Raw genomic sequence first — 230,686 nt, forward strand, 5'->3', positions numbered from 1 at the left:
CAAACAACTCGACTTGACGAATCATCTTGCGAATGGTCGTATCTGCTACGTAATCGGCAAAATGATGGCGCAGACTTCGATCAATAATCATCAGTTCATCAATCAAATCCTGTGCGCTATGATAACGGTCAGGTTGACCTAATTTGTTCTCATCCAGTACATTGTTCAGCTTGGCAATCATATAAGCCAATTTGATGCGGTATGGCTCTTTTTCATTCCGCCAGATATCCACTTTTTTCAATGTAACAGAATTACGATCCTGCTCAATCGACTGCACCAGCTCATCCGATACATGAATGATGTTTGTGCTGAAGCTGAGATGGCCCATAAGTTCAATCATAATCCGTTGGTATTCACGCAAAGCGAGCTTGCGTTGCATCAACAGTGTCTGCCATGTTACATCTGAAGTTACCGAAGGATTTCCATCCCGGTCTCCACCGATCCAGGAACCGAACCGCAAATACGTCGGCACATGCCAGTCATGGTCAGGATAAAATTTGTTCAGGCAGCGTTCCAGCTCCTGATATACATCCGGAAGTACGTGGAACAACGTTTCATGAAAGTAATACATCCCGTTCCGCACTTCATCGAGTACAGTCGGTTTGCGGTCGCGAAGTTCATCTGTCTGCCAGAGTGTAATAACCTCATTCAGCAGCTTCTCACGCAACTGTTCACGTTCACGCAACGTCAGCGTAGGATTATCAAGTGACATGACATCTTCGGATATCCGTTTATGGATGTCCAGAATAACCCGGCGCATAGCTTCGGTTGGGTGAGCTGTCATAACAAGTTCCAACGACAAATCGTCGAGAATCTCTTCCACCTCTGTATGAGACAGTCCACGTTCCTTAAGATCCTGTACTGCTTTCTCAATCGATCCTGGCTGCACAGCGTCCCCAGCAGAACGTTCATAATCCCGTTTACGCCGGATCCGATGGTTTTGTTCAGCAATATTAACTAATTGAAAATAAATAGCGAAAGCCCGAATAACCTGGTGACGATTGTCCGAGTCTAATTCCTGGATCATCGTTTTGAACTCTGCATAGAGTTCTGGCAGAAATTCTGCACGCAACGATTTGCTCGTTTCCCGAATCTTCTCAACGATATCTAGAAGCTCCGTGCCGCCTTGATGGACAAGAACTTCTCCGAGTATATTGCCCAGGAACCGCACGTCTCGCCGAAGCAGGTTGTTGGATTGGCTTTTGCTGGCGGTTACCATAGTTTCAGTCATGCTTATCCTCCCATCTGATCGTTCCATTCGTACACGTAAATTTGACACCTTCATAACATCATACAATAAAATGGTACGAAAATCTTTATTTTTCTACTAGAAAAAATGGGGATTATCCCCGATTTACAGCACAAAAACACGCTTTTTTATTCATTTTCTTGTTCTGCTTCAATTAATGGTCATATCCTGTCGCATGATACCTTTTTCACGTACTTTAGATAAATCAAAAGTCTCATACCTATTCTTAAAAACTCATAAATATACAGTTCTTTTAGATATGATCCCATGTACCTGATATTAAGGTTAAACCGCATAATTTCATTGTTTGAGAACAGATGATATACAAAGAAACATGACCGGCAAAGCAAGCTTTTGTATACTTTACCACAGTGACGCAATAAATTAAAGATGTAATTATAATTTTCTTCCCACTACAGTCTGCTTATTAGGGGAGTTTCTTATGTACTTTGTTAATTCTCTGTAGTCAAAGGGATATCTTAACACATCATTTCTACATAATGTTCTTAGCTTTTTGGGCAGATTAATCTATAGCTCTTACTAAAAAGGAGGAATCCAAATGATGAAGAAAGGTACAACAATTATTGCTTCCGTGCTTCTGGTGGCCGCGATGGCTGGCCCTGCTGCTGCTGATGGCCATATGTCCAAGGGAATGGACACCAACACCAACGGATCACGTGTCCGCTCTTATCAGGACACCAACTACATGGATCGCACAAACACCAACCTGAATATGGATGGAAACTACCGCAACAATGGTGACTATCGTACCAACAGTGTTCGTGCTAACGCCACGACAACCAACCGTGACAACGGCATGGATTGGGGCTGGCTTGGTTTGCTGGGACTGCTTGGATTAGCGGGCATGCGTAAAAGAGTGACGGATCACAACGAACGTTAAATTGTACTCACGTCACGTTACAATAGCTGCTACGTCTTAGAAACAGCTCATCGACAAGGATAAAACAGAAGAGCCAAGACCCCTTTACTATTGGAATAGGGAGGTCTTGGCTCTTTATTAAATAAACCTGTACTGTTCCTTACATAAAATATTATATAAAATAACTGCTAATTCTTACGTTAATAAAAATAAAAGAGCCTCTGCATCTGCAAAGGCTCTTTCATTATATCCTGTAAGCGGGTGATGGGAATCGAACCCACGCTATTAGCTTGGAAGGCTGATTCTCACCCTATTCCGCGATAGTCTTACACAGTCAAAAGATTGATGAGCTCTCGCTTTTAAACCTTATTGGCAGTCATGAACAGCATGTACAAACGTTGAATACACAATCAACTGCCCCATGACTGCCCCTTTATAATAGAAAGAACACATCTGCCAAAAAATAAAACAAAGCTGAATTATTCCAATATCAAATCATAAGCCCCTTGCATATATAGTACTATATATGGTACTATATATTTAGGAGGTGAGATATGGCTAGGATAGAAAAATTGGTCCAAAAAATGAAAGACCGCCCCAGTGGTATCCAATATGATGAAGTTGCCAAGGTACTCCGGCATCACGGTTATGGATTAGTGAGAAGCAACGGCTCGCACTTCCATTTCCGGAACCAAGCAGGAGACTTGATAACCATCAAAAAGGAACAACCACTAAAGGCGGCATACGTCAAAGACGTACTGGACCGGATCGGGGAGTAGCACCTCCCCTTTCCTTAATTCTCATCATATCCTAGCCGATTATTAATGGCAAATCATAGCCAAAAGAAGGATTTAGCGTACTACATGGCCCTCCCGTATACAATACAAATCAGACCCGTTAAGGACGAGAGCGGTGATTATTTCTTCGCAACTGTTGCGGAATTAGATGGGTGCCAGAGCAATGGGGATACCTTTGCTGAAGCCTACGAAAGTGTTCGGGAAGCAATGGAGGGTTACCTGGCTGTAAAGCTGGAATACGGTGACGTCATTCCTGAGCCAATTGGTGAAGATGAGTACAGCGGTAAATTCAACTTGAGGGTCCCTAAGAGTCTGCACCGGCAATTGGTTGAACGCGCGGCTGCAGAGAGTGTTTCGTTGAATCAGTATTGCCTGTACAAATTGAGTAGATAAAACCAAAAGAACCCTGCTGACCATTGAAGGTTAACAGGGTTCTTTTTTGATGTTTAATAGATATAAGTTCTTTTAATAGAGGATTTCCTCAATATCTTCCAAAGTAATTGCATTATCTGAAGCGAGTTGTTTAATTACATCTATAGCCCAGGCTTTTCTCTGTTTCTCACCCTTCTCAGCAGACCATTCACCATTAATTTTTTCAGCATGATACCTTGAAAGCAATCCTGGGAACAGTATGGTATAAATCAGGATAGACGTTTTAGGGAATTCATCCATCACATTACTTGTTTCGCCTTCTTTTGAAATAACAGAACGAACAGAATCAAGTACGCAAGTACAAGAATTTGTAACCTTAGTAAGAAGTTGCATATCAGGCATAATGATATGCAACCCACCCTCATAGACGCTCTGATTTATTCCTAATCCCGACAAAGTGGGCAGTGACCCAAGGACATCTGCCCCTTCACTCTTATTATCATATACTTCTCTTTCAGATAATTGAGAAACGGCATGAATGTCGATAAGACTAACAATGTAGTCTTCCTTACCTTCGACACTTTGAATATTAATCTTTTGCCCACGCTTGTTAAAGAGCCAATAAAAGAAGTCACTGTCGAGTCTATATTGAACCAATTTGTCGTGTTGTACCTTGCCCCATTCTTCCTTCTTCAATCTTTTATAGCCTTGGCCAAAAAGAACTGATCTGACCCTTTTTTCTTGGCTCACACTTACATCTAGGATACAGTAGACTCGCCCGTGATTCTCAAAGAATATAGCATCAACTGTTTTATTAAACACGCGGTACTCTCTTGGGAGAACAACACTACCATCAATCACTGCTCTAGTTTCACCTAGACTATCTTCATACTTACCGATAGCAGAAATATAGTTATAGTCCTCACCTCCAACTTGAAGAGTCTCCACAGAGAATTCCTCACTATCAGCAGGACGCCACTCTATTTGCAAGGTTTTTTCATAAGTTGTTAGACCATCTCTTTCAGAAAGATATTCTATGGGTAGATTATAATCCATTCTTAAAACACCCATTATAGAATCTAATGTATGCATTTGATCCATAGCCCAAATAGTTAGGCGCTTATCAAAATCAAGGTCTGCCAAAGTAAATCATCTCCTATCTTCTGAAGAAAACAATCTTATGATTATTGGTCTCGAATTTAATAAATAATTTTAGGAACTTGGAGGGCTTGTCCCCCACTAATAGCTTTGGTTGAACTATTGCGCTTAAATTATGGGATATGTGGATATCAGGATGATCAGCAACAATGTATGGAAACGACTTATTTATAGTGAACTTTCCGCTTCCTGTCCTCATATCTTTTATTAGAGAATTAATATCAATTGTAAATCCAGTTTCCCCCATTAAAACATTCTTTAAATGGAATGAATCAGGTGGTTGGATTAACAACTCATCGGGAGTAGAGTTTATAACAATGTTAACTGTCCTCTTCCTTAGATACCAATTCAAAATTCTCCACCAAATACTACCTCTCCTTATGATCTCAATCGAAAGATTAACAGTTCTCAGTGTTTGATGACTTTTCATAACATCATTTTCAAGGAGAATGGGAGTCACATCAATTCCTCCCCCTAATCTACTCTCCTGCTTCAAATTTATTACTAAAGGACGGAATAGCCATGAAAAGAAAGGAATTACCATATATACAAAATAACTCACTACCAAAATTATAGTATCTCTTAATTTATTGTCAAACCACGGCTGCCCTGTCGACTCGTGAAAGAAGACTAGAATAAGCACGAATTGAAACGTTTGGGTTAGTATCATTTTCAAATATTGGTTCAATATCCAAACGTCCTTTCAGTAGGGAACTTCTTGAATCCAATGGCCATGGCTAAAGGGGTCTCTACAGTCAATATAGGTAACTCTTCCCATTCCCCGATTATTTCAGCTACAGCATATTTATGAACTCGGTATTGACGATCGCCATAATTGAATGTGATAGCACTTATATCAACGTTCTCTGATCGTATAATTTCAGATATTTCATATATATTTGAAGCAGATCTGCTTTTTAAAGCATCTTTAAATTCCTCTTCTAACTCGTAATCGATATCATCAAATTCAACTTTTAAGATTTGTAACTTTAATTTTTCAGACTTAGAAATTAAAGAATATAGATTGTTTTGTTGAAGTTCAAAAGGACGCAGTCTTAAATTTAACTGCTTCGAGTTTCGAGGGTTAGTTAAGCCAGCAATACGGTAAGTTTCCAAAACAAAATAGCTATCATTATGTATGATATCGGCTTGTTCTCCGATTACGTGATAATAGTATATTACATGCTTTTTCATGGCTCTAACCTCCCCTCCATCTTTGTATATAGTTTACACAAATCCCCTTGTTATTGATACAGAATTCTAAAAAAAAGGCCTCACCAGCGCTATGCCAGTGGGGCCCTTTTCACCGATACTTTCGGATTTAATTGTATATTACCTTAATTATCCTTTTTGGTCAACGTACTTCAGCAGGCGGCTCACTACAGTACCCAATTCCTCACGCGTAACTGTTGCACCCGGTCGACTCCCATCGAAGAATCCCTTCTCCGTTACTCCCTTCCACGTCGTCTCAGCCCACTTGCTTGGTACGTTAATATCTCTCCCCTGTGTCACCGGCTTTTCCTCCTTCGTTTTGGACAGCCCCAGGTATGTAGCGATTCCTTGGACATGGCCATCTATAATTGCATCGATCACACTAGATTGCTTCAACCTGTCCGCGTCAGCTGCCACATCGACAAACAGGTTCTCAGTCAATACTGCCGGCATATTGGATTCGCGAACCATGTGAAGGTTCTGCGCCTTCTGGCCACGATCTGTGCCGCCCAGTTTAGCCGTGATCGCCTTGTGCAGCGTGTCCTGGAGCTTAATACTGGATTGGGAAGCGGACGTATATCTGAACGTCTCGAAACCGCCCTTGCCACCACCTGCGTTACAGTGAATGGATACTAGGATGTCAGCACCGGCAGCATTGGCTCTGCTTGTCCGGTCACGAAGTTCCAAGAATACGTCCGAGGATCTGGAAAGCAGCACTTGCACGTTCTCGTATCCTGATTCTAGGCGCTCCTTGATACCCAGCGACACCTTCAACGCAATATCCTTTTCCAATACTCCATTTGCCACTGCTCCCGGATCCTTACCACCGTGCCCTGCATCAATCCATACTTTATACATTCGTACCAGCTCCTCTATCGTTATCGTTGCCGCCTTTGCCCTTCAGAACCTCGATTGCTTGCTTAATTACTGACGGGATAGGAGCTCCCATTTTCCCGCCATTTTCAGTGATTGACAGCAGCTCATTCGCAATATAGAAAAACGCCACCGTATCCCTGAACAAATGACCATCACCAAGGATGCCATCCACCAAGTGGCCAACGCCGACCATGGCAAAAATAAAGACCTTACGAGCGATGCCAAACATTCCGATTTTGCTTTTCAACTCGCCTGACATCCAACCAGCAGCAACACCCGTTAGATAATCAAACACCACGAACACCAACAGTACTCCTAGCACTCCAGACCAACCCCCAAATAAATAAGACACCAACCAGCTACCCCCGGCCAAAGCCCATTTCCCCACGTTTTCCAATTCCATATCCCCCATCTGTCTAATATGAAAAGCCCCCTGACCACTCCAGAGGGCATAAAAATAGCGCTCCGATGTCGGAACGCCTGTTACACGATATTACCGTTTTGGTCCATGTCCCCAGCCTGCAAAGCTGCGGCCACTTGTTCACGGCTGCCTGCTGGTACTTGCTCCAGCTTGATCAAGCCTTTATGAATCATCATCACGTATACAACTAACATAGTGTCACCCCCTCTCATGAGTGCTACAGCCCAACGGATCAGCAGCCTAGCAAGCTTAACCCTCATCAGGTGACACCACACTGAGCACGAGCATGTGCAGTTCCATGAGGGCCAATTGGTTTGCGTTGCTTTCCTCTGCAAGTCGCTTGTTAATCCCTTCAGCTTCCGTGAGTTTCTTTTGCAGATCTCCCAACTGAGCAAAAACTGAATCCCGCGAAACGTAATCATAGTAAAGAATCGTAGTGGATAGATCGATCTTTAATACAGGATCAAGGTTAGGTAAATCTCCCTGTTGCGGAAGTTCAAATGCACCTTCAATGTAATTACCATCTTCCGGTAGAACTACTTCGCCATAATACACACCCGTTACCAGCGCTGTACTACCTGTTTCTTTCGCGTATGCAACAATCATTTTACCGCCTCCTTTAGTAGATATAGGATAATCCGCTACACATAACGTTATATGCTTGGTTAGAGCTTGAAAAATTAGAGTTTCTTATGCCAATCCTTACAGGACCCTTAGAGGTATTAAACGTGCTTGCGATATTGGAGGTAGATATACTTTGTGATCCTTCGCCTGGCTTTGCATGAACGCGATTGTTTACCAAATCAACCAAGAATGTGAATGTATAATAGGATGTACTGGTCGGCATTGTGTCGTTAGTCGTTAAATAGTGAAGATTGTCGTTAGAATCTATTAGAACCATTTGCACCGTCAACACGTTAGAGTTGTTTGAATAGTATCTAATACTTGTATTTGTCTTAGGTGAAAACGTTGCTGTTAACGCTCCGGCAGGGATCGTCCCTAAAATGTGGATCGCAGTTTGTGAAGCGGCCAAGTTGAGTGTTGAAGCTGAAGGGTTGAAGGTCTGTCCGTCAACGAACCCTCTGACGCTCGGCGCTAAACTTCCCGCTACGCCGAATATAGTGGATCCGCTTCTAATGTTTGCCGCTACCAGATTCGCGTCTCCCAAGATACTAATGGCGCTACTGTAGTACCCAGCGGCTTTTGTCTGATTAGCTGTTCCCGGTGTCACGGTACCGCCTGCACCCTGGTTAACCATTGTTCCTACTTGATCTCCATCGTCATTTCCAAATGTTTCTCCAAACAACACTTGCGCGGGTTGAGCAGTACCGCTACTCGACCCGCTATCGGCCAAAAAATCCGTACCCACCTTGCGAAATGTGTACGGCCGACCTGCTACCAACTTACCAGCAGCGTACGCGACTCCTTTTTGATCCTTGAGCGCCACCGCACCAATACCGTTAACATTAAGTGTTGGTGTTGCGCTGTTATCAACGTGTGGAATGATCGTAACCCCGAACCCGTCCGGTAACGATGCAGGTGCAGGGCTGAGTGTGACAATATAAGTAGATGCTGAACCTGTTGTCACTGCATATCCTGGCTGGCGAATATAATCCTGCACAATTGCGCTGTAGTCGTCCGTATTGAGCAGACGTTTAAGTACAGGCGTAAATGATGCCCCTGCTGTTGTTGCGATTGCTCCCATATCAAACATCCAAGCCCCTTGAAGACCAGCACCAAGACGGAATACAATCCCTCGCGCACCCATATTGGCGTGAGTGTTACGGTAACGATACACGACACCAGCCGCATCCAAATAGCAGTTATGGCCATACAACACATACCCACCTGTGCTTGCGCTGATTTCTCCCCAATTGCTAAATCGTAACGGTCCAGTTAATGCCCCGCCTGCACGTGGTAAACTTAAATCTATTGCAGCTTGTTTTGCTTCATCAGCTTTTGCTTGCGCCCCGGTCTTCGTTTCACCATCCTGCCGGACAAACTTGGCATCGGCCCCGCTCATAAGGCCACTTGAGCCGCCAATCACAGCGTCAGGGATGACGTCCGTCCCGCCAGTGATGTGGGATGATGCATGGGCACCTGGCGTTGCTTCACCTGTTGCCGTCAGAACAACCCGTTTGCCTTCTGGATCGGTTGTAACGGCAATCCCAGTTCCACCCACAAATGTAACCGTATCGGTCTTGTTGGAAGCTTCCACGTCATTCACCTTGGCAAATGCGTTTTGATTGACCTCAGCTCCTGCAGCAATCCCGTTTAATTTGGTATGATCCGCAGCCGTAACGTGTACATTTGCATCCCCTGTATGGCTGTCCAGATTGGATTGTACGGCGTCTGTCTCAGCTTTACGGGCTATGTCATCCGATGTGGCTGGAGCCGCCACCTTCGCACGTCCTGCTCCATCACGTTGTAAGAGCGTGTAAGGTGTTGCTAAGCCTGTACTGGTATCAAGTTTCAGCTTGTCAGCCGCACTCATGAACCCCGCTGCATTCCCCTTTGCTGTTGGGTGCTCATCTGCCCCGCGTGCCTTGTGGGCTGCCAGATCAGCAGCGGACGCGGCAATGGCTGCCGCCTTAGCCGCATCGGCTTTAGCCTGGGCATCTGCTGGCGTACCTTTGGTGTCCATCTCGGTCTGCACACGGTCAAAGCCGATATTGATGTTATTAAAATCCTCACTTATCTTTTTGCTGCCCTCCAGATTCGCGAACCGGTTCGCCATTCGTAACAACTCCCTTCAATAATGTTTCAACGTCCTGGTGAATAGCCCTAAGGAACGCAACTTGTGAATCCAACGTGGGCAATGTATCCACCATGGCCCGGATCACCAAAGGGCTCTCGCGGAAAATGTCAGTCACGTCTACGGACAGTTCAAGCACTTTCTTAACTTTCACCTGGTGCACCCCACTTCATATTCTTCATGATTTCAAGCATGGCGGCCTTCATCTGATCATTGACCCGGATCGTCACCGTTTCGCCTTTGACCCGTTCGTCATGGGCAATCAATTCTTCACGGATAATCTCACGGATACGCTGTTCTTCCATGCTGTTCACTCCTTTTTGAGCAACAAAAAAGAGCCCATGCATATGGACTCTCATTTGGATCTATTTATTTGGCAAAACTATCTTAACCTCACCATCGTTACTAAAACTTAGCTTTGTGAGATCAACGTTGACCTCAAGTTCTTTCCAATCTTTCGGCACCTGGTAAACCAGAGTACCTCTGATTTTTTTCCCTGCTGCCAGAGCACCGTCCATCGTCTTTTCCGAACCTTTTAATGCATGGCCTGTTATGTCTTCATTAATAGAAAATCCATCTTGATAAGCATCGAACATAATCATTGAACTAATCGTGTAGTCTTTTTCAGAGATGTTCTCAATTAACAGGCCTACCGAAACGAATTCGTTTCCTTCTTCAGGATTAACAAACATATTATCGCTTTTTGGTTTGGTCAAACTTTCAACAGAAACCTTAAAATTCTTAGTTTGAATACCTGTTCCGATCTCTGTAATTGCAAGTTCTTTCGGCTCTTCCTTAACAGCCTCTTTCTTATCAGTTGTTGAAGTTGAAGATGTCTTCTTTGCTTCAGCAGTAACAGGCTTTGCCTCATCGTCTTGCATATTTGATCCAAAAACACCTACAACGAAAATGATAATCAACCATACCCACCATTTTTTGTACCATGGCTTCTTGTTCACACCATAACCCCCACTATATCCCTAATTTATAGGAATATAGTACCATGCATTACCAAATGTGTTAAGTGTTATTTTGGTATTATTTGTCGCTTTACGCCCAATAGGCTATTTAATTGCAGCCAATGCCTCGTCGATCAGCTTCAGTTCAACTTGTGCATCGTCCACCAATTTTTGATATTCAGCAAGTCTTTGTTCAGCCTGTGCAATTGAATCTTTATTTCCTGTGCTTTTGACTTCTTCAAGTGCAGCGGCTACTTTATCGCGCCCCTCTAACAATGGAGGCAAAATTTTATTGTTGTATTCACTCTTCATCGATTCAAGATATTCCTTAGACTTACCTGAATAAGTATTAGAAGACGAAACTGTTGTTCCTGATCCAGATGTATCAGAATCTGTAGAAGTAATTGTGATCGTTTTACCTGACACTTGTACATCAGCTCCTAACGCTTGAGATAAGGCCCGAACGGGGACGTTAGCCTTGCTATCAATTATAGCGCCTTTATCTGATAGAGATTTACCATCAACTATAACGGTGTACTCACCTGTCACTTTCTTTCCCACTAAACTTTTTATCTGATCGGCAAAAGCCCCCGTTGTTGTCGAAAAAACAAAACCAATCAGAATACCGCCAGCAATGTATGCGATTTTTTTCATAAACACTACCTCCATATTGGTGCAATTTACCTATTATGATACATTACGGAGTAGTAGATTGGAAGGTTCCGCCTCCAGATGTTTGGTTAGCAGTGTTCCCGTGATTATGATTTGGAACGGTAACAGAATGCCTATGAGTATTAAACGAAGATAACAAACTTGAAATTTGAGTCTGCAATGATGTGAGCTGGGATTGTAATCCTGAAATGTCTGATATGCCAATCCCATATACAAACCCCGTTCTTAACGTAGCACTTCCTCCGAATGTGACAGCACCTTGCAAGCGAATTGGGTTTGCGTTGCTGTTGGAACCAAGCCACAGATTATTACTGAATACCGTCAGCTGCCCACTAGATTCATAGGAGTTGATCTCTCCTACGGATGACCCGTTGGTATCTCTCCAAACTACCGCAGCAACAGAGGAATCGGTTGAAGTGGAAATCTGTACACGATTGCGCCCATTGGAATCATAGGACCGGAAACCAGCCGAATCAATCTCAATCCGTCTGCCACTCTCTGCAGTTTTTAACACGGAACCGATAATAGTAGACCCTCTGATATCTGTACCGAGGATTGTAGCTGCCTGAATGGTCCCGCTAAAAGTACCATCCACCCCGACCAGTGTTCCGGTAAAGGTCCCGCCTGCTGCTTGCAGATTACCCTCGAATGTACCCCCAGCAGCACTGAGGTTACCTGTAAACGTTCCGTCAACACCTTGGAGTGTTCCAGTAAATACCCCATCCGTGGCTTCTAGCGTCCCGTTAAACTTATAACGCCTGCTTGGGATGTCGAAATAGATTGCATCTTGGCCGTCAGCTTGGAACGACATCTTATCGCTGTTCAGAATGACTTTGCTGGCATGGTCCTCACGTTCAATGGTCAGGCCCTCAGTACGTGTGATGGTAGCCCCGTAATAGGATTTCCCTTCCTTTACAGCTTCCTTGTTCAGCTTATTGACAGCGGTTGTTAAGGTACCATCCACTACAAATTCACTCTGCTGCTCCGATACAGAAGGTGCTTCCAGCGTCATTCGAAGACCACCAGCAAAATTGAATACTTGATGGAGAATGACCGTCTTGTACCGCATGATGCCGTCCCACGGAATGTGTGTATCCTGCCATGTTGATACTGTCTCGTCCCAGGTTGTGCCTTCCTGTTGTTCAAACCCGATGACGTCACCCTGTTCAAGCTGTGGGAAGCCCCTCGCATCCATTGTGAGTGGCAGATAGGAAAACCCGTTCAACGCTGCCAGAAGGCCGTTTGTGACCGCCTGTGTAGCAAAGGGATTTTCCACATACAGCGTATGGTTATCATCACCCGTCCCGGCTTCGTACTTCAATTCATCTTCGGTGTTGTAGGTGACCACAACTCGGGTGTATGTCTTCACTGGATTGGTCTGCTTCACCTGAACGTAATCAGCCGTAGTCATATCGAACACTGGAGTATCAGCAGCCGAAAACCGTTTGAATTTCACGGTACCCGCCTTGTCGATGTAAATACTGGCGCTATTTGCAGAAGCGATATAGGACAGCACCTGACGCATACTGTACCCCGCTGGCCCTGCCTGTATCTGATACGCTGGATTGATCACCACGCTGCTGTCATATGTCCAGCCCAACCGGTTGCAAATCTCATTGAACACGGCCCGTTGCGTGGTCGGATACGTCAAGGATGATATGTAAGCCACATCCGCAAAAACCAGCTTGTCATAACAGGTGAAGGTCCACACATCATTAATCTTCTCACGACCATCAACGAAGAACTCTCCCAGCGGCAGCCAGTCCGTTCCGTCCCCTATCCAAGACACATGCATATCCTGCCATGGGTACTGCGCTTGTAGCCAAGTCATCCCCGCCATGGATAAGGACAGGTACGGCACGATTCGGGCATTTGCCGGGATGATTTCATTCGTTCGTAACCTGATCGTAAGTTTGCTCGGGATAGCCGTTCCGATCTCAAAGCCATCGTTCAGGCTCAAGCTATTTTCAATACTAAAGTCCACAATTTTGCTGCTATCATATTCCTCTGACTGTACCAGAGCCTTGACGATAAACTCCCGGTCTGGCCGTCTTAAATAATCCGTGTAGAGCGGCGATATTGGATACATCTGATCACCTCTCTGTCAGCGTCAATTTAAGTCCGTTCCAATACATGACGCCGCCACTCGTCACACAGAACGGTGCAGGTCGATTGCCGACATACATCCGCTTCGTTTCGTGCTTGCCAGTTTGTGGGTCCGGGTAGGTAAAATCAAAAAACACATTGGACATGGATTGGAGGATGGAGGACATTTCTGCCCAGGTCAGCATCCCCCAAGCCATGTCGATCTGCCGTTTGACTGCTATCCGGTCCCGGTTCAGCGTGCCGTTTGCTGTCCGTACCGATGAGTTAGCGTCATCCAAGTCAAGCACCGTCACCTGATACGTGGAGGGATAAGCGGCAATTTCCTGACCATTAATTTTGATTTCCAATCTTCATCCCTCCTAAGTCGTTAATGGTGAACGGCCTTGACGCCTTGTGATGTCGTTTATTGCACTTACAGCAGCACGCCCCAGCTCCGTACCATTGAGCTGTATAACGGTCTGTTTGTCATTGTTCCGTAGGGCATCCAAGATCAGTAAGAGCACTTCCACCATCGGCTGATTATTACCGCTAATCATATCCTGTAGCTTGGACAACGGCGACACGACTTCCGGGTCAACGGAAGCGCCCCGGTTATCCCCGACCATGGCAAGCGTTGGACCATAGGCCAAACCGCCTTTCGCCAGTTTCGGAATCTTCGGAAGATTAGGAAGGCCGACACTGCCCCCGCCCACTTTATTTCCGAATATCTCGAATTCCGGAATGCTAACGCTAAGACTGTTAAACCCTCCAATGACCTTGTTGATACCGTCAATGATCAGGTTAAGCGGTGCTTTGACCAAGCTGTACAGGGAATCAAATATGCCGCCAAAGATATCCTTAACTCCGGTCCATGCCTTCTTCCAGTCACCCGTAAATACGCCTGCAACAAAATCAATGACGCCGCCAAGTGTTTTCAGCAGCCCTTTGATGATCCCGCCTACACTCTCGATGACCGTTGTGACAATGTTCAATACGATATTGAACCCCTTGGTAAAGCTTGGAGCCAGCTTGTCTATAATGTAGCTGATTAGTGGCACAATGAACTTGTTGTAGATGTCCAGCGCTGCCGATACCAGCTTCATGACAACCTCGCCCACTTGCTTAATGATCCCCTTCAATGTACCGTCCCAGATTTCATTAAGTTTTTTGAGGAATGGTTCAATGATCGGTTTCAACACATCGTCCCACAGCTTTTGGAACAGCTTCCGTGTGTTCTCCATCATCTCAGATATCTTGTCAAGGATATCCTTTCCATACTTATTCCATAGGTCCTTAACGATCTGGAGCGTGTCCAAGACAATTTTCTTGATCAGGTCAAAGACGGGTTTCAACACCGTGTTATAGATATCATTGATCATGTCTACGGCCCATTTGAATGTCTTGGCCGCTTCCTCAAATGCTTTCACCAAAACATCTGTAAAGATCGGTACCAGGGTCTCTGTGATCTTGGAAGCAATCGGGATGATGAATTCATTTAATGCATAATCCACAAATGGCTTGATCGTACCATTCAGCAAGTTATCAAACGAATCACCGATCTGCGGAATGATGTCCAAGAACAAATCCCTGAATTTCTCCAGCGCCGGATTCAGTGTGCTGTCCCATAGATCGTTTATGTGGTTGACGGCATTATCAAATGTCTTTGCAAATGTATCAATCGCCCAGACCAGTGTATCCGTGAAGATGGGTACAAGTGTCTCGGCCAGCACCGTAGATACAGGGATAGCAAAGTCATTAATCATGAAATCCGTAAATGGGTTCAACGTGCCATCCAGCAAACTTTGTAGGGATGCTGCAATGAGTGGCATGTTTGTTACAAAGGCGTTCTTCACCTTTTCTAGACTAGGCAGCCATACCGTGTCCCACAGCTTAATGGACTGATCTGTTGAATTCCGGAATGTCCGGTCAAGGAAATCAAACGTCCAGACAATTTGATTTGCAATGACTGGAGCGAACGACTTCACGAATCCGGTTACTATGGTCGGTATGAAGTCGCCCAAAATGTACTTCGCCACTGGAACAAGCACCTTGTCTTTCAGGTCCAAAAACGTCTTGCCCATGTTGGATACCGATTGACGAATAGGCACCATCATATCAATGAACGGTTGCAGTGCCGGCCGCATTTCGCCCCAGCCCGAAGAGATATACGTCCAGGCTTTAGAGAACCGCGATTTTACATCTTCCAAGAATGCAGCAACCTGTTGCTTGATTGGATCGATCTCAATCGAAGGTGTACCCAAGTCCAGGTCACCGAATCCAGCCATTGCACCCAGACCGCCTATACCAGCGCCCGCACCCTTCGCCTTTGATCCAGCATCATCCAGAGCGGACGCCGCGGATTGTGCCAGTGTATTGAGCTGATCGAACCCGGCCAGACTGCCCTTCATGTCTTTCCCGGCCTTCTTCGCCTTCTTGCCTGCCTTCTCAGCCGCTTTTCCTGTATCTTCTACAGCAGGAGCTGCGGCCGCTGCTGCATCACCCATACCGCCCATGGCATCGGTGGCCACTGTCATTCCTGCGCCACCAGCGTTCACGGCGTCACCAAAGACCAGTTCCGTAAACGCCTTGAAATAGGCTGCTGCAACCTGCAACTTGGCTATGATCCAGTTGAGCCCTTTCAGGATCGGCGTCAGAATGTTAATGAATCCCGCACCCATTGTGCCCTTGAAGATGTTCCATTGTTCGGACATCATACGGACTTGGTTTGCCCATGATTGACCGTTACGGGCAAAGTCACCCTGGGCATCGGCCGTTACCTGTAACAAATAGCCATACCGAAGCATGGCCTGTTCAGATTGGGTCATGGACAACCAGGACTTTGTGATGCCCTGTGACATGGCGTAGGCTTCCATATTGACCACGGACATGTTTACGCCCAATTGCTTCAGCGGCTCAGTCTCACCGACCATACCGGAGAACACTTTGTAATACGCTTCGTCATTCGTGATGTTATAAAAAGAAGCCATGTCAGCAGACAATTCCGTCAACTTGACAGACATCTGTTTCATGGCTTCTCCTGTAATACCTGAAGACTTGAGCATGGCACCCATAGTGGATGCATATCTTTTACCGGACAACTCGGACAGACCGAACGATTCGATCAGGTTCGATGACCAGTTGTTAATTTGATTGGTCATTGATCCGAACGTGACGTTAACCACGTTTTGCACTTCAGCCAGATCCGATGCCAGGTTAATGGCTTCCTTACCAAAGTCTTTTAAGCTATTGACAGCAAAGGCCGCGGCAACGATCCCGCCAAGCTTCTTGAAGGCCCCACCCACCAGGTTGGTAGCGGTACTGGAGATACCGTTGAGCTGCTGTTGAAAGGCTCCGTAGTTCAAGCCCAAGTCTAAATCTACGTGGCCTGCACTTGACATCTACTCACCCCCAAAGGCCCGAGCCATTGCGGCTTCCAGATTCTTCATCTGCTGATCCAACTCAACAGGGTTGTCCAACTGTTTGACTGCCTGCCGTTTTCGCCACTCGTTATAGATACGGCGCTGATCTGCGTTGAATCCTTTAATGGTCTTAGGGTCTTGCTCTGCCCGGATCGATACGATGCTTCCCAGCGGTGTATCTGGCATAAGACCCCCGACCAATGTACAAAACTCTTCCCACGGCATATCTCCTTGCTGCCGAATACGGATGCCGTACTGCTTGGCAAGACTGGATTCAATCAATTCCCAATCTTCGTACAGGTCATACCAGCCGTCAGGACTGGACTTCCCGCTGAAATCGCGCATTCGCTTCCTCATAGGTAATGTTCATCATTGCCGCAAGAACCGCCGATGCCAGAACCATGATATTTCCCATGCTCATACCCTCGACATCCATTTCCTTATATGCCTTTTTGCCAAACGCGCCTTCCAATGCTTTCAAAATACCAGTCAAGCCGCCTGTTGCCGCTTCTTCAAACGCCATCATGGCTGAAATACCGTTGTTGACTGGATACAGCTTTTCACCGATCTGAATGGACGGCAGTTCTGTAGAAAACTTGTCTGTGATATTAATAACTTTTGACATGGATAAATCCCCCTTGGTTTATGATTATAGTGTGGTTGGTGCAGGTTCAAATTCTGGCTTACCGTCAGATAGTAGCTCGAACTCCAGACCGTCAATGTTCGTCGAATCTCCACCTGCTGGTGTGGTCAAGTTAATGACACAATCCATGGTCAGCTTCGCGCCGGATGGCATGGTCCATTCGAAGATGGTTTCGACCTGTTGACCTGTACCAAGCATCAGACCCGCAACGTAGTCATTACCTGGATCGCCATAGTTCCGCTTCCCGCTGAAACTAAAGGACAACGACTTGCCTGTTACCGCCCGTCTTGTCCAGCCCCCTTGGTCCATCGAACTCCACTCTTCCGTATTACCATCAATGGCTGGCGCGAAATTCTCCAGATCCTTGATCGTTTTCATGTCTGAATCTGTGGAAACGCGTCCCTTAATACCTACTTTGAAAATATTGTTATGAACCGGAAATACGCCTGTTGTCGGCATTCCATTCCCCTACCTCTCGTAATAAATCGTTGTCTCAATCACGTATTCATATATCCCAGCATCATCGGTACCCACATCAATAGGCCATGGTGTCCGCATATCAAAGGCAATGACACGATGGCCCGCAATCTCACCATCGGTACGACCAAATAGCGCAGCATAGACCTCATGGGCCTTACGCTCCGCTGTATCTGCGTTTTTACTCCAATGAACCAGGATGGATATGGACTTGCTGGCATAGCTGGTGTTCTCCAGCCCTCCGATGGCAATGTAAGGTTGTCCGGTGTTCAAGTTGTAAATCCCAACGGACTGTTCCTTTTTGCCGTCGATCTTGCCAATGTACCAATTTGGGGAATCGATCTGTGTTTTCAGCCAATCCCGAATCTCGGACAGCATCATTTGATGAACCCACCCCCAAACTTCTTGACCAGCTTTTCAAACGTCTTGCGTATCCAGCCCTTCTGCTCTTGTTGCCAAGCTTCCAGCCACAACCCTTGGGCGTTGGCGTTCTTATCCCTGCGGAAGTTGTATTCTGGATGCCAGTAAAGACGGCGTGCATATGGCGTGTCATACACAATCTTGACCTTGCCCTTTTTGAGCCCCGTAGTATCTACCCAGGCACTACGTTCCAACTCACCTGTTTGCTTCGGCACGACCTGAGCGTTAGCAACCTCGGTCAGGATGCTTTCTGCTTTCCCGTTGGCAACTTGCTCCAGTGCTTTCAATGGAGCATTTGCAATTTCACGCATTGCCCTGGGATTCATCGTCACTTTCACTTTAACCATCAGCTCAGCTCCAATTCCGTAGAAAAGACGCTGCCGTCTGGATGTTGCGGCCTTGAAGCGCTGAATATGATCCGATCAGTACCGCCAACCCGGACAAAGCCCTCAATCAATTCTCCTGGCAGGATATCGCCCCGGATAATCACTTTGCCGGACAGTGTAACCAATCGGCGCTCCTTATCCAGCTTCTGACGCATCTTCTCGTCATAACAAGCAAGCCCGTCAAAGATTAATTCCTCGACAGGCTCCCCGTCTTCTGACAGCTTGGTGTGAAACACTTGAACCGGTGTCTTCAATATCCAATGTGGAAACGGAAACTTACCCCGCATCAACGTAACCCCCTATTCATCAGCCCTGTGGCTCTCAGCAGGCTTGTTACACCTTCGGTAGTCTTAACCCCTCCGGGTCCATCAACGGCCTTAAATGACACGCTGACGCTGCCTGCCGAGTATCCAGAGAGTGGGAAGTCCAAGTAATCCCCATATTGGAACTGGAAATCCGCTTGCTGGCATACTGCCTTAACCACGTTCCCCCGCTGAAAGGCTGTCAGACCTTCCAGTTTGCGTTGTACGATGCGATTATAGGTCAGGCTGTCTATTTGGTCGGATGCCCGACTAAGAGCCTTATTCAAGTCCTCAGCCGGAATCATGCCGTCCCCATACAGTTCATACTCATCAGCTGTGGCATAAGCCATAGGATCACTTCCCTGCAGCTTCGATCTCGGCTTCAAGTGTTTCAGCGTCTTTCTCTGCTGCGCCCTCGATCCCAAGATCCGTTGCTCTCTTACGCAGAGCCTTCAGACGCTTCTCTGCCTCTTTCTTCTCAAGCTCAGCGGCCTTTGCAACTTCGTCTGTCTGCGGAGCTGGTTCCGATCGATCCACCGTGTAGCCCTTCCCCTCAAACCACTGCAGCAAATGCTCGTCGTCCGTTTCCCCAACACCATTAATAAACATGATGCTGGCTGAAAGTCCCGTATAATGCTCGTTTGGTGCTAATACCTTAGCCATCAAGCGCCGCCTCCCTCTTCCGGATCATCTGTTGCCGGTTCCGGATAATTCGGTTCCAAGGCATCAGGCGTTACTGTACCGATACGCTCAGTGCCTCGTGGGACCTCGTAACCGTCAGCTGTAGGCTCCAAGGCGTCCGGTGTTGGACTGCCCTGTCGTACGCCTACAAAGTACCCGTTTACATACCCGTTCGGGATATCGTCTTTATACTTCATCCTAACCCCTCCTTACTGAACTTTGATCTTACGCATAACCCCGGCTGCTTTCGTTGCTTTCAACGCAACAGCGGAAACCATCTCGACCTCGCCCTGTTTCACTGCACCTGGAGTTGTAAAGTCAGGCAACCAGGTACGTACTGGTGGTTGACCCGCCATCGATACACCGTGGAATCCATCCAAGCCGAGGCGTACAATGTAAAGCGATGTCTCTCCGGATGCATTCGTACCAACAACAGGATCATTGGATCCGGATTTCGCTCCGAGATCCACGAGAGGGGTTGTGCCATAGAACTCAACTTGATTCCCGAACTCGTCCTGCTTCGCCATGTACATGCCAGAGCGACGAGCAACGGCTCTGATCCGTGCAATCATTTTCAGGTTCCCCATGATAGCCGACGGTGTGCCATCCAATCCCATCAGGAACTCGTCCAGCTGATCCAAGAACGATTTATAGTTGGAATCCACAGCTGTAGAAGACGAAAGGTCAATCGCCGCTGACGGGTTGTATTCCGTGCTGGATCCGGTCAGGGCTTTGTCCAAACCATCAAACACTTCATCATCCACAGCGCTGTCACCATTGATTACCGTATCGTTGAACAGAGCCTTGGCAGCCTTGATCTTCTGCTGCATTTGGAATTCCGTTTCACTCACGATACCGCCCATGCCTGCAATAACGCGGTCAATCCCAAACGCTCCACCGAATACCTTCAGGTCAACCGTGTAACGCTGTTTCTTAACCTCATGTTCAGTGTATTCGCTGTTAACTGCCCGGAACTGAGCTGTTGGTTGCGTAACTGCTCGTGTATAGCCATAAGTCAATGTAGCCCCGCCTCCTGTTGGGGAAACCGCATCGTCAAATGTCATATTGTCCAACAGAAAGTTATTTTTCCGAAATTCATCGATAACGCCCAGTGTAATCGCGTCTTGTACGTTTTTCTTTGCTTCGCTTAATGTAATTGCCATGTAAAATCACTCCTTGTTTTAATTGCTTATTTATTTTTGAAAATGGGACGAAATCGCATCTTTTAAGGATACAGCCGCTCCTGGTGGATTCGGATTCCCGCCACCGCCAAGCTTGAAACCTCCAGATCCACCGCCTGTCTCTTTGTTCTCCTCTTCCTTGAACAAATAAGCATCAGACGTCTTCAACCCTGTAAGCTGTTCATCCAAACCAACGATCTTGCCATCATCTCCAAGAACCAGCTTCGTCTTATCGATCAGCCCTGTTACGACCTTCTCATTGTGAACCTTACCCGCTAATGCAGCTGAAATGGCATTGCTGATCTTGACTTCCTGCAGATCGGATTCATATTGTGCCTTGGCCGTCTGGTTCTCGGTTTTCAGCGTTTCGATCTGTTTTTTCAAATCCTCAGACAGTCCTGCTGTTTTGCCTAGGTCATCGATCTGCTTGTCACGGTCTGCGACATCCTTCTCAGCGGTTTTCTTGGCCTCATTCACCTCATCAAACCGAGTCTTAGGCACAAATCCTTTCAACTCTTCCTGAGATGCAGCAGCGGCCTTATCCGCTTGTTCCTCCGTGAATCCCAGAGCAATAAACTGTTCTTTGTTCATTTCTTTTTCCTCCTGTTCATCTTCGCTTTTTACCCGGTCGCGTCCGGTGATGTCTTGTTCTTTAACGTCTTCAATACCAAAAAGACTTGACTCACGCATTATTCAGTAGTAATTTGTAGTAGTAGTATTAATTAAATTAAAAACATGCGAAAAGAGGTCGTTCTTATGAATTCACCAAGTCCTGCTGCTCCGGTTATTAAAAAGTTAGCTTCCGCTTTGCTTAATAAGAAAGGTGAATTCACTGTCCCTGAGTTTAAAAAATACATTGAGGACAGCGGCTACACATTCACTAAAGGCCAAATTGCTGGAGCTCTGACTACATTAGTTGAAGATCCACAATACTTTAGTCCTTCTAGAGGTGTTTATGCTTTGCATGAGCCCCAAAACCAAGCCAAATCAATTTCGACCACTCAGAATAGCCCCTCGCCCAGAATCACAGTGACCATCAGAATTAATAACGTGTTAGAGCAAGCTCTAGTAGATCTAAGACAGATTGCTAATGTTAATTTGCTAGACGTTGATAAAACTTACCTTGATGAGATCGAGCAATTGAAAAACGTAATCCAACAAATTGAAGAACTGAAATTAAAATAACTTTAAAAGGCACTCAGATATTCTGAGTGCCTTTTAGATCTTTTCACGCTTCGAATCTCGTCGTAAATAATCATGATCCTTCAGGTGCACCCTCAACTGCGCTTGCCATTGCCTCACCTTAGCTTTGTAATTTGCCTCGTTTGTTTCCTCCATGCTGCCTGCCTGGAGACGCTTGTATTTGCGTATCTGACGTTCCATATAGCGCTGTCTCTGCTCTGCCTGATAACTAGCCAGGGCTTTCTCATCATCAGCAGGCTTAGGCAGTGAGCTGGTCCCCAAAATGAACGTGGTCATGTTATGGCGACAGTTAGGGTGAAACAACCCGTTTGCAATCGCTGTACTCAGAAGCGGATACTTGCCATCAGCTACGGTCCCGCCTGAATAAACGTCATCAATGAACACCTTGCCCTGATAAGGGAGGCACAGCTTTGAACAGTTAGCGTGTGACGATATCACCACAGTTCGGATACCGAGCTGATCCCGTTTGGCTCCCTCTCCAGCAAACACCGCACGCTGGGATGCAGTACGCAGCGCCATTTCCGCATAACTGGCCACATTCACCCTTCGACCATTGGCATAGGTGATGGAGTCGAATCCCTTTTCCAGAAAATCTTTAGTAGCCCGGTCAATAGCCTGATTCAGCGAAGCAGCTCCACTGTTCAAATACACCTGGGACTTGTAGATGGTCTGTCTATACACATCATCCGCTTGTCTCAGCATGGCATGACGGGCTAATTGCAGATTGTTCTCTGCTGCATCTGCCAGAGCGTTAACCCGCTTCTCATTGATCCTGAAGAAGCTACGATCTGAACCATCCTCAGGATCAATATCCGGCTTTTTGCCCGTAATCTTGTTCCATAGGCCCTTGACGGTGTTCACCACACGATCAGCTCCACGCCGCCAGGAGCCTTTAATCTCTTCCTCGACTGCCTTCTTCACTTCCGGTTCATACTTCTTGGATATCCGGCGTGTCTCCTTACGGTAACGCTGGATATCCTCCAGCTTGCGTTGCTGCCATTGCTCCCATTCCTTACCCTCTCGTTCCTCGTCATCCTTGTGACGCTGAAGGTTACGCTGCATGGACTTGATCAGATCCATTTCCATGTCGCTGAAGATCTGGCGAATGTCATACTTCTTCTTCATGTCTCATCAACTTCATCGTCTTCTGGATCTGGTGGGTCATCCCGTTTCAGAGACGGTTCATCAAAGGTGATGTTCTGCTCATCCTTCAGGCGTTTAACCTCTTCTGCCTTTTCCTCATCAGTCCAGGTGTCGCCGTACATCTCTTCCAGGGCTCTCTCGATGCTCATCACGCCAAACGTCCTGGCCTTGCCTACTGTCTCAACCACGCTGCCAAAGTCTGGAGCAGCATACTCACCGAACTTGACGGATGCTTCATATTCACCTGGCTGCTTCTTCTGCAGCGTGTCATAGACCTTCAGAACAGTTTCCACTAGCTCAGGAATGACCTCGTTCAGCCGGTCAACAATCTTCCCGCGTGTGTATAGCGTTGCCTTCTCCTTTTCCCTCTGAGCTTCAGCGTTGTCTGTCTTCTTCAAGTCGATACCCAGCGTGCTTGGAGATACAACCCCCTGCAGGCACATATCCAAGACACTTGCATAAGACTCAACAAACGCCTCATACAGGATCTGCGGCTGCACCAGATTAATCAGGCCTTTAGCTTCCTCAGCCAAAGGAACTGACAGCTTGATGAACTGGTTATCGAACGGGTTTGGCCGTAATGGTGCCCCCGTATTTGAATCTCTCGGGATCATGTCCTCCGGAATGTACTGTTTCACTCGCCCCGATCGGATCGCATCGACCCACTGGCTGACTACCTCGTCCAACGCATCAAAGTTATCCCCTTTTGTTTCGAAAATCGATTTTCCGCGCCCTGGCCATTTCGTCGATTTGAACACCATCAGCGGAACGGCCATCAGAAACTTCCCGTCATACGTAATTTCCTTAATCAGGCCAGCTGTATCCGGCAGCGTGTTCAGCGGAACCTCTTTCCCATAGGCATCCAGCAGACGGGTGTGAACGTACCCAAGCCCAAACACCTCTTCCAGGCGGTAGTCCTTTTCCTTCACCCGGTAATCTGTATAGAAAACAACCTCATGGAGCCTGCCACGCTTCCGCCTGTACTCGACCTGATCTCCGCTGTAAAACTCAATCAGTGGGTACTTGCTCACATCCGGATCAATCGAAATCTTGAACGCCCCGTCGCCCGTTACCAACGCACCTGATAACGACTCTGGCAGCAGCGCCTCAAAGTCGTTATCTTTGGCAATCTCTTCCCACTGCTTCGTGGCCTGTTCATTCTGCAGCTGAATGCTGTCAAGATCTGCCACCACGATATCTGCCAATCGGTCCGCAATCATAGCCGGTAATCCAGAATGGATCTTCCGAATCGACATATCCTCGCTTGGCACGGCAGCCCAGAAACGTGCTTTACTCACGCTATCGAATGCTGCCTGCTTGTAGAACTGATCCAGCTCGGACGCATCGCCTCTATACCACAACTGGTTCCGCAACACATTGGTCTGATATCCGTAAGGCTCCCGAATGGTAAACGTCTTATTATCTGTTGCCGGCTGAATCCTCAATATCTTCATGACCATATTCTGAAACCACCCCACTCTCACCACTCCTATCTACTGCACATGCTCCATCGCAATGCGGTAATTCAGCAGCCTTGCAAAGACGCAAAAATAGGCAATCCTTACACTGTCCGTCTGCCTTGAACATCCTCATACCTCCAATCTGCGCTTGAACGGCTGCACGGCATATTCACTACTATCCAAGCAGTCAACCGGGTAACTGCCGTCATCCGTCCGGACCCATTCGCCTTTCTGACGCTCCTTCTCATCCCATGTCGCATTCTCTAGGGCTTCCTGCCACTGCTTCAGATGGGCCATCACCTTGTATCTGCCTTGGTTGATCAGAATAGTTGTGAGCCGGATCCGGTCCACGATGCCCTCTTTCTTGTAAGCAGGCACAACAGGAATGTGTATCCCCCGCCGTCTTAGCTCATTAGCCAACGCCTGCCGGAACAGTTTGTCAGCGGATTCAGCAAAGATATGGGCGCATGACAAAAAGGCCGGATAGGTTTCCGACCACTCGACGATCTTATTCACGACTTCCTTGGCGTACCGGTCATGCGTATAGCCCGACTCCTTGCCCTGCTTATGGTAATAGCCATCCAGGAGGATGACATCTTTATACCTTGGCGTGAATCCGGTCAGCGTAACCACTGTGGCGTCTGTACCCCCAATGTCGATACCGATGGAGAACTCAATATACCGGAAGTCCTTAACATCCTTACGAGTAACAACAACTGCCGGCTTAGTGTATCCCGTGTAGATCCGCCCTGTGGCCGCTGTTCGCTTACCCAAGATATCAGCTTGATACCACAGGCTGCCTTTGTCATACGTGGATAGCGTGGTCTTGAGACGGTCATTAGGGATGGACAGGTTATCAAACACGGTAAAGTGTTCGTAATTGTATCCGGTGTTCTCTCCAAGTTTCAGCAGCTCGTCCTGGTAATCCAGAATGTCACGGTAGAACCAGTGAGAGGGGGGTTTAGGGTTAAGATCAAAAAAGAGCTGCCTGAAGCTACTTGCCAGTGTCCGGTCAAATACTTCCTGCACAAACGACTGGTGACACTCGTTGACCTCGGTAATGTACACCGTACCATACGAGTTACCTTTGATCCGGGCAGCGTCATTGGCTTTACCACCACCAGCGATAATGACCACTTTCTCCCCGGTCTTCGTCTGGATGTACAGGGCATCCCGGTTCTTATACTCACCCTCACGACAACGCCCCGCAAATAGGTGCTGCAGCCCGAATCCGTTCGAATCGATGGCGTTCATCTTCGCAGCAGCTAAGGAAACACCCGCAACCAGATGCAGCTTATCCGGATGAACCTCTAAACACATCGCATAAGCAATCAGGTTGATAATGTTTTTTCCTGCCCGCTTACCGCCCTCAGCTACGTTCAGCCAGGCGTCTTTACTTTGGGCAATATAACTTGCCTGTTTTTGATTAAATGGCGCATACGGGATCAGAGCGGCCTCAGTCATCGTCCATCACCCGTTCAGCTACCGGATTATTAATCATGTCAGCCAAAGCCACGATCTGAGCGCTTGGATTGAAGCCGTCTTTGTCTGGAACCTTCGATTTCAGCACAGCAACACGGGCTTTCTGCTCCTCAGTCATGTACCCAGCGTACCGATCCAGCATCTTCAGGGCTTCCATCTTGTCAGCAAGCTTGACGGTAGTCCCGCTTTTGCCTATCTTGATTTCACTGACAATCGCCCCATCCACCTCGTCTGCATTCTTGAAATCAACGAAGTTGATTTGCTGCGTGATCGGCTGGCCCTCTCCATCCTGGCCAACGGTTATTTCCTTGCGACCAAAATCCACGAAATCCGTGATATCCGCAAAGGCAATTTTCATGTATTCAGCGATGATCCGTTGAATGTCCAAGCCCAGCGCCTCGGTGTACATCTCCTTATGTCGCTGGATCTCCGCGCGCACTTTAGGATTTCTTAGCGTCTCCCATCCAACCACATGTGCTGATCGTTTGCTATAGCCCGCTGCCATGGCTGCACGAGTGATGTTGAAGTCTCTCAGGTACTCCATGATGAAAATGCGCTGCTTGTCAGTCAGCTGACTGTCATCTGAGAATTTCGGCGCTGCGTGTTGCAACGTTGCAACGTTGCGTTGCGTCGAGGCTCCTCGTTGCCAGTTCTCTCGGTTCTTACGGCTACGGATCGTTGAATCCTTGATGCCGTATTGCTCAGCAAGCTCCTTCAGCGTTAAATTGCTTGTCTCAAACAAACGTCTAATCTCTTCCCAATTCGGCGTCAATTCATCTTCACCACCTCCGCTGATGTGTTTGTATGTAAAAGAAAAAGCACCCCGAAGGATGCCACATTACATAACTATTCTTTAAATTTAAGATGCTTAGGATATTTTTTCTTAAACGGTTCATATACCTTTATTATAAATATTGCTAGGAATGTTACAAAGAAAGAACTAAATGCAACTATAACCGCTATCACAGTGGAGTATTTTTCCATTATCCCCCCCAAACTTACAGCTGTAGTAACAAACAATCCTGACAGAATTAATGAGAAGATTGAGATAATTCCAATTGTTAAAAAATATGATTTCCATTTGATTTTCTTTTGATTTTTTATATCAATATAATCTATTTGTCCCTTATTTACAATTCCATCTAAACCTTTAATTGTCCCCATGATTCTAGGCCCCAATCGACTTTCTGTATGTAAAACATCTATTAATACACCATCTTTCTTATCCAAAAAATCAAATGTTAACTCTACTTCGTTCCCTGTGTTTTCACTTGAAGTGGCTTTAAATTTATTAATTTCTCTTGTTAATCCAGTTAGGCTAACATTAAAAATTTTAGTTCCTGAGTCAAATACAACTTTTAACGGTTCATCTTTAGTTATATCAGTCCCGTTAATCGTTGAAGTACCCCCATTCCAGATAATTAACTGCGACTTATGAAGGCTTTCTATTCTTTCCCCAGAGAGAGTCACCTCAAAATCCCCAGGTAATTTAAGACTCACATTCCCTATAATTTGTAATTTGGTCGTGTGATAATTTAATCTTGCTTTACTTTTTGATAACAAAAAAAATAACAGAGATGCTAATAATCCAATTCCTGTAAAAATCATATTTTGTAACATAAAATCCCTCCCAGATTAGTAAATTAATTTTACACCGAGAGAAAATTTTTTTACAGGTATTTCCTAGGATTTTTTACAAAAGCAAAAAGAGCCCTCCGCAATGGAGAGCCCTGTTATAGACAGACGTCTGGTGTACATATCGTGCGGCACGTTGTGCGGCAGTCCGTGCGGCAAGATCACAAAAATTCTTTTGAAATCTTGTCTTTAGCCCGGTCGACGTAATCCCGTACCGTGTTCTTACTTAAGCTTAGTTTAGACGAAATCTCCAGAAGCGTCAACCCTTGCGCCATGTGAAGCAGAAAACATGTTCGCTCTCTGTCACTCAAAGCCAGCAGCGCATCCACCAGACGTAAACGCTCTGCATCTGTGATCTCCTGTCCGGACAGCTTGATATAAATTTCCCGTTGCCGGTACACGTCGGTAATCTCAACGCCACGGCGGCTGCCTGGCCGTCTCCCGCGTTTTAACCACGTCAGGGCATATCGCATGTCGGACAACATTTCAGAGACCGTATCGGCCTCTTTCGCCTCCTGTGGATCATCCAGATCCAGACTCTTTCGGTACTTGTCCAAGGCTCGGGAATCCGTTGCATATTGACTGATCAGTGTCTCAATCCACGTTGCTTTGGTATTAATCATCTCTTCCCCCTCTTTCGTCCCAATCCATCTCAAACGTAATTTGCTCTGCCGTGAAACCGCAGCTCAGGCACACATGCAGATCCGGCTGGATCTCGTCCATATCACTGCAGCACTCCGGGCAGTTCAACCCGCCTGCCTCTGTTTCTCGTATACTTCCTCCAGCCATTCAATCATCATGACCATCTGCTTTACGGCCAGAGGGTTATCCTCGTACTTCCTGCAGATCGCACCAGCAGAATCCGCGACCCATTTCCAGAAGTCAGGGCTCTGCATCCCGAACTGTCTCGCTGCATCGTTCACACCCTGCGTCCACAGGACCATGTCCCAGAAGAATGCTTTGTAGTCCATCGCCTACAGCTCCTCGATCTTGACGTAAATACCTGGATGATCGGCCCAGAACTTCTCTATGATTTCACTGGCCACAATCGCATCGTCTGTCCAATACCCTAGTTCTGTCATGATGTCGAACGGTAGTTTGTTCAAGTTGTGTGTATCTGGCTTAGTCTTTTTCCACTCACCGTCATAATGTTTGCTACTTGGTGTAATCGGGAACAGCCACTTCACAATCACACGCAGCGCCCCCGTATATTTTTTTTCAGGCACATGCTGACCCAAGTGAGCTGTTAACTTCGCACGAGCTGCCTTCAGATCATCGGGCTCATAAAAAACAGGTTTTCCATTCACAATCGTTACCTTCTTCTCCTGGTGTGTTGCTGTCGGTGGTTTCATCGGCATAAAGAATTCTGTCATCTATTTCACCACTTCCATTTTTCAACTTTGATTTTGCGGGGGTGACTCTCAAATAAATTTAGGGGAAGGGGGAGGGGGAGTTTTAGACCCCCTCCCTTATTCCTTATATATTTATATATACTGGTCTCCACCATCCGCGGCGGCGACCATATACGTACCTAAATCCCCGCAACTTTTCGCATGATTGCAATAACAATGTTTCGCAAGTTGCGGCGACCATAAAATGATGATGATCGCAACACATTGCAACCACCATAAAATAATGATTACCGCCGCAATTACTCTTCAGCTTTCTTGACGATGCGGAATCCGATAGAACGATCAATTTCATACCCAAACTTCTTAATCCAATCTCTGACGGTACGCTCGGCAACTTCCTTACCAGTAGATCCATACCATGCTATGACATCCATCAAAGTGGGAGGTTCACCAAAATTACAATTGTTCACGACATCCTCAAACTCTTCCGCTTTGGTCCGCCGTTCTTCTTTAGCCTTATCCTTACGTTTGCCGGAAGCCTTTTGCCAATTTGGCGTTGAAGCTTCACTGTCTGTATCGATGTCCTTCAGGCTGCCCACGTCATCGATGCGATGAACCGGATACTGGAACCACATGTTCACCGGCTCGAACTTGGCATACTCCCGAAGCGTACCTTCCACACGCCATGCAGAATGCCCACGTACAGTCTTGATGACTCGATCAATCTCTGGCTTGATGTTCGACATAACTCCTGGAATTGCACGCTTAGCGTGGTCCTCCATAGCCTTTGCACTGAGCTGATCATCCTGGGACACATGCTCCTGCAGGTATGACTGGTTGTACTGTTTGAAGAGACGCTGATACATCGCGCAGATCGCCTTGTTCTCTTCCTGATTCCGCAGTGCTTCCGGAATATCCAGTTCCACCAAGTCAATCAGTGCATCTGGATCCCGAGCGAACACGCCGCTGCCACTCGCCCGGTCCATGGACTTCTTGCCGCCCTGGGAGCCCTTAGAGTGATGATGACAATAAATAACGCTGGCGCCCAACTCAGTAGCCACTTTGTCAAACTGATTGGTGAAATGGGCCATCTGGTCCGCGCTGTTCTCGTCACCAGTGAGTACCTTATAAATCGGATCGATAATGACAGCAATATAATCTTTCTTCGCAGAACGACGAATCAATTTTGGAGCCAGCTTGTCCATCGGTACCGTCTTACCCCGAAGGTTCCAAATATCGATATTTCCAATGTTCTTCGGCGGCAGCCCAAGCGCCTGGTACACATCCTTGAAACGATGCAAGGCGCTGGCTCTATCAAGCTCCAGATTGACGTACAGAACCTTACCCTTAGTACATTGCCAGCCCAACCACTTATCTCCCTCAGCCAGGGCAATACTCAGCTCGATCAAGGCAAACGACTTACCGGCCTTCGACGGTCCGGCCATCAGCATCTTGTGACCTTGACGCAGCACGCCATGAATTAAAGGTGGAGCCAGTACCGGCATGTTATCCCAATAGTCAGTCAGGCTCTCCGGATCCGGAAGATCATCATTCACGCCCTCAATCCACTCATGCCACTCTGCCCAACTTGCACGGCCAATATTGGTATCCACAATGAACTGCTTTTTCCCGTTACGTTCGACACCTGGCATCCGTGAAAGCCTCGAGGGATTTCGATTCTGTTTATCGATATTGAGTCCATTCTTTTTACAAACGTTATATAGGTAGTCAACCCGCTTCCGGTACTCGTCATAATCAGCTGCATCCACTTTCACAATAGCGTGAACACTCTTCCCACCACTGTAGACCATGACAGCGATAGGCAGCTCCAGTTCCCGCATGATCGCGTTCTGCTTCTCAATGTCCATCGTGTCCGATTCAACAAGTGCGTACCGGAATTCGGTCACGTTATCGTTTTTGACACCTTTACCATCCAACGGGTTGAAGCGGATCCACGCGCCGGCAGCTGCATCGTAATCACCCAGCACAGAACCGATATCATCACCGCTTTGGTTGAGCGCCTGGATCAACTCACCTGCAGTTCGATCGTATGCCCCTTTTGTGGGTAGGTACTTACCTTCATCGTTCTGCCAGGTGTCAGTTACATAGCCGACGTTCTCCGATGCTTCGAACAGCGTCTGCAGGTATGTGGTGAGCTGCTGAATCGGGTTCCATACGGCTGGTTCGTGGATCTCCTTGCCCTCAATCCAATTCTTATCGACCACGACATAATCGCCGCCGGCAATTTCATCATCCCAACCCAGTTCCCGATCTTCACGACCTGCAGAGCGTGGTACCCATCCGTTATCCTTGGCCATCTGTGTAATGGTTGCACCAGTAACGGGAATGCCGGAACCTTCAAAGGAAGTCCACTTTCTGAAGCACTCCCCGGGACGGTACCGGCCGCTGTCCCGTTTGCTCCAATCATCCCAATCACTGGCCGTGTAACCTTCATATTTCAGTGCCATCCCAACGTTGACCCATTCCTGGTAATCCAGGTACGAAGGATCAACATGGTCCAGCAATGCCATAAGATCCAGTTTGTGCTCCATTCGTTTCATTCCCCCTACTAATTGCCAAATGTCTTATGAGTTGTTACAATGTGCTTAACTTTTGTGTGATTAAGAATGTGGCGTCTACAAGGTTCGAATCCTTGATGAATCCAGTCCTTTTCTTCTTTATTGTTCTTGTACTCGTACAATTGGTAATAGATAAACTCACCACGAGCTTTAAGAGAACTAAAGGAGGATCCTCTATGAGAAATAACAGTGAAAATAAGATGTTATTAGGTTTATCTGCTTTAAAAACAGCATGTGCTATAGGGACAAGCATGATTGCTGGGTTAATGGCGCCACTTCCTTAATCACATAATGCTATAACTTATTCTCCTTGGTATGCCTTCGGATCAACACCTGCAGGTACTTTCCATCCGTTACCGGCGATCCGATCAATCATTTTCTTCGCTGAATCAAAGGACCAAGTACCAACATGTTCAAAACCTCTGCCTTCCAGGAAGCGGATCTGCTTCGGCGTAGTCAGCCCTTCTTCACGACGCTTGTCCAAACGCTCCAGAAGCTTCGTCGCCTTGCCGGCATTATCGATTTGTTCTGGCATGATGCCCAACTTTTCGAGTGTCTTAACCTGAGCATCGGAAGGGGGAGCCTGTTCCCAACCGAACGATGGTACATAGCTGGATAAATCCTCAGCCTGTATACTCATTTCAAACTGCAGCGGATCCACCAAGGCACGTTTACGGCGCTTCATCTCGGCCAATTGTTTGGCCAAAGCTTCCTCACGCTGAGCAACGACATCCTCAGCTGCCTGCTTCTCCACGTCTTCCAGATCCAGTGCAATACCCGCCTCCTCGATCTGCTTGGTCATGGCCTGGGCAATCTCTTCATTTTCCGCAATGAGGTGTGCAGGATGGCAAAGCTCGTGCCGCTCGGTATGCCATAGGAAGTCCAACAGCAGAAGTTCTGTCTTGCCAGGGAATAGACGGGTACCACGCCCGACCATCTGACTGTACAAGCTGCGAACCTTGGTGGGCCGAAGCACTACAACACAATCCACACTCGGACAATCCCATCCTTCGGTGAGCAACATGGAGTTGCAGAGTACGTTATATTTATCACCATCAAAGTCTTCTAATATCTGTGATCGATCTTGAGAATCCCCATTTACCTCAGCTGCTCGGAACCCAATCGAGTTCAGAATCTGGGTAAATTTCTGACTGGTCTTGACCAGGGGAAGGAATACAACAATCTTCCGATCCTTGGCGACGCGTAACATTTCCTCCGCTATGGATTCAAGATACGGGTCCAATGCGGTACCCAAGTCCTGCGTTTTGAAATCGCCTGCCTGTTGGCCAACCGCTGACAAGTTAATCTGCAGGGGAATGGTCATCGCCTTGATCGGGCTCAGGAACCCGGCCTTGATGGCCTTGGGCAATGTGTACTCATATGCCAGGCTTTCGAAGTAGCTCCCAAGGTTCCTCATATCTCCACGATCAGGTGTAGCTGTAACACCGAGAACGTTGGCTGTTTCAAAATACTGCAGCACGCGCTGATAACTGTCAGATAAACAGTGGTGTGCCTCATCGATAATAATTGTGTCAAAGTGATTTGCCGCGAATTGTTGCAGTCGTTTATCTCGCATGAGAGTTTGGATACTTCCCACAACGACCCGGTACCAGCTGCCAATCGATGTCTGATCTGCCTTCTCGGTTGCTGTTTTCAGTCCAGTAGATTTCTCTAACTTATCAGAGGCTTGATCAAGTAGTTCACCCCGGTGAGCCAGGATGAGCACACGCTCACCCAGCTTAACCCGGTCTTCTGTTACCTTAGAAAATACAATCGTCTTACCGCATCCGGTAGGGAGCACAAGCAACGTACGCTTGACTCCTTTGTTCCATTCAGCTTGGATGGACTGACGCGCTTCTTGCTGATAGGGTCTGAGTTCCATCGGTTACCTCCTAGAATTGACCTGGATTCCAGCTACCTGTTTGTTGTTGACCAGGAAATGGTGCGTTCTGTTGTTGAGCTGGTGGATTGTACTGTGTCTGATTATATTGCGTCTGCTGCTGTTGTTGCTGTTGTGGAGCTTGATAGGACTGTTGGCCCGTTGGCTGAGTGCCTGGTTGCTGAACCTCATCTTGAGCATAGAACGTCTTAATCTCATTGGCCGAACGCGGTTCACCTTTATAGGTATAATTCCGGATCTCAAGTTTCAGACGACCCTTACGTCCCAACGTAGCTGGCCAGTTCATTTTCAGGGGTTCACCTTTTCTCTTTAATCCAACCCCTGCGAAGAAGTTGGAAAGGAAGCCCTCTGTCTTACTGTGCAACAACAAGTTGTGGCTTAAAGTCACATCACCATGTTCCGGAGAATGAACGATAATCTCCATTTTCGCCTGATTGCAAGCAGGCATTTTTTCACTGCCGGCGAAACGTCCACGTTCAAATTTTGCTACCGTGAAGTTGTAGTCTCCAGGTGGGAGAATAGTGAAGCCTGTCCCTCCTTCATTGACAATCTCGTCATCCCAACCAAATTCTCTTTCCATTTGAGTCATGTATGAGTCCTCCTAATGTGTATTAAATTTATGAAAACGGAATTTGTTTGTTCATATCCTGAACCATGCCGTATACTTGTTGCCAAGCTCCGACCAGGACACCATCCACGAATCCAGGGTCATAGTTGGCAATTGGTGTATCAATCGGGTAGTACCCCTTATTGCTCACCACAATCTGAATATCATTTTCGGTCACCTGGTACTGAACCATCAGATCGCGAAGTGATGCAGGGATGTTCGGATTCAGCCCCTGACTTGTATCTGCAACCTGTGCGGGAGCAGATGGTGCTGGCGTCTGTACAGTGGCAGGTGGCGGTGTAACAGGTTGAGCCGGTGGTGCTACAGGTGGCGCGTTCACTGGCGGTGGAGTGACAGCCGCTTGAGAAGGACTGGCTTGTACCACACCATCAAAGATGTGTGCAATATGGCCATAATCCAACGGCAGCTCGTCAGGGAGTCCATGCCGGTTCTTCGCGTCCCATGCAGGATGGTGAGTTGTGTACATGGTTCGGCTCCCACCTTGCGCCTTATGCTTCTTGCCTTTCTCATCGGCAGCCACGCTGAATGTCTTGTAGTTGATGAACAAAACCATGTCAGCCCATTCCTTGACGAGCGGTGCTGTCCGAGATCCAGTCTTCGCACCAAGCTTGAGCTGGTACCGATCATAGGCCCCCATTTCATCCGGCTGTTCAAACTTGATAATCTGAGCATGAGCGGTTAGAACCACATGGATTCCGGAATCGACTATATCCTGAAGGAGGTTCAGGAAACGTCCAATTTCTTCGGCAACGAATACATATCCTTTGCCATAACCGAAGTCCTCAACACCGCTTTTGTTGTGAATCGCGCATACACTGCTCACAGCAAGCATCTCTGCCCAATCGACGGTATCAATGACCAAGGTACCGAAGCGGCTGCCCTGTTGCCATACCCATCTGACTTGCTCATTGAGCATGGTCCAGCTTGTGGGCTTGGGTACCCGATCGACATCCATTTCTGTTGTGGAACCTTCTGTATCAATAAATACGGGACGTGGGAATCGTCCAGCAAGGGATGATTTACCGATGCCTTCCGGACCATAGATGACGACCTTCTTTGCTTTCTGCACTTTTCCACTGATGACTTGCATCAGAACTCACCTGCTTTCCAAGTTTTTGTTTCAGCTGCAGGCGGGGCGTCCGTTGCGATCGCTTGCTCCTGTCCAGCTACATAGCCGTCTTCGATAATAATGCTGCATTCATCGCCGGTGCTGACACGTGTTGCGATTGCCTGCAGGCCCTCTTGCTCAAGCCAAGCACCAAACTCATTCAGCGTCTGCAGATCCATTTGCTCGAGCTTGTCCAGGAGAATGAAACCACAGTCTGGCTTCAACTTACGAACAATGGCGGTGGAGACCTTCAGCTGATCAGATCCGCTCATGTTATCCCAACGCTGTCCGTTGTAGATCAGCTCACCCTCATCCACTGACAATCCTTCCAGCGGCAGATTAGCATTGTTCAGCAGCTCAGCTTTCTGCTGACGGATCTCGTTGATCTGAGTGGACAATTGATCGTATTGAACGCGATAATCGCTAGCGTCTGTCTCAGCCTTATCTTTGTCCAGGTTAGCGCGGACCTTCCGGTTAATCTCGTCAATCTGAGTAATGTTCTGTTCCAGCTCAGTGGTTGATTGGTCATGCAGATCCAGCGCGTCTTTCTGAGCGATACCCAGATCCGTCTGCAGCTGAGTGTATTTCTCCTGAGCAGCGTTCAGGATTGCTGTCAGCCGAACGACTTCGCGGCCTTGTTGCTCAAACTCCGCCTGAATCTGTGTCACACGTTGTCGCTTGAGTTGATTCTGGCCATTGCGTGCCAGGATCTCTTGCTGCTGACTGATTAGTTCTGAAGCAGAGACAGGTTCCTTCGGTGCATCTGTGAAGTAAGGCTGCTCTTTCGCAAACTTGGCTTTCTGGTCTGCAATTTGGCCAATGGTATGGCGACGGCTATATACCTCCTGCTCCTGCTTCTCGAATGTTTGAAGCTGTTCACCCACACCGATGATCCGGAGTAGAATGTTGGCCTTCTCTTTGTTGGTGGCATTCATGAACTTTGGCAGATCGATGGCCAACTCTTCCACGAAGCTATCCAGAAGTTGCTGACCGCCTTTTTGGCCGTCCGGATCGATTACCCTCAGGTCAGAGTTTTTACCCTTCCGCTCGACTACCAGACCGTTGGACAAGGTAAGCTGCAGGTACGGTGCTACCATAGAACCTTCACGATTCGCCTGAGAAGGACGATATTTATTGCCACCAAGAGCCCATGCAATGGCATCCAGAACGCTTGTCTTGCCCTGGTTATTTCGGCCACCGACAAGCGTAAGCCCTGCACTGGAAGGCTCTAATTTGACAGCCTTAACCCGTTTTACATTTTCGATCTCGAGCTTGTTAATTTTGATTGTCATGTACTAGCCCCCGCTTTCTTTTTTTGGACTCCCCAGGAGTGATGTAGAAATAACGCCTAATTTTGCTTTTCGCTTATTTTGCGGAGGATCTGGTAAAGGCTTGAATACCTCACCAATCACCTTCCCGTTATCGTCAGTGACAATATCCCAGGGGATATCTGATTTATATAAATCAACGAACATTCTCAGCTGCCTGCTTAATACAAGGTGTGCATATCTGTTTACCATGAAATAAGTGCAGACTTTCAGTGTTGCCGCAAAGGATGCAGCCCGGTTGATATTTGCCAATGATAATTTTGTCACCCTCCACAAAGTACTCCAGCGGATCCCCTTCTTCAATAAAGTGAGTACGGCGAAGCTCTTTCGGAATAACGACACGACCCAGGTCATCGATGCGGCGAACAATACCAGTAGCTTTCATGCTCATACTGAATCTCCTTTCTTCCGTAAACCGGCTTTAAAACGGGCTAAATATTTTTGCGAATGAATACGTGCTTGACGCTTGGCATTCTCGTAAGCAGCAAATTCTAAACAGATCATCCGTTCATCACAAGTGAGGGCAAGCCAAACCTTTCCGGATACATTCATTGCATAATCCTTTCTATCAGTGGTAAACTGACGATAGAGTGTTTAATTGTGTGCAGCTGATAAGGGGTAGGAGCCTTCCAGCTGCATTTTTGCGTGCAGACGATTACGATAAGTGCGGTATTGTTTGTCTGCATGGGTAGCGACTTTGATATGGCCACTCCGACGCATTTGGCTTGCAAGGGCCAAGTAAAAGCCACAGGCTGCTTTATAATGCTGTTCTGTCATCAAGGGCAAGATTCTCACCTCCTCTCATTCGTCTTCGTCATCTAGCCTTACGCCAACAATGCACTGGTCTAGGTTTTTACGTGATGCAAGACGTTTCTTAGCTGTTGGTGAAATCAACCAGTAAATGTAACTGGTAGAAACGCCTAACGTCTCAGAGCATTCATCAACGTTACCCATAGCAAGCAACTCTTCACCTCTATAGACCGCGTATTCATTCCTCTTCGGCCGACTCATAAATCCTGATCCTCCTCAACCAAACCGTATTTTTAAGGCTTCATGGACCAGAGCTTTATTGTTGCTGTCCAGGTAGTCCATATCAGCCAGATTGACTTTGGCCAGTCCTGAGCTGAACAGGTGCAGTGCCAGATGGAGCATGAACCTTTCCGATTGGCTCCAGGGCTTGGAGAGCTTCTTCAAAGCAGCTGACTTGATGATTCCACCCTGCAGGTCGAAATACTTGCTTGTCAGGCATTGTGAAAGCCGCGGCTGATTCATGAACAGGTACAACATGCACCGCCAATACTTATCTTGAAACAGATGTTGTGGGATGTGCATCGACGCCACCGTCCTCTCCAGCTGTGATCGTTACAGCACCGATGGACCTGGCCATGCAGCTCATTTTGCAATACAGATCCTTGCCATGTCGTACAGCGATCTGACCCTCTACGATTTCAGATTCACATTCTGGATTAGCGCAGAAGTCCATCACTTCTGGCGGTGCCAGGCTTGGTGATTTGTTCAAGTTGTTAGCCTCCTTTATTCGTTGTTAGAGGATATAATTTTAAGTTGCATACCGGTCGTAAATCGTTTCACTTACCTTAATCGGTAGATCAAATTTGTTAACAAGGCCCATAAGTTCAACAGTTTCATCAAGAATAGGCTGCCGATCGATAAGCATTTCCGGGGTCATGTAATTCTTTTTGATCATTTTTGAATGGCCATGTTTAGTTGACACTGCTTTATTAGCAATCGTATTCGCTTTTATGAAATCAACTTGAACAGGATTCTTGATATTCTTGCAAAGATTCACCATCGCTGAACGTTGGTGCTCTTTATCAAGCATTCGGAAGACTTGAAACCCTTCGAGACCTGCGGACCGACGAAAGGAACGAAGAATATCACATACCCAATCCTGAAAATCCTCTGCTTCTTTACGGCGAGAACGCATGATGACTTTGTAAATTCCAGCTTCTGAAATAACAGAAAGTTCTTGTTTACCGCCAGGGGTATTCATTAAGTGAAGTCCCTTCTGTGCCGGCTTTAATTTACGAAGCATGTTATTCACTTGGCTGTAACTCAAAGCATTAGCTACGTCTACCGCCATAGCCCACCAGTCACCAGGACTTTTCTCCATAAAACGGATTTCATGACCAAGCCAGTTTTCAGTGCGAATATTCATATTCCTTACCTCTCCTTCCTGATATGAGATAAGTGTATTTGGGCTTTACTGCGACTGCGCTTCGAATTCACTACGGATTTACTACGGATTTGCTGCCGATTCACTGTTCCTTTGCTTCCAGCCATTTATCTAAAGCGATCTGGCGGAAGTGAATTAGTGTCCGATTCCTAATGAAAGGAATCTCGCCGTTTTTAACCATGCGCCGCAACGTGGAGTCCGAAACCTTCAGATATCTGCATGCCTCAGCAAAATCAAACACATTAGCGTATAAAAGTTCTTCGATGGTAGGTTTAAGCTCGGCCAGGATCTCGGCTCTTAGTTCCTGCTTGATCTCCAACCGGAGCGCTTCAATAAAGCCCGCTGTTGAGGTCATATGTAGCACGTCCTTTCACTACTCATTCCTGAACGTCTTCCACGAAGAAGAAATTTTCAAAAGTGCTGTCGAATGCCCCCAAAACACCAGCGATAAATTGAACTCCTGGGGTGTTATGTCTTGCATCATCGGGTGGTAATTTAGCTCGCCAAACCTGAGATGAAGATACGCCAATAAATTTAGCTAACGCAGCGTCGGTAGGAATATCACTATCAATTTGAGCCTTCATTAATTCTTTTACTTTCAAACGAATGATTTTCTTCATGTCAGCATCGCCTCCTCCCTTTTAATTCGTAAGCGCATATTTTTTATGCGTCCTCGCATAAACACACTATACATCCAAATATTCGGGTGCGCAATATGTCGGATTAAAATAATTGCGCGCGCGCAATAATTAAGTTATACTAAGCCTAAATATTAGTCGGGAGTGATTATTTTGTCTGGCAAAGATTTTGGAGAGTTCTTAAAGGTTACAAGAAAGCAACACGGGTACAAAACTCAAAAGCAATTAGCAGAGGTATCCGGTATTTCCCAAACCACACTTTCAAGGATTGAAGCTGGCACACAACGGCCACAGCCAGAAACACTCAGAGTATTAGCTGAACATCTTAGACCTTACACATATGGAGAATTGATGGAAAAAGCGGGGTACTTTACGGGGCTTCCTTTTGAAGATCGTGCTTTCGTTATGGATATGTTTGATGAAAGTGAGCAATACGAATATGACAGAACAGTAGAAAGTCTTATTGAATCCCTTGCAAAAAATGAAAAATTTAATCCTGAAGCTCTAGTGTTTTTAGAATCGGAGCTAGACCCTCTTTTTAAAGCAGAAGGATGGACAGATATTGAATTCACTCCAGCTCAACTAAAACAGTTAATACGAGAATTGGACACCAATATTGAGTATAAGCAACTGATTCATAAAGCACTCAATCGTGTCGTTCAGCTTCTAAATAGCAATACAAAAGATGAATCCCAACAATATGTGCCTCAAACCATTGCTGCGCACCATGATGGCGAGGATTGGACAGAAGAAGAATTAGAGGATATCGAAGAGTTTAAGGAGTTGTTGAAATTAAGAAGGCAGCTTAGAAAGAACAAGGAGTGACGTGATGGTAGCCTACAACTATGAAACACTATCCGCCGAAGCTAGTAAATCAAACGTCGATATCGTTGAGAAGCAATTAAGGGGCCGTAACAAAGGCTTCTATTCCGACGGCCTAATTGTCATTGATAAACGAATATCGACTATCATTGAAAAAGCTTGCATACTTGCAGAAGAACTTGGACACCATCACACGAGCTTCGGCGATATTCTTGATCAGAATATCATACATAAACGAAAGCAAGAGCTTCGAGCCAGACAATGGGCCTACCAATGCATGATCCCTCTTGAAGGTATTATCCAGGCCCACCATGCCCGAATTTCGGGTCGCTATGATCTTGCCGATTACCTGGGAGTTACGGAGGAATTCCTCCAGTCTGCTATTGATCGCTATACCGAGAAGTTCGGTCTATCGGTTCGAGCTGATGAGCGACATATCATCTTTTTTGATCCGCTAGGAGTCATTGAATCAACTGCTTAGTATTCGCGATGGCCTATCACAACCGGTTTCTCATACCCAAAAATAGAACATACGTTCTTTAAAGGAGGTGTTTTTCATGTAATTGGAAATATGAAAATCCAATATCAATGCTTAGAAAGGAAGAATGACATGGCTTGGAGTGAACATCTAGGAGGAAACAAGTATAAAATTGTTGAGCGCGATCCCTCAAAGGCATCCAGACCGAAAAGGTCTGTTACTGTCTACATGCCGGAAGAGATCGCACGTTCAAAGTCGGATAAGAAGAAAGAATCCTGGCTTGCGCTTGAAGAAGCAAAATGGAGTGAACAAGTAATAAGCGGAAAGGTAGTTAAGCAGGAAGATATTACGTTTGAGGGTTTCATCCCAAAATGGGAAAAAGGATATGCTATGCAAAACATGGGCGAATACACACAGAATGTGAACCTGTACAATCTCAACAAATATGTTGTTCCAGAGTTTGGTCACCTGAAAATCAGTAAAATAACAACCCTGTACCTTGTCACCTTCTTTGGAGAGTTACGGCGCGAGAATGGTAAAGAGTTCGCCACCAATTCGAAATTGAATATCTACAAAGCGGTCAAATCTGTTTTTGATGCTGCTCATGAGTGGGAGCTGATCGCGAAGAATCCAATGGATGGCGTGCAGCGCCCACGAACCAGTAAGAAGGAAAAGAAAATTATGCGCGGTGTTAAGAAGGCATTCAATAGTTCGGAGACAGAAACGGTCCTGTTGGCCCTTTACGATCTTCCAGATAGATGGAGACTCTATTACACTGGTTCGCTCCTTGGCGGCTTCAGAAGAGGCGAATACTTGGCCGTGGAATGGCCAGATGTGGATTATGAACGGGATGCCATATGGATCGATAAGCAAATTACGTTTGATAAGGACGGTAAAAAGATTGAAGGTGAAGTCAAAACAGAGGAGTCTGAAGGCTGGGTAGCTATGCCTAAATGGTACATGGCTCAGCTCAAGGAATATGAACGGAAGTGGAGAAAGGAAAAACTACAGTGCAAAGATTGGGCTGGAGAGAACAAATCATATGTATTTCATGGCGGGAAAGGAATTATGTACTTCCCTACAACTCCCACCAGTACCTGGCGAAAGTTTTTACAGAAAAAAGGTATTCCACATGTTAAACTGCATGGACTTCGTCACACGGCAGCTATGCTGCTTAGAGAAAGCGGAGCTGACCTTAAAACTATGCAGGAGCGATTGAGGCATACCAAGATCGGAACAACTGCGGATATCTACACTCATTCGTCTGACATGATCTCCAGAGAGGCAGCAGACCGTTTAGAGGTGTTTGATCCTAAAAGATTGCGATTTGCCCCATGAGTTGCCCCATAAACAAAAATAGTCTGTTATTTGTCGAATTTAGGGTAAAGAAAAAACCCTTGTGGCGCAAGGGTTTAAGGTGTTACAAAATATAAAGCGGGTGATGGGAATCGAACCCACGCTATTAGCTTGGAAGGCTAAAGTTCTACCATTGAACTACACCCGCATAAACAAAAATCGGGATGACACGATTTGAACATGCGACCCCCTGGTCCCAAACCAGGTGCTCTACCAAGCTGAGCTACATCCCGATACTAAAAAATAATGGCGCGCCCTGAGAGATTCGAACTCCCGGCCTTTTGATTCGTAGTCAAACGCTCTATCCAGCTGAGCTAAGGGCGCAAAAATATTGGAGCGGAAGACGGGAATCGAACCCGCGACCCTCGCCTTGGCAAGGCGATGCTCTACCGCTGAGCCACTTCCGCAAATAAAGGATGCGCGTGGAGGGACTTGAACCCCCACGTCAAAGACGCTAGATCCTAAGTCTAGTGCGTCTGCCAATTCCGCCACACGCGCATATGATGGTGAGTCATGAAGGGCTCGAACCTTCGACACCCTGATTAAAAGTCAGGTGCTCTACCAACTGAGCTAATGACTCATACTAAAATGGCTGGGGATATAGGATTTGAACCTATGCATGACGGAGTCAAAGTCCGTTGCCTTACCGCTTGGCTAATCCCCAATAAAAATATGGTGGAGGCTGAGGGGATCGAACCCCCGACCCTCTGCTTGTAAGGCAGATGCTCTCCCAGCTGAGCTAAGCCTCCAACTATATGACCCGTAGGGGATTCGAACCCCTGTTACCTCCGTGAAGGGAGGTGTCTTAACCCCTTGACCAACGGGCCCCATTTCCAAAGCTCTCAACCGGGATCGAACCGGTGACCTCATCCTTACCATGGATGCACTCTACCTACTGAGCTATGAGAGCAAATGGCTCCCCGAACAGGGCTCGAACCTGTGACAACTCGATTAACAGTCGAGTGCTCTACCAACTGAGCTATCAGGGAATAATATGCATTTGCAGGGCAAATGCAATTCATCGTACAACGTCCACATGCAGAGCCTGTTTTCTATGTATGATGAAAGAGTTCGCTTGGCGGCGTCCTACTCTCCCAGGACCCTGCGGTCCAAGTACCATCGGCGCTAGAGGGCTTAACGGTCGTGTTCGGGATGGGTACGTGTGGAACCCCTCCGCCATCGCCACCAAACGCAACGCTTAGCTTACATTTCAGAGTGTTGTTCTCTGAAAACTAGATTCGAAACGAAACACGCGAATGACAACTTGCTATTGGATAAGCCCTCGACCGATTAGTACTGGTCAGCTCCATGCATTGCTGCACTTCCACCCCCAGCCTATCTACCTCGTCGTCTTCAAGGGGTCTTACATACTGGGAAATCTCATCTTGAGGGGGCTTCACGCTTAGATGCTTTCAGCGTTTATCCCGTCCGTACATAGCTACCCAGCGGTGCTCCTGGCGGAACAACTGGTACACCAGCGGTACGTCCATCCCGGTCCTCTCGTACTAAGGACAGCTCCTCTCAAATTTCCTACGCCCACGACAGATAGGGACCGAACTGTCTCACGACGTTCTGAACCCAGCTCGCGTACCGCTTTAATGGGCGAACAGCCCAACCCTTGGGACCTACTTCAGCCCCAGGATGCGATGAGCCGACATCGAGGTGCCAAACCTCCCCGTCGATGTGGACTCTTGGGGGAGATAAGCCTGTTATCCCCAGGGTAGCTTTTATCCGTTGAGCGATGGCCCTTCCATGCGGTACCACCGGATCACTAAGCCCGACTTTCGTCCCTGCTCGACTTGTAGGTCTCGCAGTCAAGCTCCCTTATGCCTTTGCACTCTTCGAATGATTTCCAACCATTCTGAGGGAACCTTTGGGCGCCTCCGTTACTCTTTAGGAGGCGACCGCCCCAGTCAAACTGCCCACCTGACACTGTCCCCGCACCGGATTACGGTACCAGGTTAGAACCTAGATACGATCAGGGTGGTATCCCAACGTTGCCTCCACGCAAGCTGGCGCTCACGTTTCAAAGGCTCCCACCTATCCTGTACAGATCGTACCCAAATTCAATATCAAGCTGCAGTAAAGCTCCATGGGGTCTTTCCGTCTTGTCGCGGGTAACCTGCATCTTCACAGGTATTAAAATTTCACCGGATCTCTCGTTGAGACAGCGCCCAAGTCGTTACGCCATTCGTGCGGGTCAGAATTTACCTGACAAGGAATTTCGCTACCTTAGGACCGTTATAGTTACGGCCGCCGTTTACTGGGGCTTCGGTTCACAGCTTCGGGATTGCTCCCTAACCACTCCCCTTAACCTTCCAGCACCGGGCAGGCGTCAGCCCGTATACTTCGCCTTACGGCTTCGCACAGACCTGTGTTTTTGCTAAACAGTCGCTTGGGCCTTTTCACTGCGGCCCCCTCGTGCTATTCACACTACCGGGGCACCCCTTCTCCCGAAGTTACGGGGTCATTTTGCCGAGTTCCTTAACGAGAGTTCTTCCGCGCGCCTTAGAATACTCTTCTCGCCTACCTGTGTCGGTTTGCGGTACGGGCACCTTCACCTGGCTAGAGGCTTTTCTTGGCAGTGTGAGATCATGACCTTCGCTACTACAATTTTCGCTCCCCATCACAGCTCAGCCTTACAATGTGCGGATTTGCCTACACATCAGCCTCACTGCTTAGACGGACATCCATCAGTCCGCGTCACTACCCTACTGCGTCCCCCCATTGCTCATAACGGCTTACGGTGGTACAGGAATTTCGACCTGTTGTCCTTCGACTACGCCTTTCGGCCTCGCCTTAGGTCCCGACTTACCCTGAGCGGACGAGCCTTCCTCAGGAACCCTTAGGCTTTCGGCGGATCAGATTCTCACTGATCTTTTCGTTACTCATACCGGCATTCTCACTTGTATAATGTCCAGCGCTCCTTACGGTACACCTTCAACCCTTATACAACGCTCCCCTACCCCTGATGCAAAGCATCAAGCCATAGCTTCGGTGGTGTGTTTAGCCCCGTTACATTTTCGGCGCAGAGTCACTCGACCAGTGAGCTATTACGCACTCTTTCAATGGTGGCTGCTTCTAAGCCAACATCCTGGTTGTCTGTGCAACTCCACATCCTTTCCCACTTAACACACACTTGGGGACCTTAGCTGATGGTCTGGGCTGTTTCCCTTTTGACAATGGATCTTAGCACTCACTGTCTGACTCCCGGAAGTAAGTCTATGGCATTCGGAGTTTGACTGAGCTTGGTAACCCTTGCGGGCCCCGCACCCAATCAGTGCTCTACCTCCACGACTCTGTTTTCCGAGGCTAGCCCTAAAGCTATTTCGGGGAGAACCAGCTATCTCCGAGTTCGATTGGAATTTCTCCGCTACCCCCACCTCATCCCCGCATTTTTCAACATGCGTGGGTTCGGGCCTCCAGTGCGTGTTACCGCACCTTCACCCTGGACAGGGGTAGATCACCCGGTTTCGGGTCTACGTCCACGTACTATGTCGCCCTATTCAGACTCGCTTTCGCTGCGGCTCCGGCTCTTCACCTTAACCTTGCACGGGAACGTAACTCGCCGGTTCATTCTACAAAAGGCACGCCATCACCCCTAAAACGGGCTCTGACTTTTTGTAAGCACACGGTTTCAGGTTCTATTTCACTCCCCTTCCGGGGTGCTTTTCACCTTTCCCTCACGGTACTGCTTCACTATCGGTCGCTAGGAAGTATTTAGCCTTGGCAGATGGTCCTGCCGGATTCATACGGGGTTTCACGTGCCCCGCACTACTCGGGATCCGTCTCGGAGGGAACCAACTTTCAACTACAGGGCTTTTACCTTCTTTGGCGGGCCTTTCCAGACCTCTTCGCTTAACCGGTTCCTTTGTAACTCCATGTGAGACGTCCCACAACCCCAAAGAGCAAGCTCTTTGGTTTGGGCTTCTCCGCGTTCGCTCGCCGCTACTGACGGAATCACTATTGTTTTCTCTTCCTCAGGGTACTTAGATGTTTCAGTTCCCCTGGTATGCCTCTGCATAACCTATGTATTCAGTTATGAGTAACTGGAAATTACCCCAGCTGGGTTTCCCCATTCGGACACCCCCGGATCAAAGCTTGCTTACAGCTCCCCGAGGCAGTTTCGTTGTTCGCCACGTCCTTCATCGGCTCCTAGCGCCTAGGCATCCTCCGTGTGCTCTTAGTAGCTTAACCATTTTGTTCCGGTTTCGGTCGCTCGCTTCCCTTGGTTTGGACTACGTCCGAATCCAAAAGTCGCTCTCACCCGATACCATCACAAAAGCAATTTGACTACCGTTTTTATTGAAACTTGTTTAACACAAGTTCAGCTAAAAAGGAATGTTCTAATTCGCGTTTGTTTCGTTTCGATATCTAGTTTTCAAAGAACAAACTTGTAAAACATTTTTGGTGGAGCCAAGCGGGATCGAACCGCTGACCTCCTGCTTGCAAGGCAGGCGCTCTCCCAGCTGAGCTATGGCCCCATATAAAGTTTAAAGGTATAAATGGTGGGCCCTGGTGGACTCGAACCACCGGCCTCACCCTTATCAGAGGTGCGCTCTAACCAACTGAGCTAAGGGCCCACAATATATATACTATTTGAACCCAAAATGGGTTACGCTTGGCGGCGTTCTACTCTCCCAGGACCCTGCGGTCCAAGTACCATTGACGCTGAAGGGCTTAACGGTCGTGTTCGGGATGGGAACGTGTGGAACCCCTTCGCTATCGCCACCAAACGTTTGAGAGTTTGAGCTCTCAAAACTGAGCAACGAGTGAGTAACTAGCCGACCTGGCTAGATTTTGTATTTGAATGTTTCCGTTGCAGGAAACGATTCTCCATAGAAAGGAGGTGATCCAGCCGCACCTTCCGATACGGCTACCTTGTTACGACTTCACCCCAATCATCTATCCCACCTTCGGCGGCTGGCTCCTTGCGGTTACCCCACCGACTTCGGGTGTTATAAACTCTCGTGGTGTGACGGGCGGTGTGTACAAGACCCGGGAACGTATTCACCGCGGCATGCTGATCCGCGATTACTAGCAATTCCGACTTCATGCAGGCGAGTTGCAGCCTGCAATCCGAACTGAGACCGGCTTTGTTGGGATTGGCTCCATCTCGCGATTTCGCAGCCCGTTGTACCGGCCATTGTAGTACGTGTGTAGCCCAGGTCATAAGGGGCATGATGATTTGACGTCATCCCCACCTTCCTCCGGTTTGTCACCGGCAGTCTATCTAGAGTGCCCACCCGAAGTGCTGGCAACTAAATATAAGGGTTGCGCTCGTTGCGGGACTTAACCCAACATCTCACGACACGAGCTGACGACAACCATGCACCACCTGTCTCCTCTGTCCCGAAGGAAAGATACATCTCTGCATCGATCAGAGGGATGTCAAGACCTGGTAAGGTTCTTCGCGTTGCTTCGAATTAAACCACATACTCCACTGCTTGTGCGGGTCCCCGTCAATTCCTTTGAGTTTCAGTCTTGCGACCGTACTCCCCAGGCGGAGTGCTTAATGTGTTAACTTCGGCACCAAGGGTATCGAAACCCCTAACACCTAGCACTCATCGTTTACGGCGTGGACTACCAGGGTATCTAATCCTGTTTGCTCCCCACGCTTTCGCGCCTCAGCGTCAGTTACAGCCCAGAGAGTCGCCTTCGCCACTGGTGTTCCTCCACATATCTACGCATTTCACCGCTACACGTGGAATTCCACTCTCCTCTTCTGCACTCAAGTCACCCAGTTTCCAGTGCGATCCGGGGTTGAGCCCCGGGATTAAACACCAGACTTAAATGACCGCCTGCGCGCGCTTTACGCCCAATAATTCCGGACAACGCTTGCCCCCTACGTATTACCGCGGCTGCTGGCACGTAGTTAGCCGGGGCTTTCTTCTCAGGTACCGTCACCTTGAGAGCAGTTACTCTCCCAAGCGTTCTTCCCTGGCAACAGAGCTTTACGATCCGAAAACCTTCATCACTCACGCGGCATTGCTCCGTCAGGCTTTCGCCCATTGCGGAAGATTCCCTACTGCTGCCTCCCGTAGGAGTCTGGGCCGTGTCTCAGTCCCAGTGTGGCCGATCACCCTCTCAGGTCGGCTACGCATCGTCGCCTTGGTGAGCCGTTACCTCACCAACTAGCTAATGCGCCGCAGGCCCATCCCCAAGTGACAGATTGCTCCGTCTTTCCAGTTCTCTTCAGGCGAAGAAAACAATTATTCGGTATTAGCTACCGTTTCCGGTAGTTGTCCCAAACTTGAGGGCAGGTTGCCTACGTGTTACTCACCCGTCCGCCGCTAACTATCCGAGAAGCAAGCTTCTCTTCAAGTCCGCTCGACTTGCATGTATTAGGCATGCCGCCAGCGTTCGTCCTGAGCCAGGATCAAACTCTCCAATAAAGTATTGAAAAGAGCGATAAGCTCATTTTGAATCTGACGAGATTAAAAATCTCATTTGTGCTCCAGCCGATCCAAGCCAAGGCTTGTTTCAAACTTTTGCGTTCATTCTGCAAGCAGAATGTTTACTCACTCGTTGTTCAGTTTTCAAAGATCAAACATTCAATTTAGTGCTGTTTTTCATGTTGTCGTCGTTTCAGCGGCGACTTTTATAATATATCATGTTGAAGTTCTCTTTGCAAGCATTATTTTTTCGATTATTTTCAATCGCTTTATTTTCATGCTTGTTTCGGTGAACCGCTCCTAAAAAAGGAACGAAAATTAATTTACCATATGAAATTAGAAAGGTCAACCCTTTTTCGACAAAAAGTATGAACCCCTCAGCAATTTCAGCATTATCATGGTTCAGAGGTACAGCACCCGCTATGAAGAGCCGCACCTCACTTCCACTACTGTAAATCGAATATATGACTAGCTTCAGCATTACGGCTTCGACTTTTTCAGCTTCCCACCTCTTGCATACTTGGACAACTCTTTTGGCGGGGCAAAGCGTGCATACATGCGGAACACAGTCTTATATCGGCTCGCGATAGCATATTTGATCTCTTGGTCAAGACGATTATCACTTAGATCGAAAAGCATCTCATCTAATTCTTTACGCAGCACATAGTCTAGTTCCTTGCATTCCTTCTCGTTAAACAACATACCCAGCATTAGAGTTCTCCTTTTTGTGCATAGCCTCTTTATCACACTTACACAAGTTTCATGCAACACCCCGTGCATTCGCTTTTGTGGGTGCTGCTGGAACCCGTTTTATTGTTATGGTCAACTTTCTGAAAATTTATGAATGCCAACCACCACAAAATTTTATCCTCTCACCAGAGTATACGTAAGTGTGCTTTCGATGATTGCTGCAACAAGAAGCAAGATGACAACCCAGAAGGATGCCGTTAACGTTCTATTCATGAATGCTCTCCACCGGGTACCCATCGTATTTCGCTTGTCACTTCCAAGTTGTGCAAGGCTTTTGATAACCAGACCACCAAACTTCAGTCCGAAGGCGCAAGCAATAATTATGACCGGAATCTCAATAATGCCATGCGGAAGTAAACCTTTAACCACAATATCATAGAAGCTTGCTCCATAATTCATCGTGGTGTGCACCACAAATCCAAGGACCATCCCATTGATCAGCAGGAAGATGACAGGCAGAATTCCGAAGAATATACCGGCATAGATGACAAGTACACTTTTGATGGCATTATTGAAAAAGATAAACAGGAAGAAGTTCCATTGCACATTGCCCCCCTGCTCCAGCCGTTCACTGACTTCACGTAATCCTCCGATTTGGTTCAACAACAGTTCTTCCAGCGGCCCTGTACTCACCCACCCTGCCCCTATTCCAACAGCAAACAAAACTACGGACCAAATTAATGCACTGCGGATGGCACCAAGATCTCTAAGAAATGTACTGAATTTTAACATAATAACCTCCTGTAGAATCTAAAATGATGGACAAACAAGGTTCCGTTACGAATAACTGGGCAGTACGAGCATACATTGGAGAGTAAACAAGCATTTCTTATGGGAGAGGGGCGCTTATTGAAATGAACTCGTTCTATGTATTTAGCGGCAAAAAGATTAAACGGTACCTGATTGTCCTCGTTGCTGCCATCTTTGCGATCGGTATTATCTATCTGGAGAGAGGCAATGTCTCCGTATTCTCGGAGGAAGCACCATCAGCCGTCTACAGCGTTCCAACCGAGAAGAAGGTAATCGCACTTACCTTTGATATTAGCTGGGGGGATAAACGGACAGAGCCAATTCTGAAAGTTCTTCAGGAGAATAAAGTGCAGAAGGCAACCTTTTTCCTTTCCTCCCCCTGGAGCAAGACACACCCCGAAATTGTTACTGCCATCAAAGAGGCAGGATATGAAATTGGCAGCCATGGTCACAGACATGAGAACTACAGCAGCCTGACCGAGGAAGAAATTCGCAAAGAAATTTCGACAGCTCATAGCATTTTAACCGATTTAACGGGAAAAGAACCGAAATTACTACGTCTGCCCAACGGGGACTTTGACAAACGAGTGCTTCAGGTAGCCAATAGTCTGAATTATCAGGTTGTGCAGTGGGATACCGACTCCTTGGATTGGAAAAACCCTGGTGTACAGACCATTGTTGATCGCGTGGTTAGTAAGGCACATCCAGGGGACATCGTACTGCTACATGCAAGCGATTCTTCTAAACAAACTCATGAAGCACTCCCAGTCATTATCGACAAGTTGAAAAATCAGGGCTATGAATTCGTTACCGTGTCTGAGTTGCTCAACCATTCCAGTGTGGAAGGTAAGGAAGTTCGTGACCAAGCCAGCGGTCAATGATTACTCAATTATGAGCTATAGTTCAATTAGGTGCGTAAAAGTTGAAAAGAGCTAACCAGGTTAGCTCTTTTTGGTATGTTTTTTATGCAAAACGAATTCTATGCTCGGCTTTCTTTCAACTGTTCTGCCTTTCCACTTACACTCCGGTTCGTCGATACATCCACCAGCCTGTGCAATATCAGCATTTGGTATGCATTACATAGGAGCAAGGGAACCACAATAAATATGGTTGCAGCATTCACATCAATACGTAATACGCCGATCGTCTCCACTATGGTGACGGCAATCATGAAAAAGAGTGTAGGTACGAGCGCGGAGATATGAGTCAGCTTTACTTTAACGTAAGCGGTAACAATTGCAGCTGCCAAAATAATGATACCTAACACAATATCCGATATACGCTCCCGGTCTCCCCCAACAAACAGGCGTAAAAACATCACGTCAAGCAGGGCTAACACCGTTAGTACAATCTGCACGATCTGCCAACCGCGCTTTGGAAATACACCTTTACCCATATAATTCAATATCAGATATGCAAAGAAACCCATTTGTGAATACACGCTGATCATAACCCCTGATCCAAATAGGATCAAAAGATACAGAAGAAAATCATTCAATCCATTTGTTTTCTCCCCGTTCACCAGCATCATAATCAATCCTGTACCTAATGCTCCCGCGGCCCCGATAAGCAAGGCTGTCCAAAACAGGAAAAACCATCTACGTAAATTCAAATGTTTTCCACCCCCGAGTGTTTATTTTACCAACCTTCTCAGCAAAAAACCATCATTGCTCAACATATTTCCCCCTTTCCCATCACATACTACATCCAGTATCTAATCAAGGAGGGATTGTACACATGAAACGGCCTTTGTGGCAGCTATGCTGTGTCGTACTGGGGCTATCCGTCATGCTTGCCGGCTGCGGTTCAGATCAGAGTTCTTCGCCTCCTCAGGGCAGTTATAAAGAGATGAAAACAATGGTTGTAGATATTTTGAAAAGTGACGAAGGCAAGAAAGCGGTGGAGGAAGCTCTTACAGGTCAAAGCTCATCCAGCGGAAGCAGCGGTTCTGAAGAAGGCGGCGGTTCGGGTGCTTCGGGATCCATTGGTATGAAAATGTTAATGCCTGTGCAATCTTCGGAACAAATACGTATTGCAGTAAAAGATACCATCACAGCTCCCGAATATAAGAAGGAATTCGAAAAGATCATGACTGATCCGCAGTTTGCGGGTGAATTTGCCAAAGTGATCAACGCACAAAGTAAACAACTTCATATGCAATTGATTAAAGATCCCACATATCAAAAGTCTGTTGAAGACATCATGAAGTCACCTGAGGTATCCAAGATGTTCATGGATATGACGAAGACTCCGGATTATCGCAAACAGACCATGACTGTCATGCAGGAAGTGATGCAAAACCCGTTGTTCCGCATGGAAGTACTCACTTTGCTCAAGAAGGTAGTGCAAGAGGAATTGCAACCTAAAGTGGAAAGTGGCGGACAACAAGGGCAAGAGCAAGGCGGACAGCAAGACGGTCAGGGCCAAGGTGGCAGTGATGGCGGAGATGGTGGAAGCAGTGGAGATTCAGGCGGCGGAGGATCCTAAACAGCAGGTGTTAAGACGCACCACAGATACTGAAAAGCCTGCATCCAAGTGGACGCAGGCTTTATTTGTATTTATAACACTCATACCATTAGAATTTGGATTCAATGGACCGGGCAACTTCATCGTAGATAGCCCCTATACGGGAATCTGCTTTGTAAACTGAAGGTGAGAAATCAGGCTCGGACGGATGATTATCCGGCGTGCCTAATGGAATCTGGGCAAGCAAGCTTGTATGCAGACTTTCCGCAAGTCTTCCCCCGCCTCCACGACCAAAGACATAATCCTTCTCTCCGCAACTGCCACACTCATAATAAGCCATATTCTCAACCACACCAAGTAACTCATGATCAGTTTGAATGGCCATCGCACCCGCTCGTGCTGCGACAAAAGCTGCCGTTGCATGCGGCGTGGTAACGATAATTTCCTTGCTCTGTGGCAACATCTGATGCACATCCAAAGCAACATCTCCCGTACCTGGTGGCAAATCCAGTAATATATAATCCAATTCGCCCCACTGGACATCCGTAAAGAATTGACGCAGCATCCGACCTAGCATGGGTCCACGCCAGATTACCGGGTTGTTCTCCCGAATAAAGAAGCCCATCGACATGACTTTGACGCCAAAACGTTCAACCGGTTGAATAACGCCATCTTCAACGACCGGATATTCTTCAATCCCCATCATGTCGGGTACACTGAAGCCATAGATATCCGCATCAATTAAGCCCACTTTCTTGCCTTGACGTGCCAAGGCTGCAGCGAGATTAACGGTTACCGTTGATTTACCAACGCCACCTTTACCACTTGCCACAGCAATAAAACGAACACCAGATTCAGGACTTAACAACTCATGTCCATCTAGACCCGCTGCGTGACCTTTTACGAGCACTTCGTCCCGATCTGGCTCATTATCGGGTTGTCCCATATTCAGGCTCTCACGATCATGCTCAGAAGCTGCACGTACACGAATATGTACATCTTTCAGTCCGTGCTGGGACAACAGATTACGCGCTGCATCACTCAAGGCTGTTGTATCCTCAGGTCGATTTTCCAGTGTCACTATGGTCAGAGCCACATGATTTTCTTTCACCATAATATCTCGAACCCATTCCAGTTCGGTCAGACTTACTCCCAATTGTGGTTCTTGTAATGGCTGTAATAGTTCAAGTATCTGTTCTTTTGATAACATCAGACAGCACCTCAGCTTTATCTATTGGCATGTAATTAGGTATGCTGATCCAATTATATCATTACCTTTCTTGTTCTGACTAACTTTTAGGCCGTTCTCCTGAGGAATATCTGAGAATTCCATTATAGATCGAAGCAGCTACCTTGCGTTGATAAGCTTCGTCGGCAAGCATACGTGCCTCCTCCGGATGAGAAAGGAAACCCACTTCTACCAGGGCTGAAGGGATCTTCAGAGCCTGTAACAGATAAACCGTATTCACCGTTTTGGCGATTCGATCTGTATTCTCCAGATTACGAACCATCTCTTGTTGAAGCAGATTGGCCAAACCTTCGTTATCCGGATGGTTAGTTGTATAGAAAACCTGCGCTCCACTCCATCGGTTGGATGGGACACTGTTCATATGAATGCTAATAAAAAGATCTGCTTGCTTATCCTCTATCCGCCGTACTCTTTGTTTCAGATCTTCCGTCTTGCGTTTGGAGTACCCCTTGGTGTCCGATTCCGCCAAATCAGTGTCTATTTCTCGTGTCATAACCACTAAGGCCCCTGCCTGTTGCAAATAATCTCTCACATACAGGGCGATAGACAGATTGATATCTTTTTCAATAACCCCCTGTTTACTCACCGCTCCTCCATCTGGACCTCCGTGTCCTGCATCAATGGCAATGACTTTACCTGCCATCGGCAAACTCCAATAACCTGACGTCTTAGCGGAAGGCAGTTCATAGGACATTACCGCCACTAACATGGCCAGCAGACAGAGGCTCAGCATGACCCTTTTGATTGTTTTTAACCTAATCCAGACTACAAAGTGTTTCCCCATATTTTTACGCATAAAAAAACCACCTCGTCCCTATAAATGACTCTAATCATCTATATGGGACAAGATGGACAAATATACCGCTAGGACCGGACTTGCTCCGCCATTCCTTCAATCGGGACCTCAGCTACCTCAGGACGTGTAAATTCTGAAGGAGGGCACTGGCCGTCACGGAGCAACCCGCGTACTTTGGTGCCGGAAAGCGCCATATGGTGTTCTTTATCATGTGGGCAAGTTTTGCTGGATGCCATGTTTTCACATTTGGTACAGAAGAAACTATGTTCGAAGAACAGCGGTGTGATCCCCAGTTCCTCTGCTGTAAAGTTAGTAAAGATCTCCTGTGCTTCATATGTTCCATAATAATCACCAACACCCGCATGGTCACGAACAACAATAAAGTGGGTACACCTGTAATTTTTGCGAACCATCGCATGGAAAATAGCTTCACGTGGACCGGCATACCGTATGGCTGCGGGGAACACACCAAGAAACGCACGATCAGCCGGGTAATAGTTCTCCAGTAATATCAGATAACTCTTCATCCGAACATCTGCGGGAACATCGTCGGACTTCGTCTCTCCAACAAGCGGATTCAGGAAGAGTGCGTCTACAATATCCATAGCGCTCTTCTGAATGTACTCATGAGCCTGGTGAACCGGATTACGTGTCTGAAAACCGACTACCGTCTTCCAATCCTTCTCCTGAAAAATCTTCCGGGTATCTGCAGGATCATAATAGAACTCTTCAAATTTCGAAGGTTTTGGACGGTTCAACACTTGGATTGGACCTCCTACGTATGTTGCAGGGCGCTCGGGATCATCTGTTTTGAATACACGCCGGGCTTCTTCACCCTGATCCACCTGGTATATACTTTGGACTTCAAGCAATCCATAAGTGACTCCATCTTGATCACCAACAAGTTTCACACGTTCACCAATCTGGAGGGATGCGGCTTGTTTATCGTCAACAGCAAGTGTGATTGGTATACTCCAGGCTGTTCCATCGGCGAGACGCATGCGAGACACCACCGAAAGGTAATCTTCCTCATTCAAGAAACCTTCAAGTGGTGAGAACGCACCCACACCAATCAGATCCAAATCTGATATCGTCCAGGTATTATAAGCAAAGAGGATAAGTTTTTACTGCCTTGCAACAATTGCTCCTGTTCTTTTCCTTATACGATACGCTGAACCAGCGTACCTCCATGTGGCAGAATCGATGTCATCTTGTCAGTTCCTTGTGTATCTATTATTTATGAAGGCCACATTCCGTTTTATCATTACCAGACCAGCGTCCAGCACGAGGGTCCTCGCCAGGCATAACCTGACGTGTGCAATGCTCACAGCCAATACTCGGGTAGTTCTGATCATGTAGAGGATTATATACAACGTTATTGTCACGAATATATTGCCATACATCCTCCGTCGTCCAATGTGCAATCGGATTAAATTTCATCAGGCCAAATTTTGAATCATACTCAACCTTCTTGGAGTTTGCACGAGTTGGTGCTTGATCTCTGCGAATACCTGTAATCCATGCATCATACTGAGAAAGAATTCGTGTTAACGGTTCGACTTTGCGAATGTTACAGCACGCATTGGGATCAGACTTCCACAACTCTTCACCGTGTTGAGCTGCCTGCTCTTCCGGAGTAATCTTAGGTGACACGCGTACAAATTCAAGGTTGTAGTTCTCTTGCATTTTATCACGTGTTTCATATGTTTCTTTGAAGTGGAAATCAGTATCCAGATAAAAAATATCTGTGGATGGGCTGATCTTCTGCAACATATCTACAAGTACAACATCTTCCGCACCAAAGCTACAAGCAAAAGTGATATTAGGAAATGTTTCAATAGCATAACGAATAATATCCTCTGGACTGGCATGTTCCAGTTCCTCTGCCTTCGTCCGTGCCAATTCTTCTTTCTCCAACAAGTTCATCCGTGAATTTCCCCCATTCTGCATTCAATACATCTTAAAGCCGACTAATCTAATATGAATTATGTTTAGTATAAATCTTTCAATGCGGATGTCAATCCCTGCCATATGGTAAATAAATCAGTTTTTGCCCATTTTTGATTGTCGCTCTAACACAATATATTGGTTCAATTTATCCATTTCTCTGTTATTGAGATAAAAACAATGATGTTGGCCCAGGTCGTTAGACAGGTAAAAATACATCTCTTAGCCTGGGAAACCATTTCTGTTACTGGGTTTGGACAGTTCTTGTCGTCAAGAACAACATCAAAAAAACACTGGGTGATTAAAGTTGAAGGAAGAAAAGCTAAAGTTTTAGAGGGAGCAGCGTTGCGAGTTTTAGCTGTTGATATGTAAGGGACTTTTATCGTTTCCATAAGAAATACTGATATGGTTTGCAATAAAGATTTAAGCGCAAAACAGTAAGCTGAGTACATTCAAGAAATCCAGCGCGAGTTCTAAACGATGATTCATATGAGCTGTTATAAAATGTGTGGTGAGCGATGGGTAAGAGCGTAAGAGCAAATCCAATGATCTAAAACGATTAGAGAGGTTCAGTAAGATGTAGATGTATTAACGTACATATTATAGGACTATATTGAGGTACATTAAGAGCACATTGAAAAGGCAATGAAGGAAAAATACACAAGCATGGGGAGGGACATCAGAGCTATGAGAGCTATCGCATAAACTAATATAATATATGGCGTGATGGTCATGAATATATAAAAATAGCCTTTGACCGAGGCCAAAGGCTTTTAATATTAACGTTTGGAGAACTGAGGTGCGCGACGAGCCGCTTTAAGACCGTATTTTTTACGCTCTTTCATACGTGGGTCACGAGTCAGGAATCCTGCTTTTTTCAGGGATGCACGGTATTCCGGATCTGCTTTCAACAGAGCGCGGGAGATACCATGACGGATTGCGCCGGCTTGACCGGAGATTCCGCCACCATGAGCAATAACAAGAACGTCATAGTTGTTGAGCGTTTCTGTCAAGTTCAGTGGTTGTTTTACGATCAGTTTGAGTGTTTCCAAACCGAAGTATTCATTAATATCACGTTTATTGATGACAATGCGTCCTTCACCCGGTACAAGGCGAACACGTGCTACCGAATGTTTACGACGACCTGTCCCATAGTATTGTACTTGTGCCATGAAACTGTCCTCCTTTTAATTAACCGCGAAGTTCGTAAACTTCTGGTTTTTGTGCTGCATGTGGATGCTCAGTGCCTCTGTACGCTTTAAGTCTCAACTTCATTTTCTCGCCCATGCGAGTTTTAGGAAGCATACCGCGAACAGCCAATTCCAACATACGCTCAGGTTTGTTTTTAACCATCTCTTCAGCTGTAGTTACTTTCAAACCACCTGGGTGCATTGAGTGACGGTAGTATTTTTTACCTTGCATTTTCTTACCAGTCAATACGATTTTCTCAGCATTGATGATAACAACGAAATCGCCAGTGTCCACATGTGGAGTGAATTGTGGCTTGTGTTTGCCGCGAATCAAAGCTGCTGCTTCGCTCGCCAAACGTCCGAGGGTTTTGCCTTCAGCATCAATGATGTGCCATTGGCGCTCAACTTCGTTAGGCTTCGCCATGTACGTAGTACGCATGAAAAGTTCCTCCTTAAAATGTTCAAAATCATCATTTTCATTTATCTTCGTTCGTTAAGTTATAACTTTAGGTGTTGATGGATTGTAAATTTGATGTGAACCTCTTAATTGGGGCTGTGGGAAAGCCATTAAGAAAACACAACTTTTATATTACATGATAGGCGATTAAATCGCAAGTGTTAATTAAGCTTTTCACTCACCAAATTTAATCTTTTTTGTATTCAAGATCCCAGAGCATTAAACCGCAGCTAACTGCAGTAGGTCCTGCAGCAGATCGATTACATGCAGCAATCATATTTGGTACATCAGAGGCTTTCCGTTTGCCCTCTCCGATCTCCAGCAGTGTCCCTACAATGATACGAACCATATGTTGCAAAAAGCCGTTACCACTCACATAAATGTGAATGACACCCTGATCGCGCGGATGGTCTCTGCACATTGATCGGTCCACTTCCATCCATGCTTCATACACCGAACGGACATGATTCTCTTTCTGAGACTTGCGTGAAGCAAAAGAGGTAAAATCATACGTCCCTATGAAATGTCGTAAGCCCTCCTGCATTGCCATAATATCAAGCTTCGCATGATGATGATATTGCAGTCTTCTGTTGAATACATCCGGAAATTGATTCGCATTGACTGTATAACGATAAGTTTTCTTTTTCGCTGCATAGCGAGAATGAAAATCAGCCGAAACTTCAATCGCATCAATAACGACAATATCGGAGGGTAATCTGGAGTTGAGTGCAATACACCAACGTTCAATCGGGATCTGGGACTCCGTAGGAAAATTGAAGATTTGTCTGCGGGCGTGAACACCTGCATCTGTTCGGCCTGAACCTGTAATTTTAACCTTCTCACCGGTTAAAGCACGAATCGCATCTTCAAGATGATCCTGAATGGTATTCCCACCCGGCTGTACTTGGAAGCCGTAATAGGCAGTGCCATCATAAGTTAACGTCATACATAAGTTCCGCATTATTACCACACCTTTGTTCCATACTATACATATCCCTATCCCGAACAGCAAAAGAAGCCCCTTACGGAGCTTCTATTACAGCACGAATTCCGAAATGAAGAGAAAAAAAGGGTTAATCCAGAATCGTTGATTCTGTCCCCTTTCCTCATCTCATCTGTTTTACGCGCGGTCTACCAGTTCCAAGTAAACCATTGGCGCTGCGTCACCACGACGAGGTCCCAGTTTCAGGATACGAGTGTATCCACCTGGACGCTCAGCGTAACGACCGGACAATTCGCTAAACAGTTTTTGGATTGCATCTTGCTCACCATCGATAGTTTCGCGGCGAACATAAGCTGCCACTTGGCGACGGGCATGAAGATCTCCCTTTTTCGCTTTAGTGATCAGTTTTTCAGCAATAGAGCGAACCTCTTTTGCTTTCGCTTCAGTTGTCTGAATGCGTTCGTATAAGAACAGGTCGGTTACCAGGTCACGGAACAAAGCTTTACGTGCGCTGGAATTACGGCCCAACTTTTGGTATGCCATTGTTTTCCCTCCTTCACTTCAAGCACTCGGCTGTCTATTCTTCTGTACGGAGTCCCAAACCAAGTTCCTCAAGCTTCTCTTGAACTTCTTCCAAAGACTTGCGTCCGAGGTTACGGACTTTCATCATGTCTTCTTCCGTTTTCGTAGTCAGCTCTTGCACGGTATTAATACCGGCACGTTTGAGGCAGTTGTAGGAACGAACAGAGAGATCCAGCTCTTCGATCGTCATTTCGAGTACTTTTTCTTTTTTGTCTTCTTCTTTTTCGACCATGATTTCTGCATCTTTCGCTTCGTCTGTAAGACCCACGAAGAGCATCAAATGCTCAGTCAAAATTTTAGCGCCGAGGCTTACAGCCTCTTCAGGACGAATACTTCCATCAGTCCAAACTTCCAACGTGAGCTTGTCATAGTTGGTCACTTGACCGACACGCGTATTTTCCACAGCGTAGTTAACGCGACTGATCGGGGTGAAGATGGAATCGACTGGGATGACGCCGATCGGCTGGTCATCGCGTTTATTCCGATCTGCCTGGACGTAGCCGCGACCGCGATTGGCAAAAATACGCATGTGAAGTCTCGAACCTGGTCCGAGCGTAGCAATGTGCAAATCCGGGTTAAGGATTTCCACATCGGAGTCAGCACGGATATCTCCAGCCGTAATTGCTCCTTCGCCTTCAGCATCAATCTCGAGCACTTTCTCCTCGTCTGAATGAATCTTAAGCGACAAAGCTTTCAGGTTAAGAATAACCTCCGTTACATCTTCCATTACGCCAGGAACTGTAGCAAATTCATGCAGAACGCCATCGATTTGAACCGAAGACACTGCCGCACCCGGCAGTGACGAGAGCAAGATTCGGCGAAGCGAGTTTCCAAGCGTCGTACCGTATCCGCGCTCAAGCGGTTCTACTACGAATTTCCCATAGGTGCCATCATCGTTGACGTCTACCGTCTCAATTTTCGGCTTTTCGATTTCAATCACTGCAATACCCCTCCTTCAAAACGTCGGTCCTCTATGAAACATTTACCTTCTCTTGCGAAAACATGTAGTAGTATGCCTAAACAACCATTATTAGCAGATTGTGCCGGAAATATACCACACGCAGGGGCAAATCTCATTAGACACGACGACGTTTTGGAGGACGGCATCCGTTATGCGGGACTGGAGTTACGTCTTTGATCAGGTTAACTTCAAGACCAGCAGCTTGCAAAGAGCGGATCGCTGCTTCACGGCCTGCGCCTGGTCCTTTAACCATAACCTCAACGGCTTTCATCCCATGTTCCATTGCAGCTTTGGCAGCAGTCTCAGCAGCCATTTGTGCAGCAAACGGAGTCGATTTACGGGAACCTCTGAATCCGAGGCCGCCGGAGCTTGCCCACGAAATTGCGTTTCCGTGAGGATCCGTAATAGTAACGATAGTGTTATTGAAAGTGGAACGGATATGCGCCACGCCAGATTCAATATTCTTACGGTCACGACGTTTAGTACGTACGACTTTTTTCGGTTTAGCCATTTTCTCTTATCCCCCCTTATTATTTCTTCTTGTTCGCTACTGTACGACGAGGACCTTTACGAGTACGAGCATTCGTTTTCGTACGTTGTCCACGAACAGGCAGACCACGACGATGACGAACTCCACGGTAACAACCGATCTCCGTCAAACGTTTAATATTCAAAGAGATTTCTCGACGCAGGTCACCTTCTACTTTGACCTCTTTATCGATACTTTCACGCAATTTGCTGACTTCATCTTCCGTCAAATCACGAACACGAGTGTCCGGATTGATGCCTGTTGTGCTCAGAATTTTCTGGGAAGTCGTTTTACCGATTCCGAAAATATAAGTCAAGGCGATCTCAACGCGCTTATCACGTGGCAAATCCACACCAGATATACGTGCCATTTTACGCTACACCCCCTTCTTTAACCTTGTTTTTGTTTGTGTTTCGGATTTTCACAGATAACCATAACATTCCCTTTGCGGCGAATGACTTTGCACTTTTCGCAAATCGGCTTGACCGAAGGTCTTACCTTCATGTGAATTACCTCCTCAAAGTTTTGCTAAGCAAAACCCTCTTCGTAAGCATTGACCTTGTTCTACTATTGTAAAACCGGCTTCGAAGCTTTCGCAAGTTTTGCCGGGCAAAACCCGCTACATAAGCTTCACAGTTCATTGCAACTGTCTACTACTATTTACGGTAAGTTATGCGACCTTTTGTTAAATCATAAGGCGACAACTGAACAACTACTTTGTCTCCAGTCAGGATACGGATAAAGTGCATCCGCAGTTTTCCGGAAACGTGAGCGAGAATTTGATGACCGTTCTCAAGCTCAACCTTGAATGTTGCATTCGGTAGCGGTTCGAGAACCGTACCTTCCACTTCAATGACATCTTCCTTAGCCATTAGTCAGTCTCCTTTCTCTTCAGCTTGAATGTTGGTGGATTCCAGAAATGAATGAACCGCGTAACGGAGCTTTCCATTTGTCACCCGACCACTCTCGTTTAAACTGTTCACAACCTCGCTGCTAATCATGGGCTGGAGCTCAAGATGAAGAATATTCTTCTTCTTTGGTTGATCAAACTTACGTTTGTCTCCATCCGCAATATATACGAACTTACCGTCCGCTATAGCAACAATTACTGCGGCTTGGTCCGCATTGCGGCCTTTACGGATCTTCACAAGTTGACCGAGCTGCGGATTAGACTGACTGTTCATGCCTCATCACCTACGCATTCAGTTTCGTGAAAATTTCCATACCATCTGGTGTAACTGCTACGGTGTGTTCAAAGTGGGCACATAACTTACCATCAACTGTGACGACAGTCCAGTTATCTTCCAACGTTTTCACAGACCGTCTACCTACGTTAACCATCGGCTCTATGGCCAGCACCATGCCCGCTTTAAGCCGTGGTCCCCGATCGGGAAGACCATAGTTCGGAATCTGTGGTTCTTCGTGCAGATCTGCGCCTATGCCGTGACCGACATATTCACGAACTACGGAGAACCCTTCATCTTCAATATATTTCTGAATTGCATGAGATATTGTAAACAAGCGAACGTCCGGTTTTACCAGCGCCAGACCTGCGTATAACGAAGCCTCGGTAACGTCCAGAAGACGACGGGCTTCTTCGGAAATACGGCCGACCGGATAAGTCCAGGCGGAATCTCCATGATACCCCTGGTACTGCGCGCCAATGTCAAACGTAACGATATCGCCCTCGTTCAACTTGCGTTTGCCGGGAAATCCATGTACCAACTCTTCATTGACTGAAGCGCACACACTGGCAGGGAAACCGTTATAACCTTTGAAAGACGGCACAGCTCCTTGACTGCGGATATATTGATCAGCCATATGGTCAAGTTCTCCAGTCGTAATACCGGGAGCGATATGCTCTGCCAAGAGACGATGCGTTTCCGCAACAATTCTCCCTGCTTCCCTCATCAAGCCCAGTTCCGTTTCGGACTTACCAATGATCATCAATTAACCTCTCAGTAAGGACACGATTTCTTGAGAAACTTGATCGATATCCTGTTCTCCGTTCATTTGACGAAGAAGACCTTTAGTCTCATAGAACGTGAGGAGTGGTGCTGTTTTGTTGATATACTCGTCCAGTCGTGTACCTACACTCTCTTCATTATCATCAGAGCGTTGATACAACTCACCAGCGCATTTATCACAAATACCTTCCTGCTTAGGCGGATTGAATACCACATGATAAGTGGAACCACAGTTTTTACAAATTCGACGACCCGTCAAACGAGCGAGCAATTTGTTGCGATCCACTTTCAGGTTGATTACATGATCGAGACCTGAGTTCAATCGATCCAGAATGCCATCGAGCGCTTCTGCTTGCGAAAGGGTTCTTGGAAATCCGTCCAAGAGGAAACCTTCTCTGCAGTCAGGCTGCTGCAAACGTTCTTCAACGATGCCAATGGTTACATCATCTGGTACAAGCAATCCTTGATCCATATATTCCTTGGCTTTCATGCCAATGGGAGTTCCCTGTTTGATCGCTAGACGAAATGCATCGCCTGTTGAAATATGGGGAATACCGAACTCTTTCACGATGACGTCTGCTTGCGTTCCTTTTCCTGCCCCCGGAGGGCCCATGAATAGGATGTTCACGTTATGTCACTCCCTCCAAGACTACCCTACATCAACAAACAGCACAATAGGTGCCGGCAAGTAAATCTTCACTCGACCGGTACCTATTGCCTATTTATTGATAAAACCTTTGTAGTGGCGTTTGATCAATTGGCTTTCGATTTGCTTCATCGTATCCAGCGCAACACCGATAACGATCAGGAGGGATGTTCCTCCAATTTGCGCAGATTGAGGCAAACCAGAAAGTGCCCCTAAGAATACAGGCAGAACGGAAATGACTGCCAAGAAGATGGCTCCGGCCATTGTCAAACGAGTCATGACACGGGTCAGATATTTCTCGGTTGCTTTACCCGGGCGAATGCCTGGGATGTAACCGCCGTTCTTTTTCATATTGTCAGCCATCTGCTGTGGATTCATCTGTACAAAAGTATAGAAGAATGTGAAACCGAAGATCATCACGACATACAGCAACATACCAAGAGGTTTGTGTGTAGTCAGATTCTGTCCGATCCACTGTGCCCAGAGGCGATCTGCCCAGAAGTTGGCGATGATCGTTGGGAACATCAACAGCGATGAAGCAAAGATGACAGGGATAACACCTGCTGCATTAATTTTCAGCGGGATATGTGTATTCTGTCCACCGTACATTTTGTTACCTACGACACGTTTAGCGTACTGTACCGGAATCTTCCGAATCGCCTGCTGAATGTAAATGACCCCTATGATGATCAACACAATAACAATTGCGATGATAACACCTTTAAGAATATTCATAAACAGTTGGTCAGGTTGAATGAAGTCAGACTCGATCGTTTGTTTGATAATGTTAGGCACCGTAGATAGGATACCCGCAAAGATCAAGATCGAAATCCCGTTTCCTATGCCCTTCTCGGTGATCTGCTCACCAAGCCACATTAGGAATGAAGTACCGGCCGTAAGTACAATCGCGATCAAGATATAATCTGCAAATGTAGCGTTAGGAACCATCTCTGTATTGTACAAGCGGTTGAATCCGATCGACGTACCAAACGCTTGAATCAATGCCAGCCCGATGGTTAAATAACGGGTCAACTGTGCAGATTTCTTCTTACCTTGCTCACCTTGCTTTGCCCACTCCGCTAATTTAGGAATAACGTCCATGGAAAGCAACTGTACTATGATAGACGCAGTGATGTAAGGCACGATCCCGAGCGCAAATATCGAGAACTGGAAGAGCGCTCCACCCGAGAACGTATTGAGAAGTCCAAAAACTTCTTTACCCGCAGAATTTGTCGCTTCGAACACATCTTTGTTAACTCCCGGCACGGGGACAAAGGAGCCGATGCGGTAAATGATCAGTACAAAAAGGGTAAATAATACCCTTTTGCGCAGATCTTCAACCCGCCAGATATTCTTTAGGGTCTTGAACATTAAATCACCTCAGTTGTACCGCCGGCAGCTTCAATTTTCTCAATAGCAGATTGAGAAAACTTGTTAGCTTTAACAGTCAGCTTCACAGTGACATCACCGTTACCCAGGATTTTGATTCCGGATTTAGCGTTTTTAACTACGCCATTCGTCATCAAGAATTCTGGAGTTACTTCAGTACCCGCAGCAAAACTGTTCAGGTCTTCAGTATTCACAACTGCATATTCTTTGCGAGTTGGGTTTACAAAACCACGTTTTGGCAAGCGACGATACAATGGATTTTGTCCACCTTCGAAGCCTGGACGAACTCCACCGCCAGAACGAGAATTTTGTCCTTTGTGACCGCGACCTGATGTTTTACCTGTACCACTACTTGGACCGCGACCAAGACGTTTACGTTCTTTGCGGGATCCAGGAGATGGTGAAAGCTCATGTAACTTCATCGTTCGTTGCACCTCCTTAAAGATTTGTGGGATTAACCCGTTATTAAGCTTCTACTTCTTTAACAGCAACCAAGTGGCTTACTTTGTTAATCATACCACGGATGGCAGGATTATCGTTTTGTACCACTTTGCTATTGATTTTGCGCAAACCCAATGTTTTCACAGTTGTTCTTTGCGTCTCCGGACGTCCGATCAAGCTGCGGACGAGGGTAATTTCTAATTTAGCCATGAGAATTCCCTCCTTAACCCAGAAGCTCTTCGACGGATTTTCCGCGCAGTTTAGCCACGTCTTCAGCACGCTTCAAACGGGACAAACCTTCCAAAGTCGCATTGACCATGTTCATGGAATTCGAAGAACCCAGAGATTTTGTCAAAATGTCACCTACACCAGCAAGTTCGAGAACCGCACGTACAGGACCACCAGCGATAACACCAGTACCTTCAGATGCTGGTTTCAACAGCACGCGTCCTGCGCCGAACTTACCTGTTACCAAGTGAGGAATCGATGTTCCTACGAGTGGAACGTGTACAAGGTTTTTCTTAGCGTCTTCAATACCTTTGCGAATTGCATCAGGTACTTCGCCCGCTTTACCGATACCAGCTCCAACCCAGCCGTTGCCGTCGCCGACTACAACCAGTGCGCTAAAGCTGAAACGGCGTCCGCCTTTTACTACTTTAGCTACGCGATTAATATTTACAACTCTTTCAGTCAGTTCCAAAGTATTCGGATCTACACGCAAGTCGTTAACCTCCTTTTGAAAAATATCTTAAAACTCAAGTCCTGCTTCACGAGCCGCTTCAGCCAATGCTGCGATACGACCATGGTACAGATAACCGCTACGGTCAAATACGATGTTGGAAACACCTTTGTCTTTAGCACGTTTAGCAACGAGTTCGCCAACTTTACGAGCTGATTCAACAGATGCACCATTTTTGATGTCAGTGCTCAGTTCTTTGTCTACAGTAGACGCAGAAGCGATTGTTACACCAGCAACATCATCGATGATTTGAGCATACATATGTTTACCAGAACGGAATACGTTCAAACGAGGACGTGCTGCCGTTCCTTGGATTTTCTTACGAACACGAAGGTGTCTTTTCAGACGAGCCTTATTTTTATCTGGTTTCGTAATCATCTCAAAGATTCACTCCTTTCAGGTTACCTCGCTGGCTTCAAGGCAGAAGCCACGGGGTATATTAGAAACACACGAAGCAAGCAAGCCGAAAGCCGCGCAAAGGCGGTAAGAGAAATCTTATTTCTTCTTACCGGCTTTACCTTCCTTACGGATGATACGCTCGCCTTCATATTTAATACCTTTACCTTTGTATGGCTCAGGTTCACGTACGGAACGGATTTTAGCAGCGTAAGCACCTACACGCTCTTTGTCAATTCCGCGAACGATGATTTTTGTATTCGAAGGTACTTCGAATTCGATTCCCGCTTCCGGTGTAATTTCAACCGGGTGAGAGTAACCAACGTTCAGAACGATTTTATCTCCGGATTTGCTTGCACGATATCCGACCCCAACCAATTCCAGAGATTTCGCGAATCCTTCAGTAACGCCGCTCACCATATTGTTTACAACGCTACGCGTTGTGCCGTGCAAAGAACGGTGAGTTTTGTTATCGGAAGGACGCACAACTGTGATTTCGTTATTTTCAACTGTAACCTTCATGTCTTTATGAAGCTCACGAGTCAAAGTTCCTTTAGGTCCTTTTACCGTAATAACGGTGTTGTCCAGGGTGATGTCTACACCACTTGGTACTGTGATTGGTTTGCGACCAATACGAGACATATGTTGCACCTCCTATCTTGTGACGTTATATTACCAAACGTAGCAAACGACTTCTCCGCCGGATTTCGATTGACGAGCTTCTTTGTCCGTCATGATACCTTTAGATGTCGAGATGATCGCGATTCCCAGGCCACCAAGTACACGAGGTACTTCGTTGCTTTTCGTGTAAACACGAAGACCAGGTTTACTGATTCTTTTCAGACCAGTGATAACGCGCTCGTTATTTTGACCGTATTTCAGGAAAACACGGATAATCCCTTGTTTGTTATCATCGATAACTTCAGCGTCACGGATGAAACCTTCACGCTTCAGGATATCGGCGATTTGTTTTTTCATTGTCGAAGCAGGCATTTCTACCGTTTCGTGACGAACAGTGTTCGCGTTACGAATACGAGTAAGCATATCTGCAATTGGATCAGACATAGTCATTGTGAGTTAACCTCCTTCCCGTTCAGGACTTTTTACCAGCTTGCTTTTTTCACGCCAGGGATCTGGCCTTTATAAGCTAATTCACGGAAACAAATTCTGCAAATTTTGAACTTTTGCAGGACCGAATGTGGACGTCCGCAACGCTCACAGCGTGTATATGCACGTACTTTAAACTTAGGTGTACGTTGTTGTTTAACTTTCATCGAAGTTTTTGCCACTTAGCCTGACACCTCCTAAATAATTTCGGAGAAAAGGGAGTCTTTCCAGACACCCGGAAACGTTATGCCAACATTACTTAACGAAAGGCATTCCCATTTGCGTGAGCAATTCGCGGGACTCTTCGTCTGTTTTCGCCGTTGTTACGATGACAATATCCATACCGCGGACTTTATCAACTTTATCATACTCGATCTCTGGGAAGATCAGTTGCTCTTTCAGACCCAGTGTGTAGTTACCACGTCCATCGAAAGCTTTACTCGATACACCGCGGAAGTCGCGGACACGAGGAAGCGTTACGTTGAGCAATTTATCTAGGAAGTAGTACATACGCTCACCGCGTAATGTTACTTTCACACCGATAGGCATATTCTCACGCAGTTTGAAACCTGCGATAGATTTTTTAGCACGAGTGATTACAGGTTTTTGACCTGCGATCAGTTGCAAATCGTTTACTGCAGAATCCAACACTTTAGAGTTTTGGACAGCGTCGCCCACACCCATGTTGATAACGATTTTCTCGATTTTCGGCACTTGCATTACCGTTGTATAGTTAAACTTCTGCATCAAAGCAGGAGCGATTTCTTGCAGGTAACGTTCTTTCATTCTTGATGCCATGAATCATAGCCCTCCTTTCTCATTCGGTTCAATTAGTCGATAATTTCTCCGGAACGTTTAGCAACGCGCACTTTCTTACCGTTATCCAAAACTTTGTAACCTACACGGGTTACTTTTCCGCTCTTCGGATCGATGTGCATTACGTTGGAAACGTGAATCGGAGCTTCCTTCTCGATAATGCCGCCTTGCGGATTTTGCTGGTTAGGCTTCTGGTGTTTTTTCACCATGTTAACACCTTCCACAAGGACGCGGTTCTCACGAGGATAAGCAGCGATGACACGGCCTTTTTTACCTTTGTCTTTACCGCTGATCACCATAACCGTATCTTCCTTTTTAACGTGAAGTTTGTTGTTATGGGATTCCAGAACTTTTTTCACTCTTGGCATTTCGTACACCTCCTGTTTCTAACATCACGAGATTAAGCTTTAGATAACTTCTGGAGCCAAGGAAACGATTTTCATGAAGTCTTTATCGCGAAGTTCGCGAGCAACTGGTCCGAAAATACGTGTTCCACGTGGGCTTCTGTCGTCTTTTACAACAACCGCTGCATTTTCATCAAAACCGATGTAGGAACCGTCTTTACGACGTACAGAACGTTTCGTACGAACGACAACCGCTCTAACTACATCACCTTTTTTGACAACGCCGCCTGGTGTTGCTTGTTTAACAGAACAAACGATCAGATCACCGATTTGAGCTGTACGACGTCCCGTACCGCCGAGTACGCGGATACACATCAGTTCCTTCGCACCGGAGTTGTCGGCCACAGTCAAACGTGTAAATGGTTGGATCATTTAGTATTCCTCCTTTCAGCAATGCTGCTGATGCATTAGATGATAACCGCTTTTTCTACGATTTCAGTAAGTCTCCAGCGTTTATCTTTCGAAAGCGGACGAGTCTCCATGATTTTCACCGTGTCACCGATTTTCGCAGTGTTTTCTTCGTCATGCGCTTTGAACTTTTTAGTAACCTTAATGCGTTTATGGTACAAGTTGTGTTTTTTGTAAGTTTCTACAGCAACAACAATCGTTTTGTCCATTTTATCGCTGACCACTTTACCAGTTTGCACTTTACGTGCGTTACGTTCTTCGCTCATTGTTGGCCTCCTTCCTGATTACGGACGGATTGTCCATCCTATCCCTAATTAACCGATTCCCAATTCTCTCTCACGGATAATGGTTTTAGCACGAGCTATTTCTTTCCGCACATCACGGATGCGAGTCGGGTTATCCAGCTGACCGGTAGCTAATTGAAAGCGGAGGTTAAAGAGTTCTTCTTTAAATCCGGCAATCTTTTGCTCGATTTCAGCAGAGGTTAGGTTGCGAAATTCACTAGCTTTCATTTGCTTCACCACCCAATTCTTCACGTTTCACGAACTTCGTTTTGATTGGCAGTTTGTGAGCGGCAAGACGCATTGCTTCGCGTGCAATTTCCTCCGGTACACCAGCAAGTTCAAACATGATCTTACCTGGTTTCACTACTGCAACCCATTTTTCTACGTTACCTTTACCGCTACCCATCCGAACCTCGAGAGGCTTTTGAGTGATTGGTTTGTCTGGGAAAATTTTGATCCAAACTTTACCACCACGTTTGATGTAACGAGTCATCGCAATACGAGCCGCTTCGATCTGACGGTTCGTAATCCAAGCCGGTTCCGTAGCTTGCAGACCGTATTCGCCAAAGTTCAGAGTCGTTCCGCCTTTAGCTTGGCCTTTCATATGTCCACGTTGTTGCTTACGGTGTTTTACGCGTTTTGGTACCAACATGATTAGTTGCCTCCTTCCTTAGCAGCTTGTTTCTTAGCCGTAGGAAGAACCTCTCCACGATAGATCCATACTTTTACGCCGATAAGTCCGTAAGTAGTATGAGCCTCTGCTGTACCATAGTCAATGTCAGCACGCAGTGTGTGCAGTGGAACAGTTCCTTCGCTGTAGCCTTCAGAACGTGCGATCTCAGCACCGCCAAGACGTCCGCCTACTTGAGTTTTGATACCTTTAGCACCGGAGCGCATAGTTCTTTGAATTGCTTGTTTCAGAGCACGACGGAAAGAAACACGACGTTCCAATTGTTGTGCAATGCTTTCAGCTACAAGAACAGCGTCCAAGTCTTGGTTCTTAATTTCAGAAATGTTGATGTGTACTTTTTTACCGCCAGCAATTTTCGTAATTTGGTTACGAAGATTTTCAACTTCCGAACCACCCTTACCAATAACCATACCTGGTTTAGCAGTGTGAATCGTTACGTTTACGCGGTTAGCCGCTCTCTCAATTTCTACACGAGATAAAGCGGAGTCTTTCAATTTATTTTTCAGGAATTCACGAATTCTCACGTCTTCCATCAAAAGATCACCGAAGTCTTTGCCTGCATACCACTTAGATTCCCAGTCACGGATAATTCCGACACGGAGTCCGACTGGATTTACCTTTTGGCCCACACATTTCCCCTCCTTCTACTTCTCAGATACCACCAAAGTAATGTGGCTAGTACGTTTGTTAATACGACTTGCACGTCCCATTGCACGAGGGCGGAAACGTTTCATTGTCGGTCCTTGGTTCACGTAAGCTTGCGAGATAACCAAGTTGTTAACATCCAAAGAATAGTTATGTTCCGCATTCGCAATAGCGGAGTTAAGCAACTTCTCAACGATTGGAGAAGCAGATTTCGGAGTGTGACGGAGAATGGCAACCGCCTCACCTACTTGCTTGCCACGAATCAAGTCAACAACGAGTTGAGCTTTACGAGGAGCAATCCGGATAAACTTAGCATGTGCTTTTGCTTCCATTGTGTAACCTCCTTTCAAACATTAAAGATATTCATTTATCTTCTTGTTTTCTTATCATCAGCAGTATGGCCTTTGTACGTACGGGTTGGAGCGAACTCACCCAGTTTGTGTCCGACCATGTCCTCAGTTACATACACTGGCACGTGTTTACGACCATCGTAAACGCCAAATGTGTGTCCGATGAATTGCGGGAAAATTGTAGAACGACGGGACCAGGTTTTGATTACGTTCTTCTTACCTGAAGCTTCCATCTCTTCTACCTTTTTAAGCATGTAGCCATCAATGAATGGCCCTTTTTTCAAACTGCGACCCATGTGGAGATCCTCCCTTCAAACATAGCTATTATGCATCCGCAGATGCCTCACGAAGTTATGCACAGTGTGTATTACTTCGTGCGGCGGCGAATGATGTATTTATCAGAAGCTTTATTTTTCTTACGCGTTTTGTAACCAAGTGTAGGTTTACCCCATGGTGACATTGGCGATTTACGTCCGATTGGAGCACGACCTTCACCACCACCGTGTGGGTGATCGTTAGGGTTCATTACTACACCACGAACCTCAGGACGTTTACCCAACCAACGGCTACGACCGGCTTTACCGATTTTGATGAGCTCGTGGTCTTGGTTACCTACAGATCCGATTGTCGCGCGGCAAACTTTCAAAATACGACGAACTTCTCCGGAAGAGAGACGAACGGAAACGTATTTTTCTTCTTTACCAAGCAATTGAGCTTCTGTACCAGCAGCACGAACCAATTGTCCGCCTTTACCTGGTTTCAACTCGATGTTGTGGATAACGGTACCTACTGGAATGTTTTCGAGTGGCAGTGCGTTACCGATTTTGATGTCTGATTCAGGTCCGGAGAATACTTGATCTCCAACTTTCAAACCTTTAGGAGCGATGATATAACGCTTTTCACCATCAGCATAGTGAATCAGAGCGATGTTGGATGTACGGTTCGGGTCATACTCAATCGTAGCAACGCGGCCCGGTATTCCATCTTTAGTGCGTTTGAAGTCAATGATACGGTATTTACGTTTGTGTCCACCACCATGGTGACGAACTGTAATTTTACCTTGGTTGTTGCGGCCTGCTTGTTTGCTCAACGGGGCCAACAACGATTTCTCCGGCTGATTTGTGGTGATTTCCTCAAATGTAGAAACGGACATGTTCCGTCTTGCCGGGGATGTTGGTTTATACTTTTTGATTGGCACTGGGTTTCCCTCCTTACTTCAAAAATTCAATTATACAGTTTCAAAGAACTCAAGCGTTTTGCTGTCTTTTGTCAGCGTTACAAACGCTTTTTTCCATTCGCTAGTATATCCGGAATAACGTCCGTACCGTTTTGGCTTAGCTGGAACACGAAGCGTGTTCACGTTTTTCACTTTTACATTGAAAATAGCTTCTACTGCCTTTTTGATCTCGGTTTTGTTTGCACGGATATCGACTTCAAATACATATTTCAAGTCGTTCATCATGTCAGCAGTACGTTCCGTAATAATCGGACGTTTTACAATATCACGAGGATCCTTCATTACGCGAGCACCTCCTCTACCTTCTGAACTGCTTCTTTCGTAATGATCAATTTGTCGTGCGAAAGCACGTCAAGAACATTAATGCCGTCAGCAGCTACGAATTTCACGCCTGGAATATTCCGTGCGGAAAGAGCTACATTATCATCATAGCTAGGAGCTACAATCAAAGCTTTACGTCCCACTTTGAGGTTACTCAAGATGGCTGCGAATTCTTTAGTTTTAGGCGTGCTCAACGTGAGAGCGTCCAAAACGATAATGTCATTGTCAAGCACTTTAGATGAAAGGGCTGATTTGATCGCCAAGCGGCGAACTTTCTTAGGCAGTTTATACGCATAGCTCCGTGGTGTTGGACCAAATACGATACCGCCGCCTTTCCATTGTGGTGAACGAATTGAACCTTGACGAGCGCGACCTGTACCTTTTTGTTTCCAAGGCTTACGTCCACCGCCACGTACTTCAGAACGTCCTTTTACTTTGTGGGTACCTTGACGAAGGGAAGCGCGTTGCATAAGAACTGCATCGTACAGAACGTGTTGGTTCGGCTCAATTCCGAAAACCGCATCATTCAATTCAACTTCGCCTACTTGGCTACCATCTACATTGTAAACTGATACTTTTGGCATTTTGTGTTCCTCCTTTCTTCAGTGGTTATTTTTTCACCGTTTCTTTAACTCTGATGAGACTGTTTTTCGGTCCAGGAATGGAACCTTTCACGAGCAACACATTACGCTCAGCGTCTACTTTAACTACTTCAAGACGTTGGATTGTAATAGTATCATGTCCCATGTGTCCTGGCAGGCGTTTGCCTTTAGGAACGCGGTTAGCTTGGATCGAACCCATTGAACCAGGGCCACGGTGGTAACGCGAACCGTGTGACATAGGTCCAGTGCTTTGTCCCCAACGTTTGATAACGCCGGCAAAACCTTTACCTTTAGAAATACCCGTTACGTCAACGAATTCGCCTTCAGCGAAAATGTCAGCTTTCAGTTCTTGGCCAACTTCATATTCAGCGATGTTGATACCGCGAACTTCACGAACGTAGCGCTTAGGGGCAGTGTTCGCTTTTTTAGCGTGACCTGCTTCTGGCTTGTTAGCATTTTTCTCTTTCTTATCGGAGTAACCGATTTGAATTGCTTCGTAGCCATCGTTCTCAATGTCTTTCTTTTGCAAAACAACACAAGGGCCTGCTTCGATAACCGTTACTGGAACGACGTTACCTTCAGGAGTAAATACTTGAGTCATTCCGAGTTTTTTTCCTAAGATTGCTTTCATGTTGACACCTCTTTTCCTTTATACATGGTCTTTGTTGTAGCTTGTATTACAATTTAATTTCGATATCTACACCGGACGGCAGATCCAAGCGCATCAAGGCATCCACAGTTTGTGGAGTCGGGTTAACGATGTCGATCAAACGTTTATGTGTACGTTGTTCGAATTGTTCCCGAGAATCCTTGTACTTGTGCACCGCACGAAGAATAGTAATGATTTGTTTTTCAGTAGGAAGCGGAATCGGACCGGATACACCAGCACCCGAACGTTTTGCTGTTTCAACAATTTTCTCCGCGGATTGATCAAGAATTCTGTGGTCGTAAGCTTTCAAACGAATACGAATTTTTTGCTTTGCCATTTTAGTCCCTCCTTCTATCGCCCAATTTTTTATCGGACATACTCCGTGAAAATTTTCTAGCCACTCTCCCATGGCAAAGGGGCCGGGTGTGCCAGTAACCTCTCACATCATCGCAACGTCACAGAACAACATTCATTATTATATAGAAAAGATAGGCGTATTGCAAGCATATTTAAGAAAAACATTTAAACTTATCTTTTCTGATGAAATGACTTCGTTTATTGCAGTGTTAATCTTCAATATCCAGGCTGCCTTGCCAATCCTTCTAAACTCGTAAATGATGTTCATTTCGTATGACGCAGGTTCCGAACTTTAAACATAATAAAAGAGTTCTTTATCCGATGTCGGATAAAGAACTCTTCCGAAGCTTCGTTACAATACAATGTTACTCGTTCCAGTACACTGTTACATATGCTTTATTCAGCGTTAAGCCGAATTATTTTTGGATAGATGCTACGGAACCGGCACCTACTGTACGTCCGCCTTCACGAATGGAGAATTTAGTTCCTTCTTCAATCGCGATTGGGGAGATCAGGGAAACAGTAACAGTGATGTTATCACCAGGCATTACCATTTCAGTACCTTCAGGCAAGTTGATGATGCCTGTTACGTCAGTTGTACGGAAGTAGAACTGTGGACGGTAACCAGTGAAGAATGGTTTGTGACGTCCGCCCTCTTCTTTAGTCAGAACGTAGATTTGAGCTGTGAATTCTGTGTGTGGCTTAACAGAACCTGGTTTTGCAAGTACTTGACCACGCTCGATTTGAGTACGGTCAACACCACGCAACAATGCACCGATGTTGTCACCCGCTTGAGCGGAATCCAACAATTTACGGAACATCTCAACGCCTGTTACAACGGATTTCTTAGTTTCTTCAGTGATACCAACGATTTCGATCTCTTCGCCGACTTTAACAGTACCACGCTCTACACGGCCAGTAGCAACAGTACCACGACCAGTGATGGAGAATACGTCCTCGACAGGCATCAAGAAAGGCTTGTCAGTTTGACGCTCAGGCAGTGGGATGTAAGTGTCGATCTCTTTGAACATCTCAACGATTTTTTGAGCCCATTCGCCATCTGGGTTTGCCAGAGCTTCACGAGCGGATCCACGAGTGATTGGAGTATCGTCACCTGGGAACTCATATTCGTTAAGAAGGTCGCGAACTTCCATCTCAACCAATTCCAACAACTCTTCGTCTTCAACCATGTCACATTTGTTCAAGAATACAACAATGTAAGGTACGCCTACTTGACGGGAGAGCAAGATGTGCTCACGAGTTTGTGGCATTGGGCCGTCTGCTGCGGATACTACCAAGATAGCTCCATCCATTTGAGCCGCGCCAGTGATCATGTTTTTAACATAGTCGGCGTGACCTGGGCAGTCAACGTGAGCGTAGTGACGAGTGTCAGTTTCGTACTCAACGTGTGATGTGGAGATTGTGATACCGCGTTCGCGCTCTTCTGGAGCTTTGTCGATTTGGTCGAATGCAATTGCAGCACCACCGTAAGTTTTGGACAATACAGTTGTGATTGCAGCAGTCAGAGTTGTTTTACCGTGATCGACGTGACCAATAGTACCGATGTTAACGTGGGGTTTATTACGTTCGTATTTAGCCTTTGCCATTTGAACGTGGCCTCCTTAAAATTATAATTTTATGTTTTCACTGAATGAAGTGCTCCGAATTCAATTCTTATGCACTTGCATCCAGTGTGAGAAAACTACTCGGTGCCTTTTGTTTTGGCAACGATTTCTTCAGCGATGCTCTTAGGAACTTCTTCATAGTGAGAGAGTTCCATGGAGAATACGCCGCGTCCTTGAGTACCGGAACGAAGAGTTGTAGAGTAACCAAACATTTCAGACAGAGGTACCTTAGCACGAATGATTTGAGCTCCACTACGGGAATCCATACCTTCGATGCGGCCACGACGGGAGTTCAACATACCCATTACGTCACCCATGTACTCTTCTGGAACAGTTACTTCTACTTTCATGATAGGCTCAAGCAGAACTGGTTTACACTTGTCTTTAGCCGCTTTAAGCGCCATAGATCCGGCAATTTTAAATGCCATCTCATTGGAATCGACATCATGGTAAGATCCGTCTACAATTGTAGCCTTAACGTCAACAAGCGGGAAGCCTGCAATAACGCCGTTTTTCATTTGCTCTTCAATCCCTGACAGTGCAGGTTGAATGTATTCTCTTGGTACGGAACCACCGACAACCTTACTTTCGAACTGGCTGCCTGTACCCGGCTCGAGAGGTTCGAATTCAACCCATACGTGACCGTATTGACCACGACCACCGGATTGACGTACGAATTTACCTTCAACGCGCGCTGGAGCACGGAATGTTTCACGGTAAGCTACTTGTGGTTTACCCACAGTAGTTTCAACCTTGAACTCACGACGCATACGGTCGATGATGATATCAAGGTGAAGCTCACCCATACCTGCCAAGATTGTTTGACCTGTTTCTTCGTCAGTATGAGCACGAAGAGTTGGATCCTCTTCAGTCAACTTACCGAGAGCAACACCCATTTTATCTTGGTCAGCTTTGGTTTTAGGTTCAACGGCGATTTCGATAACCGGATCAGGGAAGTTCATTGACTCCAGGATAACCGGATTTTTCTCATCACATAGTGTATCACCTGTACCCGTATCTTTCAAACCTACGGCAGCTGCAATATCACCGGAGTATACTACAGTGATTTCTTGACGGCTGTTCGCATGCATTTGAAGGATACGACCGATACGCTCACGTTTGTTTTTAGTGGCATTCAATACATATGATCCGGATTGAAGAACACCAGAGTATACGCGGAAGAATGTCAATTTACCAACGTAAGGGTCTGTCATGATTTTGAATGCCAATGCGGAGAAAGGCTCTTCATCGGATGACTGACGGACTGCTTCAGTTCCATCTTCAAGATGTCCAGTGATCGAAGGAACATCTGTTGGAGCTGGCAAGTAATCGATAACAGCATCCAACATCAGTTGAACACCTTTGTTACGATACGAGGATCCACAGATAACCGGGAAGATCTTAACATCTACAACACCTTTACGGAGTACGGCTTTGATCTCATCAATTGTGATTTCTTCGCCTTCCAGGTATTTCATTGTCAAATCTTCATCCAGTTCAGCAACGCGCTCAATCAGCTCGTTGCGAAGTTCTTCAACTTGATCTGCAAATTCTGCAGGAATGTCGGTTTCTTCGATATCTTGACCAAGGTCATCTTTGTACATATGAGCTCTTTGTGCAACGATATCGATGATACCAGTGAAATCATTTTCAGCGCCGATCGGAAGTTGAATCGCAACAGCGTTCGCTTGAAGGCGATCACGCATGTCAGATACAACGTTCAGGAAGTCAGCACCGATGATATCCATTTTATTTACATATGCGATACGAGGTACGCCGTACTTGTCAGCCTGTCTCCATACGGTTTCGGACTGAGGCTCAACGCCTTCTTTCGCACTGAATACACCAACTGCTCCGTCCAATACACGAAGGGAACGTTCAACTTCAACAGTGAAGTCAACGTGTCCCGGGGTATCAATAATATTAACGCGGTGGCCCTTCCAAGCAGCGGTAGTTGCAGCGGAAGTAATCGTAATTCCGCGCTCCTGTTCCTGTTCCATCCAGTCCATTGTCGCAGCGCCTTCGTGTACTTCACCGATTTTGTGCGTACGTCCTGTGTAAAACAGGATCCGCTCAGTTGTCGTGGTTTTACCCGCATCAATATGAGCCATGATCCCGATATTACGTGTATTTTTCAAGGAGAACTCTCTAGCCATGAAATGGGTCTCCCTTCAAAATTGAAGTTTTTTTATTGTGAACTGAATCCTACCAACGGTAGTGAGCAAACGCTTTGTTTGCTTCAGCCATTTTGTGCGTATCTTCACGTTTTTTAACGGAAGCGCCTGTGTTGTTGGAAGCGTCGATGATCTCAGCCGCCAAACGCTCTTCCATTGTTTTCTCACCGCGGTTGCGGGAGTAGTTCACGAGCCAACGTAATCCCAGAGCAGTACGTCTCTCTGGTTTCACCTCGATTGGTACTTGGTAGTTGGCACCGCCGACACGGCGAGCTTTAACTTCCAGGACTGGCATGATGTTCTTGATTGCTGCTTCAAATACTTCCATAGGGTCATTACCCGTACGTTCTTGAATCAACTTGAACGCATTATACAGGATGCTTTGAGCAACACCGCGTTTTCCGCCGATCATGATGCGGTTGATTAAACGAGTAACCAACTTGCTGTTGTATAACGGATCAGGCAACACGTCTCTTTTCGTAACTGGACCTTTGCGTGGCATGGATATCCCCCTTTCTTTCTTGTTCAGCAGCCCCTGTACCTTCCAGACTTAAGTCAGAAGGCTTTCAGGTTCTCTGCTTATAATGGTTTAGGCTTTTTTAGCTTTTGGACGTTTTGCACCGTATTTCGAACGAGCTTGCATACGGTTGTTTACGCCTGCAGTATCGAGAGCTCCACGAACGATGTGATAACGAACTCCTGCAAGGTCTTTAACTTTACCTCCGCGGATCAATACCACACTGTGCTCTTGAAGGTTATGTCCGATTCCCGGGATATAAGCAGTAACCTCGAGACGGTTCGTCAAACGAACACGGGCATACTTACGAAGTGCAGAGTTTGGTTTACGTGGAGTCATTGTACCTACACGAGTGCAGACACCACGTTTTTGTGGGGCACTGATGTTAGTAGATTCACGTTTCAAAGCGTTGAATCCTTTTTGCAAAGCTGGAGATTTTGACTTCTCAACTTTTGCTTGACGTCCTTTACGAACCAGTTGATTAATAGTTGGCATGTGATTGCCACCCCCTTCCTCAAATATTCATGTTTCTTTATAAACCTCTTTTCGCTAAGTCCACAGACCCAGGCGGTTCATAAAAAGACAAATGAAAAGTTTTTGCCTTGGAGAATCCTTAAAAGTTCTCGGACAAAAACGTTCCTTACACTATCATTTTACGACAGCAGCCATAGCTGCTCCCACCCCAATCCCGCAAGCTTTGCCGAGATTTTTCATTGTATCCACTTTCGTGTACTTCACATTGTGTTGTTCACACAAAGCAATGATTTTGGAAGTGAGCTGCGGATCACTATCTTCTGCGACATATACTTCAGAAGCCATACCTGTCTGCACCATCCGCATGGTCTGTTTGGTACCTATTTTGACATGAGCATCTTGCAAGGCTTTTTCATTAGACATTGTGTATTCCTCCGAATAGAACCATGTACAATCAGCTGCCCACGCACCTTTGATATATTAGCATCTAGCGCAAGCATTGTCAATGCTAATCCTAAAACATTTTTTAAAAGTTTACGTACATCAGGATTCGTCCGCCTGCATTATACAAGCGTCCGCCTCCTGACGCACAAAACTTTCATTCCCCTCTAAATGAGGAGGAATCTATTTAATCAACCGAAACTGGCTCAAGTTCTTCTACTGAAGATTGGCCATCTTCTGGCTCAGCAAATTTGATGCTGCGGTAACGGTGCATACCTGTACCAGCAGGGATCAATTTACCGATGATTACATTTTCCTTCAGACCGAGCAACTGATCGACTTTACCTTTGATCGCTGCATCTGTCAGTACACGTGTAGTTTCTTGGAACGAAGCCGCCGAGAGGAAGGAGTCTGTTTCCAGGGATGCTTTCGTAATACCGAGCAGGATTGGTTTAGCAACCGCTGGCTCTTTATCACTAAGAATCGCAATTTTGTTAGCTCTTTCGTACTCATGCATATCCACGAACGATCCCGGCAACAGCGTTGTATCTCCTGCATCTACGATGCGGATTTTACGCAGCATTTGACGGATCATAACTTCAACGTGCTTATCGTTAATTTCTACGCCTTGGTTACGATATACGCGTTGTACTTCCTGCAGAATGTAGTTTTGTACACCACGTATGCCTTTAATCCGTAACATCTCTTTTGGATCAATGGAACCGTCTGTCAACTCGTCACCCGCTTCAACTTCGGCGCCTTCGCTTACGCGCACACGGGAACCGTAGGTAACGGAGTAAACTTTGGATTCCGCCTCACCTTGAATTTCGATTTCACGACGATCTTTCGCTTCGCGAATCTCTTTAACTACACCATCAATCTCACTAATTGTTGCTTGACCCTTAGGATTACGAGCCTCAAACAACTCCTGGATACGCGGCAAACCTTGCGTAATATCGTCTCCGGCTACACCACCGGTGTGGAATGTACGCATTGTAAGCTGTGTTCCTGGCTCACCAATGGATTGTGCTGCAATAATACCAACTGCTTCACCAATCTCCACGTGTTTACCAGTCGCGAGGTTGCGACCATAACACTTCTTGCAGACACCATGACTCGCACGGCAGCTGAGGACGGAGCGGATTTGCAATTTAGTAATACCTGCTTTGATGATCGCTTCTGCTTTATCGGAGTCAATCAATTCATTGCGACCTACAATGATTTCTTTCGTTTCCGGATGACGAAGTGTCTCGAAGCAGTATCTGCCTTCAATACGGTCGTAGAGATCTTCGATAACCTCTTTACCATCCTGGATACGACTTACCGTAAAGCCTTTATCTGTACCACAATCATCATCACGCACGATTACGTCTTGGGCTACGTCTACGAGACGACGAGTCAGGTAACCTGAATCGGCTGTACGCAGGGCTGTATCCGCCAAACCTTTACGCGCTCCGTGAGTGGAGATAAAGTACTCGAGTACCGTCAGACCTTCACGGAAGTTCGATTTGATTGGGAGTTCGATAATTCGACCGGATGGGTTGGCCATCAGACCACGCATACCGCCCAATTGGGTGATTTGCGATTTGTTACCCCGTGCTTTGGAGTCTACCATCATCATGATCGAGTTGTAACGATCCATGGACTTCATCAGAATCTCAGTGATGTCATCTTTGGATTTTGACCAGATATCAATGATACGGTCATAGCGCTCTTCATTCGTAATCAGACCACGACGGTACTGATTCGTAACGATTTGTGCTTTTTCCTCAGATTGTCTAAGAATTTCAAACTTCTCAGGCGGAACGATAACATCAGATACCGCAACCGTAATACCGGCACGTGTAGAATAGGTGAATCCAAGTTGTTTGATTTTATCCAAAATAACGGCTGTTTCCGTTGTGTGATAAATTTCAAAACAACGTGCAATGATGGAGCCGAGGTATTCTTTACCGACACCGCCAGCTAGAGGAGCATTCATAATAGCTTCTCTGAGATCAGCACCTTTTTCATATACAAATGAGTGATCTGCAGTACCTTGGTACAGGTTAGCACGAGTCGCATCATTGATATACGGGAAGCTTGCCGGGAAAATTTCATTGAAGATAATTTTACCGATAGTTGTCAGCAGCATTCCTTCTTGCTGTTCTTCCGTGAAGCTTGTTTTACCAAGCGCCTTAACCGGAATAGCTACACGCGCATGCAGACCAGCAGTACCACGTTGGTATGCCGATACAGCTTCGTTAACTGTACGCAAGATCATACCTGTGCCCTTTTCTTCCTTGTTGTCCATAGTGAGGTAGTAAGAACCAAGCACCATATCCTGGGAAGGAGTAACAACCGGTTTACCGTCTTTCGGGTTCAAAATGTTACCCGATGCAAGCATCAGGATACGTGCTTCCGCTTGAGCTTCAGCGGACAACGGAACGTGCACGGCCATTTGGTCACCGTCAAAGTCGGCATTGTATGCCGTACATACGAGCGGGTGAAGACGAATTGCTTTACCTTCAACGAGAATCGGTTCAAATGCTTGAATACCGAGTCTGTGAAGCGTAGGGGCACGGTTCAACAGAACCGGATGCTCCTTGATTACTTCTTCAAGAACATCCCATACTTCAGGACTTACACGCTCAACTTTACGTTTTGCGCTCTTGATGTTGTGGGCAAGCCCTTTATTTACAAGCTCTTTCATAACAAAAGGCTTGAACAATTCAAGTGCCATATCTTTTGGCAGACCACACTGATACATTTTCAGGTAAGGTCCAACAACGATAACGGAACGACCAGAATAATCAACCCGTTTACCGAGCAAGTTTTGACGGAAACGTCCTTGTTTACCTTTCAGCATGTGGCTGAGAGATTTCAATGGACGGTTACCAGGACCCGTTACCGGGCGTCCACGACGACCATTATCGATCAATGCGTCAACAGCTTCCTGCAACATCCGTTTTTCATTTTGCACGATAATATCTGGCGCGCCCAGATCAAGCAGACGTTTCAGACGGTTGTTCCGGTTGATTACACGGCGATACAAGTCATTCAGGTCAGACGTTGCAAAACGTCCACCATCCAACTGTACCATTGGACGAAGTTCCGGCGGGATAACAGGAAGTACATCCATGATCATCCACTCTGGCTTATTGCCGGAGTTGCGGAATGCTTCAATAACTTCCAGACGTTTGATTGCACGATTACGACGTTGTCCTTGCGCAGTCCGGAGCTCTTCTTTCAGGAACTCGAGCTCTTTGTCTATGTCAAGGTCTTGAAGCAATTTTTTAACCGCTTCTGCGCCCATGCCAGCATGGAAACCATAACCGTATTTTTCACGGTAGCTGCGGTATTCTTTCTCGGACAACAGTTGTTTTTTCTCCAGTGGAGTTTCTCCTGGATCAGTTACAACATATGATGCAAAATAAATAATCTCTTCAAGAGATCTTGGAGACATATCCAGAGCAAGACCCATACGGCTCGGAATACCTTTGAAGTACCAGATATGCGATACCGGAGCAGCGAGCTCAATATGGCCCATCCGTTCGCGGCGTACTTTCGCACGTGTCACTTCAACGCCACAACGATCACAGACAACGCCTTTATAACGGACGCGTTTGTATTTACCGCAATGACATTCCCAGTCTTTTGTAGGGCCAAAAATCTTTTCGCAGAACAGCCCTTCTTTTTCCGGTTTCAACGTACGATAGTTGATCGTTTCCGGTTTTTTCACTTCTCCGCGGGACCAAGAACGAATTTTCTCTGGGGAAGCAAGCCCGATCTTCATGTATTCGAAATTGTTGACGTCCAACAAGGAGCAACCCTCCTTAACCAATTCCTGTAATCTAGGTTACGCCCACTCCGGCCGAAGCCGGAGCAAGACGTGAGCCTGATGAAAAACGCCGGTCATCATGCGCTCGAAGCGGTTTATTCCGCTCCGACCTCTGTACCCTCAAGGTTGAGGCTGAGCTTATCGCTCGCAGCGTCATCTTCATCGTCCATTTCTCTCATTTCAATCTCTTGCTCATCTTCACTCAAAATCTTAACGTCCATACCCAAGCTTTGCAGCTCTTTGATCAATACTTTGAATGATTCAGGAACACCTGGTTCCGGAACATTCTCACCTTTGACAATGGATTCATACGTTTTAACCCGACCAACAACGTCATCGGATTTAACAGTCAAGATTTCTTGCAGTGTATAAGCTGCACCGTATGCCTCAAGCGCCCATACTTCCATCTCCCCGAAACGCTGTCCACCAAATTGGGCTTTACCACCCAATGGCTGTTGCGTAACAAGTGAGTAAGGACCCGTGGAACGGGCATGGATTTTATCATCAACCATGTGCGCCAATTTAATCATGTGCATGACACCTACGGTAACTTCACGTTCAAACTCTTCACCTGTACGACCATCATACAGGACAGTTTTACCATTACGTTGCATACCTGCTTCTTCCATCGTATCGAAGACGTCATACTCCTTCGCTCCGTCGAATACAGGAGTTGCTACGTGAATACCCAGTTGCATCGCCGCCATACCCAAGTGAACCTCGAGTACTTGACCGATATTCATCCGGGAAGGTACGCCCAGTGGGTTAAGAACGATCTGAACCGGTGTACCGTCTGGCAGGAAAGGCATATCTTCTTCCGGCAAGATGCGGGCCACGACCCCTTTGTTACCGTGACGTCCGGCCATCTTATCACCCTCGGAAATTTTCCGTTTTTGAGCGATATATACACGAACGAGTTGGTTAACACCTGGAGGCAGCTCATCACCGTTTTCACGGGTAAATACTTTCACGTCTACTACGATACCGTCAGTACCATGTGGTACACGCAAGGAAGTATCACGTACTTCACGTGCTTTCTCACCAAAGATCGCATGCAAGAGACGTTCTTCTGCTGTCAGCTCTGTTACACCCTTAGGTGTTACTTTACCAACCAGAATGTCGCCAGCACTGATCTCAGCACCGATGCGGATAATACCGCGCTCATCCAAGTTACGCAACGCTTCTTCCCCAACGTTAGGGATATCACGTGTGATCTCTTCAGGTCCGAGCTTGGTATCACGTGCTTCTGACTCATACTCCTCGATATGGATGGATGTGTATACATCTTCCTTAACGAGTTTTTCACTGAGCAAGATCGCATCCTCGTAGTTGTAACCTTCCCAAGTCATGAAGGCAACAACAACGTTACGTCCCAGAGCCAATTCACCCATTTCCGTTGAAGGACCATCAGCGAGGATATCACCAGCTTTGACAGCGGCACCTCTTTTGACAATCGGACGCTGGTTAATGCATGTTCCTTGGTTCGAACGCATAAATTTGTGTAATTTATATTTAACGATATCGCCTTTAACTTCCTGACCATCCACTTCTTCGACACGACGGACCCAAATCTCGTTCGCAGAAGAACGTTCAATAATTCCGTCATAATCGGAGACAATACATACACCAGAATCTTTTGCAGCTTTGTGCTCCATACCTGTTCCTACAAGTGGTGCTTTAGGAATCAAGAGTGGAACCGCCTGCCGCTGCATGTTGGATCCCATGAGTGCACGGTTGGAGTCATCGTTCTCAAGGAACGGGATCAGCGCTGTAGCGACGGATACAACCTGTTTAGGAGATACGTCCATGTAGTCAACTCGCTCACTCGGCATCGTAAGGATGTTATCCGACTGTTTGTTGTAACGTACAATGATCGCTTCTTCTTCAAATGTACCGTCTTCGTTCAACTTCGCATTCGCTTGCGCGATAACATAGTTGTCCTCTTCGTCCGCTGTCAGGTAATCAATTTGCTCGGTCACAATACCTGTCTTCGGATCAACCCAACGATATGGAGCTTCAATGAAGCCATATTCATTCACACGAGCGAATGTAGACAAGGAGTTGATCAAACCAATGTTTGGTCCCTCTGGAGTCTCGATTGGACACATACGGCCATAGTGGGATGGATGGACGTCACGCACTTCCATACCTGCGCGCTCACGCGTCAAACCACCGGGTCCGAGTGCGGACAAACGACGTTTATGTGTCAACTCACCCAACGGGTTCGTTTGATCCATAAACTGTGACAACTGAGAGCTACCAAAGAACTCTTTAATGGATGCAATAACAGGACGTATGTTAATCAAAGCCTGTGGTGTAATTACGTTAGCATCCTGAATGGACATTCTCTCACGAACCACACGCTCCATACGGGACAAACCGATACGGAACTGGTTCTGCAGGAGTTCACCCACCGAACGCAAACGACGGTTACCCAGATGATCGATATCATCCGTGCTACCAATTCCCTGCAGAAGGTTAAGGAAATAACTGATGGACGAAATAATATCCGCCGGTGTCACGTTTTTAACGGACTTGTCAATGTTTGCATTGGCAATCAGTTTGACCACTTTACCATCTTCAGTTGGTGAGAACACATCAATCGTTTGCATAGGGATATCATTGGCATCCAAAACGCCGTTACCCACGTGATACGTGCGGAATCCAACGCTCTTCTCCAGATACGGCATGATTTCATCCAACAAACGACGATCAACCATTTGACCTGCTTCAGCAATGATTTCACCAGTCTCAGCGTCAACAAGTGACTCAGCCAAGCGCTGGTTAAACAAACGGTTTTTGATGTGCAGTTTTTTATTCATTTTGTAACGACCTACATTAGCCAGGTCATAACGTTTTGGATCAAAGAAACGTGCTACGAGCAAGCTTTTCGCATTATCCAGCGTTGGCGGCTCGCCCGGACGAAGACGCTCATAGATCTCAATGAGTGCTTTCTCCGTGGAATCCGTGTTGTCTTTGTCCAGTGTGTTGCGGATATATTCGTCATTACCGAGCAGATCCAGAATCTCAGCATCTGTGCCAAAACCAAGTGAACGCAGGAGAACCGTAACCGGTATTTTACGTGTACGGTCGATCCGGACGTAAACAACATCCTTCGCGTCCATCTCCAGTTCCAACCAAGCGCCGCGGTTAGGAATAACTGTAGCGGTATACGTTTTTTTGGCGTTTTTATCTACTTTGGTACTGAAGTAAACGCTAGGAGAGCGAACCAACTGGCTGACAATAACCCGTTCCGCACCATTAATAATAAATGTGCCCGTGTTGGTCATCAGCGGGAAATCTCCCATGAATACTTCCTGCTCTTTGACTTCGCCGGTTTCCTTATTAATGAGCCGGACTTTGACCCGAAGCGGTGCTGCATACGTAACGTCACGCTCTTTTGCGTCGTCTACTGTATACTTCGGTTCACCGAGACTGTAATCGATAAATTCCAAAATCAAGTTACCTGTAAAATCCTGGATCGGCGAGATATCCTGGAACATTTCGCGCAACCCTTCCTCCAAAAACCAATCATAGGATTTTTGTTGGATTTCAATCAGGTTCGGAACTTCGAGTATCTCGTTAATTCGTGCATAACTGCGCCGAGTGCGTCGACCATATTGAACAAGATGTCCTGCCAACTTAAACTCACCCCTCAATGTCTACTCACTTTAAAAATTTCGTTGCGAACCTCTGTTTGTAACCTTATAATGGTACACATACAGAGCAAAGCAATGCATCCACAAATAAAGAAAAGCCCTTACTCGAAATGTCGTTCGAAAAAAGAGCAACTTTGATCGGCGGATGTCTTTCCAAATCATTCTTATCCCCAGTTTGCCCAAAATGTACATATTATACGCCAAACGTAGGCATAATAAGCCCGTTCGGCGTAAAAAAAGGTTGACATTTTTAGTTAGCTAAAGCCAAGTAGGGCATCTTAATACTGACATTTTACAACTATACCACGACCTGAATTTCAAGTCAATAGTCCTATTGCAAAAAAAATGATCCCCTGCTTACTTTACAAACTCGGATTCAGCTTTTAGTAGATACCTCTTCCGATTTCACCGCTTTGAAAATCCGATAGCCTTTATCCTTCGTCACTTCTTCCACTCTTCCAAACAAAGATTCCAATTTCGCTTTCGCTGACGGGGCTCCTTGTTTCTTCTGAATGACAATCCACAACGAACCGCCTACCTTCAGATGGCGATGTGCCTGTTCGAAAATAGTATGAACCGTTTCTTTCCCAGCCCGTATAGGCGGGTTGGTTAGGATAGCGTCAAAATCTTGCTTTTTCACTTCAGCCAGTAGATTACTTTGCAATACCGTAACATTGTTAATTCCGTTCGCTTTTGCATTTTCCCTGGAAAGTTCAACGGCTCTCTCGTTGATATCGATCATGGTGACATGCCCATCCGGTACAAGTTTGGCTGCTGTAAGACCCATTGGCCCGTATCCACAGCCCACATCGAGAACATGAGCCCCTGATGGCAACTCTATCGCATCAATCAATACTCTGCTGCCATAATCGATTCCGTTTTTGGAAAACACACCGGCATCCGTCACGAATCGCAGACTGAATCCGCGAAGAACCGCTTCAGTTGCTCTGCGATCATGCGCCACTTGCGGTTTGTCCGAATAATAATGATTGGACATGCCCTCACTCACTTTCCATTTACAATTACAGCAACAAACCCCTTGATATAAGTCAAGGGGTTTGTTGTTTTGTTCATTTAGCTTGTAATAGCTAAATTATTTAACTTCAACTGAAGCGCCTGCTTCTTCAAGCTTAGCTTTAACCGCTTCTGCTTCTTCTTTAGCAACTTTTTCTTTCAATGCTTTTGGAGCGTTGTCAACCAATTCTTTTGCTTCTTTCAGGCCAAGACCTGTGATTTCGCGAACTGCTTTGATAACGTTGATTTTGGAAGCACCAGCGCTAGTCAAGATTACGTCGAACTCGGATTGCTCAGCTTCAGCAGAAGCTGCTGCACCTGCAGCAGCTACTGGAGCTGCAGCAGTTACGCCGAATTCTTCTTCGATTGCTTTAACAAGATCGTTCAATTCCAGTACAGTCATGCCTTTGATTGCTTCCAAGATTTGCTCTTTACTCATGAGTGAACCTCCATATATAATATTATTTTTTTTAATTCATTTGCCGCCTAAGCAGCATTCAGATCAAGTTGCTTACGCGCCTTGTTCTTCTTTTTCTGCAACTGCTTTAACCGCAAGCGCGAAGTTGCGCACTGGCGCTTGAAGCACGCTGAGGAGCATGGAGAGGAGTCCATCGCGGGATGGCAGTTCTGCCAATGCCTTAACTTCTTCTACTCCGATTACGCGACCTTCTACGACTGCACCTTTCAATTCCAATGCATCGTTCTTTTTCGCGAAGTCGTTCAGAATTTTAGCTGGAGCCACAACGTCATCTACGCTGAATGCAATTGCAGTAGGACCTGTAAGAACACTATCGAGTTCTGTCAGTTCTGCTGCTGCAGCTGCACGGCGAAGCAACGAGTTTTTCAGCACTTGGAATTCGATCCCTGCTTCACGAAGTTGCTTACGCAACTCAGTTACTTGGGCAACGTTCAATCCGCGATAGTCAACAACAACAGTTGTAACGCTCTCGCGCAATTTTGCTGTTACTGCATCAACGGATTCTTGTTTTGCTTGAATCACTTTTGCGTTTGCCAATCTGTACACCTCCTGATCAAATTTATCCCATTAAGAAAAGCCTCCGTAGAATCACGAAGGCTTGATATATACTCATCATCGATTTGCATCGTTCTAAGTTCTATAATCACACCTCGGCAGGAAATTAAGCCAAATGGCACCTACTGTCTACGGCAAGCATATTCAAATGTCAACGGTCAGTCACTCGGACTCACAACTTTTATATCTTATCAAAAACAGGACAAGCCTGTCAAGAGATATTATCTAAAAGCTGCTGCGTTCACGCGTGCGCCAGGTCCCATCGTGGAAGAAAGACTAACATTCTTCAGATAAACACCTTTTGCTGCCGCTGGTTTAGCACGATTCAGAGCTTCCATGAGAGCTTTGAAGTTCTCATTAAGTTGCTCAGAAGAGAAAGAAGCTTTACCAATCGGTGCATGAATTTGACCTGCACGATCCAGACGATATTCGATTTTACCGGCTTTAATTTCTTGAACAGCCTTAGTTACATCGAAAGTTACCGTTCCGGCTTTAGGGTTAGGCATCAGACCTTTACCGCCGAGCAGTCGGCCCAATTTACCTACTTCACTCATCATATCTGGTGTCGCTACGCAGACGTCGAATTCGAACCAGCCTTGTTGGATTTTGTTGATCATGTCTGCATCACCAACATAGTCCGCGCCAGCCGCTTCCGCTTCTTTCGCTTTGTCACCTTTTGCAAATACCAATACGCGTTGTGTTTTACCTGTGCCGTGTGGCAAGACAACAACACCACGTACAGCCTGGTCTTGCTTACGAGGGTCTACGCCCAAACGAACTGCTGCTTCGATTGTTTCATCGAATTTTGCAGTAGCTGCCTTTTTCACAAGCTCTACAGCTTCTGAAGGCTCGTAAGTTGCTTCGCTGTCAATCAGCTTAGCAGCTTCCAGGTATTTTTTACCGTGTTTAGCCATGTTTTATTCCTCCTTTGTGGTGTTAGCGGATATACCTCCCACATCAACCGGTCGCGAATCGACCGGTTTTACGAAGCCATGTTTCTTATGAAAATTAGTCTTCGATGGTGATACCCATGCTGCGGGCAGTACCTTCGACCATACGCATAGCGGACTCAACGTCTGCTGCATTCAGGTCAGGCATTTTTGTTTCTGCGATTTGACGAACCGCATCACGTTTAACAGTAGCAACTTTTTTCTTGTTCGGTTCGCCGGATCCTTTTTCAACTTTAGCTGCCACTTTCAACAGAACTGCTGCTGGTGGAGTTTTAGTGATGAAAGTAAAGGAACGGTCCTCGAATACAGAAATTTCAACTGGAATAATCAATCCCGCTTGATCAGCTGTACGAGCGTTGAATTCTTTACAGAATGCCATGATGTTGACACCTGCTTGACCCAAAGCTGGACCTACTGGTGGTGCTGGGTTTGCTTTACCTGCTGGAATCTGCAGTTTTACCATTTTAATAACTTTTTTCGCCATGATTGACACCTCCTTGCAAAATAGTGGTTAACGGGTTTTTCAACCCTCCCACAAGAAACTTGAAGAAACTATATCTTCTCCACTTGCGTGTATTCCAACTCAAGCGGTGTTTCCCGTCCAAACATGTTCACGTGCACTTTCAACTTGCTTTTGTCTACCAAAATTTCTTCCACGGAGCCTACGAAATTCGCAAAAGGGCCGACTTTAATACGTACGGATTCCTTAATATCGAACTCAATTTTCGGCTTAGGTTCAACCATACCCATGTGCTTCAGAATTTGTTCCACTTCTTCAGGCAACAATGCAGTTGGTTTGGACCCAGAACCTGTCGAACCGACAAATCCTGTAACACCTGGTGTGTTGCGAACAACATACCAAGAATCATCCGTCTGTACCATTTCCACCAAGACATAACCGGGGTAAACTTTACGCATAACGGTTTTTTTCTTACCGTCCTTGTTTACCACTTCTTCTTCCATAGGAACAAGAACGCGGAATATCTTGTCTTCCATGCCCATAGACTCTACGCGTTTTTCCAAATTGGCTTTGACCTTGTTCTCATACCCTGAATAGGTATGAACGACGTACCATCTTTTTTCCATATCAAGCCACCGGAACCCTTCTTAAATAATCGCTTCGATCACAAAGGAGATGCCAATGTCAATGACCCAAAAAAACAGCGTCATAACCACAACAGTACCAAGTACGATCAATGTGTAGTTGGTCAGCTCTTTACGATTAGGCCAGCGAACTTTTTTAAGTTCAGCCCAGCTTTCTGAGAAAAAGGAAATCAGAGATTTGAAACTTCGTTTCACGCCGACACCTCCAAAAACTATCTGGTTTCGCGATGAGAAGTCTGCTCGTTACAAAACTTGCAAAATTTCTTCATCTCCATGCGGTCGGGGTGATTACGCTTGTTTTTTGTCGTAGTGTAATTTCTTTGTTTGCAGTTAGTACAAGCCAAAGTAATAATTACCCGCATGATGTACACCTCCCGAAGACTTCCACATTCAAGCAGAGTCTCTAAATTGATCCTGAAAAAAAGCCATAAATTTAGGCCTACCTAAAACACTTTATCACAAGGGTATAACCATGTCAATGAAAGAATAGCCTTTCATTCATTGGGTATTACTTCCGTACAACGTACATTCGTTTCTCATCTCTGTTTTTCTCTTCTCCTGCTTGGACCGAGCGATTACTAGTATAAACATTCTTAGATTTTATAAACTTGAGACACTAAAAAAAGACTCAAACACCGAGCCTTTTCCGTCAACGACAACATGTGTTTAATTATCTCGAACTTCCAGGTACTTTTCAAGTTTGCGCTTGACGCGCTGAAGTGCATTATCAATGGACTTTACATGTCTGTCCAAATCTACTGCAATCTCTTGATAAGATCTCCCGTCCAGATACAACATCAATACTTTACGTTCCAGATCACTCAGAATCTCGGACATTTTATCTTCCAGGCCCACAAACTCTTCCTGATTGATGATAAGTTCTTCCGGATCACTGACCTGGGTTCCACAAATCACATCGAGTAACGTACGATCAGACTCTTCGTCATAAATAGGCTTGTCCAGAGATACATAAGAATTAAGCGGAATATGCTTCTGACGTGTTGCTGTCTTAATCGCCGTGATGATCTGTCTTGTAATACACAGTTCGGCAAAAGCCTTGAACGAAGCCAGCTTGTCCCCTTTGAAATCTCGAATGGATTTGTAGAGGCCAATCATTCCTTCTTGAATAATATCTTCCCGGTCTGCCCCAATCAGAAAATAAGATCTTGCCTTGGCGCGTACAAAGTTACGATATTTGTTAATTAGAAACTCTAACGCTTCGCTTTCGCCTTCACGGAAAGCTTCGACAATGTCTTCGTCACTTTGGTAATCATACTTAGATAACATGATATCTTTGAGGTCGACACTCACAGACAATCCCTCCGGCTGCAACGCAAGGTACCCCGTTACTCTACTCTATGAAATATAGGATCAGTATATATGATGGTACCTCACACCGTCAACCACGCTCTGCCTAAAAAAGAACATCAATAACATAAATGTCAAGAGTTTCAATATTCTAAATTTTGTAAAAACATGCTGTTATTCCCGGCGCCATCGCTCAAACTCTTTTAATACATCCGGACTCAACTTGCCCCCGAGTGTGTTACGCGTGGTCTTCGCCTGATCTTCTTCCAGTCGTTTTTTTAATTCTTTTTCGTTCTGCTCAACTTCAATTAGCAACTCCCTTGCAGATACACGTAGCGCTCCCTGTCCAAATATGACATGTTGCTCTACCATATCGCTCGTAGCCACATAGATTTGGCGTCTTCGCATGCTTAGTTCCCGAACGAGTCTCTCAATGCATTCGTCTGCCGTCTCTTTTTCCTTTGTAAAATAGATCTGCACTTTGCTCTGAGTAAAGGATTTACCGAGTCCAGGCACGAGGTAGGCGTCAAACACAACAATGACTCGCCGGCCGGAGAAAGCCTGGTAGTCTGCAAGACGAAAGAGAAGCCTGTTACGTGCCTCTTCGAGCCCACTTTCCGCCAGCTTGGTTAATTCCGGCCAGTCACCAATCATGTTGTACCCGTCTACAAGAAGCACATCACGGGAATCAGCCATACCTTCTATTCCTGCGCTTGACGCGAACGGAGCACTTCATACATGACAACCCCGGCTGCCACGGAAGCATTCAGGGAATTAATCTGACCTTGCATTGGTAATTTGATCAGCACATCGCATTTCTCACGAATAAGTCGTCCCATTCCCTTGTTCTCATTTCCGATTACCAATGCTACAGGGCCAGTAAAGACTCCATTACCAAAGACACCTTCATGAGCCGTGACATCTGTCCCTACAACCCATACACCTTCCTCTTTGAGGCGATCAATGGTCTGACCAAGATTACTTACACGAGCCACCGGCACGTACTCCACAGCGCCTGCTGATGTTTTGGAAACGGTCACGGTTACCGCTGCCGAGCGACGTTTGGGTACAATGACGCCATGCGCACCCGTGCAATCTGCTGTCCGCAAAATTGACCCCAGGTTATGAGGATCTTCAATCTCATCCAGCAGAATCAGGAAAGGATGCTCATTCTTCGCTTTTGCTGCGGCAAGAATGTCTTCTACCTCCACATAAGCATAAGGTGCTGCTTGTGCAACTACCCCCTGATGCTGAATGCCTGGTACCGTTTGATCCAGCTTACGCTTGTCCACGTGTTGAATGACAATACCTAGTTTTTTAGCTTCCGAGATAATAGGTTGAGTCAGATGTTTCTGTGCTGTATCGGCAATCCATATTTTATTAATGGTCCGGCCTGAACGCAGCGCCTCCGTCACGGAGTGTTTACCGGCGATCCATTCTTCTTCCATCGTTGTTCGATCCTCTCTATAATGCGTTGTTTTGTTGAAATTTCTATTATTTTGTCGGTGATGGCGATTGTTGTTCCGCGTGCTCAATGCCAAGTCCGATCAGTTCAATCATGCGATCATGATGACCACTGCTGTAGAGGTAACCAATGAGACATTCAAAAGCCGTGGCATGTCTGTATTCCAACACATCTGCATTTTTGGGTACACTACCCGACTTGGCATTCCGCCCTTGCCTGACGATATCACGTTCTTCCTCTGTCAGTTCAGCCTCAATCGTTGTAAGTATGCGGCTCTGTGCCTTCGCTGATACCAACCCGGTTGCACTACGGTGCAAATGATTGGGACGCATGTTGGCCTTCGACAACAGATATTGACGAACAGCTACCTCATATACCGCATCACCAATATAGGCCAGTGCAATAGGTGGAATCAACCTCGCAGGTCTGGAAGGAGGATACGGGAACCATCCTCCGTCTGTGACCTGCTCCTGTTGTTTTGGTGTATTTGGATGTCCTTCGCTCATTTGCGCCGCCATCTCATGCCCTGCGCCGTATCTTCAAGCAGAATGCCACGTGCAGACAATTCATCGCGGATTTCATCCGCTCTTGCCCAGTTTTTGGACTTGCGCGCTTCTACACGCTCTTCAATCAGACGTTCCACTTCCTCATCCAGAAGTTCTGGCTCTGCGTCAGTATAGATGCGCAGCACAGCATTCAATTCACTGAACAATTCGAGGAGCGCACGAATGTCTGCCGCATTAACTACTTCTTGCTGCAACAGTTGGTTGGCTTCCCCTGCCCACTCAAACATAGCAGTAATCGCATCAGGAGTATTGAAATCATCCTGCATTTTCTCGTGATACTGCTGACGAATTTGGTCGAGTCTTGCCGCAAACTCTGCTGTGATATCCTGATCAACAGTTACTGCATTCAAACGATGGTTCAGGTTACCTACCGCATTCGCAATCCGGTCCACACTGTTCTGTGCCTGCTCCATCGTATCATCCGTGAAGTTCAATGGGTTGCGATAGTGGGTAGACAACATGAAATAACGAATCGCTTCGCGTTTATATTGATTCCGCAAGTCTTTAACCAGAACACCATTACCGAGTGATTTCGACATTTTCTCGTTATCAATCCGTATGAATCCATTATGCATCCAGTAGTTCGCAAGTGGTTTACCTGTTAATACCTCGGATTGGGCGCATTCGCACTCATGGTGCGGGAACTGCAAATCCTGTCCACCCCCGTGAATGTCCAGTGTATCCCCAAGGTACTCCCTAGCCATGGCGGAGCATTCAATATGCCAGCCTGGTCGACCATCACCCCAAGGACTGGACCAATAGATCTCACCTGGTTTGGCAGCCTTCCAGAGCACAAAATCTTCGGGATGTTCTTTGCGTTCGTCCACACCCACACGGATTCCAAATTGCAGCTCCTGCAGGTTTTGTTTCGAAAGTTTGCCATATTCGCTGAATTTGCCTGTGCGATAATAGACGTCGCCGCCATTTTCATACGCAAATCCTTTTTCAACCAGCTCACGGATAAAATCAATGATCAGCGGCATGTTTTCCGTTACTCTCGGATTGCTGCTTGCCTTGGGAATACCTAGTCCCTCAAGGTCTTCATAATAGGCAGCAATAAATTTCTCAGCCACGTGAGGAACATCTGTTCCAAGTTGTTCTGCTTTGCGAATCAGCTTATCGTCCACATCCGTGAAGTTCACCACATAGTTCACATCATGCCCTGTCTGTTCCAGGTATCCACGAACCGTGTCGAAAAAGATAACCGGGCGTGCATTCCCGATATGAATGTAGTCATATACCGTTGGTCCGCAGACATACATTTTCACTTTCCCTGGCTCTTGGGGAACAAATTCCTCTTTGGTACGACTCATCGTATTATAAATCTGAAGCGTCATGGTCACTTATCCTTTCATCCTATACTGCCTTTATTTATTGTATCACGTATCACGCACAGTCTCATTTTCACGAGCATTTTGCAGTGTACGTACTTCTTCCTGCAATCGTTCGAGTTCTTTTTGCATACCGCGCAAGGAGTCAACAACCGGATCGGGCAATTGCTGACTGAGGCGATCTACCCGTCGGCCATCCTGTTTAACAATTCTGCCCGGTATACCTACCACGGTACTATTGGAAGGGACCTCCTTAAGCACAACGGAGTTCGCACCAATGTTACATTGATCCCCCACGCTAAATGAACCCAGCACCTTGGCTCCGGATGAGATAACCACATTATTACCAATGGTCGGATGTCTCTTCCCTTTTTCTTTCCCTGTTCCGCCCAGGGTAACCCCCTGATAGATAACGACATCATCGCCGATCTCACATGTTTCTCCAATAACGACGCCCATTCCGTGGTCAATAAACAACCGATTTCCGATCGTAGCTCCAGGATGTATCTCGATTCCTGTCATAAAACGACTAACCTGCGAAATGAACCGGGCAACCGAGAACCATCTTCGCTTGTATAAAAAATGAGCGATCCGGTGTGCCCATATCGCATGCAGCCCTGAGTAGGTGAATACCACCTCAAACCAACCTCGGGCCGCCGGATCGTTTTCAAACACCGCCTGGATATCTGATCTGATCTTCTTGAACATGCTCGTTCCCCTCTTGTTCAGGTTCCCGTCCTCCGGCTTACCGGACGGCGCGTTCCTTGGTAGTGTACTGCACACTCGCCTAAACAAAAAACGCCCCTGCAGCATTTAGCTGCAGAGGCGTTTATCGCGGTCCCACTCTGCTCGGTCCATTCTTAAATAGAATGAGCCCTCAAGCGGTTTGGTAACGGAAACCAATCGTCACAACCTATCCTAACGTTTTCCCTTGTCATGATCAACAAAGGCGGGGCTGGATTCGGATGTGCAGCTCACGGGCGCATTTCGACTGATGGACAGTGAATGGTTCACAGCCACCGCAACCAAAGAAATCTCTCTTTGCTGCGGGACCATCCTCTCTGAATCTGTCCGGGTCAGTCTACTCCTCCCGATCTTTGCTGTTCTATTAGATAAATCATATCAATTATTCGTTGTGTTGTTATTATAGCGAAAAGGCCTCAGACTGACAACAGCCTCCTACGTAATCCATCCATCGTAGGACTGTGTTCAGATTCCAAATAAACGGAATGTCTTCGACTAAGATTATTTTACTTGTGCAAGCAAACGTTCGATCACCGTATCACGACCCAGAAGTACGATCGTTTGGTTCAGGTCCCGTCCATGCGTCTGTCCAGTCAAGGCTACACGAATTGGCATAAAGAGCTGTTTGCCCTTAAAGCCGGTTTCTTTCTGTACTTCCTTGATCAATGCAGCCATTTTGCTTGGAGTAAACTCTTCGCTCGCCTGTACTTTATCCGCAAATGCCTTCAGTACGGTTGGCACCTGCTCCTCCGCAAGCACTGCTTCTCCTTCACTTTCAAGCTCCAGATTGGAACGGAAGAATACTTCCGACAATTCGACAATATCGGAGGCAGAATTCATCTGCTCCTGGTACAGGTGTACCAGAGTATAAGCCCATTCTTTTTGTTCAGCAGACAGCTCGGAAGAAATACGTCCAGCCTTTTGCAGATGCGGAATGGCCATTTCGGCAATACGTTCCGGGTCAGCATGTTTGATATAGTGGTTGTTCAAGTGCGCCAGCTTGTGGGTATCAAATACCGCAGGGCTCTTGGACAGACGTTTCGTATCAAAAATGGAGATCAGTTGCTCTTGCGAGAAGATCTCTTCCTCCCCTTCCGGCGACCAGCCGAGTAGGGAAATGAAGTTAAACATCGCTTCAGGCAAATAGCCGAGCTGATCATACTGCTCAATAAACTGAATAACGGATTCATCCCGTTTACTCAGCTTCTTGTGGTTTTCATTCACGATCAGCGTCATATGACCGAATTGCGGTGGCTCCCAGCCAAGCGCTTCATAGATCATCAGTTGACGCGGCGTGTTTGAGATGTGATCTTCCCCACGCAGGACGTGGGAGATCTTCATCAAGTGATCATCCACAGCAACGGCATAGTTGTATGTGGGAATGCCGTCTTTTTTCACAATGACGAAGTCACCGGATTCCTTGCTGTTGAACGAGATTGTGCCTTTAACCATATCATCAAACGTATATGTGCGCTCTTCCGGCACACGGAAACGAATACTCGCTACGCGGCCTTCCGCTTCAAACGCACTAATTTGCTCTGGAGTCAGGTCACGGTGTTTGCCAGAATAACGCGGCGTTTCTCCACGTGCTGACTGTTCCTCGCGCTCTTGCTCCAATTCTTCTTCCGTGCAGAAGCAACGGTAAGCCAGACCTTTATCCAGCAATTCCTGCGTATATTTACGATAGAGGTCCAGACGTTCCGTTTGACGGTATGGTCCGTATTCTCCGCCCACGTCAATACTTTCGTCCCACTCAATTCCGAGCCACTTCAGGTATTTCAGTTGGCTTTCTTCACCACCGGCAATATTCCGTTTCACGTCCGTATCTTCAATACGAATAATGAATTTACCGTTATTATGTTTGGCATATAAATAGTTAAACAACGCCGTACGGGCATTCCCGATATGCAGGTGTCCCGTTGGGCTCGGCGCGTAACGCACACGAATATCCGTGCTCATATGATCCCCTCCGTCACTAATTGATTGATGATATCACACACGTACAAGGCAAACAACGGATTGAGCGGCAATGCCCTCTCCCCGTCCCGGGAATCCCAGTTGCTCTGTCGTTGTTGCTTTCACGTTCACCTGCGTTACATCCGCTTCCAGTGCCTTGGCAATAACCTCAGCCATCTGTGGGACATAAGGAGCCATCTTTGGCTTCTGGGCAATAATCGTTGAATCGATATTCCCTAGCTTATACCCGCGATCCTTCACAAGCTGCCATACATGCTCCAGCAATTTCAGGCTGTCGGCATCTTTGAATTCAGGATCGGTATCCGGGAAGTGCTTTCCAATATCCCCAAGTGCCAGTGCACCCAAAATGGCATCACTGATCGCGTGCAACAGCACGTCTGCGTCCGAGTGACCCAGCAGACCTTTTTCATAAGGAATCGTTACTCCGCCAATAATACACGGGCGTCCCTCTACCAGCTGATGCACATCAAATCCCTGTCCTACACGTATCATCGCTTCTTCTCTCCCCCCAGCAAAAACGCAGCATATTTCAAATCTTCCGGCGTTGTTAATTTGATATTGGTATAATTGCCTTCCACAACCTTGACCGACATTCCCTGACGTTCAGCCAGCATGGCATCATCTGTTCCCAGAAATCCGTCCTGCTCAGCTGATTCGTAGGCGGAGAGCAGGGAAGAAAGACGAAAAGCCTGCGGGGTTTGAATGCTCCACAGACTGCTGCGGTCTGGCGTCGCCGTAACGACTCCTTCCGCATTCACTTGTTTGATCGTATCCTTCACGGGAACCGCCAGTACAGCTGCTCCACCACCGGCTATGGCGGCCGCCATGCATCCCTTGATCTGCTCATGGTTCACAAAAGGACGTACCCCGTCGTGAACGAGAACCCAATCCGTCCCAAGTGCCTCAAGGCCTTTATGGACAGAATGTTGTCTCTCTTTCCCTCCGGGGATAACACGGACACGTGAATCCAGTTGGTATTCTTTTACCCAATCCTGGCAGCGTTCAACATCTGCGGTTCCTGTGACCAGCACCATCTCGCGGATCTCGTCCAGCACAGCAAATACCTCAAGCGTATGTATGAAAACGGGCTTGTCCTGCAGCAACAGAAACTGTTTGCTCTCGGTCGTCCCCATCCGGGTTCCGCGACCTGCTGCCACAATGACAACGCCCCACCCTTTATCCATGCCGCAATCCCTGCCTTGTCTGTCAGTTTATCGTCCAAAGATATACAATATCATTCAACGATACACTACCCATCATACCGCTTTATTGGGCTTTTTCCAACAGTTTCGGCTTGGCAAAAATCATTCGTCCCGCTGAAGTCTGCAACACACTGGTCACCAGCACTTCCATCATCATGCCGATATACTCGCGTCCGCCCTCCACAACGATCATTGTGCCATCATCCAGATAGGCTACACCTTGACCATGCTCCTTGCCATCCTTGATGATCTGCACCATGATCTCCTCACCTGGCAGAACAACCGGCTTAACCGCATTGGCGAGATCATTAATGTTCAACACAGATACACCCTGAAGTTCGCACACTTTGTTCAGGTTAAAGTCATTGGTGACCACTTTACCCTGAAGCACTTTAGCCAGTTTAACCAGTTTGCTGTCCACCTCGGAGATTTCCTCGAAATCCCCCTCGTAGATCAGGACTTTTACATCAAGTTCCTTCTGGATTTTGTTCAAAATGTCCAGTCCACGCCGTCCTCTGTTACGCTTGAGCAGATCCGATGAATCGGCAATATGCTGTAACTCCTCCAGAACAAATTCCGGAATTACGATCGTGCCTTCAATAAATCCGGTTTTGCATATATCAGCGATACGCCCATCGATAATAACACTGGTATCCAGAATTTTATGTTCTTCCATCCGTCTGTCCTCGTCCACCTCGGGATGACCCCATCGTCCAGACATCCAGAAGGCCCCCAGATCGTCTTTCTTCGCCATGGCAAGGGTATAACCGGAATAAGCACTAATCACCGTCAGCGCCACTTGCAGCACTTCTCCTGCCGTCCCCATCCATCCCACAACAGGGTAGATCAACAAGGCCACGAGCAATCCTGCAACGGTACCTGCAGCACCTGCAGCCAATTCGTTCATAGGTACTTTTGCCAATGAATCAATTCCACTATGCAGCCTGTCTGCCATCAATGTTCCACCAATATTACATACAGCCATAAACATTACAGCTCCCAGCAGCGTCGATATACCAGCTCCCAGTAATCCTGCTGACTGAATCCACTCCGCCATCCATGGGACCGATTTTCCTGCCAGATGATATGCCGTGTAGCCGAACCATGCACCGCACAATCCTGTAAAAGTTAAAATGCCTTTTTTCCACATTAGTCCCTGCACCTCCTTCAATGTATCTTGATCTTTATATCCAGTATGATCCAATTCTTGAATTGCTAATCCCATCTGCAAGAACTTTTTGGAAATGTTGCAATCGTCAGTTGAAAGTAGGTAAATTATTGGCATATAATGAATTCAATTCATATCCCGAGGTGAGTGGCAAAATGAGTACGCTAAGTTTACAGGCTTTCCAGGATCAAGTTTCTGAACTGTTGTTGCGTCATCGCAGCCTGATTGATGTACTGTCCAAAACGGGACAAGCCGGAGCGTCTGTTAACCGTGCCGTGTCCAAAGCCATTACCGAATGCGGCTGCATCGAGCTGCACGCCACCAAGCAGAAATATGCCCCGGAGAGCGATATCGCTCAAACCAAGGGCCTGCTGGAAACGCATGTGGAAGGTGAGTTGTGTGAGAACTGCAGAGAGGTCATCAGCTCTGAGCTAGGGCGGAACCTGTTCTACATGTCGGCTCTCTGCAATCTGCTGGACATTAACATGGAAGAGGTCGTAAATCACGAATCACAGAAGTGTTCAACGTTAGGGATGTTTAATCTGTCGTAAGAAGATATGTATGTCGTCTGTAAGGGTTTCTTTTACCGTAAATAGATCTGAATAAACAAAAAGCACGCATTCTCCAGTTCAGGAGAGTACGTGCTTTCTTTGTATAGTGTCGGTCCCCAAGGCGACTTAACGATCGGAAGGACGGGAAGATTTCTCATCCTTGCGCTTTTTCGCCCGACTACGTGAGGCCGCTGTTCGCACATTATGCTTCATTCCATACAGGGCGTATAACACCAACGGAATAAAGATCAACTTGGATAACTGCTCCGGGAAAATAACGGCTACGGCTATGGCAAATAACACAACCCATGGTGCAATCCAGATTGCCTTGCGTGGCAAACCGACCTTTTTAAAATTGGGATATTTAAGCGAACTCACCATCAGATAGGATAACAGCAATGTAGCAATCATCATGCTAACCGGGCCAATATCCTTATTGAACAAGGACAGTGTGGCCAGTACCCCGCCGGCTGCGGGAATCGGCAGACCTGTGAAGTATCCGGGAATACCCGGACGAACGTTAAACCGCGCAAGACGAATAGCTCCACAGATCGGAAAAGCCGCTGTTGCGATCCAGGCGAGAATCGGCATTGAATCTTGAAACGACACCATAAATATGATCAGGGCTGGTGCTGCACCAAAGGAAACCATGTCAGACAAGGAATCCAGTTCCTTACCGAATTCACTTTGGGCATTAAGTGCACGTGCCACTCGGCCATCCAGACCATCTAGCAGCATCGCTACAATGACCATAATGGCAGCCAAACTGTAATTTCCATCAATCGCAAGCAAAATTGCCATCATTCCAAGAAACAGATTACCCAGGGTAAAGAGATTCGGAATGAATCTGGTTAGCATCGTTGTTTCACCTCATCCATTTCAAGCCTTTATATAGGCAAACCCTTACATCTGTCTGTCGATAAACATTTGCTCCTGCAAACGTTTGAGGCCTTCCTTAATGGTCCGGGCACGAACTTCACCAATACCGTCCACTTCGTCCAGTTCTTCAATTGTAGCCATAATAACATGAGGCAATTGTTCGAATTGATCCACCAGGTTATGGATAATGACATTGGGCAGGCGGGGGATCTTATTTAATACCCGGAATCCACGAGGGGCAACCGAATCCTCTGAAGTAGCCGCTGATGAAGGATAGCCGAGCAGACGGACAATATGATGTGCATCCAGCAACTCATCGTCCGACAATCTTTTCAGTCCCACGATAATTTCACGGATTTTGTCATCACTGTCGTCACGGGCATAGTCTTTATACAATAACCAGGCTTCTTCTTCCGTTGTACCCACAAGCTCTTCCATTTGCATGGAAATGAGTCGTCCCTCATTCCCGAGTTCATGAATGTATCGTTTGATTTCCGTTTTGATCCGCATCACCATTTCGGTACGCTGAATCACATTAACCACTTCAGGAATCGTCACTAGTTCCTCAAATTCAGAGGCACTCAGATTCGTAAGGGACTGTGTTAATACCGCTTTGTATTTCTCCAGGGTTTGAATCGCTTGATTCGCTTTGGTCAAAATAACCCCGATTTCCTTGAGGGAATAACGAAGTGTTCCCTGATACAAGGTAATGATATTCCGGCGCTGTGATATGGATACGACCAATTTACCCGTTTGCTTTGCTACACGCTCTGCCGTCCGGTGACGAATCCCCGTCTCTGATGAAGAGATAGATGAATCCGGGATTAACTGGGTATTGGCGTAAAGAATACGCTTCAAATCCTCGCTAAGAATAATGGCTCCATCCATCTTGGCGAGTTCGTACAGATAGTTTGGGGAGAAATCACAGTTAATTGAGAATCCCCCATCCACCACTTCCATTACTTCAGGGCTGTATCCTACAACAAGCAGTGCGCCCGTCTTGGCGCGCAGCACATTTTCCAGACCTTCGCGGAAAGGTGTACCTGGTGCGATCAGCCTTAACAACTCATTCATATTATCCAGTTGGCTCATATCTTTCATCTTGTTATGCCCCCTAATCTAAAGCAACCGCTAGTGCATCTGCCACGGTATTCACACCGATCAGTTGTATCCCGCGAGGATGTTTCCAGCCCTTTAAGCTTTTTTCTGGTAAAATGACTCGTTTGAAGCCCAGCTTTGCGGCTTCCTTCACTCGTTGTTCGGCCCGTGATACGGCTCGAACTTCACCTGTCAGACCGATCTCGCCAAAGATGACGTCATCCGGCTTGGTCGGTACATCTCTCAAACTGGATGCAATGCTGACGGCAACCGCCAAGTCTACAGCGGGCTCATCCAATCGTACTCCACCAGCCACGTTCAGATACGCATCCTGGGTCTGTAAAAACATGCCCATTCGTTTCTCCAGCACTGCAATGATCAGATTTAATCGATGCAGATCTACCCCTGTTGCCATACGGCGGGGGGAAGGGAAATGGGTAGTCGAGATCAACGCCTGTAATTCCACGAGCAGAGGACGTGTCCCCTCCATACTGGCAACTACCGTTGAACCTGCTACACCCAGTGGACGTTCCGACAAAAAGAGTTCGGACGGATTGCCCACCTCACGAAGTCCATCCTCGCCCATTTCAAAAATGCCAATCTCATTGGTGGAACCAAAACGGTTCTTCACCGCACGCAGCAGGCGATACGTATGATGCCGTTCTCCTTCAAAATAGAGCACGCAATCCACCATATGTTCTAACATACGTGGACCGGCAATGGCACCTTCTTTGGTAACATGCCCCACAAGAACCGTTGCAATGCCTCTGCCTTTGGCAATCCGCATGAACCTTGACGTACATTCCCTTACCTGTGCAACACTACCAGGCGCACTGGTAACTTCGGGAAGATATACCGTCTGAATGGAGTCGATGACAAGAAAATGCGGCTGGATCTGATCCACCGCTTCCTCCACACGTTCCATATTGGTTTCACACAGTACATACAACTCGGCAGAGAGTGCCCCGAGACGGTCTGCCCGCAATTTGGTTTGCTTGACTGATTCCTCACCGGAAACATATAACACACGCAAACCCGAATGCGTCAAAGCATGGGACGTCTGCAACATCAACGTTGATTTACCGATACCCGGATCTCCGCCCACCAGAACGAGTGAACCCGGAACGATTCCGCCACCCAATACCCGGTTCAACTCTCCGATTCCAGTCTGTACACGCGGTTCCTGACCGCTATCTATATCTATGATAGGAAGCGGTTTATCTTTACTGTCAAACAGAGGAGAATTTCTCCCTTGTGTTTTGACCACCGTCTCTGTTTCTTCCACCATTGAATTCCATGACTGACAACCCGGACACTTACCGTACCACTTGGGGGCTTCATAGCCGCATTCCGTACATTGAAACTTGGTTTTAACTTTGGCCACTTCAGCACTCCTATAATTTAATTTTATAACAGCATTTTGCATTATTCGACGAATTTCACCCAAACTCCCTGACGTGCAGGGTTACTAAAAGTTTACCATTGTTTGAGATTTTTCGTAAAGGATTATTGCAAACTTTACACATGTTCCTGACATAATCATGTCCGTCTTCTGTCCAAAGTGCAAAAAATCCTCCCCGGCCGAAGCCGAGAAGGATTTGATTAAGGATTATGGATCAATACAAGCTGAAGTTTAACTCCAAAGCTTGCTAAATATTATTTAGTTTCGATTTCCTCATTGGACGGAACGACCACGTCTTTTTTCGTAACAGACAGTGCACCGTTCTCTTCGTCGATGAGCAATGAATCCCCTTTGGTTACGTTACCTGTGAGCAACTCTTCGGACAATTTGTCCTCGATATGCTTCTGGATTGCCCGACGAAGCGGACGCGCACCGTAAGCTGGATCAAAGCCTGACTTCGCAAGGAAAGACTTGGCATTATCAGTGAGTTCGAAATCGACCTCATGTTCGAGCAGTCGTTTACGAAGTTCTTCACTCATAAGCGTAACAATTTCAGCGATGTGTTTTTCTTCGAGTGAATGGAACACGATAATTTCATCAATCCGGTTAAGGAACTCTGGACGGAAGCTTTTCTTCAGCTCATCCATCACTTTCCCCTTCATGTTGTCATAATCTGCTCCTGCATCTACAACTGCAGTGAAGCCCAGTGTAGAGTTACGTTTGATCGCTTCGGCACCCACGTTGGATGTTAGAATGATCAGCGTATTGCGGAAGTCAACGACGCGACCTTTGGAATCCGTCAGACGACCATCCTCAAGCACTTGTAACAAGATATTGAATACTTCTGGATGTGCTTTCTCGATTTCATCGAGCAGGACTACGGAATATGGTTTGCGACGAACTTTCTCTGTCAGCTGGCCACCTTCTTCGTACCCAACATATCCTGGAGGCGCTCCGACAAGTCGGGAAGTCGAGTGCTTCTCACCATACTCGGACATATCAATCCGGATTACTGCATTTTCATCGCCGAACATCGCTTCAGCCAGAGCACGAGCAAGTTCTGTTTTACCTACCCCTGTAGGGCCGAGGAAAATGAATGAACCCATCGGACGTTTTGGATCTTTAAGTCCCGCACGAGCACGACGAACCGCACGGCTGACAGACTTCACTGCCTCATCCTGACCGATGACACGTTCATGTAGAATAGACTCCAGATTCATCAGACGCTGTGTCTCTTCTTCTTTCAGTTGGTTCACAGGGATTCCTGTCCAGCTGGCTACCACTTGTGCGATATCCTCAGGAGTAACCTCGGAATCGGTGCGACCTTGTTTCTCTTTCCACTGGTTCTTCGTTACATCCAGCTCTTCACGGATTTTTTGTTCCGTATCACGCAGAGCTGCTGCTTTTTCGAACTCCTGACTTTGAACTGCAGCGTCTTTTTCCTTACGAATATCTTCCAGACGGCTTTCCAGTTGTTTCAGGTTTGGTGGGATCGTGTAAGAGTTCAATCTTACTTTGGAACCCGCTTCATCAATCAGGTCAATCGCTTTATCCGGCAGGAAACGGTCTGTAATGTAACGGTCAGACAGTTTAACCGCCTGCACAATTGCTTCGTCCGTAATTTTCACGCGGTGATGCGCCTCATAACGGTCACGCAAGCCGTGCAAGATTTGAATCGCTTCTTCTGGAGAAGGCTGATCTACAGTAATCGGTTGGAAACGACGCTCAAGCGCTGCATCCTTCTCGATGTATTTACGATATTCATCCAGTGTTGTCGCACCGATACATTGCAATTCTCCACGAGCCAGAGCCGGTTTCAAAATGTTAGAAGCATCGATGGCACCTTCAGCTCCGCCTGCGCCAATCAAGGTATGCAATTCGTCGATAAACAGGACAATGTTACCTGCTTGGCGAATCTCATCCATGATTTTTTTCAGACGATCTTCAAACTCACCACGATATTTGGTTCCAGCGACTACAGAACCCATATCCAGGGTCATTACACGTTTGTCGCGCAATGTTTCCGGAATCTCATTTGCAATGATTTTTTGTGCAAGGCCTTCAGCAATCGCTGTTTTACCTACACCTGGCTCACCGATCAATACCGGGTTGTTCTTGGTACGACGGCTGAGCACCTGAATGACACGTTCAATTTCTTTACTACGTCCAATGACTGGGTCCAGGTTGTTCTCTCTCGCATAAGCCGTGAGGTCACGTGCCAGACTGTCCAGCGTTGGTGTGCTGACATTGGCAGGTGTTCCATTATGACTGGATACAGCTTCACTGCTGCCAAGCAATTGCAGCACTTGTTGACGTGCTTTGTTCAGGCTAATTCCCAAGTTATTGAGCACACGTGCTGCAACACCCTCACCTTCACGAATCAATCCGAGCAGGATATGCTCTGTGCCTACATAGGTATGGCCCAATTTACGAGCTTCATCCATAGACAGTTCAATTACTTTTTTCGCACGTGGCGTATATGCAATGTTGGTAGGTTGCTCTTGGCCACGGCCAATCAGCGTTTCTACTTCATCCTGAATTTTTTCCAATCCGAGTCCCAGGCCGATCAGTGCTTTGGCTGCGATGCCTTCGCCTTCACGAATGAGGCCGAGCAAAATATGCTCAGTACCGATGTTATTATGACCGAGACGGACAGCTTCTTCCTGCGCGAGTGCGAGCACCTTTTGGGCCCGTTCCGTAAATCTTCCAAACATCATATCTCCTGCACCTCCATGGTTTTGGATAAAACGAGGGTCATGTAATGAAATAACCGTCGTATTCTTCATATCATTTTTGTTTGCAGCCGTGCTGCGAATAAAGTCATTTGGCATTTGTACATGCCTTATTATATAAAAGCCGCAATGCGGCATGAAACCATAATTCAATACAATATCAGGCTAAACTAGGACTGCTTCGCTGCATTGATCGTATCACGAATCAACTGAGCTCGGTAGATGTCACGCTCATCTGTGCGCATATCTTCCCCGAATGTTTTCTGCAAAAATCCCGGCTGTGTCATCACATTCAACTCATTCATTACAGTAATGGACAGTCCATCCAATAATCCGAGATCCACGCCAAGGCGTACATCCGATAAGCGCTGTGCAGCTTCCTTGGAATCAACAATAGCTGCATGAGACAATATGCCATAAGAACGCATGACCCGATCCGTAATCCGCAGTCTGGAGTCAGTAATTAACCGTTCTCTCGCTGTACGTTCATGACCAATCATCTGTAACACAACACCATGCAGGTTCTCGATGACTTCCTGTTCGGTCTGTCCCAATGTAATCTGGTTCGAGATCTGGAACAGGTTACCCATCGCCTCGCTGCCTTCACCGTATATTCCTCTTACCGTCAATCCCACTTGGGAAACTGCGGTTAGAATACGGCCGATTTGCTGTGTCATCACCAGGGCAGGCAAGTGCATCATAACCGATGCTCTGACACCTGTACCTACATTAGTAGGACAGCTGGTTAAGTATCCTCTGCGATCATCAAAAGCATAATCCACGTGCGCTTCAAAAGCATCATCTATTGCGGAACCTTTCTCCCAGGCTTCTTTCACCTGGAACCCCGGATAGAGGCACTGGATACGAAGATGATCCTCTTCGTTAATCATAATACTGACTGACTCATCCTCACTGAGAATAACCGCACCATTCCTGGATTCATTCGCAAGACTTGGACTGATGAGATGTTTCTCCACCAGCACCCGTTTGTCGAGTTCGTCAATATCGATCAGATCCAACGTATGAAAATCCCCAAAGGCGTGAACGTCATCGTATTGAAGTACTTCGCTCAGCTTATTCAGCACCTCTTCCGATTGCTCATTGGAAGCCAGCATCGGAAACGGAACATGCTGAAGGTTGCGTGCAATCCGGACACGGCTGCTAATGACGATTTCGGAATCAGCCGCATCACTGCGCATCCAGTCGCTGAGCGCCTTCTCTGTAAAGCGCAGATTAGGCATTACGCATCCCTCCTACTCATGACAAACTTTACTCCTGAGCTATTCCTTTTTCAAGTCCTCTGATCTGGTCACGGATCTGAGCCGCCTCTTCAAATTCCTCTTGTGCGATGCTCTCCTGGAGCTCACGCTTCAGATCAGCAATTTGCCGTTTCACCTTGATGCGACCACCAGCTCGTGCAGGCACTTTGCCTACATGGGACGTATTACCATGAACCCGCTTGAACAAAGGATCCAAACGACTGTCAAAATATTTATAACATGAACTGCAGCCAAACCGGCCTATCTTACTAAATTGTGCGTACGTCATACCACACTCTTCACATTGAAGTGCTTTTGCAGGTGGTGTTCCTGCCGACCCACTTTTGCCGGCTGGATCAAAATCAAGCAATCCGGACAACAAGTTGTGAATGGAAAACCCACCTGCTGTTCCAGGGATCATTTCCCCTTTTTCACGGGCACATGACTCACAAATATGGAATTCCGTCTTCTCTCCATTTACGATCTTCGTAAAATGAAGTGTCGCCGGACGTTTATTGCATTCTTGGCACAGCATATTGATGTACCTCCTTTGACCCCGATAGTTTTCATTTACCGAGCAAAGATATTAACATCGCCTTCAACATTCTGGCACGAATTTGATCCCGGTAAGGAAGTTTGACCAATATAACCTCTCTAGATACAGCAGCTCGCATCAACCCGGCTTCCCGCTTGCTCAAGAAGCGCGCTTCTTCCAATTGATAGATCAGACCTTCGGCAGCTGTCTGCCCGATCTCTTCACCAATACTATGGTGCAAATGATTATGCAGAGCTGATTGGGCCGGTAATTCAATGCGCTGTATGCGAACATAACCACCACCGCCGCGTTTACTCTCTACCAGGTATCCCTTCTCGAGTGTAAAACGTGTGCTGATGACATAATTGATCTGGGAAGGTACACATGAGAATTGATCTGCCAGATCATTACGCTGAATTTCAACCATTCCTTCGGGACTTTCATGCAAAATACTCTTCAGATATCGTTCGATAATATCAGAGATATTACGCATCCAATCATCCTCCACTGTCTGAAACGTTAAGTCAATAAGGACCCACACGCCCCCACAGAGTACACCTTCTCTACCCATTTAACCAATCAGGGAAACAGCGAATCTTGCTTCCACAGGTGTGAACAGGAGAGCGAAGGAAGCACGAAGGTCCTTTAATATTCCCTTGATCCTCCGATGAGATGAATCCCGTATATTGGCGATCATGCATCAGATTGTAGAAAGAAAGCTACTTAAGTATTAAACCTTTAGTTGACTTTGACTTTCTTTGACTTTATAACCATTATAGCATATTTTGTGGTTTTGCCAAGTGGGGTCACTATTCATTTTTTACGATTTTACACGAAATATTCCCCAGACACAAAAAAACCTCCCCAAAATTGCTGGAGAAGTCCATTTGTCTTTCAATCACGCCGTATTTCTATATAAGCCAATCAAGTTAAATGGAGCATGCGAATAGTCATCAGAAGAAATCGAGTAAATAGGTTTCCCGTTCAGGAATCGCTTGTTCCAAAGCTTTGATTGCTGTGTTCGGTCCGTGAATTCTTCCGATTCGTGCCATTTCCATTGGTCTGCGATATCCCATCAGCACCGCGGTAAGGGATTGAATATCCACCTTAATGGTCTGATCATCATTAATTGGTTCCGATGTTTTCCATATGGACGCTGTTCCGTTCATTGCCACGTTTAATTGCCATACCCCTTCATTCCACGGAGCGTAGGTATCCTCTACCTGTAGAACAATCTGCACCGGTGAGTCCTGGCTTGCAAATGGATACTGGGATATAAACTGCTCTACACTAACGATACGCGCCATAAAATAAGCTACAATCTCCTGCTGAATCCGTGGGTTATCCAATTGGAAGGCAAGCGTATCACTGGCAGGTGCCTGCAACGTAACTTCCTGGATCATGGAATCATGGTTAGCAATGAAGGTCCACAGCCCTTGCCTAGCCTCTTCATTCAGATAGATGATCTCTTTAATGGTAAATTTATTTTCCTTAACCTCATATAAAAGATAACCTTGTGCTGCATCAGCTTCATCATAATATACAGCCTTCTGGCTGGCCCCATTAACAAGAACTGAATTCTCCCACCTTGCATCATCCCGAACCAGAGTTCCGTTATAACGCTCAGCATAAGCACTGTATACTTCCTTTAATATGCTGAGGCCTGGATCGCCACGCCGAATTGTTCCAGGTGTCGCTTTTTTCAGAGGCAAATGAGCTGTAGGTACTTTATAACGTTTAAATTCAACATACGTCTCCCATCCATACTTCCGATAGAAACCAAAAGAGAATGGATGCAAGAATGATATGCTCTGTTTGTTACGATTCATTTCTTCCAACGCATGCTTCAGCAGACCCGCTACCCAGCCTTTGCGTCTATACTCTGGCCAGGTGGCAACACCCGCAATACCACCCATCTCGAACGTTCTGCCATGAATATAGGTTTGAAAAGGGATAATGTGAAGTTTGGCTCCTAGCTGCCCGTCCTCATATACACCCCATATATCCTGTGACGAGAATTGACTCCTCCGTTTTTCTTTTTGTTCCTCACTCATTACTACTTGAAAAGCATATTCGGAGAGTGCCATCGCCGGTTCAAAATCATCTACCGTCAATTTTTTAATTTCCATGTTGTCCTACACCCCATTCGCTAGAGTTATTATCAATCCAAATCATGGCCTGATATCTGATATATGTACCCCTTAGAGTGTGTCAGAGGATTCTTACAAAGTCAAATAAGAGATGCTTTCGCATCCCCATAAATAAACAAATAAAAACCACCACCGAATAACATCGGCAGTGGTTCTTCGCTTGGCGGCGTCCTACTCTCCCAGGACCCTGCGGTCCAAGTACCATCGGCGCTAGAGGGCTTAACGGTCGTGTTCGGGATGGGTACGTGTGGAACCCCTCCGCCATCGCCACCAAACGCGATTTATCGAAGCATAGCTTCTTAAAATCAGATATGGAACTGAAAATCATACACACGTTCTGTGATGTACCAATTTTCATTTCAGAGATCATTCTCTGAAAACTAGATTCGAAACGAAACACGCGAATTACAACTTGCTATTGGATAAGCCCTCGACCGATTAGTACTGGTCAGCTCCATGCATTGCTGCACTTCCACCCCCAGCCTATCTACCTCGTCGTCTTCAAGGGGTCTTACATACTGGGAAATCTCATCTTGAGGGGGGCTTCACGCTTAGATGCTTTCAGCGTTTATCCCGTCCGTACATAGCTACCCAGCGGTGCTCCTGGCGGAACAACTGGTACACCAGCGGTACGTCCATCCCGGTCCTCTCGTACTAAGGACAGCTCCTCTCAAATTTCCTACGCCCACGACAGATAGGGACCGAACTGTCTCACGACGTTCTGAACCCAGCTCGCGTACCGCTTTAATGGGCGAACAGCCCAACCCTTGGGACCTACTTCAGCCCCAGGATGCGATGAGCCGACATCGAGGTGCCAAACCTCCCCGTCGATGTGGACTCTTGGGGGAGATAAGCCTGTTATCCCCAGGGTAGCTTTTATCCGTTGAGCGATGGCCCTTCCATGCGGTACCACCGGATCACTAAGCCCGACTTTCGTCCCTGCTCGACTTGTAGGTCTCGCAGTCAAGCTCCCTTATGCCTTTGCACTCTTCGAATGATTTCCAACCATTCTGAGGGAACCTTTGGGCGCCTCCGTTACTCTTTAGGAGGCGACCGCCCCAGTCAAACTGCCCACCTGACACTGTCCCCGCACCGGATTACGGTACCAGGTTAGAACCTAGATACGATCAGGGTGGTATCCCAACGTTGCCTCCACGCAAGCTGGCGCTCACGTTTCAAAGGCTCCCACCTATCCTGTACAAATCGTACCCAAATTCAATATCAAGCTGCAGTAAAGCTCCATGGGGTCTTTCCGTCTTGTCGCGGGTAACCTGCATCTTCACAGGTATTAAAATTTCACCGGATCTCTCGTTGAGACAGCGCCCAAGTCGTTACGCCATTCGTGCGGGTCAGAATTTACCTGACAAGGAATTTCGCTACCTTAGGACCGTTATAGTTACGGCCGCCGTTTACTGGGGCTTCGGTTCACAGCTTCGGGATTGCTCCCTAACCACTCCCCTTAACCTTCCAGCACCGGGCAGGCGTCAGCCCGTATACTTCGCCTTACGGCTTCGCACAGACCTGTGTTTTTGCTAAACAGTCGCTTGGGCCTTTTCACTGCGGCCCCCTCGTGCTATTCACACTACCGGGGCACCCCTTCTCCCGAAGTTACGGGGTCATTTTGCCGAGTTCCTTAACGAGAGTTCTTCCGCGCGCCTTAGAATACTCTTCTCGCCTACCTGTGTCGGTTTGCGGTACGGGCACCTTCACCTGGCTAGAGGCTTTTCTTGGCAGTGTGAGATCATGACCTTCGCTACTACAATTTTCGCTCCCCATCACAGCTCAGCCTTACAATGTGCGGATTTGCCTACACATCAGCCTTACTGCTTAGACGGACATCCATCAGTCCGCGTCACTACCCTACTGCGTCCCCCCATTGCTCATAACGGCTTACGGTGGTACAGGAATTTCGACCTGTTGTCCTTCGACTACGCCTTTCGGCCTCGCCTTAGGTCCCGACTTACCCTGAGCGGACGAGCCTTCCTCAGGAACCCTTAGGCTTTCGGCGGATCAGATTCTCACTGATCTTTTCGTTACTCATACCGGCATTCTCACTTGTATAATGTCCAGCGCTCCTTACGGTACACCTTCAACCCTTATACAACGCTCCCCTACCCCTGATGCAAAGCATCAAGCCATAGCTTCGGTGGTGTGTTTAGCCCCGTTACATTTTCGGCGCAGAGTCACTCGACCAGTGAGCTATTACGCACTCTTTCAATGGTGGCTGCTTCTAAGCCAACATCCTGGTTGTCTGTGCAACTCCACATCCTTTCCCACTTAACACACACTTGGGGACCTTAGCTGATGGTCTGGGCTGTTTCCCTTTTGACAATGGATCTTAGCACTCACTGTCTGACTCCCGGAAGTAAGTCTATGGCATTCGGAGTTTGACTGAGCTTGGTAACCCTTGCGGGCCCCGCACCCAATCAGTGCTCTACCTCCACGACTCTGTTTTCCGAGGCTAGCCCTAAAGCTATTTCGGGGAGAACCAGCTATCTCCGAGTTCGATTGGAATTTCTCCGCTACCCCCACCTCATCCCCGCATTTTTCAACATGCGTGGGTTCGGGCCTCCAGTGCGTGTTACCGCACCTTCACCCTGGACAGGGGTAGATCACCCGGTTTCGGGTCTACGTCCACGTACTCAATCGCCCTATTCAGACTCGCTTTCGCTGCGGCTCCGGCTCTTCACCTTAACCTTGCACGGGAACGTAACTCGCCGGTTCATTCTACAAAAGGCACGCCATCACCCCTAAAACGGGCTCTGACTTTTTGTAAGCACACGGTTTCAGGTTCTATTTCACTCCCCTTCCGGGGTGCTTTTCACCTTTCCCTCACGGTACTGCTTCACTATCGGTCGCTAGGAAGTATTTAGCCTTGGCAGATGGTCCTGCCGGATTCATACGGGGTTTCACGTGCCCCGCACTACTCGGGATCCGTCTCGGAGGGAACAGACTTTCAACTACAGGGCTTTTACCTTCTTTGGCGGGCCTTTCCAGACCTCTTCGCTTAACCGGTTCCTTTGTAACTCCATGTGAGACGTCCCACAACCCCAAAGAGCAAGCTCTTTGGTTTGGGCTTCTCCGCGTTCGCTCGCCGCTACTGACGGAATCACTATTGTTTTCTCTTCCTCAGGGTACTTAGATGTTTCAGTTCCCCTGGTATGCCTCACACTAACCTATGTATTCAGTTAGGTGTAACTGGAAATTACCCCAGCTGGGTTTCCCCATTCGGACACCCCCGGATCAAAGCTTGCTTACAGCTCCCCGAGGCAGTTTCGTTGTTCGCCACGTCCTTCATCGGCTCCTAGCGCCTAGGCATCCTCCGTGTGCTCTTAGTAGCTTAACCATTTTGTTCCGGTTTCGGTCGCTCGCTTCCCTTGGTTTGCTTGCGCAAAGCCAAAAGTCGCTCTCACCCGATACCATCACAAAAGCAATTTAACTACCTTTATACACTTGACTTGTTTACACAAGTTCAGCTTAAAGGAATGTTCTAATTCGCGTTTGTTTCGTTTCGATATCTAGTTTTCAAAGAACAAGCCAAATAGATGAAATTGTTTGGTGGAGCCAAGCGGGATCGAACCGCTGACCTCCTGCTTGCAAGGCAGGCGCTCTCCCAGCTGAGCTATGGCCCCTCAAATTCCATCAAAACTGAACAAATGGATAAGTAACTGTGTTGCTATTGCAGGTTTTAAGAACCTGCTTATTTGAATGTTTCCGTTGCAGGAAACGATTCTCCATAGAAAGGAGGTGATCCAGCCGCACCTTCCGATACGGCTACCTTGTTACGACTTCACCCCAATCATCTATCCCACCTTCGGCGGCTGGCTCCTTGCGGTTACCCCACCGACTTCGGGTGTTATAAACTCTCGTGGTGTGACGGGCGGTGTGTACAAGACCCGGGAACGTATTCACCGCGGCATGCTGATCCGCGATTACTAGCAATTCCGACTTCATGCAGGCGAGTTGCAGCCTGCAATCCGAACTGAGACCGGCTTTGTTGGGATTGGCTCCATCTCGCGATTTCGCAGCCCGTTGTACCGGCCATTGTAGTACGTGTGTAGCCCAGGTCATAAGGGGCATGATGATTTGACGTCATCCCCACCTTCCTCCGGTTTGTCACCGGCAGTCTATCTAGAGTGCCCATCCGAAATGCTGGCAACTAAATATAAGGGTTGCGCTCGTTGCGGGACTTAACCCAACATCTCACGACACGAGCTGACGACAACCATGCACCACCTGTCTTGAATGTTCCGAAGAAAAGGTACATCTCTGCACCGGTCATTCAGATGTCAAGACCTGGTAAGGTTCTTCGCGTTGCTTCGAATTAAACCACATACTCCACTGCTTGTGCGGGTCCCCGTCAATTCCTTTGAGTTTCAGTCTTGCGACCGTACTCCCCAGGCGGAGTGCTTAATGTGTTAACTTCGGCACCAAGGGTATCGAAACCCCTAACACCTAGCACTCATCGTTTACGGCGTGGACTACCAGGGTATCTAATCCTGTTTGCTCCCCACGCTTTCGCGCCTCAGCGTCAGTTACAGCCCAGAGAGTCGCCTTCGCCACTGGTGTTCCTCCACATATCTACGCATTTCACCGCTACACGTGGAATTCCACTCTCCTCTTCTGCACTCAAGTCACCCAGTTTCCAGTGCGATCCGGGGTTGAGCCCCGGGATTAAACACCAGACTTAAATGACCGCCTGCGCGCGCTTTACGCCCAATAATTCCGGACAACGCTTGCCCCCTACGTATTACCGCGGCTGCTGGCACGTAGTTAGCCGGGGCTTTCTTCTCAGGTACCGTCACCTTGAGAGCAGTTACTCTCCCAAGCGTTCTTCCCTGGCAACAGAGCTTTACGATCCGAAAACCTTCATCACTCACGCGGCATTGCTCCGTCAGGCTTTCGCCCATTGCGGAAGATTCCCTACTGCTGCCTCCCGTAGGAGTCTGGGCCGTGTCTCAGTCCCAGTGTGGCCGATCACCCTCTCAGGTCGGCTACGCATCGTCGCCTTGGTGAGCCGTTACCTCACCAACTAGCTAATGCGCCGCAGGCCCATCCCCAAGTGACAGATTGCTCCGTCTTTCCAGTTTCCTTCAGGCGAAGAAAACAATTATTCGGTATTAGCTACCGTTTCCGGTAGTTGTCCCAAACTTGAGGGCAGGTTGCCTACGTGTTACTCACCCGTCCGCCGCTAACTATCCGAGAAGCAAGCTTCTCTTCAAGTCCGCTCGACTTGCATGTATTAGGCATGCCGCCAGCGTTCGTCCTGAGCCAGGATCAAACTCTCCAATAAAGTATTGAAAAGAGCGATAAGCTCATTTTGAATCTGACGATTCATTGTGAATCAAAAGTTACTATCCATTTGTTCAGTTTTCAAGGAACTTGTATGTCCGTTTATGTTGATGTTTGTCAACCGGACAGGAATCTTATCATATCATGTTAACTAACTTACTGTCAACACTTTGTTTTCGTCATCTTTCAAATGATTATGACAATCATTCGTTTGAAGCGACAAGAAATAATATATCACGTAGTGATTTATTTAGCAAGCATTTTTAATCAACCTTTTGATATCATGATATCTTCATCTACGGTGTCTTGTTTCCAACCTGTATTCGACAGATTAGCACATTCTCTGAACCCAGGATGGGATAACGATCCTTGCCCTTCTATTGGTTTGAAGAAAGTGATCCAAAAACTCTATAATAAGGTATATAGATATAGAGATAAGGTTAAGCAGTCAAGTGTACTACTTTCATAAGTAGCCTATGAACAATCCTATAACCATCTCGCATTGCACCTTTACACAGATCACGTACTCCATTCACAGCTAGCTATACATATCAAAGTTCTGAATAAACTCATTACTAAACTATATGGGGTGATCGCACTTGAAACAATGGTTGAAGAACAGACGTAAAGGTTACGGCAAAAAGTTAGTTTCCATCCATGCTTGGAATGCCTGGATTGTTGTGATCCTTGCTATAACAGGTCTTATGCTGGTAGGCGGCTTTTGGCGCGAGATACTCGGAATTGGACGTGTCTGGCTAAAATGGCTACATATCATCGTTGGGCTAGCTATGCTGGCACCCGTAATATATTACTTGATTTTGGCCGGAAAGCACTGGAAACAGCTTCGTAACAGACCTTGGCAAAGGGTGAACACCATCTTTGTTCTTGTGCTGCTGGTAGGCTGGCTCCTCTCGGGTATTGTATTATGGCAGTTCAAGCTGGCTGGACCTCGATGGTCGAATGCTGCACTTTTGATCCATGACCTGCTGACTTGGGTGGGCTTACCTTATATTATCTATCACTCCATCACTCGGACCAAATGGTTAAAGGACCCTGCACGTCGTGCGGTTAAAACCACTACAATTTCAACACGAACTCAACATTCAGCTGATCGATCTGACACAATAATAGATGAAAAAGAAACTCCAGCTGCTATATCTTCTTCCCAATTTGATCGTAGTTCCGAGAGAGATCCCCTCAAATCAGAGGAGCGACCTCAACCGTTGTATACACGACGAGCTTTCATCCGTTCTTCTGTGGGGGTTGGTCTCGCCGTGACTCTTGGTCCTACTTTTATATCCTGGGTAGGACGAAATCTCAAGATCGATAATAGTATTGATAGCATGCTGGAGAACGATCCTAACCGTATGGTTCCTCTGCCACAACCGCTTTCTGCCTCTTCACCTCCCATTGGAGGCGGAGCTGAGGGTCATTTCCGCGTATATACAGTTACGCCTATACCGTCCTTCTCCAATGCTAACTGGTCTTTCCGAATCGATGGATTGGTTGAACGGGCACAGGTTTGGAACTGGGAACAGTTCGTGAAGCTCGCGCGTACCGTACAGGTTAGTGATTTCCACTGTGTAACGGGATGGTCTGTATATAAGAATACCTGGGAAGGCATTTCACTTGCACAGCTTTTGAAACAAGCCGGGGTCAAACCGGAAGCTCATAGTGTGAAGTTTTATTCCGGTGATGGTGTGTATACAGATGCGATTACGATGGATCAAGCACAAATGGAGGATATTATGGTGGCTGTCATGCATGATGGCAAACCCATCCCGGCTGATCTTGGCGGTCCGGTACGGCTTGTCATTCCTCAGATGTATGCCTATAAATCAGTAAAATGGTTAAATCGGATTGAACTCATCGACAGCGAACATATTGGTTACTGGGAAGAGCGAGGATATGATAAGGATGCATGGCTTACAGGCGCATCTCAGCGCATTCCTAACAATTTAAGTGGATCATGATCAGATCAGATAAGACTGGTGAGCGTTCTTTCGTTGTAAAAATAATTCAATAAACAGCAAAAGCCCCCGATCACATATTCGTGTCTTCGGGGGCCTTTTTCTTTTTCCTCATTATGAACTCTCTGATTACACTTTAATCCTGTGGGTTCAAAAGACGTACAAGTTCGTCCTCATCCTCAATCGTTGGAATACCGAGATCATGAGCTTTGGTTAGTTTACTACCTGCCTTCTCTCCGGCAATAACCAAATCTGTCTTTTTCGACACACTGCCAGTCACCTTCGCCCCGAGCGCTTCCAGTCTTTGCGTTGCCTCTTCCCGCGTCAATTGGTGCAGCGTTCCGGTCAAGACGACCGTTTTACCACTGAAGAAGGAATCTTCCACAACAGCAACGGCTGGTGCCTCAGGTGCCTGAGCTTTCACGCCCAAGTTGAGCATTTTCTCAATTGCAGCCTGTGTAAACGGATCTGCAAAAAAGTTTACGATGCTCTCAGCCACGATACCACCAACGTCGGGTAGTTCAACCAGTTCTTCCACGGTTGCATTCATAATGGCGTGCAGATCTCGATAATGATCAGCGAGCATGCGCGTTGTCGATTTACCTGTGTTCGGAATACCCAGTGAGTATAAGAAGGAAGCCAAGTCTCTATCTTTACTAAGCTCAAGCGCAGCGATAAGGTTGTTCGCTTTCTTTTCCCCAAACCGCTCCAGCTTCACCAAGTCATCAAACTGTAACGTATACAGGTCGGCAGGCTCACGCACGTTCAATTCATCATACAGCTGAATCGCTGTTTTCTCACTGAATGTCTCAATGTCCATGGCATCACGGGAAGCAAAGTGGGAAATACGTGCCACCGTTTGTGGTTTACACGCAAGTCTATTGTTACAGAACAGATGCGCTCCACGTTGCTCCAGTGGGAATCCACATGCCGGGCATTGCTCAGGGAAGACGATCTCCTCGCCATCACTTTCCTCCGTCACTTTACCCAGAATCTCAGGAATGACGTCGTTGGAGCGACGGATAAAGACCCGTGTGCCCAGAGCAAACTTCAGATTTTTGCGCTCAATATCGCCGACATTGTTCAAAGTACAGTTCTGTACCGTTACCCCGGCAAGTTCAACCGGTTCTACGCGTGCCAGCGGAGTTACTTTTCCAGTACGACCCACATTCCATACCACAGCGTTAAGAACCGTCGTGGTCTCTTCTGCCTCGAATTTGTATGCCACCGCCCAGCGAGGGAATTTATCGGTATAACCCAACACCTCGCGGGTGCGCATGTCCGTAATTTTGATAACAGCTCCATCGATCAGATAGTCTAGCTGCCCCCGGTTCTCCTGAATCGCAGCCAATTGTTCCATTACATCATCAAACTCATGGAAATAAGTAATCGATGGATTCACTTTGAAGCGGTTCTCACGCAGGAAGTCCATCATCTGCTGATGATTGGCAAATTGAATGTCATCCGAATAACCTACATTATAGAAATAAGCATTCAGTCGACGCTCAGCCGTCGCCTTCGGATTCAGGTTGCGGAGCGCTCCTGCTGCTGCATTACGCGCATTCTTGAGTGGCTCTGCCGCTGTCTCATTGTATCGGTCCAGGACAGACAGATTCATGATGCCTTCACCCTGTACTTCAATCGTACCGCTTGTGTAAGGAATTTTGAGCGGAACGGATCGGATCGTTCTTACCTGTGCCAAAATACCTTCACCTACGGTACCGTTCCCTCGTGTAGAGGCTTGCACCAACTCACCGTTGGTGTATGTCAGGTTCAACGTCAATCCGTCAAACTTCAACTCAATGACATAACCTGGTTCCGGTAAAGGCGTATCGGGATTTTTACTGTTATAGTCGTTAATCAGTTTCAGTACACGGGTATTCCAGCTGCGCAGCTGCTCAATATTCTGTGCTTTGTCCAGACTCCATAAGGAGGATAAATGGCGATGCGGGGTAAACCCCTTGAGCAGTTCGCCGCCCACACGCTGTGTTGGAGAATCTGGCAGAACCATGCCGCTTTCCTGTTCCAGCGTAACCAGTTCATCGTACAGAAGATCATACTCCTTATCGCTGATCTGTGGCTGATCCATCGTGTAGTACTGATAATTATGCTGGTTCAGCTCGGTAACGAGTTGCTCCATCCGGTGCATCGGGTCCATACAGGGCCATCCCTCCGTTAATTTGATCTATGTAGAACGAACACTCCTATTGCACGTAAACTCCGATAACAGAATAACTTTCCGATCGCTGTTATCCACCGGATTTCTTTTAATCCATTTTAAAAGGTGGAAATCCGGGGATATAGGCGAACGCTATGCTTCTTCAAGTTATTTCTGTTCTCTCTGTTATAGTGCAAAAGTAAGTTTCGTTCTTATTCTACTTTCGTAATTGGGGCAAATCCGGCAAGCAAACGTTTCACACCCACCGGAGCCGGGAAGGCAATCTGCAGTTCGGTATCATTACCTGTCCCTTTGACCGCAACAATGGTGCCTGTCCCCCATTTGCCATGCTGCACTTTGTCCCCTGCCTTAAAGCCTGCTTCACCATTAGAAGCCACCGGCTTGGAAGCAGATGATGGCGTAGAGTATGCTGGGCGGGACGTGCCCGTGGTCACACGTGAAGTTGGCGTGGATGAAGTAGCAGACGAACCGCTCTTGCTTTGGTGATCAAACAGCTTGGTGCCACCACCGAAGTTACTTCCTCCACTAGAGCCTAGTCCACGTCCACCATATGAGCCGCCTCCGCTACTGCCACGACGGTAACGATCACGAGCCATGGAGGTGTCTTCCTTCAACTCATCCGGAATCTCATCCAGGAAGCGGGAAGGTGGATTCGCTGTTGTACGTCCAAACAATGTACGCATCTGGGCACAAGACAGGAAGAGTTGCTCTTCCGCACGGGTGATCCCTACATAAGCAAGTCGGCGTTCTTCTTCCAACTCTTCATTGTCCATAAAGGCACGGCTATGCGGAAAGACCCCTTCTTCCATACCCACGATAAAGACAACCGGGAACTCCAGACCTTTGGCGCTGTGCATGGTCATCAGGGTAACCGCGTCGCTCTGATCCTCTTCATCATCGTTCATGCTGTCGATGTCAGCAATCAATGCAAGATCGGTGAGGAACGATACGAGCGTTTTGTCTTCATTATTTTTCTCAAATTCCATTGTTACGGACAGGAACTCTTCAATGTTCTCCAGCCGTGCACGGGATTCGAGTGTGTTTTCATTTTGCATCTCAAGACGGTATTGACTCATCTCAAGAATCTTCTCGGTCAGTTCAGTTACAGACAGATACTCTACCATCTGATGCAAAGCAGCGATCATGTCATAGAACTCCACCAGCGCATTTCGCGTACGGCCTGCAAATCCAAGATCGTCCACGACCTGAAGCACACGGAAAATTGAGATTCCACGCTCTCCTGCCGCAGCCGCCAGCTTCGCTACCGTTGTATCACCAATGCTACGTTTTGGTACATTAATGATCCGGGTAAGACTGATATCATCGTCGGGGTTAGATAACAGGCGCAGATACGCCAGAATGTCCTTGATCTCTTTACGATCATAGAACTTGATGCCGCCGACAATCTGATACGGAATATCAGACTTGATCAGAATTTCCTCTATAACCCGGGATTGGGCATTGGTACGGTACAAAATGGCATGGTTCTGATAGGATTTGCCGTTCTTCACATTTTTACTAATCTCGGAGGTAACAAAATACCCCTCATCATGTTCGGAATCCGCACGGTACACCTTGATCTTCGAACCACCCTCTTTGTCCGTCCACAGTTTCTTCGGTTTACGCCCTGTATTCAGGCCGATCACTTCATTCGCTGCATTCAGGATATTGGAAGTTGAACGATAGTTCTGCTCCAGCAAAATCGTATTTGCTTCAGGGTAATCTTTCTCAAAATTCAGGATATTGCTGATATCCGCCCCGCGCCAGCGATAGATCGACTGGTCACTATCCCCTACAACACAGATGCGATGGTGACTGTCAGCGAGCATGCGGCACAGCATGTACTGTGCACGGTTCGTATCCTGATACTCGTCCACGTGAATGTACTGGAATTTCTTTTGATAAAAGTCGAGAACTTCAGGCACTTCCTTGAACAGTTGAATAGTCTGCATAATGAGATCGTCGAAATCAAGTGAGTTGTTGGCTCTTAACTTTTTCTGATACATCTTATATATCTTCGCTACAATACCCTCGAAATAGTCTCCTGCCTGCTTCTCATATTGCTCCGGACTAATCAGTTCATTCTTGGCCGTGCTCATCATGGATTGAACTGCTTTGGGCTCGAATTTCTTAGTATCGATATTCTGGTCTTTCATACAGCTGCGAATAACAGATAATTGGTCCGATGAGTCCAAAATACTGAAGTTGGAGGTAAAGCCAATACGTTCAATATCACGGCGCAGAATACGCACACACATGGAGTGGAACGTGGATACCCAAATGTCGCGGCCTTGGGAGCCACCTACGAGTTGAGATACCCGGTCTTGCATCTCACGAGCGGCTTTGTTCGTAAAGGTAATCGCTAAAATGCCCCACGGGGGTGCTTTCCGTGTTGCAATGAGGTAGGCAATCCGGTGTGTCAGCACCCGGGTCTTGCCGGAGCCCGCACCGGCCATAATTAGCAGCGGGCCATCCGTCGCCTCGACGGCTTGCCGTTGAGGGGTGTTAAGCCGTGCAACGGCATCATGTATATTTACAGGTTGCATGCATGCATGCTCCTTTCGTTGGTTGGTTGGTCGGTATACCTGATCTATCCATTACACTTGGACTTCGATTGCAGCAGCATCTTCCGATCGTCGTTATCCCCAAATTTTTTGATTCCCTTTAATAAAGGGAAAATCCGGTGATAAATACGAACACTTCGTTTCTTCAGATTGCTTCTGCACTCTCCGTTTTCGTGTAAACATAGTCCCTGTATACGAATTATTGGTAAGAGGTTAAAAACCGGTAATAAAGGCGAACGCTCCGCTTCTCCAGCTTATTTCTGTCCTCTTCGTTCTCGTGTAAAAATTAGTTTAGCTTATATTTAGGGGTAGTTGAAATTACAAGAGAGCACACTCCGTTTCTTCAGATTGCTTTTGTACTCTCCGTTTCTGTGTAAACATAGTCCCTGTATACGAATTGCTTAGTAAAAGAAGAACAATATCAGGTAATAGAAGTATGCTTAGGATTTAGCTTTCTTACAGAAAGCTTTTAAGGAGCACTTCGTTTCTCCAGCTCACTTCTTTCCTCTTCGTTCTCGTGTAAACGACATTACGGTCATATAACTTCTTTAATTAGTAAGGGCAAAGTTCTATTTTAACAGATCATAAGGGGAAAATGGGGGAATGGTAAACTAAACCGATTAAATGGTTCCTTTTACAGCCAACACCGTCTCAAGTGCCTTATTCAAATCGCTATACACAATGTTGCCTACCACGATGGTATCTGCCACCTGGGCAGCTTGCGAGGCTTTCTCCGGATCATCAATTCCACCGCCGTAGATGAGGTGTGCCCACTCCAATTGTCTATGTGTCTCACCAACAAGCTCCATATCTCCGAACGTTCCGCTGTACTCCATATATATAATTGGAAGATTGAGCAGACGCTCCGCAGCCTGGGCATATGCCACCGCAGCTCCTGTCGTCAGTTCCGTATCTGCACCAGTCAACTGAGCTACCGTGGAGTTTGCATTCAGGACGATATAACCCTCGGCAATCAGCAGATCCCACGGGATGAGATAACCATAACGCTCTATCGCTTGCTGGTGGTGCCCAATCATCCATTTGCTGTCCGTTGCATTCAATACCATCGGGATCAAATATCCGTCAAACCCGGGAACAACAGCCTCCAGATCGGATACTTCAAGTACACATGGCAACTCATAACGACGCACACGGGACATCAGGTCTACCGTGTTATCATAGGTAATCCCCGAAGATCCGCCAACGATAATTGCATCGGTCCCCGACACACAGACCAGATCGAGTTCTTCGTCCGTAATTTCCCGGTCTGGGTCAAGCTTAAATACATGTCTCCACTGCTTAATCATGTCTATCAACGAACATTCCTCCAGAGGTTCTTCTGCATCCTAGAAAGCTTGTAAACTAAGTCTAAGTCAGCAGGCAGCGAGTGTCAATGTTCGTATAAAAAGGGGAACAGAAAAACATGAATTTTTACGGTTTCCAGGCAAAACGTGTATTCATCTCATAGTTCCTGCTCCGTCAGCACGTCTGAGTATACTCCGTACACGCCCCACTTCTCATAGTTAGCCACCTGTTCAGTATCGTTGATGGTATGCACGTAGGTGACTGAGCCTGCACTATTCAGCTTGGCGACGAAATTCTGGTTTACTTTATATTCCGGCATAGTCACGGCATCAATATCATTCTTTTGCACAAAATCAACAACCTGATCTTCTGTATCCTGTGTGGCATATAACGTATAGATAATGGAAGGGAATGCATAGACTTCTTTCACCGTTTCGAGCATCGGTTCGTTATAGATCTGTACAACAACCCGGTCCAGTACGGAGGGATCATGTTCTTTGGCAGCATCCACCAGAGACTGTAACACCTGCTGAATATCCTCATCCTTCTGTTCCTTGGTGTCGGTTACGATATACATATCCGGGTACTGAGCCAGTACATCTATAATACCGTCGGCATCCATAGGCTGGTACATACCCAAAATAGGCGTATTCATGAACTCATCATGTGTCAGCGCCCCGGCCTGTTTATCCTCCGAAAGTTCTTCGTCTTGTCCTAGCATTTTGCTCATATTCGCGGTCCACTCATGTCTGGCTACGGCTTTGCGATCCGATGTCAACATAAAGTCGATCTCAAATACACGTGTGCCTTTCTCGTAATTGGCAATCATCGCTTCATAGGCATTGGTATATGGTTGATCACGAATACTGCCCATCGCATGGGCGATTAATCTATAGGCGGTAAATCCGTCCCGTTGTTCCTCACTCTCGCTTTCATATGCGAAAAAGAGTGTGCCCACGGTAACGATCAGTAGTATTAACACGGCGGCAATGCGTTTCATATAGCATTCACATCCTCAGTACCTTTTTGTTAGCTAACTACCCGAATTGAGGAGGTGTAAAACAAAATAGCCGCCCGGAGGCGGCTGTTAAATGGTGGGTGCAGTTTGGGAATAAAGCACGGACCCTCCACATGCTCAGTCCTTTTGCTGTACACTCACTCTTTCAAAAACGCAATCAGTGCCTCACGCCAAGGTCTCAGAGGTTCCAGACCGTTCGTTCGAATCGCCAGATGATCCATCACCGAGTATGCAGGACGCGGGGCTGGACGCGGAAACTGATCGGTTGTGCATGGCGTAAGTTCGGCTGTAGGCTCGAACCCACTCTGCTTATTGGCTTCTTCTTTTATTGCCTCTGCAAACTCGTACCATGTGCAAGTCCCTGAATTGGAGGCATGATAGATGCCATACTTTTTACTTATGGAAAGGATATGAATGAATCGGGCAAGATCCACCGTATAGGTAGGCGAACCTTGTTGGTCATGAACAACTTGCAGTTGTGGACGTTTCTCCATAAGTTCCAGCATGGTTTTGACAAAATTACTGCCATACACGCCAAACACCCATGATGTTCGAATAATAAACCATTGCGTACACAAACTTTGAACCAGCCGTTCCCCAGCAAGCTTCGACTTGCCATATACACTCTGCGGATTCGTTACATCGTACTCGCGGTAAGGTGTACTCCCGCTCCCATCAAATACATAATCGGTACTGATATATACCAGTTTTGCTTTCACTCTCTCGGCGGCAACCGCGATATTTCTAGTACCTGATGCATTGATTGCATATGCTGTATCTTCATCTACCTCGGCCTGATCGACTGCCGTGTAAGCAGCGCAGTGAATAATGATGTGAGGCCGGAACGTTGTAATCATATCTGTGCACTGCTGTTGATCGGTAATATCCATCTGGTTTTTGTCACAGGCCAATACCTGATGACCCTCTGCTTGAAAGGTCTTCACCACATCATAACCCAGCTGTCCTGCCGCGCCAGTCACCATAACTCTATAGTTCATTTGGACGAATCACCCATCCGCTTACCGTACTGAAGCTGAACATAGTCCTGATATGTGCCTGATTGAATTCTCGTCCACCAATCTTGATGTTTCAGATACCACTGGATCGTCTCCTTGATCCCTGTCTCAAAATTGTGTGAAGGTTGCCATCCGAGCTCTGTACGTATCTTGGTAGGATCTATACCGTAACGTCGGTCATGTCCCAATCGATCCTGTACATATTGAATCAAACTCGCTGGTTTACCCAGTTGTTCCAATACGCTCTCCACAATGTAAATATTAGTACGTTCATTATTACCACCAATGTTGTATACCTCTCCAGATTGTCCATTATGAATCACCAGATCAATCGCGCTGCAGTGATCCTCGACATAAAGCCAGTCACGAATATTGAGCCCGTCACCATATACTGGAATGGCTTCGTCATTTAGTGCACGGGATATAATCAGCGGAATCAGTTTCTCCGGGAATTGAAAAGGCCCGTAGTTATTAGAGCAACGTGTAATATTTACAGGAAGTCCAAAGGTTTCATGATACGCTCTTACGAGTAGATCCCCGCCAGCTTTACTTGCAGAGTACGGACTGTTTGGCATCAGAGGGGTTTCTTCAGTAAATAAACCTGTTGCACCTAGTGATCCATATACCTCATCTGTCGATACCTGAACAAATTTGGTGACTTGATATTTCTTTGCCGCATCCAATAGAACCTGAGTACCCATCACATTGGTGCGCACAAAGATATCCGGGGACAGAATACTTCGATCCACATGAGACTCGGCAGCGAAATTCAAAACCACATCAATGCCTTGGGAAAAAACAGCTTCCATCTGCTGTACATCTGCAATATCTGCTTTGATGAAGGTATATTGGGGATTGGACTCTACTGTATGCAAGTTCTCCAAGTTCCCCGCATACGTTAATGCATCTACATTGATAATCTCATAACTCGGATGTTCACGAAGCATATATAATACAAAGTTGCTGCCGATAAATCCGGCCCCACCCGTAACCAGTAGTTTCATGCTGTCTCTCTCCCTCTGCCTCCAGATACAGAAGTATCTGAAAAGTCTGATTAATTAGTCGAAGTTCAGTTCAGCATCTTTCAGTAAAGGATGCTTCTGATCCTTCTCCGATAATATAGGTTTCGTCACAGGCCAATCAATGGCGAGCGCAGGATCGTTCCACAGAATTCCACGGTCATGTTCAGGCGAATAATAGGCGTCCACCTTATAAGTTACCTGGGAACGAGGCACCAAGGTGCAGAAACCATGAGCAAATCCTCGAGGAACAAGCAGTTGCCGCTGGTTGTACTCACTTAGAATGACACTTTTCCATTGGCCAAAGGTAGGGGATGACGTGCGGACATCCACAATCACATCATATATAGCCCCTGATATAACCCTCACCAATTTAGTCTGTGCTTTGGGCTGGAGCTGGTAATGAAGCCCACGGAGAACACCCGCTTCAGCCGATAAGGATTGATTGTCCTGAATAAAGACGTGCTGTATTCCCTGTTCATGCAGAACCTGCTCATTATAACTCTCCATAAAATATCCACGGTGATCACCATAAACCTTGGGTTCCAAGATGGCAGCGCCATCCATAAACAGCGGAAGTACCTTCATGACATCCCTCCGTTTTGCTGTTAACATCATTTCTTCATATTGACTATGTATATGTAAAGTGTCGGGTAAGTGTTTGTTCATTGGCCTGTATAACCCTCATATTTACTCTTCCATAAAATAAATTAAAGTCCAGCCGCGATATCATTCTTCGGCTGGACTTCAAGGGCATGCGGAAAACCATTTATTGATCCTTTACAACCTGTTCCAAATACTTTAAGAGATCTTTCCGTAGATCCGGGCGTTGCAATGCGTAGTGAATCGATGTCTCAATAAAGCCCAACTTCTCACCAACATCATGACGTAACCCATCAAAATGATATGCGAGAATCTGCCGCTGTTCATTCAATCGGGACAAGGCATCCGTAAGCTGAATTTCTCCCCCTACACCAGCAGATTGTTGACCCAGGATCTCGAAAATATCCGGTGTAAGAATGTAACGTCCCATAATAGCAAGGTTCGAAGGGGAATCTTCGGTCTTTGGTTTCTCAATTAAGCGGCGGGCACGAAAAACACGATCATCGGTAGGGGTCAGCAACTCTCCGTCCACTATCCCATAGCGGGATACCTCGCTCCAATCAACAGGCTGTACACCTACAATCGGAGATTGCAGTTCATCGTAGACATCAATCATCTGCTTCAGGCAGGGATGTTCCGCTTCAACAATATCGTCCCCTAACAGGACGGCAAAAGGCTCGTTGCCGATAAACTTGCGGGCGCACCAGATGGCGTGACCAAGTCCCTTCGGTTCCTTTTGACGGATATAATGGATATCTGCCATCTCGGAGGGTTTGCGTACTTCGTTAAGCAAGTCCCACTTCTGTTTGTCCGCCAGATTCTGCTCCAGCTCAAAAGAATAATCGAAGTGATCTTCAATGGCCCGTTTCCCTTTACCTGTCACAATAATGATATCTTCAATGCCTGAAGCTACGGCTTCTTCAATAATGTACTGGATCGTTGGCTTGTCCACGATGGGTAACATTTCTTTCGGCATCGCCTTGGTGGCAGGCAGAAACCGGGTACCCAGCCCTGCGGCTGGAATAATCGCTTTGCGAATACGCACACGAACCCACTCCTTTTGCTAGATAAGTTGAACTAAAGATTATTTACACTGACACTACGATGACAGAACAACCTTCCAATCGCTGTTATCCCCAGATTTTTCAATTCACTTTTACAAAGGTGAAAATCTGGTGATAAAGGCGAATGCTGCGCTTCTTCAGCTTTTTTCTGCCCTCTACGTTTCTCGTGTAAATGATTAGTCCAACTTGTATAGATTCATATATTTAATGATTCTTATTGCTACGATGCTTGGACTACATTATACCATCAACAATTCGCGGATATCCTGTTCGGATAAGGTCGTCGATCCCCCGTCTCCCGGTTCGATTACTTCGGCAATCAAGTCCTTCTTCCGCTGCTGGAGTTCCAAAATCTTCTCTTCGATCGTACCCTCGGTAACCAAGCGAATGACTTGCACCACTTGTTTCTGCCCCATACGATGGGCACGGCCAATTGCCTGTTCTTCCACGGCGGGATTCCACCATAGATCATATAATATAACGGTATCTGCCCCTGTTAAGTTTAGTCCGGTACCTCCAGCTTTAAGGGAGATTAAGAACAGTTCAGCTTCACCCTCGTTAAATCTGTGACACATCTCGACACGGCTCTGTGCAGGGGTCTGACCATCAAGGTAGAAAAGATTCCTTCCCTGTGCCGCGAGGGTCTGACGAATCAGGTTCAACATGCTAGCAAATTGGGAGAAGATGAGAATTCGTTTGCCTGAAGCCAAACAATCCTCGACCGTTTCTAGCAACTGTTCCATTTTCCCGGAATCGCCTTGATATCCTTCCACAAAGAGGGCCGGATGACAACACAACTGACGCAAGCGCGTGATGCCTGCCAAAATTTTGATACGGTTCTTCTGGAATCCGTTATCCTCCATGTCCTTCGATGCTTCATCCTGAAGCTGGGAAAGGTATGCAGCGTACAGTTTCTTCTGTTCAACCGTAAGCTCTGACCGCTGTACCGTTTCAATTCGATCAGGCAATTCTTCCAGCACATCCTTCTTGAGGCGGCGCAGAATAAACGGACGCACCATCCGCGAGATCCGTTCCGGAGGAAGGTCGCGGAATCTTCTGTAACTTGGAAACAAACCAGGGAATACGGCTTCAAAAATGGACCATAATTCATCCAGCGAGTTCTCCACAGGTGTACCTGTGAGTGCAAAACGGCGCGGAGCCTGAATTTGTTTCACTGCCTGCGCGGTCTGAGAAGAAGCATTTTTGATCGCCTGAGCCTCATCCAAAATGAGCGTATGGAAGATTCGGCCCAGGTAGGTGTCCAAATCCCGTCGCAACAGAGGATACGACGTCACAATTACATCTGCTTCATCCATGCCTGAAAGCATATTGGCTCGCTCTTCTTTCTGACCTGCTGCGATCAGGACGTTCAGATGCGGGGCGAACCGCGCAAACTCATTAGCCCAGTTGTAGGTCAGCGAGGCAGGCGCAACGACAAGTACCGGGGGATGAATGACCCTCGTCCGGATTGTCAGTCCATCCTGCTGCATCGTAGACCATAAGCCATCTGTATTCACTGAAGCCATCTTATCCAATGGGAGACCAGTTTCGGGGTCGATGCCAGCAGTAGCCTCCGTTGTACCGCCCCATAGCGATCCGCTCTCTCGGTATTTATCAACGCCCGTATGGTCAATGTTGTACTCAGGCTTCTCCTGAAGAACTGCTGTAATATACGCGATGCTTTGCAACGTTTTGCCAAGTCCCATATCATCCGCCAGAATGCCGCCAAAACGATAATAAGCGAGGGTACGCAGCCACTGGTATCCACTGTTCTGATAATCCCGCAGGATGGGGGTCAGTGTCTCTGGCAATGCAAAATCCATCCGTTCGGGATCTCGCAGATCGTCGAGGAAACGTTTCAGAGAACCTCCCCACTTCACATGACTGGAGACTTCATCCCTGCCCGGCAATTGTAACGCCCGAACAGCTGGCAGCCGGATATGGCTGCTCTTGATGTCATCTGCTCCAAGTCCAAGTGAATCGGCCATATGAGCGAAGCTGTCTGCACCTTCATTTTCAAGTGAAAGAAAGACACCGCTCTTGAGACGGAAATATGGTTTCTTTTCCACAATGCGACGCATGAGTTCCTGAAGCTCCTGCTCGTCCACACCTTCCATCTCGAATGAAATCTCCAGCCAGTCCAGTCCTCTTCCCAAATCTGCTCGTACTTTCGGCGGTGTTGGATAGGATTGCACCATCGCCTTCACGGCGTTTGGCATATAGATATCTACCTGTTTCTCAAGCTCAGGCAACAGATGATACATGACATCATAGATCGCATCTTCACGTTCACTCGCCCAGACGCTACCTTCACGTTCCAGGAAAGACCGATCAAGCCGTTCAATGAGATTCCGTTCTTTGTATCGATCACGCACCAAAATAACCTTTTTCTCTTCTTCATCTATTAAATACTCTGCAAGCGGATTAATAACCATGACCTCATAGTCGAATTCCAGACGCGCTGTGATACGCTCACGATAGAAGTCGATGTACAACTTGGGTGAGAGTTCCGGTTCCGCAATCTGTTCACGCACCTGCGAATCAATGGACAGATGTCCAAGCGTACGCAATTCTGGCACGACATGCTGCACGAACTCATCCACCTGCTGGGTCGAAATATCGATGCTTTCCTTAATCCCATAGGAGGTGAGCGCCCCACTCAAGTCCTCCAAACTTCGCATCTGCATCGGCTCCAACATATGCAACTGCCCTTCCACCACAGCGGCATCATAAGCAGGAAGAAGAATCAGCTCACGCAGTCCGGAAATTTCAAGCTGATATCCTTCATTCGCTCCCTGGGCGATCCGGTAAAATAAAGGAAGTACCCCCTCACCCAGTGTGAGTGGTCCATTGGCAAATCCCGTGCCCTCCATCCGGCTGTCAGCCTGTAGCAGCAATTCCAGCAGCGGCTTCCATACGAGCGGAGCAATCAGTATATCCCGTCCGTCTGAAGCTCCCAGATAACCGGAGATGGATTGGCGATAGGCCTCTTCACTTTGCCTCATTCGAATGAGCATCGAGAGAATCGCCTGATCCTGCGGATTGAACACATGCATCAATGGATCATAGTGGAACAGCTTGGTAAATGACATGGGCTCGCCCTTTTCGATACAGTTCAGGAATTGCTTCACTTTCTGCACCACATACAGACGTTTGTTACCCACTTTCAGTTCAAGAGCAAGTTTCCCACCACCCTTTTGAACCTGTGTCAGCTTGCATATAAACTGGACCTGCAATTCTTCCCGCAGGGAGGAACGGCTGACAGGGGCAGTGTACTTACGATCAGTTCCATGCAGCGGTCTCCGATCCTTGGCAAACATGGACAGAATCTGATCCGCCGTACGGTAAGAAGGTTTATCTGCCGAGCGGCCCCAACCCGAAGCTGAGCTTGGACGACCTGCTTGGGCAAAGTGAACGGGCGGACGCTCTGGGGCATCATTCAGTTGCTCTCGTTGTGAAGCGGACTGTGGTCGCTCCCATATGCTTTCTTCGACCAACGTTCCAACCCTGGACTTGGAACCTGAACTGGAACTGGTATTGGCTCCTTGGCCTGTAACAGGTTGAGGAGGCTTCCCAGAGGCAATCGTGGCATTACGCTCCTGCTGCTCACCCCATTCGTGAATAGCCAACAGGACAGCAGCGACATGTTTGCAATAGTCATAATGCCTGCCATCACCCGGACAACTGCAGCCTGCCACAACCTCACCTGATCCATCTATATCCACCGTCACCTGATAGCGCTCCGATCCCCGTACCTGTGCTTCATAATGAAGCTGATCCTCACTAACCACCAGATTAGTCACCCTGCCGGATTGGTTATAATCTTCTCCGCGCTTGAATGCCGTGACCCCGCACAGCAATTTGATATCCATAATTGTGAATGGCGCCACGCTTCTTCGCCTCCTGTATCATGATGTAAAAAAACCCCAAGAGCTCCTTGAAGCAGAGATTGGGGTTCCTTCATGCTTGTAACTGTTGTTGTACCATACAATCTGTTTATTTCACCAATTGACCACGTGTAACGCCCAGTTGGTTTGTTGCTTTTAGTGTTTTCCACACTTGTGTACCACTGATCTCACCGCGCAATGCACGGTTGTACAGATCAATTACTTCGCGAACCTGCTCCGGTGTCTCTTCCAGGAATTCCACACGGTAACGGGATACACCCAGATCCATAAAGTTAGTCAGATACTCGGCACCTGACTGTTCCACTGCGTTGTATACCGTATTACGGCAGCCTTCATCCACACGTACCGGGTGGGACATGCCGATCCGGTCTTGCAGGGATGCACGCTGTTCCTCACAAGGACGGCCACAGTTCGTGAAGTCCGTTCCTTCACTCATGAACGTACAATATACACAGTGCTCGGTGTGGAACATCGGCAGATGCTGATGGATAACCACTTCGGTCTGACTTGTACGGGAGTGGCCCAGCAAATCAACCATTTGTTGAATGTTCAGGTCATAGGATGGGGTAATCCAGTCACATCCGGCTTCCAGGAACAATTCTACTGCTTTATGATTGGCGATGTTTAATGAGAAGTCGCCGATCAGTTCCGGGTGCTTCGCATCCGGGTTTTCCATCCGGTGACGCAGGTAGAAGTACAGTGCGCCTGTATTACGTACCAATACCGCATCCGGCTTCAGACGCAGGATGTTGTTATGATATCCGTTCTCCCCAGGCATGTGAATACGCGGTGTTGCCAGCGCGATCTTGCGACCAGCGGCATGCACAGCTTCCACGGCTGCCGGGAACTGTTTGATAAACTCGAAGTCGGCATAGATCATGCCGATGCCTGCTTCAATCGCTGCCTCCACTTGTGGCAGGCTGCGACAGAGCGCGGTCAACTCTGCTTGACCGCGAGCGACTGGTGATGCCGGTTTAACTGAATCGCCGTACACATCTACCGCCCGTTTCACGTAGACGGGCGGTTTAGGACGCTCGCCCGCGAGTTGTTCTACGCCTGACGGCGAATGTTATTCAACTCACGCATTGGGATGATAACGTCACCGTGCAGGTTGACGTCCATTCCTTCCAACTGGAACACGGTGCCTCCCAGACGTCCGAACTGCTCTTCGAGCAATTCATGTGTCATTGGACGCTTCTGGGCGATGTCCAGTTCCATCTCGGAATCAATCCGGACGGTCGTGCCTTTCTGCACGTCTGTCCACCATGTGCTAAGCGGCTGCCCTGGGCTGCCGATGACCTTCACCTTCACTGGGAATACACGGTACGGCTTCTCGGTCTCGAAGCTTTGACGCAGACGTTTGTCCAGCGCCGGGTCATTCGTTTTCCACACTTTGTCGCCAACTTTCACGCGGCGTAGATCTACGTCACTGCGGCCTGGCACAACGTCAACGATCCAGCCCTCTTCGGCTTCACCTTCGAGTTTTACACCTTTGCGACGTACATCGTATACACGTCCGCCCTCTTCCTTCTGAGTCGGGTCTCCGGCGTCAAATACGATCCCGTCTCCACGTTTCACGGGTGCATCCAGCTTCAGGACAACACCATCGCGCAACACTTGATCTACACGACCAAGGTAGACACCACGGCTTTTCGGGAACGTTCCATCCACTAGTTCTTTGTTGTTTGTACCGCTCAGGAAACCATGTGTGAATCCACGGGAGAAGCTTTGCTGCAATTCGCGAACTTCTTCCTTGCTTGGCGGTGTGTTATCTCCATCAAAATAACGGTCAATCGCTTTACGATATTTGCTTACTACGTTTGCTACGTATTCCGGCGTTTTGAGACGTCCTTCAATTTTGAAAGAAGTTACTCCTGCTTCGATCAGTTCCGGCATCAGGTCAATCGCTGCCAGATCTTTCGGAGACAACAGATAGGCTACATCACCCATCGGTTTGTGTACCCCATCCACCATCAGGTCATATGGAAGACGACAAGCTTGTGCGCACTCTCCGCGGTTCGCTGAACGTCCTCCCCACATTTCGGAAGTAAGACATTGCCCTGAGTAGGATACACACAGCGCACCATGAACAAATACTTCCATTGGAAGTTTTGCCTGCTCCCCGATCTTCTGGATCTGCTTCAGGTTGTTCTCCCGTCCCAGAACGACACGTTCCATATCAAACGGCTTCGTAAACTCGACCGCTTCCGGGGACGTAATTGTCATCTGTGTTGAACCGTGAATCGGGAAATCCGGCGAGATCTCGCGAATCATCTTCACCAAACCCAAATCCTGAACAATTACAGCGTCCACACCTGCATCGACACAAGCGTCAATCAGTTCTTTGGCATCCGTCAATTCATTTTCAAAAATCAATATATTAAAGGTCAAAAAACCTTTTACGCCATAACTGTGCAAAAACGCCATTATCTCCGGTAGCTCGTCCATGCGGAAATTGTTCGCCCGTGCCCGTGCATTAAACTTTTCGACTCCGAAGAAAATTGCATCTGCGCCATTGGCTACCGCCGAACGCATACAATCCCAGTCACCAGCGGGTGCCAGAAGTTCAACGTCTTCTCTTCGTATTGTTGCTGTTTTCATGTAGATCCTCCCCATAACCGGCCATCCGCCGGATTTCATCCCTATATCCTTAAACGCCTGAACATCCTAAGCTTAAAACTGCACCTTATCGGGTACACCTGCATTGTCACGGTATTGCTATATCTATCTATTATGTCTGTATTGCCTGAACTCCAAGCTTACAGTCATTCATAATCATCAGATCAGCAGTAATAACTCCTGAACTAGTATAGTGTACCACTTCTGCACCGACTCTTCTACGTTTTCCTGAAAAAACCGTTTACCATTTTCATTTCCATTAAGATTTACACTAGACACTCCGATTGCAGTACCATCTTCCGATCGCTCGATAAAAGCGTAGCCTATGCTTTCGATGCAGCTTTCCTTCAGAAAGCTTGTAGCTTCGCTTCTTCAGATCGGTTCTGCACTCTTCGTCCCAGTGTAAATATTTAATTTATCTTATACAGAAAAAAATAAGCCGAAAGGTCTTTTGACCCTCCGGCTCCACTACAATTATTTAATAAAAGTAAATGAGTTCACTGCTTTTTCCAAGGCGGCCGCCTGAACTTCTGTCTTGTTGGCATCATTCAGCCCACTTGTGATCGTATAGGTTGTTCCGTCCTTTTCGAACACGATCTGGCGACCCGCATATGGCACGCCTTTGTCCAGTTCATGATACGTAAAGGAAAATGCAGGCACACCCGCAAACGTCAGCTCTTCACTGCCAAGCAACTTGAAGTTCTTACGGGTTTTGGTGGCTTCGGTATAAGCTTCTCTCAGTTGACTGACCGTCATTTCGATCGACTTGTCTTCGCTCGCCGCAATGGAGAATTCTCCGCCCGTAAAGGTGTACACCACAGGTGAATATTCGAATCGATCACTATACGGCGTCCAGTACCGCGGAATATCCACACTGTAATGATAACGTTTTGACGTACGTGTAAGTGTCTTCGTTTTGTCTGTCAAATAAGGATCTTCATCCAGCTGACCGAAATTATCGGCAACCGTATCAAAATCAATCTCCACACTCTTCATAATCCGTTCAAACCATGCCCGATCTGCAATCTGCTCCTCAGGGAACGTATACTCTGCATAATATCGATACCCATTCTTCTGCAAAAGAACATCAAACTCGGTCTGCCAGCCCCCACCAAAGTTATAACGGAATTCATTCACCTCGGCAGTCTCTCCCGAGATATCCATCGTATATGAACCAATTGGCTCGTAACTCTCTGGTGTAAATGTCTCGCGCATCCACTTATCCAGTTGGCCGCTCCAGTCTTTTACCGTTGTACCTGCCTTCGCCGAAGTGACACGCCATTGCAGATACGCACCCTCTTTGGCCTCATAGATCAACTGATTGTTATCCATGGACCAGCCGGCAGGAATCTTCAACTCAATACCATAGTCATCGTTCCACGCGGAGCGCATGCCATTATCTACGGTGGACAGATCCTTGATCGTTCGATCCGATTCCGCATAGGTTGGCTGGAATGAATTGAGCAGCGCTGCACGTTTGCCCAGATCTTTATAATTCAGGGCTTCGTAATCTGCGAGGTACACATCATATTGACGACCTTCGCTCAGATACTGTCGCATCTCCCATAACATGCCGTCTACATCCTTCACGATAATCCGTGCATAAGGTGTTTTGCCTTTCGACACCGCTTCACGATCCAGCACCGTATCTCCCGATTGTTTGGCCTCCTGGACAAGTTGCTGCAACAAATCATCCGCATCCAGAGCCACATCCTGATCGCTGACATACACTTCAAGATAATAACTGTTGTCCGCAGCGCCAAAAGTCATCATACGCTCCTGCTCACCGGTCTGGAAAACTATAAGGTCTGCCGGGTAGTTAATGGACCAACCGTAAAAACTGTTGCCAATTCTGGTTTTGCCTTCATCCGGATGAATGCCATCCTCCTCATCCACCGAATCATCGGTTTGCAACAGACGAATCACCATTTCTCCGGAGCTGGTTGGAGCTAACGTCGCTCCAATACCGGCAGCAACCGGACGAAGTGGAACCATAAGTACGCCATTCACCATCTTGGGAGCGGCACCCATCTCATGTTTTACACCATCCACCCAAGCAATTGAACTGCCAATCGTTAGAGTCACGGTGTGCGGGCCTTCCTTAATTTTCACGACATCATTTTTCTCCAACCGGATTTCACTGCCAAATGCTTTCTTGAACACACCTACAGGCACCATCGTTACACCCTTGACCTTGTACGGTTTGGCTATGGCCTGCTTATCGCCGTTAATGTAGGCGCTCGTGCTCCCTGCTTTGACCCGCAGTTCACTTGTCGTCAGATCAGATGCCCATATAGGCAATGCCGCACCAATGGTCAGCATCCCGGTTAATACACCTGCGCTTAGCACACGTATCCATGACTTTTTCATTCCGTTCTTTCGTCCTCTCTCCATCCGGGCTGATCGCCGGGCTTTATTGTTCTTCATCTGCAAGGAACGCTTCATCTTCCTCGTCTACGATGTCTGCGCGATCAGCAAGCACCAACGTGCGGGTGACGATATCGCCATCCGTTTGCATCAACAGCTTTACCTTTTGTCCAGGCAGATACTTTTTGAGCAACTCATTGATATCCACTACTGAAGAGACACGTGTGCCCGCGACATTATAAAGGACATCACCCTCTTTGATTTTGGCTTTCTTGGCTTCAGGAGACAGTACGCCCGTAATCGTTAAGGGATCATCTGTAGGCAGGCCCACAATCGCAGACCAGCTTTCTTCCAGCTGTAGTCCCAGACTTGCACGTTTTATTTTGCCATATTTAAAAAACTGATCGATGATATATTGAACGGTATCCACTGGAATCGAAAATCCCAAACTCTCTACGCCTACCGCAGAGAATTTCATCGAGTTGATCCCAACCACTTCACCCTTCAGGTTGACCAGCGGTCCCCCGCTATTTCCTGGGTTAATCGCCGTGTCGGTCTGAATCAACCGGTAGGTCGCCTCAACACCACGATTCAAGCCGCTAATTACCCCTACCGTTGCCGAGTTGCGCAAAGAAAAGGAAATCGGCGTACCCAAGGCAATCACCGTTTCTCCAACAGTGGTTTGTGAAGCTTTGGCAAAGCTTGCCGGTTTGAGTGATTTGGCATTGATTTTGATTAGCGCCAGATCACTGAGTGCATCACTGTATGTTTTCGTAATTTTGTATGTATTGCCATCCGTCGTTACGACCACTGGGTTCGTTAATCCATCCACCACGTGGGCATTCGTTACAATCCATCCATTGGACCGGATAATGACACCTGTACCATGTGCAAGATTATAACGGTCATCTGATGTTGCACCGTCCTGCACTTCGGTAGATTTCCCAATAATGCCTACGACGGAAGGAGATACCTTTTCGATCACTTTGGGAATGGCTTCACTTCCCTTGTACGTGTACGTTCCGGATTTGGCATCATATTGTCCACTTCCACCAACTGCCTTGAGCAGATCCTTGGTGTTCACATAGACTTGACCGTCTACCACCTTCGCTTGCATTGCCGCTTTGGATTCAGCTGCACCGGCCGTTGCCGCCACACTAATCGAGAGTACAGCAGCCATCAGTATGGCTATCCCCTTTTTACCCAACACGCTCATATTCTCACCTGACCCTCTCTATACATCCTTCTTGCGCGACTCGACATCGGATTCATCGCTGAATCTATTCTCTCTTTCTCTCATCTGCAATTCCGGTATCCCTCAATGTATCATACAGAATCTGGATATACAATTGTTTTAAGTCCTATTTTAGTAGAGAAGGTAAGATCTTGTTCAATCGCTCGATATAAACGAAAAAAACACCCTCCATGTCTCTCTGGAAAGTGTTCGTCTGTACCTCTTTTGGAGGTAGTTCAAAAAGTACGCTTTTGATTACGAAGGATGCCTGGTGGCATCATCAGCATCGAATATGGAATTCAGCCGAAATGTCCGTTGCTCACGTAGTTTTCCCTACGCTCCGCTACTCCATTTCTAGCTTCATCCCATCTTCTCGGTACTGAAAACCGATCTTTTTGAACATGCATTATTGGCTTAAATCCCATTCACTTCATTGGCATTCCTACTGAGCAAACCAACCCGTTATCATCGCATAGTCTGTCATCAGAAATACCAGTAGGCTGACTACTGCAAATCCGATCGCAAACAGATTTTTCTTCGGTGCCCGAAGAAGCCGAACAACTCCGATGAAAATCAGGATCGTAAATAAGATGACAAAAATATCAAATGCATTAAAATTCGATGTACTCGCCGTGGCAGCTTCTGCAAACAGCATGGATAGACAGACCTCCTTACCATAGTTGAACAGCTAACGCATACCCTAATATCTTCCTCTATGTTATCTGTACCCTGCTTGTAATGCAAGCCCTATCATCCATAAAAATGAAAAAAAGCCAATTTGGCCGAATATTCCTGTAATGCTCGTCATAATGCATATGTAAACACTTTCACGAAATAACCTTAGTCCGAAGGAAACACCGTGCATAATTCATAATGAAAAGCCCTTCTTTTCGGAAGCAGAGCACATCAGATCGTTATCCAACGTCTCTACCTTTTCGAAAAGAAGGGCCAATACTGCCACTTCATATTGATATAACTACTGGTTAGAGGACCTTAGTCTACTAATTGCAGTGCCTTGCTCCGCTCGGTATCCCGCTCCAGAACCGGCTTCAAGTACTTGCCTGTATAGGAAGCTTCCACTTTGATGATATCCTCAGGTGTTCCAGTTGCAACAATGGTTCCTCCACCGCTACCGCCTTCTGGACCCAGATCAACAACATAGTCTGCTGTTTTGATAACATCCAGGTTATGCTCAATCACCAACACCGATTCCCCGGAATCAACCAGACGGTGTAATACGTTCAGCAAACGGTCGATATCATCGACATGCAAACCGGTAGTCGGCTCATCAAGGATGTAGATGGTTTTCCCTGTACTGCGACGATACAGCTCGGAAGCGAGCTTCACACGCTGGGCTTCGCCACCAGACAATGTGGTTGCAGGTTGTCCCAGATTGATATAACCCAGACCCACATCCATCAGTGTTTGCATTTTGCGATGGATCTTCGGAATGTTCTCGAAGAATTGGGTTGCATCTTCAACCGTCATTTCCAGCACATCGGAAATGTTTCTGTTTTTATATTTCACTTCAAGCGTTTCCCGATTGTATCGTTTGCCTTTGCAGACTTCACAAGGAACATAGACGTCTGGCAAGAAGTGCATCTCGATCTTGATAATACCGTCTCCACGGCAGGCTTCACAACGTCCACCTTTGATATTAAAACTGAACCGGCCTTTCTTGTATCCACGTACCTTGGCTTCGTTCGTCTGAGCAAACAGATCCCGGATATCATCAAAGACACCTGTATACGTAGCCGGGTTGGAACGTGGGGTTCGCCCGATAGGAGACTGGTCAATATCGATGACTTTATCGATATGTTCCAGACCACGAATTTCTTTATGTTGACCCGGACGTACCCGAGCACGGTTCAAATCACGTGCCAGCGTTTTGTAGAGAATCTCATTGATCAATGTGGATTTACCTGATCCAGACACACCCGTTACCGCAGTAAATACACCCACTGGAATCTTCACATTCAGATTCTTCAGGTTATTTTCTTTGGCTCCACGTACTTCCAACCAACGGTCTCCCACACTTCTACGTTCTGTACGAATCGGAATGAACTTGCGTCCACTCAGATATTGACCGGTTAAGGAGTTCTCATCGTTCATGATCTCCTCCGGTGTACCCTGTGACATGATGGTACCTCCGTGTATACCTGCACCTGGGCCAATATCAATAATATAGTCGGCAGCCATCATCGTATCCTCATCATGTTCAACCACGATCAACGTATTACCAATGTCGCGCATATGCGCAAGCGTTGAGATCAGACGGTCATTATCCCGTTGATGCAGACCGATACTCGGCTCATCCAGAATATACAACACACCCATCAGGCTGGAACCGATCTGTGTAGCCAATCTGATCCGCTGCGCTTCCCCACCGGACAATGTTCCGGCAGCACGACTCAGTGTAAGGTAATCCAGACCAACATTCACCAGGAAGCCGAGACGGCTGTTGATTTCTTTTAAAATCAGTTTGGCAATCGTCTGCTCCTTCTCCGTCAATTCCAATGAATCGAAGAATCGGCCAGCTTCACCAATGGACAAACTAGTCACATAGGCCATGTTGTGATCATTGATCGTAACCGCAAGACTCTCGCGTTTCAGACGCTGACCTTTACATGTACCACAAGGCTTCGCACTCATGTAACCCTCAATAAATTCACGGATACCTTCAGATGCTGTATCCCGGTAACGACGCTCCAGGTTATTCACGATACCTTCAAAGGTAACCAGTGCTTCCTTACGTTGTCCAAAATCATTCTCATAGCGGAAACGGATTTTCTCCGTACCTGTACCCTTCAACAACTTGTTCATCTGCTCAGCTGGCAGATCTTCGACAGGTACATTTTGCGGAATGTTGAAGTGCTCACATACCGACTTCAGGAACTGCGGATAATAGGTGGATGTACCACCTGTCCAAGCATCAAAAGCTCCATCTTCGATGGTCTTAGTCCGATCTGGTACCAGCAGATCAGGGTCAACGATCATTTTGACACCTAACCCATCACAATCCGGGCAAGCCCCGAAAGGACTGTTAAATGAGAACATCCGTGGTGCAAGCTCTTCAATACTGAATCCGCACACCGGGCAGGCAAAGTTGGAACTGAAGCGTAGCTCTTCTTCGCCTATAATGTCCACAAGTAGTTGTCCACCGGACAGATTAAGTGCTGTTTCAATAGAGTCGGCCAGACGCGCCTGTACATCATCTTTAACAACGATCCGGTCAACAACGACTTCAATCGTATGCTTTTTGTTTTTCTCCAATTGGATATCTTCTGACAGGTCACGCAGTTCCCCGTTCACCCGTACACGGACAAAACCCTGTTTGGACACATCAGCAAATACACTTTTGTGCTCGCCCTTACGGCCCGAGATAATGGGTGCCAAAATCTGCAGCCGGGTACGCTCTGGATATTGCATAATGCGGTCAACCATTTGTTCTACGGTCTGGGAACTAATCTCCACGCCATGGTCCGGACAATGTGGATGGCCCACACGTGCAAACAACAGACGCAGATAATCATAGATTTCGGTCACAGTTCCAACCGTGGAACGTGGGTTACGGCTTGTTGTTTTCTGATCTATTGAAATGGCAGGAGATAATCCTTCGATGGAATCCACATCCGGTTTCTCCATCTGTCCCAGAAACTGCCGTGCGTAAGCTGACAATGATTCTACATACCGCCGCTGTCCTTCGGCATAGATCGTGTCAAAAGCCAGCGAGGACTTGCCTGAGCCACTCAGGCCGGTCAATACAACAAAGCGGTCACGTGGGATGGTAATGTCGATATTTTTCAGGTTATGCGCTCGTGCGCCTTTAATGACAATGTTATCGCTCGCCAATAGTATTCATCCTCTCAAATTTACTAATCCAACCTTTATAAAGGCTTTTCGATCCCTCCCAAACCCTCCCTTCCAAGGGAGGGCCCCAGAGGGCGCAGCCCTCTGGACACCCGAAACAAGCGGTGCAACGGTGAGGGGTCGGGTCTTGCTATGTGAAGGGTTGTCGTGTGCCCGCGGCTCCGTATAAGTTTCCGGCTCATTGCCGGAAACTTATACGACCGCTCTACTGCGAGGTGACGCTCTCGGCTTCGCCACGTTCGCGACAAGTCGCCATTGCCTTCGGCTCGGCTCCAAGGTCAAGACCAGGACTCTCTCGGCTTCGCCTTGATCGCGATAGGTCGCCATTGCCTTAGGCTCGGCTCCAAGGTCAACACCGGGACGCTCTCGGCTTCGCCTTGGTTGCGGCAGGTCGCCATTGCCTTCGGCTCGGCTCCAAGGTCAACACCGGGGCGCTCTCGGCTTCGCCACGTTCGCGGCAAGGTCGCCATTGCCTTTGGCTCGGCTCCAAGGTCAACACCGGGACGCTCTCGGCTTCGCCTTGATCGCGACAGGTCGCCATTGCCTTTGGCTCGGCTCCAAGGTCAACACCAGGGCGCTCTCAGCTTCGCCACGTTCGCGACAGGTCGCCATTGCCTTCGGCTCGGCTCCAAGGTCAACACCGGGGACGCTCTCGGCTTCGCCTTGATCGCGTCAGGTCGCCATTGCCTTTGGCTCGGCACCGAGGTCAACACTGGGGCACTCTCGACTCCCAATTGCTTTCCTATAAACCTTTTAACCAATTTCAACATTTCTATCAGTATAGACCCGAATTCAAGATTTCAACATCTCTTATTATCGGTAGATATCAACGATTTCCTTACTCAACAAGAGAACGGCCAATTGGCCGTTCTCTTGTTACAGATCCATCTTTACTGGAGCATATGAATGAGTTGTATCTTATTCAGCGCGAAGTTCCAACAACGCATCGCGAAGCTCGGCAGCACGCTCAAACTGCAGGTTTTTGGCTGCATCTTTCATCTCTACCTCTAGGCGCTGAATAAGCGCCTGGCGATCTTTCTTCGACATCTTCTCGGCTGCGCCTGTAAGATAGTCTTTCTTGGATTCGGCAACTTTGGTTGCCTCAATCACATCACGCACTTTTTTGCGAATCGTCTGTGGTGTAATGCCATGTTTCTCGTTGTACTCGATCTGGATTGCACGACGACGCTCTGTTTCCTTTATCGCTTTATCCATCGAATCCGTCACTTTGTCACCGTATAGAATAACGCGACCCTCGCTGTTCCGTGCTGCACGACCAATCGTTTGGATCAGTGAGCGTTCGGAACGCAGGAATCCTTCCTTATCGGCATCCAATATAGCGACGAGGGATACTTCCGGCAGATCGAGACCTTCCCGGAGCAAGTTGATTCCGATTAGCACATGGAAAACACCCAACCTTAAATCACGTAAAATCGCCATCCGTTCCAACGTCTTGATCTCGGAATGCAGATAACGCACCTTAATTCCAACTTCCTTCAGATAATCCGTCAGGTCCTCGGACATCTTCTTCGTTAATGTTGTAATCAACACACGCTCGTCTTTGGAAATCCGGTCGTTAATCTCACCAATCAAGTCATCGATCTGCCCCTTCGTTGGACGCAGTTCAATGATTGGATCAAGCAGTCCGGTTGGACGGATAATCTGTTGCACCATCGTATCGGTATGCTCGATCTCATACGGGCCTGGTGTGGCCGATACATAGATGATCTGATCCATCTTGCCTTCGAACTCATCGAATTTGAGTGGACGATTATCCAGCGCTGACGGCAGACGGAAACCATGCTCAACCAATACCGTCTTCCGCGCTTGGTCACCATTGTACATCGCACGGATCTGTGGCAGAGTCACGTGAGACTCATCGACCACAATCAACATGTCATCCGGGAAGTAATCCATCAGTGTGTATGGAGTATCGCCGCGTTCGCGGAAAGTCAGCGGACCGGAATAGTTCTCAATCCCCGAACAGAACCCAACTTCCTTCATCATCTCGATATCATACCGTGTGCGCTGCTCCAGTCGCTGAGCCTCCAGCAGTTTTCCCTGTTCACGCAACACTTCCAGACGCTCCTCCAGTTCACGCTCAATGTTCACCAGCGCAACCTTCATCGTCTCTTCTTGAGTTACGAAGTGAGACGCCGGGAAGATGGCAATATGTTCACGTTCGCCAATCAGTTCTCCAGTTAACACATCAATCTCCGTAATTTTCTCGATCTCATCACCGAACAATTCAACCCGAATTGCATGTTCACCCTTGGAGGCAGGGAAAATCTCAACAACATCCCCACGAACACGGAACGTACCCCGCACAAAGTTAATATCGTTACGCTGATACTGGATCTCTACCAGACGGGACAAAATCTGATTGCGCGGTTTCTCCATGCCTACCCGAAGTGACAACAGCATGCTTGAATACGAGTGCGGCGAACCCAAACCATAAATGCAGGAAACACTCGCTACAATGATGACGTCCCTGCGCTCAAACAACGAACTTGTCGCTGCGTGCCGCAGTTTGTCGATCTCTTCATTAATACTTGAATCCTTCTCGATATACGTATCGGAGGACGGGATATATGCTTCTGGCTGAAAATAATCGTAATAACTGACGAAATACTCAACCATGTTATTAGGGAAAAAATCTTTGAACTCACTTGCAAGCTGCGCTGCCAGCGTCTTGTTGTGCGCAATAATCAGCGTCGGACGTTGCAGTTGGGCTATCGTCTGGGCGATCGTAAACGTCTTACCCGTACCCGTTGCACCCAGCAGTGTCTGGTACCTCTTCCCCTCCTGAACACCCTTCACCAGTTCTTTAATGGCTGCCGGCTGATCACCTTGGGGAGAAAACTCTGACTCGATTTCGAACGTTTTGTCGCTCATTATAATATCGCTCATTGCCGTATCTCACCCTATCGTCTAAAATAATAGTCACTATATATTGTCGAAGTTCCCCGAATTTTCATATGGGAAAACTTATAGTAATAGGAATATTTGTTCCCGTTTAATTATACCTCGTTCGTTTTAGTGATGCAAACGTGAAATGAAGATAGGAGTGGGTTAATTTATGGATATTGCGACACTTATCGGTATTATTGCCGGAATTGCCGCAGTCATTAGCGGTTTTTTGTGGGAAGGCGGCCAATTGTCTGGTCTCCTGCAAAAAACGGCTGCTTTAATTGTATTCGGTGGAACGATTGCTGCTGTGGTTGCCAGTTTCCCGGCGCATCGCCTTCGTACGATTCCAGCTGCCCTGCGTATGGCTTTTGGACGTAACAATAATGATTCAGGCTTGTGGGTTGAAGAACTGGTGGAGATGTCTTCTATCGCACGCCGCTCAGGTGTACTTGCATTGGAACGCAAGGTTATGGATCATCCGCATCCATTTTTGCAAGACGGTATTCAGATGGTTGTTGATGGTACCGATCAGGATGTGGTTCGCCAGATCCTGGAGATGGAGATTGATTCAATTGAACAAAAACATGAGGGTTATGCCAAAATATTCGAATCCGCTGGTGGGTACGCTCCAACCATGGGGATCATCGGAACCGTGATGGGACTTATTCAGGTACTTGGCAGTTTGACCGATCCAACCGGACTCGGACCTGCCATTGCTGTTGCCTTTACCGCAACCCTGTATGGGGTCGCCAGTGCCAATCTTATCTTTTTGCCCATTGCCTCCAAGATCAAATCCAGAGGTGCCGATGAAGTGCAGACCATGGAAATGCTTCTCGAAGGTGTACTTGCCATTCAGAACGGTGAGAATCCCCAGCTTGTACGCAAAAGACTGGAGTCCTTCACCCTTACGCATCGTCAGCATATACGCCCCCTAGCAAAGGAGGGATTGGATGAGTCGGCGCAGTAAACGGCGCGGAAAACGTGAAACTATCGATCATCGGGATCGCTGGATGATTACTTATGCCGATCTCATAACTCTGCTTTTGATCTTTTTTGTCATCATGTATGCCATGAGCAATCTGGATTCCGGTAAATATGACGTCGTTACTCAATCGTTACAAAATACATTTAATGCGTCCGACTCTATCCTTGAGCTTGGTGAGGGACTCGGTGAGAAACCCGGTCAAACGATTACAGAGACTCCACCATCCGAGGTTCAGGGTGAAGATCCTTCAAAAGGTGAAGGAAACCCTTCCGATACCGGGACTGCAACACCAGATGATGACAACAAGCCCCTCACAGAACGGGAAGAACAGTTCAGATCACAGGAGCAGGAATTGCAAAATCTGTTCAATGTGATTACCCAATATATCGAGGATAATAAACTGGAAAATCAGATTTTTGTTGCGGACAAGCCACAGGGCCTATCCATTACACTTAGTGACCGCTTCCTGTTTGACCAGGGACAGGCCGCTCTAAAGGACGGTGCAGCACCAACGCTCAGTAAACTTGCCAGCCTGTTCCGTGATCTGAACACCGTTGTCAGCATTGAGGGTCACACCGATAATGTTCCTGTGGGGGCAAACTCCACCTATACCGATAACTGGCAGCTTTCCGGGGAACGCGCACTATCTGTATTACGATTCTTTTTGGATACAGAGAAGCTTAACCCGGACGGATTCCAGTATGCCGGATATGCGGATACTCGCCCAACAGGTGACAACACCACAGCGGCCGGAAGACAAAAGAACCGTCGGGTCGAAATAACTGTCCTGCGTCAGCTTCAACCTTAATTATCAATATCTCACATAATGCATCATTCCTTATGCAAAGAAAGCACGCTCTAACTGAATTCAATTCAGCAGAGCGTGCTTTTTTATGTCGTATCACCTTATGCCTCTACTCCTGGCTGGCTAGGACGTAGAATCGCAGAGCCTACAGTCAGCAAAATGGCAGCCATGCCAAACAAAATCAATAGTGGCAATGTGATATCCGACAATGTACCACCAGCAGAGATCGTCTCCACTGCCTGAATCGCCCATTTCTGTGGAACAAAGTTGGCGAGCTTTTGCATATAATCTGGCATCAACGAGATCGGCCAGAAACAACCACCTATCATGCAAGTTGGCATAATGACGAGTGAATTCAGCATGTTGGCATTTTTGGGATTACGGATTAATCCTGCCACGGTACTTGCGATCCCCATGGAGACCAGCATGAATGCGGCCAAGATGATGAAATGAATGCCAAAAGGAATACCGGCATCATAATGCAGCAGCCACCTGCTGACTCCCAAAACGAGAACAATCTGAATCAAGCCAATGACAAAGCTGCCGAGGAAGTTACCCAGCGCAATCTCATATGCACGGACGGGTGCCGTATATACTCTTGCCATCGTACGTTTCCTGCGATCTTCCATGATCACAGCCACTGCACTCGTCAGCAGCCCCATCATAAACATGATTGTAAATCCAGTCACATTGTTCAGGCCTGGTTTGGGATAGATCTGCAGATCGGTGACTTCACCAGCAACCTGATGTTTTCCTATCTCCTGTAAAAGCTGTTCAAATGGCTTCTGTATACTCGATAGTATATCTGTCTCACTTGAGACAGGACCTGCTGCCACCTTAACAGCTGAAGCAGATTGTAACAATCCGCTCGTCAAACCTTCAACTGCTGCTCGTAGGGTATAGGAACTTTCACTTATACGCAGTTCCACCAATTGAATTTCGGTTGGCTTTCCTTGTAACAGATCCTCCGTATAATGTGCCGGAATGATGATGCCAGAACTTCCTTTTTGCTGAGCGATAGCTTCCTTCACTTCTGCTTCGTTTGTCATCGGTTTGAGCAGATACTCCTCTTTGCCAGCAAGTTCATGAATCATCCATGTCCCTGCCACCCCTCCATCCTCATTCACATAGGGAATAACAGTACGTGTAATCTGATCGCTTCCAAAAAGAGCAACCGCTCCTGTAACCACCAGGCAAGGTAGAAGCAGAAACGTAATGAAGCCCATTTTACGGCCAAGTGTACGTCTAATCATCAACCAGGCGATGTGTAGACTATTCATATCGGTATCCTGCCTTTCTATAGATCATCCCTGAGATGAACACTAATACAGCGCATACCACGCCTAACATTAGAATGTTATACACAATCTCTGCTACAGGTGCATCCAGCATCATTCTCAGAAAACTCTGGAGCGCCCAGTGGTTAACCGTAAATTGACTAAGCCGTTGTACAAAATCAATCGGAATGGGCATGAACCCACCGCTGATGAATGTCATGGCAACGATGATACCTTGTAAGGTTGCACTGGCTGATGCCGTGCTTTTGCATACCAATGCCACGATTACGCCAAGAGTCATGGATGCCAATGTGATGCATACACAAGTCAGCACAATATACCAAGGATGGGTCCCCCAATCTACACCGTAGAGCCAATACGTCATAAGTATGATCGTTGTTGCTTGTAAGAAAGCAAGCAGACTATTTCCTGCAATTTTGCCAGCGAAAATAACTCCATTGCCTATAGGCGCAGCCTGAAGGCGAATTAACGTTTTGTTATCACGCTCTCCAAAAAGGCTGGTACTGGTTGTCATGCCTGAGTACAACATGAACATCGCCAGCATGGAAGCTGCATAGTATTGGGAGGCACTATATGCCGTACCTGTCTTACCGGGATTAATGACAGCAATGGAGGTGGAATTCGCATCACCAGACTCCGAATAAGCGGCCATGGCAGCAATCACTTCCGGACCGAGCACTTTGGTAATCGCCATCTGTCGGTTCAATTCATCCGTAAAACGTGTGAACAAAGTTTCACCCAACGTATTAAGTGTGTTGTCCTTTCCTCGAATCCACTGTAACCGGGCCTCTTTCCCCACCATCACGCTTTTCTCAAAATCCGAAGGAATCATTACAGCAAAGTCCAGCTTGTCGGTACGCAACGCATGAACGGCCTCTTCTTCTGTCGTAAAGTTCTGCACCTTGACCATCTCAGCTACCGCCGGGGATTTAACGAATGTATCCATCGCTTGATTAACCGTACTTGATCCTCCACCAGATTCAGTGCTCAAATGGATGATTCCCACGCGTACAGTATCCGGAATAACATCCTCCGCCGTACCCATTGTACTGGAAAGTGCCGTGCCCAATATAAAAATCAGTAACAACGGCAGAATGAACAGGTTCAACACTACAGATCGAATCTTAAGAATACGCCTTAATTCAAAGATGCAGATATGCCATATATTCATCTCTTGCTCCCCCTAGTCCCGAAGCGTACGCCCGGTCAGATTGAGGAACAACGTTTCCAGATCCGGCTCTTCGACCTTGAGCGACTGAATGGATACTTCATGTTTGCTGCAAATGAAGAGCAGATCCTGCAGATCCTGCTGTGCCGAAGGCAGCGTAATGGTCAGTGTATTCTCTGAAACGTCTACCATCCGCACACGGGGGTGAAGTTTCAGTTCTTCTACGACGTCGGGACCGATACTGGAAGTGGAGAGCACTACTTTTTCCTCCGATGCTACCCGTTCTCTCAGCTCTGCTTCAGTCCCACAGGCAATAATTCGCCCCTGATCCATAATCGCAACCCGGTGACTAATCGCCGCCACTTCCTCCATGTAATGACTTGTATATATAATCGTTGAACCCATCTTGTTGAGTGTGCGTACCGATTCAAGAATATGATTTCGAGATTGCGGATCAATGCCAACTGTCGGTTCGTCCATGATAATTAGATCAGGGCGATGTGTAATCGCACATGCGATGTTTAACCTGCGTTTCATACCGCCAGAGAAGGTCGAGGGGGCATCTTTTGCTTTATCCTGCAACCCTACAAATTCAAGAGACTCCTGCACTCTTTCCTTAAGCAATTTTCCACGCAGTCCATACAGTCTGGCAAAAAAGGTCACATTCTCCGCAGCAGACATGGTTTCGTATAAAGCCAGATCCTGCGGAACCAGTCCGATCTTGCGCTTTACTTCAAGCGGTCGCTCTTTAACCGATATACCATCTAATCTGATTTCACCCTGATCCATATTCAGGAGCCCTGCAATCATGCTGATGGTGGTACTTTTTCCTGCTCCATTGGGACCGAGCAATCCAAAAATCTCGCCTTTGCCAACACTAAGGTTCAAATGATCCACGGACAGCCTGCTGCCGTATCGTTTCACTACATGATCTACTTCAAGTATGCCCATCCCTTTTACGCCCCTTTTCCGTTTCGGCCTTCGCCGCTGGATTTCATAATTTTATTGTAACGGATCGCAATCTGTAGCGAAGGTACAAAAAGTCATGAATCGAAGGTGACTTAAGTCATCTCCTAGTTCGAATGCTGCTTATGGTATAATCAAGGGCGCATTACCGAGAGTTTTTCTACTCCACTTTTTATATAAAGGATGTCATTTACATATGCCAATGCGGTTTCTGCAATACGGATTAATTATCGTTCCAGCAGTACTGTACCTGTTGATGCTGCCCTTGGAAAATGAAGCCGTCTACACCTTGTATATCATCATCGCGCTTGGACTCTCCGTGTGGAAAGATTTTAACCGTTCAAGTACACAGCAATGGCTGTTGCTGCTGGCCGAAATACTCTGGAGCTGCTGGCTGATTGCTTCGTATGGACCGTTTATGTTTTTCCTCTCTCTATCCGTGCTCTACGTGTATATATACAGACTGGTGGGAAGTCGGAGATGGTTGATGTTTGCGATTCAGCTCGTTGCTAACAATGTCGCTTTGCATTGGCATTATTCTGTCCCACAGGCATCGCAACCAGGGTTAACCACACTAAATACAACCGCCACTTCATTACTCTCCACAGGGACAATTGCGATGGTTCTTGGCAACCTGCTTCTGCTCATCACAGCGGCTCTGTCCTGGCAGGGATCAAGAACGGCGAGCAGCCGCGGACAACTGGAACAAGTCTATGACGAGCTCCGCAGCAAACATTACGAGCTACAAGAAACTCGTGCGCAGCTGCTGTTATTTACAAAGCAACTTGAAGGAGTGGCTCAGGCAGAGGAACGTACCCGTATCTCCAGACAGCTTCATGACGATATCGGGCATCGACTGATTCGCACCAAAATGATGTCGGAAGCCACCCTGCTGACCCTTCCCCTGAATATGGAACAAGGAACGGAAATGGTGAGACAGATTCGCGATCAATTGGCCGATAGTATGGATGATATGCGCAGCACACTGCACAAACTGCAACCTAAATCCTATGCATCCGAAGCCTACGCCCTGGATCGTCTCCTAGAGGAAGTGGGCAGAGATACCGGCGTGAAGACAAATTATGAAGTTCATGGCCCATCTCATGTGCTGTATCCCAGCATACAGATCGTTTTATACAAAAATGCCAAAGAAGCCCTGACCAATGCCCTGCGACATGGAAATGCTTCTTCGATCACAGTGGAGCTGGTATTCGGGGATCAGGAAGTGTGTATGAGTGTAAGTAATGATGGCAAAATCAATCCTCCTTCTTCCAAGCGAAATGGCATAGGACAGGAAGGTATGCTTCTGCGTACACAAATGGTGGGAGGTACCTTGGAGATCCAATCGGCTTATCCGTATACAGTGATTACACGCATTCCAATAACGAACCAGTTGAATATACTCTGAAAAGGGAAGTGAATGTTCTCATGTCCGAACGTAATGATGTGAACCAAAACAATGATTCAGCCCAACTCCCACTTATTCGGCTGATTCTCGCAGACGATGATTACTTCATTCGTGAGAGCCTGAAAGTGCTGCTCGGACTGGACTCCGGCATTCGCGTTACAGGCACAGCCTCAAACGGACAAGAAGCGTTGGAATTGCTTGAAGCAGGAACGCCTGCGGATGTGGTTTTAATGGATATTCGGATGCCGGAATGTGACGGAGTTGAAGGTACCAAACGCATCAAGTCACGTTTTCCTGAAATCCAGGTGCTCATGCTAACTACTTTTGACGACGATGAGTATATTATTCAGGCATTACAGAATGGGGCAAGCGGTTATTTGCTCAAAAACGTCCCCCCTGAGCGGATCATTCAAGGCATCAAGACCGTACATAACGGCGATATGTTAATCCATCCGGATATTGCCCGCAAATTGGCAGGCCTTCTTCGTCCTGCTGCAATTACACTGACACAGAACCCAATCGAAGCCTATGGACTGACACGTATGGAGCTGGCGGTTGCCGAGGCCATATCGGAGGGGTTATCCAATAAGGAAATTGCCGCCAAATTGTTCCTCAGTGAAGGCACGGTCAAAAACTACGTCACGGATATTCTTGGCAAGCTGAGCTTGCGTGATCGGACCCAAATCGCCATCTTCATGTTAAAACAATAACAAAAAAAGGTATTTCCCTTGCCTGTGACGGCGTTTGGAAATACCTTTTTCATTGCTTGATTTATGCAAATATACTTCATCACGTATGCTAGTTACATCTCCACGGACCCTTTATCACTGGCCACCGGGGCTGGCGGTAACGCCAAGGGAGCTTCGTCCCTGAGTGGTTTTTTCAGACGGGCAAACAATTTGAGGTTGATGATATGGAACAACGTCAGTGGACGTAACCGAATCGCCCAGACCTCGTGATTGTCCGGTGCCATAATGACACCAAGCTGATGATGCTCCCCTTCATAGATCGCTCGTTGCATGAACTTGCTTTCTCCCTGGTGATTTCGCACCTCAAGTTTGCAAAAAGCCGGGTTCATCCGCAGGGCACGATGTAACTCTTCCGGTGAATGAACCAACTTACCATTCACCTTGTACAATGTCTCACCTGCTTCAATCCCCAAATCTGCCGCAGGGCTCTCCGGAATAACAGCCAATACCTTCAACCCATGCTGCGGATGGACAAATACCGGACTGCGGTTTTGCTCTTCAAACGCGCTGTACCATACCAGAAATTCATGTCCAATAAATGCAATCAGCGCAGCAACCAGCATGAGTGGAGACCACCATGCAGCAAGCAAACTGAACACAAGCAAAGTCGCCCCGTATATCATCAACCGCTTGGATGAGATCTGTACCTTTTGTCCCGGAAGCATACTCTGCGTTATCTCGCCAAATCCGAGCATAATCGGCAACGCAACCAGCATATAACTATGACCTGCATTCATCAGTGGATTCCATGCCAGCTCCGCGCCACCTCCTGTGACTGGAACAAGAATCAGTAGAGGAATGGCCCAGAACTGCTGCAGTTGATATCCCCCAACCAGTTTCCCACGTTTTCCCTCGAAGAGAAGTGGTGATGCCATCGATACTCCCTGCATACGTACCAACAGGGCTTCACCCATATGTAGGATGGCCGCCAAAACAAGCAGTGCAGGCATATCCAGAGCACGTAGCGTCTCCGTTACATTACCCATCCAACCCGATGGTTGCCAGCCTGAAGCCAGATTCAAGCCAAATTGCACCACACCCAGCAACCCTGCCGCGTAGGCAAAGCACAGATATCGGATACGGAACAAGGATAGAATTAATGTTGCAGCCCATATGCATATCAGGCTTCCCAGTGTAAGATGTGCACCGAGGAATAGGGACACAATTGAGACGATGGTACCAATGAGTATGCCTCCGAGCACGGCACGAATCGTCTGTGTTATCGAGCTTTGCAAACGAACATGGAACAATTTACGCTCCTGCAGTAACTGACGATGATAGATCAGCGCAATCAGGATCACCGCAATATAATAAAACGGCTGAATAAACAACTGCAACAAAGCTTCCCCTAATGTAGTTAACCACGGCCATACCCATTCCATTGTGGTCGGTCACCCCTCTCTTTCAGCCGGTTCAGAAAAAAAGAAGGCTGAAAATCAGCCTTCTTTATGGCTTCGACACAGCGGACGAAATATCCTTTGAGACATTTTCGATCGCGCGTTTCAGCTGTGCATCATATTGAGGATTGGCAATACGTTCAATCAGAGCCGCTTCCAGTGATTCAGCGGTTTTCTCGTCAATCTGGCCTGTAGCCTGAATGCCTTTTTGCTTCTGGAATGCCTTGACCGCTTCTTCCGTCTTCTGGTCGTAGTATCCATCCACACGATCCGGTTTGAAATCGAGTCCTCTCAGCATCGTCTGCGCACTTTTCACATCCGTGCTATTACTGTCATATTTCAGTGGTAACTTCTCTTTGTTAATCGGTGCCACCGAGAAATAATCCGGCTGGTCTACCGCAGTATCCGGTTTGATTCCTTTTTCATGAATCCAGTCTCCGTTCGGAGTGAGCCATTTGGCAATGGTGATCTTCAACAAACTGCCATCACCCATCTGCTTGTCATAACTCGTCTGTACGGTTCCTTTACCAAAGGAGTTTTCACCAATCAACTTAGCACCTGCTGACTGTTGTAATGCACCGGCCAAAATCTCCGACGCACTCGCACTGCCTTTGTTCATCAGGACTGTGACTGGATAAGCTTTGGCTGATCCATTGGACTTGCTTTGTTCCTTTTTGCCGTTCTTGTCTTCCACTTGCACAATAACCTTGCCTTTAGGAACAAACTGTTCAGCAATATCAATAACAACTTGCAATACACCGCCTGGGTCATTCCGTACGTCGATGACCAGACCTTTCATGTTCTGCTTCTCAAGCTTCGCCAATTCTTCCTTGAAGCGATCGCCTGTATTCAAAGAGAATTGAGTAATGGCAATAACGCCAATTCCGCCATCCTCCATGTGAGCATATACGGTCTCCAGATCAATATCATCACGTACAATGACAAATTCAATCAGCTCGGAAGATCCGGCACGTTTGACCTGTACCTTCGCTTCACTGCCCTTGGGACCTCTGATTTTGTTAACAGCCTTGTTCAGTTCCAAACCTTGCAAGGATTCGCCGTTGACCGACATAATCATGTCTTTCGCACGAATACCCGCTTTCTCGGCAGGAGATCCCTTGATCGGGGAAACAACAACAACGTTTCCATCCTGTGAGGATACCTCTGCGCCAATACCGGTAAATGAACCTTCGATCGACTCTTCAAACTGAGCAGCCGTTTCCTGCCCCATATAGTTGGAGTACGGATCACCAAGCGATTCCATCATGCCGTTGATCGCACCGTCAATCAATTTGGTCTGATCCACGTCTTTATAATAGTTGCTTGAGATCAAATCCATCGCGGTTTCAATCTTCTTCAAATCGTTCTTCTGCTGTGTATTACCGGTTACACTAGCCAGCAAACCTTCGCCCGGTGTGGCCTGGCTCGCTATTCCCGGATACGTCATTAATACCAGGGTTAGTAAACTACCGCCAAGGAGACCCACAATGACAAGCAGTAGCGCCGATCTTTTCTTCATCATCCGTTTGTCACCGCCTTTAGTTTTGAAGCGTGTCCGATTCCATTGTTGCCAGAATCCATTCCCTGAACATGCCAGCTTAGTATATGTCTAGCTTGTACGGAATATGTTTTTTCCATTCGGTCTGTGGATGAGGAAATTACAAATAGTTCATTGGATTGACTGCTGTACCATTATCTCGTACTTCAAAGTGCAAGTGAGGCCCAGTAGAGTTTCCTGTATTCCCTGACTCAGCAATGGTATCACCTTTGCTTACTGTGTCACCCTTGCTGACTTTGAATCCACCTTCGCGCAAGTGACCATATAACGTCCATAGTCCGCCGCCGTGGTCCACAATAACCGTATAACCATAACCGCTATACCATTCAGCCATGATCACGATTCCGCCAGAGGCAGCATGAACTGAAGTTCCCTGAGGAACAGCAAAATCGACACCGGCATGCATTTTACCCACTACACCCGTAATCGGATGGGTACGGGGACCGAATCCAGAAGAAATACGTCCTCCAGATACCGGTCTTGAGAAGATACCATTCCCGGATGAATACGTAACCTCACTGCTGCTATCCGAGCTGACTCTGGTAGGCGCCTTGGCTGCAGCTTTCGCCCGAGCCGCTGCTGCGGCTTTTGCTTTGGCTGCAGCCGCAGCCTGCTGTTCACGCAATTTATTTTTCTCTTGAAGAAGCGCTGAACGTTTGCTGGCAATCTGCATTAATACATCTTCCTGCTCTTGTGTCAGCTCTTCTGACTCTTCAATTTTAGCATCATATGAAGCGAGAAGCACTTGCTTTTCCGCTTCTTTTTCATTCAATTGGGACTTGCGCTGTTTCTTCTGTGCATACAGGCTCTTGGCTTCCGCATATTGCACATCCAATTCTGCCTTTTTGTCCACGACAAGTTGCTTGTCCGCTTTGTGCTCATCCAACAGATGCTGATCCTGATCCACGATTGTTTTGAGTGAATCCGCACGGGTCAGAAAGTCAGTGAAGCTAGTAGAGGACAACAATACATCCAGATAGGATACAGCACCGTCCGTATACATCAGACGCACGCGTGACTCCAACAATTTTTCCCTTGCAACAATGCGTTCTTCTGCCGCTTGCAGATCTTTTTTCGTTGTACGGAGATCTTCCTCCGTGTTCTCGATCTGCAAGGATACACTGGCCAGTTCATCACTAACGACATTGATCTGTTCCATGACAACCTTCAGATAAGCGTTGGTTTTGTTCTTGTAATGCTGAGCTTCCTTTTTGTTGGAAGCTGCTTTTTTTTGCTCCTGCTTGGCAGAAGCCGCCTTGCTCTCCAGTTGCTGAATCTGTTGGTCAATATCGCTGATGCTACTCTTGGCATATCCGTCAGAAGGTTGAAGCGTCAAACTGGCCAATAACGTAAAGGCCAGCAGCGAAGCGGTTTTTTTCAAAATGATGATCCCCCATCCTATGATTTCACAAGAAAGCAACCTGCACAGGTGGTGAACAGCATGTTCTTTGCTTTCTTCAATCTTAAAAGACTCCGTCTTTCCTACATATCGTCAAACAGCGTCCATTAATGAACCTGCTTTACCATTCTTTTCGACATATTTTGCAATTTGATCGTTTGAAAACAAAATCTAAACGTTAAGTGATTTTCGAATGGACAATGTACTTCCCAAAATACCTACCAGCACACCAAGTCCGATCAACAGTGTTCCAAACAGCCCCCAGATTTCGCCGAGCGGAATCAAGTTAAGCATCTGCATGAAGACATCCTGACCAATCGTCTTCATCAACTGGCTGTATCCAACAAACAGCACCCCAACCGTAATGACCGAGCCAATAAATCCAATGAGTGCACCTTCAATAAAGAAAGGCCAGCGAATAAAGGTATTGGTTGCACCAACCAACTTCATAATTCCAATCTCCCGGCGACGTGCCAGAATCGTTACGCGAATCGTATTCGAGATCAGGAACATGGACATGAGACCCAGTCCCCCGACAAAAATAAATCCGATGTTACGAACAAGCTTCGTAAATTTGAACAACACTTCCACCGTTTCCTTGCCGTAGTTCACTTTCATGATCGGCTTCTCCGGGTGTTTTTCGTTCAAAGCTTCGATTTTTTGCGCCACAAAAGTGACGGTTTCCGGTTCAATGACCTCAACTTCAATGGTCTCCGGCAGTGGGTTGTTGTCCACATCGAAACCGCTAAGCACGTTATCTGCACTCTCTCCAAGGCGCTCACGGAACTCCTTGAGTCCTTCTTCCTTGGAAACAAAACGAATCTCACTTACTTCAGGCATCGCGCTGATTTCTTTCTCCAGTGTGTTACGCAGGTTCTCGTCCACATTCAGTTCGAGGAACGTGCTGATCTCCACCTGGCTATCAACCTGATTCGCCATGGAGTTCACATTGAGGACCAGTAACATAAACACACCAAGAATCAATAGCGACACAATAATGGACATGATGGAGGCCACAGACATCCAGCCGTTGCGGAATACGTTTTTGAATCCCTCCCGCAGATGGCGCAAGAGAGTACTAAAATTCATAACCGTATTCCCCTCTCATCTGATCCCGTACAATCTGTCCACGTTCAATGGCGATTACCCGTTTACGCATCGTATTCACGATATCTTTGTTGTGGGTCGCCATAACAATGGTTGTTCCCCGGAAATTAATCTCATCCAGCAGCTGCATGATGCCCCACGACGTCTCCGGATCGAGGTTACCTGTAGGCTCATCCGCGATAATAACCGATGGGTTATTGACGATAGCCCGTGCAATAGCAATACGTTGCTGTTCTCCACCCGAGAGCTGTGAAGGTTCACGATTCGCCTTGCTGCGCAGTCCCACCAAGTCGAGCACTTCCATCACTCGTTTCTTGATATGACGTTTTGGCGCTTCAATAACTTCCATGGCAAATGCCACATTCTCAAATGCTGTCATCCGTGGCAACAGACGAAAATCCTGGAACACAACGCCGATGTTACGACGCACATAAGGAATCTTTCTTGGCTTCAACTTACCAATATTAAATCCGTTAATGGATATTTGTCCTTTGGTCGGAACTTCTTCTCTGTACATCAATTTCATAAATGTCGATTTACCTGCGCCGGACGGACCGACGATATAAACAAATTCATTGCGGTCGATCTTCACCGACACCCCTTGTAATGCGTGGGTCCCATTGGCGTAGGTCTTCCACACGTCCTGCATTTCTATCACATCATCACTTCCTGCTCGCATAGTTAGCCATTATCATTTCGACACAATCCCGGCATTTCCTTTAAAAAGACCTGAATTTCATCAGGAAAAATCCACTTCGTCCCTATTTCGTTGGTGAAGCATGGATTCATATGAAGTTTATTGTAACAAATTTGTTACCTATTGAGTACCCGAAAGTTTTCCTGCATTGGATCATATATATAGAAAGTGTTACAAAGTGCGGAACAACAGAAGTATAAAGGAGCGTACGGTTATGAAAAAAATACATGTGACGGTCATTGTTCTATTCTCCATCCTCTTGATCGGCTCCGCGTCTTATGGATTGCTGTATATGTACGTGAATCAACCTGCCCTGCCCAAAGATGTTCATGTTGGCGGCATGCTGGTGGAGGGGAAGAATCGTAAGAACGTATTGCATGAATTGGATGAACAGATCCAAAAGCTGGAGGACTGGCCTGTCACCTTTGAAGTGACTGAACCCAACCCCCAGACGATGTCGTATACCGCAGCTCAGGTGGGAGTGAGCTACAACGTTAACAGCTTGGAGTCCGCAATACAGCAGCTCGAGGAAGGCAACCTGTGGGAACGCGCTTATGCACGTTATCATTTTCCGAAAGAGTTCTCTCTCGATATGACCTACAACTCAAGACCACTCCAAGAACATCTCAGCCCTGCCTGGGAAAAAGAAACCTTCGGTACACCTGCGGACGCTGTTCGCCGCATTACCACAAGTGACAAAGTTCAGTATATCCCGGAAAAGGGCGTCCGCCGGATTGATTGGGATACACTCACAGGTCTCATTCAGACGAAGCTGCACAGGGATTTCAGTGTACTGAACCCGGATGAGAAACCCGCCCCACTGCTGATCCAGGTACCACTATATACGCTGAAGCCTGAAGTAACCCTTGATTCGCTACGCCAGGAAGGCATTGACCGAAAGATCATCCAGTTCTCCACGGGTCTGGGCAATAGTAGTGAAGGCCGGATACATAATGTCAGCGCAGCGGCGGAAGCGATTAACGGCATGATTTTGCCACCGGATGCCACATTCGATTATGAGAAGATCATCCGTAAAGCGGAGAAGGATTATGGGTTTCGTGAGGCTCCGGTCATTGTTAATGGAAGACTAACCCCTGGAATTGGCGGGGGAATCTGCCAGGTATCAAGTACGGTGTATAACGCAGCACTGTTGACGGGTCTTGATATTATTGAGCGTCGCAACCATTCCCTGCCAGTCAAATATTTGCCGAAAGGACTGGATGCCACCTTTGCCTCTGGAGCCATCAACTTTCGCTTCAAGAATAATACCGGAAAATCCTTACTCATTCATGCAGAGGTGAAGAACCACCAATTGATGGTGAAATTTTTCGGCACATTCCCGGAGAATGTCAGCTATGCACTTGAGTCTCGCACCATTGAAACATTAAGTGTTCCGGTAAAATATGTGTCCAGTACTGTACTGCCTGATGGTGCACAGCAGGTGCTGCAAGACGGACAGCCTGGATATATTGTGGAGACAGTAAGAACCAAGAGGCTGGACGGCAAAGTGGTTGAATCCAAAACGATAACACGGGACACGTACAAAGCTCAGAATCGTCTGATTGCCCGCTCCGGTCATAGCAGCCTGCCTGATCCACAAGAACCCTCTGTTGTCGAGGACGGGATTAGCGATACAAAACAGCCTTAGGTTCCTTTTCTGAAGCAGCCAAAAGAGTTCAATCCGTAATTCATGCATTCTAGGATAAACTGATCCTACGAAAACAAAAAGACACACTTCCCGTCCCTTTTAAGGATACGCGAGAAGTGTGTCTTTTCATGGTTTAAGATATGTTATTCGAGTTTTACCAAGCTACGATCAGCTGTACTACCTTAACTTATAGTGCATAACGGCTTAGTGACCGCCAGTGTATTCGCCTTGCTCTTCGCCTACGACCATCTTCTCTTTTCCCATGAAGAAGGAAGCGACCAACGCAAGTGCAGCCGGAATGACAGCCCAAGCAAATAACTGCACGATGGAAGAAGACAGGGCATGTGTGATGGTATCCAGCACCTGAGGCGGAATCGCCTGTCTGAGTTCTGGTGAGAGCAACGCATGTGGATCGGTCAGATCCACTCCCTGCGGCATGCCACCCGCTGAAGCACCGCCTGCTTCCGCAGCTGAACCAGCGAGAGCATCGTTCATTTTACGCGTAAATACCTGGCTCTGTACGATACCAAAGATCGTAATGCCCATCGTCATACCGAGGGACCGCAAAAAGTTAAGTGTGGAGCTTGCTGCTCCGCGTCTTTGCGGTTCAAACGCATTCATGGCTGCATTGCTAAGTACGGAGAACGAAGCACCGACACCCAGACCAACCATCACCATGTAGATACGTATCGTCCAAAGGGAAGAATTCTCATCCAGCGTAGTCAGCAATCCAAGTCCAATGACAAGTAAGGCTAACGTAGGGATCATGATATTGCGATACTTGATTTTGGTCATCAACACCCCGCCCAAGGACGCAGTCACAACGGACCCGAGCATCATCGGCAATAGTACGAGACCGGAGTTGGTCGCTTTACCACCAAGTACCCCCTGTATGAAGATCGGAATGTACACGGATGCTGTAATGAACGCCGCACCACTGAACATACCAATAACGTTACTGGACCAGTAGACCCGGTTGCGGAACATGCCAAAGGAGATGATTGGTTCTTTGGCTTTGGTTTCTGCAAAAAGGAAAAGCAGCGCTAATGCTACAAATCCGGCAAACAAGCCAAGAATCTGCCAGGAACTCCAGGCAAATGTTTTGCCGCCAAGTTCCAGACCAAAGATCAGGCACACAACAGCACCGATCAGCGTTACAGCACCCAGCCAGTCGATCTGTTGGGATTGATGCTGATGGGATTCTTTATAGAAGAACGCAATGAACACAAATGCAATCAAGCCTAGCGGCAGGTTGATATAGAATACCCATTCCCATGTCGCATACTGGGTAATGTAAGCACCGAGCAGAGGTCCGAATACGCTGGAGAGGCCAAAGACGGCTCCAAACAATCCACCCAATTTACCACGAGATTCTGGTGCAACGACATCAAACATGATCGTAAAGGCAATCGGCACCAGGGCCCCCGCACCAATACCTTGAATCGCTCTGTACATCGTCAATTCCACAATAGACGTTGCCGTTCCGCACAGCGCTGAGCCAAGCATAAACACAATAATACCAAATACAAAAAACTTCTTCCGTCCATACATATCGGATAGCTTACCGAATATCGGCATCCCTGCCATCTCAGCCACCATGTACGCGGAGGTAACCCATACGAACTTGTCGAGCCCACCCAGCTTCCCGACAATATCCCCCATAGCTGTTGCCACGATGGTATTATCCATCGAAGCCATTAATATGCTGAGCAGTAACCCTGCCAGCACCAATCCAATACTGTTTTTACGTGCAACCATTGTACTCAATCTCTCCATTCACGCTCTATTCATATGACTGCATTAGTATATCCGAAAAGAAGTCTGCGTTAATCAGTCCAAGGACCGATTGCTTTGCAGCAAAACTTCCGATTGCGGATGAATTTGCAGAGATGAACGGTATTCCACTGTACCAATCCGGCAGCCAGGACCGATTTTTATTTTATCGCCACGGACAATCTCGGCCTCCGTATTCTCTAATTCAATATCATCACCCTCGATGAGCTGTGACTTGAGAATTGACTTACTCCCCGTAAACAAGTCATTCAACCGGCCACTCTTCACCGAGATGACGGAACCGCCCATTTCCTTGACCTCGGATGGACCCATGATTTTGAGTGTCATGTGTTCAGCGCTGAGCATCCCCGCTATCGTCAATCGCCCGTTCAGCTTGATATTTTCCGCCTGACAATCCCCTGAAAGATGAAGTTCACCTACCACTTTTATATGCTCAGCTTTGACATGCAGGCCAGATGCCCGGATTCCATCCTCACCATCGTTGCTGGTCTCTCGCTCTGTTAGAGTCAGGGTTCCGGTAATTTTAATATCTGTGGATTCAAGCGATCCGTATATGACCGATGTACCCGTACATTTGAATCGATCACAAGATAGATTGTCGTTAAAGGACGCGTCCCCTACAACCTTGATCTTGCCGTACACGCCACCAGAAGAACTGCCATCACCAACGATGCTGATATCCATTTTTTTGTCCAATGAACGCCCAGGATTGTTATTCATGTCGATCCCATCCCTTTCTCTCCATATCCAAACTTTAAATTCGCTGACTGCTGCCCACCTTGGCATCCTGATCTACCTCAAGTTCACCTGAATATTCAACCAGTCTGATGTTACAGCCCCGACCGATAAAAATGTTACTCCCCCGAACAATGTCAGCTTCGGTATCTTCCAGCACAATCTCATCACCCTCAATTAAGGATGTCTTAAATGAAGGGGTCCCGCCCAGACCAATACTTTTCCAAAAGCCATTCTGTTGTTCCTTGCGACGAATATCGATACGCTCTCCGCCAATCTCTTTAGCCGAAGAAGATGTATGCAGCCTGATCTCCACTGTTCCCGCATTCAGTAAACCGCTGATCTTAATATTGCCCCGTACATTCAGGGACTCACATTGGACATCCCCTTCAATATCGATCACACCGCCAATATCAATTCGTTCCCCATCCACTCTTCCACGTACGGTACACTTTCCGTTCACTTCAAGCTCAGGGCTATGGAGATCTCCGTTAATCGTCGTCAAACCATCCACCCGAACACGAGAACTGGTCAGAGGTCCATTCAACGTGCACATGCCGTTAATCGCTGCACTCTCGGAGGTCAAAGCGCCGTGCATCTTCAATGTTCCATTCACTTCCATAGAGGTGCAGTCCAAGTTGCCGTTCACCTTAGCCATGCCGTCAATAGATACACGGCGAAACTCCCCGCCTGCCGTTTGACTTATGCCCGCCACATTCAGATCATTCCGCTTATTCCGCTCTTCCATAGATGATCCTCTCCTTATCCCAATTTGAGTTTTAATTCTTCCATAAATGTTCCCATCGGCTGCCTAAGAACCACTTTCACACCATTGTCAAAATAAAACTCCGTTCCTGCTGTTACCAGCATGAATGAAGGAACACCCATCTTACGAATAAGCACGAGTTCGCTGGGTTTGCCTGTAAAACGATAATAATGTTCGGACATCACTTCGATCAGCAAAGCACCCTCTTGCCGAGTAATATCTCCGCTCATTAACAGCTTATCAAGGACGTAGAGCATCATAATCTGCTCCAAAGCATACAGCGGTTGTTCTCGACCTGCTTCTTGCAACAGATCCAGCGAAATTTGTGAAACAATGTTTCGCTCTAATAGTTGTGAAGCAGACATCTCCACTTCACCCAACGTAGGTGAGAACACGTCTGCCAGCTCATCCAGCGACAATCCGTCTTTCATATTGAGAATCTTGTCAATGCGTAGTAAAATCTGTTGTTTTGGAAAAAAGGTCTCTTGTCCGGTGTAGGACGACTTTCGAATGAACCATTCCTCCGGAATGAGATTTTTTCGCTTCCAGCGGTATAACTGACCGTAGGAGATACCTGTCAGGTCCAACAACTCTTTTTTGGAGATCAAATCATCCGTCATATATGGTCCCCCTTTTTATTGAAATGAGTGTAACATAACATTGTTACGTTGTAAACCACATTGAAAAATCGATGATCAGACTACAGACTTCCATTTTAACCACTGGTGTGAAATTCTTTGTTTTCTACTGTAGATCTTGTTATTGCAATGGAAGAGTAATGCGTATAACCTGTTACATATAAACACTTTGGAGGCTCAGGCATCCGATTTTCATCCCATCCTCTCATGTCAGAACAAGTAGTTAACGAACTTATGAAAGGGGTTTCTTATACTCATGGCACTTATTAAATGTGATTTTTACTCGGATACGCTCGGGCTTAGCACCAGCATGCATGTCATTCTGCCGCAACAAACCCACAATCAGATCGGTATGGAGAATGTGACTGGCAAAGGGTTGCACCCAACCCTGTACCTGCTGCACGGTCTGTCTGATGATGATTCCATCTGGCTGCGCCGGACTTCCATCGAACGTTATGTGGCCAACCTCGGGATCGCCGTTGTTATGCCACAGGTACACCGCAGCTTCTATACAGATATGGTAGAAGGCGGACGTTATTGGAGCTTTATCAGTGAAGAACTGCCGGCACTTGCTCGTTCTTTCTTCCCGCTGTCAGATCAACGGGAGGACAATTTCGTTGCCGGATTGTCCATGGGTGGCTATGGGGCGTTCAAGCTGGCTCTTCGTAAACCAGATCAATATGCTGCAGCTGCCAGTTTGTCTGGAGCACTCGATATGTCTGCACATATGGATAGAAATGCATCCTCAGCATTACAACAGACGGAGTTACAACGTATTTTCGGACCAGAGGTGACAGGTACAGAGAACGATCTGATCCATCTGTTAAAAGAAAATCAATCTAGCGAAAGTCCTCGACCTTTGCTCTACCAATGCTGCGGAACGGAAGATTTCCTGTATGAGGATAATCAAACCTTCCGGCATGCCTGTGAACAAACGAACTTCGAATTGACATACGAGGAAGGGCCTGGTGAACATGAGTGGGGCTACTGGGATGCCAAGATTCAGGATGTATTGAAATGGTTGCCTTTACAAAAGCGCGATTAGTGGAGAATTGCAATGGAGCTACCGCGATTAACTAAACGGGTACTCCGATAGAAGAACAACCTACCTTCTGTTCGCGGTTGAGTTCAATATATCTAGAGCACATCGCTGTAAAACACAAAGAAGCAAGCCGTTGAGAACAAAGTTCTCTGGCCTGCTTCTTTGTTGTACTGTTGTATCTGTAAGGGTACCTTATAGTAGCGGTGGTATTAACCGCGGTTCGTAATCCATTGCTCGGTGATCTCCAGTACCTTCTCACTGCGTCCGATGGCTTCAGCGACTTGACCCGAAGCTGTCCCGCCGTAAACATTACGAGCGTTCACTACCGCTTCCGGTTGCAGCACATCATAGATCCGGTCATCGAACAGTGGTGAGAACTGACGGAATTCGTCAATCGTCAGATCCAGCAAATACTTGCTGTTCTGGATGCAGTACAGCACCGTTTTACCAATCACTTCATGCGCTTGACGGAAAGGCAAGCCTTCGCCCACGAGGAAGTCAGCAATATCCGTAGCGTTGGAGAAATCCTGGTTGACCGCTTGACGCATCCGATCCTTGTTCACTGTCATTGTTGCGATCATTGGAGCGAACAGTTGCAATGCACCTTCCAGCGTTGCTACCGTGTCGAACATACCTTCTTTGTCTTCCTGCATGTCTTTGTTGTATGCCAGTGGAAGAGATTTCAGTACTGTCAGCAAGCCGATCAGGTTGCCGTACACACGTCCTGTTTTACCACGCACGAGTTCAGGGACGTCCGGATTTTTCTTCTGAGGCATGATGCTGCTGCCTGTGCAGAATGCGTCGTCCAGTTCAACGAACCCAAACTCTGTGCTGCTCCACAGTACCAACTCTTCACTCAGACGGGACAAGTGAGTCATGATTAGCGAAGCTGCCGCCAGGAACTCAACGATGAAGTCACGGTCGCTTACTGCGTCAAGACTGTTCTCGTACACGCCATCAAAGCCCAGTTGTTCCGCGACAAAATGACGGTCAATTGGGAATGTTGTGCCCGCGAGCGCACCTGCGCCCAGTGGCAGGATGTTAATGCGTTTGTAACTGTCCATCAGACGCTCCGCATCCCGTTGGAACATGGATACATACGCCATCAGGTGATGGGCGAACAGAATTGGCTGTGCCCGTTGAAGATGCGTATAACCCGGTACGATGGTATCGAGGTTATCTTTCGCTTGTCCAATCAGTGCTTCCTGCAAGGAATGCAACATGCCTACAAAGCCAACCACCCGCTCGCGCAGGTATAGGTGCATATCCGTTGCAACCTGGTCGTTCCGGCTACGGCCTGTATGTAGTTTACCGCCTACGGGGCCAATCGTTTCGATCAGGTTTTTCTCAATATTCATGTGGATGTCTTCGTCCGATACGGAGAATTCCACTTCACCTGCACGGATTTTGTGCAGAACGGTGATCAATCCTTCTTTGATGGTCTCCACATCTTCCGCCGGAAGAATGCCGCATTTGCCCAGCATCATTACATGGGCCAGACTACCCTGAATGTCTTCCTCAGCCAAAGCTTTATCAAAATTGATTGATGCCGTATATTCCTCAACCAAATGATTGGTTTGTTTTGTAAAACGTCCTCCCCACAGCTTGCTCACAGTGAGTACTCCCCTTTCGCTCATGGACAAAGCCGCTCCTGCCAGATGTGCAAGAACGGCCTGCCTTGTCATTTATATTGATATAGTTCTATATATGCAGGTTGAAATTAGTTTTTGTTTTGCTCCACGCCGGAGTTTACTTTCAAACGCAGTGCATTCAGGCGGATAAAGCCTGTTGCATCACCTTGATCGTAAGCTTGCGTTGGATCAGCTTCCATCGTTGCGATGTCCGGATTGTAGAGGCTGACAGGGCTTTTCACACCTGCGCCGATGATGTTGCCTTTATACAATTTCACACGAACGGTACCTGTTACGTTCTTCTGGCTTTCAGTCACCAGCGCTTGCAATGCAAGACGCTCAGGTGCGAACCAGAAGCCATTGTAAACGAGTGTGCTGTAACGTGTGATCAGGCTGTCACGCAGGTTCATCACTTCACGGTCCATCGTGATGGATTCCATTTTGCGATGTGCGGTGAACAAGATTGTTCCACCTGGTGTTTCGTACACGCCACGGCTCTTCATACCAACAAAACGGTTCTCAACCATATCTACACGGCCAATACCATGTTTACCACCCAGTTCATTCAGTTGCTCCATCACTTGCAGTGGGCTCAAACGCTCACCGTTCAGTGCAACACAGTCACCTTGTTCGAATTCCAGTTCAACATATTCCGCTTGATCTGGTGCATCTTCAGGTGCACTGCTCAGCAGGAACATATCTTTGTTCTCGTCCGCACTTGGATCGAACCATGGATCTTCGAGCACACCGCTCTCATAGCTGATATGCAGCAAGTTACGGTCTGTGGAGTATGGTTTAGCCGCAGATGCGGTTACCGGAATACCATGTTTTTCAGCGTAAGCAATCATCTCGGCACGTCCCGGAAATTGGTTACGGAATTCTTCCAGACGCCAAGGTGCAATTACGTTAATGTCTGGTGTCAGTGCAGCCGCGTTCAGCTCAAAACGAACTTGGTCATTTCCTTTACCTGTAGCGCCGTGAGCGATGGCTGTAGCACCTTCTGCACGAGCGATATCCACCATGCGTTTAGCGATCAGTGGACGAGCGATACTTGTACCGAGCAGGTATTGTCCTTCATAAAGGGCACCAGCTTGGAACATTGGATAGATGAAATCTTTTGCGAATTCATCGCGCAGATCGTCGATGTATACTTTGGAAGCGCCTGTTGCCAGTGCTTTTTCCTCCAAACCGTCCAGTTCATCCTTTTGTCCAATATCCGCTGTGAATGCGATAATCTCAGCATCATACGTTTCTTTCAACCATTTCAAAATTACAGATGTGTCCAACCCGCCTGAATATGCGAGTACAATTTTTTCCTTAGCCATGTTCAATGGTCCTCCCCAAGATCAGTTAAGTTAAACAAAGCCTTCATACACTGAATCCTACGAGCCAGAAAACCCTTCCGATCACTGTTATCCCCAGATTTTTCAATTCCTTTTTATACGGTGAAATCCGGGGATAGCCTATGCTTCCGATGCAGCTTTCTTTCAGAAAGCTTTCAGGTGCACGCTTCGCTTCTTCAGGCTTTTTCTGTCTCTCCGTTTTTGTGTATGCTTCTTGTTTAATTAACTTTTTAAAGTACATTATAGATGAATCTATCATCGCGAAATCTGCGCCTAAAATCAACCCATTCAATGAAATAGCAGCTATTCGCTCATTAATGCAGCCATTAATGCTTTCTGTGCATGCAAGCGATTCTCCGCCTGATCAAAGATCAGAGAGTTCGGTCCGTCAATTACACCGGCACTCACTTCTTCGCCGCGGTGTGCTGGCAGACAATGCAAGAACATGTAGTCCGGCTTCGCGCCTTTCATCAGTTCCTCGTCCACTTGATATGCCGCAAATACCTGCTCCCGAATCTTCTGCTCTTCTTCAAAGCCCATGCTTGCCCATACATCCGTATACACGATATCTGCATCTTTCGCAGCTTCCTGTGCACTGTAGGTTACAGTCACTTCAGAACCGCTCTCCTGTGCGATAATGCGTGCCTGCTCCACAACTGTGCTATCCGGCTCATAGCCTTCTGGCGTTGCTACAGCAACATGCATACCCATCTTCGCTGCTCCGAGCATCAGGGAGTGTGCCATGTTGTTGCCATCTCCGATGTATGCCATTTTCAGACCTGCGAGCTTGCCTTTGTGCTCCAGCACCGTTTGGAAGTCGGCCAGTACCTGACAAGGATGCGCTGCATCGCTCAGGCCGTTAATGACCGGAACATCCGCATGCTCTGCCAGTTCAGTTACATTATGGTGTCCAAAGGTACGGATCATGATGCCGTCCAGGTAACGGGACAATACTTTGGCTGTATCATGTGTTGTTTCCCCGCGACCCAGCTGAATATCATTTTTGCTCAGGAAAAGTGCGTGTCCGCCCAATTGGAACATACCCACTTCAAAAGATACACGCGTACGTGTGGATGATTTTTCAAAAATAAGTCCGATCGTTTTACCTTTCAACGGTTGAAAAGGTACACCGCTTTTTTGTTTGCCTTTAATCTCAATCGCGAGATCAAGCAGATAACGAATCTCCTCTGCTGTGTAGTCCGTGAATTCGATAAAATCCCGGCCTCTCAGATCAATCTTCTGAATCTTTTCCGTCTGTTGTGCTGTCATCTATAATGTCCTCCTTATTTCCGGTTCCCTGCACCCGCATGGGCAGAAGAGAGCACCGTTAACATCGTGTTTGGTGCTTCTCAAGTTCATCTTCCGCAAGTTCACCGCGCGGCTACAGGGATTCATCATCTCGTTCTGCTTCGAGGCCGGTAATGGCCCCGAGACAGAAAGGTTCTCATTTTTATATTAGGCTTTCGCCGCTACGTGCTCTTCGATCAATGTGGCTACCAGCGATACGGCCTCGTCGATCTCTTCTTTGCTCACATACAGGTTCGGAAGCAAACGAATCACATTCGGTCCTGCAGAGACGAACAAGATACCGCGTTTTTGCCCAGCAAGCACAATATCACCTACCGGCTCAGCACATTCGATACCGACCAACAATCCCAAGCCACGAACTTCCTTCACAAAGGAATTGCCCGCCAAACGTTTCCGCAGGGAGCTCATCAGGTATTCGCCCATCTCCGCTGCACGCTCTGGCAGGCGATCTTCCAGCATCGTTTCAATTGTTGCGATCACAACGGATGAAGCAAGTGGTGTTCCGCCAAATGTTGTCGCATGGCTACCTGGCGTGAACGCATCCCGCAAGAAGCCTTTACCCAACATCGCGCCTACAGGGAAACCACTGCCGATACCTTTGGCAACGGTGAACACGTCTGGCTCAATGCCATAATGTTCGTGCGCGAACAGTTTACCCGTACGTCCCATTCCTGTTTGTACTTCATCGACAATCAGAAGCAACCCATGCTCGTCACACAATTTCCGTACATGTTTGACGAATTCCGGTTCGACTGGATATACACCACCTTCGGCCTGAACCATCTCCAGCATAATAGCTGCTGTGTTGGGTCCAATTGCAGCTTCAAGTGCAGGGGTATCATGCAAAGGTACGGTTACAAATCCGGCTGGCAATGGCAAAAATCCTTCTTTCACCTTATCTTGTCCGGTTGCTGTCAGCGTTGCGAGTGTCCGTCCATGGAAGGACTGGGCAAAGGTGATCACTTCATAGCGATCTGTGCCTTTCACCTTCTGGTGATAACGACGTGCAACTTTGATAGCTGCTTCATTCGCTTCGGCACCACTGTTACAGAAAAACACTGCGTCAGCACATGTATTGGCTGTCAGCAATGCTGCTGCTTTCTCCTGGCCTGGAATCTGGAATAGGTTGGATACATGCCACAGCTCATCAATCTGAGCTTTCAGCTTGGCTCCAACTTTCTCCGGTGCATGGCCCAGGCTAGTTACAGCGAGTCCGCACATGAAATCGAGATAACGGTTGCCCTGGTCATCCCACAACCAGCTGCCTTTACCTTTAACCAGACTGATTGGATAACGCGCATACGTTTGGAAAAGCGAGCTTTCCGTCTGTGCTGCTGCACCTGTTGCTGTTGCGCCCGCTACCGCTGTGCCAGAACCTGGCTGTTCGTTGCCTTTTGCCATGACCATATCACTCCTTATTTGTTGGTACACGAGCAATTATATAAGAAACCTGATTTACACTAGATCACTCCGATTGCGGAACCATCTTCCGAACGTATGCATACTCCACTTCGATGACTGAACAATCTTCCGATCGCTGTTATCCCTGGATTTTTTTTATTCCCCTTCAATGGGGAAAATCCTGTGATAAAGGCGCACGCTCCGCTTCTTCAGGTTATTTCTGTCCTCTCCGTTATGCATTTTTATTCTTCCGATTGGTTCTGCACCCTACGTTATTGTGAGTGTAATATTAGATTTCTTATATAAAAAAGCCGTGCACATATTTTTTTATTTAAATAAGACTATTAAGACCCTAGCGTATCGAGCAAATTATTGCATACGGATGATTCTTGTTCCGATGATTTCTCCGCCTAGCACTCGGCTCAGGATTTGGGGTTCGCTGCCGTCTACGATGACGACCTCACGTACTTGACCATGGATACATGCGATAGCTGCACGCACTTTGGGAATCATGCCGCCATAGATTTCTCCGGTCTGGATCATGTCCTCAATCTCTTGTACAGATACGGATGGCAGTACTTTTTTCTCGCCGCCTACGTTCTTCATGATGCCTGGAACGTCGGTCACGACAATCATCCGACTCACGCCGAGATGAGACGCCACTGCACCCGCAGCTGTATCTGCGTTAATGTTGTAGCGTTGTCCAGTTGCATCTACACCAACTGGTGCGATAACTGGCATGTAACCCATGTTCACGATGCCTTGGATAATCTCTGCATTCACACCAGTGACATCGCCTACCCAACCGATCTCTGTGTGGTTTGTAACAGGTTTAGCCTGAATCAGACCCCCGTCCACGCCGGACAAGCCTAGTGCACGACCGCCCACACGTTGAATCAGACGCACGATCTGTTTGTTGATGCTGCCCGCAAGCACCATCTCCACTACGTCCAGCACAGGTTCAGTTGTTTTGCGCAGGCCGTTAACGAATTCGGTTTCGATGCCAAGCTTCGCCAGGTTATCCGAGATCGCAGGACCTCCACCATGCACGATTACCGGCTGCGTGCCCTGAGACTGCAAATCACGCAGATCCGCAAAGAAAGACTCAGGCAATGCCGCCAGTGTGCTGCCTCCACATTTCATGACAAACATCTGTTTCTCTGTGCTCGCTTCCGTTGCGGTACTCTTGTTTGGCATTGTTGAATTCATGAGGCAAGCTCCTTTCGTTCAAATATTCTAAAAGACTTAACACTTAATAAATCCATGTTAGACGGGTCTAGCCGTTACAAATTCGGATCGTTCTTTTGATCGCTGTTGTCTCCAGGTTTTTTGATTCCCTTTTTAAAGGGGAAACCCGGAGACAAAGGCGAACGCTTCGCTTCTTCAGAATCGATTCCGACTTTTTCACTATCCCCGTCAAAAATCAGACTCATAAAGTTTAATCCTTATAGATGTTCTACATATTTTTACAAAGCAGCTTTTCAATCATGAAGCTGCTAGATTATTAAAACTAAATACAAAATATTACGTGCGGTATGCTGCGTTAATTCGGACGTAGTCATACGTCAGGTCACAGCCCCAGGCTGTTGCCGTTCCTTCGCCGTGGTGCAAATCCACCACAATGCGAACGGTATCGGTCTGCAAATAGGCCAATGCCAATTCTTCGTCAAACACGACTGGACGGGACTGCGCAAGTACCGAGATATCTCCCAAACGAATATCCACCGTATCCGGGTTCACCGGTTGTCCTGCACGCCCTACCGCTGCAATAATCCGACCCCAGTTGGCATCAGCGCCGAACATGGCTGATTTCACAAGACTCGAACCGATGACGGTTTTGGCAATTGCCTGTGCGGATTCATCACTTACTGCACCTGTAACTTCTACCTCAACCAGTTTGGTTGCTCCTTCACCATCGCGAGCAATGGCTTTGGCCAGTACTTGGCATACATAGGTGAAGCCGGCTGCAAAAGCGTCCCAATCCGGGTGCTCCATCGTCAGCTCTTCATTGCCTGCATATCCACTGGACATAGCTACCAACATATCGTTTGTACTTGTATCCCCATCAACGGTAATCATGTTGAATGTATGATTCGTTGCCTGGCGCAGCAGGCGCTGCAACGCTTCTGCACCAATGACCGCGTCAGATGTCATGAAAGCGAGCATTGTCGCCATATTCGGATGAATCATACCCGAGCCTTTGGCGGCTCCCGCAATTGTAACCGTCTTACCGTTAACCAGAACGGAGACGCAAGCTTCCTTTTTCACCAAATCCGTTGTTAGAATCGCTTGTGAAAATTGCTCCGCCTCGTTAGACTCCTTGCCCATATGCCCTGGAAGACCAGTGATACCTGAATGTACAGCATCCATTTTGAGCAATTCACCAATGACACCTGTGGATGCCACAGCCACGTCCTCTTCTGCCACACCCAACTCACGCGCAGCAGCCGAACGCATCGCATAAGCATCTTCTTCCCCTTGTTGTCCTGTACATGCATTCGCATTACCACTGTTCACGATAACAGCCTGAAGACGTCCGTTGCTCAAGCTTTCGCGCGTTACTTTGAGTGGTGCCGCCTGAAACACGTTCGTCGTGTATACAGCAGCAGCTGTAGCTGGTACATCACAGCGGATCGCTCCGATGTCATTGCGAGATGTCTTTTTCAATCCGCAGTGAAGTCCACCAGCAGTGAATCCCCCAGGGGTTACAATTGTTCCGTTCTCAACCACGGTAAAAGTATGTTGCTCCACATTCGTTCCCATATCATATCCCCCGTATGCGTTCAGCTATATGCTGATGATCGCCTGCTTAACCTGATCCGTTCTCCCTAAGTTGACTCCGAGAAAGCACTCTACACCGAATGTTCCAGCACTCCTCCTGAATTACAATCCCTTATGGATATACCGGTGTCATGTTCAGCCCGAGGTTCTCCTCCCATCCCATCATCAGGTTCATATTTTGAATCGCTTGCCCGGAAGCACCCTTCACCAGGTTGTCGATGACCGAAATAATCGTCAAACGCCCTGTGCGAGGATCTACCGCAAATCCGATATCACAATAGTTGGATCCGTACACTTCTTTGGTAGAAGGCCAGATGCCCGGTTCACGTACACGTACAAAAGGTCTGTTCTCATAATATTTACGGTACAAATCTACGATCTCCCGGTCGCTGTGTTCCCCAATGAGGTTTGCATACATCGTACTCATAATTCCACGTGTCATTGGCACCAGATGTGTTGTGAAAGTAACCGTAACAGGCGTTCCCGTTATACTGCCAAGCACTTGTTCGATCTCGGGAATATGTTGATGTTTATTCAGTTTATAGGCTTTGAAATTCTCATTCATCTCTGCATAATGGTTTGTCAGACTTGTTCCGCGCCCTGCTCCAGATACGCCTGATTTAGCATCAATTATAATAGTAGAAGGATCAATCCAGCCTGCCTCTACAGCAGGGATCAGTCCAAGAAGTGTAGCCGTTGGATAACAACCCGGGTTGGATATAAAATTCTGTCCCTTCACTTCTTCGCCATACACCTCAGCCATGCCGTATACCGCTTGTTCCAGCAAATCAGCTGAAGGCGCCGGATGTTTGTACCATTCTTCGTACACTGTTCCATCCTTAAGTCTGAAATCGCCAGACAGGTCAATCACCTTAAGTCCTGCTGCTAGCAGGCTTGGTACAAGCTTAGCACTTACGCCGGACGGGGTCGCTGTGAATACCAGATCCGCACGACTCGCAATTTCAGCCGGATCTACACCGTCGAGTGGCCTGTGAATCACGCCCGTCAAATGCGGAAATCCATCTGCGATGGACTCACCACTGCTCGATGATGAGATCACTGATGTGATTTCAACCAACGGATGGTTCTGGAAAAAACGAATCAGCTCCACCCCGCCGTAGCCGGTGGAACCGACGATTGCTACTTTTAATTTGTTATTCACTCTCGCTCCCCCAATCTCGATGTATGCGCTACTTGTGCTATGTCCTTGCCTGAAGGATACTTGAACACAGCAATTCCGTCGCTTATATGCATATTTGTGTATTATTATACGACTCTGGTTATATAAATACAACACTCTATCATCAATTTCACATGGATTTCCATCCAATCCGAACATATCTTTTTTTACTATCCGGGACGAATAGGTATACATCTGTTAAAATACGTATTAGTAGGAAACATTACAATCAGGGTCTCATTCATAACTAACCTGCTAATCAAGGACATATGAATAGATTCATGATGGTCATTATGAGACATGGGGGACTATAGTGCATATCGAATCCATTTTACTTATTGTACTCCTTGGCCTGAATATCATTTTTGCGGCAGCAGTCGTTTTCTTCGAACGGAAGGATGCCAGCGCTTCCTGGGCTTGGCTGCTCGTCTTGAACTTTATTCCGGTGTTTGGGTTTGTACTTTATCTTTTAACCGGTCAGAACCTGACCCGATACCGGCTTTTCCAGTGGAAAGAACGTAAGAAGCTCGGGCTAGAGGAACGTATTGAAGCCCAGCTCACGCAGTTGCACGATAACCGCACCCCTTTCCGCAACCAAGCAACCGAGACTAGCCAGGACATGATCTATATGAACCTGAAGCAGAACGGTGCTCTGTTAACGGAGGATAATGCGGTTGAGATCATTACGGACGGAACAGACAAGTTCCAACGGCTCTTGGATGACATCGAAGCGGCTCAGGATCACGTGCACGTACAATACTACATTTATAGAGGCGACCGTCTGGGCAAAAGAATTCGGGATGCACTCATCCGCAAAGCGCGGGAAGGCATCAAAGTTCGTTTGCTGTATGACGCGCTCGGATCACGGCGGGTATCAAAACGCTTTTTCAAAGAATTGCGCGAAGCAGGCGGTTTGGTTGAAGTCTTTTTCCCATCCAAATTTAGTCTAATCAACTTGCGTATGAACTACCGGAACCACCGTAAGATTGTCATCATCGATGGTAACCTGGGGTACACGGGCGGATTTAACGTTGGAGATGAGTATCTTGGCTTGAACTCGAAATTCGGTTACTGGCGTGACACACATCTGCGTATTCAGGGGAATGCCGTTCATGCGCTGCAGACCCGTTTCCTTCTGGATTGGAATGAAGCGTCCAAGCAACACGACACACCTTATGTTCCGGCGCATTTCCCTCATATTGAGGGTACAGGAAAGATTGCCATGCAGATTGTCTCTAGTGGACCAGATGCAGAGACTGAACATATCAAGAACAGTTATCTCAAGATGATTAATGGTGCAAAACATTCGATTTTGATTCAAACACCTTATTTTATCCCGGATGCCAGTGTATTCGAAGCTATTCGTCTCGCGTGTCTGTCCGGCATAGATGTTCGCATTATGATTCCTAATAAGCCCGATCATGCCTTTGTATACTGGGCTACGTTATCTTATATTGGTGAGTTGTTAAAAGTGGGCGCCAAAGTATTTATATATGATAATGGCTTCATTCATGCCAAAACACTTATCATTGACAGTTTGGTTGCATCCGTGGGAACCGCCAATATTGACTACCGCAGTTTCCGGTTGAACTTTGAGGTTAATGCCTTTATGTATGATGAAACGATTGCGACAGCACTTGTACAAACCTTTGAGCACGACCTGCATGTATCGCGGGAAATGACGCTCGATGAATACCAAAAACGAAGTCTAATCATTCGCTTCAAAGAAGCGATTTCCCGTCTGTTATCTCCGATTCTGTAGCGGCGGCACTCCAATGACAGAAACGCCTTCCGATCGCTGTTATCCCCAAATTTTTTTGATTCTCTATTCTAAAGGGGAAAATCCGGGGATAGCATATGCTTCCGAAGTAGCTTTCTTTCAGAAAGCTTTCAGGCGAACGTTCCACTTCTTCAGGATATTTCTGTCCTCTCCGTTATGTGAAATGTTAAGTTGAACTTTTAATAGTAAAAAAGCAGGTACTCCCTCTCTGTCATTGCAGAGAAGGATGTACCTGCTTTTTTTGAATTTTTGTTTCCAAACTTACGAGCCCCACGCGGCTCGCTCCCTATTTTTCACACCCGTTCACACATGTTCTCCCCGCTTAAAGCCTTCACCGAGCACTTCGTGCGCGTTACTGATAATGACAAACGCTCCCGGGTCCACAGACCGGATCAACGCTTTGAGTCTTGGCACCTCATTTTGCCCAACGACTACCATCAGTACTGTTCGTTGATCGTCAGTGTAACCGCCTTTGGCTTCCAACTTCGTTAATCCGCGATCCAGATCATCCAGAATCACTTTGCTAATCGCTTCCGTCTGGTTGGAGATAATATACGCCACCTTGGAAAAGCCTAGGCCCATCTCAACGGCATCGATCACTTTACCGGTAACATACAACCCAATCAGCGCATAGAGAGACTGCTCCAATGACAGCACAAATGCAGCCATAATAATAACCGTAGCATCCATGATGACTACACACAATGAGTAACTCAGTCCACTGTATTTCTGTACGATTCTGGCAAGAATGCTCATGCCACCTGTTGACCCTCTACCTCTATATACAATTCCAATCCCTAGACCAACGCCAATCCCACCATACAGTGAACCAAGTAGTGGATTCGTTGTTGGAATGGCCCAATCCTTCGTGAGATAGACTAACAATGGCAGGACAATACTGCCCAATACAGAGCGCACACCATACTGCTTCCCAATGAGCAGGAAACCCGCGATCAGGAGCGGGATGTTAATCGCCCACTGGGTGTATGCCGGCTCCAGATTGAGCCACTCCTTGCCTAGGATCGATAACCCGGACACTCCACCCGAAGCGATCTGATTCGGTAATAAAAATAAATTAAAGGCCACTGCGATTAAAAACGAGCCTACAATGATAGATACCGTATCCACGACGTTTCTCCATGGACCATTGAGTGGAATGAGGCTAGTTATCCTCTTTTTGCGATTATTGTGAAGTTGTGATCGTTGTTGCATGTTCTCGTGCTCTCCTTTGTTGTGACTGATCAGATGTTCGCTCATTTTTTCTATCCTATAAAATTATTCAAAAAAAAGCTCCCGTATACACCAGCATACGCCTACACGCATGGGTCCATACAGGAACTTATATTAATCCGTTTCTACTTTAATCTGGCTACGCAAATAACCATCGATGAATGCATCGAGGTCGCCGTCCATTACTGCCCCTGTATTTCCAGTCTCTACGCTTGTACGGTGATCCTTTACCATACTATAGGGATGGAACACATAGGAGCGAATCTGGCTACCCCATGAAATATCCGACTGATCTCCTCGGATTTCATCCAGCTGTTGTTTTTGCTCTTCAATTTTACGCTCATACAATTTCGAACGAAGCATCGTCATCGCTCGCTCACGGTTCTTGATCTGTGAACGTTCATTCTGACACGTCACAACTACACCTGTTGGAAGGTGAGTAATCCGTACGGCAGAGTCGGTGGTATTGATATGTTGTCCACCCGCGCCACTTGCCCGGTACGTATCGATCTTGAGATCCTCTGTGCGGATGTCCAGTTCAATCGTATCATCAATCTCCGGTACCACATCACAGGATACAAAGGACGTATGTCTACGGCCCGATGAGTCAAAAGGAGAGATTCGCACCAGTCGGTGTACACCCTTCTCGGCTTTCAGATAACCATAAGCGTTATGTCCCTTAATCGACAACGTAACACTCTTGATCCCAGCCTCATCACCTGGCAGATAATCCAGTACCTCAACCTTGAAGCCACGCTTCTCGGACCAACGTGTGTACATCCGGAGCAGCATCTGTCCCCAATCTTGGGACTCGGTGCCACCCGCACCAGGGTGAAGCTCCAGAATCGCATTCATCTTGTCATATGGTTGATTCAGCAGAAGCTGAAGTTCGAACTCTGCGACTTTGTTCACGATCGCTGTAATACTGTTGCCAATCTCGGTAGCGAGGTCTTCGTCGCCTTCTTCATCCGCCAGCTCTATCATCATCACCGCATCATCATAGTCCTGTTGGAGTTTGGTGTATTGATCCACAGATCCTTTTACCGCATTCAGCTCAGCAATTACGGATTGCGCCTTGTCGCTATCATCCCAGAAATCCGGGGCAGACATCTTCACTTCGAAGTTGCCGATCATCTCTTGCTTCAGATCTAAGTCAAAGAGACCCCCTAAGGTTTGTTAGTTTCTTGCCTATTTCACGCAGGTCATGCTTCACGTTTGGATCGATCATGTGCAATTCCTCTTTTCATTAAGATAAGCTCCCCGCATCCAGGGTATTCCTCCAGATCAAGTAAGTGATGCACCACCCTGGTGTTGAGACTACTGTTATATCAGTATATCTCTTCCCCGTGATCATGGTCATATTATTATAACTATGCACCATTAATCGGTTTTGCATCCTTCACTTCATCCTATGGAATACCCGGCTGCAAGGAGCCATTCATGTCATGCTATATAAGTTCACCTAGTTCATGTTACACCTGTTACTCCGATTACAGCAGCATCTTCCGATCGCTCTTATCCCCAGATTTTCTTAATTCCCTCTTACAAGGGAAAAATCCGGGGATAAAGGCGAACGCTCCGCTTCTTCAGATTGCTTCTGCACTCTCCGTTATGGTGTAAAATCGAGGTTCAACTTATTACACTAAAGTGTATATAAAAACCATCGCTCTACTCTTGACCGTGGCAGTGTTTGAACTTCTTGCCACTACCGCATGGGCATGGATCGTTACGTCCGATTTGGTCAGAAACCTTCACTGGACGTTTCTCAGCAGGTTCACCGCTTGTCGAGATCTGACTTTCCTCAACAACCGCTTGACGCTCCTGATTGCTCTCGATCTGTGCTCTCATCACATAAGTCGCTACTTCTTCTTGAATCGAAGCGATCATTTGATGGAACATTTCGAAGCCTTCGAACTGGTACTCACGCAGTGGATCTGTACCGCCGTAGGCACGAAGGTGGATACCTTGACGCAATTGATCCATTGCATCAATATGATCCATCCACTTGCTGTCTACTGCACGGAGCACAACCACTTTCTCGAACTCACGAACCATCTCTTCGCCAATTCGCTCTTCACGTGCATTGTATTTGTTCTGAACTTTCGTAAACAGGTACTCGATGATCTCTTCTGCTTCCTTACCCCATAGATCATCTTTTGTTACCGAACCATCATCCAGCAATTTGCTGTTCATGTAATCGGCAACTTCCTGCAGCTCCCAGTTTTCCGGAATATCGTCACCACAATGAGCTTCAACGATACGTTCAATGGAAGGTTTGATCATATCCATAACGATCTGTTTGATATTTTCGGACTCCAGTACCTCGCGGCGCTGTTTATATATAATTTCACGTTGTTGGTTCATAACATCATCATATTGCAGAACGACTTTACGCACGTCAAAGTTGTTACCTTCAACACGTTTCTGCGCTGATTCTACTGCACGGGTAATCATCCGGCTCTCAATCGGTTGGTCTTCTTCAAAACCAAGGCGCTCCATCATGTTCAATACATTATCCGCACCGAAACGTCTCATTAATTCATCACCCAGTGACAGGTAGAATTGTGTTGAACCCGGGTCACCTTGACGTCCCGCACGACCACGCAGCTGATTATCAATCCGGCGTGATTCGTGACGCTCTGTACCGATGATATGAAGGCCGCCTACTTCAGCTACACCTTCACCCAAAATAATATCCGTACCCCGTCCAGCCATGTTGGTTGCAATCGTTACTGCACCCGCTTGACCAGCTCCTGAGATGATCTCTGCTTCTTCCGCATGGTACTTGGCGTTCAGTACCTGGTGTCTCACACCACGGCGCTTAAGCATATCCGACAGGCGCTCCGAGTTCTCGATGGACACTGTACCTACCAGAACCGGCTGGTTCTTACTGTGGCGTGCAACAATCTCTTCTACAACGGCATTGAACTTGCCATCGATGCTCTTATACACGACATCTGCCATGTCATCCCGTTTGTTCGGACGGTTGGTTGGAATTTGCAGTACTTCGAGACCGTAGATTTTTTTGAACTCTTCTTCCTCGGTTTTCGCTGTACCCGTCATACCCGCAAGTTTACGGTACATCCGGAAATAGTTCTGGAAGGTAATCGTAGCAAGCGTCATGCTCTCGTTTTGTACTTCAATGCCTTCTTTGGCTTCAATCGCCTGGTGCAATCCATCACTGTAACGACGTCCAGACATCAGACGACCTGTGAATTCATCAACGATCATAACTTCCTCATCACTGACCACATAATCCACGTCACGACGCATGATTGCATTAGCTTTCAAACCCTGCACGATGTGATGGTTGAGAGTTACATTGGCATGATCATACAAGTTCTCGATACCAAATGCTTTCTCTGCTTTTGCCACGCCCGCCTCAGTCAACGCTACGGATTTCACCTTAATGTCTACCGTAAAGTCTTCTTCTGGCACCAAACGTTTCACAAAACGATCTGCTGCATAGTACATGTCCGTCGACTTCTGAGCTTGTCCAGAGATAATGAGTGGCGTACGCGCCTCATCGACTAGGATGGAGTCTACTTCATCAATGATACAGAAGAACAACGGACGTTGTACCATTTGCTCTTTGTACAGCACCATGTTGTCACGCAGATAGTCAAAACCAAACTCGTTGTTCGTTCCGTACGTAATATCACATGCATACGCATGTTGTTTCAAAGCATGGTCCATACCGCTCAGGTTAACCCCTACCGACATGCCCATGAATTCATAGATTTGTCCCATTTCCTGGCTATCCCGTTGTGCCAAATAGTCATTGACCGTGACCACGTGTACACCTTTGGACATCAACGCGTTCAGATATACCGGAAGTGTTCCTACCAGTGTTTTACCTTCACCCGTTTTCATCTCGGAAATACGGCCTTCATGCAGAGCGATACCGCCCAGCATCTGTACATCGTAGTGACGTTTGCCCAGTACACGGCGTGATGCCTCACGTACGGTTGCAAATGCCTCTGGAAGAAGCTCATCTGTTGTTTCTCCCTTTTCAATACGAGCACGGTATTCGTCCGTTTTACCTTTCAGTTGTTCATCAGACAACGCCTGAAATTGTGGTTCCAGTTTATTGATCACATCGACCGTCTTCATCAGACGTTTAACATCACGTTCATTCATGTCGCCGAAGATCTTTTTGACAAGTCCTAGCATGGTATACCCCTTTCGTGCAAAACAGAATAGACCCCCTGTTGCCGCCACGCGACACCATCGGATGGATGTTGTATCCACTTACCCGGGGGTGACAAACAATATAAAAAGTAATATGGATGAATCAACTCCAGGCTTGCCAAGGGTTCCTCATGAAGCTGATTCGGTATTCAAACGGATTCGGTTATTAAAAACTAGCCGAAGCCCGAGCCTTGCGAATCATGTTCATGGTGCTGTGCCTGTCATTGATTATGATTAGCGATCATTCGTTGACAATTCCTCATCAGGACAATGATTCTCTTTGCATAAATTGTAACAGTTTGTAAGGGCCGCCGCAACACGCCACGGCACACTTCTTTGAACTTCTGAGACATATCAAATGGAGTTTAAGTGCAAAAAATCATAGTCGTTAGCGGAAGCGTTCGATTGTCATGTTTCGTTTTGCAGGATAGACAGCCCTGTCAACGAATTTTGATGGTAAATTTGGATGGAAATCTCAATATCCAGTTCTCGAATGTAGGTGTGCGAATATTTTCGTAGCTATCGGAATCTGGTGATAAAATTGTACCGATTGTGATTCTTCATACTATCTATTAGACGCAGCAGCATAGGGAATAGTTTCACCATTTCATTTCCAAAGGTCATTTCCCAGCTTCTCTACGCACAAAAGAGCCCCATCCCCTAAGGGATGGAAGCTCTTGTTAAGTCTAATCCAGGAAACTACAGTCCCTGTCTTCATTATTATTAGATATTCATACGCAAATCCGATCCGATGATCCTGTAGGTTAAGATTAACCTTGTTCGATCAATCCGTACTTACCATCGTTCCGTTTGTAAACAACGCTAACTTCTTCACTGTCAATGTTGGAGAATACGAAGAAATTGTGACCAACCATGTTCATTTGGAGGATGGCCTCTTCCACGTCCATTGGTTTCAACATAAAGCGTTTCGTCCGTACAACTTCCAGATCATCGTCATCCGTGTCCGCATCCAGTTCAGCTGTAGCTACAGTACCTGTTGGGTCTTCAACGAAGAGCGTTTTCAGGCTACCTTCCTGGCGGAACTTACGGTTAATTTTTGTTTTGTGTTTGCGGATCTGACGTTCCAGCTTGTCCACTACGGAGTCAATGGATGCGTACATATCGTCGCTCTCATCCTCAGCGCGTAGCACAATGCCTTTCAAAGGGATCGTCACCTCTACCGTATGCAAACCTCTCGTCGTGCTCAATGTAACAGCACCGTCAGAGTTAAGGGGTGCATCGAAATACTTCTCGAGTCTACTCAACTTTTTGTCGACATAATCCTTCAAAGCATCAGTAACCTCGATTTGTTGACCTCGAATACTTAAATTCATAGGGCACTCCTCCTTTTTCCTTTGCCACTTCATTATAACACGAATGTAAGCGCCATGTAAAAACTCCCGGTGACCGAATAATGACATCTGTTCAAGCCACATCTGCCAACGTAGGCATAACGCCATATTTCGCGATATTTCATCATATTCAGCCATAATCGAATATTTACTTGGTATGAATTATTAGGCGCTTGATGATGTATTTAACCGTTTTTGAGCCTGCTCAATCTAATATGTAAAATGAACTTCAATCTATCTCTTGAATCTATTAAATTCACTAGAATAATGTGTCTAGGATGATCCTCAAATCTCGAATCTGTTAAAACAAAAAAAGACCCCGGAAAGTACCGGAGTCTGATGCTAGCGATAATGCAATTTGGTAACCATCTAACCATATATGTAGGTCGGATTGTCCGGATGATTATAATTTGATTACGTTAGCTGCTTGCGGTCCACGCGCGCCTTCGACGATGTCGAATTCTACGGATTGACCTTCTTCCAAAGTTTTGAATCCTTCGGATTGAATTGCGGAGAAATGTACGAATACGTCGCCGCCGTCTTCAGTCTCAATGAAACCGTAACCTTTTTCTGCGTTGAACCATTTTACTTTACCTTGCATGCACTAACATTCCCTTCGTCATCAAATGAAGTGAAGCTTTCGGCCTTAACCTCTGCCCACAATTCAGATAATACCATCCAAAGTTATCCATTGTCAATTGGAAAAGTAAATGTTTTCTTGGAATTTTTTGTAGATTAATTGGGGATTGTGTTGAAAGGTGGGATAACTTGAATATATCAGGTAATTGGCAGGTTGATAAGTCTATTTTTGATGTATTAATGATAGAAACTCGGATGAGAGTTTACTATTCAGATAACGAGTGATTAACAAAATTTACGAAAGTTAAACATTTTATAATTTTATTACTATAGTTAATTAGTATAAGAGGTTATTTTAGGATAAGCAGAAAATTGACCTGTACTAAAAAAGTAGTAGATCACTAAAAACATGGCACTGTCTGCTTAAATCTATTAACTCATATTTATATGAGCAAGCAAATTATTTATTAAAACAATTTTCATTTTCATAGATAAGACGAGCTGACAGACTAAGTTTAAAATAACACAGGGCAGATCTTAGGAGATCTGCCCTGTTCTTTATATATCATTTTCTTCTATCCATTAGCATACTATCAGGCGCATAGGCAGTCTCATATACATTTCGCTGCATTTTTGCTTGATTACGCTTATGCAGCCAATCTTGAGCCTCAATCCGAAGTGCATTCATACGATCAAGTAAAGTTTTATCATAGGCCAAAATCCGATGAACTTCCCCTTTTTGTTTTACATCCAGAGGAAAACTCTCACTCTCTTTAATTATAGCATCAACAATATGTTGTCGATCTTCTATGAAGGTTTCCAGTTCCTCATAGGAGGTCTCCTCAATCCGTTCAATAACTTCCTGAGTCATAGTAGACAAGCGTTCAATAAGATTATCCATGAGCACTTTCAGTCTGCGTAGAGGCTAGTTTAGAGGCTTGCATCCAAGTTTCCCGCAAGTCAGTCAAATATCCAATTGCTTCTTCTGCTTTTTCTGGACTTTTACGAATGTTAGCTTCGATTAAAAGATAATTCGTATACTCATACAGAGCAAATAGGTTTTTGGATACATCGTATGACTGGTCCAATGTGGACATAAGTTCACTAATAATAGTCTGCGCTTTCCCCAGATTAAGATTGGCTTTCTCAATATCCTGGTTATTCAGGCCCTCAAGTCCAACTTTTACAAATCGGATTGCCCCATCATACAGCATAATAACCAGTTGAGCTGGCGTTGAAGTCTGCACGGAAGATTGACGATATTTTTCATAAGGAGATTTAATCAATTAGGTCACCCTCTATTATAAAATTTCTCTTAGCTGGTGGTAGAGAATAGACTGGACGACTGTGAACTGAGTTTGTTCATTGCTGTTTCCATCGCAGTGAACTGTTTATAATAACGAGTCTCTGTGTTTTCCAAAATGGTAAGCATATTTGTAATCCGACTATTGTACTCTTTGAGTTTCCTACCCATAGCACTTTCTTCTTTGTAACTGACTGTGAGATCAGCTGAGAATTTACTGGTTCCGACCCGTGTAACGAGGCTATCCAACGAACCTGATATTTTGTCTGCTAACTTGTCAAAGATACCATTATTCGCCTCACTGCCGGTACCTTGGAACAGATCTACCGCTTTTTGAGGATTCTCAGTCAACGCTTTTTTCAAGACGACTTCGTCAAGAACAATTTTGCCGCCTGAGTTGTACGATCCCATTGTTATCCCCATCTCAGACAAAGCGACGACTTGACCCGATATAATCCCTCTCATGTTAGAAAGAGCCGATCTTAAAATGTCATCATTCTTCAATAGACCACTCTTAGCTTTGTCAGTCCAGTTGGTGATATCCGTATCTTTCATCGCCGTCTTTTGTTCGTCGGTCAATGGCTTGAAGTCACGATATTTATTTTCGTCTAACTTCGTATTTAACAACGTTATTAACGAGTTATAGTCCTCTACGAAGCTCTTAATGGTTTGCAAAGCAGTTTCAGTATCACTCGATGTCGTAATGCTAACAGGTATGTCCTTAGAAGGGTCTGCCGGGTCTGCTGTTGTCTTCTGAAGAGTTAACTGCACACCGTTAATGGTAACAGTATTGCTTTTGTCTGTATAATCTCTGCCGTTAACACTGAATTTTGCGTCTACAGCATTTGTTGTTTTATATTTTTCAGGACCATCTGTTCCTGAATCATATTTTTGATTAAAGAGGTCAAGCAAACTATTATCATCTGTTGCTACAAGATCTGCCTTACCATCTGTCCCACTTGTTTTAGAGTTGATAATCAGTTTCCCACTTATCTCATCATACTTGGCAGTAACGTTAGCTTTGGCATTACCATTAATCGTAGCAACCATCGTAGCGATGGACGTAGATCCCGTGAACAATGACTTACCGTTACTATCTACAAAGCTCACGCCGTTTATAGAGAATTTAAACTCTTCGGCGTTAAGGGCAGTTCGATCAGCATCTGTGAGTGTAGCTGGATCTTTTCCTTCTTTCATAATCTGCAAATCAGCTAACGTTTTGGTACTGGCTACTGGTGCATTGAGCCCGAATGTTTCAACTGTCTTCTTGGTTGCTAATTGCGTAATACTGACTTTCATATCAATGCCGTTGGCAGTAGCCGATGCTTCGGCTTTAAGAGCATCTGCATTCCCACTCACTACAGCTTTTTGTGTATTTAATGCTGCACTTTTACCATACTTATCAATAAGTTTGTTCGTACGAAAGTCTACGAGTTTACTATTAATTTCTCTATAGCTGTCCCGTTTCCATTCTAGGATTTGCTTATCCTGATTTAGTTTATCCAGCGGAATTCGTTTCGCAACCATCATACTTTTAACCATGCTATCGACGTCCATACCGGAGAAGCCGTTAATACGTGTAACCATTCAATCCCTCCTATAATTATATTTTCTCGTCTACCAATATACCTGCAATTTCCATCATCTTGGCAACCAAGTCTAGCGTTTTCTCTGGTGGAATCTCACGAATAAGTTCTCCCGTATCTTTGTTCATCACTTTCACCATAATATCATGGGTCTTCTCATGTACACTGATTTCCAAAGTTGTTTCAGGGCCCTGCAAAGATTGGACCGCACGTTCAATTGTTTTAATCAAGTGTTCGTCTGCAATCGAAATTTTGGCACCCTGAATTTCTTTTGTACTTAAATCTTTATAATTTTTAATAGCTGACGCTGAAGATATTGATTCACTTGCACTTTGAACAGGAGCTACTTCTGATCGGGGCTGTCCGTTAGATGCGCCGGATGCCGAGAAGGAAAACTGTACATTCATGTGCTCTATCCTCCAAGAACGCTTGATTTATTATATATATCGGTCATTGCTCTTCGTTATTTTAGGGAATTCCTAGCAAAACAAAAAAAAGCCCCGGAATAATCCAGAGCTTTCGGTATTGAAGTAAATCTTAACGAAGCAATTGCAGAACGCCTTGTGGTTGTTGGTTAGCTTGAGCCAACATCGCTTGTGCAGCTTGTGCAAGGATGTTGTTCTTCGTTTGTTCCATCATTTCTTTAGCCATGTCTACGTCACGTACACGGGACTCAGCTGCAGTCAGGTTCTCGGAAGATGTGTTCAAGTTGTTGATTGTGTGTTCCAGACGGTTTTGAACCGCACCCAATTTAGCGCGCTCGCTGGAAACGGAGCTGATTGCTTTATCCAAAGAAGTAATTGCGTTGGAAGCGCCAGCTGTTGTAGAGATATCTACACCAGTAATACCCAGAGCTGCAGTACGCATGTCATTCACACCAAAAGTAATGCTTTGGCCTTTGTTTGCACCGATTTGGAATGTAACACCACCATTGCTTGAAGCATCTGTTTGAGCCTGAGAAAGTCCTAGGTCTTTGACTGTAGTTTGTCCTGACAGATCCTCAAGATTAATTGGTCCGCTCTCACTAATGATCTCAAAACGTCCATCTTCCAGCGCGTTAACCTTAACATCTTTGATGAAACCAAAGTCACCATCTGCTGTTGCACCAGAAGCAGTATTAGCTTTTGCAATAGCAGCGTTGATTGCTGTTTCCAAAGTTGTGGCTGCAGCCGACATATCAGTAGTACCATTAGTAATAGCCGCTGCTGTAGCAGCTTGCAATTTAGTATCACCGATAGTCAAGTTGAATGTAGCACCAGATGCTACAGTTGTTCCATTAAATTTACTTGTTCCTACGTTAGTATCAAGCGCACCGTTTGCTCCCAAGAATTTACCAGCGATAGAAACAGTGGCGTCCGCTGTTTTGATACTTGAATTAACTCCTTTAGAACCACTTTCAAGTACAAGACTATCAGCTTTTACATATCCGGTAATATGTTCAACATTCGCTCCAGATTTGTCAATAGCTTCATTGATTTTGCTTACGATCAAATCTGCCGCTGCTTTCATACCTGTAGCAGTTGCACCCGTACCAGTTCCTGCTGTAATTGTGTTCTTCTCTTCTGTGGAGAGGTTTTGCCAATCAACTGTGATTTCAGTGCCATCAATTTTGATTTTCTCACTTACAAAGTCATTTGTATCAACCAGTGCAGCACTATCCATTGTTGCTGAAGCAGTTACAGAAGCAGCTGTTTGTTTACCAACAATTGTACCGGAAGTAGAATCCAAGCCCACTGTGGCACCTGAAGTTTTCAAAGCACCGTTCAACAATTTCTTCGTATTGAACTCTGTAGTATCGCCGATACGGTCGATTTCGGATTTCAATTGTTTAACTTCGTCTTGCAATGCTTTACGATCTTCTTCAGTGTTCGTACCGTTAGCGGATTGAACGGAAAGTTCACGTACACGTTGCAGGATGGAGTGAGTTTCGCTCAATGCGCCCTCAGCTGTTTGAATCAAAGAGATACCATCTTGAGCATTTTTGGAAGCCATATCCAAACCGCGGATTTGACCGCGCATTTTTTCGGAGATTGCCAAGCCTGCAGCATCGTCACCAGCACGGTTGATACGAAGACCGGAAGACAATTTCTCGATGTTTTTGCTAGTTGCAGCAGAGTTAGTGGACAGTTGGCGGTGAGTGTTCAACGCCGTAATATTATGGTTGATAATCATTTGATATTTCCTCCCTGAAGATAAATTAGTTCCACATCCTTGTGGTAAACGCCGCGACATTAAGGTCGGCCGCCCTGCCGAAGCAGCGTCTAAATTATATATCGACGGAAAGTATGCAACTGTTTATAGCAAATTGGAATATTTTTAATCTTTTTTGATATCTGTGTTTCGCAGACGTTCCATAAAGGCTTCAATATTGGCTGCAAGCGGCGTAGCAGACTCCCTATTAGCCTCTTGTATAGAGGCATATATTTCCTGCCTGAATATATCAATATGCTTGGGTGCGGAGATTCCAATACGTACTGTATCTCCCTCTACAGCGAGTACAGTCACCTCAATCTGATCCTGAATGATAATAGACTCGCCTTTTTTACGTGATAATACCAGCATTTACACTCCACCTTTCACTGATTGGGCATCGTCTTCTGCCCAGATTAGATGGCGTGTATCGTAAGAAGACTGATGGAGCACGACTTGCTTACCTAAATGTTGCTCGGGATTAAGAACTACGGGTGCAAGCAGGTTCATTGTCGATTTATTTGCCTGTGAATGAATGGTGACCATAGAGTATACGGATACTTGCTCTGCAATCTCCAATTCTTCCTTATCTACCACTCCCAATTCAAAACTATAATCCGGTACGAAAGTAAACGGACTTACCAAGAGGAATGCCAGTCCCGGCTCTCTTGTAGATTGCAAATAACTAAAAGGTGTATCTTCCCAAGGAACCAATGCAAACTCGGTTTCCTCTTCAAATCCAGGTAAACCTTTAGGAAATTGATATACATCTTCTGTTTTAACCTCTAATGATCCCCACATGCTTGTCTGAATATGAATAATAAACGCCTCCCTGGCGAAAGTTTTATGCAAAAAGAGCCATAGATGTCTAAGATCAAGACCGTCTATAGCTCTACTTTATAATAACTAGAATCCGATATCTATGGCAGGTGGTGTGTACTGAATCGAGGCATACTGCTTCACATAGATATCAAGCTTGCCCCGATTATACTCAATCTCCGGTCTATTCACAATGACATTCATTTCCGAGACAGCGGGAGTGAAGTTGATATCCGGCGCCTGAGTATAAACACGAGTCTCCACGTTCCCAGAAGAAGCGGGTGTCCGCGTTTCGGGGAATGGTCTCGCCTGCCAGTCTGAGCCAATAATATTTGCAATGGTATTTCCAGGCTTATGAATTGCAGCCAATTCATTACCCTGCTGAACTCGTTCAGCCATATTTTGCAGAAATATCTGTTGAATGCCTGAATAGATCCGTGCATTCATATCAATCATATTGCCGCCCGTGTAAGCAGAAAATGCCTTGCTCTGATCTACACTCAATCTCATTGGGTGACTCTCCACCGTTAGCTTGGCAGGTCTGGTATTCAACTGCACCTCAGCTTTGGGTTGACGAATGGAGAACTGTCCTAGATCAGCATCAATACTTAATAAAGTCGGCGTTGTTCTAATCTGAAGAACGGGAAGAGTACTCAAACGTTAACTCCTCCTTTTTATCTTAAGAAGTCCACCAAAGATGGAGAGATAATTTTGGCACCGGCAGACAAGGAAGCGTTATAGATGTTTTCCTGAATCTTGGATTGCATGGCCAGTTCCGCATAATCCGCATCCTCGACTTTAGATTGCAAATCTGTCAGGTTAATACCGAGATCATCCAAACGTCCCATCATCAGATCAACCCGATTCGTTTTGGCCCCAATCTCAGAACGGATCGCAAGCATCTTGTCGGTACGGCTATCAATATTGTCCAACTGATTGGATAGCTCTTTTTGATTTCCTTCTGTGAGAGCTTTCATGATGTTGTTCACGATGTTGAACAAGTTATCTTCTTCCGTCTCTGTGCCAAACACTTCATTACCACTCACATTAATAGGCAATTGAACACTTTCACCTACGATGAAGTTAATCTTCCCTTTATCCGTCACAACAGAAGTAGCATTCGTTGTATCTAGAGTACCGTCTGGATTAGCCGGGAAATCATAAGGTTTGACATCATATGTCTCGCCATTAAAAATATATTTTCCGTTAAGCTTACTGTTCGAGATATCAATCAGCTGTTCTTTCAGCTGTTTGACCTCTTCGTTAATACTGTCCAGCGCGGACTGAGGATTCGTTCCTGTCGAAGCTTGTACCGTCAACTCGCGCAGGCGCTGTACGGCATTACCCGCCTGATTCATAACCGTATCATTAAACTCAAGCCAGGATATAGCACTGTCTACGTTTTTCTGATATTGATCGTTAGATGAAAGTTCTGCACGATAACGAAGGGAGTAAGTAATCCCTACCGGATCGTCCGAGGGTTTGTTGATCTTGCGACCGGTTGCCAGTTGGGTCTGAGTATTGTTCATTTGCTGTGCGTTTCGATTCAGGTTCAGAAGCAATTGTGAACTGAGCATGTTATTCGTTATTCTCATGGTCTGTTATGTCACTCCCTTCTATTATCTGCCTACTGTACCAGTAGAGTTAATCAACTTATCAAGTAATTCATCGTATGTGGTCATAAATCGAGCAGATGCGTTGTATGCATGCTGGAACTTGATCATATTGGACATCTCTTCATCCAAAGATACGCCACTCACGGATTGGCGACGAGTGTCCACTTGCTCTACCAGGAACTCCGAGTTGGATGTCTGACGAGCCGCTTCCTGAGATTGTACCCCCAGTTGTCCCACAATGGCACTGAATTGTGCACCAATTGTTGCATTGCGTAAACCATCTGCTGATTTCATCGGTGTATCTTTCAGATTCGCCAGCAAAATGGCGAGCGTATTATTACCTTTGATTACAGTCTCTGTACCAGAAGCATCCGATGTACGAAGCGAAGTCGCAATCTTATTCGGATCAGCCAGAATCTCTGCGTTCAATGAAATATTGCCAGCTGTAATGGCTGTACCACCACCCGCTGCTGTAAAGAAAGGAACGCCTGGCGAATTGGTTCCGTCCATACTATATCCAAGTTGGTGCAATCCATTAAGCCCTTTTACTGTAACTTTCAAGTCTGTAGCGAGTGTGCGTGCCGCACCTGTGTATGTAACCCCATCCAGTACAGTATTGTCTGGTAAAACAGAACCCGCAGGAAGAGTTATCTCGATATCTCCATTAGCAAGGGTATTAGCCAAGTCGTCCATTTGTTTCCGGTAATCACTTACCAAGGTATCTCTGGACTTAATCATGCCATGAACTTCACCATTGGTGAGTGTACCCGCAGTATATGCATCATTCAGAAAAGCAGGATCTACCGCGACTTGTACTGCCCCGCCTGTAACGAGTGCCTGTCCATTCATCTGAATCTGATATCCTTGCGGGGAATCCGTAACGGTAACATTCATGATTTTGGACAGCTTGTCCGTCATTAGATCGCGTTGGTCACGCAAATCGTTTGCATTGTCGCCAAGTGACTCAATTTTCACAATGGCACTATTGAGGTTTGCAATGTTACCCAGGTAACCCTGGATCTCATTACTTTTCACAGCGATGTTACTATCCAAATCCTGACTAAGCGCATCCAATTGGCGGCTAATCTGATTCATTGCATCCGTAAGAGCGAGTGTGGTTTCCTTGACAATTCGACGTGCCGTAACGTCCTCAGGGTTTTTACTCAGATCCGACCATGATTTGTAGAAGTTATCCATAACCGTCCGAAAACCGGTATCCGATGGCTCGTTGACAATAGCTTCAAGTTTCTCAAGCGTGTCTCGTTGAATGGACCAACTCCCGAAGTTGGTATTTTCATTGCGATACTGGTCATCCAGAAATTTCTCACGCACACGTGTAATAGAGTCAAATTCTACCCCTGTACCGAGCTGTCCTGGTGTTGTGCTATGCAGAAATGCAAATGGCTCCATTGGAATAGATGCCTGCATGTTTACCTTTTGGCGTGAATAGCCTTCCGTGTTGGCATTGGAAATGTTATGGCCTGTTGTGCTAAGAGCTGTCGTCTGTGTGAACAAACTGCGTTTAGCCGTTTCGATTGAATGAAATGTAGATGTCACCTGGTTTCCCCCTAATTAATCAGGCACGCGTGTCAAACAGACCGATTCGCCCTGGATTGCCGTTCTTATCAGCAGGATGCTGATATGTGGCATCCTGTTCTGGCCGAGAAGCAAAGATATCCATTGAAAGATCAATAAACATCAACGATTGCTCGATCAGCTTTTGATTCAGTTGATTGATTTCCTTTAACTCCTGCAGTGTTCCCGCCAGCTTCTTCTGGACTTCAAGCAATCGCTGTTTGTCAGCCGGATCAAAAATCAGCTTCGAGATCTCCGTAATGTTCAGGTTCAACATGGACTTGATACCACGCTCCTGAAGCAATTCGTGAACTGCGCTCTGCCGTTCAATCTCCAATGGCTCCTGTTGTTTCATAAAACGGGATTCTTTGTTCAGAACGGCAATGAGTTCATCCACATCGTTTTTGACAATGACCTGTCTCTTGACCTCGCTGAGTGCCAGCATATCGCGGTGACTTTGTTCCATTTGCTGCAAAACTGCAATTAATCTATCCAGTGCTGCCATTACGTGATCACCTATTCCTTATCAAAAGACTTAAAATACGGTAGCAATTTGTCAGCAAGCTTGCTGCTGTCTACCTGATACGTTCCCGAACTGACCTGTTCTTTCAGTTCCTGTATCCGCTGAATGCGTCCTGCATCTTGTGTACGCCCTTGTTCCTCAAGCATCTTCATCGCCTCCGGAGAAATGGATACTTCGTCCTTACGGCGGCTCTTCTTGGTATCAGCCTGCTGATTGGATTCAACGTTCCTCTGATATGAATTGATTGCGCCAATTCTACTCGGTTCATTGATTTTCATATGAACTACACTTCCTTCCACGTTAGAATTTTACATTGATATACGTTTTTCTTACTTTATCTTTATGTTATCGAAATGATTAGGATAATAAAAAAAACCGATAATCTTTAATAAGTTTATCGGTACGTTTCAAAACATTTGTTATAGCAAGATCTGTATTTAAGACCTCGTTCCTATGAATCGCGTAGTTTGTCGAGAGCATTGTAGGTTCGTCCGCCTATATTGCCGTTATCCTTCTGACCTACATCACGGGCTGCACTAGCTAAGTCTTTCGTCAAGCGATGACGACAAGAGTCACACATATGACCTTCACGAATCAATGTTCCGCATACTTCACAAGGATACATCATATTCGGGGCATTTTCGATGGAAATCCGTCCCTCACGGATGAACTTGGTAATGGTTTTGATCGAAACATCTGTTGCATCAGATAGTTCCTGTATATTGGTGCCTTTGTTTTCGCGCAAATAATCTACACAGATCTGATATTCCTGTTCCATTTCTTTAATACAATTCGAGCATACATCTCGAAAATTCAACGCATATAATTTACCACAGCGAGGACAATTACCTAGATTCATCGCTAAAACGCCCCTCTCAAACTTCCATTTCCGAATAGATAATAACTATACATTACCTTATTTTCTCTGATGAATCCATAGTCTATTTGCAAAACAAAAGAGGGGAGAAGGATGCACATATACGCAACCTTGCTCCCCAATTTTATATATTTAATTCAATGTTCTAATACTTAGTACAGAAGACCATACGCTTGTGTTCTGATCGTTGAATGCGCGAATGCGATATTTATGCAAACTGGAAGGTAACAAGTCAGAATGAGTAAATGTTGCATCACTGACCGTCGCCATAATTTGCCCATCGGCTTCAATTTCGTAAAACGAAGCCCCCATAACCGCACCCCATGTCAGAATAACGTTTGTTCTGTCGGAAGTCCCCTTCAGCGCAGGTGTAGTTAATTGAGTCATTCCCGTTATCATATCACTCCAAGCTCCTGCACCAGAAGCATTTTTAGCACGAATTCGGAAAGTATGCTCTGTACTTGGGGCAAGTCCGCTCTTCGTATAAGCGACTCCACTCACGGCAACCACTGTACCATCAATCTCCAGATCATACCCTGTAGCTCCAGTTGCAGCAGTCCATCTCAGCGCGATAGCCGCTGTGGTTGCAGAGTTAATACTTAAACCTGAGACACTGGCAGGCAACGTAGTTTGGGACAGTATTGCTGTCCATGCACTTGCATTAGTGTCAGTCAGGACACGTATACGGTACTTATGCGCCGTCCCACCAAGTAATCCATTGTGGATATACAAGGGATCACTCACCGTAGCAACCACTATGCCATCGGCCTCAATCTCATATTTTGTTGCACCCGCAACTTCATTCCATGTCAGCGTAACTGCGGTTTCTTCAGGTACAGCTTTCAGCGTTGTTGGTACATTTAATTGAGTCGAAGCGGTTACGATCTCACTCCAGCTACCCATGCCAGCAGCATTCTTCGCACGAATACGGAAGGTATGATCTGTATTCGCTAGAAGACCACTTTTCGTATAAGCAACTCCACTGACAGAAATTACAGCACCGTCAATTTCCATATCATAAGCGGTAGCACCTGTAACTGGGCTCCATTTCATTGAGATCGCAACAGGTGTAGCGTTATTTAACATGAAACCGTTAACTGCAGCAGGGATGGTACTTTGCGTCAGCACTGCTGTCCATGCACTTGTGTTTTCACCTTTTAAAGCGCGAATTCTATACTTGTGTGCTGTTCCGGGCAATAAACCATCGTGTATATATACTGGCTCACTAACTATGCCAACAATTGTACCATCGACCTCAACTTCATACGCGGTCATATCTTCTACATCCGACCATGATAGATTGATTGTTGTTTCTTCCGATGTTGCCTTTAATACAGGTGTATTCAAAAGAGTCATACCACTGATTAGATCGCTCCAAGCACCTACTCCTGCGGCGTTCTTTGAACGAATACGGAAGGTGTGCTCAGTATTCGCAGCAAGACCACTCTTCGTATAGGACACTCCCGTTACTGGAACAACGGTACCATCAATTTCTAAGTCATACCCCGTTGCCCCAGTTACTGCTGTCCATTTTAGAGTGATACCCACATTCGTAACAGAACTAATATTAAGTCCCGCAACTGAAGCAGGTATCGTACTTTGCGACAGTACAGCAGTCCAAGCACTCGTATTGTTATCCGTTAGAGCACGTATACGATACTTGTGCGCTGTTCCTGGTAACAACCCAATATGTGAATATGCCGGATCACTAACTGCGGCAATCACTGTACCGTCGGCTTCAATTTCATAAGTAGTAGCGTCTACAACCGCTGCCCAAGTTAAATTAATTGTAGTTTCTTCTGATGTTGCTTTTAATACGGGTGTATTCAGTAATGTCTTCCCACCAATCAGATCACTCCAGGCACCTACGCCTGCCGCATTCTTCGAACGAATACGGAAAGTATGGTCTGTATTTGCTGCAAGACCGCTTTTCGTATAGGCTACTCCCGTTACTGGGACAACCGTTCCGTCAATCTCTATATCATATCCCGTCGCTCCAGTTACTGCCGTCCATTTCAATGCAATGGCTACGTTCGTCGCAGAGCTAATATTCAACCCTGTAACCGAAGCCGGTATTGTACTTTGCGTCAACACTGTTGTCCATGCACTCGTATTGATATCCGTAAGAGCACGGATTCGATACTTATGCGCAGTCCCTGGTAACAGATCAACATGTTCATACGCTGGATCACTAATTGTTGCAATTACTGCACCATCGGCTTCAATCTCATAAGTAGTAGCGTCTGCAACAGCTGCCCAAGTTAGGTTAATTGCCGTTTCTTCTGATGTTGCTTTTAATACGGGTGTATTCAATAATGTTGTTCCACTAATCAGATCGCTCCAGGCACCTACTCCTGCGGCGTTCTTCGAACGGATACGGAAGGTATGGTCTGTATTTGCTGCAAGACCGCTCTTCGTATAGGCCACTCCCGTTACTGCGACAACGGTACCGTCGATTTCCAGGTCATACCCCGTCGCTCCAGTAACTGCTATCCATTTCAAGGCAATGGCCACGTTCGTCGCAGAGCTAATATTCAACCCTGTAACCGAAGCAGGTATCGTGCTTTGCGTCAACATTGTTGTCCATGCACTTGTATTGTTTTCTGTCAAAGCACGAATACGATACTTATGTGCCGTTCCAGGCAATAGATCGCTGTGTACAAATGTTAGTTCGCTGGATGTTGTCATAACCGTACCATCGGCTTCAATCTCGTATGTAGTCGCATCTGGTACATCTGCCCAAGTCAGATTGATACTTGTTTCTGCTGAAGTAGCCTTTAATACAGGTGTATTCAACAGTGTCGTTGTACTGAGCGGATCACTCCATTCACCCACACCTGCAGCATTTTTCGAACGAATACGGAAGGTGTGTTCTGTATTTGCTGCAAGGTTACTCTTTGTGTAGGCTACGCCAGTGACAGGTACAATTGCACCGTCAATCTCCAAATCATACCCTGTCGCCCCTGTCACTGCTGTCCATTTCAGACCAACAGCTGCATTAGTGACCGAATTTATAGTGAGATTCGAAACAGGACCAGGGAGTGTACTTTGGGACAAAATTGCAGTCCATGCACTTGTATTGGTATCATTCAAAGCTCGTACACGATATTTATGAAGTGTCCCTGGTGATAGATCAGAGTGTGTATAAGCTGGATCTATAACAATTCCTATATTAACTCCATCAGCTTCCACCTCATAAGAGGTAGCCCCCTCAATTGCAGGCCATACCAAAATCATCTCTTCTTGCGATGAAATTGCTTTAAGAACCGGCGTACTTAAAAGTGTCGAAACAGTTAGCATATCAGTCCACTTACCTACGCCGCCTGCATTTTTAGATCTCAATCGAAATGTGTGCTCGGTATTGGGCGTAAGAGCCGTCTTGCTGTACGTTGTACCAGAGACCGGAACGATGATCCCATCAACCTCCAGATCATATCCACTAGAACCTTTAATTGCAGTCCAACTTAAAGAGATTTTATTGAATGTATTTTCTGTAATCTTCAAACCACTGGCTGAGTCTGGCACAACAAGTTGCGTAGCCATTCTACTCCAGTTGCTCTCATTATCTGAAGATACTGCTTTTAATGCATAGGTATGACTGGAATTGGCCTCCAAACCAACGTGTTCGTAATTCGTTACATTACCTAGATCAATCGGGGCTTCACCATCAATCTGAAGTTGATAACCATCGGCATAATTAATTGCAGCCCACTCTATTATATTTTTCCCTTGCTCAGAGCTCGTGGAGATCACAGGTTCGTTAAGCAGTGTTTTGATATTAAAGACACTACTCCATTCACTTTTTCCTATCGAATTTATAGCACGTATTTTGTAAGAGTAAATTTTGTTAGGAATAAGTACAGCATCATCGAAGCTGGTACCATAATAAGGCCCCATTAAAATACCATCACGCTCAATTTCATACTGTACAGCTTCCTGTGCATGATCCCAGCGAATATGCGTCGTGTTTTCACTTGAGTTACCCGTTATATTCGAAGGCACAGAGGGTACATTATTAATCGGTAACGGATTTACCTCCTGTTTGGTAAAAGAAGCGGGTTCAGCTTTACGTGTATAGTACGGATTAAGTTCAGAGTAAAAATCTACAACTTCTCCCGTATCTGCGTTTACAACCAAACTCAACTGTCTGATATCATAATCATATACATCAATCGGCGTCAGTTGACCTAGCACATTATAGTGTGTGATCTCCCATTGTCCGACTTGGTTATAGGGTTGTCTGTACGTCATCTCAGTAGCAATTTCACGCACTTTGCTCAGATCAATTAAAAAAGCATTGTCGATCTGTCCAGAATATTTGGATGTATACGATCCAAAGCTTATGTTGGTAATATCACTTGTGAAACCCAGGATAGACTGCATTCTGGTGAACGAATATCCCGTTGATGAAATATTGTAGGATCTCGCCCAACTCAGTTTAACTGATTTTTGGTTCACCTCTAATTGGCCGTTGTTGTTGGTCATTACATATTGGTAATCATTACTTGATGAGACTATCCCGCTTCCTACTGCTGCATATGCCCGGTTCCCCCCGTACACGCCAAACTGTCCGAATACCAGCATGAATACTAGTAGACGGACAGTCCATAAGTAAAATCCGTTTTTTCTTTTTCCTGCGACCACTTTTGTTCTCCCCTTCAACAGATATGTTGTGCCACTCCCTATGCTGTCACCTGTGGTGAACGGCAAAACTATCTATTCTGTGCAAGAATATCAATTCCTCTTTTTTACATGTAAAAAATTTCTTATTGCGCTTTCATTTATAATTTCATCAAACAACTATATTTCAAACGGAATAAATACGAAGACAGTAATTCGCAATTATGAAATTACTAATACGAGAACGCATTTTCCTATCTATTAAAAGATGAAGCGTAGGTTGTATATGCAGGGAGACCTGAAGAATATTAAACAGTAGCTCAATATACTGATTTGCCGATTAGGATCTTGCCAGTGTCAGCGTGTAAATTTCAACCGGAATCTCCATGGAATAACCAGCATTTAAGATAACCCGCCCACAAGCGTCCAAGGTACTGCCTGTTGTGTATATATCATCGATTAGCAGTATCTGTAAGGGTTTGGCATGTGTCATGCCCATATGTGTTGGCAGATGAGATCCCCTGTATAGCTCTTCAATTAACTTCATGCCATCCGGGTTGATGGAAAAAGCATTCTTCATCGTTTCAATACGCTCACCGCGTGATTTGAAGCTTTGTTTGGTGGTGTTGATCTGGCGTTGCAACAGATCAAAGATGGGTAAGCGGCAGGCGGTGGCGAGCCCAGCAGCCAGCCGCTCCGCCTGATTGAAGCCGCGCTCGGCCAGACGCTCGCTGCTCACCGGGACATAGGTGACCGCGTCAGGCCGCCATTGCGGCTTCCTTTGTTGAGCAAGTGTGGCGGGATGAGCCACGGGGGCTGGGGGTTCTTTTGCCAAAGCAGAATTTCGTTCTTCGCTCATCGCTTGAAAGGCTTGAATCAACAGGGCGGTTAGGAGCGGCGCGTATCTTTCATGGCCTCTGAATTTGTACATTCCAATCCATTCTCTCATAAGAGCGTTGTACTGTACGGCGCTGCGGTTGGAGATAAAAGAACGGTTTTGCATGTGTGGACGAGCACAGTCCGGACATCCGACACCTCGACCACAACGCAGGCAGCGGATGGAACGGATCCATGGAATCTGCTTCACACAACGTTGGCATATGCCTGAATAAGTTGAAGACAGAATCGCTCGAGTGCCACATGTCAGACAAGTCGCTCCCGGTGGGGCGAGCAGGTGATGAAGACATTGGGTCAGGTGCTGTGCATGATCGGTTATGTTGCTGAGCCAGGTGAACATGGATGAGTAAACCTCCAGTCTTGGGAATGTAATGTGAAATGTGGAACCGAACTTGGCAGCTGACAATTATGTCTGGGATGGTGAGTGCAGGTAGCCTTTGCGACGAGCGATGGTGTTCATGTTCCGGATCTGCACAACGGCCTTAACCTGAGAACGCGTCCGACGAGATGATGCAAAAACCACTCTACCCGCCGGGTCATCCATGGAACGCCCTGCTCTACCCGCCATCTGAACCAGTGAAGCTTCATCAAAGAGACCATTGTCTGCATCCAATATAAAAACATCGCTGCGCGGAATGGTCACGCCACGCTCCAGGATTGTGGTGGTTACGAGCAGACGAATGGTACGTTCACGAAATGCTGTAACTTTGCTAGCACGATCAGGGTCCTGAGATGAAGTTCCTTCGATATGGATTCCGGGAAAGGTACGACGCATCAGATTCACAAACGCCTCAATTTGGGCAATACGTGTCACAAACACAAATACCTGGGCGTCACGCTCCAATGAAATTTGGATGTTAGTCTTCAAGGCAGAAGGAAGATTTCGTTTCTTAATACATTCAGCAACGGTTATCATCTTGATCAAGCGCGGGACAGGTAAAGGATGACGGTGAAAACGTACCGGGACTTTGGCATGGGCGAGCACCCCCTTCGCCGCTTCTCTCTGCAGCCAAGCAGGCGGTGTAGCAGACAGATAGACGAAATTCCCCTCCGGTTTACAGGAGGATGCCGCCGCGTGAGCGAGCATGGGATCGTTGTGATAAGGGAACGCATCCAGTTCGTCGATGATAACGAGATCAAACCCCTGATAAAAACGCATCAGTTGATGTGTGGTCGCGAGCGTAAGATGAGCGTCTTTCCAGCGTTCGTCACTGCCTCCGTAAAGGGTAGCGAGCGAGGTGTCTGGAAAAGCTTTGGCTAGACGCGGAGCTAGTTCCAGCACCACATCCCTGCGCGGCGTAGCAACCAGTGCTCGTCCGCCACGATCCAGTGTATGTTGGAGCAGTGGGAATATCATCTCGGTCTTGCCGGCCCCCGTCACGGCCCACAGCAAGAACCGCCCTGGCCCATCCCCTGCGGGTGGCCGGGCTAAAAACGCAAGCGCCGCGGCTGCTGCCGCGCTCTGCGCTGCGCTTAGCCCCCACCGGGCGAGCCCGCCGCCGGTGGGGGCCAAGGCCGTGCCACGCGGTGCTTCGCCGCGTACTGGCACGGCCTCTTGCGCTGCACTGCGTAGCAGCAGCGCACAAGCACGGCTGCGCCCCAGCGCGAGGCAAGCCTCGCAGTAGGCGCACGCCGCCAGGCCGCAGGCAGCGCAGGGCACGCGCTGCCTGGCTTCGCTGCCACAACGGTGGCAGCGGGGCGCGCTCCGCGCGCGTCCAAGCCACGCGTGCCGACGGCGCGTGGCAGGCCCTTCGAGGGCGGCTGTGACACTCAGCCGCCCGTGCAAGCGCGCGAGCTGCGCAGCCGCGCGCCATTCCCTTGGCGGCTGGGCGGTATCCGCCAGCAACGCCTCCGCCTCGGCCGCCAGTAATTGGCGGCCGCTGATCCGCTCAGCCAGCAGGGCCGCGTCCCGCTCCAGCTGAGCCCACTGCCCGGCGGGATACGGCTCTGGCATCCCGCCTACCTGAATGCGACGCGCAGCGGCACTCCCCGCTTTGCCTGCTATACCTTTTCTGGCCTCTGTTTCCCCCGAGGCCAATTCATACACATCCAGCTTCCGCGCAAGATAGTTCTGCCATTCGCGCTGGCCCCACTGATCCATACCTCGCTCCATCCCAAAATGTTCAACCAACCAGGATGCCTGACTTAACGGTAACGCCTTGTCTAACAGCAACCAGCGCAGCACATGTCGCCCACTTCCTCCCTCTAGCCACCAAACCACATCCACTCGAATATCGAGTGATAACATCATGTTCCACCCTTCCCCTACACGGCACATATACAAAGCAACCTTCATTTACTCTCCTCCCCCCATCGTACTTTCTCCTGAACGCAAAAAAAGCACATGCCAATCCGGCTGTTCGCCGGCGCATGTGCTTCATGTCCATATTATGATTAATCTACTTATTACTATACCAATTGAATCTTTACATCACAAGGTTAGTCACACAACATGATTCCATCATACAATTCTGCTAATAACCAGAATCTTTCTATAAAATTGCGAAACTTTTTCCAATCTGAATCGTCTATACTTTTAAATTAAGAGTTCTGACTTCGAAAAGTTTATTTTAATACTCATGAACTCGTCAAAACCCAGACAATAACCATAGATTGCATAAAAACCCATTTTTAATTTAAAAGCAGACTTAGCTACAATTACAAAAAAAGACTACAGCTTCTGCTGTAATCTTTTCACTGTAGATCTGCGAAATGTTAATCCCATTTCCGTTTACATGATGATTTATTGCTCTGACTCACGCAAATCAATCAGGCGAAACGTGTGATCGGTCTGTGCTACCCGTTCAATATCAGCAGGGACAGCAGGCAGATAAGATGTCTCCATGCCTTGCCTTTGCATAAGCTTTTCAATAATCGTAATCGTTTCCGCTTCTGTACGATCAGCGACAACTGTTAATCTGAAGCTCTTACCACGGTATAACAATTCCCGGCAAAGTTCTCTTACAATGCCTTCGATCCGCCCTGCCTGATTGGAAGGGATGAGCAGAATCTGCTCGAAACCTTCAGATTCCGGACGGGAAAGATGGCGCTGGTGCATGGCATGAACGGCCATTGCCGCCAGGAAGTATATGAGCAGAATCATAGTCAGATGAGCAACCATGGCAACTGCACCTCCTCGGAAGGTCATGCTCACCCATGGCGAACATCCCTGTATACAACAAGTATATGCTGTACTTCCTGAAGGGTTACACTTGCATTTCCTATCACTCATATTCCACGCTGATCGACACCGGACGAAGAAAGACAGGCCAGGTCATTCATTCACGCCTAAGCTTGAACATATGTTCCGCACAACCTTACACTTTGCTCATTTGCAGTGATAAAGTCCATTAACCCGCAGACCAATCCAACATTCTGGAAAGGGCGCGAGTGAACACCAATCTATACTTCGTCTAGGTTGAATCAACCAATGGACTGACTTACCGTAAGAATACTGCTTTACGAAAAACATAAGGTATTAGAGCGTAACCCAACCATATTTGATCGAATTGATAACAGCTTGAGTACGGTCGTCCACTTCCATCTTCTGCAGAATACTGCTGACATGGTTTTTTACTGTTTTTTCACTGATGAACAGGAATTCACCAATCATTTTGTTGCTCTTACCTTCTGCCATCAAGCGAAGCACTTCAGCCTCACGACGTGTGAGCGGGTTATTGTCGCCAGCGACAAATTTAACGCCTGCTTCCTTCGAAGCTCCTTCACTCATTGCCCCTGTTTCATTAAGATACGTCATACGACGCAGCTGCATGATCAGTTTGCCTGTTACTTTCGGATGTATGAACGCATGTCCTTCATGCACGGAACGAATCGCATTGATCAGAGACTCGGCCTCCATATCCTTCAGCAAGTATCCGTTAGCCCCTTTACGAAGCGTCTCAAATACATAACTTTCATCATCATGAATGGACAAGATAATTACTTTGACATCAGGGAACAGCTCACGCAATTTCTCCGTTGCTTCTACCCCATTTTCGATTGGCATGTTGATATCCATCAATACAATATCAGGTTTATCCTGATTGCAGAATTCGAGCACTTGAATACCATCGCCGCATTCGCCGATGACCTCAATGTCGTCCTCCATATTTAAAATGCGTTTCAGTCCCTCACGGAACAGCTGATGATCATCAGCCAAAAGAACTTTAATCGATGCTTTACCAGTATCACGGTTTTCCATCATCCTGCTACTCCTTTCCCTTATCCACGTTTGTCGGGATATGAATCACTATTTTGGTTCCTTGATTTTCTCCGGATTCGATCTCTATTCTTCCTTCTAACAGTTCAACCCGTTCTCTCATCCCAATCAGACCGAAGTGGGTATGATCCTTGCTTTTCTTCGCAAGAAGCTCCGGTTTGAACCCAAGCCCATTGTCCTGAACGACAATTTTGACGAGCTGAGCCTGGTATGTAATTTCCACTACAACATAAGTGGGATAAGCATGCTTTGCAGCATTCGACAGACCTTCCTGCACGAGGCGGTAGATCGCTGCCTCCATCGCGGAAGATAAACGATGTTCCTTACCTCTTGTTTCAAAAAGCGACCGGATTTTCGTTTTTACCTCAAAATCCTGCACGTACTTCCGAAGCGTTGGAATCAGTCCCAGATCATCCAGTGCCATAGGACGCAGATTGAAAATAACTTTTCTCATTTCTTCAAGACTGGAACGAACCTGGCCTTTCAAATCTACTATTTCGGCCTGGACCATCTTAAAATCCTGCTTAATGAGCATTCTTTCTACAATTTCCGTCCTAAGCACTAGATTGGCGAGCATCTGCGCAGGCCCGTCATGAATCTCACGAGCAATACGTTTCCGCTCTTCTTCCTGGGCCAAAATTATTTTCAAACCAATCATTTGTCGATTTTTGGCAGATTCGATGATCCGGGTCACTTGACCCAGTTCACCTGACAGGTACTCGAGTACAACACCCATCTGCGAACCGATGGTCTCGGCACGCTCCACGGAAGCTTCCACATTTTTGGCACGCTTCTGCAGATCATCCCGGCGAGCCTTCAGATACATTTCCTTCTCACGATAAATCATCAGATCCAGCTGCAGCTGTGTTGCTTTCTCATACGCCTGCTTGATATCATGCTCGGAATAACGGACAAAGTCGCGGCTAACCTCAGTCAGCCGGATCCGGGAACGGCGGTAGTTCAGCTCCAATTGATCTACTTTCTCGATTGTTTCCGCCGTCTCCTTCAGTACCGACTTTAACTCCTCGTTGAGTGTTTTCAGCTCATCACGAGTTGCGTCCATAATTTCGAACATTTGATATTTGCTGTTTTCCATGACTTGTATGGCGTTTTTAATGACGCGGTCTATGGCATCGGCTTGTAAATCCACGTTTGTTCGACTCCATTTCTATCGTTTCCGGTATATATCATACCATATCACGATGAGATGGTAACGGTCTTCGTTTTCTGTTCCCATTTTACAGTCAGACCAAGTTGCTCGGAAACGAGTCTAAGCGGGACTAAAGTCCTACCACCCGTTACGTATGGCGCAACAGTTGCGCTCTGTCTTTTACCATTCAGAATGAATTCTTTCTGCCCTACAACCAGATCAATCAGCTTGCCACCACGTAATACCGTGATTCGCTGATTTTTGCTATCCCAGCTTGCCTGACCACCAAAAGCATCCAAAACATGTTTGATTGGCACATACGTCGTACCATTTTTCAGGACCGGTGCTGCATCAATGGCTTTTTTCGTTCCGTTCACCGTCATCGATTTCTGTCCAAGCACAAGCGAAGCTGTACCCGTAGGCAATCCAACTTCACTGGACTTGGAAGGCATCGTGAATGCGATGTTGTCAAAAGCAACCGTACCTGATTTCGCACGCTCATCCTGACCTTCTTCCACGTTCACCACATAGACCCGCTTCAGCTTCGCCGGATAGGCAATGTTCAGTCCGTTCAGGTCCACACTCAGCTTCTTCCACCCGTTCCAGTCAATCGCCTTGGCGAGATCGGCATATACCGTTTTGCCATTGGCATCCGTGAATTCGGCACGCAGCCAGTTCAGGCTCTTATCTCCCATAACATCCATGGACATTGATGTAGCTGCTGCAGATACCTCTTTACCCGTGGAACCGTTCAGTTGTGCATAAGCATACATTTTGCCTGTTCCAGCAGTCATATCATAATCGAGTTGCAGCACATTGGAGCCGGCTTTTTCACCAGTTCCTGCAGTAACGGTTGCTGAACCAGTTACACCCGCTGCGTTCGTCGTGAAGTTGATCGGATAATTCACGTTCTCGAAGTTCTCCCAGATCGTTTCGCTGGCAGAAGCCGAGAGTACTACGACTGTGCTATAACCATCATAACGACCAATCGCATATCCAACTTGTGCACCGGAATTGACAGAAGATACGGTTAATTGGTCAGCAGTAACTTTACCTTTGAATCCGATAAATTCCCATGTCAGCGAGTCTGCCGGAACCGTAACACTTTGTCCGCTCTTCGTCGTTGCCGTTACAGGAATGGACATCGTTGTGCCCGCTTTGAGCGAACCGAGACCCGATCCTGCTGTCAGGGAAGCCAGTTCACTTCCACCCAGTACCGATACTTTAATGGAGGATGAAGCTCCATTGCTCGTTGCCGTCAACGTTGCTGTACCTGGCTTCACGCCTTTGATCGTGCCATTGCTGACACTCACGATACCGTTGTTGCTGGACTTCCAGGACATGCTGATATCGCCTGTTGCGATCGGGTTGTAGTAGGTGTCATATCCTTTGGCTGTGTACTTGCCCTCTTGTCCCACCAGCAGCGTTTGGCTTCCACTCACGGCAAAGCCCTTCAGTTTACCTACAGGAGCCGTAGAGAACACACCCAGCGTGTTTACAACCTGACGTTGCTCGGTGCCATACTCTGTGTTGAACGTCAGACCAGCGGTTTGCTCACCCAACGGACGGGTTACCATGGTTGTGGAGCCGCCCCCGTCCAGGTTCATGCCTTTCCAGACACCCACACTGGTCATAAAGGATTGCAATTCCGTCAGCGACATCCCGCTGCTGTTACTATTTTTCTCCGCTGCAATGATGTAGACATACCGACCATCCTGAGAGTAGCCCACTGCCGTTCTTGCACGAATACCACCGATGCCGGAAGATGCGATATCACGGGAAAAGGAAGCTGCCTTTCCACCGTTCACCAAAATGGTGTGACCGCCAATCATCATCTCCAGGTTACTTGGATCAACCGATTGCCCGGTTGTTTTGGCTTTTAACTTGTAATCCGCATCCAAGGTTTGCCCAACGGATAGATGGCTCATGATCCATGTTGCCGCTGTTCCATGCGCACGCAAAATGTACCCATCCTTCGGCACCGTCATGTTTAACGCTTTTTTATCCGAGATTTGGGTAACTACTCCGTTCTGCACGAGTACCTCTGTCGGCGTTGTGGAAGGGTCATTTGGACGTTTGGTGGAGGTCCATGCCGGTGTATAAATATACATCGAGTTGGCATGACTATACTTCACCGCACCCGACTCTACCGTATAATCCTCTTTATTTATCCCACGCAAAGCAAAAGTTGAACCATCCTGCGCCTTCACTGTTCCGTCAAAAGAATACTCATCGATCATCGGTTTGCCATCCTTGGTCACCGTGAGGGCATACATGCCTGACAGTTCGGAAGGTGTGGAGACCAGAACGCCATCGGAGACCTGTCCACCAATTGGTGCGAGCTCGCCGGATACATTGAAGTAATCGCCATTCACAGCAGCTACTGCACCATTTTCCTTAGCCATGGCACCTGTACTCTGTTTACTGTTCAGATTACCGCCCTTGCCTGTCATCACATCCAGCTTCACATACGGGTTCTGCAAATCCACCTGGATTACATCCGCCAGTACGTTGACCTTGGAACCGGAACGTGTTGTTGTATATCTGTATTTCATGAGCTTCGCACCCGAAGTCAGAATTTCTTCACTCAACTTGCTTGTATTTGTAGATGCTGCAGCGGCCACCGATTGCCACGAAGTGCCTGACCACATCTGCCCGCCTGCGCTCATCACCGGTGCAATCCAGATCACACCCGCCAGCGTCACAATCGCCCATTTCTTCACCTTACTGCCCTTAACGTCTTCCAGCTGTTTCCCATGTTTCCCCAGCATGTCTGAAACGTCTCTCCCATCTTGTATATCAATCTTAGACATCACGAACACTGCCAAGTAGGCAGCAGCGAGATCTCTAGTATACTCTTCTATTAATAGACTGCTTTTTGTGGAAAAAGTTACGCCCCCAGCTAACTTTGAGGGGATTCTTGGCAAAAAGAAACCCATGTATGCAATTAGCTACTCATACATGGGAATTTATCTGTATACTGATATTCGTTATATTTTCAATTTAACTCTGGGAAATGAATTTCGGATAACATTCGATTGGGGTCCTCTTCGTTCTCACTAATGTCATGATCATAACTATAATTCCAGTGCCCATTGGCGTAATCGAGGTAGATCAGCGCCTCATATATAGAATGGTTCTGCTCTATGTTCTCTGAGATGTAGCTCCATTCCAAGGTTGCATGAACAACAGCTTGGTTCTCCCCAAGAAACACGACTCGTTCATTAGACATATGATACGTAGTGTCTCCATACTCAAAAGAAGCTCTTGTAATGTGCTCCCATGTCCTCCATTCATCAACTGCATTTGCGTTAATTCGTTCAATATCAAATGGCGAAGTATATTTATACGTTAAATCAAAATCTTTCTGATTATATGCTCTATAATATGTCTTTAAGTCAGATAGGACTCTTTGTTGCTCATCATTAAAATTCTCTTTTATTATATTTACAGATTTATCGATATCTTCTGGAAGCGCAGTATTACTGGAAAGATATCGATCCTGAAGTATTTTCCACTGATTGTTCTCCTTTATAATTCGAAATACGACCTCATGTTGGTCATTTATTACCTGATTATTATGAATATAAGTAACGTACAATAATGCCTGGTTCGCAGATTCGTATGTAATGCTTGTTATATCAACATTGTAGATTCGATCAGGAATTTCTCTTTCTTGGGGTGCAATCCAACTCTCAGTCAGATAAAATCTCTGCATATGGTTAGAAGCTAGTAGTTTTACAGTAAAAGCTCTATCATACGCCCTCACCAGATCGAGAATCGCTTGTTCTTGACCATAGCCGTACGCTACCATTCGCGCAGTGTTTGCTTTTCGATCATAAGCCACCGAATGTTTTGTATACCAAGCAGCAAATCGAATAGGAAGATAGAATTTCCCATCAATGAGTATACCTGGTTTTTCCAACTCAATATATCCTTCCTTATCATCAGAGTATCCTACATCTGGTATAAAATATGTCTCCGAATGATCCGTTCTAGCAAAAATTTCACGACTTTCTATTGAGTAGTCCGCTCGGTACCCCATTAGTTGAATAAACTCTCGAAATGGAACATACACCGTCCCTGATTTTGTTATCAGTTTAATGTCTGTAGGCTTTTCATTCACGTACAGTTGTATGGGTTCTTTATTATTTTGAGCATAAACCAATGATGGTATGGATATTAAACCTACAGCAAAGAAGAATACTAGTATTTTTTTGAGCAAATCTACACCCTCTATCCATGAAATTCATGATTTATGATATTAAAAAGCGAAACCAATCAGTTGAATTTATTCCCCTGATCGATTTCGCTTCACTAAGATAAAAAAGCTAATTACTATTACAGATATTCCAACTTATCCAAAACCCGTTTCAACATGACTGCAGCCTGTGCACGAGTTGCATTTCCCTGAGGTTCAAATGTTCTGGCTGTCATGCCTTGAATGATTCCCTCCTGCACCGCTTTGGCAACAGAATCCTTGGACTGAATTTTATTGCTATCCTTGAACTTGGACAACGTCGAAGCAGCCGAAGATTGAAGAGAGACTGTTTTCCCACCGTAATTCATCGCACGTACCATCATAAGAGCCATCTGTTCACGAGTGATTTCACTTTCCGGTTTGAATGTACCGTCCGTGTTGCCTGTAATAATTCCGGCTTCTGCCGCAGCACCAATGTAGGCACTGGTCAGATCACCACCACGAATATCACGGAAACGACGTGCAGCAGTCTGATCTCCTTTCAAACCAAGACCTTTGGCTACCAATTCGGCAAACTCGGCACGCGTTATTTTCTGATTAGGTCCATAATAGGAGCCGTTCGTGGCCCCAATGATCCATTTGGACGACAACTCTTTGATGACTGCACCTGCCCAATGGCTGGAGGTATCCTGATAGCTCACAGAATGAGTGACAGGCACTATAGTCTGGTTACCGTTTAGTTGTCCTTTAACGACCACACCTCCTGTTGCATTCGCAAATGTATGTGGCACATTCGCCAGGATCAGTGTAGTTGGATCAATATACGTAAACCCGGAAGTCGCTGTAGGTGTGTTTACAGGCAACTGCATTGCGAGCTGGCTTTTGATATTTTGTTCTACCCGTTGATTCGTATTTCCACTAAACGCAGATAGGTAGATGTCTGTAACATTACCAAGTTTCTGTGCGCCTGCGACTGCCAGCATTCCATCTATCGTGCCTGAACTGGAGACAGGAACTGTCTCCACCTGTACATAGAAGTAAGAGGCATCCGTGTTGGTTGTGTTACCCCCTACAGCTTGACTCATTGCGGATACATTCAAATTGGATAGTGGGACCATCCACAGACGATCTCCATATTTGACACCGATTGAACCTGTACGGTTACTCGATGCAACCTGAGCCAATGTGTTCAGCGGGAATCCTACATAAGCGGACGATTCGCTGGCAGGGACTTCAAATACAACAGGTTGTGTTGTTTTGCCAGTCGTTGTTGCGTACTGGAAGGCCTGCAAAAGCTTGGTCCCGTCTACATTGAACTGACGAGTAGAGCGATTGTTGCGTGACATCATGGAAGCTGTAGCTGCCGTATCGGTACTCATCACAAGCAGAGCTTGCCCATAAGTTGACGAGTCTTCTTCTGTAAGCCAAGAAGGACGGCTGTTCGTCTGGTTGCCTGTCGAGCTGCTGCCATTTTGTTGCAGGGCAAGCGGTCCAAAAGCAGCAATGGTGTTGTTCAACGCATCACGTAGTGGAACTGCTCCCGGAGTATAGCTGACAGTACCTGTCTGTCCTGCTGTTGCGGAGTTCGAAAGATTAAGAGTCACGATCGAGCCTGATATCGAAGCGTTCAGAACATTCGTTGTTGTTCCTCCAAGCTGCACACTAAACTGCGAAGCAGTTAGAGCCGTCTGAGCCTGAAGCGCATCTCGAAAGTTAATATACACTTTGTCCCCTTGAAGAGTAGCCGACAATATTTTCCCGTTACCAAAGGTATATTTTACTGGAGCCAGATTAACGTATCCTGCAGGATTGTTGTTTAGATCGGTTAACCGCAGGGTGCCTGGCACATAAGAAAAGGTTACGTTTTGAGTACTGGCAACTGTGTTGGCTAGCGTCAATGTAATCAGATCATCCTCAATCTCGGAATCATTCACAAATACCGCTTTACCATCTACCAATACGGAATATTGGCTCTTGAGTGGTTTGTTCGTCCGGTTCAGCGGCTCGTTATATCTGATCCACATTGTCGTACCACTCACTTCTGCACTCTTGAACTCAGGTGGTTTCGTATCAATACTGTTACGTACATAGAACCCGTTGAATCCAGCAAGAGCTTGACCACGACTGTCTTTCACTGGCCATGTTCCTGGCGCATAGGATACTTGTACCACTTCACCATTCTGGATGGAACGACTGAGACTAAGCGTTACCAACGAACTATTATTGGTGGATATGCTGCTGATGCCCACCGCTGACCCGTCTGCTGTAACACTGAATTGTCTCACAGCATCACTGGAGTTGATATAGACGGTCTCTGGATAGTACAGACTGATTGTATTGTAATAAGCTGTTCCTTCGCGTGGTTTAGACATAATGGAATCGAGACTGTTCTCTACATCTCTCGCTCCGAATGCTGGAGCCGCGTTAAGAGACAAATCCTGAATTTTACGTGTTCCTGTTCCCGGTGCGTAGGCAATGCGGACAACCTGCCCTACGGCTACACCTGTATCCAGAACAACGTACACACTGTCTCCTGAAACATAGGAAGAACTTACATTCCGGTTCTCTCCGTTAACCGTCACTGTGAAGCTGGAAGCAAACGGATCAAGGCTAGAGAGCAACTCATCATACGTTAATCGAATGATCGAGTTGCTGTACATTTTGGCTGTTTTCAGTACAGGTGGTGTTGTGTCTACGGTCAGCGTTCTAAAGGTCCACGATGTGGCTCCATTCAGACCAGTAAACAGATTTCCCGTCTGATCCCGGAACACATTCGCAGGAATATCAATCGTATACGTTGTGTTACTTGTCAGAGTGGTTTGCGGGATAATACGCAACTGTCTAGGGTTGGACGTATTAATTAACGTGGTTGAAGCCACAATTCCGCCATTTGCATTCTTAACTGTAGCCGAACTTGTAAAGTTCCGGTCCAGGTCTTTGTTGAATGTCAGAGTGAATTCATTGGTGAGCGATACTCCTGTTGCTCCGTTTGCAGGAGACAGGGTGGATACGGTCACTGCTGTGGGATCGGATATCACATTGAATCCCCATGTAGTTCGCTGAATGGCTCCCGTATCATTGTTCATGTCATCACGCAAAAAACCTTCCGGTACTGCTATGTAAATCGTGCTGTTATTCGCCCAATTGTTCACTGGATCAATCGTCACCGTTGTTCTCGCCGTGTTGAAACTAATTCGGGCTGAATTGGCATCGATTTCTTCCAATAATGTACTGCCACTATAGATCTGAAGCTTGCCTGCACCGACCTTCATTGCCCGATCATACGTAAGCTGGATATTGGCTGAAGGAGACACATTGGATGCCGCATTAAGAGGTGACTGCCCTGTTAATCGAGCTGTACTAACTCCTGCTGTACGGAATGTCCACTCTTTGTTCAATCCCTCAACCGGTTGACTGTCCCCATATACGAAAGACTGGCTACCTATCCTAACATAGAATGAACCTCCAGGCAGAGATGCAGGAAGCTGGATTTCCACACGTTTCCCCAAACCCGCAATAGCAGCATCATCTGCAACAACAGTCACAGCTGCATCCGTTACAGGAACTCTTGTTACAATGGATTCATCCTGGACTCGTTGTATAAAGATTTCCTCTGTAGAAGCTTCGATTTTCTTTACTGGCTTAATAAAATCAATCGTTAGTGGTGCTGATCCACTTGCCTGTTGTTCGTTCACAGCAGGTGACGTTGTACTAATCCCTTTTCCCGTCAACTCATCGGCGGCATACGCGGACTCTACTCCTACCCATCCGGCGAGTACTCCTTGAGTGACTAACATCAAAATCATAAGACTAGCTAATCCCCTGCGGGCCATTTTTTTCACAAACACCCAACCTTCCCCCTTATCTCATTTCCCTAATTGTCTGATATACAGACCTCTATATTTATGTCGGTCAGAGAGAGATTTTCAATTAACAAAATGGAAATGTATGGTTCTTAATTTTGTAAAAAGATGCAAAAAGCCCCTGATTCCATAGCGGAATCAAGGGCTTCATTGGATGTTCTACATAACCTTAGCTAACTTACAGACCTGCTTGAGTTTTCAAAAGGTCTACTTTGTCCACTTGTTCCCAAGGTACATCCAGATCTGTACGGCCGAAGTGACCGTAAGCAGCGGTTTGTTTGTAGATTGGGCGACGCAGATCCAGCATACGAATGATACCAGCAGGACGAAGATCAAAGTTATTACGCACAAGCTCAACCAATTTCTCTTCGCTGACTTTGCCAGTTCCGTATGTATCCACGTTGATCGATACCGGGTTGGCTACACCAATCGCGTAAGCGAGCTGGATTTCAACTTTGTCTGCAAGACCTGCAGCTACAAGGTTTTTCGCTACGTAACGTGCCGCATATGCTGCGGAGCGGTCCACTTTTGTCGGATCTTTACCAGAGAACGCACCACCGCCATGACGTGCATAACCGCCGTAAGTATCTACGATGATTTTACGTCCAGTAAGGCCTGCATCTCCCTGAGGTCCGCCAATAACGAAGCGTCCTGTTGGGTTGATGAAATATTTAGTCTGCTCATCCAGCAATCCAGCTGGAACGACAGGCAAGATTACATGTTCTTTGATGTCTTTTTGGATCTGCTCCAGCGTAGTCTCCTCAGCGTGCTGAGTAGACACAACGATTGTATCCACACGTACCGGTTTGTCACCGTCGTATTCAATCGTTACTTGAGTTTTACCATCCGGACGAAGATATTCCAATGTACCGTTCTTACGCACTTCCGCCAGACGACGCGCGATACGGTGGGACAGAGCGATTGGCAAAGGCATGAGTTCTGGTGTTTCGTTCGTTGCAAAACCGAACATCAGACCTTGGTCACCTGCACCAATGTTTTCTGTTTCACGAGCGACTTGTTCCGGGTCACGGTTCTCAAGCGCTGCGTTAACGCCTTGGGCAATATCAGCGGACTGCTCATTCAGAGAAGTCAGAACTGCACAAGTGTTATAATCAAAACCGAACTTGGCACGTGTGTAGCCAATATCCTTAATTGTATTACGAACGATGGACGGAATGTCCACGTATTCAGAAGCTGAACTGATTTCACCGATGACAAGCACTAAGCCTGTGGCTACGGAAACTTCGCAAGCTACGCGAGCATTGGGGTCGTTTGCAAGAAATGCGTCCAATACGGCGTCTGAGATCTGATCGCAGATTTTATCCGGATGTCCTTCGGTTACAGACTCCGATGTAAATAGATGCCGGCCTTTAACAGACATGAAGTTTCAACCTCCCATAACTAGTAGTATGGCGATTGCCCGAACAAAACATGACAGCGATTCGTTCACTGTACCCTCGAAGCTTTCCAAAATGGAATAAGGACGCAGGGTCCGCAGTACCGAAGATAAGGATTTTTCAGGTAATTGCCTCAAACGAAAATCAACCTTTCCCTAGTGGAAAAGGTTGCATACCTCAAATGTCATCTTAACGTATTTGTCAAGACGTGTCAAACGAAATGGGGTAAGGAAAATGCCCTATAAGTGCTGCTCTGCCTGACGAATTAGCCTTTTGGTGATCTCTCCACCAACCGATCCATTCTCGCGGGAAGTTAGATGTCCCCACCCTTTGTATTGCCCATAGGAGTGATCACTCACTTCACCCAGTTCAGATCCAAATTCTGTATCCGCACCAGCTAAACCTCTGCCACCATAACCTACATTGAGACCAAACTCTGCAGCAATCTCATACTTCATCTGATCCAGCATTTGACGACTTTCGGGTACCACTTTGCGATTGCTTCTAGCCATGATTCCTGCACCTCCATTAATTGATTGTCTACAGTTATAGAGTGAGCAGGAACAAGGCTGGCTAGCCGTATTAATGTTTGTTAGAACTGGGTAATCTGAGCAAATGAAATGTATGACTAATGAATAATTCCTTTAACAGCTACAAATCCTATTTCAAAGTATATCCACCACGAACCATTACAGTTAGGCTATATTTGTTTCCTTCCAATACCGTGATCCCCCGTCCATCCCTTGGAAAAGAGAGCAGGTGATTGGTCGGCGCTGCCTGTCCATTCGTCAGGTCAATCCCGTCCGTCAGATCAGCTACACCATTCGTACCTTCACTGACGATCACAGCTTTACCGCTCCGTACAATGAACTCCGCGCCAGACTTACCGATCAGCTGTTGACCCGGCTTCACGGTTACGATCTCAACGGCATCAGAAGCTCCTGAGACCAGTGGAGGAAGTGAAGTGTCTCCACCTGTGCTACCTGAGTTCCCGGTTCCCGTAGATCCGGAATTATTACCGGATGAATTGCCAGAACCCGTGCTAACGCCACCACCCAATGCTTTCTGAATCTGCTGATCTACATAGCTCTTCGTTACAACCGGATCGTCTGCTGTTCCTGGCTGGCTTGTACCTGCACCGATAGCTGTATTGCTGTATACCGACCCAACCCATACGCCAACACCAATTGCGAGCGCAGCAAGGGATACTTTCATATAAGGTTTCATGTGAATCATTTTCCTCCTCTGGTAATCTATTAACTTTAACTATAGAGAAAAAATAGGGATGCGACAAGCAAAACCTCGTTTCCTTTAGGATGGAAACGAGGTTTTGTGGACAAATCTAACGATTATTTAAATCTATGCCTCTATCTTATATCGACGGGTTCTTCCTTCGGAAGTTTGGTCAGGTCATATCCGTAGCTTTGTTCCGCAAGACGAACACGTTGTCCTTGGAACTGATCATCTACGCTTAAGCGATAAGAACCGCCACGCAGCTTCTCGAAGAAGCTGTCTTCTACGCTCCAACTCAGTGTCTGGTTGGTTCCCACTTTCAGATCGGTTCCCAAAGTCAGCTCTTTCTCATATGATTTACCTGCTTGATCCGTCATTGTAAGGATTAACTTGTGCTCGTTCTCACCCATCTCAATCTCTTCATTACGTGATAAGCTGTAATTCATCTCAATCTGCACAGATGAGCTGCCTGCCAGATATGCTCTTACACTGTTGGCAGTCCAAGAGTAAGGATAGAGATCAATATTGGTTAACGAGCCTTGAACACTAATGGAGGTTGGCGGCACTTCGAATGCCAGAGCATTCACATAAGCAGTTGCTTCCCCTTCACCCGTTACAAACTTGCTGTCTGCAATACCTTCACCCACAATCAGACGCAGGTCTGAGAAGGTAACGGACTTCGGAATCTTAGCCCAGAACGTAACAATCGACTTCTGTCCCGGACCAGGCAGACGCTCTGCTTGCTTCGCAGTTGCTCTATAATACTGGCCATCCGATGTTTTGAAATAACCTACCAGTTTACCGAGACCACTTTGACGCAGTGATTTGTTCGTCATTTCGAATTCAGTATATACGATGTCCGATGATGTTCCCGGATAACGAATCGTTCTCCGCACACCCATTTCGGTCTCTTTATCAGCCGTACCCGAAGTGTATGTCTTGCCGCTTCCAACATAAGATACCGGTGGAATTAATCCGGACGTATTTAACGTGATCCATTCATTTGTCTCTTCTTCACTAACTTTCTCGTTCAGACTAAGTTCAAGTCGAGATATACGTAACTCAGAAGGAATCTTGGTCAACAGATAAGCCTCAGTTGTCATGCCCGCTCCAAGTAGCTTGCCACTTTGTGTGTAGATTAGCTTCTTGTCTCCCTCAATCTCAGCAGAATCAATCATAAACATCGCTTCAAGCTCAGGAAGTTGAACTGTTTTGTTACCTGCATTACGAATAGTCACTTTAGCAGCAATAATATCATTATCAAGCCACGGCAACCGCTGTAACGATCCAAAAGACACACCAAATGTACCTTTGTTATTCTTAATCACCGCTTCGGTTGTCAATCCGTCTCCGCTGGATACCGATTCAGGAATCGCATAGACGCCTACAGGATAGGAGAAAACAAATCCATTGGTTGGAGAAGAAGCTGTTGCTGACTCTGTACTATCATTTTTGTCCACCGGACTCATTACATACAGCTTGATCTTTTTGGTATCCCCATCACCCTGAAGGGTTACATTTAGCTTAATTGTCTTGATATCACCTGGGTTCAACTTCAATGTATCCAATGCTTTAGTTTCGATCGGATAAACTGTTCCGTCTGTATTCCGTACCTCGAAGGTATATGTCGGTACCTTAATGGCTTTCTTGCCTTCATTCTTGAGCTTCATCTGAAGGTTAAGACTATACTCACCATCATCGATTCGAACTTTGGCGGATTCAAGCAATGTGGACAGTCGTTGTCCTTCAACTGAAATAATATTCGGTTGATTGGCAGCGACTTCTACATTTGTTTTGCTCGCTTCAGGCAGCTGTAATGCAGCAACAGGCAGAACACTCTTCTCTTCACCCTGTTCTTCTACAAGCAACAACTCAGACTTTTGCAGCTTCACTGACGTAGGAAGAGATGCCATCAGACTGAGAGCCTTATTAGCTTGGGCTTGAATACTGACATTCGTGCTGTCTTTATCCGGAGTTAAGGGATAGTTCGTACCACTTGGCGTACGCAAAATCCATTTGATATTCGGATTTTCAAGCAATTTATAACTGATATTGTTTAAATTCACGCCAATTTTCACATACTGATTCTTATCTTCACCTGGAAACACTTTAATGCCAGATACTTTCACCTTCACCGCAGAGTCGCTTAGACGAACCGTCTTTGGTTTACCTACAGGTGTAGTAATGCTATAGGATGCGGGCACGTTAAACTTACCCAGCGTACGTTCATAGTTAGCTTGACTGAAATCCCATTTCACGATGAGGAAGTTCAGATCACTCAGTTTCACTTCGCGACCCACTTTCATAACATAGGTCAAGTCAACGGTTGATCCAGGCGCGACTGTCTTCTTTTCCTGATCTTTGGCGATTAGTTTAGGCGAGAACAATGTTCCACCCTTTGTCTTTACCTTGCTCCAGTAATCGAGCATCATCATTGGGGTGCTGTCATTGTTCTTGTAAGACAATGTATACGTAACCACATTGCCATCGTCTTGAGCCAGAATATTGACATCTGTTAATCTTACGGAACTTCGTGCTGTCACTTTAACAGCTGACAGGTTACCCAGGGTATGTACAACCTTCTGCGTTGTTGTTTTCTTCGATGTACTGCTATTTGAACTGGTGGCAGACGTTTTGTTGGTAGTACTCGCTGCCATAGCCATACCAGCGGTTGAACTGATCAACATTGCACTTGCGAGCAAGCTCACAAACATTTTCTTTTGATTCACTTCCAAACCTCCCATAAGTTGCTTGTTGCTATTATAGTATAGACGTTTGGAAAGGGAAGAAAGTTACGATGTTGTTAAACAAAAAAAGCAAGCTAGGATATCCTAGCTTGCTTTAAAACTAATATTTATTAGTTTTTAGCTACTGTAATGTTAGTTGCATCAGGGATAGTTACAGTGAATGTTTGAGTTGTTGTAGCTGCACCTTTAGTGATAGTAGCTGTCAACACAACTGTGTCAGAACCAGTAGCTGGTCTTGTAACAGCGTATGAACCAGTAGCAGTTACAGCTGGATCTGCATTAAACTTGGAAGTCCAAGCGATTGCAGTACCGTTAGTTGCATCAGTTGCAGGAAGAGCAATTGTTGTTGTAGTTGCTGCAGTTGCATCAGCTGGAGCTACAGTCAAAGCAGTTTTAGAAGCAGCTACAGCTGTTTGATCAGCAGTAATTGCTGCTGCAGTTTCTGGCAATTCAGCACTCATACCGTCGAATGCTGCAACAGAGTTACCAGCAAGGTCAGTAAGGATGTTAGTGTCTTTAACAGCTACTTTGTAACCAGTTGCAGCTGTGCGAGTAGCAAGATCATTAACAGTTACAGTTACTTTGTTTGCATCTGCGCCTGCTCCAATTGTAACAGAGAAATCATTATCAGATGCTTTCAATTCTTCGTTGTCACTATTACGGTGGATAGTGAACGCACCAGCTGCAAGAGCGTCAGAAGCAGATTTAACTGGCTCGGAGAATTCAATTACAAATTTATTATTTGTTGCAGGTACAATGTTGAAAGCGAATGAGTCATTAGCTTTAACAACAACTGGTTTAACAGAGTCAGTGAAGTTTGCAGTATTCACAACTGCTCCCGTTCCAGTACCTACGTTTCCAGCGTTAGTAGTCAATTGTGCATAGTTAACAGTCAAGTTAACATCGCTACCATCTGTTTTCAGATCAGAAGCAAATTTAACTGTTACAGTGGAAGTACCATTAACTTCAATGCTGGATACAGCTGGGTTACTAGCTGCATTCGTAATTGCTGCATTGGAAGTGTAGTTGTTGATTCCGCCATTGAATTTGAGTTTAACTGTTCTTCTGTCAACCAACTCAGCTTTTCCTTCAAGAGCAATAGTAGTGCTAGCGTTCAAAGAAATTACATTCGCTGCTCCACCTTGAGTAAACTCTTTCAGAACAACACCTGTAGCGCTCTTAACAGCCAATACTGTCAGAGAGTTAATGTTTGTTGTAGTAGTAGAACCTGCACCAGAAGCCAATGCTACAGTTTTACCATTCAAGCTTTCTGCAAATTTGATAGAAACCGCGGAACCATCTTGGAATGGTGTGATTTCTGCAATTGCAGGAGTCAAAGATTGATTTTGGTTATCAATGCTAACCAAGTAGTTAGAATAATTAGTCAAGCTTTCGATATCCATTGCTTTATCAAATTTAACAACTACACGACGCTCAGTAGCTGAAGTATTGATTGTTTTGGACTCAATAACCGGAGCAGCTTTGTCAGCCAAGTTTACTTTACCAGTGTAGTCCAGGATTGTGTTTTGCAGTTTAGTGTCATCTTTCACGTTTTGGATCGTGAATGTGTTGTCACCAACAGACAATTCAGTGTACAGTTTTACGCGAACAACTTTAGTGTCAAGAGTGTCACGAGTTGCGCTTTGTACTGTAACTGTTTTTCCGTCTTTATCTTTTACAGTGTAGTTAGTGCTCAATTGCGCACTAGCTGCATCCACTGATTTCGAGAAAGTTACTTTGATTGTTTTAGCGTCTTCAGCAGTTACAGAAGCAACTTCTGGACGAACTTGATCAATTACTGGAGTTACAACAACAGATGTATCTGCAGCAATTTGGTTTCCGGAGTAATCTTTCACGCCTTCAACGAAGATCGAAACTGAACCTGTTGGAAGGGATCTGTTAACACCGAAAGTGAACTGCCATTTGTTATCAGCAAGTTGTTTTTTGCTTACTGCTGTAATTTTGTTAGTACCGGATTTCCAGTAAACTTTAGCAGCATCAATTGTATCTACATCTACATCTTCAGAGAAAGTAACTGTTACACTTTCCAAAGTTGCAGTTGCTTCAGCAATTGTAGGAGCAGTAGTATCTTCTACAACTTTGATGTCATGAGTAGAAGCCAAAGATACGAAGTCAGCGAAGTCTTTAACGCCGCTTACTGTAAGTTTGTGATCACCGACAGCCAATGCAGTTGTGCTGTATGGAGTCAATACAACTGTTCTGTAGTTGTTGCTTACAGTTACTTTACCGAAGTACTCTTTGCCATCCAAAGTGAAGTTGGATTGAGCAACGTTTTTAACTGGCTCGCTGAATACTACTTTAACAGATTTAGTTCCCAGAGATTGTACAGATGTAACTTCTGGAAGAACGTTATCTACTGCTGTGAATTCAACGTTAGTAGCGCTAACTGTAGCTGTTCCAGCTTTAACGTTGGAAACAGTTACTGCATCAACACGGTTGTTAGTCAATGCGCTGTCTTTCAAGAGCAATGTTGCAGAAGTTTGATCGTCGGAAAGTGTTACACTATCAACCACTTTACCAGATCTCAGAGTGTAGTTAACTACGTTCTCTGCGGAATCTTTATCAACTTTACCATCAAATTTAACTACTACTTCTTTGAGGTTAGTTGCAGTTGCACTTTGTACTTTAGTAGCTGTAGTTACTACATAAGTAACTTTCTCAGTGAACTCTTTATCTTTGTAAGTGAATTTCACTTCAGTTTCTTTGTTAGCTTCGAGAGCTTTATCCAAAGTTACTTTTACAGTTTCGCCATCGCTGATTTTGAACTCAACTACTTTACCAGCTTCAGTTACTGTGTAAGATTCTACTTTCAAGCTTTGAGCTTGATCGATAGAGTAAGCTGCACCTACCAACAATTCGCGGGAAGCATTACCAGAGAAGTTAGCGTTAGCGTCGATCAGACCTGCGTTGATCGCTGCTTGAACATAACCTTTAGCCCATGCTGCTGCATTGTTGTTAGTTTCAGTTGGGATTTCAAGATCAAGTGCACGAGTCAAGATTGTAGCCATTTCAGCTACTGTCACTTTACCATTGAAGTCAAAGATTTTTTTCTCTACGTTTTTACCTTCCATGATACCCGCAGCAGTTACTGCTTCGATGTAAGGTACAGCCCAGTTCTTAGCTGTGTAGTTTTTGTCAGTGTAAGAAAGAGTTCCAGTGATCTCTTTCAGACCCAACAATTTAGTGATAACTTTTGCGAACTCAGCGCGAGTCATCTCTTTGTCCAGACCAGCTGTGCCATCTGGGTAACCATTGAAGATACCTTTTGCTTTCAATGCATCAAACTGTTGTTGTGGTGTTACTGCTGTGTCACCGAATGCTACAGATGCAAACATTGAGAATGCCATTGCTGTAGACAATGCTACGGATAAAATTTTCTTCATAACCTTTTTGTCTCCTCCTTGGGCGTTCATAACATTGGAATTTTCTTTAATAGGGTCGCTCGTATTCCTCATTCTATTGTCGCACCCCCTTTCCAGAGTTATGAGCAAGTTAATATAAATGATGTCTGTGAGCATATCACAGAAACTTGTAAACAAGAATAAATGATAGAATCATACGTAAATAGAGTAGTTTCCTAATCCTACCTTACGTATTATACAATGGGTCTCTCGTGCCGTAAAGCAATTTTTTCTAATAAATAGACAAGATTCTTCACGAGGTCATTCTTGGTAAGTTGCCCAATGTTTTCGACTCTACATCTTAAACGCAGCAGATTTCAAAAAGTTGCGGATTCCTCAAAAAAAGTTTTGAATTTATTTATGTATTGATGCAGTGCGGGTCTTTAACGAGTTCAAAACCTTTAACGCAGTTGTATTTATGACGTTTTCTCCGTAATCACCCTGTGTAAGGAGTGATGTGGACGTTTATTTATACCCGTTATTTTCCACGATGAAGCGACAAATTTTACAAAATTGAAAATAAAAAAAGAGGGCCCTAAAGGCCCTCTTCTTGGATCAGTTACTATAACTTAGCGAATCTTCATTGCTAACTCAATAATCTGAGCACGCATATTCGGATCGCTGTTCAATCTCAGATACATATCGTCAATTGGCTGTCTGTTCTCCCGGTATGTCTTCTCATGCTTCATCGTGGTGTGAGACCATTCAATCAATTCATTCTCGGCCAGAACCAGACTGTTATACGCATCATGGAAGCCGGTGGACTGTACAAGTCCTTCCATGACTTCCTGAGAGATCTCCTCTGTCTTACGTGTATCTTCCAACTTTTTCTCCAGAATGACTGCCTGCTTCTCGAACTGTGTCTTTGCCTTCATGTAGCCCAGCTGGGCTCTCGAATAAATCGGTTTCATTAGCTAACTTCACCCTCTAGATCATTGTGTATTTACCGTTATTGTATCTTAATCTCTAGCAAATTACAAAAATAGTTATTGGTAAAAAACAGATTTCTTCTATTATAAATGAATTCTATATAAGCTCTTCTTCAGTCATAAAAAGAACCCATCCCTTTAGTAAAAGGGACAGGTCCTTCCTAAAATTATCTCAATTATGCTAGATTAGCTCAATGTTTTAGGGAATAACTTCGTGCTTTTCTTAAGAAGTTCTACAGCAATTTTGGCTGCTTCCGCACGAGTCATATTACCTTTTGGATTGAATTGGAATTGCGTTTTGGCTGCACCTGGAATATTTACAGGGCTTCCTTCCATGATTTTTGCTTTTGTAACCGCCACAATGGCTGGTCGTGCATAGAAATCGATAGAAGTTGAATCCAGGAACGATTTGGCCAAAGTAGCCGTCAATTTACTGTCATTGGCTGCAAGCTTGGCATTCATCGCCCGTGCGATCATAACAGCTGCCTGCTCCCGTGTAACCGGCTGATCCGGTCCAAAGAAGCCATCACTAAGTCCTTGAACAATACCTGCGCGTGCTGCTGTTTCAATCGCTTCATATGTCCAACGATCCGATTTGGTGTTCTCGGAAACGTCTGTGAAGGTTGTTTTACTTGGTTTAACCAATTGAATGTCCATACCTTTGACAAGCAAAGTGGCAAATTCACCACGTGTTGTCTGATCATCCGCACCAAATGCATTGGTTCTGAGCGGATTCATAATTCCTTTGGAATACATTGCATTTAACAAGTTCCGTGCCCATGGATGATTCGTGATATCCGGGTAGCTTTGACTTTGCTTCATAACTTTGTAATAACCAAATTCATCAAACGGTACGGTAATAGTATGACTCTTCGTATCCACTGCACCACCTATGGAAACCCATTTACCTACATTAGAATCATCCGAGTAACGATAGACTGTAATCGTGGACCCTACATCGTCAACAATGGATGGATCATAGCTCAGCGTTAACGTACCGCGCTGGGATGGGGTCAGAATACGCTCTTGAGCATATCTTGTAAACTCTCCATCAATGGAATAAGGCGTAATTCCGTTCGTTCCTGCTTTGTATCCGTTCGTACCCCGATCACCCAGTTCACCCAGACCACCGTTGATCCAGTATATATCAGATACTTGAGTAAAATTGGCTGTATTGATCACCGAGGCGAAGAAGCTCGACAACTCTGTAGGAATACGGATTACGCTGGCACCATTGGTACTTCTGTCATCTGCATTAACTCCGATAACATTACCGTAGTCATTCTTACGTTCAACAACACCGTCTTTTGGATCAGCGATACCAAACAACAGTTTGTTGTCTGGATAAAACTTCACCATGCCACTTGTTGTTGTCGATTGCAGTACCGTTCCTTTCGGGAATGAAAGCACCACATTTTTGTTAAACACGGTATATTTGTTGGCTACCTTAGGAGCCATGAACTGTGAATCAATCGCGATCGCACCTGTATAATACACATTGATTGTATCGTTAATCGTGCCACCCTCGCGGATAATCTGAATCTTGATTGCATTATTCTTATCTGCTTTGAGTCCTACATAATCCAATACAAAACGGTTATTCATATCGGTACGTTTAACAGCTGGCTCTTTGCCAATTAATACTTGAGATGCTCCCTCAGCTTCAATATCGAAACGAACAAAGTTTTTGTTCACAACGATGTTGTTACCTACCGTAGGTTGTGGAGACAAAATGCGGTAAGAAGAAGGTTCGCGTACAATCTCAAGACGTTGTGTCGTTCTCGCACCTGTGCTGTTGATCAGTTCGAGTGTGTACACATGTGTTCCGGGTACATCAAACTTAAGATTCTGAATCCGTGCCAGGAAAAGATCGCTATTACCTGTAATATCATAGCTAGGCAAGCCAGTTGTAGCTGGTTGATTCACTTCAAAAATCGTTGTACTTGTCAGTTCTTTAGTGAAAATTTTATCAGAACCGAAGTAGACGTTCACAATATCAGCGCCACCGCCATTAATGACGAGGTCATAATTTTCTTCACTTGTTACATACTTGTCTTCTTTGAAAGCAAATTCAGGTGTAACGGAGAAAATGCGCTTCATCTCATCATCTTCATATTGGGTGATTGGTTTGTTGATAAATTGCTGACGTGAGTCCTTAGGAATCAGCGTAGGCATGAAAGATGTTACTGTTGATTGATTTTGGTCAATGACATTGATCTTCAATGTAGTCGAGATCGTGATTGGAAGTTTATTCGCATCCTCATCTGTAGCACGGATTAGAATGGTGTTCTCACCATAGACAATCGGTCCTGATTTCAAGACCGGAAGATCTACACTGAACGTGCCATCTGCATTCGGGAACGTTGTTGCCGTTGTATGTTTTTTACCATTCACCAGTATTTCAGCGACAAAGTTAGTACCGCCTATGGTTTTGAAACCAATAAAACGTCCTTTTAAAGTAAGCTTTTGCGAACTACTCTTAGAGTTAAAAGTGTAGGTTTGTCCGTTTTGAAGACTCTCCACATAAATAGAGCTTGCTGTTACATATGAGATTTTTACAATCTTAGGCAAGTTCGTCGGACTACCATAGTAGAAGCGAACTTGTTGATCTCCACCAAGGAAACCGGAGATTTTATAGATTTTCTGGTTATCTTTCAGTTTCATCGCAGGAACAGTATCGACAGCGTCAATTGTAAGCTTTGTAGTACCCGTTGGTAAATATTCACCTACAAGCGTTGCAGTGCTCGTAATGGGCTCACTGGATTCTACCATAATGAAGAAATCGGCTTTTTGAAGTTTCGTACCATCAAGCTTTGTTTGTGAATCGACAGCTGTACCTGCAACATAGTCAGGCAGGTAGTAGATTTCAGAAATATCCTGTGAACCAGCCGAGTAGGTATAACTCGCATTGTAGCCTGCACTGAAGTTACCGTATGCAAGGCGGATACGCAACGTTTGATTTTTTTTCGGATCATTTCCATCTACCTCAAGATTATAAGGCGTTTTAACTTGGAATTTAACCAATCGGTATTCAATCGTTACACCATCTGCCCCTGTAATCAGTATTTCATCAGCAGGTGTTGTTTCAATTTCAAAATTTGTTGGTTGTGTCAGGTTCCCGTTGGATAATGTAATCTGGCCGTTCGTTGTACTAAAGGGATTAGGACTTGCTGAATACGGGAGCAGCACCTGTCCGGTTAACGTTGCTGTTGCTTCAGCTGTGCCCGTAAATACCGGATTACTGTCCAGAATTGATTTATTCTGGCCACCTAATTGTACCTTCAGATCTGTGAAAGGTTGGTCTTTATCGAAATAATAAATAGAACGTTCTGTTTCAATGGCATTGGAAGCACTTGAAATTTTGAACTTCAAATTATTCAATCCTGCTTTTAATGCTAGCTGTGGCAAGAAGAACGATCCATCTTGCAACATGGAGGCATTGATTTCATCCCCGCCGTTCACTTTCACGCTTACAAGTGTAGAGTTCTGTACTTTACCTTGAATGGATACACGTTGGGTATCTACAACCGTGTTGGAACCCTCATTCAGGTTATAAGACTTATTGCCACCTGTAGCAGAACTGTCCGTAAATACTTGAAAGCTCTCAATAAATGGAGCCTGATCGTACAGTACATAGAATGTATCTGAGCGTTCAACTGATCCCTGGTTACCCGAGAAAGTAACTCGGTTGAATCCCGGGAACAGGTTCAGGTTATTGGCTGTGAATTTGTTATTACCACTTGGATCAGCAGTAACAGCAGTTGTAATTGATTTAGTGGAGTCTGGTACCCATTTGCTATCGTCACCATCAGTCACTAAATTTAGTTGTTCAACCTTAACCTTCAAACTCGTATTGGATACAAACGCATATGAACCTGAGATTGTAATTGCTGAAGTTGAAGTTGTATATGCATTCGAACGTGTCAAGAAAGCCTTGGTTGCATCTGGAACTATAGTTAAAGCAGCGGTCTCCCGCAATGTTCTAAGATCTGGTGTAAAATATGTGGTATAAGCATTAGATCCCACCGGATCACCGTCTGCAGCCGAAGCAACAGCCCCACCGAATAGACCTTGTGGGAACAATGAGAACACCATGGTGACCAACATGATCCAGACCAACGGCCGTTTCTTTTGTTGCATTACGTATCATCTCTCCTCTTTTAAGTCAGTTACCTTTATATATCGGCAAAAGGTTCCAATTATTTAGTAAAAATCTCAAAATAAACAAAAAACCTTATCCACAAGGGATAAGGTTGGGTCTGGAATAATATTCAAGAATAGCTATAACCATTACATTTATCTATTTATGATTTCGAACGGGTCTCCGGATTTAACTTGACGCGCATACGCATCAGGAAGTTAATAACCGGTCTTCTCGTTTTGCTAACAAGTCCGATGACTTCTGCTCCCACCTGGAGGAAGAACATCATGATACAGATGACCACAAACGTTACCCAGTTCGCTTCAAACATGGCAGCGGAAGATTGGATAATCGCCAGAACTCCGAAGAATGCGGCAATTCCGTATATGATCAGTACCGTCTGACGGTGACTGAATCCAAGTTCACGCAAGCAGTGATGCAGGTGACCTTTATCCGGTGCGAAAATCGGTTTCCGTTGTACCGCACGACGGACAATCGCGAAGAAGGTATCCGAGAGCGGCACACCGATAATGATCAGCGGTGTAATAAAGGACACGATAGCAATTTGTTTGAATCCGAGCATGGACAGCATCGCCAGAGAGAAACCAAGGAATAGCGATCCGGTATCCCCCATGAAGATCTTGGCCGGGTGGAAGTTGAAAAACAGGAATCCAATGATGCTACCCAACAACACAAGGCACATCAAAGCGATCATCATGTTACCCATCAGGAAGGACATCACGGCAATGGTACCAATTGCAATACCAGATACACCGGCAGCCAGACCATCCAGACCATCAATCAGGTTAATCGCATTGGTTACACCAACGATCCATAAGATCGTCAGCGGAATGGATACCCAAGCTTCGAGTGAAGAATAGGAATCCTGAAACGGAATGTTAACGAAATCTACCCGGATATTAAATCCGAATACAACGACAGAAGCAGCAACGATCTGACCAAGCAACTTCACTTTGGCTGACAGTTCAAACCGATCATCGAGTGCTCCGATCAGCACGATAATTGTTCCACCAATCAGAAACGCGCTGACAAAACTCATATCCCGAGTCGTGAACCATGCCGATACAAACGGAAGCAATGCAGCAACTGTAATAATAAAGGCCAGGAATATCCCCAGACCACCAAGACGTGGCATGATCCGTGTGTGTACTTTACGTGCATTCGGCGTATCCATTGCGCCAATGCGGACTGCGAACTTTTTGACAAGTGGTGTCAGGGCAAGAGCCAGTCCCATTGACACGATAAATCCAATGATAAAGATCGCTACCATTTGAACATTCGACCCCCAATTATAATACCTGTACGAAATTATAAATCCCCTGATCTCTTTTTATATATAAAAATTATTTGTTAGTCACTTTTGATGAAAAATTTTGTTACACGTTAACGGAGAGTGCAAGGAAAACTAGAGAAGTGTAACGTTCGCATTTATCACCGGATTTCATCCTTTGGAAAAGGATAAAAGGAAATCTGGGGATAACGGCGATCGACAGGTTGCCTTGCAATCGTAGTGCCAAGTGTAACGCTTCTGTTTTCATGGAGTGGCACACATGTAATCCGGAATGAATTATACGCTCATCACACCCGAAA

At 46.4% G+C, this 230,686-nt stretch carries 209 protein-coding genes, 14 tRNA genes, 7 rRNA genes, 2 pseudogenes and 1 other annotated feature (1 of these 233 cut by a window edge); of the genes and pseudogenes, 18 read left to right on the forward strand and 214 right to left on the reverse strand.

Annotation, left to right across the window (positions count from 1 at the left end):
• A protein-coding gene (gene ppc / locus MKY44_RS24920; protein ID WP_100529907.1) for a phosphoenolpyruvate carboxylase crosses the window boundary here: on the reverse strand, positions 1 to 1,231 show its 5' end (the start). Its footprint begins 1,562 nt before the window's first position; only the first 1,231 of its 2,793 coding nucleotides appear in the window; it begins with the start codon at positions 1,229 to 1,231; its stop codon lies off the left edge, out of view.
• Between the two features lie 577 nt (positions 1,232 to 1,808).
• On the opposite strand from ppc, the gene MKY44_RS24925 reads away from it, so the two are divergent.
• The 3 genes from MKY44_RS24925 to MKY44_RS24935 all read left to right on the forward strand — a co-directional run bounded on the left by MKY44_RS24925 (position 1,809) and on the right by MKY44_RS24935 (position 3,319).
• Positions 1,809 to 2,150, forward strand: coding sequence for a WGxxGxxG family protein (locus MKY44_RS24925; protein ID WP_341009029.1), 342 nt, complete (start codon positions 1,809 to 1,811; stop codon positions 2,148 to 2,150).
• A 533-nt stretch (positions 2,151 to 2,683) separates the two neighbouring features.
• The gene (locus MKY44_RS24930) at positions 2,684 to 2,908 is read left to right on the forward strand and encodes a type II toxin-antitoxin system HicA family toxin (protein ID WP_076328831.1); all 225 of its coding nucleotides are present in this window, start codon (positions 2,684 to 2,686) and stop codon (positions 2,906 to 2,908) included.
• A gap of 84 nt (positions 2,909 to 2,992) precedes the next feature.
• Positions 2,993 to 3,319 carry a type II toxin-antitoxin system HicB family antitoxin gene (locus MKY44_RS24935; protein WP_341009031.1) on the forward strand — a complete coding sequence of 109 codons (327 nt, stop codon included), beginning with the start codon at positions 2,993 to 2,995 and terminating at the stop codon, positions 3,317 to 3,319.
• Positions 3,320 to 3,391: 72 nt separating this feature from the next.
• Here MKY44_RS24935 and MKY44_RS24940 read toward each other — a convergent pair whose 3' ends face one another.
• From MKY44_RS24940 to MKY44_RS25065, 26 genes are all read right to left on the reverse strand, one after another.
• Positions 3,392 to 4,441: a hypothetical protein gene (locus MKY44_RS24940; protein ID WP_341009032.1), complete on the reverse strand. Its 1,050-nt coding sequence runs from the start codon at positions 4,439 to 4,441 to the stop codon at positions 3,392 to 3,394.
• A 13-nt stretch (positions 4,442 to 4,454) separates the two neighbouring features.
• Positions 4,455 to 4,916 (reverse strand): hypothetical protein, encoded by a 462-nt coding sequence (locus tag MKY44_RS24945; RefSeq protein WP_341009034.1) that lies wholly within the window; start codon positions 4,914 to 4,916, stop codon positions 4,455 to 4,457.
• A gap of 224 nt (positions 4,917 to 5,140) precedes the next feature.
• Positions 5,141 to 5,650, reverse strand: coding sequence for a hypothetical protein (locus tag MKY44_RS24950; RefSeq protein WP_341009035.1), 510 nt, complete (start codon positions 5,648 to 5,650; stop codon positions 5,141 to 5,143).
• Positions 5,651 to 5,797: 147 nt separating this feature from the next.
• Entirely contained in the window at positions 5,798 to 6,526 is a 729-nt protein-coding gene (locus MKY44_RS24955; protein ID WP_341009037.1) for an N-acetylmuramoyl-L-alanine amidase, read from the reverse strand.
• Positions 6,519 to 6,947, reverse strand: coding sequence for a phage holin family protein (locus tag MKY44_RS24960; RefSeq protein ID WP_341009038.1), 429 nt, complete (start codon positions 6,945 to 6,947; stop codon positions 6,519 to 6,521). Before MKY44_RS24960 ends, MKY44_RS24955 begins: the two co-directional genes overlap by 8 nt.
• An 80-nt stretch (positions 6,948 to 7,027) precedes the next feature.
• Positions 7,028 to 7,159 carry a hypothetical protein gene (locus tag MKY44_RS24965; RefSeq protein WP_341009039.1) on the reverse strand — a complete coding sequence of 44 codons (132 nt, stop codon included), beginning with the start codon at positions 7,157 to 7,159 and terminating at the stop codon, positions 7,028 to 7,030.
• A gap of 55 nt (positions 7,160 to 7,214) precedes the next feature.
• The gene (locus MKY44_RS24970) at positions 7,215 to 7,571 is read right to left on the reverse strand and encodes a hypothetical protein (protein WP_341009040.1); all 357 of its coding nucleotides are present in this window, start codon (positions 7,569 to 7,571) and stop codon (positions 7,215 to 7,217) included.
• Positions 7,572 to 7,584: 13 nt separating this feature from the next.
• The gene (locus tag MKY44_RS24975) at positions 7,585 to 9,702 is read right to left on the reverse strand and encodes a hypothetical protein (RefSeq protein ID WP_341009041.1); all 2,118 of its coding nucleotides are present in this window, start codon (positions 9,700 to 9,702) and stop codon (positions 7,585 to 7,587) included.
• On the reverse strand, positions 9,656 to 9,874 hold the full coding sequence (locus tag MKY44_RS24980) for a hypothetical protein (RefSeq protein WP_301880045.1): 219 nt from the start codon (positions 9,872 to 9,874) through the stop codon (positions 9,656 to 9,658). The genes MKY44_RS24975 and MKY44_RS24980 overlap by 47 nt, the downstream gene beginning before the upstream one ends.
• Complete coding sequence (locus tag MKY44_RS24985; RefSeq protein WP_341009043.1) at positions 9,864 to 10,025, reverse strand: hypothetical protein; 162 nt, start codon at positions 10,023 to 10,025, stop codon at positions 9,864 to 9,866. Before MKY44_RS24985 ends, MKY44_RS24980 begins: the two co-directional genes overlap by 11 nt.
• A 60-nt stretch (positions 10,026 to 10,085) precedes the next feature.
• On the reverse strand, positions 10,086 to 10,679 hold the full coding sequence (locus MKY44_RS24990; protein ID WP_341009044.1) for a DUF4352 domain-containing protein: 594 nt from the start codon (positions 10,677 to 10,679) through the stop codon (positions 10,086 to 10,088).
• Positions 10,680 to 10,784: 105 nt separating this feature from the next.
• Positions 10,785 to 11,333, reverse strand: a complete 549-nt coding sequence (locus MKY44_RS24995; RefSeq protein ID WP_340388503.1) for a stalk domain-containing protein — start codon at positions 11,331 to 11,333, stop codon at positions 10,785 to 10,787.
• 43 nt (positions 11,334 to 11,376) lie between these two features.
• Positions 11,377 to 13,440 (reverse strand): polymer-forming cytoskeletal protein, encoded by a 2,064-nt coding sequence (locus tag MKY44_RS25000; protein ID WP_341009046.1) that lies wholly within the window; start codon positions 13,438 to 13,440, stop codon positions 11,377 to 11,379.
• Between the two features lie 4 nt (positions 13,441 to 13,444).
• A complete protein-coding gene (locus MKY44_RS25005) occupies positions 13,445 to 13,804 on the reverse strand; it encodes a DUF6711 family protein (RefSeq protein WP_341009048.1) in 360 nt (119 codons plus the stop codon).
• Between the two features lie 12 nt (positions 13,805 to 13,816).
• Positions 13,817 to 16,834: a phage tail protein gene (locus tag MKY44_RS25010; RefSeq protein ID WP_341009049.1), complete on the reverse strand. Its 3,018-nt coding sequence runs from the start codon at positions 16,832 to 16,834 to the stop codon at positions 13,817 to 13,819.
• The gene (locus MKY44_RS25015) at positions 16,835 to 17,200 is read right to left on the reverse strand and encodes a Gp15 family bacteriophage protein (RefSeq protein WP_341009050.1); all 366 of its coding nucleotides are present in this window, start codon (positions 17,198 to 17,200) and stop codon (positions 16,835 to 16,837) included. It lies immediately after the preceding gene.
• Entirely contained in the window at positions 17,169 to 17,480 is a 312-nt protein-coding gene (locus MKY44_RS25020) for a hypothetical protein (RefSeq protein ID WP_105597973.1), read from the reverse strand. Before MKY44_RS25020 ends, MKY44_RS25015 begins: the two co-directional genes overlap by 32 nt.
• A 24-nt stretch (positions 17,481 to 17,504) precedes the next feature.
• Positions 17,505 to 17,957 (reverse strand): phage tail tube protein, encoded by a 453-nt coding sequence (locus MKY44_RS25025; RefSeq protein WP_341009053.1) that lies wholly within the window; start codon positions 17,955 to 17,957, stop codon positions 17,505 to 17,507.
• Positions 17,958 to 17,966: 9 nt separating this feature from the next.
• On the reverse strand, positions 17,967 to 18,356 hold the full coding sequence (locus MKY44_RS25030; RefSeq protein WP_341009054.1) for a minor capsid protein: 390 nt from the start codon (positions 18,354 to 18,356) through the stop codon (positions 17,967 to 17,969).
• Entirely contained in the window at positions 18,353 to 18,742 is a 390-nt protein-coding gene (locus MKY44_RS25035) for a hypothetical protein (protein ID WP_341009056.1), read from the reverse strand. Before MKY44_RS25035 ends, MKY44_RS25030 begins: the two co-directional genes overlap by 4 nt.
• Complete coding sequence (locus MKY44_RS25040) at positions 18,742 to 19,068, reverse strand: hypothetical protein (RefSeq protein ID WP_222215888.1); 327 nt, start codon at positions 19,066 to 19,068, stop codon at positions 18,742 to 18,744. Before MKY44_RS25040 ends, MKY44_RS25035 begins: the two co-directional genes overlap by 1 nt.
• Entirely contained in the window at positions 19,068 to 19,433 is a 366-nt protein-coding gene (locus tag MKY44_RS25045) for a hypothetical protein (RefSeq protein WP_301880062.1), read from the reverse strand. The genes MKY44_RS25040 and MKY44_RS25045 overlap by 1 nt, the downstream gene beginning before the upstream one ends.
• A 4-nt stretch (positions 19,434 to 19,437) precedes the next feature.
• Positions 19,438 to 19,746 (reverse strand): hypothetical protein, encoded by a 309-nt coding sequence (locus MKY44_RS25050; protein ID WP_341009057.1) that lies wholly within the window; start codon positions 19,744 to 19,746, stop codon positions 19,438 to 19,440.
• The gene (locus MKY44_RS25055) at positions 19,746 to 19,961 is read right to left on the reverse strand and encodes a hypothetical protein (RefSeq protein ID WP_301880064.1); all 216 of its coding nucleotides are present in this window, start codon (positions 19,959 to 19,961) and stop codon (positions 19,746 to 19,748) included. Before MKY44_RS25055 ends, MKY44_RS25050 begins: the two co-directional genes overlap by 1 nt.
• Positions 19,962 to 19,973: 12 nt before the next feature.
• Positions 19,974 to 20,927, reverse strand: coding sequence for a major capsid protein (locus MKY44_RS25060; RefSeq protein WP_341009059.1), 954 nt, complete (start codon positions 20,925 to 20,927; stop codon positions 19,974 to 19,976).
• Positions 20,928 to 20,957: 30 nt separating this feature from the next.
• Positions 20,958 to 21,536 carry a phage scaffolding protein gene (locus MKY44_RS25065; RefSeq protein WP_341009060.1) on the reverse strand — a complete coding sequence of 193 codons (579 nt, stop codon included), beginning with the start codon at positions 21,534 to 21,536 and terminating at the stop codon, positions 20,958 to 20,960.
• Positions 21,537 to 21,701: 165 nt separating this feature from the next.
• On the opposite strand from MKY44_RS25065, the gene MKY44_RS25070 reads away from it, so the two are divergent.
• Positions 21,702 to 22,130: a hypothetical protein gene (locus MKY44_RS25070; RefSeq protein ID WP_341009062.1), complete on the forward strand. Its 429-nt coding sequence runs from the start codon at positions 21,702 to 21,704 to the stop codon at positions 22,128 to 22,130.
• A gap of 33 nt (positions 22,131 to 22,163) precedes the next feature.
• Here the strand turns inward: MKY44_RS25070 and MKY44_RS25075 are convergent, their stop codons facing one another.
• The 22 genes from MKY44_RS25075 to MKY44_RS25180 all read right to left on the reverse strand — a co-directional run bounded on the left by MKY44_RS25075 (position 22,164) and on the right by MKY44_RS25180 (position 39,577).
• Positions 22,164 to 23,273 carry a phage minor capsid protein gene (locus MKY44_RS25075; protein WP_341009064.1) on the reverse strand — a complete coding sequence of 370 codons (1,110 nt, stop codon included), beginning with the start codon at positions 23,271 to 23,273 and terminating at the stop codon, positions 22,164 to 22,166.
• The gene (locus MKY44_RS25080; RefSeq protein ID WP_341009065.1) at positions 23,270 to 24,769 is read right to left on the reverse strand and encodes a capsid protein; all 1,500 of its coding nucleotides are present in this window, start codon (positions 24,767 to 24,769) and stop codon (positions 23,270 to 23,272) included. The genes MKY44_RS25075 and MKY44_RS25080 overlap by 4 nt, the downstream gene beginning before the upstream one ends.
• 111 nt (positions 24,770 to 24,880) lie before the next feature.
• Positions 24,881 to 26,215, reverse strand: a complete 1,335-nt coding sequence (locus tag MKY44_RS25085) for a PBSX family phage terminase large subunit (protein WP_341009066.1) — start codon at positions 26,213 to 26,215, stop codon at positions 24,881 to 24,883.
• Positions 26,208 to 27,005: a terminase small subunit gene (locus tag MKY44_RS25090; protein WP_341009067.1), complete on the reverse strand. Its 798-nt coding sequence runs from the start codon at positions 27,003 to 27,005 to the stop codon at positions 26,208 to 26,210. The genes MKY44_RS25085 and MKY44_RS25090 overlap by 8 nt, the downstream gene beginning before the upstream one ends.
• Before the next feature lie 74 nt (positions 27,006 to 27,079).
• Entirely contained in the window at positions 27,080 to 27,853 is a 774-nt protein-coding gene (locus MKY44_RS25095; protein ID WP_341009069.1) for a hypothetical protein, read from the reverse strand.
• A 176-nt stretch (positions 27,854 to 28,029) separates the two neighbouring features.
• A complete protein-coding gene (locus MKY44_RS25100) occupies positions 28,030 to 28,491 on the reverse strand; it encodes a sigma-70 family RNA polymerase sigma factor (RefSeq protein ID WP_341009070.1) in 462 nt (153 codons plus the stop codon).
• Between the two features lie 123 nt (positions 28,492 to 28,614).
• Positions 28,615 to 28,839: a hypothetical protein gene (locus tag MKY44_RS25105; protein WP_341009072.1), complete on the reverse strand. Its 225-nt coding sequence runs from the start codon at positions 28,837 to 28,839 to the stop codon at positions 28,615 to 28,617.
• 3 nt (positions 28,840 to 28,842) lie between these two features.
• Complete coding sequence (locus MKY44_RS25110) at positions 28,843 to 29,241, reverse strand: RusA family crossover junction endodeoxyribonuclease (RefSeq protein WP_341009074.1); 399 nt, start codon at positions 29,239 to 29,241, stop codon at positions 28,843 to 28,845.
• 278 nt (positions 29,242 to 29,519) lie between these two features.
• On the reverse strand, positions 29,520 to 31,772 hold the full coding sequence (locus MKY44_RS25115; RefSeq protein WP_341009076.1) for an AAA family ATPase: 2,253 nt from the start codon (positions 31,770 to 31,772) through the stop codon (positions 29,520 to 29,522).
• Positions 31,773 to 32,100: 328 nt separating this feature from the next.
• Positions 32,101 to 33,681: a DEAD/DEAH box helicase gene (locus tag MKY44_RS25120; protein ID WP_341009077.1), complete on the reverse strand. Its 1,581-nt coding sequence runs from the start codon at positions 33,679 to 33,681 to the stop codon at positions 32,101 to 32,103.
• 10 nt (positions 33,682 to 33,691) lie between these two features.
• Positions 33,692 to 34,288 carry a hypothetical protein gene (locus tag MKY44_RS25125; RefSeq protein ID WP_341009078.1) on the reverse strand — a complete coding sequence of 199 codons (597 nt, stop codon included), beginning with the start codon at positions 34,286 to 34,288 and terminating at the stop codon, positions 33,692 to 33,694.
• 28 nt (positions 34,289 to 34,316) lie between these two features.
• Positions 34,317 to 35,417, reverse strand: a complete 1,101-nt coding sequence (locus MKY44_RS25130; protein ID WP_341009079.1) for an ATP-binding protein — start codon at positions 35,415 to 35,417, stop codon at positions 34,317 to 34,319.
• Positions 35,417 to 36,727 (reverse strand): AAA family ATPase, encoded by a 1,311-nt coding sequence (locus tag MKY44_RS25135; protein ID WP_341009080.1) that lies wholly within the window; start codon positions 36,725 to 36,727, stop codon positions 35,417 to 35,419. The genes MKY44_RS25130 and MKY44_RS25135 overlap by 1 nt, the downstream gene beginning before the upstream one ends.
• Positions 36,728 to 36,730: 3 nt before the next feature.
• Entirely contained in the window at positions 36,731 to 36,910 is a 180-nt protein-coding gene (locus MKY44_RS25140) for a hypothetical protein (RefSeq protein WP_341009081.1), read from the reverse strand.
• Positions 36,900 to 37,148, reverse strand: coding sequence for an AbrB/MazE/SpoVT family DNA-binding domain-containing protein (locus MKY44_RS25145; RefSeq protein ID WP_341009948.1), 249 nt, complete (start codon positions 37,146 to 37,148; stop codon positions 36,900 to 36,902). The genes MKY44_RS25140 and MKY44_RS25145 overlap by 11 nt, the downstream gene beginning before the upstream one ends.
• 209 nt (positions 37,149 to 37,357) lie before the next feature.
• Positions 37,358 to 37,549, reverse strand: coding sequence for a hypothetical protein (locus tag MKY44_RS25150; protein WP_315937599.1), 192 nt, complete (start codon positions 37,547 to 37,549; stop codon positions 37,358 to 37,360).
• 15 nt (positions 37,550 to 37,564) lie between these two features.
• On the reverse strand, positions 37,565 to 37,774 hold the full coding sequence (locus tag MKY44_RS25155; protein ID WP_341009083.1) for a hypothetical protein: 210 nt from the start codon (positions 37,772 to 37,774) through the stop codon (positions 37,565 to 37,567).
• 15 nt (positions 37,775 to 37,789) lie between these two features.
• A complete protein-coding gene (locus tag MKY44_RS25160) occupies positions 37,790 to 38,035 on the reverse strand; it encodes a hypothetical protein (protein WP_341009084.1) in 246 nt (81 codons plus the stop codon).
• Between the two features lie 28 nt (positions 38,036 to 38,063).
• On the reverse strand, positions 38,064 to 38,282 hold the full coding sequence (locus MKY44_RS25165; protein WP_341009086.1) for a hypothetical protein: 219 nt from the start codon (positions 38,280 to 38,282) through the stop codon (positions 38,064 to 38,066).
• Positions 38,283 to 38,321: 39 nt separating this feature from the next.
• Positions 38,322 to 38,939, reverse strand: a complete 618-nt coding sequence (locus MKY44_RS25170) for a BRO-N domain-containing protein (RefSeq protein ID WP_341009088.1) — start codon at positions 38,937 to 38,939, stop codon at positions 38,322 to 38,324.
• A gap of 100 nt (positions 38,940 to 39,039) precedes the next feature.
• Positions 39,040 to 39,312 carry a helix-turn-helix domain-containing protein gene (locus MKY44_RS25175; protein WP_341009089.1) on the reverse strand — a complete coding sequence of 91 codons (273 nt, stop codon included), beginning with the start codon at positions 39,310 to 39,312 and terminating at the stop codon, positions 39,040 to 39,042.
• Between the two features lie 22 nt (positions 39,313 to 39,334).
• Positions 39,335 to 39,577 (reverse strand): hypothetical protein, encoded by a 243-nt coding sequence (locus MKY44_RS25180; protein ID WP_076328786.1) that lies wholly within the window; start codon positions 39,575 to 39,577, stop codon positions 39,335 to 39,337.
• Positions 39,578 to 39,748: 171 nt separating this feature from the next.
• On the opposite strand from MKY44_RS25180, the gene MKY44_RS25185 reads away from it, so the two are divergent.
• The 3 genes from MKY44_RS25185 (at position 39,749) to MKY44_RS25195 (ending at position 42,233) form a co-directional block, all read left to right on the forward strand.
• A complete protein-coding gene (locus MKY44_RS25185) occupies positions 39,749 to 40,420 on the forward strand; it encodes a helix-turn-helix domain-containing protein (protein ID WP_341009090.1) in 672 nt (223 codons plus the stop codon).
• Between the two features lie 4 nt (positions 40,421 to 40,424).
• Positions 40,425 to 40,898 (forward strand): ImmA/IrrE family metallo-endopeptidase, encoded by a 474-nt coding sequence (locus MKY44_RS25190; protein WP_341009092.1) that lies wholly within the window; start codon positions 40,425 to 40,427, stop codon positions 40,896 to 40,898.
• 90 nt (positions 40,899 to 40,988) lie between these two features.
• Entirely contained in the window at positions 40,989 to 42,233 is a 1,245-nt protein-coding gene (locus MKY44_RS25195) for a tyrosine-type recombinase/integrase (RefSeq protein WP_341009094.1), read from the forward strand.
• Between the two features lie 95 nt (positions 42,234 to 42,328).
• On the opposite strand, the gene MKY44_RS25200 is transcribed toward MKY44_RS25195, so the two are convergent.
• The 19 genes from MKY44_RS25200 to MKY44_RS25290 all read right to left on the reverse strand — a co-directional run bounded on the left by MKY44_RS25200 (position 42,329) and on the right by MKY44_RS25290 (position 50,128).
• Positions 42,329 to 42,399: transfer RNA gene (locus tag MKY44_RS25200), tRNA-Gly, on the reverse strand.
• An 11-nt stretch (positions 42,400 to 42,410) separates the two neighbouring features.
• Positions 42,411 to 42,484, reverse strand: a tRNA-Pro gene (locus MKY44_RS25205).
• 14 nt (positions 42,485 to 42,498) lie between these two features.
• Positions 42,499 to 42,575, reverse strand: a tRNA-Arg gene (locus MKY44_RS25210).
• Between the two features lie 8 nt (positions 42,576 to 42,583).
• A tRNA-Gly gene (locus tag MKY44_RS25215) sits at positions 42,584 to 42,658 on the reverse strand.
• Between the two features lie 10 nt (positions 42,659 to 42,668).
• Positions 42,669 to 42,749: transfer RNA gene (locus tag MKY44_RS25220), tRNA-Leu, on the reverse strand.
• A gap of 6 nt (positions 42,750 to 42,755) precedes the next feature.
• Positions 42,756 to 42,831: transfer RNA gene (locus MKY44_RS25225), tRNA-Lys, on the reverse strand.
• 9 nt (positions 42,832 to 42,840) lie between these two features.
• Positions 42,841 to 42,915, reverse strand: a tRNA-Gln gene (locus MKY44_RS25230).
• Positions 42,916 to 42,924: 9 nt separating this feature from the next.
• Positions 42,925 to 43,000, reverse strand: a tRNA-Val gene (locus MKY44_RS25235).
• Positions 43,001 to 43,007: 7 nt separating this feature from the next.
• Positions 43,008 to 43,078 (reverse strand) — tRNA-OTHER (locus MKY44_RS25240).
• 10 nt (positions 43,079 to 43,088) lie between these two features.
• Positions 43,089 to 43,161 (reverse strand) — tRNA-Thr (locus MKY44_RS25245).
• Positions 43,162 to 43,164: 3 nt separating this feature from the next.
• A tRNA-Asn gene (locus MKY44_RS25250) sits at positions 43,165 to 43,240 on the reverse strand.
• Positions 43,241 to 43,324: 84 nt separating this feature from the next.
• Positions 43,325 to 43,441 (reverse strand): 5S ribosomal RNA (rrf, locus tag MKY44_RS25255).
• A gap of 80 nt (positions 43,442 to 43,521) precedes the next feature.
• Positions 43,522 to 46,448, reverse strand: a 23S ribosomal RNA gene (locus MKY44_RS25260).
• 211 nt (positions 46,449 to 46,659) lie between these two features.
• Positions 46,660 to 46,735: transfer RNA gene (locus MKY44_RS25265), tRNA-Ala, on the reverse strand.
• 22 nt (positions 46,736 to 46,757) lie between these two features.
• Positions 46,758 to 46,834, reverse strand: a tRNA-Ile gene (locus tag MKY44_RS25270).
• A gap of 36 nt (positions 46,835 to 46,870) precedes the next feature.
• Positions 46,871 to 46,987 (reverse strand): 5S ribosomal RNA (rrf, locus tag MKY44_RS25275).
• Positions 46,988 to 47,093: 106 nt separating this feature from the next.
• A 16S ribosomal RNA gene (locus MKY44_RS25280) occupies positions 47,094 to 48,646 on the reverse strand.
• The 16S, 23S and 5S rRNA genes sit together here with 13 tRNA genes alongside, the layout of an rRNA operon.
• A 480-nt stretch (positions 48,647 to 49,126) precedes the next feature.
• Positions 49,127 to 49,357 carry a hypothetical protein gene (locus tag MKY44_RS25285; RefSeq protein ID WP_017692114.1) on the reverse strand — a complete coding sequence of 77 codons (231 nt, stop codon included), beginning with the start codon at positions 49,355 to 49,357 and terminating at the stop codon, positions 49,127 to 49,129.
• Positions 49,358 to 49,510: 153 nt separating this feature from the next.
• A complete protein-coding gene (locus MKY44_RS25290) occupies positions 49,511 to 50,128 on the reverse strand; it encodes a stage II sporulation protein M (protein ID WP_338707116.1) in 618 nt (205 codons plus the stop codon).
• A 122-nt stretch (positions 50,129 to 50,250) separates the two neighbouring features.
• On the opposite strand from MKY44_RS25290, the gene pdaB reads away from it, so the two are divergent.
• Positions 50,251 to 51,027 carry a polysaccharide deacetylase family sporulation protein PdaB gene (gene pdaB, locus MKY44_RS25295; protein ID WP_036607219.1) on the forward strand — a complete coding sequence of 259 codons (777 nt, stop codon included), beginning with the start codon at positions 50,251 to 50,253 and terminating at the stop codon, positions 51,025 to 51,027.
• 98 nt (positions 51,028 to 51,125) lie between these two features.
• Here pdaB and MKY44_RS25300 read toward each other — a convergent pair whose 3' ends face one another.
• On the reverse strand, positions 51,126 to 51,758 hold the full coding sequence (locus MKY44_RS25300; RefSeq protein WP_047841115.1) for a KinB-signaling pathway activation protein: 633 nt from the start codon (positions 51,756 to 51,758) through the stop codon (positions 51,126 to 51,128).
• Positions 51,759 to 51,883: 125 nt separating this feature from the next.
• On the opposite strand from MKY44_RS25300, the gene gerD reads away from it, so the two are divergent.
• The gene (gerD, locus tag MKY44_RS25305) at positions 51,884 to 52,633 is read left to right on the forward strand and encodes a spore germination lipoprotein GerD (protein WP_341009097.1); all 750 of its coding nucleotides are present in this window, start codon (positions 51,884 to 51,886) and stop codon (positions 52,631 to 52,633) included.
• An 88-nt stretch (positions 52,634 to 52,721) separates the two neighbouring features.
• Here gerD and MKY44_RS25310 read toward each other — a convergent pair whose 3' ends face one another.
• The 63 genes and pseudogenes from MKY44_RS25310 to MKY44_RS25620 form a co-directional block, all read right to left on the reverse strand.
• A complete protein-coding gene (locus tag MKY44_RS25310; protein ID WP_341009098.1) occupies positions 52,722 to 53,822 on the reverse strand; it encodes an Mrp/NBP35 family ATP-binding protein in 1,101 nt (366 codons plus the stop codon).
• Between the two features lie 79 nt (positions 53,823 to 53,901).
• A complete protein-coding gene (gene cwlD / locus MKY44_RS25315) occupies positions 53,902 to 54,657 on the reverse strand; it encodes an N-acetylmuramoyl-L-alanine amidase CwlD (RefSeq protein WP_036607212.1) in 756 nt (251 codons plus the stop codon).
• Between the two features lie 68 nt (positions 54,658 to 54,725).
• Positions 54,726 to 55,867 (reverse strand): annotated as a pseudogene (gene sat, locus MKY44_RS25320) (sulfate adenylyltransferase).
• Between the two features lie 23 nt (positions 55,868 to 55,890).
• Complete coding sequence (locus MKY44_RS25325; RefSeq protein WP_091039173.1) at positions 55,891 to 56,583, reverse strand: phosphoadenylyl-sulfate reductase; 693 nt, start codon at positions 56,581 to 56,583, stop codon at positions 55,891 to 55,893.
• Positions 56,584 to 57,383: 800 nt separating this feature from the next.
• Positions 57,384 to 57,776: a 30S ribosomal protein S9 gene (rpsI, locus tag MKY44_RS25330; protein ID WP_017692105.1), complete on the reverse strand. Its 393-nt coding sequence runs from the start codon at positions 57,774 to 57,776 to the stop codon at positions 57,384 to 57,386.
• Positions 57,777 to 57,795: 19 nt separating this feature from the next.
• A complete protein-coding gene (gene rplM, locus MKY44_RS25335; protein ID WP_024633564.1) occupies positions 57,796 to 58,233 on the reverse strand; it encodes a 50S ribosomal protein L13 in 438 nt (145 codons plus the stop codon).
• Between the two features lie 205 nt (positions 58,234 to 58,438).
• Complete coding sequence (truA, locus tag MKY44_RS25340; RefSeq protein WP_076216861.1) at positions 58,439 to 59,212, reverse strand: tRNA pseudouridine(38-40) synthase TruA; 774 nt, start codon at positions 59,210 to 59,212, stop codon at positions 58,439 to 58,441.
• A 159-nt stretch (positions 59,213 to 59,371) separates the two neighbouring features.
• Positions 59,372 to 59,737 carry a 50S ribosomal protein L17 gene (gene rplQ / locus MKY44_RS25345; protein WP_017692102.1) on the reverse strand — a complete coding sequence of 122 codons (366 nt, stop codon included), beginning with the start codon at positions 59,735 to 59,737 and terminating at the stop codon, positions 59,372 to 59,374.
• Between the two features lie 34 nt (positions 59,738 to 59,771).
• Complete coding sequence (locus MKY44_RS25350) at positions 59,772 to 60,716, reverse strand: DNA-directed RNA polymerase subunit alpha (protein ID WP_017692101.1); 945 nt, start codon at positions 60,714 to 60,716, stop codon at positions 59,772 to 59,774.
• Between the two features lie 136 nt (positions 60,717 to 60,852).
• Positions 60,853 to 61,248, reverse strand: a complete 396-nt coding sequence (gene rpsK, locus MKY44_RS25355) for a 30S ribosomal protein S11 (RefSeq protein ID WP_017692100.1) — start codon at positions 61,246 to 61,248, stop codon at positions 60,853 to 60,855.
• A gap of 19 nt (positions 61,249 to 61,267) precedes the next feature.
• Positions 61,268 to 61,636 carry a 30S ribosomal protein S13 gene (rpsM, locus tag MKY44_RS25360; RefSeq protein ID WP_036607200.1) on the reverse strand — a complete coding sequence of 123 codons (369 nt, stop codon included), beginning with the start codon at positions 61,634 to 61,636 and terminating at the stop codon, positions 61,268 to 61,270.
• A 20-nt stretch (positions 61,637 to 61,656) separates the two neighbouring features.
• Positions 61,657 to 61,770 (reverse strand): 50S ribosomal protein L36, encoded by a 114-nt coding sequence (gene rpmJ, locus MKY44_RS25365; protein ID WP_003333770.1) that lies wholly within the window; start codon positions 61,768 to 61,770, stop codon positions 61,657 to 61,659.
• Positions 61,771 to 61,922: 152 nt separating this feature from the next.
• Positions 61,923 to 62,138, reverse strand: coding sequence for a translation initiation factor IF-1 (gene infA, locus MKY44_RS25370; RefSeq protein WP_017692098.1), 216 nt, complete (start codon positions 62,136 to 62,138; stop codon positions 61,923 to 61,925).
• Between the two features lie 3 nt (positions 62,139 to 62,141).
• Entirely contained in the window at positions 62,142 to 62,450 is a 309-nt protein-coding gene (locus tag MKY44_RS25375; protein ID WP_341009099.1) for a KOW domain-containing RNA-binding protein, read from the reverse strand.
• Positions 62,451 to 62,460: 10 nt separating this feature from the next.
• A complete protein-coding gene (map, locus tag MKY44_RS25380; RefSeq protein ID WP_341009100.1) occupies positions 62,461 to 63,213 on the reverse strand; it encodes a type I methionyl aminopeptidase in 753 nt (250 codons plus the stop codon).
• 3 nt (positions 63,214 to 63,216) lie between these two features.
• Positions 63,217 to 63,861, reverse strand: a complete 645-nt coding sequence (locus tag MKY44_RS25385) for an adenylate kinase (protein ID WP_036607188.1) — start codon at positions 63,859 to 63,861, stop codon at positions 63,217 to 63,219.
• A 90-nt stretch (positions 63,862 to 63,951) separates the two neighbouring features.
• Complete coding sequence (gene secY / locus MKY44_RS25390) at positions 63,952 to 65,250, reverse strand: preprotein translocase subunit SecY (RefSeq protein ID WP_047841120.1); 1,299 nt, start codon at positions 65,248 to 65,250, stop codon at positions 63,952 to 63,954.
• Entirely contained in the window at positions 65,250 to 65,690 is a 441-nt protein-coding gene (gene rplO, locus MKY44_RS25395; RefSeq protein WP_017692093.1) for a 50S ribosomal protein L15, read from the reverse strand. The genes secY and rplO overlap by 1 nt, the downstream gene beginning before the upstream one ends.
• A 43-nt stretch (positions 65,691 to 65,733) precedes the next feature.
• Positions 65,734 to 65,919: a 50S ribosomal protein L30 gene (gene rpmD, locus MKY44_RS25400; RefSeq protein ID WP_017692092.1), complete on the reverse strand. Its 186-nt coding sequence runs from the start codon at positions 65,917 to 65,919 to the stop codon at positions 65,734 to 65,736.
• Between the two features lie 13 nt (positions 65,920 to 65,932).
• Entirely contained in the window at positions 65,933 to 66,430 is a 498-nt protein-coding gene (gene rpsE, locus MKY44_RS25405; RefSeq protein ID WP_017692091.1) for a 30S ribosomal protein S5, read from the reverse strand.
• 27 nt (positions 66,431 to 66,457) lie between these two features.
• Positions 66,458 to 66,826 (reverse strand): 50S ribosomal protein L18, encoded by a 369-nt coding sequence (gene rplR / locus MKY44_RS25410; protein ID WP_017692090.1) that lies wholly within the window; start codon positions 66,824 to 66,826, stop codon positions 66,458 to 66,460.
• Positions 66,827 to 66,943: 117 nt separating this feature from the next.
• Positions 66,944 to 67,486, reverse strand: a complete 543-nt coding sequence (gene rplF / locus MKY44_RS25415) for a 50S ribosomal protein L6 (protein WP_017692089.1) — start codon at positions 67,484 to 67,486, stop codon at positions 66,944 to 66,946.
• A gap of 30 nt (positions 67,487 to 67,516) precedes the next feature.
• The gene (rpsH, locus tag MKY44_RS25420) at positions 67,517 to 67,915 is read right to left on the reverse strand and encodes a 30S ribosomal protein S8 (RefSeq protein WP_017692088.1); all 399 of its coding nucleotides are present in this window, start codon (positions 67,913 to 67,915) and stop codon (positions 67,517 to 67,519) included.
• Between the two features lie 32 nt (positions 67,916 to 67,947).
• A complete protein-coding gene (locus tag MKY44_RS25425; protein ID WP_013312154.1) occupies positions 67,948 to 68,133 on the reverse strand; it encodes a type Z 30S ribosomal protein S14 in 186 nt (61 codons plus the stop codon).
• Positions 68,134 to 68,206: 73 nt separating this feature from the next.
• Complete coding sequence (rplE, locus tag MKY44_RS25430; protein WP_047841121.1) at positions 68,207 to 68,749, reverse strand: 50S ribosomal protein L5; 543 nt, start codon at positions 68,747 to 68,749, stop codon at positions 68,207 to 68,209.
• 32 nt (positions 68,750 to 68,781) lie between these two features.
• Positions 68,782 to 69,135, reverse strand: a complete 354-nt coding sequence (rplX, locus tag MKY44_RS25435; RefSeq protein ID WP_017692086.1) for a 50S ribosomal protein L24 — start codon at positions 69,133 to 69,135, stop codon at positions 68,782 to 68,784.
• Positions 69,136 to 69,174: 39 nt separating this feature from the next.
• Complete coding sequence (gene rplN, locus MKY44_RS25440; RefSeq protein WP_017692085.1) at positions 69,175 to 69,543, reverse strand: 50S ribosomal protein L14; 369 nt, start codon at positions 69,541 to 69,543, stop codon at positions 69,175 to 69,177.
• 35 nt (positions 69,544 to 69,578) lie between these two features.
• Positions 69,579 to 69,845 carry a 30S ribosomal protein S17 gene (gene rpsQ, locus MKY44_RS25445; RefSeq protein WP_017692084.1) on the reverse strand — a complete coding sequence of 89 codons (267 nt, stop codon included), beginning with the start codon at positions 69,843 to 69,845 and terminating at the stop codon, positions 69,579 to 69,581.
• Positions 69,846 to 69,893: 48 nt separating this feature from the next.
• On the reverse strand, positions 69,894 to 70,091 hold the full coding sequence (rpmC, locus tag MKY44_RS25450; RefSeq protein WP_017692083.1) for a 50S ribosomal protein L29: 198 nt from the start codon (positions 70,089 to 70,091) through the stop codon (positions 69,894 to 69,896).
• Positions 70,081 to 70,515, reverse strand: coding sequence for a 50S ribosomal protein L16 (gene rplP / locus MKY44_RS25455; protein WP_017692082.1), 435 nt, complete (start codon positions 70,513 to 70,515; stop codon positions 70,081 to 70,083). The genes rpmC and rplP overlap by 11 nt, the downstream gene beginning before the upstream one ends.
• 2 nt (positions 70,516 to 70,517) lie before the next feature.
• The gene (gene rpsC, locus MKY44_RS25460) at positions 70,518 to 71,183 is read right to left on the reverse strand and encodes a 30S ribosomal protein S3 (RefSeq protein ID WP_036607182.1); all 666 of its coding nucleotides are present in this window, start codon (positions 71,181 to 71,183) and stop codon (positions 70,518 to 70,520) included.
• A 15-nt stretch (positions 71,184 to 71,198) separates the two neighbouring features.
• Positions 71,199 to 71,531 carry a 50S ribosomal protein L22 gene (gene rplV, locus MKY44_RS25465; protein WP_017692080.1) on the reverse strand — a complete coding sequence of 111 codons (333 nt, stop codon included), beginning with the start codon at positions 71,529 to 71,531 and terminating at the stop codon, positions 71,199 to 71,201.
• Between the two features lie 35 nt (positions 71,532 to 71,566).
• Entirely contained in the window at positions 71,567 to 71,845 is a 279-nt protein-coding gene (gene rpsS, locus MKY44_RS25470) for a 30S ribosomal protein S19 (protein ID WP_017692079.1), read from the reverse strand.
• 71 nt (positions 71,846 to 71,916) lie between these two features.
• Complete coding sequence (rplB, locus tag MKY44_RS25475; RefSeq protein ID WP_017692078.1) at positions 71,917 to 72,747, reverse strand: 50S ribosomal protein L2; 831 nt, start codon at positions 72,745 to 72,747, stop codon at positions 71,917 to 71,919.
• Between the two features lie 30 nt (positions 72,748 to 72,777).
• Entirely contained in the window at positions 72,778 to 73,068 is a 291-nt protein-coding gene (gene rplW / locus MKY44_RS25480; protein WP_017692077.1) for a 50S ribosomal protein L23, read from the reverse strand.
• Positions 73,068 to 73,691: a 50S ribosomal protein L4 gene (gene rplD / locus MKY44_RS25485; protein ID WP_017692076.1), complete on the reverse strand. Its 624-nt coding sequence runs from the start codon at positions 73,689 to 73,691 to the stop codon at positions 73,068 to 73,070. The genes rplW and rplD overlap by 1 nt, the downstream gene beginning before the upstream one ends.
• 25 nt (positions 73,692 to 73,716) lie before the next feature.
• The gene (gene rplC / locus MKY44_RS25490; protein ID WP_017692075.1) at positions 73,717 to 74,340 is read right to left on the reverse strand and encodes a 50S ribosomal protein L3; all 624 of its coding nucleotides are present in this window, start codon (positions 74,338 to 74,340) and stop codon (positions 73,717 to 73,719) included.
• 46 nt (positions 74,341 to 74,386) lie between these two features.
• Positions 74,387 to 74,695, reverse strand: a complete 309-nt coding sequence (rpsJ, locus tag MKY44_RS25495) for a 30S ribosomal protein S10 (protein WP_017692074.1) — start codon at positions 74,693 to 74,695, stop codon at positions 74,387 to 74,389.
• A gap of 436 nt (positions 74,696 to 75,131) precedes the next feature.
• Complete coding sequence (gene tuf / locus MKY44_RS25500) at positions 75,132 to 76,322, reverse strand: elongation factor Tu (protein ID WP_017692073.1); 1,191 nt, start codon at positions 76,320 to 76,322, stop codon at positions 75,132 to 75,134.
• Positions 76,323 to 76,417: 95 nt separating this feature from the next.
• Entirely contained in the window at positions 76,418 to 78,496 is a 2,079-nt protein-coding gene (gene fusA / locus MKY44_RS25505) for an elongation factor G (protein WP_076216857.1), read from the reverse strand.
• Between the two features lie 49 nt (positions 78,497 to 78,545).
• The gene (gene rpsG / locus MKY44_RS25510; RefSeq protein ID WP_017692071.1) at positions 78,546 to 79,016 is read right to left on the reverse strand and encodes a 30S ribosomal protein S7; all 471 of its coding nucleotides are present in this window, start codon (positions 79,014 to 79,016) and stop codon (positions 78,546 to 78,548) included.
• Between the two features lie 87 nt (positions 79,017 to 79,103).
• Entirely contained in the window at positions 79,104 to 79,526 is a 423-nt protein-coding gene (rpsL, locus tag MKY44_RS25515; protein ID WP_017692070.1) for a 30S ribosomal protein S12, read from the reverse strand.
• A 153-nt stretch (positions 79,527 to 79,679) separates the two neighbouring features.
• The gene (locus MKY44_RS25520; protein WP_047841123.1) at positions 79,680 to 79,928 is read right to left on the reverse strand and encodes a ribosomal L7Ae/L30e/S12e/Gadd45 family protein; all 249 of its coding nucleotides are present in this window, start codon (positions 79,926 to 79,928) and stop codon (positions 79,680 to 79,682) included.
• A 205-nt stretch (positions 79,929 to 80,133) separates the two neighbouring features.
• Positions 80,134 to 83,748 (reverse strand): DNA-directed RNA polymerase subunit beta', encoded by a 3,615-nt coding sequence (rpoC, locus tag MKY44_RS25525; RefSeq protein WP_253503545.1) that lies wholly within the window; start codon positions 83,746 to 83,748, stop codon positions 80,134 to 80,136.
• 113 nt (positions 83,749 to 83,861) lie between these two features.
• Entirely contained in the window at positions 83,862 to 87,407 is a 3,546-nt protein-coding gene (gene rpoB, locus MKY44_RS25530) for a DNA-directed RNA polymerase subunit beta (RefSeq protein ID WP_091020534.1), read from the reverse strand.
• A 394-nt stretch (positions 87,408 to 87,801) separates the two neighbouring features.
• Entirely contained in the window at positions 87,802 to 88,422 is a 621-nt protein-coding gene (locus MKY44_RS25535; RefSeq protein WP_341009103.1) for a class I SAM-dependent methyltransferase, read from the reverse strand.
• 96 nt (positions 88,423 to 88,518) lie between these two features.
• Positions 88,519 to 88,878 (reverse strand): 50S ribosomal protein L7/L12, encoded by a 360-nt coding sequence (gene rplL, locus MKY44_RS25540; RefSeq protein ID WP_339191212.1) that lies wholly within the window; start codon positions 88,876 to 88,878, stop codon positions 88,519 to 88,521.
• A 72-nt stretch (positions 88,879 to 88,950) separates the two neighbouring features.
• On the reverse strand, positions 88,951 to 89,454 hold the full coding sequence (rplJ, locus tag MKY44_RS25545; RefSeq protein ID WP_017692064.1) for a 50S ribosomal protein L10: 504 nt from the start codon (positions 89,452 to 89,454) through the stop codon (positions 88,951 to 88,953).
• A gap of 24 nt (positions 89,455 to 89,478) precedes the next feature.
• Positions 89,479 to 89,625: a sequence feature (ribosomal protein L10 leader region), on the reverse strand.
• 68 nt (positions 89,626 to 89,693) lie between these two features.
• Positions 89,694 to 90,386 (reverse strand): 50S ribosomal protein L1, encoded by a 693-nt coding sequence (gene rplA, locus MKY44_RS25550; RefSeq protein ID WP_017692063.1) that lies wholly within the window; start codon positions 90,384 to 90,386, stop codon positions 89,694 to 89,696.
• A 94-nt stretch (positions 90,387 to 90,480) separates the two neighbouring features.
• Positions 90,481 to 90,906, reverse strand: a complete 426-nt coding sequence (gene rplK / locus MKY44_RS25555) for a 50S ribosomal protein L11 (protein ID WP_017692062.1) — start codon at positions 90,904 to 90,906, stop codon at positions 90,481 to 90,483.
• A 68-nt stretch (positions 90,907 to 90,974) separates the two neighbouring features.
• Positions 90,975 to 91,508: a transcription termination/antitermination protein NusG gene (nusG, locus tag MKY44_RS25560; protein ID WP_024633599.1), complete on the reverse strand. Its 534-nt coding sequence runs from the start codon at positions 91,506 to 91,508 to the stop codon at positions 90,975 to 90,977.
• A 21-nt stretch (positions 91,509 to 91,529) separates the two neighbouring features.
• Complete coding sequence (gene secE / locus MKY44_RS25565) at positions 91,530 to 91,721, reverse strand: preprotein translocase subunit SecE (RefSeq protein WP_017692060.1); 192 nt, start codon at positions 91,719 to 91,721, stop codon at positions 91,530 to 91,532.
• A gap of 17 nt (positions 91,722 to 91,738) precedes the next feature.
• Positions 91,739 to 91,888, reverse strand: a complete 150-nt coding sequence (gene rpmG / locus MKY44_RS25570; protein ID WP_072735843.1) for a 50S ribosomal protein L33 — start codon at positions 91,886 to 91,888, stop codon at positions 91,739 to 91,741.
• 304 nt (positions 91,889 to 92,192) lie between these two features.
• Positions 92,193 to 92,837, reverse strand: a complete 645-nt coding sequence (gene sigH / locus MKY44_RS25575; protein WP_017692059.1) for an RNA polymerase sporulation sigma factor SigH — start codon at positions 92,835 to 92,837, stop codon at positions 92,193 to 92,195.
• A 171-nt stretch (positions 92,838 to 93,008) separates the two neighbouring features.
• Positions 93,009 to 93,530: an NYN domain-containing protein gene (locus MKY44_RS25580; RefSeq protein WP_036607162.1), complete on the reverse strand. Its 522-nt coding sequence runs from the start codon at positions 93,528 to 93,530 to the stop codon at positions 93,009 to 93,011.
• Between the two features lie 5 nt (positions 93,531 to 93,535).
• Entirely contained in the window at positions 93,536 to 94,282 is a 747-nt protein-coding gene (gene rlmB / locus MKY44_RS25585; RefSeq protein WP_017692057.1) for a 23S rRNA (guanosine(2251)-2'-O)-methyltransferase RlmB, read from the reverse strand.
• A gap of 46 nt (positions 94,283 to 94,328) precedes the next feature.
• On the reverse strand, positions 94,329 to 94,805 hold the full coding sequence (locus MKY44_RS25590; RefSeq protein WP_341009105.1) for a Mini-ribonuclease 3: 477 nt from the start codon (positions 94,803 to 94,805) through the stop codon (positions 94,329 to 94,331).
• Positions 94,802 to 96,202 carry a cysteine--tRNA ligase gene (gene cysS, locus MKY44_RS25595; protein WP_091020524.1) on the reverse strand — a complete coding sequence of 467 codons (1,401 nt, stop codon included), beginning with the start codon at positions 96,200 to 96,202 and terminating at the stop codon, positions 94,802 to 94,804. Before cysS ends, MKY44_RS25590 begins: the two co-directional genes overlap by 4 nt.
• Before the next feature lie 42 nt (positions 96,203 to 96,244).
• A complete protein-coding gene (gene cysE / locus MKY44_RS25600; RefSeq protein ID WP_036607155.1) occupies positions 96,245 to 96,904 on the reverse strand; it encodes a serine O-acetyltransferase in 660 nt (219 codons plus the stop codon).
• A gap of 537 nt (positions 96,905 to 97,441) precedes the next feature.
• Positions 97,442 to 98,899 (reverse strand): glutamate--tRNA ligase, encoded by a 1,458-nt coding sequence (gltX, locus tag MKY44_RS25605; protein WP_036607153.1) that lies wholly within the window; start codon positions 98,897 to 98,899, stop codon positions 97,442 to 97,444.
• A 33-nt stretch (positions 98,900 to 98,932) separates the two neighbouring features.
• Positions 98,933 to 99,409, reverse strand: coding sequence for a 2-C-methyl-D-erythritol 2,4-cyclodiphosphate synthase (ispF, locus tag MKY44_RS25610; protein WP_076216850.1), 477 nt, complete (start codon positions 99,407 to 99,409; stop codon positions 98,933 to 98,935).
• Positions 99,406 to 100,101 carry a 2-C-methyl-D-erythritol 4-phosphate cytidylyltransferase gene (gene ispD, locus MKY44_RS25615; RefSeq protein WP_076320294.1) on the reverse strand — a complete coding sequence of 232 codons (696 nt, stop codon included), beginning with the start codon at positions 100,099 to 100,101 and terminating at the stop codon, positions 99,406 to 99,408. The genes ispF and ispD overlap by 4 nt, the downstream gene beginning before the upstream one ends.
• 82 nt (positions 100,102 to 100,183) lie before the next feature.
• Positions 100,184 to 101,269 (reverse strand): PIN/TRAM domain-containing protein, encoded by a 1,086-nt coding sequence (locus MKY44_RS25620; protein WP_341009106.1) that lies wholly within the window; start codon positions 101,267 to 101,269, stop codon positions 100,184 to 100,186.
• A 173-nt stretch (positions 101,270 to 101,442) separates the two neighbouring features.
• On the opposite strand from MKY44_RS25620, the gene MKY44_RS25625 reads away from it, so the two are divergent.
• The gene (locus tag MKY44_RS25625) at positions 101,443 to 101,838 is read left to right on the forward strand and encodes a hypothetical protein (protein ID WP_017692049.1); all 396 of its coding nucleotides are present in this window, start codon (positions 101,443 to 101,445) and stop codon (positions 101,836 to 101,838) included.
• Between the two features lie 126 nt (positions 101,839 to 101,964).
• Here MKY44_RS25625 and pssA read toward each other — a convergent pair whose 3' ends face one another.
• The 12 genes from pssA to MKY44_RS25685 all read right to left on the reverse strand — a co-directional run bounded on the left by pssA (position 101,965) and on the right by MKY44_RS25685 (position 117,186).
• Entirely contained in the window at positions 101,965 to 102,696 is a 732-nt protein-coding gene (pssA, locus tag MKY44_RS25630) for a CDP-diacylglycerol--serine O-phosphatidyltransferase (protein ID WP_017692048.1), read from the reverse strand.
• 45 nt (positions 102,697 to 102,741) lie between these two features.
• Positions 102,742 to 103,818, reverse strand: coding sequence for a DNA integrity scanning diadenylate cyclase DisA (disA, locus tag MKY44_RS25635; protein ID WP_047841130.1), 1,077 nt, complete (start codon positions 103,816 to 103,818; stop codon positions 102,742 to 102,744).
• Positions 103,819 to 103,831: 13 nt separating this feature from the next.
• Entirely contained in the window at positions 103,832 to 105,199 is a 1,368-nt protein-coding gene (radA, locus tag MKY44_RS25640) for a DNA repair protein RadA (RefSeq protein WP_036671578.1), read from the reverse strand.
• A gap of 272 nt (positions 105,200 to 105,471) precedes the next feature.
• A complete protein-coding gene (locus MKY44_RS25645; RefSeq protein WP_036607223.1) occupies positions 105,472 to 107,934 on the reverse strand; it encodes an ATP-dependent Clp protease ATP-binding subunit in 2,463 nt (820 codons plus the stop codon).
• A 185-nt stretch (positions 107,935 to 108,119) separates the two neighbouring features.
• Positions 108,120 to 109,190: a protein arginine kinase gene (locus MKY44_RS25650; protein ID WP_341009108.1), complete on the reverse strand. Its 1,071-nt coding sequence runs from the start codon at positions 109,188 to 109,190 to the stop codon at positions 108,120 to 108,122.
• 28 nt (positions 109,191 to 109,218) lie between these two features.
• Positions 109,219 to 109,743 carry a UvrB/UvrC motif-containing protein gene (locus MKY44_RS25655; RefSeq protein ID WP_036607138.1) on the reverse strand — a complete coding sequence of 175 codons (525 nt, stop codon included), beginning with the start codon at positions 109,741 to 109,743 and terminating at the stop codon, positions 109,219 to 109,221.
• Between the two features lie 31 nt (positions 109,744 to 109,774).
• Complete coding sequence (locus MKY44_RS25660) at positions 109,775 to 110,236, reverse strand: CtsR family transcriptional regulator (RefSeq protein WP_036607135.1); 462 nt, start codon at positions 110,234 to 110,236, stop codon at positions 109,775 to 109,777.
• A gap of 460 nt (positions 110,237 to 110,696) precedes the next feature.
• Positions 110,697 to 111,872 (reverse strand): GNAT family N-acetyltransferase, encoded by a 1,176-nt coding sequence (locus MKY44_RS25665; protein ID WP_341009110.1) that lies wholly within the window; start codon positions 111,870 to 111,872, stop codon positions 110,697 to 110,699.
• 179 nt (positions 111,873 to 112,051) lie between these two features.
• Positions 112,052 to 112,168 (reverse strand): 5S ribosomal RNA (gene rrf, locus MKY44_RS25670).
• 143 nt (positions 112,169 to 112,311) lie between these two features.
• Positions 112,312 to 115,239 (reverse strand): 23S ribosomal RNA (locus tag MKY44_RS25675).
• Between the two features lie 210 nt (positions 115,240 to 115,449).
• Positions 115,450 to 115,525 (reverse strand) — tRNA-Ala (locus MKY44_RS25680).
• 108 nt (positions 115,526 to 115,633) lie between these two features.
• A 16S ribosomal RNA gene (locus MKY44_RS25685) occupies positions 115,634 to 117,186 on the reverse strand.
• A 598-nt stretch (positions 117,187 to 117,784) separates the two neighbouring features.
• Between MKY44_RS25685 and MKY44_RS25690 the strand changes: the two genes are divergently transcribed.
• Positions 117,785 to 119,158 (forward strand): molybdopterin-dependent oxidoreductase, encoded by a 1,374-nt coding sequence (locus MKY44_RS25690; protein WP_341009111.1) that lies wholly within the window; start codon positions 117,785 to 117,787, stop codon positions 119,156 to 119,158.
• A 133-nt stretch (positions 119,159 to 119,291) separates the two neighbouring features.
• Here the strand turns inward: MKY44_RS25690 and ligA are convergent, their stop codons facing one another.
• The 15 genes and pseudogenes from ligA to uvrB form a co-directional block, all read right to left on the reverse strand.
• Positions 119,292 to 121,313, reverse strand: coding sequence for an NAD-dependent DNA ligase LigA (gene ligA, locus MKY44_RS25695; RefSeq protein WP_341009112.1), 2,022 nt, complete (start codon positions 121,311 to 121,313; stop codon positions 119,292 to 119,294).
• 212 nt (positions 121,314 to 121,525) lie between these two features.
• Positions 121,526 to 123,880: a DNA helicase PcrA gene (gene pcrA, locus MKY44_RS25700; RefSeq protein WP_341009114.1), complete on the reverse strand. Its 2,355-nt coding sequence runs from the start codon at positions 123,878 to 123,880 to the stop codon at positions 121,526 to 121,528.
• Positions 123,881 to 124,518: 638 nt separating this feature from the next.
• Positions 124,519 to 125,214: a heptaprenylglyceryl phosphate synthase gene (locus MKY44_RS25705; RefSeq protein ID WP_341009116.1), complete on the reverse strand. Its 696-nt coding sequence runs from the start codon at positions 125,212 to 125,214 to the stop codon at positions 124,519 to 124,521.
• 146 nt (positions 125,215 to 125,360) lie between these two features.
• Positions 125,361 to 126,203 (reverse strand): phosphatidylinositol-specific phospholipase C/glycerophosphodiester phosphodiesterase family protein, encoded by an 843-nt coding sequence (locus MKY44_RS25710; RefSeq protein WP_341009117.1) that lies wholly within the window; start codon positions 126,201 to 126,203, stop codon positions 125,361 to 125,363.
• A gap of 155 nt (positions 126,204 to 126,358) precedes the next feature.
• A complete protein-coding gene (gene rfbD / locus MKY44_RS25715) occupies positions 126,359 to 127,219 on the reverse strand; it encodes a dTDP-4-dehydrorhamnose reductase (protein ID WP_341009119.1) in 861 nt (286 codons plus the stop codon).
• Positions 127,216 to 128,241 carry a dTDP-glucose 4,6-dehydratase gene (gene rfbB / locus MKY44_RS25720; protein WP_341009121.1) on the reverse strand — a complete coding sequence of 342 codons (1,026 nt, stop codon included), beginning with the start codon at positions 128,239 to 128,241 and terminating at the stop codon, positions 127,216 to 127,218. The genes rfbD and rfbB overlap by 4 nt, the downstream gene beginning before the upstream one ends.
• A 54-nt stretch (positions 128,242 to 128,295) precedes the next feature.
• Positions 128,296 to 128,844 (reverse strand): dTDP-4-dehydrorhamnose 3,5-epimerase, encoded by a 549-nt coding sequence (gene rfbC / locus MKY44_RS25725; protein ID WP_341009122.1) that lies wholly within the window; start codon positions 128,842 to 128,844, stop codon positions 128,296 to 128,298.
• Positions 128,845 to 129,025: 181 nt separating this feature from the next.
• Complete coding sequence (galU, locus tag MKY44_RS25730; RefSeq protein ID WP_076209856.1) at positions 129,026 to 129,904, reverse strand: UTP--glucose-1-phosphate uridylyltransferase GalU; 879 nt, start codon at positions 129,902 to 129,904, stop codon at positions 129,026 to 129,028.
• Positions 129,905 to 130,162: 258 nt separating this feature from the next.
• Positions 130,163 to 133,813, reverse strand: a complete 3,651-nt coding sequence (locus MKY44_RS25735) for a DEAD/DEAH box helicase (RefSeq protein ID WP_341009124.1) — start codon at positions 133,811 to 133,813, stop codon at positions 130,163 to 130,165.
• Between the two features lie 106 nt (positions 133,814 to 133,919).
• A pseudogene (locus MKY44_RS25740) lies at positions 133,920 to 136,432 on the reverse strand (DUF3656 domain-containing U32 family peptidase).
• 492 nt (positions 136,433 to 136,924) lie between these two features.
• Positions 136,925 to 138,820, reverse strand: a complete 1,896-nt coding sequence (locus MKY44_RS25745) for a stalk domain-containing protein (protein WP_341009127.1) — start codon at positions 138,818 to 138,820, stop codon at positions 136,925 to 136,927.
• Positions 138,821 to 138,863: 43 nt separating this feature from the next.
• Positions 138,864 to 140,033, reverse strand: a complete 1,170-nt coding sequence (locus MKY44_RS25750; protein WP_341009128.1) for a S1C family serine protease — start codon at positions 140,031 to 140,033, stop codon at positions 138,864 to 138,866.
• A 460-nt stretch (positions 140,034 to 140,493) separates the two neighbouring features.
• Positions 140,494 to 140,706: a hypothetical protein gene (locus MKY44_RS25755; protein ID WP_017692026.1), complete on the reverse strand. Its 213-nt coding sequence runs from the start codon at positions 140,704 to 140,706 to the stop codon at positions 140,494 to 140,496.
• A gap of 338 nt (positions 140,707 to 141,044) precedes the next feature.
• Positions 141,045 to 143,903: an excinuclease ABC subunit UvrA gene (uvrA, locus tag MKY44_RS25760; protein WP_341009130.1), complete on the reverse strand. Its 2,859-nt coding sequence runs from the start codon at positions 143,901 to 143,903 to the stop codon at positions 141,045 to 141,047.
• A gap of 936 nt (positions 143,904 to 144,839) precedes the next feature.
• Positions 144,840 to 146,831 carry an excinuclease ABC subunit UvrB gene (gene uvrB / locus MKY44_RS25765; RefSeq protein ID WP_341009132.1) on the reverse strand — a complete coding sequence of 664 codons (1,992 nt, stop codon included), beginning with the start codon at positions 146,829 to 146,831 and terminating at the stop codon, positions 144,840 to 144,842.
• Between the two features lie 169 nt (positions 146,832 to 147,000).
• Here uvrB and MKY44_RS25770 point away from each other — a divergent pair, with 169 nt between their 5' ends.
• Entirely contained in the window at positions 147,001 to 147,798 is a 798-nt protein-coding gene (locus tag MKY44_RS25770) for a flagellar motor protein (protein ID WP_036612388.1), read from the forward strand.
• A complete protein-coding gene (locus MKY44_RS25775) occupies positions 147,782 to 148,624 on the forward strand; it encodes a flagellar motor protein MotB (RefSeq protein ID WP_341009134.1) in 843 nt (280 codons plus the stop codon). The genes MKY44_RS25770 and MKY44_RS25775 overlap by 17 nt, the downstream gene beginning before the upstream one ends.
• A 98-nt stretch (positions 148,625 to 148,722) precedes the next feature.
• On the opposite strand, the gene MKY44_RS25780 is transcribed toward MKY44_RS25775, so the two are convergent.
• Genes MKY44_RS25780 through MKY44_RS25790 form a run of 3 tightly spaced genes read right to left on the reverse strand, consistent with a single transcriptional unit; the run spans position 148,723 to position 152,038 of the window.
• Positions 148,723 to 149,901 carry an ABC transporter permease gene (locus MKY44_RS25780; protein WP_341009136.1) on the reverse strand — a complete coding sequence of 393 codons (1,179 nt, stop codon included), beginning with the start codon at positions 149,899 to 149,901 and terminating at the stop codon, positions 148,723 to 148,725.
• A complete protein-coding gene (locus MKY44_RS25785) occupies positions 149,894 to 151,090 on the reverse strand; it encodes an ABC transporter permease (protein WP_341009137.1) in 1,197 nt (398 codons plus the stop codon). The genes MKY44_RS25780 and MKY44_RS25785 overlap by 8 nt, the downstream gene beginning before the upstream one ends.
• Positions 151,091 to 151,102: 12 nt before the next feature.
• Positions 151,103 to 152,038, reverse strand: coding sequence for an ABC transporter ATP-binding protein (locus MKY44_RS25790; RefSeq protein ID WP_341009139.1), 936 nt, complete (start codon positions 152,036 to 152,038; stop codon positions 151,103 to 151,105).
• Between the two features lie 211 nt (positions 152,039 to 152,249).
• Between MKY44_RS25790 and MKY44_RS25795 the strand changes: the two genes are divergently transcribed.
• A complete protein-coding gene (locus MKY44_RS25795; protein ID WP_341009141.1) occupies positions 152,250 to 153,461 on the forward strand; it encodes a sensor histidine kinase in 1,212 nt (403 codons plus the stop codon).
• Positions 153,462 to 153,481: 20 nt separating this feature from the next.
• A complete protein-coding gene (locus MKY44_RS25800) occupies positions 153,482 to 154,171 on the forward strand; it encodes a response regulator transcription factor (protein ID WP_341009143.1) in 690 nt (229 codons plus the stop codon).
• Positions 154,172 to 154,263: 92 nt separating this feature from the next.
• Here the strand turns inward: MKY44_RS25800 and MKY44_RS25805 are convergent, their stop codons facing one another.
• From MKY44_RS25805 to ftsE, 5 genes are all read right to left on the reverse strand, one after another.
• Positions 154,264 to 155,592, reverse strand: coding sequence for a PDZ domain-containing protein (locus MKY44_RS25805; protein WP_341009144.1), 1,329 nt, complete (start codon positions 155,590 to 155,592; stop codon positions 154,264 to 154,266).
• Positions 155,593 to 155,656: 64 nt separating this feature from the next.
• The gene (locus tag MKY44_RS25810) at positions 155,657 to 157,129 is read right to left on the reverse strand and encodes a S41 family peptidase (protein WP_341009146.1); all 1,473 of its coding nucleotides are present in this window, start codon (positions 157,127 to 157,129) and stop codon (positions 155,657 to 155,659) included.
• 136 nt (positions 157,130 to 157,265) lie between these two features.
• Positions 157,266 to 158,546, reverse strand: coding sequence for a murein hydrolase activator EnvC family protein (locus tag MKY44_RS25815; RefSeq protein WP_036612408.1), 1,281 nt, complete (start codon positions 158,544 to 158,546; stop codon positions 157,266 to 157,268).
• Positions 158,547 to 158,735: 189 nt separating this feature from the next.
• Positions 158,736 to 159,653, reverse strand: coding sequence for a permease-like cell division protein FtsX (gene ftsX / locus MKY44_RS25820; RefSeq protein ID WP_047840643.1), 918 nt, complete (start codon positions 159,651 to 159,653; stop codon positions 158,736 to 158,738).
• Positions 159,643 to 160,329: a cell division ATP-binding protein FtsE gene (gene ftsE / locus MKY44_RS25825; RefSeq protein ID WP_024631580.1), complete on the reverse strand. Its 687-nt coding sequence runs from the start codon at positions 160,327 to 160,329 to the stop codon at positions 159,643 to 159,645. Before ftsE ends, ftsX begins: the two co-directional genes overlap by 11 nt.
• 253 nt (positions 160,330 to 160,582) lie before the next feature.
• Here ftsE and MKY44_RS25830 point away from each other — a divergent pair, with 253 nt between their 5' ends.
• Complete coding sequence (locus MKY44_RS25830; RefSeq protein ID WP_341009147.1) at positions 160,583 to 162,016, forward strand: VanW family protein; 1,434 nt, start codon at positions 160,583 to 160,585, stop codon at positions 162,014 to 162,016.
• Positions 162,017 to 162,220: 204 nt separating this feature from the next.
• On the opposite strand, the gene MKY44_RS25835 is transcribed toward MKY44_RS25830, so the two are convergent.
• The 4 genes from MKY44_RS25835 to MKY44_RS25850 all read right to left on the reverse strand — a co-directional run bounded on the left by MKY44_RS25835 (position 162,221) and on the right by MKY44_RS25850 (position 165,931).
• Positions 162,221 to 163,774: an MDR family MFS transporter gene (locus MKY44_RS25835; protein ID WP_341009149.1), complete on the reverse strand. Its 1,554-nt coding sequence runs from the start codon at positions 163,772 to 163,774 to the stop codon at positions 162,221 to 162,223.
• Between the two features lie 72 nt (positions 163,775 to 163,846).
• Complete coding sequence (locus tag MKY44_RS25840; protein WP_341009150.1) at positions 163,847 to 164,530, reverse strand: hypothetical protein; 684 nt, start codon at positions 164,528 to 164,530, stop codon at positions 163,847 to 163,849.
• A gap of 34 nt (positions 164,531 to 164,564) precedes the next feature.
• Entirely contained in the window at positions 164,565 to 165,293 is a 729-nt protein-coding gene (locus MKY44_RS25845; RefSeq protein ID WP_341009152.1) for a polymer-forming cytoskeletal protein, read from the reverse strand.
• A 14-nt stretch (positions 165,294 to 165,307) separates the two neighbouring features.
• The gene (locus MKY44_RS25850; protein ID WP_341009153.1) at positions 165,308 to 165,931 is read right to left on the reverse strand and encodes a YhbD family protein; all 624 of its coding nucleotides are present in this window, start codon (positions 165,929 to 165,931) and stop codon (positions 165,308 to 165,310) included.
• Positions 165,932 to 166,205: 274 nt separating this feature from the next.
• Between MKY44_RS25850 and MKY44_RS25855 the strand changes: the two genes are divergently transcribed.
• Positions 166,206 to 166,994 (forward strand): alpha/beta hydrolase, encoded by a 789-nt coding sequence (locus tag MKY44_RS25855; RefSeq protein ID WP_341009154.1) that lies wholly within the window; start codon positions 166,206 to 166,208, stop codon positions 166,992 to 166,994.
• A gap of 206 nt (positions 166,995 to 167,200) precedes the next feature.
• On the opposite strand, the gene argH is transcribed toward MKY44_RS25855, so the two are convergent.
• From argH to argC, 8 genes are all read right to left on the reverse strand, one after another.
• Positions 167,201 to 168,604: an argininosuccinate lyase gene (gene argH / locus MKY44_RS25860; protein ID WP_341009949.1), complete on the reverse strand. Its 1,404-nt coding sequence runs from the start codon at positions 168,602 to 168,604 to the stop codon at positions 167,201 to 167,203.
• A gap of 107 nt (positions 168,605 to 168,711) precedes the next feature.
• Positions 168,712 to 169,947: an argininosuccinate synthase gene (locus MKY44_RS25865; RefSeq protein WP_017692004.1), complete on the reverse strand. Its 1,236-nt coding sequence runs from the start codon at positions 169,945 to 169,947 to the stop codon at positions 168,712 to 168,714.
• Between the two features lie 321 nt (positions 169,948 to 170,268).
• Positions 170,269 to 171,234, reverse strand: a complete 966-nt coding sequence (argF, locus tag MKY44_RS25870; RefSeq protein WP_341009155.1) for an ornithine carbamoyltransferase — start codon at positions 171,232 to 171,234, stop codon at positions 170,269 to 170,271.
• A 186-nt stretch (positions 171,235 to 171,420) separates the two neighbouring features.
• Entirely contained in the window at positions 171,421 to 172,674 is a 1,254-nt protein-coding gene (locus MKY44_RS25875; RefSeq protein ID WP_341009156.1) for an aspartate aminotransferase family protein, read from the reverse strand.
• Between the two features lie 369 nt (positions 172,675 to 173,043).
• A complete protein-coding gene (gene argB, locus MKY44_RS25880; RefSeq protein WP_341009158.1) occupies positions 173,044 to 173,883 on the reverse strand; it encodes an acetylglutamate kinase in 840 nt (279 codons plus the stop codon).
• A gap of 74 nt (positions 173,884 to 173,957) precedes the next feature.
• Entirely contained in the window at positions 173,958 to 174,107 is a 150-nt protein-coding gene (locus MKY44_RS25885; RefSeq protein WP_341009160.1) for a hypothetical protein, read from the reverse strand.
• A 91-nt stretch (positions 174,108 to 174,198) separates the two neighbouring features.
• Positions 174,199 to 175,437, reverse strand: a complete 1,239-nt coding sequence (argJ, locus tag MKY44_RS25890; RefSeq protein ID WP_445670664.1) for a bifunctional glutamate N-acetyltransferase/amino-acid acetyltransferase ArgJ — start codon at positions 175,435 to 175,437, stop codon at positions 174,199 to 174,201.
• A gap of 130 nt (positions 175,438 to 175,567) precedes the next feature.
• Positions 175,568 to 176,617 carry an N-acetyl-gamma-glutamyl-phosphate reductase gene (gene argC / locus MKY44_RS25895; RefSeq protein ID WP_341009162.1) on the reverse strand — a complete coding sequence of 350 codons (1,050 nt, stop codon included), beginning with the start codon at positions 176,615 to 176,617 and terminating at the stop codon, positions 175,568 to 175,570.
• Between the two features lie 331 nt (positions 176,618 to 176,948).
• Between argC and cls the strand changes: the two genes are divergently transcribed.
• Positions 176,949 to 178,397 (forward strand): cardiolipin synthase, encoded by a 1,449-nt coding sequence (cls, locus tag MKY44_RS25900; RefSeq protein WP_076209833.1) that lies wholly within the window; start codon positions 176,949 to 176,951, stop codon positions 178,395 to 178,397.
• A 321-nt stretch (positions 178,398 to 178,718) separates the two neighbouring features.
• Here cls and MKY44_RS25905 read toward each other — a convergent pair whose 3' ends face one another.
• The 35 genes from MKY44_RS25905 to MKY44_RS26075 form a co-directional block, all read right to left on the reverse strand.
• A complete protein-coding gene (locus MKY44_RS25905; protein ID WP_145324344.1) occupies positions 178,719 to 179,627 on the reverse strand; it encodes a YitT family protein in 909 nt (302 codons plus the stop codon).
• 132 nt (positions 179,628 to 179,759) lie between these two features.
• Positions 179,760 to 180,873 (reverse strand): peptide chain release factor 2 gene (prfB, locus tag MKY44_RS25910; protein ID WP_124116498.1). Its coding sequence is split into 2 segments (ribosomal slippage): positions 179,760 to 180,800 and positions 180,802 to 180,873, totalling 1,113 coding nucleotides; the frame shifts between segments, so codons are not numbered across the junction.
• Between the two features lie 440 nt (positions 180,874 to 181,313).
• Positions 181,314 to 183,818, reverse strand: coding sequence for a preprotein translocase subunit SecA (secA, locus tag MKY44_RS25915; protein WP_341009164.1), 2,505 nt, complete (start codon positions 183,816 to 183,818; stop codon positions 181,314 to 181,316).
• A 788-nt stretch (positions 183,819 to 184,606) separates the two neighbouring features.
• Positions 184,607 to 185,170 carry a ribosome hibernation-promoting factor, HPF/YfiA family gene (hpf, locus tag MKY44_RS25920; protein WP_047840659.1) on the reverse strand — a complete coding sequence of 188 codons (564 nt, stop codon included), beginning with the start codon at positions 185,168 to 185,170 and terminating at the stop codon, positions 184,607 to 184,609.
• A gap of 421 nt (positions 185,171 to 185,591) precedes the next feature.
• Positions 185,592 to 185,789, reverse strand: coding sequence for a cold shock domain-containing protein (locus tag MKY44_RS25925; protein ID WP_024631599.1), 198 nt, complete (start codon positions 185,787 to 185,789; stop codon positions 185,592 to 185,594).
• 543 nt (positions 185,790 to 186,332) lie between these two features.
• A complete protein-coding gene (locus MKY44_RS25930; protein ID WP_341009166.1) occupies positions 186,333 to 186,668 on the reverse strand; it encodes a hypothetical protein in 336 nt (111 codons plus the stop codon).
• Positions 186,661 to 187,053 carry a flagellar export chaperone FliS gene (gene fliS, locus MKY44_RS25935; protein ID WP_036612461.1) on the reverse strand — a complete coding sequence of 131 codons (393 nt, stop codon included), beginning with the start codon at positions 187,051 to 187,053 and terminating at the stop codon, positions 186,661 to 186,663. Before fliS ends, MKY44_RS25930 begins: the two co-directional genes overlap by 8 nt.
• Positions 187,054 to 187,082: 29 nt before the next feature.
• Complete coding sequence (gene fliD / locus MKY44_RS25940; RefSeq protein WP_341009168.1) at positions 187,083 to 188,657, reverse strand: flagellar filament capping protein FliD; 1,575 nt, start codon at positions 188,655 to 188,657, stop codon at positions 187,083 to 187,085.
• A gap of 16 nt (positions 188,658 to 188,673) precedes the next feature.
• The gene (locus MKY44_RS25945; protein ID WP_036612465.1) at positions 188,674 to 189,063 is read right to left on the reverse strand and encodes a flagellar protein FlaG; all 390 of its coding nucleotides are present in this window, start codon (positions 189,061 to 189,063) and stop codon (positions 188,674 to 188,676) included.
• A gap of 130 nt (positions 189,064 to 189,193) precedes the next feature.
• Positions 189,194 to 190,828 (reverse strand): flagellin N-terminal helical domain-containing protein, encoded by a 1,635-nt coding sequence (locus MKY44_RS25950; protein ID WP_341009169.1) that lies wholly within the window; start codon positions 190,826 to 190,828, stop codon positions 189,194 to 189,196.
• Between the two features lie 144 nt (positions 190,829 to 190,972).
• Positions 190,973 to 191,218, reverse strand: a complete 246-nt coding sequence (gene csrA, locus MKY44_RS25955; protein WP_036612471.1) for a carbon storage regulator CsrA — start codon at positions 191,216 to 191,218, stop codon at positions 190,973 to 190,975.
• The gene (locus MKY44_RS25960) at positions 191,219 to 191,647 is read right to left on the reverse strand and encodes a flagellar assembly protein FliW (protein ID WP_341009170.1); all 429 of its coding nucleotides are present in this window, start codon (positions 191,645 to 191,647) and stop codon (positions 191,219 to 191,221) included.
• 105 nt (positions 191,648 to 191,752) lie between these two features.
• On the reverse strand, positions 191,753 to 192,322 hold the full coding sequence (locus MKY44_RS25965) for a DUF6470 family protein (RefSeq protein ID WP_341009172.1): 570 nt from the start codon (positions 192,320 to 192,322) through the stop codon (positions 191,753 to 191,755).
• Between the two features lie 17 nt (positions 192,323 to 192,339).
• Positions 192,340 to 193,260, reverse strand: a complete 921-nt coding sequence (gene flgL, locus MKY44_RS25970; RefSeq protein WP_341009174.1) for a flagellar hook-associated protein FlgL — start codon at positions 193,258 to 193,260, stop codon at positions 192,340 to 192,342.
• 24 nt (positions 193,261 to 193,284) lie between these two features.
• Positions 193,285 to 194,838, reverse strand: coding sequence for a flagellar hook-associated protein FlgK (gene flgK / locus MKY44_RS25975; protein WP_341009175.1), 1,554 nt, complete (start codon positions 194,836 to 194,838; stop codon positions 193,285 to 193,287).
• 19 nt (positions 194,839 to 194,857) lie between these two features.
• The gene (locus tag MKY44_RS25980) at positions 194,858 to 195,361 is read right to left on the reverse strand and encodes a flagellar protein FlgN (protein ID WP_076333996.1); all 504 of its coding nucleotides are present in this window, start codon (positions 195,359 to 195,361) and stop codon (positions 194,858 to 194,860) included.
• Positions 195,362 to 195,372: 11 nt separating this feature from the next.
• Complete coding sequence (flgM, locus tag MKY44_RS25985; protein ID WP_341009176.1) at positions 195,373 to 195,657, reverse strand: flagellar biosynthesis anti-sigma factor FlgM; 285 nt, start codon at positions 195,655 to 195,657, stop codon at positions 195,373 to 195,375.
• A 173-nt stretch (positions 195,658 to 195,830) separates the two neighbouring features.
• Positions 195,831 to 196,238, reverse strand: coding sequence for a TIGR03826 family flagellar region protein (locus tag MKY44_RS25990; protein ID WP_341009178.1), 408 nt, complete (start codon positions 196,236 to 196,238; stop codon positions 195,831 to 195,833).
• Between the two features lie 150 nt (positions 196,239 to 196,388).
• On the reverse strand, positions 196,389 to 200,900 hold the full coding sequence (locus MKY44_RS25995) for a fibronectin type III domain-containing protein (protein ID WP_341009179.1): 4,512 nt from the start codon (positions 200,898 to 200,900) through the stop codon (positions 196,389 to 196,391).
• A gap of 316 nt (positions 200,901 to 201,216) precedes the next feature.
• The gene (locus tag MKY44_RS26000) at positions 201,217 to 202,113 is read right to left on the reverse strand and encodes a ComF family protein (RefSeq protein ID WP_341009180.1); all 897 of its coding nucleotides are present in this window, start codon (positions 202,111 to 202,113) and stop codon (positions 201,217 to 201,219) included.
• A gap of 66 nt (positions 202,114 to 202,179) precedes the next feature.
• The gene (locus tag MKY44_RS31570; RefSeq protein WP_445670665.1) at positions 202,180 to 204,069 is read right to left on the reverse strand and encodes a helicase-related protein; all 1,890 of its coding nucleotides are present in this window, start codon (positions 204,067 to 204,069) and stop codon (positions 202,180 to 202,182) included.
• Positions 204,070 to 204,516: 447 nt separating this feature from the next.
• A complete protein-coding gene (locus MKY44_RS26010; RefSeq protein ID WP_036612497.1) occupies positions 204,517 to 204,894 on the reverse strand; it encodes a hypothetical protein in 378 nt (125 codons plus the stop codon).
• A gap of 357 nt (positions 204,895 to 205,251) precedes the next feature.
• Positions 205,252 to 205,974, reverse strand: coding sequence for a response regulator transcription factor (locus tag MKY44_RS26015; RefSeq protein ID WP_026081439.1), 723 nt, complete (start codon positions 205,972 to 205,974; stop codon positions 205,252 to 205,254).
• 7 nt (positions 205,975 to 205,981) lie between these two features.
• Complete coding sequence (locus MKY44_RS26020) at positions 205,982 to 207,142, reverse strand: sensor histidine kinase (RefSeq protein ID WP_074092506.1); 1,161 nt, start codon at positions 207,140 to 207,142, stop codon at positions 205,982 to 205,984.
• A 47-nt stretch (positions 207,143 to 207,189) separates the two neighbouring features.
• On the reverse strand, positions 207,190 to 209,913 hold the full coding sequence (locus MKY44_RS26025) for a stalk domain-containing protein (protein WP_341009183.1): 2,724 nt from the start codon (positions 209,911 to 209,913) through the stop codon (positions 207,190 to 207,192).
• A gap of 227 nt (positions 209,914 to 210,140) precedes the next feature.
• Positions 210,141 to 211,367, reverse strand: a complete 1,227-nt coding sequence (locus MKY44_RS26030) for a stalk domain-containing protein (protein ID WP_341009184.1) — start codon at positions 211,365 to 211,367, stop codon at positions 210,141 to 210,143.
• Between the two features lie 116 nt (positions 211,368 to 211,483).
• Positions 211,484 to 215,191, reverse strand: a complete 3,708-nt coding sequence (locus MKY44_RS26035; RefSeq protein WP_341009186.1) for a SwmB domain-containing protein — start codon at positions 215,189 to 215,191, stop codon at positions 211,484 to 211,486.
• 193 nt (positions 215,192 to 215,384) lie between these two features.
• Positions 215,385 to 216,587 (reverse strand): methionine adenosyltransferase, encoded by a 1,203-nt coding sequence (gene metK, locus MKY44_RS26040; protein ID WP_036612510.1) that lies wholly within the window; start codon positions 216,585 to 216,587, stop codon positions 215,385 to 215,387.
• A gap of 255 nt (positions 216,588 to 216,842) precedes the next feature.
• Positions 216,843 to 217,115: an alpha/beta-type small acid-soluble spore protein gene (locus tag MKY44_RS26045; RefSeq protein ID WP_017691962.1), complete on the reverse strand. Its 273-nt coding sequence runs from the start codon at positions 217,113 to 217,115 to the stop codon at positions 216,843 to 216,845.
• A gap of 148 nt (positions 217,116 to 217,263) precedes the next feature.
• Positions 217,264 to 217,830, reverse strand: a complete 567-nt coding sequence (locus tag MKY44_RS26050) for a hypothetical protein (protein WP_091036335.1) — start codon at positions 217,828 to 217,830, stop codon at positions 217,264 to 217,266.
• A gap of 140 nt (positions 217,831 to 217,970) precedes the next feature.
• Entirely contained in the window at positions 217,971 to 220,565 is a 2,595-nt protein-coding gene (locus tag MKY44_RS26055) for a hypothetical protein (protein WP_341009188.1), read from the reverse strand.
• 128 nt (positions 220,566 to 220,693) lie between these two features.
• On the reverse strand, positions 220,694 to 223,987 hold the full coding sequence (locus MKY44_RS26060; protein WP_341009190.1) for an S-layer homology domain-containing protein: 3,294 nt from the start codon (positions 223,985 to 223,987) through the stop codon (positions 220,694 to 220,696).
• A gap of 587 nt (positions 223,988 to 224,574) precedes the next feature.
• Entirely contained in the window at positions 224,575 to 224,916 is a 342-nt protein-coding gene (locus tag MKY44_RS26065) for a hypothetical protein (protein ID WP_076332560.1), read from the reverse strand.
• Positions 224,917 to 225,120: 204 nt separating this feature from the next.
• Positions 225,121 to 229,074 carry an S-layer homology domain-containing protein gene (locus tag MKY44_RS26070; protein ID WP_341009192.1) on the reverse strand — a complete coding sequence of 1,318 codons (3,954 nt, stop codon included), beginning with the start codon at positions 229,072 to 229,074 and terminating at the stop codon, positions 225,121 to 225,123.
• A gap of 164 nt (positions 229,075 to 229,238) precedes the next feature.
• Positions 229,239 to 230,366 carry a glycosyltransferase family 4 protein gene (locus MKY44_RS26075; RefSeq protein ID WP_341009194.1) on the reverse strand — a complete coding sequence of 376 codons (1,128 nt, stop codon included), beginning with the start codon at positions 230,364 to 230,366 and terminating at the stop codon, positions 229,239 to 229,241.
• Positions 230,367 to 230,686: the final 320 nt, after the last annotated feature.

The sequence above is a fragment of the Paenibacillus sp. FSL R7-0026 genome (assembly GCF_038004485.1).
Taxonomy (GTDB): domain Bacteria; phylum Bacillota; class Bacilli; order Paenibacillales; family Paenibacillaceae; genus Paenibacillus; species Paenibacillus xylanexedens_A.

Coding starts and splice junctions, on each gene's coding strand:
- MKY44_RS24925 (WP_341009029.1), top strand. CDS start 1,809: ATGATGAAGAAAGGTACAACAATTATTGCTTCCGTGCTTCTGGTGGCC.
- MKY44_RS24930 (WP_076328831.1), top strand. CDS start 2,684: ATGGCTAGGATAGAAAAATTGGTCCAAAAAATGAAAGACCGCCCCAGT.
- MKY44_RS24935 (WP_341009031.1), top strand. CDS start 2,993: ATGGCCCTCCCGTATACAATACAAATCAGACCCGTTAAGGACGAGAGC.
- MKY44_RS24950 (WP_341009035.1), bottom strand. CDS start 5,650: ATGAAAAAGCATGTAATATACTATTATCACGTAATCGGAGAACAAGCC.
- MKY44_RS24955 (WP_341009037.1), bottom strand. CDS start 6,526: ATGTATAAAGTATGGATTGATGCAGGGCACGGTGGTAAGGATCCGGGA.
- MKY44_RS24960 (WP_341009038.1), bottom strand. CDS start 6,947: ATGGAATTGGAAAACGTGGGGAAATGGGCTTTGGCCGGGGGTAGCTGG.
- MKY44_RS24965 (WP_341009039.1), bottom strand. CDS start 7,159: ATGTTAGTTGTATACGTGATGATGATTCATAAAGGCTTGATCAAGCTG.
- MKY44_RS24970 (WP_341009040.1), bottom strand. CDS start 7,571: ATGATTGTTGCATACGCGAAAGAAACAGGTAGTACAGCGCTGGTAACG.
- MKY44_RS24975 (WP_341009041.1), bottom strand. CDS start 9,702: ATGGCGAACCGGTTCGCGAATCTGGAGGGCAGCAAAAAGATAAGTGAG.
- MKY44_RS24985 (WP_341009043.1), bottom strand. CDS start 10,025: ATGGAAGAACAGCGTATCCGTGAGATTATCCGTGAAGAATTGATTGCC.
- MKY44_RS24995 (WP_340388503.1), bottom strand. CDS start 11,333: ATGAAAAAAATCGCATACATTGCTGGCGGTATTCTGATTGGTTTTGTT.
- MKY44_RS25000 (WP_341009046.1), bottom strand. CDS start 13,440: ATGTATCCAATATCGCCGCTCTACACGGATTATTTAAGACGGCCAGAC.
- MKY44_RS25010 (WP_341009049.1), bottom strand. CDS start 16,834: ATGTCAAGTGCAGGCCACGTAGATTTAGACTTGGGCTTGAACTACGGA.
- MKY44_RS25015 (WP_341009050.1), bottom strand. CDS start 17,200: ATGCGCGATTTCAGCGGGAAGTCCAGTCCTGACGGCTGGTATGACCTG.
- MKY44_RS25020 (WP_105597973.1), bottom strand. CDS start 17,480: ATGTCAAAAGTTATTAATATCACAGACAAGTTTTCTACAGAACTGCCG.
- MKY44_RS25025 (WP_341009053.1), bottom strand. CDS start 17,957: ATGCCGACAACAGGCGTATTTCCGGTTCATAACAATATTTTCAAAGTA.
- MKY44_RS25030 (WP_341009054.1), bottom strand. CDS start 18,356: ATGATGCTGTCCGAGATTCGGGATTGGCTGAAAACACAGATCGATTCC.
- MKY44_RS25035 (WP_341009056.1), bottom strand. CDS start 18,742: ATGGTTAAAGTGAAAGTGACGATGAATCCCAGGGCAATGCGTGAAATT.
- MKY44_RS25040 (WP_222215888.1), bottom strand. CDS start 19,068: ATGCGGGGTAAGTTTCCGTTTCCACATTGGATATTGAAGACACCGGTT.
- MKY44_RS25045 (WP_301880062.1), bottom strand. CDS start 19,433: ATGGCTTATGCCACAGCTGATGAGTATGAACTGTATGGGGACGGCATG.
- MKY44_RS25050 (WP_341009057.1), bottom strand. CDS start 19,746: ATGGCTAAGGTATTAGCACCAAACGAGCATTATACGGGACTTTCAGCC.
- MKY44_RS25055 (WP_301880064.1), bottom strand. CDS start 19,961: ATGAAGTATAAAGACGATATCCCGAACGGGTATGTAAACGGGTACTTT.
- MKY44_RS25060 (WP_341009059.1), bottom strand. CDS start 20,927: ATGGCAATTACATTAAGCGAAGCAAAGAAAAACGTACAAGACGCGATT.
- MKY44_RS25065 (WP_341009060.1), bottom strand. CDS start 21,536: ATGAACAAAGAACAGTTTATTGCTCTGGGATTCACGGAGGAACAAGCG.
- MKY44_RS25070 (WP_341009062.1), top strand. CDS start 21,702: ATGAATTCACCAAGTCCTGCTGCTCCGGTTATTAAAAAGTTAGCTTCC.
- MKY44_RS25075 (WP_341009064.1), bottom strand. CDS start 23,273: ATGAAGAAGAAGTATGACATTCGCCAGATCTTCAGCGACATGGAAATG.
- MKY44_RS25085 (WP_341009066.1), bottom strand. CDS start 26,215: ATGACTGAGGCCGCTCTGATCCCGTATGCGCCATTTAATCAAAAACAG.
- MKY44_RS25095 (WP_341009069.1), bottom strand. CDS start 27,853: ATGTTACAAAATATGATTTTTACAGGAATTGGATTATTAGCATCTCTG.
- MKY44_RS25100 (WP_341009070.1), bottom strand. CDS start 28,491: ATGATTAATACCAAAGCAACGTGGATTGAGACACTGATCAGTCAATAT.
- MKY44_RS25105 (WP_341009072.1), bottom strand. CDS start 28,839: ATGGACTACAAAGCATTCTTCTGGGACATGGTCCTGTGGACGCAGGGT.
- MKY44_RS25110 (WP_341009074.1), bottom strand. CDS start 29,241: ATGACAGAATTCTTTATGCCGATGAAACCACCGACAGCAACACACCAG.
- MKY44_RS25115 (WP_341009076.1), bottom strand. CDS start 31,772: ATGGAGCACAAACTGGATCTTATGGCATTGCTGGACCATGTTGATCCT.
- MKY44_RS25120 (WP_341009077.1), bottom strand. CDS start 33,681: ATGGAACTCAGACCCTATCAGCAAGAAGCGCGTCAGTCCATCCAAGCT.
- MKY44_RS25125 (WP_341009078.1), bottom strand. CDS start 34,288: ATGACTCAAATGGAAAGAGAATTTGGTTGGGATGACGAGATTGTCAAT.
- MKY44_RS25130 (WP_341009079.1), bottom strand. CDS start 35,417: ATGCAAGTCATCAGTGGAAAAGTGCAGAAAGCAAAGAAGGTCGTCATC.
- MKY44_RS25135 (WP_341009080.1), bottom strand. CDS start 36,727: ATGACAATCAAAATTAACAAGCTCGAGATCGAAAATGTAAAACGGGTT.
- MKY44_RS25140 (WP_341009081.1), bottom strand. CDS start 36,910: ATGTTCGTTGATTTATATAAATCAGATATCCCCTGGGATATTGTCACT.
- MKY44_RS25145 (WP_341009948.1), bottom strand. CDS start 37,148: ATGAAAGCTACTGGTATTGTTCGCCGCATCGATGACCTGGGTCGTGTC.
- MKY44_RS25155 (WP_341009083.1), bottom strand. CDS start 37,774: ATGAGTCGGCCGAAGAGGAATGAATACGCGGTCTATAGAGGTGAAGAG.
- MKY44_RS25160 (WP_341009084.1), bottom strand. CDS start 38,035: ATGAATCAGCCGCGGCTTTCACAATGCCTGACAAGCAAGTATTTCGAC.
- MKY44_RS25170 (WP_341009088.1), bottom strand. CDS start 38,939: ATGAATATTCGCACTGAAAACTGGCTTGGTCATGAAATCCGTTTTATG.
- MKY44_RS25175 (WP_341009089.1), bottom strand. CDS start 39,312: ATGACCTCAACAGCGGGCTTTATTGAAGCGCTCCGGTTGGAGATCAAG.
- MKY44_RS25180 (WP_076328786.1), bottom strand. CDS start 39,577: ATGAAGAAAATCATTCGTTTGAAAGTAAAAGAATTAATGAAGGCTCAA.
- MKY44_RS25190 (WP_341009092.1), top strand. CDS start 40,425: ATGGTAGCCTACAACTATGAAACACTATCCGCCGAAGCTAGTAAATCA.
- MKY44_RS25195 (WP_341009094.1), top strand. CDS start 40,989: ATGAAAATCCAATATCAATGCTTAGAAAGGAAGAATGACATGGCTTGG.
- MKY44_RS25285 (WP_017692114.1), bottom strand. CDS start 49,357: ATGCTGGGTATGTTGTTTAACGAGAAGGAATGCAAGGAACTAGACTAT.
- MKY44_RS25290 (WP_338707116.1), bottom strand. CDS start 50,128: ATGTTAAAATTCAGTACATTTCTTAGAGATCTTGGTGCCATCCGCAGT.
- pdaB (WP_036607219.1), top strand. CDS start 50,251: ATGAACTCGTTCTATGTATTTAGCGGCAAAAAGATTAAACGGTACCTG.
- gerD (WP_341009097.1), top strand. CDS start 51,884: ATGAAACGGCCTTTGTGGCAGCTATGCTGTGTCGTACTGGGGCTATCC.
- MKY44_RS25310 (WP_341009098.1), bottom strand. CDS start 53,822: ATGTTATCAAAAGAACAGATACTTGAACTATTACAGCCATTACAAGAA.
- cwlD (WP_036607212.1), bottom strand. CDS start 54,657: ATGCGTAAAAATATGGGGAAACACTTTGTAGTCTGGATTAGGTTAAAA.
- MKY44_RS25325 (WP_091039173.1), bottom strand. CDS start 56,583: ATGAACTTGTTGGAGAAAGAAGAATTGGCACGGACGAAGGCAGAGGAA.
- rpsI (WP_017692105.1), bottom strand. CDS start 57,776: ATGGCACAAGTACAATACTATGGGACAGGTCGTCGTAAACATTCGGTA.
- rplM (WP_024633564.1), bottom strand. CDS start 58,233: ATGCGTACTACGTACATGGCGAAGCCTAACGAAGTTGAGCGCCAATGG.
- truA (WP_076216861.1), bottom strand. CDS start 59,212: ATGCGGAACTTATGTATGACGTTAACTTATGATGGCACTGCCTATTAC.
- rplQ (WP_017692102.1), bottom strand. CDS start 59,737: ATGGCATACCAAAAGTTGGGCCGTAATTCCAGCGCACGTAAAGCTTTG.
- rpsK (WP_017692100.1), bottom strand. CDS start 61,248: ATGGCTAAACCGAAAAAAGTCGTACGTACTAAACGTCGTGACCGTAAG.
- rpsM (WP_036607200.1), bottom strand. CDS start 61,636: ATGGCACGTATATCTGGTGTGGATTTGCCACGTGATAAGCGCGTTGAG.
- rpmJ (WP_003333770.1), bottom strand. CDS start 61,770: ATGAAGGTAAGACCTTCGGTCAAGCCGATTTGCGAAAAGTGCAAAGTC.
- infA (WP_017692098.1), bottom strand. CDS start 62,138: ATGGCTAAGGAAGATGTCATTGAAGTGGAAGGTACGGTTCTCGAACCG.
- MKY44_RS25375 (WP_341009099.1), bottom strand. CDS start 62,450: ATGAACAGTCAGTCTAATCCGCAGCTCGGTCAACTTGTGAAGATCCGT.
- map (WP_341009100.1), bottom strand. CDS start 63,213: ATGATCATTGGTAAGTCCGAAACGGAACTGGGCTTGATGAGGGAAGCA.
- secY (WP_047841120.1), bottom strand. CDS start 65,250: ATGTTCAAGACCCTAAAGAATATCTGGCGGGTTGAAGATCTGCGCAAA.
- rplO (WP_017692093.1), bottom strand. CDS start 65,690: ATGAAGTTACATGAGCTTTCACCATCTCCTGGATCCCGCAAAGAACGT.
- rpmD (WP_017692092.1), bottom strand. CDS start 65,919: ATGGCTAAATTAGAAATTACCCTCGTCCGCAGCTTGATCGGACGTCCG.
- rplR (WP_017692090.1), bottom strand. CDS start 66,826: ATGATTACGAAACCAGATAAAAATAAGGCTCGTCTGAAAAGACACCTT.
- rplF (WP_017692089.1), bottom strand. CDS start 67,486: ATGTCTCGTATTGGTCGCAAACCAATCACAGTACCAAGTGGTGTAGAC.
- rpsH (WP_017692088.1), bottom strand. CDS start 67,915: ATGACTATGTCTGATCCAATTGCAGATATGCTTACTCGTATTCGTAAC.
- rplE (WP_047841121.1), bottom strand. CDS start 68,749: ATGGCATCAAGAATGAAAGAACGTTACCTGCAAGAAATCGCTCCTGCT.
- rplX (WP_017692086.1), bottom strand. CDS start 69,135: ATGCCAAGAGTGAAAAAAGTTCTGGAATCCCATAACAACAAACTTCAC.
- rplN (WP_017692085.1), bottom strand. CDS start 69,543: ATGATCCAACCATTTACACGTTTGACTGTGGCCGACAACTCCGGTGCG.
- rpsQ (WP_017692084.1), bottom strand. CDS start 69,845: ATGAGCGAAGAACGTAACGCACGTAAAGTGCAAACTGGTAAAGTGGTC.
- rpmC (WP_017692083.1), bottom strand. CDS start 70,091: ATGAAAGCTAGTGAATTTCGCAACCTAACCTCTGCTGAAATCGAGCAA.
- rplP (WP_017692082.1), bottom strand. CDS start 70,515: ATGTTGGTACCAAAACGCGTAAAACACCGTAAGCAACAACGTGGACAT.
- rplV (WP_017692080.1), bottom strand. CDS start 71,531: ATGGAAGCAAAAGCACATGCTAAGTTTATCCGGATTGCTCCTCGTAAA.
- rpsS (WP_017692079.1), bottom strand. CDS start 71,845: ATGGGTCGCAGTTTGAAAAAAGGGCCATTCATTGATGGCTACATGCTT.
- rplW (WP_017692077.1), bottom strand. CDS start 73,068: ATGAAGGATCCTCGTGATATTGTAAAACGTCCGATTATTACGGAACGT.
- rplD (WP_017692076.1), bottom strand. CDS start 73,691: ATGCCAAAAGTATCAGTTTACAATGTAGATGGTAGCCAAGTAGGCGAA.
- rplC (WP_017692075.1), bottom strand. CDS start 74,340: ATGAAAGCAATCTTAGGAAAAAAACTCGGAATGACTCAAGTATTTACT.
- rpsJ (WP_017692074.1), bottom strand. CDS start 74,695: ATGGCAAAGCAAAAAATTCGTATTCGTTTGAAAGCTTACGACCACAGA.
- tuf (WP_017692073.1), bottom strand. CDS start 76,322: ATGGCAAAGGCTAAATACGAACGTAATAAACCCCACGTTAACATCGGT.
- fusA (WP_076216857.1), bottom strand. CDS start 78,496: ATGGCTAGAGAGTTCTCCTTGAAAAATACACGTAATATCGGGATCATG.
- rpsG (WP_017692071.1), bottom strand. CDS start 79,016: ATGCCACGCAAAGGTCCAGTTACGAAAAGAGACGTGTTGCCTGATCCG.
- rpsL (WP_017692070.1), bottom strand. CDS start 79,526: ATGCCAACTATTAATCAACTGGTTCGTAAAGGACGTCAAGCAAAAGTT.
- MKY44_RS25520 (WP_047841123.1), bottom strand. CDS start 79,928: ATGTCTAATGAAAAAGCCTTGCAAGATGCTCATGTCAAAATAGGTACC.
- MKY44_RS25535 (WP_341009103.1), bottom strand. CDS start 88,422: ATGTCCAATCATTATTATTCGGACAAACCGCAAGTGGCGCATGATCGC.
- rplL (WP_339191212.1), bottom strand. CDS start 88,878: ATGAGTAAAGAGCAAATCTTGGAAGCAATCAAAGGCATGACTGTACTG.
- rplA (WP_017692063.1), bottom strand. CDS start 90,386: ATGGCTAAACACGGTAAAAAATACCTGGAAGCTGCTAAGCTGATTGAC.
- rplK (WP_017692062.1), bottom strand. CDS start 90,906: ATGGCGAAAAAAGTTATTAAAATGGTAAAACTGCAGATTCCAGCAGGT.
- nusG (WP_024633599.1), bottom strand. CDS start 91,508: ATGGAAAAAAGATGGTACGTCGTTCATACCTATTCAGGGTATGAGAAC.
- rpmG (WP_072735843.1), bottom strand. CDS start 91,888: ATGCGGGTAATTATTACTTTGGCTTGTACTAACTGCAAACAAAGAAAT.
- MKY44_RS25580 (WP_036607162.1), bottom strand. CDS start 93,530: ATGGCTGATTCCCGTGATGTGCTTCTTGTAGACGGGTACAACATGATT.
- rlmB (WP_017692057.1), bottom strand. CDS start 94,282: ATGGAAGAAGAATGGATCGCCGGTAAACACTCCGTGACGGAGGCGCTG.
- MKY44_RS25590 (WP_341009105.1), bottom strand. CDS start 94,805: ATGAGCGAAGGACATCCAAATACACCAAAACAACAGGAGCAGGTCACA.
- cysS (WP_091020524.1), bottom strand. CDS start 96,202: ATGACGCTTCAGATTTATAATACGATGAGTCGTACCAAAGAGGAATTT.
- cysE (WP_036607155.1), bottom strand. CDS start 96,904: ATGTTCAAGAAGATCAGATCAGATATCCAGGCGGTGTTTGAAAACGAT.
- gltX (WP_036607153.1), bottom strand. CDS start 98,899: ATGAGCACGGATATTCGTGTGCGTTACGCGCCGAGCCCAACGGGACAC.
- ispF (WP_076216850.1), bottom strand. CDS start 99,409: ATGATACGTGTAGGACAGGGATTTGATGTGCATCAGCTGGTAGAGGGA.
- ispD (WP_076320294.1), bottom strand. CDS start 100,101: ATGGATAAAGGGTGGGGCGTTGTCATTGTGGCAGCAGGTCGCGGAACC.
- MKY44_RS25620 (WP_341009106.1), bottom strand. CDS start 101,269: ATGTGGAAAAAAGGCATTTTAACTTTTACAGGATTGTGCGGTGCATGG.
- MKY44_RS25625 (WP_017692049.1), top strand. CDS start 101,443: ATGAGTACGCTAAGTTTACAGGCTTTCCAGGATCAAGTTTCTGAACTG.
- pssA (WP_017692048.1), bottom strand. CDS start 102,696: ATGCTAACCAGATTCATTCCGAATCTCTTTACCCTGGGTAATCTGTTT.
- disA (WP_047841130.1), bottom strand. CDS start 103,818: ATGAAAGATATGAGCCAACTGGATAATATGAATGAGTTGTTAAGGCTG.
- MKY44_RS25645 (WP_036607223.1), bottom strand. CDS start 107,934: ATGATGTTTGGAAGATTTACGGAACGGGCCCAAAAGGTGCTCGCACTC.
- MKY44_RS25650 (WP_341009108.1), bottom strand. CDS start 109,190: ATGCCTAATCTGCGCTTTACAGAGAAGGCGCTCAGCGACTGGATGCGC.
- MKY44_RS25655 (WP_036607138.1), bottom strand. CDS start 109,743: ATGCTGTGCCAAGAATGCAATAAACGTCCGGCGACACTTCATTTTACG.
- MKY44_RS25660 (WP_036607135.1), bottom strand. CDS start 110,236: ATGCGTAATATCTCTGATATTATCGAACGATATCTGAAGAGTATTTTG.
- MKY44_RS25665 (WP_341009110.1), bottom strand. CDS start 111,872: ATGGAAATTAAAAAATTGACGGTAGATGATTTTGAACCGGCGATGGCA.
- ligA (WP_341009112.1), bottom strand. CDS start 121,313: ATGGACCCGATGCACCGGATGGAGCAACTCGTTACCGAGCTGAACCAG.
- pcrA (WP_341009114.1), bottom strand. CDS start 123,880: ATGCAACCTGTAAATATACATGATGCCGTTGCACGGCTTAACACCCCT.
- MKY44_RS25710 (WP_341009117.1), bottom strand. CDS start 126,203: ATGAAACGCATTGCCGCCGTGTTAATACTACTGATCGTTACCGTGGGC.
- rfbD (WP_341009119.1), bottom strand. CDS start 127,219: ATGAACTATAGAGTTATGGTGACTGGCGCGGCAGGACAGCTGGGTTAT.
- rfbB (WP_341009121.1), bottom strand. CDS start 128,241: ATGAAACTACTGGTTACGGGTGGGGCCGGATTTATCGGCAGCAACTTT.
- rfbC (WP_341009122.1), bottom strand. CDS start 128,844: ATGAAGGTACTTCCGCTGTTTATGGATGGCGCTGCCATCTTGGAACCC.
- MKY44_RS25745 (WP_341009127.1), bottom strand. CDS start 138,820: ATGAAAAAGTCATGGATACGTGTGCTAAGCGCAGGTGTATTAACCGGG.
- MKY44_RS25750 (WP_341009128.1), bottom strand. CDS start 140,033: ATGAGCGTGTTGGGTAAAAAGGGGATAGCCATACTGATGGCTGCTGTA.
- MKY44_RS25755 (WP_017692026.1), bottom strand. CDS start 140,706: ATGCTGTTTGCAGAAGCTGCCACGGCGAGTACATCGAATTTTAATGCA.
- uvrB (WP_341009132.1), bottom strand. CDS start 146,831: ATGAGCGATATTATAATGAGCGACAAAACGTTCGAAATCGAGTCAGAG.
- MKY44_RS25770 (WP_036612388.1), top strand. CDS start 147,001: ATGGATATTGCGACACTTATCGGTATTATTGCCGGAATTGCCGCAGTC.
- MKY44_RS25775 (WP_341009134.1), top strand. CDS start 147,782: ATGAGTCGGCGCAGTAAACGGCGCGGAAAACGTGAAACTATCGATCAT.
- MKY44_RS25780 (WP_341009136.1), bottom strand. CDS start 149,901: ATGAATAGTCTACACATCGCCTGGTTGATGATTAGACGTACACTTGGC.
- MKY44_RS25785 (WP_341009137.1), bottom strand. CDS start 151,090: ATGAATATATGGCATATCTGCATCTTTGAATTAAGGCGTATTCTTAAG.
- MKY44_RS25790 (WP_341009139.1), bottom strand. CDS start 152,038: ATGGGCATACTTGAAGTAGATCATGTAGTGAAACGATACGGCAGCAGG.
- MKY44_RS25795 (WP_341009141.1), top strand. CDS start 152,250: ATGCCAATGCGGTTTCTGCAATACGGATTAATTATCGTTCCAGCAGTA.
- MKY44_RS25800 (WP_341009143.1), top strand. CDS start 153,482: ATGTCCGAACGTAATGATGTGAACCAAAACAATGATTCAGCCCAACTC.
- MKY44_RS25805 (WP_341009144.1), bottom strand. CDS start 155,592: ATGGAATGGGTATGGCCGTGGTTAACTACATTAGGGGAAGCTTTGTTG.
- MKY44_RS25810 (WP_341009146.1), bottom strand. CDS start 157,129: ATGATGAAGAAAAGATCGGCGCTACTGCTTGTCATTGTGGGTCTCCTT.
- ftsX (WP_047840643.1), bottom strand. CDS start 159,653: ATGAATTTTAGTACTCTCTTGCGCCATCTGCGGGAGGGATTCAAAAAC.
- MKY44_RS25830 (WP_341009147.1), top strand. CDS start 160,583: ATGAAAAAAATACATGTGACGGTCATTGTTCTATTCTCCATCCTCTTG.
- MKY44_RS25835 (WP_341009149.1), bottom strand. CDS start 163,774: ATGGTTGCACGTAAAAACAGTATTGGATTGGTGCTGGCAGGGTTACTG.
- MKY44_RS25840 (WP_341009150.1), bottom strand. CDS start 164,530: ATGAATAACAATCCTGGGCGTTCATTGGACAAAAAAATGGATATCAGC.
- MKY44_RS25845 (WP_341009152.1), bottom strand. CDS start 165,293: ATGGAAGAGCGGAATAAGCGGAATGATCTGAATGTGGCGGGCATAAGT.
- MKY44_RS25850 (WP_341009153.1), bottom strand. CDS start 165,931: ATGACGGATGATTTGATCTCCAAAAAAGAGTTGTTGGACCTGACAGGT.
- MKY44_RS25855 (WP_341009154.1), top strand. CDS start 166,206: ATGGCACTTATTAAATGTGATTTTTACTCGGATACGCTCGGGCTTAGC.
- MKY44_RS25865 (WP_017692004.1), bottom strand. CDS start 169,947: ATGGCTAAGGAAAAAATTGTACTCGCATATTCAGGCGGGTTGGACACA.
- argF (WP_341009155.1), bottom strand. CDS start 171,234: ATGACAGCACAACAGACGGAAAAGATTCAGAAGATTGATCTGAGAGGC.
- MKY44_RS25875 (WP_341009156.1), bottom strand. CDS start 172,674: ATGGCAAAAGGCAACGAACAGCCAGGTTCTGGCACAGCGGTAGCGGGC.
- argB (WP_341009158.1), bottom strand. CDS start 173,883: ATGAATTCAACAATGCCAAACAAGAGTACCGCAACGGAAGCGAGCACA.
- MKY44_RS25885 (WP_341009160.1), bottom strand. CDS start 174,107: ATGAGTCTGATTTTTGACGGGGATAGTGAAAAAGTCGGAATCGATTCT.
- argJ (WP_445670664.1), bottom strand. CDS start 175,437: ATGGGAACGAATGTGGAGCAACATACTTTTACCGTGGTTGAGAACGGA.
- MKY44_RS25905 (WP_145324344.1), bottom strand. CDS start 179,627: ATGCAACAACGATCACAACTTCACAATAATCGCAAAAAGAGGATAACT.
- secA (WP_341009164.1), bottom strand. CDS start 183,818: ATGCTAGGACTTGTCAAAAAGATCTTCGGCGACATGAATGAACGTGAT.
- hpf (WP_047840659.1), bottom strand. CDS start 185,170: ATGAATTTAAGTATTCGAGGTCAACAAATCGAGGTTACTGATGCTTTG.
- MKY44_RS25925 (WP_024631599.1), bottom strand. CDS start 185,789: ATGCAAGGTAAAGTAAAATGGTTCAACGCAGAAAAAGGTTACGGTTTC.
- MKY44_RS25930 (WP_341009166.1), bottom strand. CDS start 186,668: ATGGATAATCTTATTGAACGCTTGTCTACTATGACTCAGGAAGTTATT.
- fliD (WP_341009168.1), bottom strand. CDS start 188,657: ATGGTTACACGTATTAACGGCTTCTCCGGTATGGACGTCGATAGCATG.
- MKY44_RS25945 (WP_036612465.1), bottom strand. CDS start 189,063: ATGAATGTACAGTTTTCCTTCTCGGCATCCGGCGCATCTAACGGACAG.
- MKY44_RS25950 (WP_341009169.1), bottom strand. CDS start 190,828: ATGATTATCAACCATAATATTACGGCGTTGAACACTCACCGCCAACTG.
- csrA (WP_036612471.1), bottom strand. CDS start 191,218: ATGCTGGTATTATCACGTAAAAAAGGCGAGTCTATTATCATTCAGGAT.
- MKY44_RS25960 (WP_341009170.1), bottom strand. CDS start 191,647: ATGTGGGGATCATTAGAGGTTAAAACAGAAGATGTATATCAATTTCCT.
- flgL (WP_341009174.1), bottom strand. CDS start 193,260: ATGAGAATAACGAATAACATGCTCAGTTCACAATTGCTTCTGAACCTG.
- MKY44_RS25980 (WP_076333996.1), bottom strand. CDS start 195,361: ATGGCAGCACTGGATAGATTAATTGCAGTTTTGCAGCAAATGGAACAA.
- flgM (WP_341009176.1), bottom strand. CDS start 195,657: ATGAAAATCAATGAACCGAGTAGAATTGGCGCAATCAATTCATATCAG.
- MKY44_RS25990 (WP_341009178.1), bottom strand. CDS start 196,238: ATGAATCTAGGTAATTGTCCTCGCTGTGGTAAATTATATGCGTTGAAT.
- MKY44_RS26000 (WP_341009180.1), bottom strand. CDS start 202,113: ATGTTCACCTGGCTCAGCAACATAACCGATCATGCACAGCACCTGACC.
- MKY44_RS31570 (WP_445670665.1), bottom strand. CDS start 204,069: ATGAAGGTTGCTTTGTATATGTGCCGTGTAGGGGAAGGGTGGAACATG.
- MKY44_RS26010 (WP_036612497.1), bottom strand. CDS start 204,894: ATGGTTGCTCATCTGACTATGATTCTGCTCATATACTTCCTGGCGGCA.
- MKY44_RS26015 (WP_026081439.1), bottom strand. CDS start 205,974: ATGGAAAACCGTGATACTGGTAAAGCATCGATTAAAGTTCTTTTGGCT.
- MKY44_RS26025 (WP_341009183.1), bottom strand. CDS start 209,913: ATGCTGGGGAAACATGGGAAACAGCTGGAAGACGTTAAGGGCAGTAAG.
- metK (WP_036612510.1), bottom strand. CDS start 216,587: ATGTCTGTTAAAGGCCGGCATCTATTTACATCGGAGTCTGTAACCGAA.
- MKY44_RS26045 (WP_017691962.1), bottom strand. CDS start 217,115: ATGGCTAGAAGCAATCGCAAAGTGGTACCCGAAAGTCGTCAAATGCTG.
- MKY44_RS26050 (WP_091036335.1), bottom strand. CDS start 217,830: ATGAAACCTTATATGAAAGTATCCCTTGCTGCGCTCGCAATTGGTGTT.
- MKY44_RS26060 (WP_341009190.1), bottom strand. CDS start 223,987: ATGAAGAAAATTTTATCCGTAGCATTGTCTACAGCAATGGCATTCTCA.
- MKY44_RS26065 (WP_076332560.1), bottom strand. CDS start 224,916: ATGAAACCGATTTATTCGAGAGCCCAGCTGGGCTACATGAAGGCAAAG.
- MKY44_RS26070 (WP_341009192.1), bottom strand. CDS start 229,074: ATGCAACAAAAGAAACGGCCGTTGGTCTGGATCATGTTGGTCACCATG.
- MKY44_RS26075 (WP_341009194.1), bottom strand. CDS start 230,366: ATGGTAGCGATCTTTATCATTGGATTTATCGTGTCAATGGGACTGGCT.